We start from the raw sequence: 227795 nt of genomic DNA on the forward strand, positions 1-227795 counted from the left end.
GTCGTGGTCTCGCTTGGTCCCCCTCGGCTGACCGCGTCCGCCCCCGATGACCACGGCGGGTTAGGGTCGGCCGCATGCCGGTCGACGCCTCGCTCGTGGGACGGACCTACCCGCCCACACGGCCCTACCCGGTCTCCGAGGCGAAGGTGCGCGAGCTCGCCGCGACCACCGGCGCCGACTGGGACGGCGGCCCCGTGCCGCCGACGTTCCCGATCCTGTTGGCCTTCGAGGCGATGAACGCCTTCCTGGAGGCCGAGGGCGTCGAGCTCGCCCGGATCGTCCACGGCGACCAGAAGTTCCGCTACGAGCGCCCGCTGCGGGTCGGCGACGTGCTGACCGCCGCGCTCACCGTCGCCAGCGTCCGCTCGATCGGCGGCAACGACGTCATCGGCACCACCAGCGAGGTCCGCGACGCCGACGGCGCGCTGGTCTGCGCGACGAGCGCGACGCTCGTCCACCGGGGCGGTGCGGCATGACGCTCGAGGCCGGCACCACCCTCCCGACGCAGACCTTCGTGGTGCGTCGCGCCGACCTGGTGCGGTACGCCGGCGCCTCGGGCGACCTCAACCCGATCCACTGGTCCGACCGGGTCGCCATGGCGGTCGGCCTGCCCGGCGTCATCGCCCACGGCATGTACACCCTCGCCCTGGCCGCCCGCGCCGTCGCGACGTGGACCGACGACGCCGAGGTGCTCGAGCTCGGCGCGAAGTTCACCGCCCCCGTCGTCGTCCCTGACGACGACACCGGCGTGAGCGTCGAGGTGGCCGGCGAGGTGGCCTCGGTCGAGGACGGCCGCGCCACGCTGCGGCTCACGGTCACCAGCGAGGGGCAGAAGGTGCTCGGGATGCCGAAGGCCGTCGTCCGTGCCTGACGCCCCGCCCACCGGGTCGAGGCTGCTGCGCGACCACACGACGCTGCGGCTGGGTGGCCCGGCGGCCGAGCTCGTCGTGGCCACCACCGACGACGAGCTGGTGGCGGCCCTCGACACCGACGGGCCCGTGCTGGTCCTCGGCGGCGGCAGCAACCTCGTCGTCGCCGACGAGGGCTTCGCCGGCCGGGTCGTGAAGGTCGCCACGACCGGCATCACCCCCGACACCGAGGACGACGACCCGTCCTGCGGCGGCGTGCTCGTCACGGTCGCCGCGGGGGAGTCGTGGGACCACCTGGTCGAGGTCGCCGTCGAGCGCGGCTGGGTCGGCGTCGAGGCGCTCTCCGGCATCCCCGGCTCGGTCGGCGCGACGCCGGTGCAGAACGTCGGCGCCTACGGCCAGGAGGTCGCCCAGACCATCGCCTCGGTCCGCGTCTGGGACCGCGTGCTGCGCGGCGTGCGCACCTTCGCCAACGCCGAGTGCCAGTTCTCCTACCGCCACTCCCGGTTCAAGGCCGACCCCGGCCGCCACGTCGTCCTCTCGGTCACCTTCCAGCTGCGCCAGGGCACGCTCGGCGCCCCGGTGCAGTACGCCGAGCTGGCCCGCGCCCTCGGTGTCGACATCGGCGGGCGGGCGTCGCTGCGCGAGGTGCGCGAGGCCGTCCTCGGCCTGCGCCGTGGCAAGGGGATGGTCCTCGACGACGCCGACCCCGACACGTGGAGCGCCGGCTCGTTCTTCACCAACCCGATCGTCCCCGCCGGGCAGGTCCCCGACGGCGCGCCCGCCTGGCCCGCCGGCGACGGCCTGGTCAAGACCTCGGCCGCCTGGCTGATCGACCACGCCGGCTTCGGCAAGGGGTACGCCGCTGGCCGGGTCTCCCTGTCGACCAAGCACGCCCTGGCGCTCACCAACCGGGGCGGGGCCACCACCGAGGAGCTGCTCGCGCTGGCCCGCGAGGTGCGCGACGGCGTCCACGCGGCGTACGGCATCCGGCTGGTGAACGAGCCCGTCCTCGTCGGCTGCGAGCTCTAGCCCGCTCCGCCCCCCACTTCGCGGCCATCCCTCCCGCTCCCCGGCCGCTGCGTTGGCCGTGAAGCGTGAGCATCCCAAGTTCACTTGGGGTCCACGGGACTCCGCGGCCTTCTCTCCCACTCCGCGGCCTTCTCTCCCACTCCGCGGCCATCTCTCACGCTCCCCGGCCGATGCGTTGGCCGCGAAGCGTGAGCATCCCAAGTTAACCTGGGATCCACGCACCCCTCCCGGGCCGGATCAGCTGGCCAACCACGCATCCACACCGGCGAGACCGGCGGCGACGACGTCGGAGGGGGCGCGGGAGGCGCGGAAGGACATCCGGGCGAGCTCGGCGAGCGTGGCGTCGGGGAGGTCGTGAGCGGCCCGCATCGTGGCGTACTGGCCGGCGAGGCGGGAGCCGAAGAGCAGCGGGTCGTCGGCGCCGAGCGCGACCGTGGCCCCGGCCGCGAGCAGCGTGGGCAGCGGCACCGAGGTGAGGTCGGAGTAGACGCCGAGGGCGACGTTCGAGACCGGGCACACCTCCAGCGCGACGCCGGAGGCCACGACCCGCTCGAGGACGGCCGGGTCCTCCGCCGAGCGGACCCCGTGGCCGAGCCGGTCGGCGTGCAGTTCGTCGAGGCAGACCCGCACGTGCTCGGGGCCGCGCAGCTCACCGCCGTGCGGGACGAGCGCCAGCCCGGCCCGCTCGGCGATCGAGAACGCACGGGCGAACTCGCCGGTGCTCCCGCGCCGCTCGTCGTTGGACAGCCCGAAGCCGACCACCCCGCGGCCGGCGTACTGCGCGGCCAGCCGAGCCAGCGTGCGGGCGTCGAGCGGGTGCCGGGTCCGGTTGGCGGCGACGACCAGCGCGATGCCCAGCCCGGTCGACCGGGAGGCGTCCGCGACGGCGTCCAGCACCAGGTCGGTGAAGGCCGTGACACCGCCGAACCGCGCGGCGTACCCGCTCGGGTCGACCTGGATCTCCAGCCACCGGCCGCCGTCGGTGACGTCGTCCTCGGCGGCCTCCCGCACCAGACGCCGCACGTCGTCCTCGGTGCGCAGCACCGACCGCGCGACGTCGTAGAGCCGCTGGAAGCGGAACCAGCCCTTCTCGTCGGCCGCGCTCAGCTGCGGCGGCCACTCCGAGACGAGCTGGTCGGGCAGCCGGATCCCGTCGCGCTCCGCCAGCTCCAGGAGCGTCGCGTGCCGCATCGAGCCGGTGAAGTGCAGGTGCAGGTGCGCCTTGGGCAGCGCACGCACGGCCCGCGGGACGGGCGCACCAGCACCAGCGACGTCACCGGCGGAGCCGGCGGGGCGGTCGGTGGGAGGGATCAAGCGAAGAGCTTCTGCAGCCGCGAGATGCCCTCGACGAGGTCGTCGTCCCCGAGCGCGTAGGAGAGCCGCAGGTAGCCGGGCGACCCGAACGCCTCACCGGGCACGACCGCGACCTCGGCCTTCTCAAGGATGTATTCCGCGAGGTCCACCGAGGAGTCGATGACCCGGCCGTCGTAGGTCCTGCCGAGCAGCCCCTTGACCGAGGGGTAGGCGTAGAACGCGCCGGTCGGCATCGGGCACAGCACGCCGTCGATCTCGTTGAGCATCGACACGATGGTCTGCCGGCGGCGGTCGAAGGCGGTCTTCATCTCCTCAACGGCGGCCAGGTCGCCCTCGATCGCGGCGAGCGCGGCGCGCTGGGAGACGTTGGCGACGTTGGACGTCGCGTGCGACTGCAGGTTGCCGGCGGCCTTGACGATGTCCTTCGGGCCGATGATCCAGCCCACGCGCCAGCCGGTCATCGCGTAGGTCTTCGCGACGCCGTTGACGACGACGGTGTGCTCGGCCAGCTCGGGGCACAGCACCGGCAGCGAGCCGGTCTCGGTGCGGGTGCCGTCGGCGGCGTCGTAGACGAGGTGCTCGTAGATCTCGTCGGTCAGCACCCACAGCCCGTGCTCCTCGACCCACGCGCCGATCGCCCGGATCTCGTCGGCGCTGTAGACCGCGCCGGTCGGGTTGGAGGGGGAGACGAACAGCAGCACCTTGGTGTGTGCGGTGCGCGCGGCCTCGAGCTGCGCGACGGTGACCTTGTAGTCCTGGGTCTCGTCGGCGAGCACCTCGACCGGTACGCCGCCGGCCAGCCGGATCGACTCGGGGTAGGTGGTCCAGTACGGCGCGGGCACGATCACCTCGTCGCCCGGGTCGAGCATCGCGGCGAACGCCTCGTAGATCGCCTGCTTGCCACCGTTGGTGACCAGCACCTGGGCGGGCTCGACCTCGTAGCCGCTGTCGCGGCGGGTCTTCTCGGCGATCGCCTTCTTCAGCTCCGGCAGGCCGCCGGCCGGGGTGTAGCGGTGGTTGCGCGGGTCGCGACACGCCTCGACCGCGGCCTCGACGATGTAGTCGGGGGTGGGGAAGTCCGGCTCGCCGGCGCCGAAGCCGATCACCGGGCGGCCCTCGGCCTTGAGCGCCTTGGCCTTCGCGTCGACCTTCAGCGTCGCGGACTCCGCGATCGCGCCGACGCGCTGGGACACGGGGCGCTCGCGCGGGCTGGTGGTGGGGTCGGGCCGGCCGGGCTGGGAGGTCATGCGCCCCATCGTAGGGGCGGTGGGCAGCCGGGCCCGAGGCTGTTTCGGCTCCGGACCCACGGCCGAGCGGCGGCAGTTTGGACTCCGCCTCGGTGGACCACGTAGACTCCACCCCTGGTGGTCTCTCCCCATGCTTCGGCATGCCCCGGATCCACCGGAGGGCACTAGCTCAACTGGCAGAGCATCGGTCTCCAAAACCGAAGGTTGGGGGTTCAAGTCCCTCGTGCCCTGCAGATCGACTGCAGATCCCAGAGATCGACAGCACCACACATGATCGAGAAGAGGTGACCGGCGTGTCGGACAGCAACGCCGTCCGCGGGACCCGTGAGGACAAGGCCGACAAGCCGCGCACGGGCCCGGCGACGTTCTACCGCCAGGTTGTCGCCGAGCTGCGCAAGGTCGTCTACCCGACCCAGGAGCAGCTGGTCACCTACTTCCTGGTGGTCCTGGTCTTCGTCCTCTTCATGATGGCGCTCGTCTCGCTGCTCGACCTCGGCTTCGGCCAGCTGGCCTTCGAGGTCTTCGCCGGCGGCGGCGACCAGTGACCCGGTCCGGCCCGCGCCGGACCCAGACCCACCTGACGACCAACTGATGGAGCAGCACGTGTCCGAGCAGTACGACGAGACCGAGGCGACCCCGACGGCGGACGAGCCGTCGCTGGAGGACGTCTTCGGCCAGCCCGACGAGGGCTCGGAGGTCGAGCTGGACCCGGCGCTCGACACCGAGGTCACCGACGAGGACACCGACGAGGCCATGGGCCTCGACACGGACCTGCCCACGGCCGAGGAGGTCGAGGCCGCGCACGACGCCGACGCCGCCGAGTCCCCGGACGACGCCGACGCCGACGGGGAGGGTGCTGAGGACGACGAGGCCGAGGCCGCCGACGACGAGGCCGACGACCCGCTCGAGGCGTTCCGCCGCGAGCTGTGGGCCAAGCCGGGCGACTGGTTCGTCGTGCACACCTACTCCGGCATGGAGAACCGGGTGAAGTCGAACCTGGAGAACCGCATCATCTCCTTGAACATGGAGGACTACATCCACGAGATCGTGGTCCCCACCGAGGAGGTCGCGGAGATCAAGAACGGCCAGCGCAAGATGGTCAAGCGGACCGTCCTGCCCGGCTACGTGCTCGTGCGCATGGACCTCACCGACGAGTCGTGGGCCGCCGTGCGGCACACCCCGTCGGTGACCGGCTTCGTCGGCCACAGCCACCAGCCGGTGCCGCTGAGCATGACCGAGGTCGAGAACATGCTGGCCCCCGCCGTCGTGGCCCGGGCCGAGGCCGAGGCCGCTGCCGCCGGCACCGCCGCGCCGGCCAGCGCCGGCTCGACCACCGCGAAGAAGCCCGTCGAGGTCGCCGACTTCGACGTCTCCGACTCGGTCATGGTCGTCGACGGCCCGTTCGCCACGCTGCACGCCACGATCACCGAGATCAACGCCGAGTCCCAGCGGGTCAAGGCGCTCGTGGAGATCTTCGGCCGCGAGACCCCCGTCGAGCTGTCCTTCAGCCAGATCCAGCGCGTCTGAGACGGAGCTCCGCTCCGGCTCAGACCCGCGCTGGGGTCGAGCGAGCGCCACGGCTGAGGGACGAAGCCGTGACGCGCGTGTCGAGACCGACGGCAGTCGTCCGCGGCTGACGGACGCCAGACACCCGGGCTGGGCCCAGGAGTCCGGATACCACGATTTCCACAGACCGAGCACCACGCCGCACAATGGTGCGGTTGCTCGCGCAACAGCAGGTGGCAGAGGACGACGTACGTCCTCGTCATGACCACGGAAGAGAAAGAGACAGAGCATGCCTCCCAAGAAGAAGATCGCCGCACTGGTCAAGGTGCAGCTCCAGGCCGGTGCCGCGACGCCGGCCCCGCCGGTCGGTACCGCCCTCGGTCCGCACGGCGTGAACATCATGGAGTTCTGCAAGGCGTACAACGCCCAGACCGAGTCCATGCGCGGCAACGTGATCCCCGTCGAGATCACGATCTACGAGGACCGCAGCTTCACCTTCATCACGAAGACCCCGCCGGCCGCGGAGCTCATCAAGAAGGCCGCCGGCCTGCAGAAGGGCTCGGGCGTCCCGCACAAGGAGAAGGTCGGCAAGCTGACCAAGGACCAGGTCCGCGAGATCGCGCAGACCAAGCTGCCCGACCTCAACGCCAACGACATCGAGGCCGCGATGAAGATCGTCGAGGGCACCGCTCGCTCCATGGGCGTCACCACCGACTGACCTCCCGCCGGCCCTCGGGTCGGCACCGCCTCCTCGCAGGCACTCCGCACACATCCCGTGGCAGGGCCGCGCTGGCCCACCTGACCACACTGGAAGAGAAGAGACCCAGACATGCAGCGCAGCAAGACCTACCGCGCAGCGGCGGACACGTTCGACAAGGACGAGCTCCACGCCCCGCTCCACGCGATCAAGATCGCCAAGACCACCTCGAAGAAGAAGTTCGACGAGACCGTCGACGTCGTCATGCGCCTGGGCGTCGACCCGCGCAAGGCCGACCAGATGGTCCGCGGCACGGTCAACCTGCCCCACGGCACCGGCAAGACCGCCAAGGTCCTGGTGTTCGCGAACGGCGACAAGGCCGAGGCCGCCCGTGAGGCCGGCGCCGACGTCGTCGGGGGCGACGAGCTGATCGAGAAGGTCGCCGGCGGCTGGCTCGACTTCGACGCCGTCGTCGCGACGCCCGACATGATGGGCAAGGTCGGTCGCCTGGGCCGCGTGCTCGGCCCCCGTGGCCTCATGCCGAACCCGAAGACCGGCACCGTGACGCCGGACGTGGCCAAGGCCGTGACCGACATCAAGGGCGGCAAGATCGAGTTCCGCGTGGACCGCCACGCCAACCTGCACTTCATCATCGGCAAGGCCTCGTTCTCCGAGGCCCAGCTCGCGGAGAACTACGCCGCGGCGCTGGAGGAGGTCCTCCGCCTCAAGCCGGCCAGCTCCAAGGGTCGCTACGTCAAGAAGGTCACCGTCTCCACGACGATGGGCCCGGGCATCCAGGTGGACCCGAACCGCACCAAGAACGTCGCGCAGGAGGACGAGGCCTCGGCCTGAGCTCCCTCCCCGCTCCACGGCGCCCCGGTCACCTGCAGGTGGCCGGGGCGTCGTGCGTGTACGCCGCCGGGCGACCCCCGCGGCCGCCGCTCGGTCCGTGCGGCCGCCGATTTGGTGGCTCCCGGGGCCGTGCGTAGAGTTCCTCCCTGAAACCAGAGACCGCCGGTTGCCGTGGTGCATCAGCAGCACGACCGAAGGTTCGCGGACGCGGACGACCAGCGCAGGTGAGCAGAGCGAGATCCTTCCGAGGATCGCACCACGCCCTGAGCGCCCGCGCTCGGGGCGTTCGTCGTTCCGGGGCCGGACGCGGTGGTCGACACCCGGAAGGAGACCCATGGCGCGGGCAGACAAGCAGGCAGCCGTCGCGGAGATCGTTGAGTCCTTCAACGGTTCCGCCGGTGCTGTGCTGACCGAGTACCGCGGTCTCACCGTGAAGCAGCTGCAGGACCTGCGGCGCTCCCTCGGCGAGAACGCCAACTACGCCGTGGTCAAGAACACGCTGGCCAAGATCGCCGCCACCGAGGTGGGCATCGAAGGCTTCGACGACCTGCTGACCGGCCCGACCGCCATCGCCTTCATCAACGGCGACGTGGTCGAGGCGGCCAAGGGTCTGCGTGACTTTGCCAAGGCCAACCCCACCCTGGTCATCAAGGGTGGCGTCCTGGACGGCAAGCCCCTCGACGCCTCGGAGATCGCCAAGCTGGCGGACCTCGAGTCCCGTGAGGTGCTCCTGGGCAAGCTGGCCGGCGCGATGCTCGCGTCGCTCAGCCAGGCCGTCTACCTCCTCAACGCCCCCCTCGCCCAGGCCGCCCGTCTCGCGGGTGCGCTGCAGGCGAAGGCCGAGGAGGACCCCTCGATCCTCGCAGGTGGTGCCGGCGCGCCGGCCGCCGCCGAGGAGGCCCCGGCTGCCGAGGCGGAGGCCGCACCGGCCGCCGACGAGGCTGCCCCGGCTGACGACTCAGCCACCGACGCCTGATCCAGGCTGAGTACTACCACCACCTGAAACCCGGCCCGGCCGCTCACGACGCGGCGGGCCAACCGATCCGAAAGGTTGCCATCATGGCGAAGCTCACCACCGACGAGCTCCTCGACGCGTTCAAGGAGATGACCCTCATCGAGCTCTCCGAGTTCGTGAAGCAGTTCGAGGACACCTTCGGCGTCACCGCGGCCGCTCCGGTCGCCGTTGCCGCCGCCCCCGCTGCCGGCAGTGCCGGTGGCGGCGAGGCCGCTGCCGAGCAGGACGAGTTCGACGTCGTCCTCGAGTCCGCTGGTGACAAGAAGATCAACGTCATCAAGGAGGTCCGCGCCCTGACCTCCCTCGGCCTGAAGGAGGCCAAGGAGCTCGTGGAGTCGGCCCCCAAGGCCATCCTCGAGAAGGTCGCGAAGGACGCCGCGGAGAAGGCCAAGGAGGCCCTCGAGGGCGCCGGCGCCACCGTCACCCTCAAGTGACCTCTCCGGCCCTCGCCGGGTGACCGGCGAGGGCTGGTGCACCGGGGCGGCCACCTCCTCACGGAGGTGGCCGCCCCGTTGTCATTTCTGCAGGTCAGGCCCGCGACAGCCGGCCGCGGGAGCGCGACGGCCCCGATCGGGTCTCACGAGAGATCCGTCACGTGACGCACGTCGCCTCGTCGCGTAACCTCGCCGCGGACACTCCGTTGTTACCGACGAGTGGGGATGACAGACGGACGTCGGTGGTGTCCGCGTCCGCTGCCCCGATCGGGACAGCGGACCACTCGGTCGGGGAGAGGTGCAGCATGGGCGTGGAGATCAAGGTCGAGGACCTGAGCAAGTCCTTCGGCAAGCAGCTGATCTGGGGCGACGTCTCCCTCACGGTCCCGGCGGGGGAGATCTGCGTGATGCTCGGCCCCTCCGGCACCGGCAAGTCGGTGTTCCTCAAGACCCTGATCGGGCTGCTCAAGCCCGACAAGGGCTCGATCATCATCGAGGGCACCGACATCGCGAGCTGCTCGGAGAAGGAGCTCTACGAGATCCGCAAGCTCTTCGGCGTGCTGTTCCAGGACGGCGCGATGTTCGGCTCGATGAACCTCTACGACAACGTCGCCTTCCCGCTGCGCGAGCACACCAAGAAGTCCGAGTCCGAGGTCCGCGCCATCGTGATGGAGAAGATGGACCTCGTCGGCCTCCTCGGCGCCGAGGACAAGCTGCCCGGCGAGATCTCCGGCGGCATGCGCAAGCGCGCCGGCCTGGCGCGCGCGCTGGTGCTCGACCCCGAGATCGTGCTCTTCGACGAGCCCGACTCCGGCCTCGACCCGGTCCGCACGGCGTTCCTCAACCAGCTGATCGTCGACCTGAACGCGCAGATCGACGCGACGTTCCTGATCGTCACCCACGACATCAACACCGCCCGGACGGTGCCGGACAACATCGGCCTGCTCTACCACAAGCACCTGGCGATGTTCGGCCCCCGCGAGATGCTGCTGAGCTCCGAGGAGCCGGTGGTGCGCCAGTTCCTCAACGCCCAGCGCGTCGGCCCGATCGGCATGTCCGAGGAGAAGGACGCCGACGAGCTCGCGGCCGAGGCCGACCAGGAGCTGCCGCCGCTGCCGCCGATCCCGATGCAGCTCGAGCCCTCCAACGGCATCCCGCGCCGCAGCCAGCGCGAGCCCGGCTCGTGGTGCCGCGAGCACGGGATCACGCCGCCGCCGGGGTCGTTCGAGGAGAACATGACCATGACGACGGGCGGCTGAGGCGCCTTGGCCCAGCTCACCGCGTCCCGCGTCCTCCGACCTGTCGGCACCGCGGGCAAGCTCTTCGCCTTCGGCCTCGACGTCGGCCGCGGGCTGTTCCGACGCCCCTTCCAGCTGCGGGAGTTCCTCCAGCAGGCCTGGTTCATCGCGTCGGTCACGATCATCCCGACCGCGCTGGTCGCCATCCCCTTCGGTGCGGTCATCGCGTTGCAGGTCGGCGGCCTGATCAAGCAGTTCGGCGCGCAGTCGTTCACCGGCTCCGCCTCGGTGCTCGCGGTCATCCAGCAGGCCGGCCCGATCGCGACGGCGCTCCTCATCGCGGGCGCGGGCGGCTCGGCCATCGCGGCCGACCTCGGCGCCCGGCGCATCCGTGAGGAGCTCGACGCGATGATGGTGCTGGGCATCGACCCGATCCAGCGCCTGGTCGTGCCCCGCGTGCTCGCCTGCATGCTCGTCGCGGTCTTCCTCAACGGCATGGTCAGCGTCGTCGGCGTGGCCGGCGGCTACGTCTTCAACGTCGTCCTGCAGGACGGCACGCCCGGCGCCTACCTGGCCAGCTTCACGGCGCTCGCGCAGCTGCCCGACCTGTGGGTCGGCATGCTCAAGGCGCTGGTGTTCGGCTTCATCGCGGCCATCGTGGCGGCGTACAAGGGCATGAACGCCGGCGGCGGCCCGAAGGGTGTGGGCGACGCGGTCAACGAGTCGGTCGTCATCACCTTCCTGCTGCTCTTCATCGTCAACTTCGTCCTGAGCACGATCTACCTCCAGCTCGTGCCCCCGAAGACAGGCTGATCCCGTGGCCAGCATCAAGTCCGTGGTGCAGCGTCCGCTGGACCAGCTCGACACCCTCGGCGGGCAGCTCGCGTTCTACCTGCGCGTGCTCAAGGCGACGCCGCGCTCCGTGGCGCGCTACCCGCGCGAGATCATGCGGATCCTCGCCGAGGTCACCCTCGGCTCGGGCGCGCTCGCCGTCATCGGCGGCACCGTCGGCGTCATCATCGGCATGACGTTCTTCACCGGCGCCCAGGTCGGCCTGTCGGGGTACGCCGCGCTCAACCAGCTCGGCACGGCGGCGTTCTCCGGCTTCGTCTCCGCCTACTTCAACACCCGCGAGATCGCGCCGCTGGTGGCGGGCATCGCGCTCGCGGCGACCGTCGGCTGCGGCTTCACCGCCCAGCTCGGCGCGATGCGGATCTCCGAGGAGGTCGACGCCCTCGAGGTGATGGCGATCCCCTCGATGCCGTTCCTCGTCGCGACCCGGGTCATCGGCGGCCTCATCGCGATCGTGCCGCTGTACGTCGTGGGCCTGCTGTCGTCGTACTTCGCCAGCAGGTTGGTGGTCACCCAGTTCTACGGGCAGTCGACCGGCACCTACGACCACTACTTCAACCAGTTCCTGCCACCGGGTGACGTCCTGTGGTCCTTCGGCAAGGTGCTGGTCTTCGCCGTCGTGGTGATCCTCATCCACTGCTACCACGGCTACAACGCCTCCGGCGGTCCTGCCGGGGTGGGCGTGGCCGTGGGCCGCGCCGTCCGCACCAGCATCGTGGCCATCAACGTCATCGACCTGTTCCTGTCGATGGCGATCTGGGGCACGACCACGACCGTGAGACTGGCGGGGTGAGGTCGTGATCCTGCGTCGCACCAAGATGCTCGGCATCGCCTTCCTGGCGCTGATCGTGCTGTCGGTCTGGCTCGTCTACGGCGTCTTCACCAAGAAGTTCGCCGAGTACGACGAGGTGACCCTGCAGACCTCCAGCATCGGCCTGCAGCTGCCGCAGCGCGCGGACGTCAAGATCCGCGGCGTCATCGTCGGCGAGGTCCTCGACTTCGACGCCGACAGCGACGGCGCGGAGGTGACCCTCGGCCTGTACCAGGGCAAGCGGGACACCATCCCGGCCAACGTCACCGGGTCGATCGTCCCCAAGACGCTCTTCGGCGAGAAGTACGTCTCGCTGGTCGTGCCCGAGGACGCCGACGACCGCCCGATCGAGCCCGGTGCGACGATCGAGCGCACCGAGGTCGCCACCGAGGTCGAGGAGGTCCTCTCCGACCTCTACCCGCTGCTGCGCACCGTCCAGCCGGCCCAGCTCAACCGCACGCTCACCGCGATCGCGACCGCGCTCGAGGGCCGCGGTGAAGCGCTGGGGCAGAACCTCGAGACGCTCGACAGCTACCTCAAGCGGATCAACCCCGAGATCCCGCGCCTGGTCGAGGACCTCCGCCTCACCGCCGAGGTCTCGCAGGTCTACTCCGACGTGCTGCCCGAGGTGGGCTCGATCCTCGAGGACACCGTGCTCACCACCGGGACCCTCGAGGACCGCGAGGACAAGCTGAACGCCCTCTTCGACGACGTCTCGTCGTTCTCCGAGGTCGCCGGCCGCTTCCTCGACGACAACGAGGACAACCTCATCCGCCTCGGCGAGGTGGGGGAGCCGTTCCTGCGGACGCTCGCGAAGTACTCCACCGAGTTCCCCTGCCTGCTGCGCGGCCTCGTCAACGCCGGCAAGCGCCAGGCCGAGGCGTTCCGCGGCTTCGAGCTGCACATCGTCGTCGAGCTGCTGCCGAACCAGCCGCGGCCCTACACCCCGGCCGACGACCCGGTCTACGCCGACGACCGCGGCCCGAACTGCCTGCACCTGCCCAACCCGCCCTGGAGCCAGGACAACCCCGTGCGCCACCAGCCCGACTTCCGCGACGGCATCGACGAGCCCACCGGCAAGGGGACCTCCCGCGTCGCGCCCGGCTTCCTCGCCGCCGGTCGTGGGTACGCCGGCAGCCCGGCCGAGTCCGCGGTGCTCAAGAGCCTGCTGGCGCCGGGCCTCGCGACCACGCCCGAGGCCGTCGGTGACCTGGGCCCGCTCCTGCTCGGCCCGATGACCCGCGGGGCGGAGGTGTCGGTGCGATGAGCCTGCTCGACAAGCGCACCACCGGCGACCTGGTCAAGCTGATCGTCTTCATGCTCACCACGGCGCTGGCCACCGGCCTGCTCGTCATCGTCATCGGCAACCTCTCCTTCGGCGCCACCCGCGACTACCGGGCCGTCTTCGTCGACGCCACCGGCGTGGTCAAGGGCGACGACGTCCGCGTCGCGGGCGTGAAGGTCGGCACCGTCGACGACGTCGAGGTCGTCGACCGGACCCGCGCCCGGGTCAGCTTCAGCGTCGACGAGGACGTCGCGCTCAGCGAGGCCACCAACGCCTCGATCCGCTACCGCAACCTCGTCGGGCAGCGCTACATCTCGCTGACGCAGGGCATCGGCGCGACCGACGAGCTCGAGGAGGGCTCGACGATCCCGGTCGACCGCACCTCGCCCGCGCTGGACCTCACGGTGCTCTTCAACGGCTTCAAGCCGCTGTTCCAGGCGCTGTCGCCCGACGACATCAACAAGCTCTCCTACGAGATCGTCCAGGTCTTCCAGGGCGAGGGCGGCACCCTCGAGGGGCTGCTGGCCAGCACCGCGTCGGTCACCCAGACCCTGGCCGACCGCGACCAGGTCATCGGCGACCTGATCTCCAACCTCGACCGGGTGCTCAAGCGTCTCGGCGACCGCGACGACCAGCTCTCCGAGCTGATCGTGAACTTCCGGCAGTTCGTCGGCGGGCTCAAGACCGACCGCCAGGCGATCCTGTCCTCGCTGGACCAGATCTCCGCGCTCTCCGACGAGACCGCCGACCTGGTCAAGGGGATCCGGACGCCGTTCATCGAGGACATCAAGCAGCTGCGACGGGTGACCAAGAACATCGACGACAACAAGGCCGAGCTCGACCGGGCCCTGCAGGTGCTGCCGATCAAGCTCGACAAGGTCGGCCGGACCGCGATCTACGGGTCGTTCTTCAACTTCTACCTGTGCCACTTCAAGGGCAACGTGCGGCTGCCCGCCAACATCTCGGTGCCGGTGACCTACTCCGTCGGCTCGGAGAGGTGTGACCTCGGATGAAGCCCTTCCGCGAGCGCAACCCCGTGATCATCGGGCTGGTCAGCATCCTGGTGCTCACCGCCCTGCTGATGGCGGCCTTCCGCGCCCAGGACCTGCCGATCATCGGCGGCGGCGAGACCTACCACGCCCGGTTCGCCGAGGCGGGTGGCCTGAAGGCAGGCGACGAGGTCCGCATCGCCGGCGTCCGCGTCGGCAAGGTCGACAGCGTGACCCTCGACGACGGCGAGGTCGACGTCGCGTTCAAGATCAAGACCGACTCCGAGTTCGGTGACCTCACCGCTGCCTCGATCCGGGTCAAGACGCTGCTCGGCGCGATGTTCCTGGCGCTCGAGCCCGCAGGCGGCGGCCAGCTCGAGGCCGGCAGCACGATCCCGCAGGAGCGCACGACCGCGCCGTACGACGTCGTCGAGGCGTTCGAGGGCCTGGCCGAGACCTCCGCCGACATCGACACCGACCAGCTGGCGGCCTCGCTGACCACGCTGGCCGACCTGACCCGCAACACCCCCGAGGAGTTCCGCGCGGCGCTCGACGGCGTCTCGGCACTCTCGGAGACCATCGCCTCGCGCGACACCGAGCTGAACTCGTTGCTGAAGAACCTGCGTCGGGTCTCCTCGGTGCTCGACGAGCGCGACGGCGACCTGGTCGACCTGATGGACGACGCCGACGTGCTCTTCCGGGCGCTGCTCAAGCGCCGCGACTCCGTCCACCGCCTGCTGGTCGCGACCTCGACACTGTCCGAGGAGCTGACCGCGCTGGTCAAGGGCACCCGCAAGGACCTCGCCCCGGCGCTGTCGAACCTGGAGAGCGTCGTCGGCGTGCTGACCAAGAACGAGGACAACATCGACAACAGCCTGCGGCTGATGGCGCCGTTCTACCGCGTCTTCGCCAACACGCTCGGCAACGGCCCGTGGTTCGACACCTACATCCAGAACCTGCCGCCGGTGCCGGACCTGGCCAACGGAGGGGGGATCGGATGAGCGTGCTCAAGCGGGCGGTCGTCCCGGCGCTCCTCGTGGCGCTCGTCGTCGTCTTCGGCCTGACCGTCTTCGGCGGCTCGGGGACCAAGACCGTCGTCGCCCACTTCCCGCGCGCGGTCTCGCTCTACGAGGGCAGCGACGTGCGCGTGCTCGGCGTCCCGGTCGGCGAGGTCGAGTCGGTGGAGCCGTCGGGCACCAAGGTCGTGGTGACCATGCGCTACGACGGCGAGGTCAAGCTGCCGACCGACGCCCAGGCCGTCCTGGTCGCCCCGTCGATCGTCGGCGACCGCTTCGTCCAGCTGACGCCGGCGTACGAGGGCGGCGACGTGATCGCCGACGGCACGATCCTCGACGAGGGCCGCACCGAGGTGCCGATCGAGCTCGACGACATCTACTCCAGCATCGACGACCTGACCGTCGCCCTGGGCCCCAACGGAGCCAACCGCGACGGCGCGCTCACCGACCTGCTCGAGGTGACGGCGGAGAACTTCGCCGGCGAGGGCGCCAAGCTCAACCAGACCATCCGCGACTTCGGCCGCTTCTCGGCCACCCTCGACGACAACAAGGAGGAGCTCTTCGGCTCCCTCGCCGAGCTGGAGGGCTTCATCGGGACGCTCGCGGAGAACGACCAGACCGTCCGCGACTTCAACGGCTCGCTCGGCTCGGTCTCCTCGCTGCTCGCCGACGAGCGCCAGGAGCTCTCCGCCGCGCTGCGCAACCTCTCGGTCGCGCTCGGCCAGGTCGGCGACTTCGTCAAGACCAACCGCGACTCCCTGGGCCGCAACATCAAGGGGCTCAACCGGGTGGCCAAGGTGCTGGTCAAGCAGCGCGCCGCGCTCGACGAGACGCTGGCCACCGCGCCGCTGGCGCTGAACAACCTGGCCCTGACCTACAACCCGCAGGCCGGCACCCTCGACGTGAACGCCAACATCGGCAACCTCGCCGACGAGCTGATCAGCGACCCGTCGATCGTGCTGTGCAGCATCCTGAACCAGGTCGACGACAGCGAGGCGCTGTGCGACCTCGTCGACTCGATCCTCCCGCGCTCGGTCCCCTTCGGGGCCGGCACCGGCTCCTCGTCGGGCAAGCGGTTCGACCTGAGCCTCGGCGGGCTCGTGGAGGTGACCCGATGAGGCTGCGCCCGTTCCAGCGCCCGTCCCAGCGCCCGTTCCAGCGCTTGGCCCGCGCCACGGCCGCGGTGGCGGTCGGCTCGCTGCTGCTGACCGGCTGCGACTTCGACGTCTACAAGCTCCCGCTGCCCGGCGGCACCAGCACCGGGGACGACCCGATGACGATCTCGGTGGAGTTCACCGACGTCCTCGACCTCGTGCCCCAGTCGACGGTCAAGGTCAACGACGTCAGCGTCGGCAAGGTGACCGACGTCGCGCTCGAGGGGGAGACCGCCGTGGTCACCCTCGAGGTGCGCGGCGACACCGAGCTGCCCGCCGACGCGGTCGCCGAGATCCGCCAGACCAGCCTCCTCGGCGAGAAGTTCGTCTCCCTCGAGGCGCCCGAGGACAGCCGGAGCACCGAGGTGCTCGCCGACGGCGACGAGATCCCGCTCGAGCGCACCGGCCGCAACCCCGAGGTCGAGGAGGTCCTGGGTGCGCTGAGCCTGGTCCTCAACGGCGGTGGCGTGGCCCAGCTCAAGACGATCGCGGGCGAGCTCAACCTGGCCCTGGAGGGCCGCGAGGACTCCGCGCGGTCCGTGCTCACCCAGGCGCGGCGCCTGGTCGGCACCCTCGACGAGAACCGCGCCGACATCGTCGCCGCGATCGAGTCGGTCAACCAGCTGGCCATCGACGTCGACGAGCAGCAGGACACCATCGACCTCGCCCTCGACGAGCTGCCCAGCGCGATCAAGTCGCTCGACCAGCAGCGCGGCGACCTGGTCAAGATGCTCCGCGCGCTCGACGACCTCGGCGACGTCGGCGTCCGGGTCATCAACGCCTCCAAGGACGCCACGATCGAGTCCGTGCGCCAGCTGCAGCCGGTGCTGACCCAGCTCGCCAACTCCGGCGACGCGCTGGTCGACTCCTTCAACGTCTTCCTGACCTACCCGTTCGTCGACGAGGTCGTCGGCCGCGACCCGCAGGTCGCGCGCAACCTGCACATGGGCGACTACACCAACCTCTCGGTGCAGCTCGACATCGACGCCCGTGGCGGCGTGACCGGCATCCCGACGTCCCTGCCGACCCTGCTGCCGACCGAGCTCGAGCCGACGGCGGTGGTCAGCAGCGTGCTCAAGTGCCTGCAGAGCCTCAGCCTCACCAGCAAGGCCTGCCAGAAGGTGCTCGGCAACGTGCAGCTGCTGCTCGAGCTGCGCGAGGAGTGCGCCAAGCCGAAGAACAAGAACGTCGTCGTCTGCACGATCCTCAACCAGCTGCCCGGCCTGCCGCTCCCGCTCGGTGGCGACACCGACGGCAACGGCAACGGCGGCGGCCTCGGCGCGCTGGGCGACCTGCTCGGCCTGCCGCGTGCCCCGTTCGGCCCGACCGGCGGCACGTCCGGCGGCCCGGCCACCGGCACGACCGGCGGCACCGAGCCGGGCCGCGGCCCGACGATGGGCCAGCTGATGGACGTCTACGACCCCGCGCTGGTGACCCTGCTCGTGCCCTCGCTGGTCCAGAAGGAGGCTGCGCGGTGATCACGCGTCGTACCAAGATCCAGCTGCTGGTCTTCGTCATCATCACGCTCGTCGGCGTGACCTTCGTCGGCGCCCGCTACGCGCGGCTCGACCGGCTCGTCGTGGACGACGCCTACACCGTGGTGGCGCACTTCGAGGAGTCCGGCGGCATCTTCGCCGGCGGCGAGGTCACCTACCGCGGCGTCGGCATCGGCCGCGTCGACAAGCTCGTGCTCACCGGCTCCGGCGTCGACGTGCACCTGGCCATCGACAACGAGCACGACGAGATCCCCGCCGACACCCTCGCGCTGGTCGGCAACCGGTCCGCGGTCGGCGAGCAGTACGTCGAGCTCCAGCCCCAGGCCGACGAGGGCCCGGTCCTGGAGGAGGGCTCGGAGATCGACCTCGCCGACACCCGCACCCCGATCCGCACCGAGAAGCTGCTCGCGGACCTCTCGGACACCGCGGGCTCGGTGGACCAGGAGTCGCTGCGGACAACGATCAACGAGCTCGGCACGGCCTTCGACGACACCGGCGAGGACCTGCAGAAGATCATCGACACCGGCACCTCGTTCATCGAGGAGGCCGACGCGAACTTCGACCTGACCACGGCGCTCATCCGCGACAGCAACACCGTGCTCGGCACGCAGCTCGACACCCAGAGCGCGCTGCGGACCTTCGCCTCCCAGCTCTCCCTGTTCAGCGGGACGCTGGCCGGGGCTGACAAGGACCTGCGGCGCCTCATCGACACCGGTTCGGGCACCGCCACCCAGCTGCGCACCTTCCTGGAGCAGAACGAGGTCGAGCTCGGGGACCTGCTCAACAACCTGGTCACCACCGGCGAGATCACCGTGCGCCACCTCGACGGGATCAAGCAGCTGCTGGTCGTCTACCCCTACGCCGTCGAGGGCGGGTTCACCGTGGTCTCCAAGACCCCGGAGACCGGCCTCTATGACGCCCACTTCGGCCTGGTGCTGACGACCAAGAAGGTCTGCAAGGGCGGCTACGAGAGCACCGTCAAGCGCACCCCGCAGGACCGCGGCGACATCCCGATGAACGAGGACGCGCGCTGCACCGAGCCGGCCGCGGTCAGCAACGCCCGCGGCGCGCAGAACCTCGACAAGGCGCCCGGCGCCGCCTACCGCGCCCCGGTCGTGGCCTCCTACGACCAGGAGACCGGCGCGATCACCTGGGGAGACCGGGCGGCCTCCGCCCCGCGGACGGCCAGTACCGTGGCGCCGTCGACCCTGGGGAAGGACTCGTGGAAGTGGCTGTACCTCGCACCGCTGATGGCGACCGAGGAGTGACGGGCGACCCGACGCCTGCCTCCTCCGGCCGCTTCCGGTCCGTGCTCCTGGCCGTGCTGGGCGTCGTCCTGGCCCTGGGCCTGGTGACCTCGCTCGTCCTGGGCGTGGTGCGCTGGTCCGGCGTGCTCGGCGACGCCGACGAGGTGCAGGCCGAGCGCGAGGCGGTGATGGCCCAGGCGCGCCAGTTCATGCTCCGGCTCAACACCTACGGCCCCGACGACCTCGAGGGCGAGCAGATGCCGGACTACCGCGAGTCGGTCGGCGAGGTGATGACGCCGAAGTTCCGCACCTCCTTCGAGCAGGGCGTGGTCGCGGCCGAGCAGACCGTCGTGGAGGCCAGCGTCGGCCGCGTCGCCGAGGTCTTCGCCGCGGGCGTCTCCGACCTGACCGACGACAAGGCCACCGCGCTGGTCGCGGGCTCCTTCACCAGCAGCTACCCGCGCGACGGGGGCAAGCCGGACGGCCCCCGGGTCGACGACGAGCCGGTCGCGTTCCGCGTGCGCGTGCAGCTGGTGCGCAGCGACGGCAGCTGGCTCGTCGACGACTTCGACCCGGTCCTGGCCGAGGAGGGGGCGAGCACGCCGTGACCCCGAGCTGGTACGACGTCCTCGGCATCGAGCCGACCGCGTCCCCCGAGGAGGTCCGCGCCGCTTGGAAGGCCGCGATCGTGGACCTCGACCCCGCCGACCGTCGCTTCCGCACGGCCAACCAGGCCGCCGAGGTGCTGCTGGACCCCGAGCGGCGTGCCGCCCACGACGCCGAGCTGGCCGCCGCCGCTCCGGTCGAGCCCGACCCCGAGCCCGCGCTCGAGCCCGGGGTCGCGGCCGAGACCGAGACCGAGACCGGCACGGTCGTCGACGGGGACCCGGCCGTCGCGACCACGCGCGGTCGTCGCGCCGTCCCGAGCTGGTTGCTCGCCGTGGTCGCGGTGCTGGCCGCCGGCTCGGTGGCGCTGGCCGTGTGGCTCGCCTCGGACCTCGGCACCACGGAGGACGCGGTGGAGGACGCCGCACGCACCGCGCAGGCGCGCGCCGAGCAGGCGATCGTCCCGGTGCTGTCGTTCTCCTACGAGCAGCTGGAGGAGGACCGTGCGACCGCCCGGTCCTACCTGACGCCGGCCTACCGCGAGGAGTACGACCAGCTCTTCGACGTGATCAGCGACAACGCGCCGGGCACCCAGACGGTCGTCACCGGCCAGGTGCTCGACTCCGCGCTGGTGCGCACCGACGACGACGGCACCCGGGTCGACGTGCTGGTCTTCCTCGACCGCACCACCGCGCGCAAGGACTACGACGAGCCGCGGACCAGCTACGACCAGGTGACCGTGACGATGGTCGAGCAGGACGGCGACTGGCTGGTCGACGGGCTGGACACCACCCCGCTGGACTGAGCCACGCCCTGCCGGGTGCTTGACCCCGAGGGCCCCACGTCGCATCATCGTGCCCACGAACGCCCGTGGAGGCCTGCCGGTATTGTCGCGCGCCCCGGATTGCTGTATCGTGGCGCTTTGCGCCTGCCCTCAGATGCATTTCGGCCTGCCCGGTGGCTGATCTAGTGGGGGGCTCGGGCGCCACTCTGGCAGCGATCCTCGAAGGACACCTCTTGGCCGCGCGCACCACCTCTGGACCCGCCTCCACCTCCGGCAACCGCCGCATCTCGTTCAACAAGATCCAGGACCCGATCGAGGTCCCGCAGCTCCTCTCCCTCCAGACCGACAGCTTCGACTGGCTGATCGGCAACGACAAGTGGAACGCCGCCGTCGAGCGCCGGCGTGCCGAGGGCGAGGACGTCTCGAGCAAGTCCGGTCTCCAGGAGATCTTCGAGGAGATCTCCCCGATCGAGGACTTCTCCGAGACCATGTCGCTCTCGTTCGAGAACCCTGTGTTCTACGACCCGAAGTACACGGTCGACGAATGCAAGGAGAAGGACTTCACCTACTCCGCCCCGCTCTACGTCTCCGCCGAGTTCACCAACAACGACACCGGTGAGATCAAGGGCCAGACGGTCTTCATGGGCGACTTCCCGCTCATGACCGACAAGGGCACGTTCATCATCAACGGCACCGAGCGTGTCGTCGTCAGCCAGCTCGTCCGCTCGCCGGGCGTCTACTTCGAGCGCTCGGCCGACAAGACGTCCGACAAGGACATCTACACCGCGAAGCTGATCCCGAGCCGCGGTGCCTGGCTGGAGTTCGAGATCGACAAGCGCGACCTGGTCGGCGTCCGCCTCGACCGCAAGCGCAAGCAGAACGTCACCGTCCTGCTCAAGGCGCTCGGCATGACCACCGAGCAGATCCTCGAGGAGTTCCGTCGCCCCGACGGCACCGTCTACGAGTCGATCGAGCTGACCCTGGAGAAGGACAACACCCAGGCGCAGGACGACGCGCTGCTCGACATCTACCGCAAGCTGCGCCCGGGCGAGCCGCCGACGCGCGAGGCCGCGCAGACGCTGCTGAACAACTACTACTTCAACCCCAAGCGCTACGACCTCGCCAAGGTCGGTCGCTACAAGATCAACAAGAAGCTCGGGCTGACCGAGGCCTTCGACCAGCAGACGCTGACCATCGACGACATCGTCGCGGCGATCAAGTACATCGTCGCCCTGCACGACGGCCAGGAGCAGGTCGAGGCGCCCCAGGGTGCCCTCGACATCAGCGCGGACGACATCGACCACTTCGGCAACCGCCGGATGCGCACGGTCGGCGAGCTCATCCAGAACCAGCTCCGCACGGGCCTGGCCCGCATGGAGCGCGTGGTCCGCGAGCGGATGACGACCCAGGACGTCGAGGCCATCACGCCGCAGTCCCTGATCAACATCCGTCCCGTGGTCGCGGCGCTGAAGGAGTTCTTCGGCACCTCGCAGCTCTCGCAGTTCATGGACCAGACCAACCCGATCGCCGGCCTGACGCACAAGCGTCGCCTCTCGGCGCTCGGCCCCGGTGGTCTCTCCCGTGACCGCGCCGGCATGGAGGTCCGCGACGTCCACCCGTCGCACTACGGCCGCATGTGCCCGATCGAGACCCCGGAAGGCCCGAACATCGGCCTGATCGGCTCGCTCGCCTCCTACGGACGGATCAACCCGTTCGGCTTCGTCGAGACGCCCTACCGCAAGGTCGAGGACGGCCGGGTCACCGACCACATCGACTACCTGACCGCGGACGACGAGGACCGGTTCGTGATCGCCCAGGCCAACGCGGCCATGGACGACGACGGCCGCTTCGTCGAGGAGCGCGTGCTGGTCCGCCAGCGCGACGGTGAGGTCTCCGAGATCCTCGCCGCCGAGGTCGACTACATGGACGTCTCGCCGCGCCAGATGGTGTCGGTCGCGACCGCCCTGATCCCGTTCCTCGAGCACGACGACGCCAACCGCGCGCTCATGGGCGCCAACATGCAGCGTCAGGCCGTCCCGCTGATCACCAGCGACAGCCCGCTGGTCGGCACCGGCATCGAGTACCGCGCCGCCGTCGACGCCGGTGACGTCGTCACCGCCGAGAAGGCCGGTGTGGTCAAGCAGGTCTCCGCCGACATCGTCGAGACGATGAACGACGACGGGACCTACTCGACGTACCGCCTCGCGAAGTTCCGCCGCTCCAACCAGGGCACCTGCATCAACCAGCGCCCGCTGGTGAGCGAGGGCGACCGGCTCGAGGCCGGCAGCCCGATCGCGGACGGTCCGTGCACCGACGACGCCGAGATGGCGCTGGGCACCAACCTGCTCGTGGCGTTCATGCCGTGGCAGGGCCACAACTACGAGGACGCGATCATCCTCAGCCAGCGCCTGGTGCAGGAGGACGTCCTCACCTCGATCCACATCGAGGAGCACGAGGTCGACGCCCGCGACACCAAGCTCGGCCCCGAGGAGATCACCCGGGACATCCCGAACGTCTCCGAGGAGATGCTGGCCGACCTCGACGAGCGCGGGATCATCCGCATCGGCGCCGAGGTCACCACCGGTGACATCCTCGTCGGCAAGGTGACGCCGAAGGGCGAGACCGAGCTGACCCCCGAGGAGCGCCTGCTCCGCGCGATCTTCGGCGAGAAGGCGCGCGAGGTGCGCGACACCTCGATGAAGGTCCCCCACGGCGAGTCCGGCACCGTGATCGGCGTCCGGGTCTTCGACCGCGAGGAGGGCGACGAGCTGCCGCCGGGCGTGAACCAGCTGGTCCGCGTCTACGTCGCGCAGAAGCGCAAGATCTCCGTCGGCGACAAGCTCGCCGGTCGCCACGGCAACAAGGGCGTCATCGCGAAGATCCTGCCGATCGAGGACATGCCGTTCATGGAGGACGGCACCCCGGTCGACGTCGTGCTCAACCCGCTGGGTGTCCCGCGACGGATGAACATCGGCCAGATCCTCGAGCTGCACCTGGGCTGGCTCGCCAAGCAGGGTTGGGACATCAACCTCTCGGGCGACCCGGAGAGCTCCGACTGGAAGCAGCGCCTGATCAAGATCGGCGTCGACAAGGCCGAGCCGAACACCAAGGTCGCGACCCCGGTGTTCGACGGTGCGCGCGAGGACGAGATCACCGGCCTGCTCGGTGCGACCATCCCCAACCGCGACGGCGTGCGGATGATCGACGAGTCGGGCAAGGCCAGCCTGTTCGACGGCCGCTCCGGCGAGCCGTTCCCGGACCCGGTCTCGGTCGGCTACATGTACATCCTCAAGCTGCACCACCTCGTGGACGACAAGATCCACGCGCGCAGCACCGGCCCCTACTCGATGATCACGCAGCAGCCCCTGGGTGGTAAGGCCCAGTTCGGTGGCCAGCGGTTCGGCGAGATGGAGGTCTGGGCGATGGAGGCGTACGGCGCCGCCTACGCCCTGCAGGAGCTGCTCACGATCAAGTCCGACGACGTGCCCGGTCGCGTCAAGGTCTACGAGGCGATCGTCAAGGGCGAGAACATCCCCGACTCGGGCATCCCGGAGTCGTTCAAGGTGCTCGTCAAGGAGATGCAGTCGCTCTGCCTGAACGTCGAGGTGCTCAGCCAGGACGGTTCGCAGATCGAGCTCCGTGACGCGGAGGAGGACGTGTTCCGCGCCGCCGAGGAGCTCGGCATCGACCTGTCGCGTCGCGAGCCCAGCTCGGTCGAAGAAGTCTGATCGGAGAACGCGCGGAGCGCTTGTTCTCCGGAACAGGCGCTCCGCCGGGCGCAGCCCGTCCTCTCCTGTCGGTCCACAGCTTGCTTTCCAGAACTAACGAAGGACAACAGCCATCGTGCTCGATGTGAACTTCTTCGACCAGCTCCAGATCGGCCTGGCCACCGCGGACGACATCCGCACGTGGAGCCACGGCGAGGTCAAGAAGCCGGAGACCATCAACTACCGCACGCTCAAGCCCGAGCGTGACGGCCTCTTCTGCGAGAAGATCTTCGGTCCCACCCGGGACTGGGAGTGCTACTGCGGCAAGTACAAGCGCGTGCGCTTCAAGGGCATCATCTGCGAGCGCTGCGGCGTCGAGGTGACCCGCTCCAAGGTGCGTCGCGAGCGCATGGGCCACATCGAGCTCGCCGCGCCCGTGACCCACATCTGGTACTTCAAGGGTGTCCCGAGCCGGCTCGGCTACCTGCTCGACCTGGCGCCGAAGGACCTCGAGAAGGTCATCTACTTCGCGGCGTACATGATCACCTCCGTCGACGAGGACGCGCGTCACCGCGACCTGGCCTCGCTCGAGGGCAAGGTGCAGCTCGAGCGCGAGCGTCTCGAGAAGCGTCGCGACACCTCCATCGAGGACCGCGCGAAGAAGCTCGAGGAGGACCTCGCCGCGCTCGAGGCCGAGGGTGCCAAGGCCGACCAGCGCCGCAAGGTCAAGGACGGCGCCGAGCGGGAGATGAAGCAGCTGCGCGACCGTGCGCAGCGCGAGATCGACCGCCTCGACGAGGTGTGGAACACCTTCAAGTCGCTCAAGGTCCAGGACCTCATGGGCGACGAGATGCTCTACCGCGAGATGAAGAACTGGTTCGGCAAGTACTTCGAGGGCCACATGGGCGCCACGGCGATCCAGAAGCGCCTCGAGTCCTTCGACATCGCCGCGGAGGTGGAGTCGCTGCGCGACACCATCGCCAACGGCAAGGGCCAGAAGAAGGTGCGTGCGCTCAAGCGGCTCAAGGTCGTCGACGCGTTCCGCAAGACCGGCAACAAGCCGCAGGGCATGGTGCTCGACGCCGTCCCGGTCATCCCGCCGGACCTGCGTCCGATGGTGCAGCTCGACGGTGGCCGCTTCGCGACCTCCGACCTCAACGACCTGTACCGCCGCGTGATCAACCGGAACAACCGTCTCAAGCGGCTGCTCGACCTCGGCGCGCCCGAGATCATCGTCAACAACGAGAAGCGGATGCTCCAGGAGGCCGTCGACTCGCTGTTCGACAACGGCCGCCGTGGTCGCCCCGTCACCGGCCCGGGCAACCGGCCGCTGAAGTCGCTCTCCGACATGCTCAAGGGCAAGCAGGGTCGCTTCCGCCAGAACCTGCTCGGCAAGCGCGTGGACTACTCGGGCCGCTCGGTCATCGTGTCGGGTCCGCAGCTGAAGCTGCACCAGTGCGGTCTGCCCAAGCAGATGGCGCTGGAGCTGTTCAAGCCGTTCGTCATGAAGCGGCTCGTCGACCTCTCGCACGCGCAGAACATCAAGTCCGCCAAGCGGATGGTCGAGCGCGCGCGCCCGGTCGTGTGGGACGTGCTCGAAGAGGTCATCACCGAGCACCCGGTGCTGCTCAACCGTGCGCCCACGCTGCACCGCCTCGGCATCCAGGCCTTCGAGCCCCAGCTGATCGAGGGCAAGGCCATCCAGATCCACCCGCTCGTCTGCTCGGCGTTCAACGCCGACTTCGACGGCGACCAGATGGCCGTCCACCTGCCGCTCTCCGCGGAGGCGCAGGCCGAGGCCCGGATCCTGATGCTGTCGACGAACAACATCCTGAAGCCGTCGGACGGTCGCCCCGTGACCATGCCGACCCAGGACATGATCATCGGCCTGTTCTTCCTCACCACCGACCGTGAGGGCGAGCCGGGCGAGGGCCGTGCCTTCTCGTCCCCGGCCGAGGCGATCATGGCCTTCGACCGCGGCGAGATCTCGGTGCAGTCGAAGGTCAAGATCCGCGTGGAGGACGAGGGCACCCTCGAGACCACGCTGGGTCGCGTCCTGTTCAACGACACCCTGCCGATCGACTACCCCTTCGTGAACTACGAGGTGGGCAAGAAGCAGCTCGGCGCGATCGTCAACGACCTGGCCGAGCGCTACACCAAGGTCGAGGTCGCCGCGTCGCTGGACGCCCTGAAGGACACCGGCTTCCGCTGGGCCACCTTCTCCGGCGTCACGGTCTCGATCGAGGACGTCGTCACGCCCGCCGACAAGAAGGAGATCCTCTCCTCCTACGAGGAGCAGGCGGCGAAGGTCCAGAAGCAGTTCGAGCGCGGTCTGGTCACCGACGAGGAGCGCCGCCAGGAGCTCATCGAGATCTGGACCGAGGCCTCCAACGAGGTCGGCAAGGCGATGGAGAAGAACTTCGACCGCGCCAACCCGATCTACATGATGGTCGACTCGGGTGCCTCCGGAAACATGAACCAGATCCGGCAGGTGGCCGCCATGCGTGGCCTGGTGGCCAACCCGAAGGGCGAGATCATCCCGCGCCCGATCAAGTCGAACTTCCGCGAGGGCCTGACGGTCCTGGAGTACTTCATCGCGACGCACGGCGCCCGCAAGGGTCTGGCGGACACCGCGCTGCGGACCGCCGACTCGGGCTACCTGACCCGTCGTCTGGTGGACGTCTCCCAGGACGTCATCATCCGCGAGGACGACTGCGGCACCGAGCGTGGTCTGCCCAAGCGGATCGGCGAGCGTCGTGAGGACGGCTCCGTGGTCAAGGCGGAGAACGCCGAGACCGCGGCGTACGCCCGCTCGGCCGCCGTCGAGGTCACCCACCCCGAGACCGGCGACGTGCTGGTCGAGGCCGGTGGCGACCTCGGTGACGTCAAGATCGCCGAGCTGATCGCGGCCGGCATCGAGGAGGTCAAGGTCCGCTCCGTGCTGACCTGCGACGCCCGCACCGGCACCTGTGCCAAGTGCTACGGCCGCTCGCTGGCCACCGGCAAGCTCGTCGACATCGGCGAGGCGGTCGGCATCATCGCCGCCCAGTCGATCGGTGAGCCCGGCACGCAGCTGACCATGCGTACCTTCCACACCGGTGGTGTGGCCTCCGCGGACGACATCACGCAGGGTCTGCCCCGCGTGGTCGAGCTCTTCGAGGCCCGCTCGCCCAAGGGTCGTACGCCGATCGCCGAGGCCGCCGGTCGCGTCGAGATCGAGGAGACCGACAAGGCCCGCAAGGTCCTGGTCACCCCGGACGACGGCTCGGAGGTCCAGGAGTACGCCGTGTCGAAGCGCTCGCGCCTCAACGTGGCGGACGGCGACCACATCGAGGTCGGCCACCACCTCACCTCCGGCACGCCGGACCCGCAGGACGTCCTGCGGATCCTGGGTGTCCGCAAGGCGCAGGAGCACCTGGTGGACGAGGTGCAGAACGTGTACCGCTCGCAGGGCGTGGCGATCCACGACAAGCACATCGAGATCATCGTCCGGCAGATGCTGCGCCGGGTGACGGTCATCGAGTCCGGCGACACGAACCTGCTGCCGTCCGACCTCGTCGACCGCGTGATCTTCGAGGAGGAGAACCGGCGCGTGGTCTCCGAGGGCGGCAAGCCGGCCTCGGGCCGACCGGTCCTCATGGGCATCACCAAGGCCTCGCTGGCGACCGAGTCGTGGCTCTCGGCGGCCTCCTTCCAGGAGACCACCCGCGTCCTCACCGACGCAGCGATCCACGGCCGCTCGGACTCGCTGCGCGGTCTGAAGGAGAACGTGATCATCGGCAAGCTGATCCCGGCTGGTACCGGCCTCGAGCGGTACCGCAACATCCGGGTGGAGCCCACCGAGGAGGCCCGCGCCGCGGCGTACTCCGTCACCGGTTACGACTCCTACGACTACGAGTTCGGTGCCAACGGCGGCCAGGCCGTCGCCCTGGACGACTTCGACTTCGGGTCGTACCAGAACTGAACGAAGTGAAGTTCTGGTAAGGCACGACCCAGGTCGAGCAAGCCAACGCCCGCTCACGCTTGCGTGAGCGGGCGTTGGCGTGTCGAGACCCAGTCGTCCGCGGAGCGTGGGCGCGAAACCACGGTGGCAGCACCAGCTCCGCCGGAACCCCGTCACGCGCGGCGCGTGACGGGGTTCCGTCGTCCCGGGACGAGCCGGGTTGCGAGCGCGGGTGCGGGCCCGGTTGCGGGCGCGGATGTCGCGCCGGTGCGGCCCGATGAGGGTCGGCCTGAGAGAATCGGGGCGTGAGCACGCGACCGACCCGCACCGACGTCCTCGTGGTCGGCGCCGGCCCCGCCGGCTCGGCCGCGGCGACCTGGGCGGCGCGCGGCGGTGCCGACGTGCTCCTCGTCGACGCGGCGGTCTTCCCGCGCGACAAGACGTGCGGCGACGGGCTGACCCCGCGGGCCGTCCACGAGCTCTCGCACCTGGGGCTGGAGGACTGGCTGCGCGCGCACACGGTCAACCAGGGCCTGCGCGCGCACGGCTTCGGCCGGACGTTGCTGCTGCCCTGGCCCGGCCCCGGCGAATCAGGCACAGGCCTCCCCGAATGGGGCTCCGCGGTCGCCCGCACCGAGCTCGACGACCACCTGCGCACGACCGCGATCAAGGCGGGTGCGCTGGCCCTCGACGGTGCCCGTGCGGTGGACGTGCGACGCGACGGCGCCCGCGTGGCGGCGGTCGTGCTCGAGCAGGGCGGCGAGCGCTTCGAGGTCGCGTGCGACCGGCTCGTCGTCGCCGACGGCGTCCGCTCGCCGCTCGGCAAGGTGCTGGGCCGGGAGTGGCACCGCGACACCGTCTACGGGGTGGCGGGCCGCTCCTACGTCGCCTCCTCGATGAGCGACGACCCGTGGATCTCCTCCCACCTCGAGCTGCGCGACGCCGAGGGCTCGGTGCTGAGCGGCTACGGCTGGATCTTCCCGCTCGGGACCGGCGAGGTGAACCTGGGTGTCGGCACCCTGGCGACCGCCAAGCGGCCCGCGAACGTCGCGATCAAGCCGCTGATGGACTTCTACGCCGAGCAGCGCCGCGAGGAGTTCGGGCTCAGCGGCGACTTGCGGGCGAAGACCTCCGCGCTGCTGCCGATGGGCGGCGCGGTCTCCCACGTCGCGGGCGCCAACTGGGCGCTGATCGGCGACGCGGCCGGCTGCGTGAACCCGCTCAACGGCGAGGGCATCGACTACGGCCTGGAGACGGGCCGGCTCGTGGCCGAGGTGATGAGCGAGCACCGCGACCTCTCCGTGGTCTGGCCGGCGCTGCTGCGCGACCACTACGGCGAGGCGTTCTCCATCGCCCGACGCCTGGCCGGCCTGGTGACGGTGCCGCGCCTGCTGCCGGCGCTCGGCCCCGCCGGGATGCGCTCGGACGCCCTGATGACCCTCGCCCTGCGCTGGATGGGCAACCTGGTCACCGACGAGGACCGCGACCGCGCGGCGCGCGTGTGGCGGTGGGCCGGCCGCCGGTCGATCGCCCTCGACGCCCGGCCGCCGTTCGCGTGAGCGCGCCCGCTCGTCGTGCCTGACCGCCGGGACCGTCGCCGCCTGCAGCGGCTCGCGGCGTACGCCGTCGTGCTGCGCGACGGGGCCGTGCTGCTCACGCGGCTCTCCTCGCGGGTCACGCGCTCGGAGGTGTGGACCCTGCCGGGCGGTGGGGTCGAGCACGGCGAGGAGCCGCGCGACGCGGTCGTGCGCGAGGTGCGCGAGGAGACCGGGCTCGACGTGACCGTCGGGGAGACCGCCTGGGTGCAGACCGGCCGGCGGCCGAACGCCCGTTGGAACGGTCGGCGGGTCGACGTGCACTCGGTGCGCCTGGTCTACGACGGGCACGTCCCGGTCGACGCGCCGGCGCCGCGGGTGCTCGAGGTCGACGGGACCACGGCCGACGCCCGGTGGTGGCCGGTCGAGGACGTCGCCTCCGGCCGCGTGCCGGTCACGCCGCTGGTGGCCGAGGCGCTCGCCGCGCACCGGCCGGTGCGGGTGCAGCGGACGGCGGCGTACGCCCTGGTCGTGCGCGGCGCCGGCCCCGACGCGGCCGTGCTCCTCAGCCGGGTGTCGGCGAGCGGCTTCCACACCGGCCTGTGGACCCTGCCGGGCGGCGGGGTCGACCACGGCGAGACACCCGCCGCCGCCGCGGCCCGCGAGGTCCGCGAGGAGACCGGCCTCGAGGTGGAGGTCGGCGCGGTGCTGCACGTGGCCGACGAGTCGATCCGCGGGACGGCGCCCCACGGCCGCGACGAGGACTTCCACGGCATCCAGCTGGTGTACGCCGCCACGTTGGCGCCCGGCTCGGTAGGCGTCGAGCCGGTGGCCGAGGTCGCCGGCACCTCCGACGCCGTCGCCTGGGTGCCCCTGGTGTCCGTGGCCGACGGCTCCGTCGACGTCCACCCGCTCGTCCGCGCCGTCCTCGCGTCCGCCCCGCCGGCTGGTTGAGGAGCGCGCGCCCGCTCTCGGGATCCGGGGCGGCGAGGCGAGGCAGGCGGCCCGGCCCTCAGAACGCCGCGACGGCGACCTCGCAGAGGTTGAGCTCGGGGCGCTTCTCGTTGTTGACGACGTAGTAGCTCGAGACGATGAACCGGCGCTCGACGCCGCCGACGGTGAGGAAGAGCCGCAGCATGCCGTTGCGGGGGAGCGCGAAGGGGCCGAGCAGCCCGGTCTCGGGGTCGAGCCCGAGGGTGAGGTCGTCGACCTGGTTCTCCACCGGGCCCTCGGCCTGGACGGTCTCGACGTACGCCCAGGCGTCGGGGGAGGTGGGGCGCAGCGCGATCGTCTGGTCGCCCTCGCCGGCCCCCGTGCCGAGGGTGTCGGCCTCGCACCGCACGTCGAGGTCGCCCAGGCCGGGGACGCTGGTGACCTGGGCGGAGCCGCGGGCGGCGTCGTCGACGCCGTGCCAGCTGACGCCGACGCGCTGGTCGAGCCGGGTGCGGACGACGGCGTCGATGCGGCAGGAGCGCCAGGCCATCGGGTGCTCGAAGCCGGTCCACCACCAGCTGAGGTCGAAGGAGGTGACCGGCTTGCGCGCCGCGGTGCCGGCAGGGCGGTGCCGGCCGGGCCGCTGGCTGATGATCCCGTTGATGTGACCCGAGGAGTGGTCCTCGATCCGGCCGCGCTGGTTGAGCCCCTCGCTGGCGAACGTCCCGGTGCCGCCGCGGCCGTTGTCCGCCGCGGTGGCGTAGCGGTAGACCCGGGCGGTCTTGACGGCGACGACGGCGCGGTCGTTCTTGGTCTCGTACTTCGCCATCCACATCTGCGTCTCGGCCGTCCGGTCGAAGGCGTGCAGCCGGATGATGGTGTTGTCGGGCTTGCAGACCAGCGTGAGCGTGCCGATGCCGGGCACGACGGCCGTCCTGGTGAAGACCTTCCTCTTGGCGGTGCCGTTCCAGGCGACGGTGACCCGCTGGACGCGGAGGTCCTCGCCGTCCTTCTTCCGCGCGGCGTACGACGTGGGGGCGGCGAGCCCGCAGACCACGACCGCCGTCGCGAGGACGGCGGCCGCGAGGACACGCAGCCGGCTCATCGGGCCGGCTTCTCCACCGGCTCCGGCTCGGCGGTGCGCTCGAGCACGGGCTCGTCGTCGGGGCTGACCAGCACCGGGCGGACGTCGCCCTCGAGCCAAGACAGCTGGGTGCGGACCGCGGCCTCGGGCAGGGCCACCAGCTGGGTGTCCTCCGCGAGCCGGTCGGCGTCGCCCAGGTAGCTCTCCAGGAAGGTGCGGACCTCCCGGCGGGCCAGCGAGCGGGTGGTGGTGGTGATGAGCAGCTGGCGGGCGAGCGGGTACTCCCCGCTGGTGATGGTGCGCTGGCTCGGGAAGATGCAGTTGCGCTCGCCCTCGGGGGTGGTGATCTCGAAGGGGCGCAGCTGGTCCTCGAACAGCTCGTAGTAGCTGAACCGGAAGTACGCCACGTGGCCACGGACCTGCTCGTCGCGCTTGCGGGCGTCGCGGGAGACGACGAACCGGTCGCGGACGCGGATCCACTTGTCGCGGACGACCGCGAGGTCGGCGCGAGCGGCGTCGCGGGCGGCGATCGCGTCGCGGACGCGCTGGCGGTCGCGCTCCTGGTCGGCGGGGCTGCGGCGGTCGGCGATGCCCTTGGCCTGCTCCTGCCACGCGGCGCGGACCTCGGCCTGCGCGTCGTCGAGCACCTGCTGGCGGGTCAGCAGGTCGCTGCGGGCCCGGTCGCGGGCGCGGGCCCGGTCGGCGTGCTCGCGGGCCAGCCGCTCGTCCTTGGTGTCACCGACGACGAAGAACCGCGAGCCCTGGTCGGACTCGAAGGCCTGGTAGTCCGAGCGCAGGTTGGTCAGGCTCGGCTGCGGAGCGTCGAGGACGTTGCGGCCGAAGAAGCTGAACGCGTTGTTGTCGGGGTCGGGGCCGCCGACGACCAGCGGCACGTCGTCGAGGCCGACCTGCTCCCAGCTGGTGACCGGCGAACCGGCGCGGTAGATGTCGCGCACCTGCTCCGTGGTCAGGCAGTCGCCGCCGACGTCGGACTCGGACTTGATGGCGACGACCACCGCGTCCGCGGCGATCTGGAACTGCACGACGTCGAGGCCGACGCTGCGGCAGGCGTCCCACTCGGCGCGGCTGATCTCGCGGGCGGAGTCGACCAGGTCGATCTCGCCGGCGCAGAGCTCCTGGAAGGCGACGTCCTCGCCGTTGTTGCCGACCTGCACGGTCACCGAGGTGCCGGAGTCGATGAACGCGTCGCGGGCGGCCGGGGTGAGCGAGCCGCCGGGTGTGCCGTCGAGGTCGACGACGCCGGCGGGGCGGCCCGGCAGGGCGGCGTTGCGGCGCTCGATGGCCTCCTGCTCGGTGCTCTCGGCCTCGACCTGGGCGGCCTGCTGCCGGGCGACGGTCACGCTGGCCTGCTGGCCGCCGTCGTCGGAGCAGCCGGCGAGCAGCAGGCTGCCGAGCAGCAGGACCGCGGCGGGCAGCGCCGTGGTGCGGGTGGCTCTGGTGCGGGTCATCGTCGTGGCTCCCCGTCGTCGGTCGGTGCGGCCGTGGGGAGGAGGCCGGTCGGGTCGGCGTCGCGCTCCGGGGGGTACTGGTAGCGCCGCGACGGCAGCTCGACGACCTCGAAGTCGTCGAGGAACAGCCCCTGGAGCTCGTTGCCGCGGATCAGCTCGGCGGTCACGTCGCGCTGGGCGTAGAGCGTGGGCACGCGCGCCCGGTCGACGACGATCGCGCCGTAGGTGCGCAGCGCGACCACGATCGCGTCGGCGAGCCGCTGCTGCTGGGCGGTGAGCACGATCGGCTCGCCGGTCTCGGGGTCCACGGGCGGGGCGGGCACCACGTCGGCCCGCAGCCGGATCCGCGCGCCCTCGGGCAGCGAGTCGGCCGAGCCGTTGCCATCGGTGGAGGACGCGGGCTGCACGAAGGAGCCCTCCGCCGGGCCGGGCACGCTGATCGCCAGGGCGTGGTTGATCTCGCCGGCCTGCAGCTCCCCGGGCCGGATCAGCCCCGCGAACAGCGGCAGGCCCGAGCCACGCGCGCCGACCACCTGCGGCGGGCTGTAGCCGGGTCCGTCGAGGTCCCACTTGCGCATGAAGTGGTAGGAGATCGACCCGTCGTCCTCGCGGCGCGCGCGCCACAGGTCGTACGCCGTGTTGGCGCCGGTGTCGAAGATCGTGAACCAGCCGTCGTACCGCGGGTCCGGGTCGACGTCGGTGGGGATGTCGAGCACGACGGTGTCGTCGCCGTCGCCGCACTGGGACTGGCGGCACACGACGTTGGTCGGCTCGCCGCCGGCGACGACGGGCGTCGTCCAGGCCTCGGTGTTGATGTAGACGGGGTCCTCGATGCGCCGCGGCTGGGTCACGACCCGGTCGCCGGTCTCGCGGACGCCGACGCGCAGCGTGGCGAGGTCCATCATCCGCTCCGAGCGCGGGTCGACCTTGGCGCCGTCGACGCGGGTGTTCCAGGGCGAGTCGGCTGCGAAGTAGACCCGCTCGCCCCGCACCAGGGTGCCGTCGTCGCTGCGGGGGTCGATGGTGACGTCGGCGGCGTCGGGCGTGCGGCCGGACTGCTCGTCGTCCCCGCTGCCGCAGCCGGCGAGGATGAGGGCGGCAGCCGTCGCGGCCGCCACCAGGGCGGCGGGGCGGCGCGTGCGGCCGGGGGTGGGCAGGGTGCTCATCGGGGACCGCCGGGGTGGATGTCGGGCTGGTGGTTGTGCGGGTGGTCCTGCTGGGACGGGTACGCCGCGGCGTACGGGTCGGCGAGCTGGGCGAAGCGCCCCAGGGCGTCGCTCACCTCGGCCAGGTCGCGTGCGGCGCGGGTGCCCTCGTCGGGCCGGCCGGCGCGTGCCCGCGCTGCGGCGACGATCGCGTGCGCCTCGCGGCGGGCGTGCAGGCGGATCAGCTCGGCGTCGAGCTCGGCCTGGGCCATGAGCAGCTCGCACCGGCGCGCGGCCTCGGCCTCGACCGAGGCGACGTGCAGCCGGCTCGCCTCCTCGGTGGCGCGGATGCGCGCCAGGGCCTGGGCGGCCACCTCGACCACGGACGCGGCCAGGTGGCGGCCGTCCTCGACGGGGTCGGCCGCCGGCGGCTCGACCGGCGGGTGGACCAGGGTGGTGGTCGGCTCGGGCTCGGGCTCCGGCTCCGGCTCCGGCTCGGGCTCGACCTCGGGCTCCGGGTTGGGCTCCGGGTCAGGCGCCGGCTCGGGCTCCGGCTCGGGTTCCGGCTCGGGCTCCGGGACAGGCGCCAGCTCGGGCTCGGGTTGGGGCTCCGGCCCGGGGGCCGGCTCGGGGGCCGGCTCCGGGGTCGGCTCGGGCGCGAGCCGGTGGCTGAAGTCGACGGCGCCGATCCGGCTGCTGCCGATGCCGCCGGTGGGACGGGCGGAGAGGATCGCGTCGAGCGACGGCGGCGGGGCGATGGGCAGGTCGGTGCGGGTCACGACGTCCCCTCCGTCCCCTCGTCGTCGGAGCTGTCGGCCACGCGGGAGAAGCCGGCCGGGACGGCGACGAGCGTGTAGCGCGGCGTGGAGTAGGCGACCGTCAGCAGGGCGTCGGCGCCGTCGGCGGCGTCGGGGTAGAGCTGGCTGAGCAGGTCGTTGTCGGTGTCGGTCGACAGCAGCAGGAAGTCGACGTGCTCGGCCGGGTCCTTCGCGGCCTCCAGCCACGGGCCGTCAGAGGCGTCGACCCGGTCGAAGAACAGGTCGGGACGGCCGGTGAGCAGCATGACGGCGTAGGTCTGGGCGTTGTCGGTGAGGATCGAGCTGCGGCGGCTGACGTTGTCGCGGATCCAGCCGGCCATCGCCTCCTCCGAGATGAGCCCGACCGTCGAGCCGTCCAGGGTGCGGGTGCCCTCCTGGGACTCGCGGGTGGAGACGGCGGCGGCGAAGGCGGACTCGAGGTTCTGGTACTCGTAGGTCTTCATCGAGCTGAACGTCCACGGGATGCTGGCGAGCAGCCCGACCACGAGGACGGCGCTGACCAGCGTGCTGGCGTCGCCGGCCGAGCGCGCGAGCCAGATCCCGCCGATGACCGCGAGCAGCAGGATCGGCAGCGCGTTGCGCATGAGCAGTGGGGAGTCGGTGAGCCGCAGCGCGACGGCCAGCGCCGGGGTCAGCACCGCGGCGGCGAGCATGATCGCCAGCCACAGCGCGAAGGTGTTGCGCCGCGCGACGCCGGCGAAGACCAGCGCGGGCAGCACCAGGATGGCCAGCGGGGCCCCGTGGAGCACCAGCTTCCCGGTCGCGGTGGCGAGCTCGACCAGGCTGAAGGACGGCAGCCCGCCGGAGGAGGAGGCGTCGCTGCTGTCGGTGATCCAGCTGAACGGGTCGAGCAGCAGCAGCCCGTTGAACGCCGTCCACAGCGCGATGACGTAGACGGTCGGGGCGGCGAAGCCGACGGTGGTGCCCTCGACCTCGGTGCCGTCGGCGCCGAGCCGGGCCAGCACCGCCGCGACCATCAGCAGCGACAGCACGAACCACAGCAGGCTGGAGTAGCCGGCCAGCGCGGCGACCGAGTAGGCGAGGCCGGCGATCATCACGAAGCGGATGTCGGCGGTGACGTACCAGGCGAACAGCGCCCCGAGGGCGACCACCACGAACGAGAGCCAGATGAAGTGGCGCGCGCCGCCGGCGGCGTACAGCACGACCAGCGGGTTGCAGCCCACCGCGACGAGGACCGCGATGCGCAGTGGCGCCAGCACCTGGGCGCGCCGCATCATCGTGTTGAGCGTCATCATCGTCAGCCCGGCGAAGACCGCCGAGGCCAGCGGCACGACCAGCAGCGCCCGGACGGGGCTGGTGAAGATCGTCAGCGGCGTGAGCAGCAGCGTCGCCAGCGGCGGGTAGTCGAAGCCGAGCGCGGAGAGCTTGGTCGGGTCGTTGTGCCAGACCATGAGCGCGCGGTTGAGCCGGTCGAGGGTCTCGAAGCCCACGACGTGCATCTCGACGACCAGCCAGTAGCCGATCCAGGCGTAGACGAGGGTGGAGACGCCGAGGACGAGCAGGCTCTCCCACGGACGGCGGGGTACGTCGGCGGGCCGGCGGCCCACGGCCTGCACGACCCCCGCGAGGCGCTCGCGGTTGGTGAGCACGACGGGGCCGGCCGGCAGCACCGTCGGCGCCGGCGTGGACGGACCACCGGCGGGGCCGGCGGCCGGGTCGATCGTCGGGGTGCTCACGCGTGCCCACCGTCCAGGCCGTGCTCGGTCTTCTCCCAGTAGAACGGGTTGGTGAACAGCTGGATGAAGCCCTTCCAGGCCGCCCAGCTCATCAGGCCCCAGTAGAGGGGGGAGAGGAGCGCGGTGCGGGTGATGCCGAACTCCCCGCGCTGCAGCGACCCGGCCACGTTGAGGTAGACGAAGACGAAGTTGCCGACGAAGAGCATCGCGCTCGCGGCGTAGAAGACGATGCCGGGGAAGAGCTGCTGGATGAAGCCCCACTGGGTGAAGACGTAGAGCGTGGTGAGCGCCCAGAAGATCGGGTTCATCAGCAGCACGAACGCGCTGCCCATCGTCAGGTTGAAGCTCATGAAGCCGCGGAAGCCGGTCTGCGCGAGCAGTGACGCCGGGTTGCGCATGTGGACCAGCCAGGTCTGGTAGTAGCCCTTGTTCCAGCGGCTGCGCTGGCGGATCCAGTTCGGGACGACCGAGTTGGCCTCCTCCAGCGTGGTGGAGTCGATCATCGCGGTGCGGTAGCCCTCGCGGTGCAGCCGGATGCCGAGGTCGGCGTCCTCGGTGACGTTGAAGGGGTCCCAGGCGCCGAGCTCGCGCAGCACCGAGGTGCGGAAGTGGTTGGACGTGCCGCCCAGCGGGATCGGGGCCTCGGTGGCGCCCATCGCGGGCAGCACCAGCTCGAAGTGCATGGAGTACTCGTTGGCGAACCAGGCCGTCAGCAGGTTCTGGTCCTGGTTGAAGTGGTTGAGCTTGGCCTGGATGCACACGACCTCGGGGCCGACCCGGTCGAAGGCGATGAGCGCCTTCTTCAGCTGGTCGGGGTCGGGCCGGTCCTCGGCGTCGAAGATGACGCAGTAGCTGCCGGTCGAGAGCTGGAGGCCGTAGTTGCAGGCCTTCGGCTTGGTCTTGGGCTGGCTGTCGGGCACCACGACGAGGTGGAAGTGCGGCGGCAGGCCCATCGAGCGGATCGTCTCGATCGTCTCGGTGTCGTCCTCCTCGCACAGCAGCTTCACGTCGAGCCGCGTGCGGGGGTAGTCGAGCGCGTTGATGTCGCGCACCAGGCGCGGCACGATGCCGGCCTCCTTGTAGAGCGGCACCAGGATCGTGTACGTCGGCAGCTCCCGCTCGTCGAGCGCGGCGATCTCGGCGTCGGTGACGTCGGTCTCCAGGTGGGTGCCGAGGGCGCGCAGCGTGAGGCGGAACTTGTAGATCGAGACGACCAGGTAGATCGCGCTGCACAGGCCCACCAGCCCGATGAGCGTGCCCATCGGCCAGATGACCAGGCACACGACGGTCGCGACCAGCGCCATGACCAGCACGGCCTTCTGGGTCCCGGTCACCACCACGTGGGCCGAGGAGTCCGGGTGGGACTCCATCAGGCCGGTGGTCGCGACGTGCGCGTAGTGGGCGGAGTGCACCCGTTGGATCAGCTGGTCGAGGTCGGTGCGGTTGGCCAGCAGCTGGCGCACCGGGGAGCCGACCGCCTCCTCGACCTCCGAGACCGCGGCCGCGTCGAGGGGGCGGGCGACGGCGAGCAGCACGGCGCCCTCGGCCTCGGCGACCGGCACGGCCTGCAGCCGCTGGGCGAGCGGCTCGGGCAGGCGGCGGCCCAGCACGAGGTCGGGCTCGAAGTCGGCCAGGCCGACGCGCTGCATCTGGTGGATCTCCGACAGCGCGGCGACCAGCACGTCCTCGGGGATCGACTCGTGCGCGACGAGGATGTCGCCGAGCGGGTCGCCGGTGCGGGAGTGCTCGACCAGGGCGCGCTGGAGCTGGTCGGGCTCGACCAGGCCGCTGGCGGTGAGCATGGTGGCCAGCTGGGTGCGGGCGCGGCGCTGCTCGGGCGTCTCGACGCGGCCCTCGACCGGCGGGTGCACGGCGTCGATCGCCGCGACGACCTCGTTGGCGGTGTGCTTGACCAGCACCACCGGGCGGTCGGCGGGCTGCGCGAGGTGCTCGGAGACGACCCGCTCGACGACCGGGTCGGCGGGGTCGGCGGCCGCGACGAGCACGGCGCCGTCGACGACGGCGTACGGCAGGACGCGGAAGGTGCGCGCCAGGCCCTCGGGCAGGAGCGCCGCGGCCTCCGGGTCGGTGCCGTGGACCAGGCGCGGGGTGGACCGCGTGCCGGTGCCGGTGCCGGTGCTCGTGCTTGTCCCGGGGCCCTGGACGGTGGCGGTCATCGGGTGCCCGCCCCGAAGCCGTGCGCAGGCAGCTCCCCGCGGTCGGGGTGGCCCGGGTCGACCCCGTCGGTCGCGGGCGCCGGCCGGCCGGACCGTGGCCGCATGACGGTGTAGCCGAGGTAGGCGAGCACCAGCGCGACGAGCGGCGCGACCAGGAAGGTCACGAAGACCCCTACGAAGATCACGAGGGTCACCAGCAGTCCCACACCGGCCGCGCCGACCGACTTGCTCGGTCGCCCGTTCGCAGGCATCTGCATCGACATCGTCACGTCTCCCCCCAGAGGTGTCCGGAGGCGGCGGAGGTGCGTGCCGGCCCGGGCTGTCCTGGCGACCATAGGGGTGGGCGACGGGCCCGCGGCCGGGAAAGTCGCTGGTGAGAGCCTTCTTTGAGGAGGTCTTGCGTTTGCCGGTGACCGGACTGGACCGATCGGGGCCGTTCCTCCGGATTCCCTCAAGATCCCGGCGTCCGGCCCCTGCGGACCCGGTCCGTCAGGGGCCGGTGGACCCGCCCATGAGCCGCGCCGCGAGCCGACCCCACGCGGTCGGGACCGCCGGCGGCTCGGCCAGCAGCGACATCGGGTCGCCGGCGTGGTCGGCCCACACCCAGAAGAGCGAGCCGATGCCGTGGTCCTCGGCCCAGGCCAGGTAGTCCTCGACGAAGCCGCCGAGCGGGTCGTCGGCGCCGAGCTCGCCGGTGAGCACCGGGACGCTGTCGGCCAGCGGCGCCAGCACCGCGTCCCAGCAGGCGCGGTCGCCGCACTCCTTGAAGTCGTAGGCGTGGAACGACGCGACCAGCTGGTCGTCGTCCGGCGCGAACTCCAGCCAGTGCTCGAGGTCGTTGGCGTAGTCGAGCCCGCCGAGCAGCACCGGCTGCTCCGCCCCGGCCGCGCGGATCGTGGACACGACGCGGGCCATGCCCTGGACCGGGTAGGTCACCCGCCCGTCGGTGGCCGTGCGGTCGTCCTCGACCGGGGCGCCGCACCCGCCGTCGCGCCAGCAGCGCCACGTCAGGTCGAAGACGAGCCGGTCCGCGCCGTCGTACCGGCTGTAGGGCTCGTTGAAGGCGTCGAACATCACCGCCGGGACGTCGCGGTACGCCGTCGCGACCGACGTCCAGAACGCCAGCGACTCCGGGTCGGGCATCGCGAGGTTGCCGAACTCCGGGGTCTCCAGCCGCTTGCGGCTGTGCAGGTCGAGCACGACCACCAGCCCGGCCCGGTTGAGGGCGTCGACGAACCGGCGGACCTCGGCGCGGTAGCCCTGCGGGGTCCGCTCGTCGTGCTCGTCGCTGACCGGGGCGCCGCGGGTCCCGAGCCAGCAGTCCTGGTTGAGCGGCAGCCGGACGGTGTTGGCGCCCCAGGCGGCGATCGCGGTGGCCTCGGCGGTGAAGGGGTCCTCGCCCAGCATCGTGTCCAGCGCGGAGTAGCCCCAGCCCTGGGAGCAGGCGTACTCGAAGCTGCTCCAGTTCACACCGCGGGGCACGAAGGTGCGGTCGGAGCGGGCGTCGACGAGGCGGTCGCCGTCGACGCGGACGTGCGCCGCGCCGCCCACGGGGTCGGCCGACGGCTCGCCGCGCAGCGCCACCGCGACCGCGGCGGCGCCGATGAGCAGCACCACGAGAGCCGGCACCAGCCAGCGCAGCGCGCGACGCGCAGGACGAACCACGGGGCCCCCTCTCCCGCGGACATCGTAGGTCCGCGGGAGGGGCGCCGAGGCGTTTCGCCGACGCCGGCGGGCTAGATTGGCCCGGTGTCCGAGACCGTGTTCACCTACGCCGCGCCGGCGCTGAAGTTCGGGCCCGGGGCCTCCGAGGAGATCGGCCACGACCTCCGCTCCTACGGCGCGCGCCGCGTGCTGCTGGTCACCGACGCCGGGGTGGCCGCGACCGGCCACCCGGCGCGGATCGCCGAGCAGGTCGCCGCCCACGGGATCGAGGTGACGACGTACGACCGGGCCCGCGTGGAGCCCACCGACGCCTCGCTGATCGAGGCGATCGACGCCGCACGCGACGCGGGTCCCTTCGACGCGATCGTGGCCGTCGGCGGCGGCTCAACCATCGACACCGCCAAGGCCGTCAACCTGCTCACCACCAACCCCGGTGAGCTCATGGACTACGTCAACGCCCCAGTCGGCAGGGCGCAGGCGCCGACCGAGCCGCTGCTGCCGCTGGTCGCCGTGCCGACGACGACCGGCACCGGCTCGGAGAGCACGACCATCTGCGTGCTCGACGTGCTGGCCCTGCACGTCAAGACCGGCATCAGCCACCCCGCGCTGCGCCCGCGGCTCGCGGTGGTCGACCCGCGGTTGACCGTGACGCAGCCGGCGATGGTCACCGCCGCGTCGGGGATGGACATCCTCTGCCACGCGCTGGAGAGCTACACCGCGCGGTGGTACGCCGACTTCGACGCCAAGCGCCCCGAGCAGCGGGTGCCCTACTGCGGCGCCAACCCGGTCGCGGACATGTGGTCGGAGAAGGCGCTCGCGCTGCTCGCCGGCTCGTTCCGGCAGGCCGTCCGTGACGGCTCGGACACCGCCGCGCGCGAGCAGATGGCGCTCGCGGCGACCTTCGCCGGGCTCGGCTTCGGCAACGCCGGCGTCCACGTGCCGCACGCCAACGCCTACCCGATCGCGGGGCGGGTGCGCGACTACCGCCCCGAGGGCTACCCGGCCGACGAGGCGATCGTCCCGCACGGCATGGCCGTCTCGCTGACCGCGCCGGCGGCGTTCCGCTTCACCTTCGAGGCCGACCCCGACCGGCACCTGCGGGCCGCACGGCTGCTCGAGCCCGGCGCGGACCTGGCCGACGGGCCCGACGCGCTGCCCGGGGTGCTGACCCGGCTGATGCGCGACATCGGCATCCCCAACGGCCTGGCCGAGGTGGGGTACGGCGACGCCGACGTCGAGCCGCTCGTCGAGGGCGCCCTCAAGCAGCAGCGACTCCTGGCCACCGCGCCCCGCGAGGTGACCGGTGAGGACCTGGCCGGGGTCTTCCGCGGCTCGATGGAGCACTGGTGACCGCTCGCCACACCTACCTCGCGACCCTCGTCTGCTTCGGGATCGTCCTGGTCGGCTCCGCCCTGGCCATGCCCGCCGAGGTGCCGCTGCACTTCGGCGGCTCCGGCGAGCCCGACCGGTGGGGCAGCCGGCTCGAGGCGCTGCTGACGATGACGCTGGTCGGCGGCCTGCTCGCGGTGATCCTCGGCGGCACCGCCGCGCTCGTGGACCGGATGCCGGTGACCTACCTCAACGTCCCGCGCAAGGACTGGTGGACCGCGACCCCGGAGCGCGAGGCGCGGATGCGCCGGATGATGCGCACCGACCTCTACGTGCTGGCCGCGGCCACCATGCTGTTCCTGGCCGTCGTGGTCCTCGCGACCACGCTCGCCGCCCGCGCGGAGGACCCCGCGCTCGGCCCGCTCTTCTTCACCGGGCTCGGCTGCTACCTCGCCTTCGTGGTCGGCTGGACCGTCTGGTCGCTGAGCACCCGCTACCGCCGGAAGGACGACGCATGACCGTCGCCGACCCCCTCAGCACCACTCCCGCCGGGGTCACGAGCACCGACCTGCTCGCCGAGCTCGCGCGGCGCGGGGTGACCGACGCCGACGACTCGACCCTGACCCGGGCCCTCTACTCCGCGGACGCCTCGCTCTACCGCGTCGTCCCGCAGGCGGTCGTGCGCCCGCGCGACGCGGACGAGCTGACCGCCGTCGTCGACGTCGCCCGCACGCTCGGCGTGCCGCTGACGATGCGCGGCGCCGGCACCTCCATCGCCGGCAACGCGGTCGGCCGCGGCCTGGTCGTCGACACCGTCAAGCACCTCGACCGCGTGCTGGAGATCGACCCGGAGGCCCGCACGGCCCGGGTCCAGCCCGGCGTCGTGCACCAGGTGCTGCAGAAGGCGGCCGCGCCGCACGGGCTGCGCTTCGGCCCCGACCCCTCGACCCACACCCGCTGCACGATCGGCGGGATGATCGGCAACAACGCCTGCGGCTCGCGGGCCCTGGGCTACGGCCGCACCTCCGACAACGTCGTCGCGATCGACCCGGTGTGGGGCTCGGCCGCCGACGACGTGCCGGCCCGGCTCGCCGAGCTCGCCGACGCACACCTCGGCCACGTCCGCACGTCGTTCGGCCGCTTCTCCCGCCAGGTCAGCGGCTACTCGATGGAGCACCTGCTGCCCGAGCGGCGCTCGGTCGACCGGTTCCTCGCCGGGTCCGAGGGCACCCTCGCGGTCGTCCGCGAGGCGACCGTGCGGCTGGTGCAGGAGACCCCGCGCCAGCTGGTCGTGCTCGGCTACCCCTCGATGGTCGACGCCGCCGATGCGGTCCCGGCGATCCTCGCCGCGGCCGGCCGCCCCACCGACGCCGCGGTCGCCGTCGAGCGCGGCGGGCTGGTCGCCTGCGAGGGCCTCGACGCCCGCATCGTCGAGCTGGTCCGCGCCCGCGGCGGGTCCGTGCCCGACCTGCCCCGTGGCGCCGGCTGGCTCTTCGTCGAGGTCAGCGACCCGGGGCTGCTCGCCCCGGTGGTCGCGGCCGCCGGCGCGCTGGAGTCGCGGATGGTCGACTCGGCCGCCGAGGCCGCGGCGCTCTGGCGGATCCGTGAGGACGGCGCCGGCCTGGCCGCCCGCTCGCTGTCCCGCCCGGCCCATGCGGGCTGGGAGGACGCCGCCGTACCCCCCGAGCACCTCGGTGCCTGGCTGCGCGACTTCGACGCGCTGCTGCGCGAGCACGACCTCGACGGCGTGCCCTACGGTCACTTCGGCGACGGCTGCGTGCACGTGCGCATCGACTTCCCGTTCACCCCGGGCGGGGGCGGCGACTCCCGGTTCCGTGAGTTCCTGGTCGCCAGCGCGACCCGGCTCGCCCACTACGGCGGGTCGCTCTCCGGTGAGCACGGCGACGGCCGGGCGCGCTCGGAGCTGCTGCCGCTGATGTACGACGAGCAGTCGCTGCGGCTCTTCGGCGCGGTCAAGGCGATCTGCGACCCCGACGGCCTGCTCAACCCCGGCGTGCTCGCCGACCCCGACCCGCTCGACGCCGACCTGCGCCCCGAGCAGCCGCGGGCCCGGGTGCGCACGGCCCTGCGGTTCCTCCACGACGGGGGCTCGATGGCCGACGCCGTGCACCGCTGCACCGGCGTCGGCAAGTGCGTCGTGCCGACGATGCCCGGGCAGGGCGTCATGTGCCCCTCCTACCTCGCCACCCGTGACGAGAAGGACTCCACCCGCGGCCGCTCGCGCGTGCTGCAGGAGGCGCTCGACGGCTCGCTCGTCGGGGGCCTGGCGGACCCGGCCGTGCACGAGGCGCTCGACCTGTGCCTGTCGTGCAAGGGCTGCGCCTCGGACTGCCCGACCGGTGTCGACATGGCGACCTACAAGTCCGAGACGCTGCACCAGACCTACGCCGGCAAGCGGCGCCCGCTGACCCACTACACGCTGGGCCGGCTGCCGCGGTGGGCCCGGCTCGCGGCGCCGGTCGCCCCGGCCGTCAACGCGATGATGCGGTCGAAGGCGCTCGCCCGCGTCGCCAAGGCCGGCGCCGGCATCGACCAGCGCCGCTCGATCCCCACCTTCCCGGCGCGCACGCTGCGGCGCAGCGTCGCGAAGCAGGCCGACGCGCAGGCCGCCGGCTCGCGGCCCGAGGCGCCCGACGTGTGGTTGTGGGCGGACTCCTTCACCGACCACTTCCAGCCGGGCAGCGGGCTCGCCGCGATCCGGTTCCTGGAGTCGACCGGGCTCCGGGTGCGCGTCATCCCCGAGGCGGCGTGCTGCGGGCTGACCTGGATCACCACCGGCCAGCTGGACAAGGCCCGACGCATCGCGGCCCGCACGGCGGCCACCCTGGCGCCGTACGTCGAGAGCGGCGTGCCGGTCCTCGGCGTCGAGCCCTCCTGCCTGGCCTCGCTGCGCAGCGACCTCGCGGAGCTGACCGAGGACCCGCGCGCGACGCTCGTGGCCGACGGGGTGCTCACCTTCGCCGAGCTGCTCGAACGGCTCGACGTGGACCTGCCGGACCTCACCGGCGTCGAGGTCGTCGCCCAGCCGCACTGCCACCAGTCGGCCGTGCTCGGGTGGGCCGCTGACCAGCGGCTGCTGGAGAAGGCCGGCGCGACCGTCACGCGGGTCGCGGGCTGCTGCGGGCTCGCGGGCAACTTCGGGGTCGAGAAGGGCCACTACGAGGTGTCGGTCGCCGTGGCGGAGACGCACCTGCTCCCGGCCGTCCGGGCGCACCCCGACGCGGTCGTGCTGGCCGACGGGATGTCGTGCAAGATCCAGCTCGACGACCTCGCGGGCGTGCCGGCGTTGCACCTCGCCGAGCTGCTCGCCAGTAGGCTCGAGGCGTGAACCCGCGCTACCGCAGACTCGTCATCCCGGTCGCGCTGGCGGTCCTCCTGGTCATCGTGGTCGTCTCGGCCGTGGTGAACCGGTGAGCGAGCCGCTCCTGCGCGTCCTCGCCCGGATGCGCGGCCACCTGCTCGACCCCGACGTGCTGGTCAAGGCGGTGGCATCGGGCCGGCAGAAGGGCCAGCAGCCGCGCTGGCGCCGCGTCGAGCTGCGCTACGTCGACATCAAGGCCGGGCGGCACCTGCAGGTCGTGACGTACGACGCGACGCAGGCCCACACCGCCAACCACTCGGGCGACGCTGCGCGCGACGCGGTCGACGAGCTGCTCGACGAGCCGTTCGCCAGCTGGCACGTGGAGACGACCACCGAGTCCCACCAGGTCCGCGTCACCAAGAAGCTCGAGGCCGTCGTCCACACGACCGCCCGCACCGAGGAGGTCGAGCCCGACCGCGGCCACGACCGCGACAAGCAGCGGCTGCTCCCCGAGGACGACCCGGTCTTCAAGGCGCTCGGCCTCACCGACGCCCAGGGCCGGCTCAAGCCGAGCCGGCACGCCAAGCTGCGGCAGGTCGAGGAGTTCCTGCGGCTGCTCGACTCCTCGGTCACCGAGGCGATGGACAAGGGCCACCTGCGCCGGCCGACGGCCGAGGAGCCGCTGCGGATCGCCGACCTCGGCTGCGGCAACGCCTACCTGACCTTCACCGCGCAGCGCTTCCTCGCCGAGGTCCGCGGGCTGCCCGTCGTCGTCACCGGCGTCGACGTCAAGGAGCAGTCGCGCGAGCACAACAGCGCGGTCGCCGCCGAGCTCGGCGTGCACGCGGAGTTCGTCGTCGGGTCGATCGCGGGGGCCCAGCTCGACCCCGCGCCCGAGGTCGTCCTGGCCCTGCACGCCTGCGACACCGCCACCGACGAGGCGCTGGCGCGCGCGGTCGAGTGGGGCGCCCGGCTGGTGCTCGCCGCCCCCTGCTGCCACCACGACATCGCCGCCCAGCTGCGACGCACGCCCACCCCGTCGCCCTACGCGATCCTCACCCGGCACGGCATCCTGCGCGAACGGCTCGCCGACACCCTCACCGACGGCCTCCGCGCCGCGCTGATGCGGATGCAGGGCTACAAGGTCGACGTCGTGCAGTTCGTGGAGTCCCAGCACACCCCGCGCAACACCATGCTCCGCGCCACCCGCACCGGCTCGCCGGTCAAGGGCGGCGGGGTGCGCAAGGAGTACGACGAGCTGGTCACCGCCTGGGGCGTCCGGCCCAAGCTGGCCGAGCTGCTCGGGTCGGTCTGATGCCCGGACGGGGGCTGCTCGAGCGGGTGCTGCTCGTGGTCACCGCCGTGCCGTTCCTGCTCGCGGCCGCAGCCTCCCCGGCCGGCGCCGACGGCCAGGTCGTCTTCCGGTTCACCGACCCCCAGGTCGTCGAGTCCAGCGGGCTCGCCGTCGTCGACGGGCTCTTCGTCACCGTCAACGACTCCGGCGACACCGGCCGCGTCTTCACGGTCGACCCCGCCACCGGCGACACCGTCGGCGTCACCACGTGGGCCCAGGACCCGGTGGACGTCGAGGCGGTCGCGCCCGCCGGCGACGGGTCGGTGTGGGTCGGCGACATCGGCGACAACCCCGGCACCCGGGACTCGGTCACGGTCGCCCGCGTGCCGGTCGGCCGTGGGGACCGGGACGTCACCGGCTCGGCCGACCTGGCGGCGTACACGCTCGTGCACCCGGATGGTCCGCAGGACGCCGAGTCGCTGCTGGTCGAGCCGACGACCGGGCGGCTGGTCGTGGTGAGCAAGACGATCTTCGGCGCCGAGGTGCTCGAGGCGCCCGAGCGGCTCGACCCCGACCGGCCCAACGAGCTGACGTCGGTGGGGGCCGCGCTGCCGGTGGCGACCGACGGGGCGTTCTTCCCCGACGGGCGGCACCTCGTGCTGCGCGACTACGCCCGCGCGGTCGTCTACACCTGGCCCGACCTCGGCAAGGTCGGGGAGGTGCGGCTGCCGGAGCAGCAGCAGGGCGAGGGCATCGCGGTCGACCGCCGCGGCCGCGTCTACGTCAGCAGCGAAGGTGTCGAGGCGCCGGTGCTGCGCGTCGACCTGCCCGCCGAGCTGCGCGAGGCGATGGCCCCCGACGCGCCGGCTCCCGACCCGTCCACCAACCCCGACGCCGGCGACGGGCTCGGCATCGACCTCACCGCTGTCGACGAGGCGGAGCGGCCCGAGTGGCCGTGGTTCCTCGGCGGGTTCATCGCCCTCGGCGTGCTGGTCGCGCTGCTGCGCTCGATGCGGCCGCGCTAGACCCGAGGCCGATCCACCACCCGGCGCGTTTGGCGGGGGAGCGGCGCGGACACCGCTGCGGCATGCCCCGTCTGCGTCGTACGTCGCCGGACCAGCCCGGCTGGACGCGTCGGCGTGCCGGCAGGGGCTGGGTCTACCTCGACCAGCACGGCCAGCGGCTGCCCGACGAGGCGGTCGGCCGGATCCAGGACCTGGTGATCCCGCCGGCGTGGCAGGACGTATGGATCACGCCGTACGACAACGGCCACCTGCAGGCCGTCGGCACCGACGACGCCGGGCGGCGGCAGTACCTCTACCACCAGGCCTGGCGCGAGCGCCGCGACGCGGAGAAGTTCGCGCGGATGGAGCAGTTCGGCGCCGCGCTCACCCGCGCCCGCGAGCTCGTCGTCGCCGACCTCGGGCGGGAGGGGATGCCGCTGGAGCGGGCCTGCGCGGCGGCGGTGCGGCTGCTGGACCTCGGCTACTTCCGCATCGGGAACGACGTCTACGCCGACACCAACGGCAGCTTCGGGCTCACCACCCTCGAGCGGCGGCACGTGCGGCGCCGGCAGGACCGGCTGGTCTTCGCCTTCGTCGGCAAGTCCGGCGTCGAGCACCGCATCGAGATCGACGACGCGATCGTCATCGAGACCATCGAGGCGATGCGCCGCCGGCGCGGCGGGCCTGGTCGGCTGCTGTCCTACAAGGACGGGCGCTCGTGGCGTGACGTGCTGCCGGCGCTCGTCAACGAGTACGTCCGTGCTTCGACCGGCCTCGAGGCGACTGCGAAGGACTTCCGCACCTGGCACGCCACCGTGCTCGCCGCCGCGGCGCTGGCCGAGACCGCCGAGCACGGCGAGAGCAAGGCGTCGCGCAAGCGGGCGGTCTCCGGGGCGATGAAGGAGGTCTCGTCGTTCCTCGGCAACACCCCCACGCTGGCGCGCTCGTCGTACGTCGACCCTCGCGTCGTCGAGGCCTACGAGGGCGGGCGAACCATCCGCGAGACCACCGCGCGCGAGTACGACAGCCCCGACGAGCGCCAGGCCGCGCTCGAGCGGGCCACGCTCGACCTGATCAGAGGAGACTGAGCCGGTGCGGACCACCGTCGTCCAGGGCGACATCACCAGCCAGGACGTCGACGCCGTCGTCAACGCCGCCAACCGGCGGATGCGCGGCGGGGGCGGCGTCGACGGCGCCATCCACGCCGCCGGCGGGCCCGAGGTGCTCGCCGACTGCCGCCGCCGCTTCCCCCACGGGCTCGCCACCGGCGACGCCGGGTGGACCACCGCCGGCCGGATGCCCGCCCGCTGGGTCATCCACGTCGTCGGCCCCAACCGCACCGCGGGCGAGACCGACCGTGGACTGCTGCTCTCCTGCTACCGCCGAGCCCTCGAGGTCGCCGACGAGCTCGGCGCCCGCACCGTCGCCTTCCCGCTCGTCTCCGCCGGTGTCTACGGCTGGTCGCCCGAGGACTCCGTCGACGCCGCCCTCGAGGTCTTCCGCGCCGCCGACGCCGCCGACGCCGCCAGCACCTCGGTGGAGGAGGCGCGCTTCGTCGCCTTCGGGCGCTCGGCCTACGAGATGGTCCGGTCCAGGGTGGAAGCACCGGGCGCCGGTTGAGACCGCCCGCTGGTCGAGCAGGGAGGGCCGCCAGGCCCGACCGTTGTCGAGACCCGGCGAGCGGCGCAGGGCGGCGGGGACGGTCACCGGGTCTCGTCGACGCTCGGTTTCGAGACAGGCGCCAGCGCGCCTTCCTCAACCCACCGGCCTGGGCTCGCTGCTGGACCGGAGAGTGGTGTCCCGGCTCGACCGGCGGCGTTGCGGACGTGGCTGTGCCCCGCCGACTGGTTGCTTCGGCGGGTGCGGGGCGGGGTGGCTACGGCTCGGGTGGGCCGGTGTCGTGGTCGACGGTGCCGTGGTGGTCGACGGTGTACGTCGTCCCGGACGGGCTGGTCCACCGGTAGGAGCCGGGGCCGGGTGAGGAGTGTTGCCAGCCGCCGTGGGTCTTGGCGCGGTGGTGCCTGCGACAGAGGGGCCCGATGTTGTCGGTCGCGGTGGGGCCGCCGCGGCTGTGGGGGATGACGTGGTCGTCGTCGACCTTCGAGTGCTCGAACGCGGGGCGGGTGCACCAGGGGAAGACGCAGTGGTGGTCGCGGAGCCGGGTCTGCTGGCTGAGGCGGTCGGGGACCTCGTAGGCCTCGACGTGGATGTGCTCGGCGAGGTCGATGACCGGCTTGATGGTGATCTTGCCGGTGGGGGTGGTGGTGGCGCGGGTGCACCAGTCAGCGAGCTGGCCGGTCAGGACGAACCCGCGGGTGTTCTCGACCCGGACGACCTGGTCGACGGTGCCATCCGGGGTCTGGTGGACGTGGACGACCAGCGGCTTGGGGTCGGTGTCGAACTCCAGGACGAGCTGGCGGCGGGCCATGTCGCCGAGCGCGGTCGCACGACGTGACCCTTCGGCTTCGAGGGAGCCGAGGGCGGCGAGGCGGTCGGCTCCCTTGGCCAGGGCGTCCTCGAGGTCGAGGGCGTCGGCGAGGTCGAGGGTGGCCCAGCAGTCGACGTGGCCGTCGAAGGAGACCTGGCGGGTCTGGATGGTGACGTGGCGGGTCTCGGTGCGTTCGAACCGGATCCGTTCGGCTTCGTCGGGGTCGAACCGGACGAGGGCTTCGTCGACCAACCGGCCGAGCGCGGCGGGGCTGATCGACGCCGCGCAGTGGTGGACGTGGGTGTCGACGAACCGTGCGCCCTTCATGGGGAGCGGGAGGGTCCTGCGGGCGATCGCCCGGGCCTTCCAGGCGGGGAGGTCACCGCCGGTGGTCCTCGCCCACACCTTCGGCAGCCGGTAGCGCAGCTCCAGCGCCTCCGACAGGTAGGCACGGCCGGCGTCCAGCGACTTGCCCAGTGCGGCGGCGAGCTCGACGACTGCGAACTCGGTCACCAGCGGTGCGCCGTCGCCGGCCAGGCCGACCGGCTGGTCGCCGAAGCCCCGCATGGTCGCCCAGGACGCTGACTCCGCCAGGGACTCGGCCGGGTGCATCGCGCACCAGGCGACGGCAGCCTGCAGCACGCGGACCTCCGCGGCGTCGGCTTCGCGTTGGCTGGCCCGCGCGGCAGCGAGGACCTCGGCCGGGTCGTCCAGCGAGGTCTCGGGTGTCGCGAGGTGGGCCAGGGTCATGGCCTCATTCTACTCGAACACATGTTCGCATGAAAGGTTCGGAGTTGAATCTGTGGACGGGTCTGGCCGGCGGGTTTCGAGACGCTTGCCAGCGCAAGCTCCTCAACCAGCCGATGAATAGCGGCCCGGTCGAGGTGGCGGCCAGCGGGCCGGGAGCGGACCGCGACCACGGCGTACCGGTCCTCATAGCTTCCTCCACCGCAACCACCCGCGGTTCGCAGGCCGAGGTCGGCTGCCAGGGGTCTCGTCGACGCTCGCTTGCGCTCGCTGCTCGACCAGCGAGTGGCGAGCGCTCGCTGCTCGACCAGCGGGGCCAGCGCTCGACCAGCGTGGCGATCGGGTCAGACGAGGCGGTCGAGGACCCAGTCGATGGAGGCGGTGAGGGCCTGGACGTCGGCGGGGTCGACGGCGGGGTACATCGCGACGCGGAGCTGGTTGCGGCCGAGCTTGCGGTACGGCTCGGTGTCGACGATGCCGTTGGCGCGCAGGACGGCGGCGAGGCGGGCGGCGTCGACGGAGGGGTCGAAGTCGATGGTGCCGATGACGAGCGAGCGGTGGGCCGGGTCGGCGACGTACGGGAAGGCGAGCGGGGACGCCTCGGCCCAGGAGTAGAGGGCGGTCGAGGAGGCGGTGGTCCGCTCGACCATGCCGGCGAGGCCGCCGTTGGCGAGCATCCAGTCGAGCTGCTCGGCCATGAGGAACAGCGTGGCGACCGAGGGGGTGTTGTAGGTCTGGTCCTTCGCGGACTGCTCGATCGCGGTCGGCAGGTCGAAGAACGCCGGCACGTGGCGGTCCGAGGCGCCGATGCGCGCCGCGCGCTCGAGGGCGGCGGGGGAGAGGACGGCGAGCCAGAGCCCGCCGTCGGAGGCGAAGCACTTCTGGGGCGCGAAGTAGTAGGCGTCGACCTGGGTCAGGTCCACGGGCAGGCCACCGGCACCGGAGGTGGCGTCCACGAGCACGAGCGCCTCGTCGGCGGTGGTGCCGGCGGGTCGGACGACGGGGGCCATGACGGCGGTGGAGGTCTCGTTCTGCGCCCAGGCGTGGACGTCGACACCCTCCTCGGCGACGGGCTCGGGCAGCGAGCCGGGCTCGGCGCGGACGATGCTCGGCTCGTCCAGCCACGGCGCGCGGGCGGCGGCGGTGGCGAACTTCTGCGAGAACTCCCCGAAGACGAGGTGCTGGCTGCGCCGCTCGACGAGCCCGTACGTCGCCGCGTCCCAGAACGCTGTGGCGCCACCGTTGCCGAGCACCACCTGGTGCCCGTCGGGCATCGAGAACAGCTCGGCCAGGCCCTCGCGGACCCGTCGCACGACCGCGCGCACGGGCTCCTGGCGGTGCGAGGTGCCCATCAGCGAGGTGCCGGTCGCGGCGAGCGCGGCGAGGTGCTCGGGCTGGACCTTGGACGGGCCCGCGCCGAAGCGGCCGTCCGCGGGGAGCAGATCGGCAGGGATCCGGAGCGAGTTCTCGAGGTCCGCGTCGGTCATGAACTGCCTTCCAGGTGGGTAGGAGTGGCTCCCTGACGACGCTGTCAGCGCCCTCCAAGTCTGGCAGCAGCGTCTCGGCAACACGGAATCGGAGGACCTCATGACCGGCAGCACCCCCCAGCCCGGCCCCGCCAACCCCGGCCTGCGCAACCAGGCCGGCGCCCGCACGTTCTTCCGCGTCGCCGGCTGCGTCCTCGTGCCGCTCGGCCTCGCCGTGTGCGCCTACGGCTTCATCTCCTTCGTCCGGTACGACGGCTGGGACGGCCCGCCGGCGAGCTCGATCATCTGCTTCCTGGGCGGGTTCCTCGTCTTCGCGGTCGGCGGGATGTTCCTCAACCTCGGCTTCGGCGGGGTCGCCGCCCGCTACGGCGCCGGCGAGACGATGCCCGTGGTGCGGGACTCGGCGTCGTACCTCTCCGACGGCCGGGGGATCATGGGCGTCGGCCGGACCGTCGACGACGGCTCGCACGCCCGCGAGGCCACGGCGGCCGGTCCGTACTGCCGCTCCTGCGGCGTGCGCAACGACGCCGATGCGAGGTTCTGTGACAGCTGTGGAGGCTCGCTCGCCTGAGGCGGGCGGAGGGGACCTGCGGGTCGTCCGGGTCGACTACGGGCACCCGGACGCGGTCGCCCTGATCGAGCAGGTCCAGGAGGAGTACGTCGCCCGGTACGGCGGCCGCGACGAGTCGCCGGTCGACCCGGCGATGTTCGTGCCGCCGACCGGCAGCTTCTTCGTCGGGTACGTCGACGGCACCCCGGTCGCGACCGGCGCGTGGCGGCGCTCCGGCGTGGCCGCCTGCGGCACGACCGCGACGGCCGAGGTCAAGCGGATGTACGTCGTGCCGGCGGCCCAGCGCCGCGGGCACGCCCGGCGCATGCTCGCCCACCTCGAGGCCACCGCGGCCGCGGCCGGCTACGAGGCGCTCGTGCTCGAGACGGGGCTGCGGCAGCCTGAGGCGATGGCGCTCTACGAGTCGGCCGGCTACGAGCTGGTCCCGGGCTTCGGCTACTACAAGGACGCCCCGCTCTCGCGCTGCTACGCCAAGCCGCTGTAGACCACCGGCCCCGCGTGCGCCGATCGGCGTGTGCGCCGGCCCGGGGCGGAGGACGATCGAGCGGTGATGCTCGACGACCCGCACCAGGTGGTGGTGCGCGCGCTCGACGCGCTGGCCGCCGACCTGGCGGACGGGGACGTCGTGGCCGCGGCCGAGCACTTCGTGGCGTGGGGCTCGATCTGGGGCGACGAGCTGCGCGAGGAGGCGCTCGGGTCGGCCGAGGTGGCGGCGTACCTCACCCACGTCGTCCGCGGGCCGCACACACTGCGCTGGGACGTCGAGCAGTCGTGGGCGTGCCGGCGGGCGTCCCAGGTGTGGTTCGTCGCGGACGCCGACGTGGTGCTGCGGCCCCGGGGCACCGACGGGCCGAGCGAGCGGCGCGCGGCGCGGGTGTCCGGGGTGCTGGTGGCCGACGGCGGCCGGTGGCGCTTCGAGCTGTTCGCCGGCTTCCAGGCCGCCGTCCTGCCGCCGCTGCGCCTGGTCGGCGTCAGTCCCTGACGCCGGTGCCCAGCGCCTGCCGCACGGCCTCGTCGAGCGGGGTGACGGGTCGGCCCAGCAGCGACTCGAGGTCGGCCGGGTCGACGACGAGCTCCCCGGCGGCGATCGCGCGGTCGACGTCGGCGAGGACCGCGTCCATCGGGGCCGGCACGCCGGCGCCGGCGAGGACCTGCTGCAGCTGCTCGACGGGCACGTCGGTGTAGGCGACGTCCTGCCCGATCGCCGCGGAGACCGCGGCGGCGAGCTGTGGCAGCGTGACGGCCGGGCCGCCGAGCTCGTAGGTCCGGCCCGCGTGGCCGGAGCCGGTGAGCACCGCGGCGGCCGCCTCGGCGTACTCCGCACGCAGCGCGACCGACACCCGGCCGTCGCCGGCGGCCCCGAGCATCCCGTGCTCGCGGTAGGTCGCCACCTGGTCGGTGTAGTTCTCGACGTACCACGCGTTGCGCAGCACGGTCGTGGTCAGCCCGCTCGCGGCGAGGAGCTGCTCGGTCTCGCGGTGGGCGCCGGCGAGCAGCATCGAGGTCGTCGTCGCCCGCGGCGCCGAGGTGTACACGAGGTGGCCGACGCCCGCGGCGACCGCGGCCTCGACCACCGTGCCGTGCTGGGCGACCCGCTCGGGCTCGGTGCCGGAGACGAGCAGCACCTTCTCCGCGCCGGCCAGGGCCGTGTCGACGGCGGCACGGTCGCCGAGGTCGACCCGCTCCACCCGGACGCCGCGCCCGGCGAGGTCGGTGATCCGCTCGACGGCGCGGCCGGTGGCGGTGATCTCGGCGGCGGGCACGCCGCGCTCCAGCAGGGACTCCACGACGAGGCGGCCGAGGTGGCCGGTGGCTCCGGTGATGACGATGGACATGCCGGCCCCAACGCCGGCGGTGCCCGGTTCCTTCCCCCGGTCGCCGGCGCATGGCCCGGTCCGGTGGTCCCGACGGCCGATCGGTCGAGGTGCGGCCGAACCGACCCGGCCGCCCGGCGGCGTACCTAGCCTCGTGCGGTGCCCTCCCCGCTCCGCCGCCTGCTCGTGCCCCTGCTCGTGTCCCTGCTTACGAACGTCCTGCTCCTCGCCGCCGTGCCGTCGTCACCGGCGTCGGCCGCGATCGAGGACTACGCGTCCTACCAGCCGCAGACGCGGTGCTCGCCGTCGGCGAAGCCGGGCACCGTCGCGCTCGGCCGCTGGCTGGTGAAGAAGTACGGCGGGTCCTACGGCGGCGTCTCGCGCAGCTGCGGGGGCGGGACGTCGGAGCACGCGGAGGGCCGCGCGTTCGACTGGACCCTCGACGCGCGCCGGAAGGTCGACCGCCGGGTCGCCCGGGCGTTCCTCCGCGACGTGCGGGCCGCCGACGGCAAGGGCCGCGAGGACGCGAAGGCCCGCCGGATGGGGATCATGTACCTCATCTGGGACGACCGGATGTACGCCGCGTGGAACGGCTTCGAGCCCGAGCCCTACCTCAGCTCGTCGTGCCGCAAGCGGGCGAAGTGCTCCACCACGCTGCGGCACCGCGACCACCTGCACGTCTCGCTGACGCGCAAGGGTGGCCGCGGCGCCACGTCGTGGTACGCCGGGCGGGTCGCCGGCTGAGGCCGGCTGAGGCCGGCCGAAGGGCTACTTCGCCCAGTCGGCCTTCCAGCCGTCGATCTCCTCGGGGCCGCGCGAGCCGGGGCCGGTGTAGACGGCGGAGGGGCGGATCAGCCGGCCGGTGCGCTTCTGCTCGAGGATGTGCGCCGACCAGCCGCCGGTGCGGGCGCAGGTGAACATCGAGGTGAACATGTTCGCCGGGACCTCCGCGAAGTCCAGGACGATCGCGGCCCAGAACTCCACGTTGGTCTCGAGCACGCGGTCGGGGCGACGCTCGCGCAGCTCGGCCAGCGCGGCCTTCTCCAGCGCCTCGGCGACCTCGTAGCGCGGGGCGTTGAGCTCGCGGGCGGTGCGACGCAGCACGCGGGCGCGGGGGTCCTCGGCGCGGTAGACGCGGTGGCCGAAGCCCATGAGGCGCTCGCCCTTGTCGAGCAGGCCCTTGACGTACGCTTCTGCGTCGCCGGACTCCTCGACGTCGCTGATCATGCCGAGCACGCGCGAGGGGGCGCCGCCGTGCAGCGGGCCCGACATCGCGCCGATCGCGCCCGAGAACGCCGCGGCGACGTCGGCACCGGTGGAGGTGATGACCCGAGCGGTGAAGGTCGAGGCGTTCATGCCGTGCTCGGCCGCCGAGGACCAGTAGGCGTCGATCGCCTTGACGTGCTTGGGGTCGGCCTCGCCCTTCCAGCGGATCAGGAACTTCTCGGCCAGCGTCGCACCCTCGTCGACCACCGACTGCGGGACGACCGGCTGGTGCAGCCCGCGGGCGGACTGCGCGGCGTACGACAGCACCATGACCGCGACCCGGGAGAGGTCGGCGCGCGCCTGCTCGTCGGAGATGTCGTAGGTCTGGCGGAAGCCGAAGGCCGGCGCGAGCATCGCGATCGCGGCCTGGACGTCGACGCGCACGTCGCCGGTGTGCACCGGGATGTTGTAGGCCTCGGCCGGCGGCAGGCCGGGGTCGAAGGAGCCGTCGATGAGCAGGCCCCAGACGTTCTCGAACGGCACGCGGCCGACGATGTCCTCGATGTCGACGCCGCGGTAGCGCAGCGCCGAGCCCTCCTTGTCCGGCTCCGCGATCTCCGTCTCGAAGGCGACGACGCCCTCCAGCCCGTGGTGAACGTCCACCATCGTCCTGACTCCCTTGTCCGTCCGTGGCGCACCCGAACCGGTGGCCCCGCGCATTCTGTACCCATCCCTACGCTGGCGGCATGGCCGACCCCGCACGAGACGCAGCCGCCGAGCTGGACCTGCGCAGCCTCCGCCACGAGTACGCCGCCGCCGGGCTCGCCGAGGACGACCTCGCCCCCGACCCGGTCGCGATGTTCCGCCGCTGGTTCGCCGAGGTGGAGGACGCCGTCCACGAGCCGAACGCGATGGTCGTCGCCACCGTCTCGCCCGAGGGGCGACCATCCTCGCGGATGGTGCTGCTCAAGGGGCTCGACGAGCGCGGGTTCGTCTTCTTCACCAACACCCACTCGCGCAAGGGCACCGAGCTGGCCGCCAACCCGCACTGCGCGCTGCTCTTCCCGTGGCACCCGCTGGAGCGGCAGGTCCGGGTCGACGGGGTGGCCGAGCCGTTGTCGCGCGAGGCCGTCGCCGACTACTTCGCGGTCCGCCCGCGCGGCTCGCAGCTGGGCGCCTGGGCCTCGCGCCAGTCCCGCCCGGTGGCCGGCCGCGACGAGCTCGCCGCGGCGTACGACGAGGTGGAGCGGCGCTTCGCCGACGTGCCCGACGGCGAGCTGCCGGTGCCCGGGGAGTGGGGTGGCTACCTCGTGCGCCCGGAGGCCGTGGAGTTCTGGCAGGGGCGCCCGGGCCGGATGCACGACCGGCTGGTCTACACCCGGACGGGTGACGCGTGGACCACGCAGCGGTTGGCCCCGTAGCCCTGCCGAGATATTGGCTTGAGCGCCCGGATGTCGCGACCTACCGTTGCGGCACACGGGAAAGGAGGTGGTCCGAAGAATGAGTTCTTCCAGGACGCGTGAGGTGGCTGCCCGCTAGCAGCCCCAGCAGGACGACGGGGCGGCACCGCCCCTGAGGCTGCTGGCGAATCCACAGCAGCTGCCCGACCCCCAGGTGAACCGGCTCCGTCCGCCGGCTGGGTCCTCGACTCGAGGACCACACCTGGGGGTCGCTGCATTTCCGGTCCGACGTCTCGAGGCCCGCCGCCGGTGGGTGCCGCTGTGGCACGCGACAAGTTGTCCGGAGCAACCACCTCGGAATAAAGTTGCTTCGGTCAACCTTTAGACCTGCATGACCGCCACCGACGTACCCCCGAAGCGAGAACCCGTGACCCAGGCACCACCCGCACCCCCCGCGCCGTCCGCCGAGACCTCCGGCGAGATGACCCACCGCGAGATCCTGGAGGCCCTCTCCGGCCTGCTGCTCGCGATGTTCGTCGCCATGCTCTCCAGCACCGTCGTCAGCAACGCGCTCCCGCGGATCGTCACCGACCTCGAGGGCAGCCAGAGCGGCTACACCTGGGTCGTCGTCGCCACCCTGCTGACCATGACGGCGACCACCCCGATCTGGGGCAAGCTGGCCGACCTGTTCAGCAAGAAGCTGCTGGTGCAGGCCGCGCTGGTCATCTTCGCGATCGGCTCGCTCATCGCCGGTCTCGCGCCGAACATGGAGGTCCTCATCGGGGCCCGCGCGTTCCAGGGCCTCGGCGTCGGTGGCCTGACCGCCCTGGTGCAGGTCGTCATCGCCTCGATGGTCAGCCCGCGCGAGCGTGGTCGGTACGCCGGCTACATCGGCGCCGTGTTCGCCACCGCGACCGTCAGCGGCCCGCTGCTCGGCGGCCTGATCGTCGACTCCCCGCTCGGCTGGCGCGGCTGCTTCTACGTCGGCATCCCGGTGGCCCTGCTCGCCTTCGTGGTCCTCCAGCTCAAGCTGCACCTGCCGGTGGTCAAGCGCGAGGTCAAGATCGATTACGCCGGCGCGACGCTGATCGTCGCGGGCGTCTCGATCCTGCTCGTCTGGGTCTCGCTGGCCGGCGACCAGTTCGCCTGGGCCTCGGGCACCACCGCCGCCATGCTGGTCGCGGCCGTCGCGGTCATCGCACTGGCGATCTACGTCGAGGGCCGGGTCGCGAGCGAGCCGGTCGTCCCGCTGCGGCTCTTCCGCGACCGCACCACCTCGCTGGCCACCCTCGCCTCGGTGATGATCGGCGTGGCGATGTTCGGCTCGACGGTCTACCTCAGCCAGTACTTCCAGATGTCGCGCGGCATGACCCCGACCCACGCCGGCCTGATGTCGATCTGCATGGTCGGCGGCCTGCTCGTCTCGAGCATCGTCTCGGGCCGTATCATCACCAACACAGGCCTGTGGAAGCGCTGGCTGGTCGGCGGCTCGGTGCTCGTCGTGGTCGGCTTCGCGCTGCTCGCGAACATCGACGCGAAGACCTCGCTGGTCCAGGTCGGCCTCTTCATGGCCGTGCTCGGTGTCGGCATGGGCGCGACGATGCAGAACCTCGTGCTCGCGGTGCAGAACAACGCCAAGGCCGCCGACCTCGGCGCCGCCAGCTCGGTGGTCGCGTTCTTCCGCTCGATCGGCGGCACGATCGGCGTCTCCGCGCTCGGTGCGCTGCTCGCCCACCAGGTCGCGGACTCGATGGCCTCGGGGCTGCGCGAGCTGGGTGTCGACCCGTCCGCCGGTGGCGGCAAGGGCAGCATCCCGGACCTCTCCCAGCTCCCGCCCGAGATCCGCGGGCTCTACGAGACCTCGTTTGGGGACGCCACGGGCCACCTGTTCCTGGTCTCGGTACCGTTCGCCCTGGTCGCGCTGCTCTGCGTGCTGTTCATCAAGGAGGTGCCGCTGCGCACCACCACCGGTGACGAGCCCGAGACGGTGGCCCCGGAGGCGACCGACGAGCTCGCCCGGCGATGACCATGTCCCACACGATGACCAGCACCATGACGGCGAGCGGCCGGACGGAGGTGAGCGGGGTGCGCGACGAGTCGTTGCGTGCGCTCGAGCAGGAGGTCGGCGTCCTCATCCGCCGCGTCCGCCGCGTCATCGGCGTCCGGGCCCGGGCGGTCCACCCCGAGCTGCAGCCGGCGTCGTACCCCATGCTCGGCTACCTCGCCAACGAGGGCCCCGTGCGGGCCTCGTCGATGGCGGAGGTCTTCGGCATCGACAAGGGCGCGATCAGCCGCCAGGTCCAGCACCTCATCGAGCTCGGCCTGGTCGACCGGTCGCCCGACCCCGACGACGGCCGCGCCACGCTGCTGTCGGCGAGTGAGCACGGCGTACGCCGCCTCGACGAGGTCGCGGCCATGCGCCGGGCCTACCTCGACCAGCGCCTGGGTGACTGGTCCGACGAGGAGCTGGCGCACTTCGCCGACTCGTTGGGGCGCTACAACGCCACGCTGGGCCTCGAGGACGAGTAGCCCGCACGCACACGCCGAGGAGGCCGGGAGCGACGTCGCTCCTGGCCTCCCGTGCGTCCGGGGCCGGTCCGGTCGGGGTCGGTGGCGGTGTCGCCACGTCCCCACAACAGGTGACGCGTCGGCCGGGGCGGGCTGCGAACGTGGTGGCGCCGGACCCCGGCAGCGACGGCTCGTGGGTCGTCCCGGGTCGGCGCCGAGCCTCGGGGCACCTGCGACGTAGGGGAGACCCATGCACGCCCTCAGCACGCTCACCGTCCGCACCGCCTCCGTCGGCGCCCTCGTCGTGGCCCTCGTCCCGGCGCTGGCGGCACCCGGTGGCGGCAGCGCGGTCGGCGCGCCGCCCCCGGCGGCCGGGTCGGCCGTGACGTCGTCCGGACCCGCGGCGGTCGGCGCCGGCCGCGCCGCGACCCCGCGACCGAGGATCACCGGGGTCGCGCCGGCGTCCGGGCCGACGGCCGGAGGGGCCCGGGTCGTCATCCGGGGCAAGAACCTCGCCGCCGTCGGACGCGTCACCGTCGGTGGTCGGCGCGCCGTGGTGCTCTCGAGACGTCGTGACCGGGTGGTGGTCCGCACCCCGGAGGCAGGGACCTGCGCCCGGACCTCCGTCCAGGTGCGCGTGCACGCCCGCGGGGTGCGCAGCCGCACCGGCCCGCGGTCGCGCTACACCTACCTGGGGAGGACCGTCACCCCGGCGGTGGCCGGGGGCGAGCACGTCAGCGTCGCCCTCCGTCGCGACGGCGTGGTGCTCGCCTGGGGCAGCGGGAGCGACGGGGTGCTCGGCCAGGGGCACACCGGCGAGACCGCCGTGCCGGTCCGGGTCCGGGGACTCGGGTGCGTCCAGGCGGTCGCCGCGGGCAGCAAGCACGTCGCGGCCCTCACCGCCGGCGGCGCGGTGTGGTCCTGGGGCTCCGCGCGGATGGGGCAGGCCGGGGACGGCTACCTGGGGATCCGGCTCCGCCCCAGCCGCGCCCACCTCGGTGCGCGCGTCGTGCAGATCTCCGCGGCCGGCGACAAGACCGTGGCCCTGACGGCGAGCGGCGTCGTCGCGGGGTGGGGATGGGAGACCGCCGGCGAGCTCGGGCGCGGCCGGTACGTCACCAAGACCCCGGTGGTGGTGGACTCCTTCCGCGAGGTCCGTGAGGTGGTCGCCGGGGCGGCGAACGTCCTCGTGGTCCGGCGGGACGGTTCGCTGTGGGGCACGGGGTCCGGGGCGGCGCTCGCGGTCGACGCCGACAGCTCCACCACGCGACCGTTCGAGGTCGCGGTCCCGGGTGACGTCGTCGGGGTCCGCGTCGGCCGGGGCAGCGTGCACGCGGTGACCTCGGACGGCGCGCTGTGGGGGTGGGGCCTCAACGCCGGCGAGGCCGCGGGGGCGGTCGGCCTGGGGCACTCCGGACCGCCGGTCCGGACGCCGACCGCGACCTCGCTGACGCAGGTCGTGGCGGTCGCCGGGACCACCCCGCAGGGCCTGGCCCTGCGCGACGACGGGTCCGTGTGGGGCTGGGGCTGGTGCCTGGACTGCGACCCGGCCGGCGGGGCCCCCGGGGAGGGCACCCGCTACGCGCCGACCCAGGTGCCGGGGCTGACCGACGTCGTCCGGATCGCGGCGGCCCACGGCCGCTTCCACGCGATCCACGCCGACGGGCGGCTGTCGGTCTGGGGTCGCAGCTGGGTGCTGCCCGGGGGTGACATCCAGCAGGTCGTGCCGGTCCCCACCACGGTGCCGGGTGTCGACCTCCGGCCCTGACGGCCGGGTCGACCCCGGCCGTCAGCCCCGGCTCAGGCGGTGGTGACCCAGGCAGCGCTGTCCGGCGGCAGCCCGTCGACGACCGGCGCGCTCGCGAGCAGCAGCTCGCCGTCGGGCAGCGGCACGGTCTGCTCGCCGCAGTTGACGACGACGGTGACCGGGCCGCGGCGGAGGAGCAGCACGTCCTCCGAGCCGCCGTCGAGCACCTCGACCTCGTCGCCGGCGGTGGTCGCGAACGTGCGTCGCGCCGCCAGCGCGGAGCGGTAGAACGCCAGCGTGGAGTCCGGGTCGGCGGCCTGGGCCTCCATCGTCAGCGGCGCCCAGTCCAGGGGCTGCGGCAGCCACGGCTGCTCGCTGCCCGGGCCGAAGCCGTACGGCGGGGCGTCGCCGCTCCACGGCACCGGCACGCGACAGCCGTCGCGGCCGACCTCGCCGGTGCGGAACCAGGACGGGTCCTGGCGGAACGCGGGCTCCACGTCGACCTGCTCGAGGCCGAGCTCCTCGCCCTCGTAGAGGTAGGAGGAGCCGGGCAGGGCCAGCATCGCGAGCGTCGCGGCCTTGGCCCGGGCCAGGCCGACCGGCCCGCCGCCGTACCGCGTGGTGTGGCGGACGACGTCGTGGTTGCTCAGCACCCACGTCGGGGACGCGCCGACCGGGGCCATCGCGTCGAGGGTGCCGGTGACGACGTCGGCGAAGGCCTTGGCCGACCACGGGGCGAGCAGCCAGGCGAAGTTGAACGACTGCTGCATCTCGTCGGGGCGCACGAAGCGGGCCATCGACTCCGGCGTCTGCGTCCACGCCTCGGCCACCATCATCCGGTCGCCGTCGTACTCCTCCAGCACGGTGTGCCAGCGGCGGTAGACGTCGTGGACCTCCGGCTGGTCCCACATCGGCTCGTCGCGCAGCGTCCGCTCGACCATCGAGTGCTCCTCGTTGATCGGGGCGCCGCTGCCGAGCTCCTCGCCCTCGCCGACCTCCTGGTCGCGCAGGCCCTCCTCCTTGACCAGGCCGTGCGCCACGTCGATGCGGAAGCCGTCGACGCCGCGGTCGAGCCAGAAGCGCAGGACGTCGACGAACATGTCGCCGACCTCGGGGTTGCGCCAGTCGAGGTCGGGCTGGCTGGAGTCGAAGAGGTGGAGGTACCACTGGCCGTCGGGCAGCTGGGTCCACGCCGGGCCGCCGAAGACCGAGAGCCAGTTGTTCGGCGGCTCGCCGGGCCGGTCGGCGGGGGAGTCGCGGAAGATGTAGCGCGCCCGCTCGGGGCTGCCCTTCTCCGCGGCCAGCGCGGCCTGGAACCACACGTGCTCGTCGGAGGTGTGGTTGGGCACGAGGTCGACGATGACCTTGAGGCCGAGGTCGTGCGCGGTGGCGACCAGGGTGTCGGCGTCGGCGAGCGTGCCGAACCGCGGGTCGACGTCGCAGTAGTCCGCCACGTCGTAGCCGTGGTCGTGCTGCGGCGAGGTGTAGAAGGGCGTCAGCCACAGGGCGTCGACGCCGAGGTCGCGGAGGTACGGCAGCCGCGAGGTGATGCCCGGCAGGTCACCCACGCCGTCGCCGTCGCTGTCGGCGAAGCTGCGGACGTAGACCTGGTAGGTGACCGCGTGGCGCCACCACTCCGAGCGGCTCTCGGGCGCTGCGTTTTGATCGTTCAAAGCCATGCGGTCCATGGTGTCAGACCGCCGTGGCGCCGCGGCCGGGTGCGTCAGCCGAAGGTCGCGGGGTCGATCTCGAACCACACCTGCTCGGCCGCGGCCAGCACCTCCCCGTCGGCGGTCCGCAGCGTGGTGGCCGTCCGGTGCTTGCGGCCCTCGACGGAGCGGACCGCGCCGGTCACGACGTGCTCGACGCCGGCCTCGGGCAGCGCCAGCACCTGCGCGGTCATCGAGCCGAGCACCATCGCCCGCTCGCCGATCCCGGCCGCCCACGCGCCGGCGCAGTCGATCGCGGCCCAGGTCGCCTCGAGCGTCGTGTGGTCCGGGTGCGGGGTCCACGGCGCGGCCACGAGCCCCTGCTCCACCGGGCCGGGGAAGATCCGCAGCCCGTCGCCGTCGGCCCGCTCCGGCCCGCACGAGAAGCAGTGGCCGAACGGATGGCTGGCGAACCCGTCGTACGCCGCCGCGGCGGTGCGCGCGGCCTCGGGACCGACCGCGGGCAGCGGCTCGGGGTCGGCGCCCGGCCGGGCCTGCAGCACGACCTCGCCGTCGCGGGTGGCGACCGTCCAGCCGTCCTGCTCACCGACCTCGAGCGGGGTGTCGAGCGGCGGCGGCTTGCGCAGCCGCACCTCGACGGCGCTGCCGCCCACGCCGGCGACGTGGCCGGCCACCGCGCCGGCGCACCACCCGCCGTTCCCCGACCCGGGAGGGCCGTTGAAGCGGGCAGGCACGGTCAGGCTCGACGTGGTCATCGGCCCATCCTCTCGCGCCCTCCGCTGGTTGAGCCGGCGAGCCCCGGGCGGTTGAGGAAGGCGCGCAGCGCCTGTCTCGAAACCCGGTGACGTGCCCGGGGCCCGCGCCCACGGCTCACCAGCGGGGGCACAGCGGCTAGCGGATGTGCTCCCAGCGGGCGAGGGCCTCGCGGCGCTCCTCGGCGTGGTCGACGACCGGCTCGGAGTAGCCGACGGCCGCACGCACCTCGCTGCTCGGCTCGTGCGGGTCGGGGACCCGGTCGGGGTCGCGCAGCTCCTCGACCCAGCGGCGGACGTAGGCGCCGTCGGGGTCGAACTTGCGGCCCTGCCCGGTGGGGTTGAAGACGCGGAAGAACGGCGAGGGGTCGGTGCCGGAGCCGGCCACCCACTGCCAGCCGTGGTTGTTGGAGGCCAGGTCGCCGTCGGCCAGCCAGTGCAGGAAGTGCCGGGCGCCGTGCTGCCACTCCACGTGCAGGTCCTTGACCAGGAAGCTGGCGGTGATCATCCGGACCCGGTTGTGCATCCACCCGACCGAGCGCAGCTGCCGCATGCCGGCGTCGACGACGGGGTAGCCGGTGCGGCCCTCCTGCCAGGCCTCGAACAGCTCCCCGGGCTCGTCGTAGGCGAGCGAGGCGTACTGCGTCTTGTAGTACTCCCGGGCGGTGCGCGGCTGGTGCCACAGCACGTCGGCGTAGAACTCCCGCCAGCCCAGCTCCTTGCGGAAGGTCGCCGCGCCCGCGCTCCGGCGGCGGGAGAGGTCGGCCAGCAGCTGGCGGGGGTGCACCTCGCCGTACTTGAGGTGCACCGACATCCGCGAGGTGCCGTCGGTGCCGGGCTCGTTGCGGGTCGTGTCGTAGTCGTCGATGCCGCGCTCCAGGAAGTCCGACCACCGGGCGTGGGTCGCCTCCTCGCCGGCCACGGGGACCTCCAGCCCCGCGGGCAGCCGGGGACTGGGGACGTCCGTGGTGCCCTCGTCGAGCGCGAGCCAGTCGCCGTGGTCCGGGGCGTCCTGTGGCGCCGGCCGGTCCTGCTGCTCCCAGACGCGGTGGAACGGGGTGAAGACGCGGTAGTGGTCGCCCGAGCCGTTGTGGACGGTGCCCGGCGGCACGACGTACGGCGAGCCGGTGCGCGCGAGCCCTACGCCCGCCTCGCCCAGCGCCGCCTCGACGGCCTCGTCGCGCTGCCGGCCGTAGGGGCCGAAGTCGGCCGCGACGTGCACCCGCTCGGCGCCGACCGCCCGGGCCGCAGCCGGGACGCGACGCACCGGGTCGCCCCGCACGACCTGCAGACCCGGCGCGCCCAGGTCGCGCAGGGAGGCGTCCAGCGAGCGCAGCGAGGCGGCGAGGTAGGCACGCCGGCTGGGACCCGCGGGCCCCCACAGGTGGGGGTCCAGGACGAACAGCGGGAGCACCGGCCCCTCCGCGCAGGCCTCCAGCAGAGCGGGGTTGTCACGCAGCCGCAGGTCGCGGCGGAACCACATCACGGTGGGGCGGGTCTCACGGGGCACGGGGGGCCGGTGCCCAGCGACGTGCCCCCGCAGTGCCGATGGGACACAATGACCGGCGTGAGCGACCTGATCGACACCACCGAGATGTACCTCCGGACCATCTACGAGCTGGTCGAGGAAGGGATCGTCCCGCTGCGTGCGCGGATCGCCGAGCGCCTGCACCAGAGCGGCCCGACGGTCTCCCAGACCGTCGCGCGCATGGAGCGTGACGGTCTCGTGACCGTCGAGGGTGACCGTCACCTCGAGCTGACCGACGAGGGCCGCCGGCTCGCGGTGCGCGTGATGCGCAAGCACCGGCTCGCCGAGCGGCTGCTCACCGACGTCATCGGCCTGGAGTGGGAGCTGGTCCACGAGGAGGCGTGCCGCTGGGAGCACGTCATGTCCGAGACCGTCGAGCGGCGCCTGCTGGAGCTGCTCGACCACCCGACCGAGTCGCCCTACGGCAACCCGATCCCCGGCCTCGACGAGCTGGGCCAGGAGTCGCTGCCCGAGGGCTTCATGGAGGGCGTCGAGCCGCTGTCGAAGGCCGCCGGGTTCGACGAGGGGCGGGTGCTGGTCCGGCGCATCTCCGAGGAGATGCAGAAGGACGAGGTCCTGATGAGCGCCCTGCGCCGCGTCGGCGCCCTGCCCGACAAGACCGTCACCGTCGTCGCCACCGAGGAGGGCGTGCTCGTCGGCTCCGGCGGCGAGACCGCCGAGATCGTGCCCGAGGCCGCCAACCACATCTTCGTCCGCCGCCTCTGACCTGCTCCGACCGGCCGGCCTTCATCGGCCGCCGCCCCGCACACCTGAGCGGTTCTGCGGTCTCAGCCCTCGTGGATGTCCTGGCGGTCTGGACGGGCACCCCCTAGTCTGGCGGATGGCGTCACCGAACCCCCCACGGTGCCGTTGCACGTCCGGTCGACCATGTGGTCGGCCGACCGATGGAGGGGAGAGCATGGTGCACCGCTTGTCGACGTCCGAGGCGGTCGGTGGGGCCGACCGTGTGCGGATCGCGCACTCGGCCACCTCGTTGACGCACGGCCTGGAGCCGCACGAGGGCGTCGTCCTGGTCGATGACGGCGGCGAGCAGCACCTCGCCGTCGTGGCCGACATCGAGTTCGAGCTGGAGGACACCGTCTACGTCCTCGAGGTCGGCGCACGCGTGCCTGAGGAGACCGCGGACCGCCTGGTCGCGGGCGCCGGTGAGCCCGCCGGTGAGGAAGGCGTCACCGAGGTGATCAGGCTCCTGGGCGAGCTGCGCCGACGCGTCGGCCAGCGAGCTCCCTGAGCAGCTCGCTGCACCCCACGTCGAGCTTGTACGTCGCCAGGTCGTCGCCGCGGGTGGCGCCCCGGTTGACGACGACGACCGGCGTGCCGGCCTTGGCCGCGCGCCGGACGAACCGGAAGCCGCTCATCACGGTCAGGCTCGAGCCCGCGACCAGCAGCGTGCCGCCCGTCGCGGCCAGCCCGTCGACGGCGGAGTAGCAGCGCTCGACCCGGTCGGCCGGGACGTTCTCGCCGAAGAACACGACGTGCGGCTTGAGCACGCCGCCGCACTCCTCGCAGGCGGGCACCACGAACTCCGCGACGACCGCGGGGTCGTCGAGCTCGACGTCGCCGTCGGGGTTGACCGCGACCGCGGCGTGCCGCTCGGTGAAGCCGGGGTTGGCCGCGGTCATCCGGTCGTGCAGCGCGGCCCGGCTCGAGACGGCCCGGCAGTCGAGGCAGACCACCTCGGCGATCCGGCCGTGCAGGGCGACCACGCTGCGCTGGCCGGCGCGCTCGTGCAGGCCGTCGACGTTCTGGGTGATGAGCAGGTCCGGGTCGAGCGCCGCGAGCGCGTGGTGACCGAGGTTGGGCTCCGCGTGCCGCATCCGGCCCCAGCCGAGGTGGCTGCGCGCCCAGTAGCGCTGCTGCGCGGCCGGCCCGGAGACGAACTCCGCGAAGAGCATCGGCGAGCGCGGCGGTCGGCCCGGCCCGCGGTAGTCGGGGATGCCGGAGTCGGTGGAGAGGCCGGCGCCGGTCAGCACCACGAGCGGCCCGGACGCGAGGAGGTCCAGCGCGGCGGCGTACGTCATCGGGCGTAGCGGAGCGCGGCCCGGGCGCGTGCCTTCTCCGCCTCGACCTCGCGGTCCTTGGGCGGCGCGGTGGTGACCAGGTCCTCGAGCAGGTGCCGGGTGGCGTGCGCGACCTCGGCGACGGCGCGGTCGAAGGCCTCCTGGTTGGCCTTCGAGGGCTTGGCGGTGCCGCTGACCTTGCGGACGTACTGCAGGGCCGCCGCGGTGACCTCGTCGCCGGTGGCGGGCGGCTCGAAGTTGTGGAGGGGGCGGATGTTCCGGCACATGACTCCAGCGTACGTTTCCTCACATGGCCAGCGACCGCTCTTCCGACCGCCCCTACGACGTCGTCCTGCTCGGGGCCACCGGCTTCACCGGCGGCCTGACCGCGGAGTACCTCGCCGAGCACGCGCCCGCCGGCCTGCGCTGGGCGCTCGCCGGGCGCAACGCCGACAAGCTGGCCCGGGTGCGCGAGCGCCTCGTGCGCATCGACGGCGGCCTCGCCGACCTGCCGCTGCTCACCGCCGACAGCTCCGACCCCGCGTCGCTCGCCGAGCTCGCCGGCAGCACCCGCGTCGTCGTCACCACCGTCGGGCCCTACCTCACCCACGGCGAGCCGCTGGTCGCCGCGTGCGCCGAGGCCGGCACCGACTACCTCGACCTGACCGGCGAGCCGGAGTTCGTCGACCGGATGTTCACCGCTCACCACGAGACCGCGCAGCGCACCGGTGCCCGGATCGTCCACGCCTGCGGCTTCGACTCCATCCCGCACGACCTCGGCGCCTACTTCACCGTCCAGCAGCTCGCGCCGGTCGACGGCCCGCTGGCCCTGCGCGGCGTGGTCCGCGGCGGCGGGACGGTCTCCGGCGGCACGTTCCACTCCGCGATGACCCAGTTCTCCCGCGCCCGACAGATGCGCTCGGCCTCGGTCGAGCGCCGCGCGCTGGAGAAGCGGCTCGGCCAGCGCCCGCAGGGCCGCTCGTCGCGCGCGGTCGCCGGCAAGCCCGGCAAGGACGCGGTGACCGGCTACTGGCTGCTGCCGCTGCCCACCATCGACCCATTCATCGTCGCCCGCAGTGGTGACGCGCTCGCGGCGTACGGGCCCGAGTTCCGCTACTCCCACTTCGCCGGCACCAAGACCCTGCGGTACGCCGCGGGCGGCGCCGCCGGCGTCACGGCCCTGACCCTTGCCGCCCAGGTCGGCCCGGTGCGCAACGCGCTGCTCGGCCGGATCAAGCAGGGGGAGGGCCCCGACGAGACCCGCCGCGCGAAGTCCTGGTTCACCGTCGACTTCGTCGGCGAGTCCGGCGGCCGCACCGTCCACACCCGCGTCTCCGGCGGCGACCCGGGCTACGGCGAGACCGCGAAGATGCTGGCCGAGTCGGCGCTGTGCCTGGCCCTCGACGACAACCCGGAGGCCTCCGGCTCGGTCACCACCGCCGCGGCCATGGGCGACCACCTGCTGGCCCGGCTGCAGTCGGCCGGCATCCGCTTCGAGGTCCTCGACCGGCCCTGACGGGCACCCATGGGGACGCGGGAGGAACGCAACGGGAACCGGGTGCCCCAGGCAGGAGTCGAACCTGCGACCTTTCGCTTAGGAGGCGGCTGCTCTATCCGCTGAGCTACTGGGGCGTGGCGACAATCCTGGCAGGCCCGGCATGTGTCCGCGATGCGAGGGTCACCGGGTCGATTCCTTAACCTTGAGGGACGACGCGGGGCCGAACCGGGTCGGCACGCTGACGGGGAGCACGGGGGAGGGCGACGATGGTGCGACGACTGGTCGTCCTGCTCGGCATCGTCCTCGCGGTGGTCGTGGCGGTGACCGCGGCGCTCGCCTCCCCGATGCGCGAGGACCACCCCCCGACGGCCGAGCGGATCGCGCCGACCGCGGGCCAGCGCTCGGGGATGAACACCGACGGCTACGACTACGAGCGGCCCCGGCACCTGCCGGACGCGCGCCGCGCGGACGACGACCGCCCCAACGTCGTGCTGATCACCACCGACGACCAGGCGCTCAGCGACATGCGCTGGATGCCCAAGACGCGGCGGTGGCTGGGCCGCGGCGGGGTGACCTTCCGCAACATGATCTCGCCGCACCCGCTGTGCTGCCCGGCTCGGGCGGAGATCCTCACCGGCCAGTTCGCGCAGAACAACGGCGTCCACACCAACGCCGGCCCCTACGGCGGCGCCGGCGCGCTGAAGGACCCGGACAACACCCTCGCCGCCTGGCTGCAGGAGTCCGGCTACCTGGTGGGGATGAGCGGCAAGTACCTCAACCAGTACGACGCCACCCAGGGCGTCCCGAACGGCTGGGACTACTGGAACGTCAGCACGACCAACCAGTTCGGCTACCTGCGCTACCCGATGTACGGCAACGGCGACCCGGTCTTCCACGGTCGGGAGTACTCCAGCGACGTCGTCCGCGACGACACCGTCCGGCTGGTCGAGGACTGGTCGGAGACCGGGCAGCCGTTCTTCATCTGGGCCAGCTACTACGCCCCGCACGGCCTGTGCCAGGACGCCGCCGGCTGCGCCAAGCCGCCGCTGCCAGCGCCGCGGCACCGCACGCTCTACCGCGGCGTGGAGTCGCCGTCGGTGCGCAAGCCGTCCTTCGACGAGGACGACGTGCGCGACAAGAGCCACGAGATCCGCAAGCGCGACAAGGTCGGCCGCCGGGCGGTGACCCGCCTGCACCGCCAGCGGATCCGCGCGCTCGCCGCGGTCGACCAGGGCGTCGACCAGACCTTCAAGGCGCTGCGCCGCGCCGGCGAGCTCGACGACACCGTCGTGCTCTTCACCTCCGACAACGGCTACCTGCTGGGGGAGCACCGCTACCGCGGCAAGATCCTCCCCTACGAGGAGTCGATCCGGGTGCCGCTGCTGGCCCGCGGCCCCGGCTTCCCGAAGGGTGCGACGCGCCGCCAGACCGTGACCACCGTCGACCTCGCGCCGACGATCCTCGACCTCGCCGAGGTCGAGCCCGGCCGGGTCGTGGACGGCCGGTCCATGATGCCGTTCGTCCGGGACCGCGACCGCCGGCGCCGCGACACCGACATCCTGGTCCAGGCCGGTGGCCGGCCGGACGAGAGCCCGACGCCGTGGTGGTACCGCGGCGTGCGCAACGAGCGGTGGACCTTCGTGCGCTGGAGCGAGACGGGCTTCCTCGAGCTCTACGACAACCGCAAGGACCGCTACCAGCTGGAGAACCTGGCGTACGACGCGCGCCACCGGCCCGTCGTCCGGGAGATGAAGCGGCGGCTCGTGGCGCTGCGCGACTGCTCCGGCGCCGCCTGCCGGGTCGACCTCGGACCGCCGCCGCGCCCGCGTCGGTGAGCGCGCGCGCCTGAGAAGTCGCTGAGGCCGTTTGGGGTTACCCGCGGGTGCCGGTCAGAATGGGATGTTCCTCCGATGCGAAGGTGACCCATGTCCGACGAGCAGCCCGCGCCCGCGGACGATGCGGGCGCCCCGCGCGCCGAGGCCCGCCGCAAGCCCGACACCCGTGGGCGCTCCGGTCGTCGCAAGGCCCGGGCCCGCCGCCGGCACACCGTCGCCCGGGTCCTCGTGGCCACCACGCTCGTGCTGGCGATGGTCACCGGGCTCGCGATGGTCTTCCTCTACCGCTCGCTCAACGGCGACCTGACCGTCGAGGACCTCTCCGAGCAGCTCGGCGACGACCGACCCTCCGAGGTCGCCGTCGACGGGCCGCAGGACCCGCTCAACATCCTGGTCATGGGCGACGACACCCGCGAGGGCGCCGGCAACGCGATCGACCAGGAGGCCGGCGGCGGCTCGGACACCACGCTGCTGTTCCACCTCTCCGCGGACCGCAAGAACGCCTACGGTGTCAGCATCCCGCGCGACTCGCTGGTCGACCGGCCCGAGTGCTTCACCGAGGACGGAGGAGTCATCCCGGCCGAGGAGGGCGCGATGTGGAACGCGGCGTACTCCGTCGGCGGCCCGGCCTGCACGATGCGGCAGTTCGAGCAGCTGACCGACATCAAGCTCGACAACTACGTCGTCGTGGACTTCCAGGGCTTCCAGGACATGGTCGACGCGATCGACGGCGTCGAGGTCTGCATCCCCGAGGACATCTCCGACCCCGCGCACGGGATCAACATCCCGGCGGGCACCCGCGAGATCGAGGGCAAGGAGGCGCTCAACTACGTGCGCGCCCGCTACACCCTCGGCGACGGCTCCGACATCGGCCGGATCAAGCGGCAGCAGGCGTTCATCGCGGCGATGGCCAAGAAGGTCGTCTCCGGCAACGTGCTCGCCCGCCCCGACCGGGTCGTGAACTTCCTCGACGCGGCGGTCGACTCACTGACCACCGACTTCGACAACCTGTGGCAGATGGGCAAGGTCGGCTACAGCTTCCAGCACATCGGCCTGGACAACATCAAGTTCATCACCGTGCCGTTCGAGTACAGCGACGTCGACCCCGGCCGGGTCGAGTGGCTCCCCGAGGCGGAGCTGATCTGGAAGCGGGTCATCAACGACGAGCCGCTGAGCCGCCGCCTCCAGGACGGCGTCATCGACGCCGGCAACGTGCCCGGCCTCGGTGGGCCGTCGCAGGGCCCCAGCGGCTCGCCGTCGGGTGGTCCGTCCTCGTCGCCGTCGGGCAGCCCGGCCGCCGACGAGGACCGCGCCCGGGAGCTCGAGGCCGCCGGGCTGTGCGCATGACCGCCGGCAGCACGGGTGGCAGCACGGATGGCGAGAGTGGCGGCGGCTCGGACCGGCCGCTCAGCGACTGGGAGAGGGCCCGCCGCCGGGCGGAGGTCTTCGGCGAGGTGCTGCCCGAGACCACCCGCGACGAGCGCGACGACCCGGACGCACGCAGCCGCCGGGACGGCGACACCTGGCTGAAGGAGCAGGTGCCGCCGCACCACGGCGGCTGACGGACGTGCTGGACCCGGGCCGGACCCAGGTCCGGGGATCAGGTTCGGGTCAGACCTGGTGTCAGACCTGCGGACGCTGTGCGGCGAGCAGGTCGCGGATCTCCTGCAGCAGCTTGATGTCCTCGGGCGTGCCGGGAGGCGCGCTCGGGAAGTAGCGCTCCTTGGCCTTGACGTAGGGCGTCACGACGAAGAAGTAGACGACCGCGGCCAGGATCAGGAACGCCACCAGGGCGGTCAGGAACGGGCCGATGAGGACGTCGCCGGGGGCGAAGTTGTCGAAGTTCGGCTCGTTGCCGCCGGTGATCTTCGAGATGGCCGACATCAGCATGCCGGTGAACGCGGTCACCACGGCGGTGAACGCGGTGCCGATGATGACGGCGACCGCGAGGTCGACGAGGTTGCCGCGGAGCAGGAAGTTCTTGAAGCCGTCGAGCATGGTGCCTCCAGGGGTTCCGAGACGGGGGATGCCCGCCACGCTAGCGGCTCCAGGCGAAGGTGAGGAAGGCGCGCGTCGCCGCGTCGGCGACCGCGGTCACCTCTGTGGGGCCGGCGCCCACGACCACCAGGCGCCCGGTCAGCCCGTTGCCGCCGACGGCGGGGTCGTCGTCGACGGGCAGCGCGAGGACAGGTACGCCGCCGGCGACCACGTCCGCGCCGCCGGCGCGCGGGTCGGCCGCCAGCAGGTCGATCCGGTCGCCCACCTCCAGCAGGGCGGCCATCCCGGCGTCGGGCAGCCGCACCGGCACCGCGACCAGGTCCGGCCGGCCCTCGGTCAGCCCCGGCCCGACCAGCCGCACGTCGGTGACCGGCTCACCGGCCCGCACCGGCGCCGCGAGCACCCGGCCCACCGGGTCGGCCAGGTCGGCGGGCGCGCTGCCGGGTGACCAGGCCGCTCGCACCACGTCCCCGGTGGTGACGACCTCGCCCGCGGGCAGGTCGCGGGCGGCCACCGTCACCGCCACCGTCGCGGGCGCGGGCCGGGCGGTGGCCTGGAGCGCGGCGGCCACGGCGACGGCGGCGAGCACCGCGGCCAGCAGCCGGCGGCGCGCCAGCACCGCGCGGCGTACCGCTCGGGCGGGACGGGTCAGGCGGTTGGACAGGCGCATGCCCCGACGGTAGGAGGATCCGCGCCCGCGTGCGTCGCGCTCTCCACAGGCCCCGCCCGCCGGTCCCGGCTGGTCGAGTAGCGCGCGCTGGCGTCGCCCGGCTGATTGAGGAGCGCGCGCTGGCGCGCGTCTCGAAACCTGCCGCGGCGTGGGCCGCGCCGGCGTGGAGGTTTCGAGACGGTTGCTGCGCAACCTCCTCAACCACCCGGGGCCTCTCCACAAGCCCCGCCGGTCGGTCTCGGATGGTTGAGGAGCGCGCGCTGGCGTCGCCCGGCTGGTTGAGGAGCGCGCGCTGGCGTCGCCCGGCTGGTTGAGGAGCGCGCGCTGGCGCGCGTCTCGAAACCTGCCGCGGCGTGGGCTGCGCCGGCGTGGAGGTTTCGAGACGGTTGCTGCGCAACCTCCTCAACCACCCGGGGCGGGTGGGGTCAGGAGGCGGCGGGGGTGCTGCTCGAGGTGGTCGAGGCCGAGGAGGTCGAGCTCGACGAGGAGGAGCTGTCCGAGGACGAGGAGCCGGAGCTGCTCGACGAGCCCGAGGAGGACCCCGAGGCCGCGGTGTCGGTCGAGGAGGAGCCCGAGCGGCTGTCGGTGCGGTAGAAGCCCGAGCCCTTGAAGACGACGCCGACAGCGTTGAACAGCTTGCGCAGGCGGCCGGAGCACTGGGGGCACTCGGTCAGGGCGTCGTCGGAGAAGCTCTGGAACTGCTCGAAGGCGTGACCGCACTCGGTGCAGGCGTACTGGTAGGTCGGCAACGTCATCTCCGGGTCTGAGCAGAGGAGGGGGGTGAGAGGTCTTGGCACTCTCGTCGTGCGACTGCCAATTCTACGGCACGGCAGAATGACGCACCATGCCCGACCAGCAGACGCCCACCCCGCGCCGCCGGCGGCGGCCGCTGGCCGCGCTCCGCGCCTGGCCGCGCTGGGCCCGGGTCACCACCTACGTCGCCGCCGGACTGGTGCTGGTGCTGGTGGCGGGGGCAGTCACCCTCGGCGTGGTGCTGCGCCGTCCGCTGCCGGAGTGGTCGGGCACCGCCGAGCTGCCGGGCCTCGACGCCGAGGTGGAGGTGGTGCGCGACGAGCACGGCGTGCCGCAGGTCTACGCCGACACCCTCGACGACCTCATGCGGGCGCAGGGCTACGTGCAGGCGCAGGAGCGGTTCTTCGAGATGGACGTGCGCCGGCACGCGACGGCCGGTCGGTTGGCGGAGATGTTCGGCGAGGCGGGCCTGGCCAGCGACAAGGCCGTCCGCACGATGGGCTGGCGCCGGATCGCCGAGCGCGAGCTCGCGGTCGTGGCGCCGCGGACCCGCCAGGCGCTCGAGGCGTACGCCGCGGGCGTCAACGCCTACCTCGACGACCGGGCGCCGTCGCAGCTGGCGGTGGAGTACTCCGTCCTCAACGCCTCCGGCCTCGGCTACCGGCCCGAGGACTGGTCGCCGGTGGACTCGCTGGCCTGGCTCAAGGCGATGGCGTGGGACCTGCGCGGCAACATGGGCGAGGAGGTCGACCGGGCGCTGACCGCCGCCGCGGTGGGCCGGGAGCGCGCGGAGGAGCTGTGGCCGGCGTACCCCTTCGACGAGCACGCGCCGATCGTCGACGGCGGCGCGGTCGTGGATGGCGTCTTCGAGCCGGAGGCCACGACGGGCGGCACCCGGCTGCCGCAGCGCCCGCCCTGGGGCGAACGGCGTGGTGACGCCGAATCCGGGGGCGGCCCCTGGGAGCCGGGGCTGCGACGCGTGCGGGCGGCCCTGGACGCGGTGCCCTCGTGGCTGGGCCGCGGCGACGGGATCGGCTCCAACAGCTGGGTCGTCGACGGGAAGCACTCCGCGACCGGCGAGCCGCTGCTGGCCAACGACCCGCACCTGGGCGCCTCGATGCCGGGAGTGTGGATGCAGATGGGCCTGCACTGCCGCACGGTCTCGGCCGCCTGCCCGCTGGAGGTCGCGGGCTTCACGTTCTCCGGCGTGCCCGGCGTGGTGATCGGCCACAACGCCGACGTCGCGTGGGGCTTCACCAACCTCGGTCCGGACGTCTCCGACCTCTACCTCGAGCGGGTGGTCGGCGACGGCTACCGGTACGACGGCGAGGTGCTGCCGCTGCGGACCCGCACCGAGACGATCGAGGTGCGCGGCGCCGACCCGGTCACCATCGAGGTGCGCGCCACCCGCCACGGGCCGCTGCTCTCCGACGTCGACGACGACCTGGCGGCGGTCGCCGGGACGGGCCCCGCGACCGAGCAGGGCGAGCCCGAGGAGGAGCAGGCCGTCGCGCTGGCCTGGACGGCGCTCGAGCCGACGACGACCGCCGACGCGATCCTGGCGATGAACACCGCGACCGACTGGGACTCCTTCCGCGACGCGGCCTCGTCGTTCGCGGTGCCGGCGCAGAACCTGGTGTACGCCGACCGCGCCGGCCACATCGGCTACCAGGCCCCGGGTGTGGTGCCGGTCCGCAAGTCCGGCAACGACGGCCGGTGGCCGGCCGAGGGCTGGCGCCCGGAGGACGACTGGACGGGCGAGACGGTGCCGTTCGAGGGGCTGCCGCACGTGCTCGACCCCGAGGAGGGGTTCGTCGTCACCGCCAACCAGGCGGTCGTCGGCCAGGACTACCCCTACGCGCTCACCCAGGACTGGGACCGCGGCTACCGCTCCCAGCGCATCCGCGACCTGCTCGTCGCCGAGGGCGAGCTGTCGGTCGCGGAGATGCTCGACGTGCAGCTCGACGACCTCAACCCGATGGCCGCCACGCTCGTGCCCTACCTGCTCGACGTCGACCTGCCGCGCGGCTACGCCTCCGACGGGCAGCGGCTGCTGGCGGACTGGGACGGCTCGCAGCCCGCCGACAGCGCGCCCGCGGCGTACTACAACGTCGTGTGGCGCACCCTGCTCGAGCTGGCCTTCCACGACGAGCTGCCCGAGGAGGTGCGGCCCGACGGCGGGCAGCGCTGGTTCGCGGTGGTCAGCCGGTTGCTGCAGCGGCCCACCGACCCGTGGTGGGACGACGTGACGACCGAGGACGTCGTGGAGCGGCGCGACGACGTGCTGCGCTCGGCCCTGCTCGAGGCGCGCGACGAGCTGACCCGGCTGCAGTCGCTGCACCCCGAGGACTGGTCGTGGGGCGGGCTGCACACCCTCGACCTCCGGTCGCCGACGCTGGGGGAATCCGGCATCGGGCCGGTGGAGGCGCTGGTCAACCGCGGCGGCTGGGAGGTGGGCGGCGGCTCGTCGGTCGTGGACGCGACCGCCTGGGACGCCGCCGAGGGGTACGCCGTCACGTCGGCGCCCTCGATGCGGATGGTCGTGTCGCTGGCCGACCTCGACGACTCGCGCTGGATCAACCTGACCGGCGTCTCCGGCCACCCGGCCAGCGGGCACTACACCGACCAGACCGACCTGTGGGCCCGCGGGGAGACGATCGCGTGGCCGTTCAGCCGCGAGGCCGTCGAGGACGCGGGGGAGGACGTGCTCAGGCTGGTGCCGACCCGAAGCGGGTGACCCCGCGCGGGGTCGCCGCGGCCAGCACCGCCCGGTCGTGCGGCTCGACCGGCACGTCCAGCCCGACCTCGTCCTCGCCGAGCAGCACGCACGTGAACGTGCCGACCGGCACCCGGGCGAGCGCCCGGTCGTAGGACCCGCCGCCGCGGCCGAGCCGCATCCCCGTCGGCGAGACCGCGAGCCCCGGCACGAGCACCACGTCGGCGGTCGCGACCGCGTCCACGCCGAGCGAGTCCACCGGCTCCACCAGGCCCATCCGCGCCGGCGCGAGGGCGTCCGGCCCGCGCCAGGTGCCCCAGTCCAGGTCACCGTCCGAGAGCAGGCGCGGCAGCAGCACGCGCTTGCCGGCCGCCGCCAGGGCGTCGAGGAGGGCGGAGGTGCCGGGCTCGCTGCCGACCGAGACGTACGCCGCGACGGTCGCCGCGCGGCGTACCTCCGGGGTCGCGAGGAGGTGCTCGGCGGTGGCCCGCGCGTCCGCGCCCAGGTCGAGCAGGGAGCGCCGCCGGCGCGCGGTGAGCACCTGGTCGCGCAGGGCGGTCTTGGCGGGCAGTTGCCGGTCGCTCACCACCCGAGCCTACGATCGGCGGCATGGGTAGTCCTGGCCTGGTGAAGGCACGCGAGAAGATGCTCGCCGCAGGCGTCGACGAGGTCGCGATCGAGACCTTTGCGCACTACTACCGGCTCCTCGAGCACGGTGAGACCGGGATGATCCCGGAGTCGGCGATCGAGCCGGTCGACATGGAGTCGCTGGCCGACGTCGAGGTGCCGGCCGAGGCCGGTGCGGCGGCGCTGCGGACGACGGCGGTCATCAAGCTCAACGGCGGCCTCGGCACGTCGATGGGGATGGACCGGGCCAAGTCGCTGCTGTGCGTGCGGCGCGGGCTGTCGTTCCTCGACATCATCGCCCGCCAGGTGCTGCACCTGCGCAAGGCCCACGGCGCGACGCTGCCGCTGATCTTCATGAACAGCTTCCGCACCTCCGCCGACACGATGGCGGCGCTGGCGCGCTACGAGGACCTGCCGGTCGAGGGCCTGCCGCTGGAGTTCCTGCAGAACAAGGAGCCCAAGCTCCTCACCACCGACCTCACCCCGGTGTCCTGGCCCAAGGACCCCGACCTCGAGTGGTGCCCGCCGGGCCACGGCGACCTCTACACCGCGCTGCGCGGCACCGGCCTGCTCGACCGGCTGCTCGAGGCCGGCTACGAGCGGGTCTTCGTCTCCAACTCCGACAACCTCGGCGCCGTGCCGGACCCGGCCGTGGCCGGCTGGTTCGCCCGCTCGGGCGCGCCGTTCGCGATCGAGGCCGTGCGCCGCACCCCCTCGGACCGCAAGGGCGGGCACTTCGCCCGCCGCCGCTCCGACGGCCGGATCGTGCTGCGCGAGACCGCGCAGACCCTCGACGAGGACAAGGACGCGCTCGCCGACCTCGACCGGCACCAGTTCTGCTCGACCAACAACCTGTGGTTCGACCTGCGGGCGATGAAGGACGCGCTCGACGTCCGCGAGGGCATCCTCGGGCTGCCGATGATCCGCAACGTCAAGAACGTCGACCCCGGCGACACGTCCTCCCCCGAGGTCGTCCAGGTCGAGACCGCGATGGGTGCCGCGATCGAGGTCTTCGAGGGCTCGCAGCTGATCGAGGTCGGCCGCGACCGGTTCGTGCCGGTCAAGACGACCAACGACCTGCTGGTGCTGCGCTCGGACGTCTACGACATCGGCCAGGACTTCGTGCTCGACCAGGTCGCGGGCGAGATCCCGTTCGTCGACCTCGACCCCGAGCACTACAAGCTGGTCGGCGAGTTCGACAAGCGCTTCCCCGAGGGCGCGCCCTCGATGCGCGAGGCGTCCTCGCTGCGGGTCGGCGGCGACTGGACCTTCGCCAGGGGGGTCTCGGTCGTCGGCGACGTACGCCTCGACGGCGCCTCGAACGGCCGCATCGACGCCGGCACCGTGCTCGGCGAGCCCTCCGCGTCCGCGGACGGGTGACCGTGGCCGACCCGGCGCCGCGCACGGTCGACCAGCACCTCGCCGAGGTGCTGGCCGCGGTCGAGCCCCTGGCCCCGTCCCCGCAGCCGCTGATGGACGCCCTCGGGCTCGCGGCCGCCGAGGACGTCGTCGCCACGCTGCAGCTGCCGGGCTTCGACAACTCCGCGATGGACGGGTACGCCGTGCGGCTGGCCGACGTGGCCACCGCGACCGAGGAGTCGCCGGTCCACCTGCCGGTCGTCGGGGAGATCGGCGCCGGGCAGTCCTCCGGCCTGCTGGCGCTCGCGCCCGGCACCGCCGCCAAGATCATGACCGGCGCACCGGTGCCGACCGGCGCGGACTGCGTGGTGCCCTACGAGTGGACCGACCGCGGCGTCGCGCAGGTCCGCGTCGAGCGCGCCCCGGCCGCCGGGCAGCACGTGCGGCGGGCCGGCGAGGACGTCGCGGTCGGCGACCTGCTGCTCGAGGCCGGCACCGTGCTCGGCCCCCGCCACCTCGGGCTGCTGGCCTCCGTCGGCCGGCCGACCGTGCTCGCCCGGCCCCGGCCGCGGGTCGTCATCCTCTCGACCGGCTCGGAGCTGCGGGAGCCCGGCCAGCCGCTGGGCACCGACTCGATCTACGACGGCAACTCCTTCCTGCTCGCCGCGTCCGCGCGCCGCGCCGGGGCGATCGCCTACCGCGTGGGGATCGTCCCCGACGAGCCGCGCGCGTTCCTCGACGCGCTGGAGGACCAGCTGGTCCGCGCCGACGTCGTGGTCACCTCCGGCGGGGTCTCCCAGGGCGACTTCGACGTCGTCAAGGAGGCGCTGCGCCCGCACGGGGTGTGGTTCGGGCCGGTCGCGATGCAGCCGGGCAAGCCGCAGGGCTTCGGCTTCGTCGGCGAGGACCGCGTGCCGATCTTCACGCTCCCGGGCAACCCGGTCTCCTCCTACATCTCCTTCGAGACCTTCGTCCTCCCGGCGCTGCGCAAGCTGATGGGCCTGCTCCCACACGCCCGTCCCCAGGTCCGCGCCCGGCTGACCCACGCCGTCACCTCCCCGCCCGGCAAGCGGCAGTTCCTGCGCGGCGAGCTCGACGTCACCGGCGCCGGCGTGCAGGTCGCGCCGGTCGGTGGGCCCGGCTCGCACCTGGTCGGCGACCTCGCCGCGTCCGACTGCCTGATCGTCGTCCCCGACGACGTCACCGCCCTGGCCGCCGGCGACACGGTGTCGGTGGTCCGGCTCGACGAGGAGTTCTGATGAGCGACCAGCCCAGCCCCCGGCTGACCCACGTCGACGAGGCCGGCGCCGCCCGGATGGTCGACGTCTCCGTTAAGGACGTCACCGCCCGCACCGCCACCGCGTCGGGCCGGGTCCTGGTCTCCGCCGACGTCGTCGCGCTGCTGCGCGGGGCCGGTGTGCCCAAGGGCGACACGCTCGCGGTGGCCCGGCTCGCCGGGATCATGGGCGCCAAGCAGACCTCGACGCTCATCCCGCTGTGCCACCCGCTGGCGCTCTCCGGCGTGGTGGTCGACCTGGTCGTCGCCGACGATGCGGTCGACATCACCGCGACCGTCCGCACCACCGACCGCACCGGCGTGGAGATGGAGGCGCTCACCGCCGTCGCCGTCGCCGGGCTGACGGTCATCGACATGGTCAAGGCCGTCGACAAGGCCGCCGTGATCACCGACGTGCGGGTCGAGACCAAGACGGGCGGCAGGTCCGGGGACTGGGCCCGGCCGTGACCGACGCTGCTGCCGGCGCCGGCGGGTTGCCGGCCGCGGTCGTCGTGGCGTCCAACCGCGCGGCGGCCGGGGTGTACGACGACACGACCGGCCCGCTCATCGTCACCTGGCTGACCGGGCTCGGCTTCGCGGTCGGCCCGCCCGCCGTCGTGCCCGACGGCGAGCCGGTGGGCGAGGCGATCCGCGCCGCCGTCGACGCCGGCGCCCGGGTCGTGCTGACCACCGGCGGCACCGGCCTCACCCCGACCGACCGCACGCCCGACGTCACCCGCCCGCTCCTGGACCGGGAGGTGCCCGGCATCGCCGAGGCGATCCGCGCCCACGGCACCGCCAAGGGCGTCGCCACCGCGGCGCTGTCGCGCGGGCTGGCCGGCGTGGTGGGTACCTGCCTGGTCGTGAACCTCCCCGGCTCCCGCGGCGGCGTCAAGGACGGCCTGGCCGTGCTCGAGCCGCTGCTGGTCCACGCCGTCGAGCAGGTCGTCGGCAGCGACCACCCGCGCGAGGGGACGGCGGGGGAGCCGGCGTGAGCCGCGCCTGGCCGGTCCGGCTGACCTCACGCGGGGTGACGCTGCGGCCGCTGTCGTACGCCGACGCCGGCCCGTGGCGCTCGGCCCGCAGCCGCAACGCCGCGTGGCTGCTGCCGTGGGACGCGACCGTCCCGCCCGGCGGCGACGCCCGCCCGACGTCGTACCGCTCGCTCGTCCGGCGGCTGCACTCCCAGGCCCGCCAGGGGGTGACCTACCCCTTCGCGGTCGAGGTCGACGACACCTTCGCCGGCCAGCTCACCGTCAACAACGTGGTGCGCGGGTCGGCGCTGTTCGCTTCGATCGGCTACTGGCTCGACCGCGACTTCGCCGGCCGCGGGGTGATGCCGCGCGCGGTCGCCCTGGCCGTCGACCACTGCTTCACCTCCGTCGGCCTGCACCGCGTCGAGATCGCGATCCGGCCGGAGAACTCCAACTCGCTGCGCGTCGTGGAGAAGCTCGGCATCCGCGAGATCGGCTACGCCCCCCGCTACCTCCACATCGACGGCGCCTGGCGCGACCACCGGCTCTACGCGATCACCGCCGAGGAGTGCCCCGGCGGGCTGCTGGCCCGCCTCGACGCGGGGGCCGGCCCGGACATGTGACGGCGGCGGCGCGACCCACGGACCACACCAGTCACAGCAGCCATTTGCGACACACCCCTTGACATCGGCCCCAGCAGCGGTCCGCGCACCTACGCTCGGCTCCGTGGACCTGAGCGCACTCATCTTCGTCGCCCTCGCGGTGGCCTGGGCCGTCTACCTGATCCCGAAGGCGCTCAAGCACCACGACGACGTGCAGCGCAGCCGGTCGGTGGACCGGTTCTCCGACACCATGCGGGTCCTGGCGCGGCGCGAGCCCGCCGGCTCCCGCGGTGGCCGCCTGGTGGTGACGCCGGGCCGCCCCGCCGACGAGGCGGTCGTGGTCACCAAGCCGTCGGTCCGCGTGCCCGCAGGGTCGCCGAGCGTACGCCGCGCGGCAGCCGCGCAGGCCGCCCGCCGGCGCCGTCGGGTGCTCGGTGGCGTGCTGGTGCTCAACGCCGTGGTCGTCGGTCTCGCCGCGACGTCGGTCGTGACCTGGTGGTGGGTCGCCGCGCCCGTCTCCGTGCTCGTCGCCTGGCTCGTGGCGTGCCGGCTCATGGTCCGCCAGGAGCGCTCGGCCCGTCGACCGGCCGCCCGCATCCCCGTCGTGGCCGAGCCCGTCGAGCAGCCGGCCCAGGAGGCCGACGCGCCCGCCGCGGAGGCTGCGCCGGCCGAGGTCCCCGCTGCCGAGGCGCCCGAGCAGGTCGACGACGACACCCAGGGCTTCGAGGCCGTCCGCGTCGAGGACCAGCCCCGCGTGGTCCCGGCCGAGGTCGACCCGTCGCTGTGGGAGCCGGTGCCGGTCACCCTCCCGACCTACGTCACCAAGCCCGCCGCCCCGCGCCGCACGGTCCGCACCATCGACCTCGACGCGACCGGCGTGTGGACCTCCGGCCGCACCGACGCGGACGCCGCGATCGCCCGCGAGGCCGACCAGGCCGCGCGCGCCGCGAAGAAGTCCCAGGCCGCCTCCGCCGACGACCACCGGGCCGTCGGCTCCTGATCCAGGGCTGATTCGGCACCCGCTGAGCCGGGTGCTAACGTCTTCCCTCGCGTCCCGGGTGCATCGCCCAGGGGTCGCACTGGGGCTGTGGCGCAGTTGGTAGCGCGTCTCGTTCGCAATGAGAAGGTCAGGGGTTCGAATCCCCTCAGCTCCACCACCCGGCAACATCCAGCACCACCTCGCACGAGCCCGGTCGCCACGCGACCGGGCTTGTCTGCTTCCCGGGCGGGGTAAGCAGCAGGCGTGACGTCCTCCCCGCCGCCGTACCCGGGCCAGCCGGCGTACCCGACGTACCCGGGTCCCCCGACGCCGCCGCCGCCCCGCATCAGCACGACCGCGAAGGTGCTCGTCGGCGTGGGCGCGGCCTGCCTGCTCCTGTTGTGGGGCATCGCGACGGTCTTCTTCCTCGGGGTGCTCGGCGGGCTGGGCGACCGGCTGGCCGGGGACCAGGACCTCGCCGACCTGCGGCCGCAGGAGGCGTGCGAGCGGGCGGTGACGGAGGCGGTGCGGATCAGCGCCGAGCAGGAGCCGGCCGTGCTGCTCGAGGACGTCACGGACCTGGTGGTGCTCCGCGACGAGCGCGACGACCACGAGCTGCCGAGCGGCGACACCGACGCCACGGTGCTGAGCTGCCGGGGCACCGGCGTGTGGTCCGACGGCGACACCACGACCCCGGTGCTGGTGGGGGTGACCGTCGACGCGGACGGCGTGCTCTACGTCTTCTACGAGGCGACCGGCCCACTCGTTACCGGCTAGTCGCCCACCGACTTCACCTTGTCCGGCCACCTCCGGACCTCACAACATCGGCCACGAGCCTTTGGCACGTTCGGCCCGATCGAGAGAGGTCCCTACCTACCTAGGTTGTGAGGCACACCGCAGGGCCCGGAGCAGGACCTGACCTGCTCGTCCGGGGGCGGAAGCCCTGCCGATGAAACTCTTGAGGAGCACGCCGATGCGTCCTGTCCGTCTCGCCGCCGTCGCCACCGCCCTGACCATGGGCCTGGCACTCGCAGGCTGTGGAGGATCCGACGAGGGCGGGGACGGTGGCGGTGACAAGGTCGCCGGCATCTTCTCCGGCCCGGTCACCGATGCCGACCTCAACGCCCTGGGCCTCGACGCCCTGAAGGCGGCGGAGAAGGACGGCGCGTCGGTGTCGTACGCCGAGAGCGTCGCGGTCCCCGACATCGAGGGCAAGCTGCGCCAATACGTCTCCAGCGGCTACTCGGTCGTGTGGACCCACGGCTCGCAGTTCTACGACGCGACCGCGAAGGTGGCCAAGGAGAACCCGGACGTCAACTTCATCGCCGAGTTCGACGGCGTCCCGGAGGACCAGCCGGAGAACCTGTGGGTCATCGACCGCAACTTCCACACGGTCTTCTACCCGCTCGGCGTCCTCGCGGCGAACCTCTCCTCGTCCGGCAAGGTCGGCTACCTCGGCGGCCTCTCGCTGCCGTTCTCCTACGCCGAAGTCCATGCGCTCGAGCAGGGCATCGAGGACTCCGGCAAGGACGCCGACCTCAAGCCGGTGTGGACGGGCGACTTCAACGACACCGTCAAGGCCACCCAGTTCACCTCGCAGCTGCTCAGCGGCGGCAACGACATCATCGTCACCTCCCTCAACCTCGGCGTCGTCGGGGCGTTCGAGGCGATGAAGGGCACCGAGGCCGGCAAGAACTGGATCACGGTGAAGTACACCGACAAGTCCGCCAACGACCCCGAGCACTACGCCGCGACCGTGCTCTACGACTTCGCGACGCCGCTGCAGTCGATCCTCGACGAGATCGAGGGCGGCACCACCTCGGGCGTCTACGTCATGGGCTTCGGCAAGGGCGCCGACGTGTCCATCGGCGACAACGTCCCCGAGGACGCCAAGAAGGCCGCGGAGAAGGCCGTCGCCGACGTCGAGAGCGGCGCCACCGAGGTCGAGCTCGACCAGTCCGAGGTGAAGTGACGTGACGACGACGGCCCGCCTCGAGATGACCGAGGTGGTGAAGACGTTCGGACCCGTCCGCGCCCTCGACTCGGTCTCCCTCGAGGTCGGTGCCCGCGAGGTCCACGGGCTGCTCGGCGGCAACGGTGCCGGCAAGACCACCTTGATGAACGTGCTGTTCGGCCTCTACAAGGCCGACTCCGGCACGGTGCGGATCGACGGCCGCGAGGTCACGATCACCTCTCCGCGCGACGCCATCGAGCTCGGCGTCGGCATGGTGCACCAGACGTTCCTGCAGGTCGACACCTACACGGTGGTCGAGAACGTCGTGCTCGGCACGCCTCTGGAGGGCGGCTCGCACCGCGCCGGCCTGGCCGCGGCCCGCGCCAAGATCGCCGAGATCAGCGAGCGGTTCGGCCTGGACGTCGACCCGGACGCCGTGGTCGAGGAGCTCCCGGTCGGCGTACGGCAGCGCGTGGAGATCATCAAGGCGCTCTACCGGGGCGCGAAGGTGCTCATCCTCGACGAGCCCACGACCAACCTGACGCCCCAGGAGGTCGACGCGCTCTTCGCCTCGCTGCGCACGATGGTCGCCGAGGGCATGAGCGTCATCCTGATCACCCACAAGATCCGCGAGACGCTCGCGGTCTGCGACAAGATGACCGTGATGCGCGACGGCGCGCGGGTCCAGACCCTCGACCGCGCCGACACCGACGCCGAGCACCTCGCGGCCATCATGGTCGGCGAGAGCCACGGCAGCTACGAGACGCCCACGCTCACCGAGGCCGTGGCGCTCGGGACCGAGGCCCCGGGCGCCGTCGTCGGCGAGGAGCACGTCGGGGGCTTCGAGCCCGGCGTGTCCGTCGTCGGCGCGACCGTCCGCAACGACCACGGCGTCGAGCTGGTCTCCGGCTTCGACCTCGAGGTCGGCAAGGGCGAGATCGTCGGCTTCGCCGGCGTGGCCGGCAACGGCCAGGTCGAGCTCGCCGAGGCCCTCGCCGGGGTCCGCCCGCTGGAGCGCGGGTCGATCACGGTCCACGGGTCCGCACTGTCGGGCAAGCCCACCGCCCAGTGGCTCGACGGCGGCGTCGCCTACGTGCCCGAGGACCGTCACCGCGACGGCATCCTGCCCACCTCGGGCATCACCGAGAACCTCATCCTCGGCTCCCACCGCAGCGCACGCGTACGCCGCCGGGGACTCATCGACTGGCGGGCCGCGCGGCAGCGCGCGGCCGAGGCCATCGACAAGTTCTCCATCCGCGCCGACTCGCCGGCCACCCGTGCCGGCGACCTGTCCGGCGGCAACATCCAGCGCGTCATCCTCGCGCGAGCCTTCGCCCACCGGCCGCGGCTGCTGATCCTGCACAACCCCACCCGCGGCCTGGACATCGGCTCCACACGCTTCGTCTACGAGCAGATCCGCGAGGCCACGGCCGCCGGCTGCTCCGTCGTCGTGATCTCCGAGGACCTCGACGAGGTCATCGCGATCGCCGACCGCGTCATCGCGCTCTACCAGGGCACGCAGGCGGGGGAGTGGGCCAGCAGCCAGGTCGACCCCTACGAGATCGGACGCCGGATGACCGGCCTCGGCACCGCGTCCGTCGGAGGAGCCGCATGAGCACCATCGAGCAGAACCCACCCAGCCCGGGCGGCCCGCCGTCCGCGCCGCCGCCGGCCGCCAAGGGTCGGGGCGCCGGTGCGGCCGCGGGCATCGTGTGGACCCTCGCTCCCTACGTGGTGTCGGTCCTCCTCGCCTTCCTGGTGGGCGGCGCGCTCATCCAGGCGATGGGCTACCCCGCCGTGGACGCCCTCGAGGCGGTGCTGACGAGCTCCTTCGACAGCCGCTTCGGCCTCATCGAGACCCTCCACAAGTGGGTCCCGATCGTCCTGTGCGCCTACGCCTTCGCGATCCCGCTGGCCACCGGCAAGTTCAACATCGGCGCCGAGGGCCAGATGCTCCTCGGGGCCACCGGCGGCGCGGCCATCGGCATCACCTTCTCCGACCTGCCCGCGATCGTCCTGCTCCCGGCGACCCTCGTCGCCGGCGTGCTGGCCGGCGCGGTGTGGGCCGGGATCGCCGCGCTGCTCCTCGTGCGCTTCCGCGTCAACGAGGTGCTCAGCACCGTGCTGCTCAACTTCGTCTCCTTCAAGCTCATCGACTGGGTCGCCACCAAGGTGTGGCCGGACGCGGGTGCCGGGCACCCCGCCACGACCCCCGTCGGCGAGGGCGCGCGCCTGCCGCTCATCGGCGAGGCCCCCGGCCTGCACAGCGGCGTGCTCCTCGTGCTCGCGCTCGCGATCTTCATCGCGGTCGGCATGCGCTTCACCCCGACCGGCTTCGAGATGCGCGCGGTCGGCGACAACCCCCGGGCCTCGCTCATCAACGGCGTCCGGACCTCCCGCCTGGCCGGTGCCGGCTTGGTGCTGGGCGGCGGTGCGGCCGGTCTCGCCGGCGCCATCGACGTCGCCGGCGTCCACGGCCGGATGCTCGAGGGCATGCAGTCGAACTTCCTGATCCTCGGCATCATCGTCGGGCTGATGGCGCGCGGCTCGATGCTCGCCCTGCCGTTCGTGGCCTTCGGCATCGCGGTGCTGGAGTTCGGCGCCGGGACGATGCAGCTGGTCGCCGCCGTACCGGTCGAGATGGTGCTCGTCATCGAGGCGCTCATCCTGCTGTTCCTCCTGCTCAGTGACCTCGTCCGCAACCGCCTGAGGGGTGCCGCATGAGCGAGTTCCTTGCCCTGGTCGTCCCCATGTGGGTGGTCTTCACCCTCGCCGCGCAGGGCACGATCCTCAGTGGTCGCACCGGCGTCTTCAACGTCACCCAGGAAGGCGTGATGGCCCTCGGGGCGTCCGTCGGGTTCGTCGTGGCCTACAAGCTCGAGTCCAACCTCGGTGGCCTGTTCATCGCCTTCCTCGTGGGCGCGCTGGTCGGCCTGGTGCTGACCGTCATGACCACGCAGCTGCGCATGGACCAGTTCGTCGTCGGCCTGGCGCTGTTCTTCGCGGCGACCGGCGCGGCCGGCCTGCTCTACCGCGAGGTCATCGGCGTGACGATGACGCCGCCGAAGATCGACACGCTGACCAAGTACGACGTGCCGCTCCTCTCCGACCTGCCGGTCATCGGGGAGCCGCTGTTCCGCCAGGACTACGTGTTCTTCTTCGTCGTGGTGCTCTCGATCGCGATGTACTGGTTCATGCAGCGCACCGGCGCCGGGCTGGACTTCCGCTCGGTCGGTGAGAACCCGAAGGCGGCCGACAGCCTCGGCATCAACGTCAACCTCGCCCGGACCTGGTCGACGATCGTCGGCTCGGGCCTGGTCGCGATGGCCGGTGCGTACTTCCCGCTCCACTTCACCGGCATCTACACCGACGGCATGATCGGCGGCCGCGGCTGGCTGGTCATCGCGCTCGCGTTCCTCGGCGGGTGGCGTCCGCTGTACGTCGTCGCCGGCGCCGCGTTCTTCGCCGGCATGGACGCGCTGGGGCAGAAGGCCCAGGTCATCGGCCTCGGCATCCCGCACCAGTTCATCGAGATGCTGCCGTTCGTCGCGACCCTGCTGGTGATGGTCTTCGCCTTCCGCTGGGCCCGCCAGCCCGCCCACCTGGGGCTGAACTACGACCGCGAGTCGCGACTCGCGGGCTGAACGTCGACGGTCCTCGTGACCGGCGCCGAGAGCACGAGGCCGTCCGCCCTCCGGGGTGGGCGGTCTCGTGCTGTTGCCGGGTCCTGGTGGCCGGACACTTCCGCGCACTTGCGCGGTTGCAGCGCCTGATCGGGCCGATCTCCACACGACCTCCACACGTCGTCCCCGGACCGAGCGGCTCCGCGCTCCTACGCTCTCGTCCATGACCAGCACCCGCCGCCGCGTCCTTGTCGTCGAGGACGACCCGGTCATCAACCAGGCGGTCGCCGACCGCCTGGTGGCCGAGGGGTACGACGTCGTGCGGGCCGTCGACGGGCCGGCCGCCGTGGCCGCGCACGCCGAGCACCGGCCCGACGTGGTCGTGCTCGACGTGATGCTCCCCGGGTACGACGGCCACGAGGTGTGCCGCCGCATCCAGGCCGACCGGCCGGTGCCCGTGCTGATGCTGACCGCCCGGGCCGACGAGGCCGACGTGCTGGTGGGGCTCGCGGTGGGGGCCGACGACTACCTGACCAAGCCGTTCCGGATGAAGGAGCTGGTCGCCCGGGTCGCGGCGCTGCTGCGGCGGGTCGACCGTGCCGGGGAGATGGCGGGCCGGCGGGCGCTGGAGCTCGGCGACCTGCGGGTCGACCCGCCCGCCCGCCGGGTCTGGCGCGGCGAGGAGGAGGTGCGGCTGACACCCACCGAGTTCGACCTGCTGCTGTGCCTGGCGGCGACCCCTGGGGCGGTGGTCACCCGCGAGCGGCTGATGGCCGAGGTGTGGGGGTGGGCCGGCGCGTCCGGCACCCGCACCGTCGACAGCCACGTCAAGGGGCTGCGCGCCAAGGTGGGTGCGGAGCGGGTGCGGACCGTGCACGGCGTCGGCTACGCGCTCGAGGTGCCGGACCGCCCCGGCCGGCCCGGGGCGGGCACGCCGTGACGCCCCAGCCGCTGGCGGCGGTCCGCTCGATCAAGGTCAAGCTCGGGCTGCTCGTCGTCGCGAGCGTCCTGGTCGCGACCGCGGTCGCCACGCTCGGCCGCGCCGGCGGCGTACCCCCGTGGTTGGGGGTGCCCGTCACGGTGCTCCTCGCGCTCGCCGTGACCCAGCTGCTCGCGACCGGGATGACCTCGCCGCTGCGCGAGATGACCGCGGCCGCGCGGCGGATGGCGACCGGCGACCACGGCGTGCGGGTGCCGGAGGCGTCGCGCGACGAGGTCGGGGAGCTGGCGCGGGCGTTCAACACGATGGCCGCCGATCTCGCCGCCGTCGACCGGCAGCGCCGCGAGCTGGTCGCCAACGTCAGCCACGAGCTGCGCACGCCGCTCACCGGCATGCGGGCGCTGCTGGAGAACCTCGCCGACGGCGTCGGGCCCGCCGACCCCGCCGCGCTCCGGGCCGCGCTCGGGCAGGCCGAGCGGACCAGCCGGCTCGTCGAGGACCTGCTCGACCTCGCCCGCGTCGACGCCGGCCGCGCCCCGCTCGCCCCGCAGCCGGTGCGGCTCGGCGCGCTGCTGGCCGACGCGGTCGCCGAGGCCGAGGTGCTCGGCCGCCCGGTGACGTACGCCGTCCGCGTCTCGCCGCCCGACCTCGTCGTCGCCGCCGACCCCGCGCGCCTCCACCAGCTGGTCGCCAACCTCCTCGACAACGCCTCCCGGCACAGCCCCGCCGGCAGCACCGTGCGGGTGGAGGCGGCGCAGGAGGAGGCGGCGTACGTCGTCGAGGTGCACGACGCCGGGCCGGGTGTGGCCGCGGCCGACCGGGAGCGCGTCTTCGAGCCGTTCGGCACCCTGGCTGCGGGCGGCGTCGCCGGTGGCGGGACCGGTCTCGGGCTCGCCATCGCGCGCTGGGTGACCGACCTGCACGGCGGGACCATCGGCTTCGTCGAGCCCGAGGGCGGGCGGGGTGCGCGGGTGCGGGTCGTGCTGCCGCTGTCCCCGCCGGAGCGGGTGGCCGACGAGCCGGCCGGGTCCTCGGGTCTCGAGACGGTGGCTGCACCACCGCCTCGACCGGCCGAGACACCGCCCGAGGGACCGCCGGCTGAGGGACCGCCGGCCCAGGGGGCGGGCGGGACCGGGCTGCTGGACGACCTGTTCGGCGGGTTCTGGCCCGCTCGGGGGGTGCCGGCGCGGGTCGGCCTGCTGCTCGGCGCGGTGCTGACCGGGGTGCTCGCGGCCGCGCTGCTGCCGGAGCGGGCGCTGGGGCTCGGGACGTTCGTGGTGCTCCTCGCCGCGGGCGGCGTGCTCGTGGCTGCCACCCCGCACCGGCGGGACCCGTGGACGCTGACCTGCGCGGGGCTGTGCCTGCTGCTCGCGGCCACGACGCTCGTGCGCGACGCCGAGTGGGTGGTGGTGCTGTGCCTGCTCGCCGGCGTCGCGACCGCGCTGTGCGGGGTGACCCGGCCGCGGACCGCCGCCGGGATCGTGCTGACCGGGCTGGCGTGGCCGCTGGCCGGGCTGCGCGGGCTGCCGTGGCTGGGCCGCACCGTCGGCGCGCTGACCGGCCGGGGCCAGGGCGCGGCGGTGCTGCGCACGGTGGTGTGGTCGGTGCTGGGTCTCGTCGTCTTCGGCGCGCTGCTCGCCTCCGCGGACGCCCTGCTCGCCGAGTGGGTCGACGCGGCGGTCCCGGACCTGACCTCCGACCTGCTGGTGGCCCGGGTGTTCCTGACCGTCGCGGTCGGCGGGGTGGTGCTCGCGGCGGCGTACCTCGCCCTCGACGCGCCCCGCGTCGACCGCGCCGCCGGCGCCCCGCGACCGGTGGGGCGGCGGTTCGAGTGGCTGGCGCCGGTGCTCGTGGTGGTCGGGGTGTTCGCGGTCTTCCTCGCCGCGCAGGCGACGGTGGTGCTCGCCGGGCACGACCACCTGCGGCGGACGACCGGGCTGACCTACGCGGAGTACGTCCACCAGGGCTTCGGGCAGCTCACCGTCGCCACCGCGCTCACGCTGCTCGTCGTGTGGGCGGCTGCCCGCAAGGCCCCCCGTGCGACCGCAGCCGACCGGGCCTGGCTGCGCGGCGCGCTCGGGCTGCTGTGCCTGGAGACGCTGGTCGTCGTCGGCTCGGCGCTGCACCGGATGCACCTCTACCAGGAGGCCTACGGCTTCACGGCGCTGCGGCTGCTCGTCGACGTCGTCGAGGGGTGGCTCGGGCTGCTCGTCGTCGCCTCGCTGGTCGCGGGGGTGACGCTGCGCGCGGCGTGGTTCGCCCGGTTCGCGCTGGTCAGCGGGGTCGTCGCGCTGCTCGGGCTGGCGATCGTCGACCCCGAGGCGTGGGTGGCCGAGCACAACCTGGAGCGGTACGCCGACACCGGCCGCGTCGACTGGACCTACCTCCAGGGGCTCTCCGACGACGCCGTCCCCGCGCTGGTCGACGGCACCGCGGACCTCACGCCCCGCGAGCGGGCGTGCGCGCTCCTCGGCCGCCCGGGGACCGGGGCCGACGACGACCTGGGGGAGTGGAACCTGGCCCGGTCGCGCGCGGCCGACGCGCTCGACGGCGTACCCGTCGGCGGCGTACCTGTCGGCGGAGCGGCTGGGTCCTGCCCCGGGCAGGACTGAGCGTCGCGGGGCACGACGACCGGGCGCGCCGTGGGACTTGACCGACGGAACTCACGCTGGACCGACGAACCTTCATCGGTCCAGCGTGAGTTTCCTCGGTCCAGTCGACAGGTCCCTCGGTCCAGTCGACTGTTCCTCCGGTCAACCGGTGAATCAGTCGACCTGACCGACGAAGCCGTCCCCAGAGACCACTGACCAGCAACGTCCCCGCGGCCGGCGGCGTACCCCACCTGGGGCACGTCGCCAGTCGATCCCGCCGACGGCGGGTCGGCGCGCTACAGTGGAACGGCCGGACCGCGACGTGCGTCTCGTCGTCGCGACCGGAGCCGCGGCCACCGACCGGTGGTCGCCCGATCCACACCGCGTGCGGACGTCTGCCTCGCCAGCCGTCTCCTCGCCCCCGCAGCAGCGGCCGGCAGCGCGTGCGGTGTCGGTGTCCCGCCGTGCGCTGCACGGCACCGGGAGGAGAAGGCTTTGGCTCGAGGAGGCCAGCGCCGGACCGGCGCGCCCCGCAACGCCCCGCGCCGTCGTGCGCGTGAGCTCGACAACGAGGGACTGATCCCGGTCCTGGCCCGCGCGGTGCGCGAGGTCGAGGCCAGCGCCCAGCGCGGCGCGGTCAGCCCGTCGGCGCGCACGAAGTTCCAGGTCGTCGCCCTGCTGGCCCGCGAGGAGCGGACCCGGGTCAAGACCGACACCGAGGCGACGGAGGCCCAGCGCGCCGAGCAGCTCAAGCGGCTCGACGGCATCGGCACGATCCTCGCCAAGACCACCGCCCGCGACACCTCGCTGCTCTCGCTGCTCGCCGAGGACGCTCACGTCTCGGAGTCCGCGCAGGAGCTGCGGCTGCGGATGCTCCGCGCCGCGGGCAAGGAGCCCGACCCGGAGCCCGAGCCGGAGGACGACGCGCTCGCCGCGGCCCCCGTCCCCGAGCGCCGCATCCCGCAGTCGGTCGTCGCCCGCCAGTTGGCCAACCCGTTCCTGCCGCCCGACTTCAGCGTCGCCGAGGCCCGCAGCAGCCGCCCTCGCCGCCTGGCGACGTGGGAGCTGCTGGGCCCGCTCTTCCGCTCCTTCGAGTACGCCGGCGGCGGCGCCGTGTCGTGCATGCCGCTGCCCGACCTCGACGACGTCGCGGGCGACGTGAAGCTGCCCGGTGACCGCGAGCTGATGCCGCACCAGGCGCAGCTGGTCGCCTCCGCCGCGCGCGGGCACCGCTCCTTCCTGCTGGCCGACGAGCCGGGCCTGGGCAAGACCGCGCAGGCGCTGCTGGCCGCGCAGGCCGCCGAGGCGTTCCCGCTGCTCGTCGTCGTCCCGAACGTCGTCAAGACCAACTGGGCCCGCGAGGCCGGCCTGTGGGTGCCCAACCGCCCGGTCACGGTCATCCACGGCGACGGGGAGAACGTCGACGGCTTCGCCGACATCGTGGTCGTCAACTACGAGGTGCTCGACCGCCACGTCGGTTGGCTGGGCGACTTCGGCTTCCGCGGGATGGTCGTCGACGAGGCGCACTTCATCAAGAACAAGACCTCCCAGCGCTCCCAGCACGTCCTGCAGCTCTCGGACCGGATCCGCCAGCGGATCGGCCGGCCGCTGATGATGGCGCTGACCGGCACCCCGCTCATCAACGACATCGAGGACTTCCGGGCGATCTGGCAGTTCCTCGGCTGGATCGACGACAAGCGGCCGCTCGGCCGGCTGATGGACGCCCTCGAGGACACCGGGCTCACCCCGGCGGACCCGCCGTTCTACCCCGCGGCCCGCCGCTGCGTCATCGACATGGGCATCGTGCGCCGCCGCAAGGTCGACGTCGCCGCCGACATCCCGGCCCGCCGGGTCGCGGACCTGCCGGTCGAGCTCGACGACGAGGCCGGCCGCTCGATCCGCGCCGCCGAGCGCGAGCTCGCGCGCCGCCTCGTCGAGCGCTACGACACCGCGCTGGCCACCCGCACCTCGGGCGCCACGGTCGAGGGCATCGACCACGAGCTCGTGCGCCGGGTCGCGACGTGGGAGCGCGAGGACACCACCGACAACACCTCGGGCGAGAACGTCTTCGGCATGATGCGCCGCATCGGCCAGGCCAAGGCCGGGCTCGCCGCCGACTACGCCGCCCAGCTGGCGCGCAACGTCGGCAAGGTCGTGTTCTTCGCCAAGCACGTCGACGTCATGGACGTCGCGGAGGAGACCTTCGCGCGCCGGGGGATCAAGTACTCCTCGATCCGCGGCGACCAGACGCCCAAGGTCCGCCAGCGCAGCATCGACGCCTTCGTCGAGGACCCCGACGTCGAGATCGTCGTCTGCTCGCTCACTGCGGCGGGCGTCGGCCTCAACCTGCAGGTCGCCTCGAACCTCGTCCTCGCCGAGCTCTCGTGGACCGACGCCGAGCAGACCCAGGCGATCGACCGCATCCACCGCATCGGCCAGGAGGAGCCGGTCACCGCGTGGCGGATCATCGCCGCGCAGACCCTCGACACCCGGATCGCCGAGCTCATCGACAGCAAGGCCGGCCTGGCCGCCCGCGCGCTCGACGGCTCCGACGAGGAGCTGCCCAACAGCGCCGACGTGCAGCTCGAGGCGCTCGTCTCGATGCTCACCGATGCATTGGTACGCCGCGGGGACGCCGCCTGATGCGCCGGTCCCTGCCGGTGCTGTCCGTCGTCGGCCTGCTCGCGCTGGCCGGCTGCTCGTCTGAAGAGCCGCCGGTGCTCGGCGCGGACGGCTCCGGCGACTTCGCCCGTGAGGCGAAGGTGACCGCCACGCTGCGGACCGTCGACCCCAAGGCGGGACCGACCGGCCCCGCGGTGGGTTCGGCCCGCGCGCAGGCGGTCCAGGACGGCACCCGCCTCGAGGTGCGGCTGCGCGACGCCGAGCCGGGCAGCTGGGCCGTGCGCGTCGCGCCGGGCAGCACCTGCGAGGACGGCACCGAGGGTGACTCCGTCCCCGACGTGCCCGACCTCACCGTCGAGGACGACGGCCGCGGCCTGCTCGACACGACCGTCGACGTGCCGCTCGCCGACCTCGCCGGCGGTGCCGCGCTGCTGTTGGCCGGCCCGACCGGCCCTGTGTGCGGGGTGCTGGCCGACTACTGAGGACGACGTTCGGCGCGACTTAGGGGACCCGGCGCGGGGTAACGGTCGGCCACTGACGTCGACCGGACAGCGAGGTGGCCCCCATGGAGCCGCGGACCGTGGGGGTGGAGGAGGAGCTCCTCCTCGTCGACCCCGAGACGCGCGAGCCGGTGCCCGGCGCCCAGCGGGTGCTGGCGCGGGGTTCCGACGAGCTCGACCGCGAGCTCTTCCGCCACCAGGTGGAGGTGCAGACCCCGCCGGTCACCGACCTCGACGAGCTGCGGGCCCAGCTGGTCCGCGCCCGCCGGCTGGCCGGCGAGGCAGCCGAGCGAGCGGGCCTGCGCACGGCGGCGAGCGGCACCAGCCCGCTGCGCGGTGGTGAGCCGGAGGTGACGCGCGACGACCGCTACCTCGACATGGCGGAGCGGTACGGCGAGGTCGCTCGGCCCGAGGGCACGTGCGGCATGCACGTCCACGTCGCCATCGATTCTCCCGAGCAGGGGATCGCGGTGGTTGACCGGCTGGTGCCGTGGCTGCCGGTGCTGCTCGCGGTCACCGCGAACTCGCCCTACCACTCCGGCCGCGACACCCGGCACGCCTCCTGGCGCTCGCAGGTGTGGTCGCGCTGGCCCAGCGCCGGACCGACGGAGCCCTTCGGCACCCTCGAGCGCTACCGCGAGGTGGGGCGGCTGCTGGTCGCCTCGGGCGCGGCACGCGACGACGCAATGCTCTACTTCGACGCCCGGCTCTCCGCCGACCACCCGACGGTCGAGGTGCGGGTCGCCGACGTGTGCACCGACCCCGACGACGCCGTGCTGGTCGCGGCGCTCGTGCGTGCGCTCGTCACCCACGTGGCCGCGTGGCACGACGCGGGCGCCACCGGACCGCTGCACGGCTGGCCGGACGAGGGCGTGTGGCGCGTCGAGCTGGTGCGCGCCGCGCAGTGGCGGGCCTCGCGCTACGGCCTCGCCGACCGGCTGCTCGACCCGTGCAGCGCCGAGCCGGTGCCGGCGCGCGACGTGCTGACGACGCTGGTGGGGACGGTGCGCGAGGAGCTCGAGGCCGCGGGCGACCTGGAGCTGGTGCACCACGGCGTCGAGCGGGTGGTGGCCGCCGGTGGCGCGCCGCGGCAGCGGGCGGCGTACGAGCGCGGTGGCGGCGAGCTGGCCGCGGTCGTCGACGACCTCGTCGCGCGGACCAACGCCTGCTGGCGGGACTGACCCGGCCGCGGACGGTCACCGGACCCCCATGACCACCGAGCCGCTCATCCCCGAGCCCGTCACCGACCCGAACCCCGACGTCGTCCCCAGCACCGACCCGGCGACCGACCCGGTCCCCACGCCCGACGCGCCGCCGACCGAACCCGCCCCTGCCGGCGTCTAGGCCTGTCACCATGCGGGCGTGACCGCCGCGCCCCTCCCGGACGACCCGATCGGCACGCCGGGCTACCTCCGCGCGCCCACGCACCCGCGCCTGGTGCGGGCGCTGCTCGCCACGCTGGCGGTGGCCGCGAGCCTGCTCGTCCTCGGGGCGCCCGTCTGGTTCTTCATGCACGGCAGCGCGTCGGGCTGGACCGACGAGCGGGTCGTCACCGTCCGCGTGCCGGCCGACGCCGAGTGCCGCACCGGCCCGCCGCCCGGCAGCCCGCAGACCTGCGACGCGATCTGGCAGGAGGGTGGCGCCGAGGTCGAGGGCGAGGTCAGCGACCGCTACGGCGGCCCCGCGCCCGAGCCCGGTGACTCGGTCGAGGCGCGGGTGGTCGACGACGGGCTGGCGTTCACCGGCTACCAGGGCGTGCTGCTGCGCTGGGCGCTCGTCGCGCCGTACCTCGCCCTCGGCGGCCTGCTGCTCGCCGTCCTCGCGGTGGCCGGCCTGGTCCGGTTCGACCCGCGCTGGTCCGGCACCCGCACCGACCTCCCGCCCGCGGCCCCTCCGGCGCGGGCGACGCCGGCGGTCAGAACAGCCCGCGAGACCCCAGCAGCCGGTCGACGGAGATCCGCAGCGCCACGCGCTCAGGGTTCTCGCGGGGCTGGCGGTAGCGGGAGGCATACCGCTCGACGGCGCGCGCCACGTCGTCGGCACGGTCGGTGACCACGGCGGTCCCCTCCAGCGTGGACCAGCGGGCGCCGTCGACCTGGCAGATCGCGACCGCTCCCGGGGACCGCAGGTTGCGGGCCTTGCGGGAGTCCGGGCCGGTGATGACCCAGGCGCACTCCTGCTCGAGGTCGAGCGCGCAGCCGACCGGCACGACGTGCGGGCGGCCGTCCGGCCGCAGCGAGGTCAGCGTGCACAGGTGCCGCTCGGTCCACATCTCGGCGAGTGCGGGCGGCATCGAGGCGAGCCCGGACGAGGCCGGTGACCAGCTGGTCACCGGACCGCCGCCGCGTGCGAGGCGGGGGCGGTACCGCCCAGGGCAGGGGAGCGGCGGTGCCGCGCGACGGCGGCGAGGACGACGACCACGGCGGCGACGGTAGCGACGACCGCCACGGTCGTGGACTCCGGCTCCTCGGCGACCCGGCCGTAGGCCAGCCACCCGAGCCCCCAGGCGATCGCGGCCGCCACGGCCCAGCGGCCGCCGAACGCCCACGACATCCCGACGCCCACGGCGGCGACCAGCACGACCACGAGCGCGGACGGCAGCGCCGCCAGCGTGACGTCGTCGGAGGCGAGCGCCGCGGCGACGTTCGCGCAGGTCGCGACCGCGACCCAGCCGAGGTAGAGGCCGAACGTGCCGTCGACCGCCACCAGCTCGACCTTCGAGGTCGCCGGGTCGCGGTGGAGGCGGCGGACCAGCTCGACGAGCACGGCGAGCAGCGCGACGATCACCACGACGCTGCCCCAGACCTGGTCCTGCTGGGTGACGAGCAGCCAGCCGGCGTTCAGCACCATCGAGACGGCCGCGAGCCACCCGGTCGCGCGCATCCGCGACGAGGCGGCCTGGGCGGGCAGCCACTGCCAGATCGTGTACGCCGCCAGGCCGGCGTAGACGACCGACCAGATCGAGAACGCGGGGCCGGCCGGCGCCAGCAGCGTGGCGTCGTCGGAGAGCGCGCCGCCGGCGGTGTCGGCCACGGGCGTGCCGACGACGCCCGTGCCGATAAGCGTGCCGGTCACGCAGGCGATCGCGGCGACCGTCACGGTCAGCCGGCGGGCCAGGTCGGTGCGGGTGGGGCCGGACGCGCGTGCGGAGGCGCGGGCGTCCGCACCGGGTCGGTGGGTGTCGGTGGAGGTCACGTCCGCCAGGTACCCGCCGCACCCCACGGCTCATGACCCCGGCCGCCGACCCGGCACGGCCCGCCCTGCCATGATCGGGCCATGACCGGCCCCTCGACCGGCGTGCTCGTCCTCGCCGCCACCCCGATCGGACGGGTCGCCGACGCGCCGCCGCGCCTCGCCGAGGAGCTCGCGACGGCCGACGTCGTGGCGGCGGAGGACACCCGCCGGCTCAAGCGGCTGACCACCGACCTCGGCGTGAGCGTGTCCGGCCGGGTGGTGTCGTACTTCGAGGGCAACGAGTCCGCCCGCACCCCGCAGCTGCTCGAGGCGCTGCTGGCCGGCGAGCGGGTGCTGCTGGTGACCGACGCGGGCATGCCGAGCGTCTCCGACCCCGGCTACCGGCTCGTCGTCGCCGCGGTCGAGCACGACGTGCACGTGACCGCCGTGCCCGGCCCGTCGGCGGTGCTGACCGCGCTCGCGGTCTCGGGGCTGCCGGTCGACCGGTTCTGCTTCGAGGGGTTCCTGCCGCGCAAGGCCGGCGAGCGCGCGCGCCGCCTGGCCGGGCTCGCGGCCGAGGAGCGCACGATGGTGTTCTTCGAGGCGCCGCACCGCACCGAGGCTGCGCTGGCCGCGATGGCCGAGGCGTTCGGCGACGACCGCCCCGCCGCGGTGTGCCGCGAGCTGACCAAGACCCACGAGGAGGTGCGGCGTGGCCCGATCGCCGACCTCGTCGCGTGGGCGGCCGAGGGCGTGCGCGGTGAGGTGACCATCGTGGTCGCCGGCGCCGCGCCGGTCGCGCTCGTGGGCGACGACCCGGCGAGCCTGCGGGCGGCGGTCGCGGAGCGCGAGGCCGCGGGCACCAGCCGCAAGGAGGCGATCGTGGAGGTCGCCCGGCTGGCCGGGGTGCCGAAGCGGGAGGTCTACGACCTGGTCCACCGGGGAGAGGGATGAGCATGAGCACGCGCCTGGAGCGGTTCCACCACGACGGACTCGTCTTCGACGTCCACGACAGCGGCCCGGAGGACGGCGACCCCGTCGTCCTGCTGCACGGCTTCCCCGAGCGGGCCACCTCGTGGCGCGCGGTCGAGCCGCTGCTGCACGCGGCCGGCCTGCGGACCTACGCGATGGACCAGCGCGGCTACTCCCCGGGCGCGCGCCCCGAGGGGCGCAAGCACTACCGGGTCGAGCTGCTCGCCGGCGACGTCGAGGCGCTCGTGCGCACCATCGGCCGGCCCGTGCACCTCGTCGGCCACGACTGGGGCGCCAACGTCGCCTGGGTCGTCGCGGGCCAGCACCCCGACCTGGTGCGCACCCTCACCGCCGTCTCCGTCCCGCACCCGGCGGCGTTCACCGCGGCGATGACCAGCTCCGACCAGGCGCTGCGCAGCTGGTACATGCTGATGTTCCAGCTGCCCCGCGTCGTCGAGCTGACCGCCTCGCTCGGCGGCGGCCGCGTCTTCGAGCGCTTCCTGCGCAACGCCGGGATGACCCGCGACGACGTCGCCCGGGTGCGCCGCGAGGTGCTCGACGACGGCGCGCTGCCGCACGCGGTCGGGTGGTACCGCGGCCTCCCGCTCTCGGACCGCTCGGTCATGGGCCGCTCGATCAAGGTCCCCACGACGATGGTCTGGAGCGACGGCGACGTCGCGCTCTCCCGCCGCGGGGCGGAGCTCACCGAGCGCTACTGCCGCAGCGACTACGAGCTCGTCGTCCTCGCCGGCGTCTCCCACTGGATCCCCACCCACGCCCCCGAGGCGCTGGCCGAGGCGGTCCTGGAACGGGTGGCCGGCACGTGAGCAGCAGCAGCGGCCGCGCCGAGCGGCCGCCGGTCCCCGACCCGCTGCCGGCGCCCGTCGTCGACAACCACTGCCACCTCGACATCACCCGCGACGCGGGCCCGGGTGGCGCGGACGGCCCTGGCGGCGCAATGCCGCCGGACCCGAGCGCCGCGATTGCCGAGGCCGCGGCGGTCGGCGTGCCGCGGATCGTCCAGATCGGCTGCGACCTGCGCGGGGCCCGCTGGGCGGTCGAGGCGGCGGCGACGTACGACGCCCTGGTCGCCGGCGTCGCGCTGCACCCCAACGAGGCGCCCCGGCTGGCCGAGCAGGGGACCGACCTCGACACCGCGATGGCCGAGATCGAGGCGCTCGCCCGCGCCCACGACAAGGTCCGCGCGGTGGGGGAGACCGGGCTGGACCACTTCCGCACCGGCGAGGAGGGCCGCGCGGTGCAGGTCGAGTCGTTCCGCCGTCACATCGACCTGGCCAAGCGGCTGGACAAGACGCTGGTCATCCACGACCGCGACGCCCACGACGAGGTGCTGCGCGTGCTCGACGAGGAGGGCGCCCCCGACCGCTGGGTGATGCACTGCTTCTCCGGCGACGCGGCGTTCGCGCGGGCCTGCCTGGACCGCGGGGCACACCTGTCCTTCGCCGGCACCGTGACGTTCAAGAACGCCCAGCCCCTGCGCGACGCGCTCGTCGTGGCGCCCCGCGACCGGCTGCTGGTGGAGACCGACGCGCCGTACCTCACGCCCCACCCGCACCGCGGCGCGCCCAACGCCTCCTACCTCGTCCCCCTCACGGTGCGGGCGATGGCCGAGGTTCGCGGCGACGACCTGGAGACCCTCTGCCTGGCTCTCGACGCCACCACCGAGGAGGTGTTCGGCGGCCCCTGGTGACCCGCCCGCGGTCGGACCGACGGCCCCCCTGAGAGCCCTGACTAACCGGCTGAGAGCCTGCCCACACCCCGTCCGAAACGGGGGACGAGGGTTTGCGCGGACCTCCCGAGCCTGTTCTGCTGGATGACTGATGGCCGGGATCGGGAACGATCACGCCAGTGCGCGAGGAGCGGACGACCACGGGTGGGGAAGCCCTCGGTACGCCGTCCTCGAGCCCGCCGAGGGGCCGCTCGATGCGGCCCGGAGGGTGCGCCCTGGTGCCCGAGACCCGGGGAGAACGACGTTCGGAGAATCGTGCGCAGCAAGCTCGCACACTGGGTGACCAGGTCCAGCCGCAGCCGACCCGTGATGGTGGCGCTCGCCGCCGTGGTCGCGCTGGCCGTGGCCGGGAGCACCCTGGGCTACTCGGCCCTCAGCAAGTCCGTGACCCTCAGCATCGACGGTGAGCCGTCGGAGGTCAGCTCGATGGCCTCGACCGTCGGCGACGTCCTGGAGGACCAGGGCGTCGAGGTCTCGGCCCGCGACCAGGTCGCGCCGGGGCTCGAGGAGCAGGTGAGCGACGGGATGGAGATCTCGGTGCGCTTCGCCCGTCCGGTCGAGCTGACCGTCGACGGCGACACCTCCACCCACTGGGTGACCGCCACCGAGGTGGCCGGCGCGCTGGGGCAGATCGGCGAGGACTACCGCGGCGCGGACCTGTCGGTCAGCCGTGGCGGCTCCATCGACCGCGGAGGCGTCGAGCTCGAGGTCGTCACCCCCAAGACGCTGGAGGTCAAGCTCGCCGACAAGCCGTGGCGCAAGCGCACCGTCACCGCGCTCACCGTCTCCGAGGCCCTCGAGCAGCTCGGCGTGGACGTCGAGCAGCGCGACGAGACCAAGCCCCGCCTGGACGCGGAGATCGCCGACGGCGACCGGATCGTCTTCACCGACGTGCGCGTGGTGACCAAGAAGGTCCGCGGCGAGGCCATCGACTTCTCGACCACCGAGCGCGAGGACGACTCGATGCCCGAGGGCGAGTCGACGACCGTCCGCGCCGGCCGCGAGGGCGCCCGCAACGTGACCTACCGCCTGACCTACCGCAACGGTGAGCTCGTCGGCCGCGTGGTCAAGAAGGCCCAGGTCACCCGCGCCCCGGTCGACGCGATCGTCCGCGTCGGCACCCAGGAGGCCCCGGCGGCGCCGAACTACGCCGGCGGCGGCACCGTGTGGGACGCGCTCGCCAAGTGCGAGTCCGGCGGCAACTGGGCCATCAACACCGGCAACGGCTACTACGGCGGCCTGCAGTTCAACCTGGGCACCTGGCGTGCCTACGGCGGCCCCGGCTACCCCCACCAGCAGTCCCGCGAGACGCAGATCGCGATCGCCGAGAAGGTCCGCGCGGCGACCGGTGGGTACGGCTCCTGGCCCCACTGCTCACAGTCGCTCGGCCTGCCTCAGTAACCTGAGGTCCATGTCTGACACCTCCGCCGGTCCGAGGCTCCTCGGGCCGGCGGAGGTGCGCTCGCTGGCAGCGGCGCTCGACCTCCGCCCGACCAAGCAGCGCGGGCAGAACTTCGTCATCGACGCCAACACCGTGCGCCGCATCGTCCGCGAGTCCGGCGTGACCGCCGACGACGTGGTCATCGAGGTCGGCCCGGGCCTCGGCTCGCTCACGCTGGCGCTGCTCGAGGTGGCCGGCCGCGTCGTCGCGGTCGAGCTCGACGAGCGGCTCGCCGGCGCCCTGCCCGCGACGATCGCGGAGCACGCGCCCGGCCAGGTCGACCGCTTCGAGGTCGTGCTGGGCGACGCCATGCGGGTCAGCGAGGTGCCCGGCCCGCCGCCGACCGCGCTGGTCGCCAACCTGCCCTACAACGTCTCCGTCCCGGTGCTGCTGCACCTGCTGGCCCTGCTGCCCTCGCTCGAGCGCGGCCTGGTGATGGTGCAGGCCGAGGTGGCCGACCGGCTCGCCGCGGCCCCCGGCTCCAAGGTGTACGGCGTGCCGTCGGTCAAGGCGGCGTGGTACGCCGACGTCCGCCGCGCCGGCTCCATCGGCCGCAACGTCTTCTGGCCCGCGCCCAACGTCGACTCCGGGCTGGTCGCCTGGGACCGCCGCGAGCCGCCCGCGACGACGGCCACCCGCGAGCAGGTCTTCGCCGTGGTCGACGCGGCCTTCGCCCAGCGGCGCAAGGCGCTGCGCGGGGTGCTGCGCGGCCTGGCCGGCGGCTCGGGCGACGTGGTCGACGCCGCGCTCGCCCACGCCGGGATCGACCCGCTGGCGCGGGGGGAGTCGCTGCGCGTCGAGGACTTCGCCCGGATCGCCGAGGGCCTGACCGCCGCGGGGGCCGCCGCATGAGCCCACTCGCCCCGGTCGCCGGCGCCGTGACCGTCCGCGCCCCCGCGAAGATCAACCTCCACCTCGGGGTCGGCGCGCCCCGGGCCGACGGCTTCCACCCGCTCACGACCGTCTACCACGCCCTCGGGCTGTGCGACGACGTCACCGCGACCCCGGCGGAGCGCTGGGGCGTGACGATGGCCGTGCCCGACTGGATCGGGACCGACGCGCTGCCCGCCGACGGGGACAACCTGGTCGACCGCGCGGCCGCGCTGCTCGCCGCGCACCACGGCGTACCCGTCCACGGCCTGGTGTCGGTCGCCAAGGCGATCCCGGTCGCCGGCGGCATGGCCGGGGGTTCCGCGGACGCCGCGGCGGCCCTGGTCGCCCTGGACCGGGTCTGGGACCTCGGCACCACCGACGAGGACCTCCTCGCGATCGCCGCGCAGCTCGGCAGCGACGTGCCGTTCGCGCTGGTGGGCGGCACGGCCGTCGGCACCGGCCGCGGCGAGGTCGTCGAGCCGGTGGCCGACCACGGCACCTGGTGGTGGGTGGTCGTCCCGTCCACCGAGGGGCTCTCCACCCCGGCGGTCTACCGCCACTTCGACGAGATGTTCCCCGACGCCGCCCCCGAGCCCTGCGGGGCCGAGGCGCTGCTCGCGGCGCTCGCCACCCGCGACCCGCACCGCCTGGCCGACGTGCTCCACAACGACCTGCAGCTGCCGGCGATCGACCTGCGCCCCGACCTCGGCGAGCTGATCGACCGCGGCCAGGGCGTGGGCGCGTTGCGCGGCCTCGTGTCGGGGTCCGGCCCCACCTGCGTGTTCCTCTGCGAGTCCGCCGACCACGCCCGGTCGGTGGCGGCCTCGCTCGAGCAGGACCACCCCCTCGTCCTCGTCGCCAACGGACCGGTGGCCGGCGCCCACCTGGTGGAGTACGCGTAGCCCTCATGAGCAACCTCCTCAACCTCGAGCGTGTCTCGAAGTCCTACGGCGTGCGCCCGCTGCTCGCCGACGTCTCCCTCGGCATCGGCGCCGGCGACCGGATCGGCATCGTCGGTCGCAACGGCGACGGCAAGACCACGTTGCTCGAGGTGATGACCGGCATCGAGCAGCCCGACGAGGGCCGGGTCTCCCGGCAGCGCGGGCTGCTCGTCGGCTACCTCCACCAGGGCGACGAGCTCGACGACACCCACACCGTGCGCGAGGCCGTCCTCGGGGGTCGCTCGGACCACGAGTGGGCCGCCGACAGCCGCACCCGCGAGATCGTCGAGGTGCTGCTCGCCGGGGTCGCCCTCGACCGCCCGGTGGTCGGCCTCTCCGGCGGCGAGCGGCGGCGGTGCTCGCTGGCGGCGCTGCTGCTCGGCGACCACGACCTCGTCGTGCTCGACGAGCCCACCAACCACCTCGACGTCGAGGCCGTCGCCTGGCTGGCCCAGCACCTCGCCGCCCGGCCCTCCGCGCTCGTCGTCGTCACCCACGACCGGTGGTTCCTCGACGCGGTCTGCCAGTGGACCTGGGAGGTCCACGACGGCCAGGTCGACGCCTACGAGGGCGGGTACGCCGCGTTCGTGCTCGCCAAGGCCGAGCGGCAGCGGCAGATGGCGGCCTCGGAGATCCGCCGGCAGAACCTCGTCCGCAAGGAGCTGGCGTGGCTGCGGCGCGGCCCGCCGGCCCGCACCTCGAAGCCGAAGTTCCGCATCGACGCCGCCAACCAGCTCATCGAGGACGTGCCGCCCCCGCGCGACCGGCTCGAGCTGCAGCGGTTCGCGAGCCAGCGGCTCGGCAAGGACGTCATCGACGTCGAGGACGTCGACCTGGTCCGCGGCGAGCGCAAGCTCCTCTCCCACGCCACCTGGCGGATCGGCCCGGGCGACCGGATCGGCCTCGTCGGCGTCAACGGCGCCGGCAAGACCTCGGTGCTCTCCCTGCTGTCCGGCGAGCTCGCGCCCGTCGCGGGCAAGGTCAAGCACGGCCGCACGATCGCGCTGCAGCACCTCACCCAGCAGCTCGACGACCTCGACCCCGACGGCCGCGTGCTGCCCACGGTCGAGTCGATCCGGCGGGTCACCAAGACCCTCGAGGGCCAGGAGCTGACCGCGACCTCGCTGCTGGAGCGCTTCGGCTTCACCGGCGACCGGCTGACCGCCCGCATCGGCGACCTCTCCGGTGGCGAGCGGCGCCGCTTCCAGCTGCTGCGGCTGCTGCTCACCGAGCCCAACGTGCTGCTCCTCGACGAGCCCACCAACGACCTCGACATCGAGACGCTCAACGTCCTCGAGGACTTCCTCGACGGCTGGCCCGGCACCCTCGTCGTCGTCAGCCACGACCGCTACTTCCTCGAGCGGGTCACCGACTCCGTGTGGGCCCTCCTCGGCGACGGCCAGGTCTCGATGCTGCCGCGCGGCGTCGACGAGTACCTCGAGCGCCGCGCCGCCGACCTCCACCTCCAGGGCGTCGACGTGCCGACCGGGCCGGACCCGGTGGCGGGCTCGTCGTCTGCGTCGTCGGGCTCGACGGAGCCGGCGAAGGCCAAGGTCGGCGGCGCCGAGGAGCGCGCCGCCCGCAAGACGGTCAACCGGATCGACAAGCGGCTGCAGCGGATCGGCGAGCGCGAGGCCGAGCTCAACGCGGCCGTGCTCGAGCAGGCGCAGGACTACGCCGCGCTGGCCCGCCTCAGCGCCGAGCTGCAGGAGCTCGCCGCCGAGAAGGAGCAGCTGGAGCTGGAGTGGCTCGAGGCGGCCGAGCTGCTGGAGTGACCCGGCCCGGCGGCTGGCCCGGCGGCGTACGTCGGCAGGGTCAGGAGAACGGCACGAGCAGCCGGCGCAGCAGGTCGGCCAGCTCGTGGCGCTCGGCCGGAGGCAGGTCGGCGAGGAGCCCCTGCTCGGCGCGCAGCAGCGCGGTGAAGGCGCCGTCGACCGCGCTCTTGCCCTCCGCGGTGAGCCGGACGATCACGCCGCGGCGGTCGTCGGGGTCGGGGTAGCGCTCCACCAGGCCGCGCGCGGCGAGCCGGTCGACGCGGTTCGTCATCGTCCCGCTGGTCACGAGCGTCTCGCGGAGCAGCCGGCCGGGGGAGAGCTCGTAGGGCGCACCGGCGCGGCGCAGCGCGGCCAGCACGTCGAACTCCCAGGTCTCGATGCCGTGCTCGGTGAACGCCTGCCGGCGGGCCAGGTCGAGGTGGCGGGCCAGGCGGGAAATCCGGCTGAAGACGGCGACCGCGTCGAAGTCGAGGTCGGGCCGCTCCCGCGCCCAGGCCTCGACCAGCTCGTCGACCTCGTCCCGCATGCGGGCACTCTAGCCGACCGGTCGAGAATCTTGACGTCAAGACATTGGCGGCGCAGGGTGTCCTTCATGATGCGTCTCCACCACGTGCAGGTCGCCTGCCCTCCCGGCGGCGAGGACGAGGCCCGCCGCTTCTGGCGTGACGGACTCGGCATGACCGAGGTCCCCAAGCCGGCCGACCTCGCCGGACGGGGTGGGTGCTGGTTCCGGGCCGGAGCCGAGGCCGGGGGAGCCGAGGTCCACGTGGGGGTGGAGGACCCGTTCGCCCCGGCGCGCAAGGCCCACCCCGCGCTGCTGGTCGCCGACGTTGCCGGGCTCGAGCGGCTCGGCGGGTCGCTCGAGGCGGCCGGCTTCGACGTGGACTGGGGCGAGCGGCACACGTTCGCGGCGTACCAGCGGTTCCACACCCGCGACGCGCACGGCAACCGGGTCGAGGTGCTCGCCCCCGCGTAACGCCGGCCGCGCTCCCGCGTTGACCCGTCGATCGGCCGGGCCCCCGCCTGCGCCGGCGGGGTCCGGGCCCCGCGCGCCACCCTGCTCGTGAGAAGGGCTCCCCGTGACCGACCTCGAGACCCGCCCCGACGCCCCTGTGGCGGCACCCGTCGCTTCCCCTGCCCCTGAGTCGGGCGCCGAGCCCGCCGCCTCCGCCGTGCCCGCCGTGCAGGCCGTCGACATGTCGGCGGTGGTCAACCGGGTCAAGCGCGCCCAGGGCCAGCTCGGCGGCGTGCTCCGGATGATCGAGGAGGGCCGCGACCTCGAGGCCGTCGTCCACCAGCTCAAGGCGGTCTCCCGTGCCCTGGACCGGGCGGGCTTCGCCCTGATCGCCGCCGAGCTGCGCCAGACCGTCGCCGACGGTGCGGACGTCGGCGAGCCGGAGCTGGCCAAGCTGGAGAAGTTCTTCCTCTCGCTCGCCTGACCGCCGGCACCGCTGGTCGTGCAACGCGCTGTCCACGGCGGTAGCGCGCTGTTCGACGACCTACCGCGCTGTTCCGCGACCACCGCGCCCTCGCGACCACTACCGCGCCGGTCGGACGGCGGGGTAGTGAGACGTGCGGCGCGGTAGGCGAGCGGACAGCGCGTTACACGGACGCCCGGGCGCCCGCGGCACCCGGTTACCGTCGGGTAACGTACGCCGGCATGAGCCGAGTCCTGGACATGTGGCGGACGACGACGAGCCTGCCGGTGGTGGGCCCGAGGGTCGGGGCGCGGGTGTTCTCGCTGCTGTTCAGCCAGCAGGCGCCGTACTTCGCGACGATCCGGCCGCGGTTCACCGAGATCGGGCCGAACCGCGCGGTGCTGGTGATCCCCAAGCGGCGCCGGGTGCACAACCACCTCGGCACCGTCCACGCGATCGCCCTGTGCAACGGCCTCGAGGCCGCGATGGGTGCGCTCGCGGAGGCGACCGTGCCGGCCGACAAGCGGTGGATCCCGAAGGGGATGGACGTCAGCTACACCGCCAAGGCCACCAGCGACATCACCTGCGTCGCCGAGACCGACCCCGAGCAGTGGACCGGCCTGCCCGACGAGGGCGCCGACCTGCACGTGCGGGTCAGCGGCACCCGCGACGACGGCACGGTCGTCGTCGAGGGCGTCATCCGGCTGTGGGTGACCCCCAAGAAGCGCTGACGGGTCGCAGGCCTCAGGTCGCGGGGACGACCGCCTCGGCCGCGGACGCGCTGCCGCTGGAGTGGCTGAGCCGCCGCTCGACGTACGTCGCCAGGCGGGAGAGGGCGAAGTTGATGACGATGAACATCGCCCCGACCATGAACAGGCTCTGGATCGGGTTGTCGAGCACCTGGGAGATCTGGTTGCCGCGGCGGAGCAGCTCGAGGTAGCCGAGCCCGATCACGGCCGCCAGCGAGGTGTCCTTGAGGATCACGATGAGCTGGCTGATGAGCGCGGGCAGCATGACCCGGAAGGCCTGCGGCAGCAGGATGCTCGACATCGTCTGCCGCTCGGTCATGCCGATGGCGCGGGCCGCCTCGCCCTGGCCGCGCGGCAGCGAGAGGACGCCGGCGCGGAGGATCTCGGCGATGATCACCGAGTTGTAGAGCGTGAGCCCGATGACGAGGTACCACAGCGCGGCCTCGCCCGGGAGGAAGCCGAGGTCGACCTTCAGCTCGACCATCGCGCGCCAGACGAAGACGATCGTGATGACGACCGGCAGTCCGCGGAAGAGCTCGATGAAGAGCACGACCGGCACGCGCAGCACCCGTCCGAGCATCATCCGCGCGACGCCGAGCAGGACGCCGACGACCAGCGAGCAGGCGATGGCCAGGCTGGCGGCGATGAGCGTCGCGGTGGCGCCCTGGCGGACCAGGCCCCAGACCGCGCCGAACTGCTCGTCCGACGGGTCGATCCACGGGCTCCACAGCTCGGCGTCGAGCTGGCCGCGGTCGGCCAGCCGCATCGCGACCAGGGCGAGTGCGGCCGCGATGAGCAGCAGGCCGAGGACGGTCCCGACCAGGGCGCGGCGCCGCGCGCGGGGGCCGGGGAGGTCGTAGAGGACGGACTCGGTGCGGTCGCGGCTCATCGGGCGATCGCCACCTTGCGCTCGAGGAGGCCGAGCAGGACGCCGGCGGTGAGGGTGATGACGAGGTAGCCGATCGCGACCCCCGTCAGCACCGGGATGTAGGCGTAGCCCTGGGCGCTGGTCAGGGTCTTGCCGACGCTGAACAGGTCGGCGCCGACACCGAAGGCGCCCACCACGGCGGAGTTCTTGAACATCGCGATCTGCACGCTGCCCAGGGGCGGCACCGCGGAGCGGAACGCCTGCGGCAGCACGACCTGGGTCATCGTCTGGCCGAAGGTGAGCCCGATCGCGCGTGCCGCCTCGGCCTGGCCGCGGTCGACCGCGTTGATGCCCGAGCGCAGCGCCTCGCAGACGAACGCCGAGGTGTAGATGACCAGCCCGGTCACGCCGAAGACGTAGAAGCTGGCGTTGACGCCGACCTCGGGCAGGCCGAAGGCCATGAAGAACAGCACGATGGTCAGCGGGCAGTTGCGCACCAGCGTGACCCAGGCGGTGCCGAAGGCACGCAGGGAGGCGACGGGGGAGACGCGGAACGCCGCCAGGACGGTGCCGAGGACCATCGAGCCGAGCAGGCTCCAGCCGATGATGCCCAGCGACCTCAGGAATCCCGACCAGTACAGGTCGAGGTTGTCCAGGACGGGTTCCACGTCTCCCTCTCGTCAGCAGCCGCGTCGGCGACCGGTGGTCAGGCGCACTCGGCGGGCTCGGGCAGCTCGGGGGTCTCGGTGCCCTCGACCTCGCCCGCGGTGCGCTCCCAGGCCTCGATGTAGGCGTCCTCGTTGTCGGCGAGCGTCTCGTTGATGAACTCGCAGAACGCGGTGTCGCCCTTCTCGATGCCGATGCCGTAGGGCTCCTCGGTGAACTGCTCGCCGACGAGCTTGAACTCACCGTCGCTCTCGGAGACGAAGCCGAGCAGGATCACGTTGTCGGTGGTCACGACGTCGACCTGGCCGTTGCCGAGGGCGTCGGCGCACTTGTCGTAGACGTCGAAGAGGACGAGCTGGTTGTTGTTGGCGAGGTACTCGCGGATGTTCTCCGACGGCGTCGACCCGGTGACCGAGCAGACCTTCATGTCGGGGTTGTCGGCGAGGTCCTCGGGGCCGCTGATCGTGTCGTTGTCCGCGGCGACCATGAGCTGCTGGCCGGCGACGTAGTAGGGGCCGGCGAAGCTGATCCGCTGGGCGCGCTCCTCGTTGATCGTGTACGTCGCGGCGACGAGGTCGACGTCGCCGTCCTCGATCACCTGCTCACGGACCTCCGAGGGGGTCTCCTTCCACTCGATGTCCTCCTCGGCGACGCCCATCGCGCCGGCGATGATCTTGGCGACCTCGACGTCGAAGCCCTCGGGCACGTCGTCCAGGCCGAGGAGGCCGAAGCCGGGCTGGTCGAACTTGGTGCCGATGGTCATCGTGCCCCGCTCGGCGATCTCGGCCATCGTGGTACCGGCCTCGAACTCCGCGTCCTGGGCGACCTCGACGTCCTCACCGCCGCCGTCGTCCCCGCCGCACGCGGCGAGCGAGAGGGCCAGTCCGGCTGCCGCGACGGCGGCCTTGGTGCGGGTGAATCGCATGCTGATCTCCTTCAGTGCTGGAGGATCTTGCCGAGGAAGTCCTTGGCCCGATCGCTCTGCGGGTTGGTGAAGAACTGTTCGGGGGTGGCTTCCTCGACGATCGCCCCGTCGGCCATGAAGACGACCCGGTCGCCGGCCGTGCGCGCGAAGCCCATCTCGTGGGTGACCACGACCATCGTCATGCCGCGCTCGGCGAGGTCGACCATGACGTCGAGGACCTCGGAGATCATCTCGGGGTCGAGCGCGGAGGTCGGCTCGTCGAAGAGCATCACCTTCGGCTCCATCGCCAGGGCCCGCGCGATGGCGACGCGCTGCTGCTGGCCGCCGGAGAGCTGGGCGGGGTACTTCGCGGCCTGGTGGCCCACGCCGACGCGGTCGAGCAGCTCGCGGGCGCGCTTCTCCGCGGCGTCCTTCTTGATCCCGCGGACCTTGACCGGGCCGAGCATGACGTTCTCGAGGATCGTCTTGTGGGCGAAGAGGTTGAAGGACTGGAAGACCATGCCGACCTCGGCACGCAGCGCCGCCAGCTCCTTGCCCTCGGCCGGCAGGGGCTCGCCGTCGAGGGTGATGGTGCCCTGGTCGATCGGCTCGAGGCGGTTGATCGCGCGGCACAGCGTGGACTTGCCCGACCCCGACGGGCCGATGACCACGACCACCTCGCCGCGGTGGACCGTCAGCTCGATGTCCTGGAGCACGTGCAGGTCGCCGTACCACTTGTCCACGTGGTCGAGCACGACCAGCGGCTCGCCGGAACCCCCGCCCTCAGCAGCCGTCCGGTGCGTCGTCATGCCGCCGGACACTATCCACACCCGGCCCGTGCGGGCCATGCCTGGCCCTGGGGTGTTCCCGACCGCGACCGGATCGTGACCTGCGGAGGCTCCCTGCACGATTCCGCGGCGTCGCGCGCCGCGCCGTACCCTCGGAGGCGCTATGTCGACGCCCCGCACCTACGAGGTCCGCACCTACGGGTGCCAGATGAACGTCCACGACTCCGAGCGGCTCACGGGCCTGCTGAAGGGCGCGGGGTACGCCGCCGCCCCCGCGGGCGAGCAGGCCGACGTGGTCGTCTTCAACACCTGCGCGGTGCGGGAGAACGCCGACAACAAGCTCTACGGCAACCTCGGCCACCTCGCTCCGGTCAAGGCCGCCAAGCCGGGCATGCAGATCGCCGTCGGCGGCTGCCTGGCGCAGAAGGACCGCACCACCATCACCGAGCGCGCGCCCTGGGTCGACGTCGTCTTCGGCACCCACAACATCGGCTCGCTGCCGGTGCTGCTGGAGCGGGCGCGGGTGCAGGAGGAGGCCCAGGTCGAGATCCTGGAGAGCCTCGACGTCTTCCCGAGCACGCTGCCGACCAAGCGGGAGTCGGCGTACGCCGCGTGGGTCTCGGTCTCGGTGGGGTGCAACAACACGTGCACCTTCTGCATCGTCCCCGCGCTGCGCGGCAAGGAGAAGGACCGGCGCCCCGGCGACATCCTCGCCGAGGTCCGCGCGCTCGTCGCAGAGGGCGTCACCGAGGTGACGCTGCTGGGGCAGAACGTCAACGCCTACGGCGTGGAGTTCGGTGACCGGCAGGCGTTCAGCAAGCTGTTGCGCGCGTGCGGGGACATCGAGGGCCTCGAGCGGGTGCGGTTCACCAGCCCGCACCCGGCGGAGTTCACCGACGACGTCATCGAGGCGATGGCCGAGACGCCGAACGTCATGCCGAGCCTGCACATGCCGCTGCAGTCCGGCTCGGACCGGGTGCTGCGCGCGATGCGCCGCTCCTACCGGTCGAGCAAGTTCCTCGGGATCATCGACCGGGTCCGCGCCGCGATCCCGGACGCCGCGATCACCACCGACATCATCGTCGGCTTCCCCGGCGAGACCGAGGAGGACTTCCTCGAGACGCTGCGGGTGGTGCGCGAGTCGCGCTTCGCCAGCGCGTTCACCTTCCAGTACTCCAAGCGCCCCGGCACCCCCGCCGCCGTCCTCGAGGACCAGGTGCCGCCGGAGGTCGTCAAGGACCGCTACGGCCGCCTGGCCGCCCTCGTCAGCGAGATCGCCTGGGAGGAGAACAAGCGGGTCGTCGGCCGCACCGTCGAGCTGATGGTCGCCGAGGGCGAGGGGCGCAAGGACGCCGAGACGCTGCGGCTCTCCGGCCGCGCGCCCGACAACCGGCTCGTGCACTTCGCCGCCCCCGACGCCGCGCTGGGGACGCCGCGACCGGGCGACATGGTCACCGTCGAGGTCACCTACGCCGCTCCGCACCACCTGGTCGCCGACCGGGTGCTCGCCGTGCGGCGCACCCGCTCGGGCGACGCCTGGGAGGCACGTACGGCGGCGCCGGCCGCGCCCTCGGGCGTCTCGCTGGGCATGCCGTCGCTCGGCGTGCCCGCGCCGCTGCCGGCCGCGCCGGCGTGCGGCTGAGCCTGCTCCTCGGGTGCGGCTCAGAGGTCGGGCTTGGCCTCGAAGGGGTGCTCGTCGGACCGCGGGTCCCGGCTGGAGTAGCCGGCCTTCGGGGTGACCCCGTCCGGGTTGACCTCGGTCCCGCCGGTGGACTGCTCCGGCGGGGCGTCGGCGCCGGCCTCGGCCAGTGAGCTGTCGCGCACGCCGTCGGTGCTCGTCTGGCCCGGACCGGCGTGGCCCACCCGCTCGGAGCTGACGCCCATCCCGCCCGCGGCGCCGTCGGGGCCGTTGGCGTTGGGGTTCGACGCGCGCAGCGGGTCGGCGAGGTCGGGGTCGACGGGCAGGTCGTGCTCGCCGTCGTGCGCCCCGCCGGGCTCCCCGTCGTGCTCGCCGTCGTGGGAGGTCATCACTCGGCCTTGCCCTGCTCGGCCGCGCCCTCGTCCTTCTCGCCGGCCTCCTCGGGGGAGGCCTCGGTCGCCTCGGTGGAGGTGTCCTCCGTGCCGGACATCTGCTCCTGGAGCGTGTCGGGGGTGCTGTCGTCGATCGCCGGGTTCTCGTCCGGCGTCAGGTCGGGGATCGTCCGCTGCTCAGTGACCGGGGCGTCGTCCTCGATCGCGTCGGCGCCGCCGGGCTGCGGCTCGCCGGGCTCGATCTGGGGCTCCGGCATCGCGGCGAGCTCTCCCGTGCCGGTGTCGGTGCGGGTCTCCTCGGACATCAGTCCTCCTCGTCGAGCGGGTCGACCGCGGCGTCGAAGCCGAAGGTCGAGTACGGCGTGCTGGTACCCGACCGGATGCCCGCCAACACGGCCGCCTCGTGCGGCACGACCGGGTCCGGGAGGGCGTCGAGCGGCCACCAGCGCAGGTCGGCGGCCAAGTCGTGCTCGACGATGCGCGGCTCGCCCGACCAGGCGCGGGCGGTGAAGAAGAAGTCGATCCGCTCGTCGATCGGCTCCCCGCCGCGCGTGCGCTGCATGGCGGTCACGAACGCCAGGTCCAGGTCGTCGACCGCGAGCTCCTCGCGGGCCTCGCGCCGCGCCGCGTCGTACGCCGTCTCGCCGCGCTCGACGTGGCCCGCGGCCGCCGCCGCCCAGTGGTCGTCCATGTAGCCGGTGCCGCTGCGCAGCTGCAGCAGCACCTCGGTGCCGCTGCCCGCGCCGCCCTCCCGCAGGAGGAAGACGTACGCCGCCGGCACGACCACGAACCGCCCGTGCAAGGGGCCCGTGTCGGGGCTGGTGTCACTCAGGGCGGTCACCGTGCCGGTGGTCGGCCTCGGAGCCGGCGACCGGCTCCTCGAGGTGGGAGTCGTCGACCTCGCCGTGCGCCTCGCGGTCGGCGTCGGTCGGGGAGGCGGGCTCGTCCTCGCGCATCGGGGTGCCCGGGGGCTGCGGCGTCTCGGCCGGCTGTCCGGTCATGGCTGCTCCTCCTCGTCGGTGGTCACGTCGTTGGGGGTGACGGCGGGCTCGCCGGTCGCCCCCTCGTAGACGGTGCCGGTCTCGGCCGACTCCGGCTCGTCCGGCACGTGCTCGTCGGCCTCGTTCTCGATCTTCTCGGGGGTGTTGTCGCTCATGTCAGCCTCCTGCGGTCGCGCTCGCCGGCCGGGTCATCGGTCGGCTCTCCTGGCTGGGCTCTACTGGCTGGGCTCGGGGAACGACGTCTCGGCGTTCTCCTCCTGCACGTCCTCCTCGGCGGCCGAGGGGTCCGTGCCATCGGGCAGCTCGCTGGCGTGCTCGCCGGGCGGGTCCTGCTCGGTGTCGAGGAGGGGCTCGGTGCGCTCCTCGGGGATCGGCGCGGTCATGGTGCCCTCCGGTCGGCTCGGGTGCGGTTCCTTGTCACACTAGCCAGATGCCGCCGACCTCAATCCCGGCCCCGACCGGGCGGCCGGTGCCGGTCGTCGCCGTCGTCGGCGCGACCGCCAGCGGCAAGACCGCGCTGTCGCTGGACCTGGCCGAGCGGCTCGGCGGCGAGGTGGTCAACACCGACGCGATGCAGCTCTACCGCGGCATGGACGTCGGCACCGCGAAGCTGCCCGTCGCCGAGCGCCGCGGCATCCCGCACCACCTGCTCGACCGGCTCTCGGTGCGCGAGCCGGCGAGCGTCGCGGAGTTCCAGGGCTGGGCCCGCGCGACGATGGCCGACCTGCGCGCCGCCGGCCGCGTGCCGGTGCTCGTCGGCGGCTCCGCGCTCTACACCCGCGCGGTGCTCGACCGCTTCGAGTTCCCCGGCACCGACGAGGCCGTCCGCGCCCGGCTGGAGGCCGAGCTCGCCGACGTCGGGCCCGCTGCCCTGCACGCCCGGCTGGCCGAGGTCGACCCCGAGGCCGCCTCGCGCATCCTCGTCGAGAACGGTCGCCGCACCGTCCGCGCGCTCGAGGTCGTCGAGATCACCGGCCGACCGTTCAGCGCGTCGCTGCCGCAGCCGGCGTACGTCGACCCGGCCACCGTGCAGGTCGGCGTCGACATCGACCGGCCCACCCTCGACGCGCGGATCGAGCAGCGGGTGGACGCGATGTTCGAGGCCGGTCTCGTCGACGAGGTGGCCCGGCTGCTCGACGAGGGGCTGGCGGAGGGGAGGACCGCGAGCCGCGCGATCGGGTACGTCGAGGTGGCGGCCCACCTGGCCGGCGAGCTGTCGCTGGCCGAGGCGCGCGAACGGACCGTCGTGGCCACCCGCCGCTTCGCCCGCCGGCAGGACGCGTGGTTCCGCAAGGACCCGCGGGTGGTGTGGGTGCGCCACGACGACCCCGACCGGGTGGAGCAGGCGCTGCGGGCCGTGGCGGCCGTCGCGGCGGTCGGCGGGGTCGAGGCATGAGCCGCCGGCGCCCGACCCCGTCCGTCGAGGAGGTGCTGGCCCGTCGGGCCGACGACGGCACCGGCGTCGTGGTCGCCGTCCGGACCCCCGCCGGGTCCACCTTCCACAGCCGCGGGGAGCTGCCCGACGGCGCCGCGTCGCTGCTCGAGATCGGCTCGGTCACCAAGACGATGACCGCGCTGCTCCTCGCCGACCTCGCCCGCGACGGCGTGGTCGGCCTCGACGACCCGGTCGCCGACCACCTGCCGGTCGCGCCGCCGGTCGAGGGCCGGCCGATCACGCTGCGCGACCTCGCCACGCACCACTCCGGCCTGCCGCGGCTGCCCCGCGGCGCGTGGTGGCCGGGGATGACGAGCGCGCGGCACGACCCCTACGCCCGCTACGACGAGGCCACGCTGTCGGCCGCCGTGCGCGCGACCCGGCCGCGCGTCGAGCCGGGCCGGCGCTTCGGCTACTCCAACCTCGGCGGCGGCCTGCTCGGCTGGGCGCTCGCCCGCGCGGCCGGCACCGACTACGCCACGCTCCTCGCCGACCGGCTCACCGGCCCGCTCGGCCTCGTCGACACCGGCGTCGCGGTGCCGGCCGGCCAGGAGCACCGGCTCGCCCCCGGCCACGGCTGGCGCGGCCGCCCCGCCGGCCGGTGGGACCTCGGGCTGCTCGCGGGCGCGGGCGGCGTGGTCTCGACCGCCGCGGACCTCACGCGCTACCTCGGCGCCTTCGACACGGCGTACGACGGGCCGCTGGCGGGCGCCGCCGCCGACACCCGCGCGCCGCAGCACCCCGCGGGGCGGGTGGGCCGCGCGCAGGTGGGGCTCGGCTGGCTGCTCGCGCCCGACGGGATGCTCTTCCACGACGGCGGCACCGGCGGCTACCGCTCCTTCGCCGCGACCCGCCCCGACCTGGGTGTCTCGGTGGTCGTGCTGTCCGCGCGGGCCCGCGGGGTGACCGGCTTCGGCATCCTGCTGCTGCGCGCGGCCGTCGACGCCGTGCCTCCCGCCGTGCCCTCCGGCGGCTGAGGGGTCGTGTGCCTCACGACGTGGAGGACCGCGTCGCCAGGCACACGACCCGCGGCGGGGCAGGTGCGCAAGAACGGTCGGGCGCAGCACCGCCGTCCGGGACCAGACTGGTCGCATGGACGAACGGCAGGGCCGCGACCGGCTCCGCGAGCTGCTCGACGCGGTGCTCGACGAGGACAACCGGACGCTGACGGACATGGCGGGCGACGCCTACGCGTCGCCGTACCACTTCACCCGCCGGCTGCGCCGCGACGCCGGCGAGCCGCCCGTGGCGATGCGCCGTCGGGTCGAGCTGGAGCGGGCGGCGTGGCAGCTGCGACGGGGGACGAGCGTGACCGACGCGGCGTTCGCGGCGGGCTACGAGAGCGTCGAGGGGTTCAGCCGGGCGTTCACGAGGGCGTACGGCGAGCCGCCGTCGGCCGTGGGTTCCGGCGGGCCCCGCGACCACGGGCTGCCGGCGCCGAACGGCATCCACTTCCACCCGCCGACGTCGCTGTGGGTCGACGCCACGGAGGGAGCCGGGGCCACGGCCGGCGCGGTCACCGACCAGCTCGTGCGCCACGACCTCGACGACACCCGCGCGCTGCTCGAGCTGGCGAAGGGGCTGCCCGCCGACCCGCTGCACCGAGAGGTCCTCCCTGGCGCCCGCGTGCTCGCGTGGGACGGCGAGGAGCCGTCTGTGGCGGCGGTGCTGGAGCACCACGTCCACGCCAAGGAGGTCTGGCTCGCTGCCGTCGAGGGCCTCGACACGCCCGCCCGCGGCGACGGCGACCCGTCGCGGTTGCTCGAGCGGCACGACGCGGTCGCGCCGCGGTGGCTGGCGATGGTGCGCGACGTCGACCGGCGCGGTGCGTGGGACGACCGGCTCGTCGACGCGCTGTGCGACCCGCCGGAGAGCTTCGTGCTCGGCGAGGTCGTCGCGCACGTCCTGACCTACGCCGCCCACCGGCGCCAGCTCGCCCGCCTGATGATCCGGATGCTCGGCGTCGCGGTCGACGACGGCGACCCGATCACCTGGAGCCGCACCACCCGCACGAAGGAGACCCACCGATGACGAGGACCGTCTACTACACCGCGACCACGCTCGACGGGTTCCTGGCCGACGAGCACGACTCGCTGGACTGGCTGCTGAGCCAGCCGCTCGACGAGGGCGGGATGCTCGACCACGGCGCGTTCATCGGCGGCATCGGTGCGCTGCTCATGGGCCGCACCACCTACCAGTGGGTGCTCGACCACAACGCGGAGACCGGTGAGGAGTGGGCCTACCCCCAGCCGACCTGGGTGATGACGCACGCCGACCTCGCGCCGGTCGCCGACACCGTCACCATCGCCTCCGGCGACGTGCGCGAGGTGCACGCGGCGATGGTGGCGGCCGCCGACGGCAAGGACGTCTGGGTCGTCGGCGGCGGCGACCTCGCGGGCCAGCTCGCGGAGGCGGGCCTGCTGGACGAGGTGCTGGTCTCGATCGCGCCGGTGACGCTCGGCGCCGGCCGGCCGCTCCTCCCGCGCCGGCTCGACCTGCGGCTGACCTCGCACGGCCGCAACGGGGCGTTCCTGTGCGCGACGTACGACGTCGTGGGCGTCCGCTCCCAGCCGGGGTAGTAACGGTCGGGAACGTCCGTCCCGGTGCTCGTGGAGGTCAGGAACGTCCGTTACTACCCCGACGACCGCCTGCCTGAGACCGGCCCCGGGCGGGCACCTCGACAACTGTCGGCGGCCGGGTCCAGAGTGATCGGACCGCCTCGTCCGCGGATCTCTCGGGAGGAACCATGCGCCGTCACTCCATCGTCCGGGCCGTCCCCGCCCTGGCCCTGCTCGCACCGGCGCTGGTCGCGCTGCCCGGGGCGCCGCCTGCGGCGGCCGTGCCGGTGCCGCCGAAGATCCCGGTCGCGACCGGCACCGGCGGGGCGGTCTCCTCGGTGGACCCCGACGCCACGCGGATCGGGCTGGCCGTGCTCCGCTCGGGCGGCAACGCCGTCGACGCGGCGGTCGCCACGGCGGCGGCGCTGGGCGTCACCGAGCCCTACAGCGCCGGCCTCGGGGGCGGCGGCTACTTCGTCCACCACGACGCCTCCACCGGGAAGGTCGAGACCATCGACGGCCGCGAGACCGCTCCGCGCGGCATCCCGGCCGACGCCTTCCTCGACCCCGCGACTGGCGAGCCCTACGAGTTCACGCCCGACCTGGTCACCAGCGGCGTCAGCGTCGGCACGCCCGGCACGCTGGCGACCTGGGAGCGGGCGCTCGACCGGTGGGGGAGCCGCTCGCTGAAGCAGGTCCTCGGCCGCCCCGCCGCCCTGGCCCGCAAGGGCTTCGTCGTCGACGACACCTTCCGGCAGCAGACGAAGGACAACCGCGAGCGGTTCCGCACCTTCACCTCCACCAAGCAGCTGTTCCTGCGCGGAGGGCGGCTGCCGCAGGTCGGCACCCGCTTCCGCAACCCCGACCTGGCCCGCACCTACGACCTGCTCCGCCAGGCTGGACCGGCGCCGTTCTACCGGGGCCCGATCGCCGGGGAGATCGCGAAGTCGGTCCGCAAGCCCCCGCTGAGCGGGCGCACCGACCTGCCCGTCCCGACCGGCTACCTGACCAAGCGCGACCTGCGCGACTACCGCGTGCGCGACCAGGCCGCGACCCGCACCGGCTACCGCGGCCTCGACGTCTACGGGATGGCGCCGTCCTCCAGCGGCGGGTCGACCGTCGGGGAGGCGCTGGAGATCCTCGAGCGCCACGACCTCGCCGCGATGGACGAGGCGCAGGCGCTGCACCTCTACCTCGAGGCGAGCGCGCGCGCCTTCGCCGACCGCACGGCGTACGTCGGGGACGCGGCGTACGTCGACGTGCCGCTCGACGACCTCCTCTCGCCGACCTTCGCCGCCGAGCGCGACTGCACGATCGACCCCGAGCAGGCGGCGCCGAAGCCGGTCGACCCGGGTGACGTGACGTCCTACGACGGCGAGTGCGCGGCCGGGGAGGGGCCCGAGCCGGTCGCGGTGCCCGACACCGAGAACGTCGAGACGACCCACCTGACCGTCGTCGACCGGTGGGGCGACGTCGTGTCCTACACGCTGACCATCGAGCAGACCGGCGGGTCGGGCATCGTCGTGCCGGGCCGCGGGTTCCTGCTCAACAACGAGCTCACCGACTTCACCGCCGAGCCCGACCCCGAGGACCCCAACCGCATCCAGCCCGGCAAGCGGCCGCGCAGCTCGATGTCGCCGACGATCGTGCTGCGCGACGGCAAGCCGGTGCTCGCGGTCGGCTCGCCGGGCGGCTCCACGATCATCACGACGGTGCTGCAGATCCTGGTCGAGCGCTTCGACCTCGGCCGGAGCATCGCCGAGGCGCTGGCCGCGCCGCGCGCCTCGCAGCGCAACACCGAGGCCGTGACCGCCGAGCCGGCGTTCATCGAGGCGTGGGGGCCGCAGCTCGAGGCCTTCGGCCACACCCTGGCCCCGGCCGGTGACGCGCTGACCAGCGCCGCGGAGATCGGGGCGGCGGCCGCCATCGAGATCGGGCCGGACGGGCTGCTCACCGCGGCCGCGGAGCCGGCCCGGCGCGGCGGTGGCTCGGCCGGGGTCGTCCGCCGGCAGGAATCTCCGTGAGGTGAGGGGGCGGCGCGCACTACCGTGGCCGGGTGACCGAGACCGCCGCCCCCGCCAGCCGCGAGATCACGAGCGTCGACGAGCTCGTCGCCCTGTTGGGTGAGCCGAACGAGCGCGCGGTGAACAAGTCGCGACCGGCGCTGCTGCCGGTGGACCGCGACTGGCTGGCCGCGTCGCCGTTCTGCGTGATGGCGACCAGCGACGCCAACGGGCGCTGCGACGCCTCGCCGAAGGGCGACCCGGCCGGGCAGCTGGTGCACGTCATCGACGACCGCACGATCGCGCTGGCCGAGCGGCCGGGCAACCGGCGGGCCGACGGCTACCGCAACATCCTGGTCAACCCCCACGTCGGGCTGAACTTCCTCATCCCCGGCCGCGGCGACACCTTGCGCATCAACGGGCGCGCGCGGCTGGTGAGCGACGCGCCGTGGTTCGACGAGCTGGTCGTCAAGGGCCACCGGCCGCTGCTGGCGGTCGTGGTCGACATCGAGGACCTCTTCTTCCACTGCGCGAAGGCGTTCCTGCGCAGCGGGCTGTGGCAGCCGGAGACCTGGGACCCCGAGGCGAGGGTGCCGCGGCGGGCGCTCATCGCCAAGGAGGTCGAGGCCAACGGGATGGACGTCGCCCAGCTCGACGACTACTACAAGCCGGAGAACTACGGGAAGTCGCTCTATGAGTGAGCAGGACTACCCCTTCCTCAAGGGGCACGGCACCGAGAACGACTTCGTCCTCCTGCCCGACCACGACGGCACCCGCCACGGCGACCTCGACCCGGCGCGGGTCGCCCGGCTGTGCGACCGGCGGGCCGGCATCGGCGGCGACGGGGTGCTGCGGGTCGTCCGCACCGCGGCGTACGCCGCCGCGCGCGAGCACGCGGACCCGGCCGAGGCCGAGTGGTTCATGGACTACCGCAACAGCGACGGCTCGCTCTCGGAGATGTGCGGCAACGGCGTGCGGGTCTTCGCCCGCCACCTGCTCGAGGAGGGCCTGGTCGCCCCCGGGCGGCCGATCCCGGTCGGCACCCGGGCCGGCGTCAAGGTGATCGAGGTCGACGGCGACCGGATCACCGTCGACATGGGTCGCCCGCGGCTGCTCGGCGACACCGAGGTCGCCGTGGGGCCGGCCCACTGGGCGGCGACCCACGTCGACATGGGCAACCCGCACGCGGTCGCGTTCCTCGCCGACGGCCAGACCCTGGACCCGTCCGGGCCGGTCGGGCCGCTGACCTCCGAGCCGGGCTTCGACGCCGAGGTCTACCCGCACGGGGTCAACGTGGAGTTCGTCGAGCGCCGCGGCGCCGGCCACGTCGCGATGCGCGTCCACGAGCGCGGGTCGGGGGAGACCCGCTCCTGCGGCACCGGGGCGTGCGCGGTCGCGGTGGCCACCGCGCTGGCCGACGGCCGGGCCCCGGGCGAGGGTGGCGGCGGCGCCGGCGACGCGACGTACCGCGTGGACCTGCCGGGCGGCACCCTGGAGATCACCTGGACCGCCGACGACCGGGTCCTGATGAGCGGCCCGGCGGTCGTCGTCGCCCGCGGAACCACCGCCCTGTGAGTCCCGGCGGACCACTACAGTCCGCTGCATGGAACTCAACGGAGCCAGTGCCATCGTCACGGGCGGAGCGTCGGGCATCGGCGCTGCCTGCGCCCGCCAGCTCGCCGCCCGCGGTGCCGTCGTGGTCGTCGCCGACCTCCAGGCCGACAAGGGTGAGGCCCTCGCCGCCGAGATCGGCGGCGTCTTCGCCCGCGTCGACGTGACCGACACCGAGCAGATCGCCGGCGCCGTGCGCGCCGCCGCCGAGATCGCGCCGCTGCGCGCGGTCGTCAACTCGGCCGGCATCGGCTGGGCCTCGCGCACCATCGGCCGCGACGGCACGCTGGAGTCGGCACACGACCTCGACGCGTTCAAGAAGGTCGTCGCGATCAACCTCGTCGGCACCTTCGACGTGGTCCGCCAGGCCGCGACCGTGATGAGCACCCAGGACCCGACCGAGACCGGCGAGCGCGGCGCGATCGTCAACCTCGCCTCCGTCGCGGCGTTCGACGGCCAGATCGGCCAGGCGTCGTACTCCGCCTCCAAGGGCGGCGTCGTCGGCATGACCCTCCCGGTCGCCCGCGACCTCTCCGCCGCCGCGATCCGCCTCAACACCGTCGCCCCGGGCCTGATCGAGACCCCGATCTACGGTGAGGGCGAGGGCGCGGAGGCGTTCAAGGCCAAGCTGGGCGAGAGCGTGCTCTTCCCCAAGCGCCTCGGCACCGCCGACGAGCTGGCCAGCATGGTCATGGAGTGCCTGACCAACTCCTACATGAACGCCGAGACCATCCGCGTCGACGGCGGCATCCGGATGCCTCCCAAGTGACCTCCCTGCGTTGAGGCCCGTCTGCGGCCTGTCACAGCCTGTTCACGAACGCCTCGTGCTGCCCAGCGTGCGCTCCGGCGCACTCCTGGCAGCACGAGGCGTTCGCCTTCTCCCGGGAGGGCCGGTGGGTACCGGTGCGCCATGACGAAGGAGCTGAAGAAGGGCGACCAGGTCGAGTGGAAGTCCCACGGCGGGACCGCCGAGGGCGAGGTGGAGGAGAAGATCACCTCCGACACCCACGCGGCCAAGCGCGACGTGCGGGCGAGCGAGGACGACCCGCAGTACCTCGTGAGGAGCGAGAAGTCCGGCGGCGAGGCCGTGCACAAGCCGGACGCGCTGAAGAAGAAGAGCTAGGTACGCCGCGGCGCGGCCCAGCCGGTCAGGTCGACGCTGGTCAGGTCGACGCTGGTCAGATCAACGACGTGGTCGGCGCGGTCAGCCGCGGCGTCGACGAGCCGCGCGTTCGGCTCGTCGACGCGCTCCACCCAGGCCCGCGCCTCGTCGGGCGTCTTGCCGTGCCGCACGTGGCGGGCGACCAGCCGCTCGCGCCGCAGCTCGTCGTCGACGTGCAGGTGCCACACCACGTCGAGCTCGGCCCGCACCGCCCGCCACCGCGGCTCGTCGAGCAGCAGGTAGTTGCCCTCGGTCACCACCGTCCCGGTCGGCGGCACCGGGACCGCCCCGGCGAGCGGCTGCTCGAGGTCGCGGTCGAACGTCGGGGCGACCACCGCCGGCTCGCACGCGCGCACCCGCCGCAGCAGCGCGGCGTACCCCTCGGCGTCGAAGGTGTCCGGTGCGCCCTTGACCTCCAGCAGGCGGCGGCGGGCCAGCTCGACGTCGGCGTAGTGGAAGCCGTCCATCGCGACGACCCCGAGGCCGTGCGCGGCGGCGAGCGCCGCGGCGTACGTGCTCTTGCCGACGCCGGGCGCGCCGGTGAGGCCGAGCAGGCGGATGCCCAGGCCGTCCGAGGGGAAATGGTTGTCCACAGCCCCAGTCAAGCGGGCATAGTGGACGGCTCGGAGGCGTTGTGCCTATCGAGATGACGCTGAGCACCACACCTGGCACGACACCTGGCACGACACCTCGTAAGACAGGCAAGACACGGAGGCACATGACCAACGCGAACGCACGGGACTTCTCGCTCGACGCCGAGCTGGAGGAGACCCGCGCCTGGGACGACCAGGACCCGGACCTCGACCCCGCCGACCTCGAGGCGGACCTGGAGACCGGTGACCTGACCGACGACGACGATGACGACGACGACGGGGACGACGGGTTCGAGTCGGGGTACGCCGACGAGCCCGACCCCGAGGAGCTGACCACCGGCGAGCTCGACCTGGCCGAGCGCCACGAGCTGCGCCGCGTCGCGAGCCTGCGCACCGACCTCGAGGACATCACCGAGGTCGAGTACCGCCAGCTGCGCCTCGAGCGGGTCGTCCTCGTGGGCGTCTGGACCGAGGGCAGCGTCGAGGACGCCGAGAACTCCATGAGCGAGCTCGCGCTGCTCGCCGAGACGGCCGGCTCCGAGGTGCTCGACGCGATCTACCAGCGCCGGCAGAAGCCCGACCCGGCGACGTACATCGGCCGCGGCAAGGTCGAGGGGCTCAAGGAGATCGTCGCCGCGACCGGCGCCGACACCGTCATCTGCGACGGCGAGCTCGCGCCCAGCCAGCTGAGGAACCTCGAGGACCGGCTCAAGGTCAAGGTCGTCGACCGGACCGCGCTGATCCTCGACATCTTCGCCCAGCACGCGAAGTCCAAGGAGGGCCAGGCGCAGGTCGAGCTGGCGCAGCTGACCTACCTCAAGCAGCGCCTGCGTGGCTGGGGTGGCAACCTGTCGCGCCAGGTCGGCGGTCGCGCCGCCGGCGGCGTCGGCATCGGTGGCCGCGGTCCCGGTGAGACCAAGATCGAGACCGACCGGCGCCGGATCAACACCCGGATCGCCAAGCTCCGCCGCGAGCTGCGCGAGATGAAGGGCACCCGCGACACCAAGCGCCAGGAGCGGCGCCGTCACCGGATCCCCGCCGTGGCGATCGCCGGCTACACCAACGCCGGCAAGTCCTCGCTGCTCAACCGGCTCACCGACGCCGGGGTGCTGGTCGAGGACGCGCTGTTCGCGACGCTGGACCCCACGACGCGTCGTACGACGACCGCGGACGGCCGCGTCTACACGATGTCGGACACGGTCGGTTTCGTGCGGCACCTGCCGCACCAGCTGGTCGAGGCGTTCCGCTCCACGCTGGAGGAGGTGGCCGACGCCGACCTCGTCCTGCACGTCGTCGACGGCTCCCACCCCGACCCCGAGGGGCAGATCGCCGCGGTGCGCGAGGTGTTCGCCGAGATCGGCGCCGACCGGGTGCCCGAGCTCGTCGTCATCAACAAGGCCGACGCCGCCGACCCGATGGTCATCGCGCGGCTCAAGCAGCGCGAGCCGCACTGCGTGGTCGTCAGCGCCAAGACCGGCGAGGGCGTCGCCGAGGCGCTCTCGGTCGTCGAGGGCGAGCTGCCGCGGCCGGGCGTGGAGTTCTCCGCGTTGCTCCCCTACGAGCGCGGCGACCTGATCAACCGGCTCCACCAGCACGGCGAGATCGACTCCGTCGAGCACACCGCGGACGGCACGATCGTCCACGGCCGCGCCAACGAGGACCTTGCCGGCGAGCTGGCGGCGTACGCCCTGGCCTGACCCGGCACCTCTCGCAAGACCCCGCGGACCGCATCCGCACGGCAGCGGCCCCTCGCACGAGCGGGGGGCCGCTGTCGTGCGTGCAGGGTGGCACTCGTGGGGCATCGCGAGTCGGTATTTGTCGTCGGTTCGGCAACGGTCGTGCAACAACTGCCGCGTGGACCAGACCACTGCCGCACCATCGTCTGGTGCACCTCGCCCGACCCTCGACGCGGACCCTCGTCCTGGCCGTCTGCCTGCTCCTCCTCGCCACCGCGCTGGTCCTCCAGCTGGCCGACCGGGCCCGCGGCACCGGCGCCACGCGGTGCGAGCGGTTCGCGGCCGGGTCGGCCGAGCGGGCCGCGGTCGTGACCGGTGAGGGGCGCGACGTCGTGGTCATCGGCGACTCGTGGTCGGCCGGCCTCGGGCTCGACGAGGTGGCCGCCTCCTGGCCGTCGCGGCTCGAGGGCCGGGTGCGCGTCGCGGGCTTCTCCGGGTCCGGCTTCAGCGCCGGCGCGAGCGGCTGCGGCCCCGAGGTCTCCTTCGCCGACCGGGCCGCGGGCGCGCTGCGCGGCGGCGCCGACCTGGTGGTCATCGAGGGCGGGCTGAACGACGTCGACCAGGGCGACGCCGCGATCCGGGCCGGCTTCGAGCGGCTGCTGGCGGCCCTGCCGACCGGTCCCGACGCGCCCCCGGTGGTGGTCGTCGGACCGGCGAGCGCGCCGGCCCGCGCGGACGGTGTCGCCCGCGTGGACGCGCTGCTGGCCCGGCTCGCGGAGCGGCACGCGGCGGCGTACGTCCCCACCAGCGGGCTGGACCTGCCCTACCTCGACGACCGGCTGCACCTGACGCCCGAGGGCCACGGGCTTTTCGGCGACGCCGTGGCCGACGCCATCGCCGCCGCGGGCGTCTGACCCGGCTGGCCCCCGCTGGCCGGCGCTGGCCCGCGGCCGCCCGCGGCCCTTGTAACGGACCGTCCGCTGCTCTGTAGGCATGCTGCAGCGTGCCTACACCGTGGCGAACGGCGCGTTACATGAACGGGTGGGGCCGACGGGACACGTGTGACGGCCAGCCCGACCGGCCCGCGGCTAGGAGCTGAACGCCGCGTCGAAGGCGGCGGCGGGCGGGTCGTAGTCGAACCGCTTGAGGAAGGCGAGGGCTTCGGGGGCGCCGTGCAGGCGGTCCATGCCGGCGTCCTCCCACTCCACCGAGATCGGGCCGGCGTAGCCGATGGCGGCGAGCGCGCGGAAGCAGTCCTCCCAGGGCACCTGGCCGCGGCCGGTGGAGACGAAGTCCCACCCGCGGCGGGGGTCGCCCCAGGGCAGGTGCGAGGACAGCCGGCCGTTGCGGCCGCCGCCCAGGCGCAGCCGGGTGTCCTTGCAGTCGACGTGGTAGATCCGGTCGGCGAAGTCGGTGATGAACGCGACCGGGTCGAGGTCCTGCCACATCATGTGGCTGGGGTCCCAGTTCAGCCCGAACGCCTCGCGGTGGCCCACCGCCTCGAGCGCACGCACCGTCGACCAGTAGTCGTAGGCGATCTCCGAGGGGTGCACCTCGTGGGCGAAGCGGACGCCGCACTCGTCGAAGACGTCGAGGATCGGGTTCCAGCGGTCGGCGAAGTCGGTGAAGCCGGCCTCGATCCGCGACGCCGGCACGGGCGGAAACATCGCGACGTAGGGCCAGATGGAGGAGCCGGTGAAGCCGACGACCGTCGAGACGCCCATCCGCTGAGCGAGCCGCGCGGTCAGCCGCATCTCCTCCGCGGCGCGGGTGCGCACGCCCTCGGGGTCGCCGTCGCCCCACACCCGCTCCCGCACGATCGCGCGGTGCCGCTCGTCGATCGGGTCGTCGCAGACGGCCTGGCCGGTGAGGTGGTTGGAGATCGCCCAGCAGCCGAGCCCGTGCCGCTCGAGGATCTCCAGCCGGCCCTCGACGTAGCCGGGCTCGTCCCAGCGCCACGCGTCCAGGTGCTCGCCGGAGACGGCGATCTCGAGGCCGTCGTACCCCCAGCCGGCGGCGAGGCGCGCGACCTCCTCGAGCGGGAGGTCGGCCCACTGGCCGGTGAAGAGGGTGAAGCGCTTGCCCATGTCAGTCCTCCTGCTGGGTGGTGGCGGTCGGTACGTCGACGCGGGCCCCCGAGCGTCCCGCACTCTCCTCGATGGCCGCCAGCACGCGCTGGACGGCCAGGCCGTCGGCGAACGACGGCGACGGCTGGGTCCGGTTCGCGACCGCGGTCAGGAAGTCGGCGGCCTGCGAGGTGAACGTGCTGTCCCAGCCCAGGGTGTGGCCCGGCGGCCACCACGCGTCGAGGTAGGGGTGGTCGGCCTCGGTCACCAGCACCCGGCGTACGCCGCCGGCGGGGTCGAGCCCGCGGTCGTCGACGCCGAGCTCGTTGAGCCGCTCGAGGTCGAACGACAGCGAACCGGCCGTGCCGTAGACCTCGATCTGCAGCGCGTTCTTGCGGCTGGTGGCCACCCGGCTGACCTCGAGGCTGACCACCGCGCCCGACGCGGTCTCGAGCGTGGCCCAGGCGGCGTCGTCGACGGTGACCTGCTCGGGGCCGTGCTCGCCGGGCCGCTCGGGCACGAAGGTGCGCAGGTGGCCGCTGGCCGCGACGACCGGCTCGCCCAGCAGGTGGTGGACCTGGTCGACCACGTGGGAGCCGAGGTCGCCGAGCACGCCGGAGCCGGCCGACTCCCGGCGCAGCCGCCAGGTCATCGGTGCGGTCGCGTCGACCAGCCAGTCCTGCAGGTAGCTGGCCCGGACCTGCCGCACGGTGCCGATCCGGCCGTCGGCGATGATCCGCCGCGCGAGCGCGAGCGCCGGCACGCGTCGGTAGTTGAAGCCGGTCATGGTGACCACCCCGCGCTCGGCCGCGGCCGCGGCGGCGGCCACGAGGGCCTCGGACTCGGCGACGGTGTTGGCGAGCGGCTTCTCGACCAGCACGTGCTTGCCGGCCTCGAGCGCCGCCAGCGCCACCTCGGCGTGCAGGTGGCCGGGCGTGCACACGTCGACGACGTCGACGTCGTCGCGGGTGACCACGTCACGCCAGTCGGTGGCGGTGTCGGCCCAGCCGTAGCGGTCGGCCGCGGTCTTCAGCGCCGCCGGGTCGCGACCCACCAGCACCTGCTGCCGAACCGGCGGCACGTCGGGGAAGAACGCCGAGACGTTGCGCCAGGCGTTGGAGTGCGCCTTGCCCATGAAGGAGTAGCCGATGACGGCCACTCCGAGGCCGGGCGCGCTGGACGGGGCTGCGTCAGTCATGGGCGGCGCCTCCTGGGGCGTGGGAGCCGGTCAGCGACCGGAGGAACGTGAGGCCGTCGCGGGCGAGGTCGTCCGGCGAGGCGGCCAGGGGGCGCCAGATCGAGGCGGCCACCGCGATCGAGGCGTTGTCGGGGGTGAAGCTCTCGATGTTCAGCGCGCCGGCGTAGCCGACGTCGTCGAGCGCGTCGAGGAGCGACGGCCAGTCGGTCTGGTCGTGGCCGGGTGCGCCGCGGTCGTTGCCGCAGACCTGCACGTGCACCAGGTGCCGGCCGGCCCGCCGGACGGCGTCGGCGCTGGAGCGCTCCTCGATGCCGAGGTGGTAGGTGTCGAGCGCCAGGCCGATGCCGGGGTCGGGTGCGTCCAGGAGCGGCGCCAGCGCGGTGAGCGCCTGGTCGACGGTGTTGACCAGCGAGGTCTCGTAGCGGTTCAGCGGCTCGATGCCGATCGCCACCCCGGCGGCGCGCGCGTGGTCGAGCACCGGCGCGAGGTGCGTGCACCACTCGTCGTACGCCGCGTGGCGCTCGTCGGGCGTCATCCGCCAGACCCGGCCGGTCGCGGCGTAGAACGGGCCGCACACGCTGGGCGCTCCGACGGCGGCGGCGAGGTCGACGCAGCGACGCAGGTAGTCCTGGGTGTGGGCGACGGTCGCGGCGTCGGTGGCGACGAGGTCGCGGCCGGGGGCCATCGCGCCGACGACGTACGCCGCCAGGCCCGCTTCGCGGACGGCGGCCGCGGTCCGGGCCGGGTCGAGGTGGTCCGGCTCCTCGAGCGGCAGCTCGACCGCGTCGAAGCCGAGGCCGGCGACCAGCGCGAGCATCCGGGGCAGGTCGGCGTCGGTCAGCGGGGAGGTCCAGACCCAGGTGTTGATGCCCAGGGGGCGGGGTTGCGCGCGCACGGGCACACCTTCCGGTCGCAGGAGTCGGGGAGGCGGGGCGGGGTCGTTCGTCGGGGACCGGGGTGCCGGCCGGGGGTGGGTCCGTCCACCCCCGGCCGGTCCGGCCTCAGGGACGCGGGGTCACGGGATCTGGCGGTCCTGCCAGACCTGCGGGTAGCCGGGCAGGTCCTCGCCACCGAACTTCGCGTAGTGGCCGTCGGGCATGCCGTCGTTGGCCTCGAGGAAGTCCGCGCGCTCGTCCTCGGTGATCGGGGTCTGCGGGAGCACCCACTCCTTCGGGACCTCCTCGCCCGCGACGATCTTGGAGATCGCCAGGAGCGGGGTGCGCCACTGGAAGTTGGAGTAGACCGGGGCGAGGCCGGTCAGGCCCGTCTCCTCCCACTTGCGCAGGAAGCTCATCTCGTCCTCGCCGGTCATCACCGGGTAGTCGACGCCCTGGTCCTCGAAGGCCTCGATGGCGGCGACGGCGCCGTCACCTGCGTCCATCCAGACGCCCGCGACGTCGCCCTTGGTGAGCTCGTCGGTGATGATGCCCTTGATCTTGGTGGGGTCGGCGCCGGTGAAGTAGTCGACCGCCTCGATGCCGTTCTCCTCGAAGATCTTCTCGGCCGCGGCCCAGCGGGTCTCGAGCACGTCGACGCCCGGCAGGATCCGCAGCGCGACGACCTTGTCGCCCTCCTCGAGGTTCTCGACCAGGAAGTTGGCGGTGTCGATGCCCCAGGCGTAGCCGCCGATGGGGTGGATGAACGTCGTGTAGCAGTCGGTCTCGACGCCGCGGTCGAAGACGATGACCGGCTTGCCGGTGTCGCAGGCGCGCTCGACGGCGGGGGTCATCGCGGCCGTGGAGTTCGGGGAGATGACGAAGACGTCGCAGTTCCCCTCGCTGATGAAGTAGTCGATGTCGGCGATCTGGGTGTTGTCGTCGTCCTGGGCGTCGCGGGTCTCCATCTCGGAGATGACGCCCTCGTCCTGGAGCACCTTCAGCTGCTGGTTCATCGTGATCCAGCCGGTCTGGCGCCACGGGTTGGAGATCGAGGCGTTCGCGAAGCAGACCTTCTGCGCCTTCTTCGAGGTGTAGTCGGCGGTGTCGGTCATCTCGCCGTCGATGTACTGCAGCCACGGCTGCTCGGGGTCGCCCTCGAACGTCGCCGAGCGCTGCTCGTCCTGCTCGTCGAAGTCGGCCTGGACGAACCACTCCTCGCCACCGCCCGACTCCTCGGTCTCGGAGGCCGACTCCTCGCCCGCCTGGGGGGCGGGGTCGTCGACGGAATCGTCGGTGCTGCACGCGGCCAGGACGGCCAGGGCAGCGACGGACGCCACGGCGCCCCTGAGCGACCTGCTTCGCAACGGTGTGCGCATCAGTTGTCTCCTGTGGTTGTGCCCGGGGTGGGCTGGTGGTGGGTGAGGTGCCGAGACGAGGGAGAGGTACGTCGGGGGCGCCGGCCGCGCTGCCAGGCGCGACCGGCCACGGCGACGGCGGCGATGATGATCAGCCCCTGGACGGTGGCGCGCCACGTGGACTCCACCCCGAGGGCCGTCAGCAGGACGAACAGCAGCTCGAGGGCGACCGCGCCGGCGGCGGCCGAGAGCACCCAGCCGCGGCCGCCGCCGAGGAGCACGCCGCCGAGGACCACCGCGGTGATCGCGGTGAACTCGTAGCCCTGGCCGACCGAGGGGTGCACACCGGCGTACCCGACGAGCAGGATCCCCGCGACGGTCGCCGAGAGCGAGGAGATGACGAACGCGCGGGTCTTCAGCCACCACAGCGAGCTGCCCGAGACACGGGCCGCGTCGGCGTTGTCGCCGGCGGCGACGAGGCTGCGGCCGAACGGGCGGCGCATCGACCACGACGCCAGCGCGCCGAGCACGACCAGGATCAGCAGCGGGTAGGGGATGACGTCGACGACCGGCACGTCCTGGATGCCGCCGCGGCCGATCTCGCGGAACGCGTCGGCAGGGTTGCCGGTGGCCGCGCCGCCGGTGAGGTGGTCGACCAGGCCGCCGAGCGCCAGCATCATCCCGAGCGTCACGATGAAGCTGGGGACGCCCAGGAGCGTGGTGCCGAGGCCGTTGAGCACGCCGATCAGCACGCCGACGGCGAGCATCAGCACCATGACCGGCAGGATCCGGCTGTCGTCCTGCCCGATCAGGTTGCCGGCCATCACCACCTGGGCGGCGACGACCGCGCCCATGGAGAGGTCGAACTCCCCGGAGACGATCACGTAGTACTGCCCGATCGCCGCGATCGCGATCGGCGCGGTGCGGCCGAGGAAGCGGATGATCACGCCCGGGTCGCCGAAGTTCGGGTTCGCCGCGATCGTGGCCACCAGCAGGAGCAGGACCAGCACGTAGACCGCGCCGCCGGGGGTGGCGAGCGCCGCTGCGGCCCGCCCGCCCAGGCTGCGGTGGTGGTCGGCCAGCGGGGCGCGACCGGGCCGGTCGAGGAGCGGGGTCGAGGTGGTCACTTCGCCTCCTGGAGGGCGGCGTCGAGGCCCGTGGGCCGTTCGAACCGGGCGGGGCGGCGGTCGATCTCGCGGCGGGCGTAGACGGCGACCGCGACGACGATGACGAGCCCGCGGACGACGTCCTGGAGGAAGGCGCTGACGCCCATCACGCCCATGACGTTGTCGAGGACCGAGAAGATCGCGACGCCGGCAAGGGTGCCGACGACGTTGCCCTTGCCGCCGGCCAGCAGCGTGCCGCCGAGGACGACGGCCGCGATCGACATCAGGTCGTAGTCGCCCTGGCTGCCGATCGTCGGGCTGCCGACGCTGAGCCGGGCCAGCAGGAGCAGGCCGGCGAGCGCCGCCAGCACCGAGGAGAGGGTGTGGGCGACCAGGACCGGCACCGACGTGCGGATGCCGGACAGGCGGGCGACCTCGCGGTTGCCGCCGACGGCGTACAGGTGGTGCCCGGTGCGGGTGCGCCGGAGCATGAGCACGACCAGCACCGCGCAGCCCAGCAGGATCAGCGTGGAGACCGGCACCGGGCCGACCTGGGTGGCGCCGACCAGGCGGAAGGAGCGCGGCGCGGAGCCGTGGCTGCCCTGGTAGTTGGTGGCGAGGTAGCCGCTGATCACCAGGCCGGTGCCGAGCGTCGCGATGAACCCGTGCACGCCGAGGTAGGCCACGATCGCGCCGTTGACCAGCCCGATCGCCGCGGCGACCGCGAGGGCGAGCAGGACCGCGGGGAGCACGTTGCCGTCCTGCCCGGCCATCGTGCCGGCGGCCAGCACGCTGACCAGGCTGACGACGTACGGCACCGACAGGTCGAGGCTGCCGACCAGGATCACCAGGGTCTGCCCGATCGCGATGAAGCCGAGGATGCTGATGCCGGTCAGGAGCGCGGAGATGTTGCCGGTGCTGAGGAAGTTGCGGCCCTCGACCGCGGTCAGCACGAAGCCGACCACCAGGCTGAGCGCCAGCAGCACGAGCACGATGCCGGTGGAGGTCAGCGGCGCCCCGCGCCGGAGGAGCGTGCTCATGCGCCCGCCTCCCCGGTGACGCCGGTGGCGCTCGTGGCGCCGGTGACGCCGGTCGCGACCTGGAGCACCTGCTCCTCGGTCGACCCGGCGGGCAGCTCGCCGGCCACCCGCCCGTCGCGCATCACGACGATCCGGTCGGACATGCCGATCACCTCCGGCAGCTCGCTGGAGACCATGAGGACGGCTACGCCCCGGGCCGCGAGCGCGCGCATCAATTCGTAGATCGAGTGCTTCGCGCCGACGTCGATGCCCCGGGTGGGCTCGTCCATCAGCACGACGCGGGGCTCGGTGGCCAGCCAGCGGGCCAGCACCACCTTCTGCTGGTTGCCGCCGGACAGGAACTGGACCTCCTGGTCCATCGCCCGGGCCGAGACCTCGAGCGAGGACAGCAGGCCGGGCAGCTCGCGCCGGGCCGCACCCGTGCGCCGGGGGAGGACGGCGCGGACGACGCCGAGCGCGTTGTCGAGGATCGTCTGGTTCAGCGCCAGGCCGGTGGCCTTCCGGTCCTCGGTCACCATCGCCAGGCCGGCCCGGATCGCCGCGCGCGGGGAGCGGGGGCGTACGTCGCGGCCCCCGTCGCGCCCGCCGATCCGCATGGTGCCGCGGGTGAGCGGGCGGACGCCGAAGACCGCCTCCAGCAGCTCGGTGCGGCCCGAGCCCTGCAGGCCGGCGATGCCGACGACCTCGCCGGCCCGCAGCGTGAGGTCGACCCCGTCGACGTACCCGTTGCCGGCGCCGCGCAGCTCCAGCAGCACGTCGCCGACCTCGGTGCCGGGCAGGGGGTCGGGGAAGAACGACGAGATCGACCGGCCGACCATGAGCCGCACGAGCTCGGCGTCGTCGAGGTCGGCCGCCGGGCGGGTGGTCACCTGCCGGCCGTCCTTGAGGACGGTGATCATGTCGCAGAGGTCGAAGACCTCCTTGAGCCGGTGGGAGACGTAGATGATCGCGACGCCGCGCGCGGTGAGGCGGGCGATCACGGAGTAGAGCAGCTCGACCTCGTGCTCGGCGAGCGCCGCGGTGGGCTCGTCCATCTGGATGACGCGGGCGTCGTAGCTGACCGCCTTGGCGATCTCCACCAGCTGCTGCTCGGCGACCGAGAGGGTGCGGACCCGCTGCCCCGCCCGGAGGCCGGTGACGCCGAGCCCGGCGAGCAGCTCCTCGGTGTCGCGGTGCATCCGCTCGACGTCGACGAGGCCGCGGCGGCGGGGCTCGCGGCCGAGGTAGACGTTCTCGGCGACCGAGCGCTCGGGCAGGAGGTTGAACTCCTGGAAGACCGTGGACAGGCCGGCCTGCTGGGCCTGGACGGGGTGGCTGAAGGTCACCTGCTCGCCGCCGACCTCGACGGTCCCGGCGTCGGGGGAGTGGACGCCGGCGAGGATCTTCATCAGCGTCGACTTGCCCGCGCCGTTCTCGCCGACCAGGCCGAGGACCTGCCCGGCCCGCAGCTCGAGGTCGACGTCGGCGAGCACCGCGTGCCCCGCGAAGGACTTGGTCAGCCCGGAGGCGCGCAGGACGACGCCGCCGGCGGGCGCGGCCGACGGGCCAGGCGTCCCGGGGGTCTCGGGACTCTCGGCGCTCTCGGGGGGCGACGTGGTGGTCACGACCGCACTGTGGCACGCGTCACCCACTTCTGTCGATAGTCCGTCAAAAGTCGCGTGCTGGACGTCCAGAAGGGGGCGTGGAACACTGCGGCCGTGCGGACCAGCGACGTCTTCGAGCTCCTCCGGGACGGGCAGCCCCGCACCCGGGCCCAGCTCGCGGACCTCTCGGGACTGGCCCGCTCGACCATCGCCTCGCGCATCGACACGCTGATGCGGCTGGGCCTGGTGGCGCCGTACGGCGGCGGGGTCTCCACCGGTGGCCGCCCGCCGTCGCTGCTCGCTCTCAACCCGATGGCCTGGGTCGTGGCCGGCGTCGACATCGGCGCGAGCCACGCCACCGCCGCGCTGTCGGACCTGAGCGGCTCGATCCTGGTCGAGCGCCGGGCCGACCTCGACGTGGCCCTCGGCCCCGACCACGTGCTCGGCTGGGTGGAGCAGGTCGTCGGCGAGCTCCTCGCCGACCAGGGCCGCGAGGTCGGGGAGCTCGCCGCGATCGGCATGGGGCTGCCCGGCCCCGTCGAGCACTCCACGGGCCGCGCGATCAACCCGCCGATCATGCCGGGGTGGGACGGGTACGACGTGCCGGGCCACGTGCAGCGCGCCTTCGACGTGCCGGTGCTGGTCGACAACGACGTGAACATCATGGCGCTGGGCGAGCAGCACGCCCACCTGCCCGACGTCGATGACCTGGTCTTCATCAAGGTCAGCACGGGCATCGGCGCGGGGCTGATCTCCGGCGGGCAGCTCCAGCGCGGTGCGCAGGGGACCGCCGGCGACCTCGGCCACGTGGCGGTGGCCCGGGCCGCGGAGGTGCTGTGCCGCTGCGGCAACCAGGGCTGCCTGGAGGCGGTGGCGGCCGGACCGGCGCTCGCCCGGGCGCTGCGCGAGGCGGGCGTCGAGGCGGCGGGCTCGGCCGACGTCGTGGCGCTGGTGCGCAGCGGGGACGCGCGCGCCGTGCACGCGGTGCGGCAGGCGGGTCGCGACCTCGGCGAGGTGCTGGCGACGCTGGTCAACATGATCAACCCGTCGGCGATCGTCATCGGCGGCTCGCTGGCCGACGCCGGGGAGAGCCTGCTGGCGGGGATCCGCGAGGTCGTCTACCAGCGCTCGCTGCCGCTGGCCACGCAGCACCTCGCGGTCACCACCTCCCGCGCCGGCGAGCGGGCGGGCGTCATCGGCGCCGCGGCGCTCGCCATCGGCCACGTGCTCTCGCCCGAGCACATCGACCGCGCCGGCGCGCGGGTCACCGAGGCGGCCGCCGGCGGGGCGGCGACCGCGGTCTGAGGCCGGGCGGCTAGACCCCGCCGAGCCGCTTGAGGTCGGCCAGGATCGTGTCGACCCGCGCGAGCAGGGTCAGGTGGCCCTCGTCCTCGAACAGGTGCGCCTCCGCGCCGGGCACGTGCGCGGCCAGCCACGCGCCGTGCTCGTAGGGGACCATCGCGTCCTGCCGGCCCTGCCACACCGCGACCGGCACGCGGACGTCGGCGAGGTCGAAGCCCCACGGCGCGACGATCGCCAGCCCGTCGTCGACGGCACCGACGACACCCTGGGCCCCGGCGCGGCGGAACGTCTCGGCCGTCCACGCGGCGTACGCACCGTCCAGCGCGGCCGCGTCCACCGGCGTCACCAGCTCGCCCAGCGCCGCGGCGACGTCGTCGGCGGTCGCTGCGAAGATCGGAGGGAGCGTGCGCGCGAGCAGCTCCTCGTACGCCGCCCGCCCCTGCACCGCGGCGGCGAACTCCTCGACGTTCTCCGGGGCCATGCCGGCGTCCCAGTCGAGCCCGTCGGCGTCGTGGGGCGCGACACCGGCCAGGGTGGCGGCCGCGCGGCAGCGGTCGGGCAGCAGCGCGGCGCAGGCCAGCGCGCGGGGCCCGCCGCCGGACCAGCCGATCGTCAGGAACTCGTCGACGTCGAGCGCGTCGAGCACCGCCACCGTGTCGGCGACGTCGTCGACCACCCGGGGGCCGTCGAGGGAGAGCGGGCGGGGCGTCGAGCCGCCGTAGCCCGGCCGCGACATCGTCACGAGCCGCAGGCCCAGGTCGGCGCAGGCCCGGTCCAACGGGGCGTGGCGCACCGCCGCGGTCGGCGTGCCGCCGTGGAGCACGAGCGGGAAGCCGTCGGCGTCGCCACCGGTCAGCACCTCCAGCACGCGACCGTCCGCAGTCGGGACGGAGAGGGTGGCTGCGGCGGCGCCGGCCGCGTCGAAGGTGTCGTCGTCCACAGTCGGAGCGTACGGCGGCGGGCGGTGTCGGCAGCCGCGGTTAGGGTGCTCGGGTGCCGCCCACCGCCCCCTCGTCGACCGCGCCGACCACCCGGGTCAGCGAGGTGCTCGCCGGTGCCGTCTCGGCCCTCGGCGGCGCCGAGCGGGCCGGCCAGGTGCGGATGGCGGAGGCCGTCTCCCGCGCGCTCGCCGACGAGGAGCACCTGCTCGTCCAGGCCGGCACGGGCACCGGCAAGTCACTGGCCTACCTCGTCCCCGCGCTGCTCCACCCCGACCGGGTCGTGGTCGCCACGGCCACCCTCGCGCTGCAGCACCAGCTCGTCGAGCGCGACCTGCCGCGACTGGTCGAGGCGGTCGCGAAGGACGAGTCCGCGCGCGACATCGACACCTCCTACGCCGTGCTCAAGGGCCGCTCCAACTACGCCTGCCTGCACCGGGTGCGCGAGGGCGTGCCGGACGACCAGGGCGCGCTCGTGCAGATGCCCGAGGGCTCGATGGGCCAGAAGGTGCTCGAGCTGCGCGCCTGGGCCGAGGAGCAGGCCGAGGAGAGCGGCAGCGGCGAGCGCGACAACGCCCCGCGCCACACCGACCGCGAGTGGCGCCAGGTCTCGGTCAGCCACCGCGATTGCCTCGGCGCGAGCAAGTGCCCCTTCGGCCAGGAGTGCTTCGCCGAGCTGGCCAAGGAGAAGGCGCAGCGCTCCCACCTGGTCATCACCAACCACAGCCTGCTCGCGATCGACGCGATCGAGGGCGTGCCGATGATCCCGGAGTACGACGCGGTCGTCATCGACGAGGCCCACGAGCTCACCGCGCGGGTCACCCAGGCCGCGACCGACGAGCTGTGGGCGGCCGAGGTCGAGCGGGCCGCCCGGCGCAGCCAGCGCCACGTCGACGGCTCGGAGGCCGACGACCTGGCCGACGCCGCGGAGGCGCTGCGCTCGGCGATGACCGACGCCCGGCCGGGCCGGTTCGAGCGGATGCCGGCCGAGCTCGGCGACGCCCTGGTGCTGGTGCGCGACGCGGCGCGCGCCTGCCTGTCGGCGTACCCCAAGGGCGACGACAAGGGCGACAAGGGCGCCGACCCCGGGCTGACGCAGGCCAAGGGCTCGGTGCAGGAGGTCTTCGCGACCGCCGAGCGGATGGCCGCCGATCTCAACTCGGATGTGCTGTGGCTGACCGAGGGCTCCGACCGGGTGCCGCCGCGGTTGTGCGTGGCCCCGCTGCAGGTGTGGGGCCCGATGCGCGACAAGCTGCTGCGCGAGAAGAGCGTGGTCTTCACCTCCGCGACCCTGATGCTCGGCGGCGACTTCGGGTCGGTCGCGACCAGTGTCGGGCTCAAGCCGTCGGAGCGGGTCGTCGACGAAGGTGCTGATGCCCAGCGCACCGACACCGTGCTGCCCTGGCGCGGGATCGACGTGGGCTCGCCGTTCGACTACGGCCAGCAGGGGATCCTGTACGTCGCCCGCCACCTGCCCGCGCCGGGCCGCGACGGCCTCGTGGGGGCCCAGCTCGACGAGATCGTCGAGCTCGTCGACGCCGCCGACGGCCGCGCGCTGGGGCTCTTCTCCTCGCGCCGGGCGGCCGAGACCGCGGCCGAGGCGGTCCGCGAGCGGCTGCCGCACCTGACCACGCTCGCCCAGGGCGACGCGCAGCTGCCGGAGCTGGCCAAGCAGTTCGTCGAGGACCCGCACACGGTGCTCTTCGGGACGCTGTCGCTGTGGCAGGGCCTCGACGTCCCTGGCGACACCTGCCAGCTGGTGCTCATCGACCGCATCCCGTTCCCGCGGCCCGACGACCCGCTGATGTCGGCACGGCAGAAGGCCGCCGACCAGGCCGGTGGCAACGGCTTCATGCAGGTCGCCGCCACCCACGCTGCGCTGCTGATGGCCCAGGGCGCCGGCCGGCTGATCCGCACCACCACCGACCGCGGCGTCGTCGCCGTGCTGGACCCGCGCCTGGCCACCGCGCGGTACGGCGGCTTCCTCAAGGCCAGCCTGCCCCCGATGTGGACCACCACCGACCCCGCCATCGTCCGCAAGGCCCTGGCCCGTCTCTCCGCCTCCGCGAAGGCCTGATCCGCGCCTGCTCGGCTGGTTGATCCCGCGCCCGCCCGGCTGGTTGAGGAAGGCCGGCAAGGCCTGTCTCGAAACCCGCCGGGCGGGCGGGCGCGGTCAACAATCGCGCAATTGCTGGGAAATGTCGGTGCGCAAGCGCTTGCTCCCAAACAATCCGGCGCAATTGAAGGATCGTCGACGCCCGGAACGGGTCGTGGGACGACCCGAGATCAGATCCGCGACACCCCGTCCCACCCGCCGCGCGGCGCACCACGCAGCCCGAAGAACTCCGCGATGGTCGGCGCGACGTCGACGGTGGTGGCGAGCGTCGAGGAGACGGCCCGCGCCGCGGCCGGGTGGCCGCCGCCGATGAAGAACGGGATGGCCCGGGTGGCGGGGTGGCCGTGGTTGCCGGGGATCGGGTTGGCGACGACGGTGGGGTCGCTGAACCGCCAGCCCGCCCGGCAGTAGGCCACGACGTCGCCGGCGTTCGGGCCCAGCCGCAGGCGCGGCGACCGCGCCCGGTCGTGGGCCGAGAGCACGCCAGGCGTGGCCCGGGCGACCGCCAGCATCCGCTCGACGGCGCGGTCGCGCTGGCGGGCGGGGCCGGTCCAGTAGAGGAGGTCGGCGCCGCCGTTCTGGGCCACCGCGACCTTGCCCGCCAGCAGCAGGTCGTCCTCGAGCGGTGCGGTCAGCGACACCACCCGGTCGGGCCGCGACCAGTCCATCGAGTGGTCGGCGAGCACGACGACGATCGAGCGCTGCCACCGCCCGGTCGACCTCAGCATCGACACGAAGCGGCCCACCTGCAGGTCGGTCGAGACCAGCGCGGCCCGGCGCAGCACCTGCAGCGAGCCGCCGGTCAGGTCGCTGTGCCCGACCCGGTCGACGTCGCCGAGGTTGACGAAGACCAGGTGCGGGTCGAGCTCCTCGACCATCCCGAGGGCCGCCTCCATCGTGAAGAGGTCGGGTGCGTGGTCGGTGACGGGCAGCAGCGGGAACGGCTCCCACCGGTGGGTGGCCCGCTCGCCGAAGACGCCGTAGAGGTAGTCCTTGCTCAGCACGGTGCCGGTGCGGAACCCGCGGCGGTTGAGCCGCTCGATGACCGTGGTCGTGCGGATGTCGCGGGCCCGGTCCATGGTGCGGGTCTCGCCGAGCGCCCGGTCGTAGATCTCGTTGGCGGGCACGCCGCTGCGGTCGGGCCGCACGCCGGCCATCATCATCACGTGGTTGGGCACCGTCTCCATCACGGGCAGCGAGTGCGCGCGGGGGAAGTGGCGGCCGCCGGCCCGCAGCGCCGCGAGGTTGGGCATCAGCCCGCTGTCGATCTCGTCGGGGCGGCACCCGTCGACCACGAGCACGTAGGCGCGACGGCGGTCACGGTTGCCGGCGGCGTACGACGGGGCGCCGAGCGCGGTGGAGAAGGTCAGCGCCAGGCCGCCCGCGCCCGCGACCTTCAGGACGGTACGCCGGTCGGTCGCGACGGCCGGGTCGGTCCGGCCGGTCCGGTGGACGTGGGGTGCTGCTGCGGCGTGCACATCAGGCCACCGGCCGATCGACGGCGACGACCTTGTTGGTGCCGGCGCGGGTCGCGAATGACCGCGACCAGGTCGCGGGGGTGTCGCGGTCGAGGCGGGAGCCGATGACGTACCAGTCCATCTGCACGCGGGCCGGGGTGACGTCGAGGACGGAGTACCCGTGGGAGTCGAAGTCGAGGTACTTGATGTGCGGGTTGGCCGCGAGGATCACCCGCTCGACGGCGACGCTGGCGGTGCGGGGCGGGACGCCGAGGATGTCCTTGAGGTTGTCGGAGGTGACCGAGGAGCAGACGAGCTCGACGCCGGCGGTCTCGGACGCGAGCGGGTAGAGGCCGCGGTCGAAGGGCAGGTCGCTGGCCCAGCCGGAGTGGATGTCGCCGGTGAGGAAGACGGTGTCCTTGATGCCGCGGTCTCGGATGTGCGCGAACAGCTCGCGGCGGTCGTCGGTGTAGCCGTCCCACTGGTCGACGTTGTAGGGCAGGCCGTCGCGGGGGAGCAGCCCGGTGACGTCGTCGACCGGCCCGACGAGGTCGGCCGGGAGGGCGGCGAAGGTGACCGGCGCGATCATGACCGGATTGCCGACGAGCTTCCACTGGGCGGTGTCGCGGCTGAGCGAGGCCTTGAGCCAGCGCATCTGCTCGCGCCCCGTGATCGTGCGGTCGGGGTCGCTGACCGCCGGGTCGACCGCGGGCACGGCGACCTGCCGGCTGCGGTGCGTGCGCAGGTCGAGCATGCTGAGCTCGGCCAGCGTCCCGAACCGGAGGCGGCGGTGCAGGCGGGTGCCGTCACCCAGGCGGGCGGTGCCGTCGAGGCGGACGGGCATCCACTCGTCGTACGCCCGGTGCGCGCGGGCGCGGCGCCGGCGCCACCCGCCCTCGCCGCCGGGGCCGCTGCCGGGGGTGTGGTTCTCCGCGCCGCCGCTCCAGGTGTCGTTGGCGGTCTCGTGGTCGTCCCAGACGGTGATGAACGGTGCCCGGGCGTGCAGGTCCTGGAGGTCGGGGTCGGTCTTGTACTGCGCGTGCCGCTGCCGGTAGTCGTCGAGGGAGACGATCTCCCCGGTCGGCTCGTGGCGCCGGACGATGACGTCGCCCGCGCCGTAGTAGCCGGCCTCGTACTCGTAGAGGTAGTCGCCGAGGTGGAGCACCGCGTGCAGGTCGTCGCGGCGGGCCAGGTGGCGGTAGGCGCTGAACCAGCCGGCCTGGTAGTTGGCGCAGGAGACCACGCCGAACCGCAGGTTTCGCGGGCTCGCGTCGGTGGCCGGGGCGGTGCGGGTGCGGCCGACGCGGCTGCGCTGGCCGACAGCGGTGAAGCGGTAGAAGTACCAGGTCGCGGGCCGCAGGCCGGTCGCGTCGAGCTTGACCGTGTGGTCGCGCCCCGCGCTGGTGACGAACGTGCCACGGCGCACCACCGTGCGGAACCCGCGGTCGGTCGCGACCTCCCACCGCACCTCGGTGCGCGGGCCCCTGCCGGAGCCGGGACGGGCGGCCGGGGTCGGGGTGACCCGGGTCCAGAGCACCACCGCGCCCGGCAGCGGGTCGCCGGAGGCGACGCCGTGCTGGAAGACCCGGTGGCGGGCGGCTGCGGCTGCCTCCCGCGAGGACGGGGTCGGTGATGGGGAGGAGGGGAGGGCGGCGGCGCGGCCGCCGAGCGTCGCGCTGCCGAGGCCCGCGGCCCCGGTGGCGACGACGGTGCGGCGGCCGACGCCGGCGGGCGTCGGTCGGCCGGGCTGGGTCGTGGTCACGACCCCCCAACGATGGTGGTCTCCGGACGTGATGCCCCGACGACGGTGTGCACCGGTTGTTCAACCGGCGGTCGCCGGGAGGTCAGACGGAGGAGGGGGTGCGGCGGTCCTGCGCCGTCGCGTCGGCCGGCGCCTCCGCCCTGGCCGCTCGCAATCGGTCGAGCCCCTGGCCGATGCGGGCCGCGACGAGGAAGCCGACGACGATCACCAGCCACCCGGCGACCGCGTCGAGGACCCAGTGGTTGCCGGTCCCGACGATCACCACGGCGGTGATGAGCGCGTGCGCCCAGCCGAGCGCGCGCACCCACGGGGTCCGGGCGTTCCGCTGCACGACCAGCGCCACCCACAGGGCCCAGCCGGCGTGGAGCGAGGGGAACGCCGCGAGCTGGTTGGTCAGCCCGCCCAGACCCTTCGGCGCCGACGCGTCCGACCCCCACCAGCCGTCGGCCGCGTGCAGCGACAGGACGTCGACGTACCCGTCCATGAACCGCGGCGGCGCCGTCGGCAGCAGCAGGTACAGCGCGAGCCCGACCAGCGTCGCGGCGACCAGCGCGCGCCGCGCCGGCACGTATCGCTCCGGGCCCAGGCGGTAGAGCCACAGGAGCACGGCGGCGGTGACGACGTAGTGGGCGGTGGCGTACCAGTAGCTCGACAGCAGGCCCAGGACCTTTATCTCGACGAAGACCTGGTTGAGCGAGGCCTCCCAGTGCAGGCCCATCAGGCGCTCGACGTCGAGCAGCTCGCGGGCGCGCTCCAGCGCGGGCGCCAGCGCGTCGTCGGCGAAGAGCCGGGAACCGCTGTAGAGGACGTAGAGGGTCAGGACCAGCGCCAGCTCGAGCACGCCACGCCGGATGCGTGGGTACCTCGCGGTGCTGCTGTGACTGCTCACAAGGCCAACATTGCCGCATCCGGGCCCCGATAAGCATCCGCGTTGTCCCTGAGTCGCCCCCGGGACCCCGCCGGAGCCGCGCCGCAACGGCGGATCCGCGCGGGTCTGCACTCGGGCACGGACCTAGATCACATGCGGCGCAGGACCGCGGTGACCTTGCCGAGGATGGTGGCGTGCGTGCCGTCGATGGGCTCGTACGCCGGGTTGTGCGGCAGCAGCCAGACCTGGCCGTCCTTGCGCTGGAAGGTCTTGACCGTGGCCTCGCCGTCGATCATCGCGGCCACGATCTCGCCGTTGTTCGCCGTCGGCTGCTGCCGGATGACGACGTAGTCGCCGTTGCAGATGGCCGCCTCGATCATCGAGTCGCCGGAGACCTCGAGCAGGAAGAGCTGGCCGTCGCCGACGAGCTGCTTGGGCAGCGGGAAGACGGTCTCGACGCGCTCCTCGGCCAGGATCGGCCCGCCGGCGGCGATCCGGCCGACCATCGGGACGTACTGCGCCTCGGGGAGCAGGTCGCCGACCCCGGTCTCGTCGACCGAGCTGTCGTCGGCGCTGGACATCGCCCGCCGCGCCGCCATCACCTCGGGCAGGAACACCTCGAGCGCCCGCGGCCGGTGGGGGTCGCGCTTGAGGAACCCCTTCTCCTCCAGCACCTTCAGCTGGTGGGCCACGCTTGAGGAGCTGGTCAGCCCCACCGCGTCGCCGATCTCGCGCATGCTCGGCGGGTAGCCGCGTCCCTCGATGCTGTCGCGGATGTGGGCGAGGATCCGGGTCTGGCGCGGGGTCAGCCCCGTGACGTCGGGCGCGCCGTCGGGCATCTCGGTGACCTTCGGGCCGGGGTTCTTCGCCATGAGGGAGTGCCTCTCGGGGGTAGCGGGGCGGCGGACGGGTGCTGGACAGCAACCTAGGGCTTCCCGGCCCCGTGTTCAAACACCTGTTCGAAGGCGTGTCGCGACCTGTGGACAGAGGCGTTCGTCCACCGCGCCGCTGGTTGGATCGGCGCATGGACACCACCAGCTGCGTCGTCACCGGAGCGGCCCGCGGCATCGGCCGCGGGATCGCCGAGCTCATGGTCGCGCGCGGGCACCGCGTCGTCGTCACCGACGTGGATGCCGAGGGGGCCGAGCGGACGGCGCGCGAGATCGGCGCCGCAGCCGGCCTCGGCCAGGACGTGCGCGACGCGTCCTCCCACACCGAGGTGGCCGCGGAAGCGGCGAGCCACGGCGACCTGGTCGCGTGGTTCTCCAATGCCGGCGTCGGCGACGACGGCGCGCTGGTCGACCTCACCGACGACCAGGTGCGTCGCCTCGTGGAGGTCAACCTGCTCGGCGCGGTGTGGAGCACCCGCGCGGCGCTCGCGGCGTTCGGGCCGCGCGGGGGCGACCTGGTGCTGACCGCCTCGCTGTCCGGCCTCGGACCGGTCCCCGGCCTCTCCCTGTACGCCGCCACGAAGGCCGCGGTCGTCTCGCTCGCCACCTCGGTGTCCATGGAGGCCCCGCGCGGGGTCCGCGTCCACGCGTTGCTGCCCGACGGCGTCGACACCGCGCTGGTCGCTCAGATGCGCCCGGACGGCAACGCCAAGCGCCTGGTCACCTCCGGCGGGCGGATGCTCACCGTCGAGGAGACCGCGCAGGCCGCGGTCGACCTGGTCGGGTCGCGTCGCGTGCTCCGCACCCTGCCCGGCTGGCGCGGCGCGGCCATGCGCGCCGGTCAGCTCGCGCCCTCGCTGTCGCGGCCCGCGATCGCCGCCTTCGCGCTCCAGGGGCGGCGCCGGCTGCGCTGATCTCCGCCTGTCCGGCCGTGCGATCTCGTCCGTCGGCCGGATTCCTGCCGCGAGGGTCGGGTCGAACATTTGTTCGTCCCGAGCCTTGATTCGTTCGAACACGTGCTCTACGGTCGTACACATGTTCGATCGAACGTCTGCTCGATCGTCGCTCGCACCACCCACTGTCGGTGGTCGCAGTTAGACATCGCTCAGACCGAGATCGACACGACCAGGCTGGCCGCCCCTTCCCCAGGAGGTCCCCATGAGCACCATCACCGCCACCCGCGTCCCGCACCTCGCGACCCCCGCCCGCACGGCAACCCGCACGACCGTGCGGCTGACCCGCCGCGGCCGGCTGACGGTGTTCCTCCTGGCGCTCACGGCCGTTCTGGCCGCCGGCCTGTTCATCGCCGCCGGCTCGGTGGCCACCGAGGAGGCCGGCACGCCTGAGCCCACCCGCGTGGTCATGGTCGGCACCGGCGAGACCCTCTGGGGCATCGCGGCCGACCTCGCCGACGACGGCGACGTCCGCGCGACGATGAGGGAGATCGAGCGGCTCAACGCCCTCGACTCCGCCGTCCTCGACGCCGGGCAGCGCCTGGTCGTCCCCGCCTCCTGAGGCGGAGCAGCCACACCACAGACGTCGCCAGCCGCCTCGACCCCGGCTGGCGAACCGGGGAAGACAGGGGCGGGGCCGTTCGCGGCCCCGCCCCTGCGGCTATCCCCGGGGGCAGTATCCGGGGGCCGGTGCGCGGCTTCGGTGGCGGGAGTTTCATCGGCTGGCCGCTGAACCTGTTGGTTGGCCGATGATGTTTCAGCGTCCCACCGGTAGTTCCATCGGCCAGCCGCTGAAATCTCACCGGCGTTGAGCCACCCGACGGGCCGGAGGGCGAGGACTCAGCGAGCGGCCCGCCGGCCGCCGGGAGCGACGGGCCGGTCGGGCTCCGGGTCCTTCGGCGGGGGCGGGGAGGTGATGCCGAGCTCGCGGAGCAGCCGGGCGATGAGCATCAGGCCGGCGAAGAGGCAGGCGACCGCGCCGAGCGAGGCCAGCGCGAGGAACGCCCAGGCCGCGGAGTCGCCGCCGCGGGCGGTCGCGCCGAAGTCGATGGCGGCGTACACGAGGTAGCCCCACGCGACCACGAGCAGCGTGATGCCGAGGGCCAGCAGGGCCAGCCGGGGGGAGAAACCGGCGCGGCGCTTGGTGCCCCGCCTCGATCCCGCCCGCTTGCCCGTCGCCACGGGCTCATCATCCCTGATCGCCGACGACCCCGCCTCCCCGACCCGCGGCCCGGCCACCGCGGTGCAGCGGCAGGACCTGGTCCGGAGGTCGGCGGGTGATCGTGCCGCGCCGAAGACGCGCAAAGGCTTTACGCTGTCACCCGTGCAGGGCGATGTGGGGACCTCGTCGATGCCGGGCGGGGGTCTCGGCGCGTCGACCGGACCCATGCCCATGCTCGATCCGTTCCTCCGCGACGCCGCCGACGTCGACCAGGTCACGCGCGCCGTGCTCGCGGTGGTGGCCGGCGGTCCGTCGGTGCTCCGGGCCGCGCTGGCGCTGAGCGAGGGCGGCGGCCGGCGGCTGCGGTTCGTCGACAGCGCCGCGGCCGCCGACGAGGCGGAGCTGGCGTGGTGCCACATCGACGCCTACGACGACGTACCCCTGACGACCGTGGTCCGCACCGGCGAGACGGTGTGCGGCGGTCTCGACGAGCTCGGCGGGCGGTACGCCGCGTTCCTGGCCGACCAGCGCGAGCGCGGCGTCGCGGCGCTGGTCGCGCTGCCGCTGCCGGGGACGGGTTCGCCGATCGGCGGGCTGCTGGTCTTCCTGGCCGACCGGGCCGCGCTCGACGAGCGGCGGGTCGCGACGCTGACCTCGATCGCGCGCCGCGCCTCCGACGCCGTGCGCCGCGTGCGGCTCGTCTCGGGTCGCCAGGGCTCCGACGCGGTGCCCGAGGAGCCGGTCGTGCCGGAGGGTGCGCTGACCACCAGCGTGCTGCTCGAGGGCGACCCGCGGGCGACGGGCGCGGCGCGCCGGTTCCTGCGCGAGCACCTGCGTGCGTGGGGGGTCGAGGGCGAGGCGGTCGACGACGCCCAGCTGTGCCTCTCGGAGCTGGTCACCAACGCGGTCGTCCATGCGGGCACGGCCTCGGAGCTGCGCGTCGTGCTCGATCACGGCGTGCTGACGGTGACGGTCCGCGACCTCGGGGGCCTCGGCAAGCAGAGCACGGGGGAGCCGCACCCCTCCGACGACCTCGACCCGCTGCGCGTCTACGGGCGCGGCCTGCAGCTGGTCGACGCACTCGCGGACCGGTGGGGCTCGGAGCGCGACGCGATCGGCACGACCGTGTGGTTCGCTCTGGAGGGGACGGCCCAGGAGGCCGACGCCGGAGCGGTCACCGCCGGCTAGGTCCCGATCCCGATCACCACACCGGCGATCGCTGCGTTGGACAGGTTGGCCAGGCTGCCGGCGAGCAGCGCCCGCAGGCCGAGCTCGGCGACGGCGGCGCGCCGCTCGGGCAGCAGCGAGCCGAGGGTGCCGATCTGGATGGCGATCGAGGAGAAGTTCGCGAAGCCGGCCAGCGCGAAGGTGACCACAGCGACCGTCACCGGCGAGAGCGCGTCGACGTTCGGCCCGAAGTCGGCGTACGCCACGAACTCGTTGAGCACGGTCTTCTGCCCGATCCACGAGCCGGCGTCGACCGCCTCGGACCACGGCACGCCCAGCAGCCAGGCGAGCGGCGCGAGCGCCCAGCCGAGGATCTTCTCGAGGGTCAGGCCGTCCGCGCCGAACCAGCCGCCGACGGCGCCGAGGATGCCGTTGGCCAGCGCAATCAGCGCGATGAACGCGATGAGCAGCGCGCCGACGGTCACGGCGATCTTGCCGCCGGCGAGCGCGCCGCGGCCGAGCGCGTCGATGACGTTGCGGGACTCGGTGTCGCGGACGCTGCGCACGTCGAGCTCGGCCGGGTGCCCCTCCGGGCCCTCCTCGGCCTCGTCGAGCGGGCCGTCGTCGGGCCCCTCCGGCGTCGAGTCCGGCCACATGATCTTGGCCATCAGCAGCGCGGCGGGAGCGTTCATGACGGTGGCCGCCAGCAGGTACTCCAGCGGCGCGCCGAGCAGCGAGTAGCCCACCAGCGTCGAGCCCGCCGCCGCCGCGAACCCGGCCGCCATCACGGTGAACAGCTGGCCCTTGCGCAGCGAGCGGAGGTACGGCGCGATCATCAGCGGCGCCTCGGACTGGCCGAGGAAGACCACCGTGCCGGCGTACAACGACTCGACCTTGCTCACCCGCAGCAGCCACGACAGCGCCCCGCCGACGACGTACGTCGTCCACTGGATGACGCGCAGGTAGAACAGCAAGCCCACCAGCGCACCCAGGAACACGATGACCGGCAGCACCGACAGCGCGAAGACCGTCTCGCCCTCCTCGCCGACCTCGGTCAGCGGACCGAAGACGAAGACCGTGCCCTCCTCGGCGTACCCGATCAGCGCGGCCACCCGGTCGGAGAGCCACTCCAGCGCCCGCTCGCCGGGCCCCCAGCGCAGCACGAGCGCGGCGAAGGCGACCTGCAGCGCCAGCGCGACCCCGACGGTGCGCCACGAGATCCCGCGGCGGTGCCGGGAGAAGGCGACCGCGACGAGCACCAGCACGGCCAGGCCGAGGAGGCCACGCAGAGCGTCCATGTCGGCCCCGGTGCCCGCGCGGGCCCGCCCGGGAACGTCACGCCGCCAGGTGTGGTCGTACGCCGCCGCGGTCACCGGCCGCGGGTGGTGATGGTCCTGCCGCCGATCGTGGCGCCCGAGCCGGTCGTGGTGTTCTGCGGGCTGGCGGGTGCGGCGAGCACCAAGCACCGCGACCACTACTACGAGGGACCGGGCAACAGCTTCTGGTCCTCCCTGCACCTCTCCGGCTTCACCGGCCGCGAGCTGGCCCCCCACGAGGACCGGCTGCTCGCCGAGCCGGTGGACGGGACGCCGATGGGTCTGACCGACCTGGTCGGCCACTGGGACCCGCGCCGGGTGGCGATCGACCGGCTCGCCGAGCAGATGGAGTCCTGGCAGCCGGAGTGGCTCGCGATCACCGGCAAGGGTGCCGCCCACGAGGCCGCCAAGGCGCTCGGTCGCCGCGGACGCCCGCACCTGGGCGTGCAGGACTGGTACGTCGGCCGCGCCCAGGTCTTCGTCCTCCCCGGCCCGTCCGGAGCCAACCAGCGTCGCGACTACGACGGCCGCCCCTACCGCCTCTCCTGGTGGCGCGACCTGGCCATGATCTGCGGCGTCGACGCCTCAGCGGCTGGTTGACCCCGGCTGGTCGACCCCGGCTGGCTGAGGAGGCCCGCCAGGGCCGTCTCGAAGCCCGCCCCCGTCCGGCTGGTTGAGGAGGCCCGCCAGGGCCGTCTCGAAGCCCGCCGGCCGGACCCGCGCAGACCCGCCGGAACGGGCGCACCATGGACCCATGACCCGCTGCGCAGCCCTGGCCGCCACCGTCGTCCTCCTGGGCGCCGGCCTGCCCGCCGCGTCGGCCGCCCCCGCCGACGCGCCACCCACCGACGAGCCGCCCGCCGAGCGCACGGTGACGGTGCGCGGCGACTGCGGGCCGAGCGGCCGCGTGGTGCTGCGCCAGGTGCTCGACGGTGACCGCACGACGGTCGCGGTGCGGCTGCGCGGGGTGCCGGACGGGCGGTGGCGCGGGGAGCACCTGGTCGAGGTCGGGGTCGACGACACCGAGGACACGCGGCTGGCCGCCGACGTGCGTGCGCACGTGCTGGCGGTCGGCTTCGAGGTCGACGGCGCCGCGGTCGGGGGAGTGCTGCGCCTGAGCGGGCCGCGCGGCGCGGAGTGCCACGCGGCGTACTCCGAGGCGGGCTCGATGGTCGTCGTCACCGACGCCCGCCTCGCCGGCGTCGTGCGCCGGTCGGGCCCGCGCAGGCTGGTGGCCCGCGCCGACGTCGACTGCCGGCCGGGTCCGCGCTGGTCGGTCGAGCTCGGGTTCAGCGACGAGTCCTCGGGATCGGGGTTCGGCTCGCCGAGGGTGCGGTGCCGGTCCGGGTCCGCCGTGCTGCGCGAGGTGGTCGAGCGGGACGTCGCCACCCTGCCGGCGACGGTCGAGGTGGCCGCCCGGCGGCCCGGCGGGCGCCACCTCCGGCTGCGGTACGTCGCCTCCGACCCGGCTCCGGTCGACCTGCCCTCGCGGCGCTGACCTGCGGGTTTGCGGAGTGGTCCGGACCAGAGCCCGGCGGTCCGGGGCGAGACACGCCGAACGGCTTGCGCCCGGCCCGAGCCCGGCGTACGGTTCCCCCACATCTAGTACTTACAAGGATGTAGTTATCCACATCTAGTGCACAGCACCAGGGTGGAAGCCCCACAGGAAGCTCGTTGTTCTACACAGTGACGGGCCCGATATCCCCAGATCGTCCACAGGTAACGACACCCTCCCGAGGGTGTCCGAGGCGCGCCCGGAAGGAGGCACCTGAGATGCACTGCCCGTACTGCCGCGGCACCGACACCCGGGTGCTCGACTCCCGGGTCGCCGACGACGGCGGCTCGATCCGCCGGCGGCGCACCTGCTCCTCGTGCGCCAAGCGCTTCACGACGATCGAGCAGATGCAGCTGACCGTGCTCAAGCGCAGCGGCGCGACCGAGCCGTTCACCCGCGAGAAGGCCGTCGCCGGCGTCCGGAAGGCCTGCAAGGGCCGCCCGGTCTCCGAGGACGACCTGGCCTGCCTCGGGCAGGCCGTCGAGGACGCGCTGCGCCTCTCGGGCGCCGCGGAGATCCCGGCGCACGAGGTCGGCCTGGCCATCCTCGGTCCGCTCCGGGCGCTCGACGAGGTCGCCTACCTGCGGTTCGCGAGCGTCTACCGCGCCTTCCAGAGCGCCGACGACTTCGCGGCCGAGATCGCCGCGCTCCGGGCCGACCGCGTCGTCCCGGAGCCCGCCCCTCAGCCCACGGGCTGACCACAGACCGCCCGGCACGTAGTGGGGAAGCTGCGTGCCGGGCGCACCACCTCAGCAGGACCCACGCCAGCCAGGCACAGCAGGACCTGTCCCACCGCACTGTCGGTGGTGGCAGCAAGGATCGAAGAAACCACCTCGAGAGACGGGACCAGAGGATGACGGAGACGGTGAGCGGCGCTGCCACCAGCGGCGCAGCAGCAGGCGGCAAGGGGCTCACGCTCGAGCGCGTGTTCAGCACGCCCGGTGTGCACCCCTACGACGAGATCACCTGGGAGCGCCGCGACGTCGTCCAGACCAACTGGAAGACCGGCGAGTCCGTCTTCGAGCAGCGCGGCGTGGAGTTCCCCGACTTCTGGTCGGTCAACGCCTCCACGATCGTGACGACGAAGTACTTCCGCGGCGCCGTCGGCACCGACGCCCGCGAGTGGAGCCTCAAGCAGCTCGTCGACCGCGTCGTGAAGACCTACACCAAGGCCGGCCGCGAGCACGGCTACTTCGCCGGCGAGGCCGACGCCGAGGTCTTCGAGCACGAGCTGACCTGGCTCCTGGTCCACCAGTACTTCTCGTTCAACAGCCCCGTCTGGTTCAACGTCGGCACCCCGTCGCCGCAGCAGGTCTCCGCCTGCTTCATCCTCTCCGTCGACGACTCGATGGACTCGATCCTGAACTGGTACAAGGAGGAGGGCTTCATCTTCAAGGGCGGCTCCGGCGCCGGCCTGAACCTCTCTCGCATCCGCTCCTCCAAGGAGCTGCTGTCCTCCGGTGGCACCGCCTCGGGTCCCGTCTCCTTCATGCGCGGTGCCGACGCCTCCGCGGGCACCATCAAGTCCGGTGGCGCCACGCGCCGTGCGGCGAAGATGGTCGTCCTCGACGTCGACCACCCCGACATCGAGGAGTTCGTGCAGACCAAGGCGCGCGAGGAGGACAAGATCCGCGCGCTGCGCGACGCCGGCTTCGACATGGACCTCGGCGGCGCCGACATCACCTCGGTGCAGTACCAGAACGCCAACAACTCCGTCCGCGTCTCCGACGAGTTCATGCGTGCGGTCGAGGACGGCACCGAGTTCGGCCTGCGCGCCCGGATGACCGGCGAGGTCATCGAGAAGGTCGACGCCCGCGGCCTGTTCCGCAAGATCGCCACCGCCGCGTGGGAGTGCGCCGACCCGGGCCTGCAGTACGACGACACGATCAACGACTGGCACACCAACCCGGAGACGGGCCGGATCACCGCGTCCAACCCGTGCTCGGAGTACATGTCGCTCGACAACTCCTCGTGCAACCTCGCGTCGCTGAACCTGCTGAAGTTCCTCAAGGACGACGACACCTTCGACGCCGAGCTGTTCGCGAAGGCCGTGGAGTTCATCATCACCGCGATGGACATCTCCATCTGCTTCGCCGACTTCCCGACCGAGGCGATCGGCCAGACCACCGTCGACTACCGCCAGCTCGGCATCGGGTACGCCAACCTCGGCGCCCTGCTGATGGCGATGGGCCTCGGCTACGACTCCGAGGGTGGCCGCTCGATGGCTGCGACCATCACCTCGCTGATGACCGGCACCTCCTACAAGCGCTCGGCCGAGCTCGCCGCGATCGTGGGCCCCTACAACGGCTACGCCCGCAACGCCGACGCCCACAAGCGGGTCATGCGCAAGCACCAGGCGGCCAACGACACCGTCCGCCCGCTGCACACCAACGACCAGGCCGTGCACCGTCTCGCCACCAAGGCGTGGGCCGACGTCATCGCCCTGGGCGAGACCAACGGCTTCCGCAACGCGCAGGCCTCGGTGCTCGCGCCCACCGGCACCATCGGCTTCATGATGGACTGCGACACCACCGGCATCGAGCCCGACTTCTCCCTGGTGAAGTTCAAGAAGCTCGTCGGCGGCGGCTCGATGCAGATCGTCAACCAGACCGTGCCGCGCGCGCTGAAGAAGCTCGGCTACCAGCCCGAGCAGGTCGAGGCGATCGTCGCCTACATCGCCGAGCACGGCCACGTCGTCGACGCTCCCGGCCTCAAGCAGGAGCACTACGAGGTCTTCGATTGCGCGATGGGCGCCCGCGCGCTCAAGCCGATGGGCCACGTGCGGATGATGGCCGCGGCGCAGCCGTTCCTCTCCGGCGCGATCTCCAAGACCGTCAACCTCCCCGAGACGGCCTCCGTCGAGGACGTCGAGGAGGTCTACCTCCAGTCGTGGAAGCTCGGCCTCAAGGCGACCGCGATCTACCGCGACAACGCGAAGGTCGGCCAGCCGCTGGCCGACGGCGGGGGCAAGGCCAAGAAGGACGCCGCCGACGCGGCGGACGCCGCGGCCGAGGCCGTGACCAAGGTCGTGGAGAAGGTCGTCTACGCCCCGACCCGCAAGCGCCTGCCGAAGTCCCGCGTCTCGCGCACCACCTCCTTCACCGTGGGTGGCGCCGAGGGCTACATGACCTCGGGTGCGCACGACGACGGCGAGCTCGGCGAGATCTTCCTCAAGCTCGGCAAGCAGGGCTCGACCCTGGCCGGCGTGATGGACGCGTTCTCGATCGCGGTCTCGATCGGCCTGCAGTACGGCGTGCCGCTGGAGACCTACGTCTCGAAGTTCACCAACCTGCGCTTCGAGCCGGCCGGCCTCACCGACGACGCGGACGTCCGGATGGCGCAGTCGATCATGGACTACATCTTCCGCCGCCTCGCCCTGGACTACCTGCCCTTCGAGCAGCGCTCCGCCCTGGGCATCTACTCCGCCCAGGAGCGCCAGCGCCACCTCGAGACCGGCTCCTACGAGCCGGTCGAGGAGACTGGCGGCGCGGCCGAGCTGATCGAGTCCGGCCCGACCTCCCAGGCCGTCGTCGAGGCCGAGGTCGCCGACGACGTCGAGGTCGAGACCAAGGACACCCACGGCGCCGAGGCCCGCGAGGTCCCGGCGAAGCCCGCTGGCGACGCCCACACCACCGCCGAGCTCCTGGAGAAGATCACCGGCACCGCGATCGACTCCCCGCTCTGCTTCACCTGTGGCACCAAGATGCGCCCCGCCGGCTCCTGCTACGTCTGCGAGGGCTGCGGCAGCACCTCCGGCTGCAGCTGACAACTAGGCGCCCGTACAACGGCCCCGACACCGCCAGGTGTCGGGGCCGTTCGTCATCCTGATGTCGGTGGGCGCCGCTAGAAGGGTGATGCCAGCGAAACCCTGGGGTCGGGACAGGACGTACGCCGTGTCAACGACCGCGCCTAAGCGCTACCGCCGCCCGCCTGCCGCAGAGATCACGCCAGATACGCCGATCTGGTGTCCCGCGTGCCAAATGTTTCAGCCGGCGATCGACTTCAACAACGAGTCCCGTCGCTACAGCGGGTTAGCGACGCGCTGCAGAAAAGCCCAAGCAGCGGCGAGACAAACGGCTGAGGCGCGGGAGCAAACCCGTGCCCAGAACAAACGGCGATGGGCGAACCCGGAGTACCGCGAACGGGGACTCGAAGCGGCCAGGGCCCGTCGCAGGGTGAAAGGGCAGGACGATCTCAGGAAGTCCCGTGCCCGATTGCGAACTGCAGTCGACGAGTGGAAGCTTCAAGGATGCATCGACTGCGGCTACCGCGACATCCGCGCGATCGAGCCCGACCATCGGCCGGGTGAGGTCAAGGTCGGCAACGTCAGTCGCCTTGTGACCCTGTGTGTGTCGCTCGACCGCTTGCGAGCAGAGCTGGCGAAGTGCGAGCCGCGGTGCGCACGTTGTCACCGCCGCATGACTGCGACGCGACGCCCCAATTCCTGGCGTGCTGCGACGACACTTCCGCCGTCGTGGCGAGCGAGGCTGGACCGGCAGGACTTCAACGACGCGTTGAAGATGCGTCTCGGCTGCGCTGACTGCGGCTGGGCGGGCTGGGCCCGTGGCCTTGATTGGGACCATGCACGCGGCGTCAAGAAGCACCGGATCGCCGACCTCATCAACCACGGTGGCCCTGTCGAACGGTTGGTTCGCGAGCTCGGGAAGTGCGACGTCGTGTGTGCGAACTGTCATCGGGTCAGAACATCCACTCGCCTGCTCGCCCAGCCTCCTGTGCGCCCGGCAGATGCGTCCCGCTAGCGCGAATGGGTGATGCCCTCTGGCCGATCGGACAGGCCTTTACCTTTCGCCGAGCAAGCCTGCGCAAGGTCAGGTAAGCAGGTGACCCATCGGTCCACTCTCGGGAGGTCAACACGTGCATCGGTCTCGTTTCAGGTTCGCGGTCGTCTTGTTGATGAGTTTGGCTGCGCTCGCCACTGGACTCGCCACGCCGTCTCTCGCCTCGCAACCTCCCGGGCTCCCCACGGCTAGTTCGGCAGTCGAGGCGACGCGGATGCAACGGGGCGCCACGATCTCGTCTTCAACCAAAGAGGCCGAAGAAGGAGACCGCCTGACGCTCACTGTGGCGTTGAAGTCAGCTGCCAAGGCGAAAATGGTGACCCTGCAGCGGTACCAGCCGTCCCGCTATGGCTGGGACGCCCCAGCATGGAACGACGTCAAGACGGTCAACCCGCGTGGGAATCGCAGGCTTAGGTTCGCGGTGCTGGCAACCGAGAAGAACGTTGAGCGCTTCCGCGCCGTCGTGGCGTACAAGAAGGCGAAGCCGACGACGTCAAGACCGGTGAACATCAAGGTGTGGCGCTGGATCCCGTTGTCGGAGTACGACCCGTACTACGAGACCGGTGGGACAACCGTCTACGGCACTTTCGGGATCAACGGCCGCGTCTACAAGGGGTTCGGTCCGTATACCTTCTCCCACCTCGGGTCCTGGGAGTCCCAATTCACGCCCGGACGAAACTGCAGGGCATTCCGGGGCGTCTTCGGTCTCGACGACGATTCGGACGACGGATCGTCAGGCGTCATTGCGGTAACGGCCGACGACGTCCAGGTCTACGAAACGCCGCCGCTGACTCCCGGCATGTCTCTCGAGTGGACGGTCCAGCTCCCGCACCCTTACCGACTGGGTCTTCAACTGCGTGACACCTCACCCGGCGGATCTGAGGCTCACGACGAGGTCGAGTCCTATCCAGCGATCGGTGATCCCGCTCTGCTCTGCACCGGCGTCTGACTTACGCCACCTCGCGCGAGCGTCTTAGGCGGCGCAATGCCCGTCTGCGCGCGACCAGGCGTGAGTCAGCGGGCCGCCAGCGTCGCCGAAGCGAGGAAGTCCGCTGGCATGGCGTGCCTCAGACGCCACGTGATGGCGATCGGCCGGTCACCCTGGTGAGCGGCATAGGTGACGGGCCCGAGGAAGAGGTACGGAGACGTGCCGAACTCGTCCTTCTGCTCATGCCGAACGAAGAGCAGCACCGTGCTGCCGCCGATGAGGTAGCGCTGCCCGGTCGCCGAGGCGACCGACGTCGTCGACTGCGACTCCCAATGGAACGTGTGCGCATCGATGGGGTAGTCGCGGTACATCGTCGTGGGGGAGAAGTCGGCTTCGCTCTTCTTCAGCGTGACGAACAGGATGTCGACGTTGAGGTCGGCGGAGTAGGCCACGCCCTGCATGACGCTCGTGGGCTTCCGCGTCAGCGAGGCGTAGTCGAGCGCGGCCAGGATCTCTTCACGCTGGTAGCGTCCGTGCACGCGCAACGGCACCTGGGCCAGGTCGTCCCCAAGCTCGATCGTCCGGTGCCGCGCAGCGTCGAAGGACAGGTCGACGATCGCCGAGGCTTCATCGGCGACGTGACGCAGCTCAGCAGCAGCTCGCAAGCCTTCGTCGTACGTCCTGGGCTCAGCGCTCGGGTAGAGCGAGAAGAACAGCATCCGAGCGAGTCGTCGTTCCCCAGCCGAGAGGTCGTCGTACGACATGAGGTCCGGGGCAAGGAGGCGGCGGTAGGCCGACGCCCGGACCGGGTCGTCCACGTGGGCGAGCGCCCGCATGCGCTTCAACAGCGCAGACTCACCGGCGGTGGGCTCGTCGCGGATGACACGGGCGTCACGCTGCAACGTTGTCCAGGACTTCTGGCCGGCCTTCAGCACGTCGGCGAGCTCGAGGTCTGCTTCCCGCAGGAAGGTGGGCAGGTCGTGCTCGGGGTGTCGTCGTAGCTCGGTGACCATGTCGCGCCACCGGGTCGCCACTTGGCCGCGGATGTTCTCCAAGACGATCTGCTGGGCTTGCCGATCCATCGCGATCTGGCATCCCGAGGGAAGTAGCGGGAAGCCGCGTTCGACCTCGCGCTCGAGTCCCTTGCGGGTCTGCCCGGTGAGCGCTCGCAGTTTCAGATCGAAGCGGAACTCTTTGCGGTGGTAGCCGACGAAGTCGAGCACCGTGAGCACAGCCTTGTCCCGGGTGCGCCGCAGTCCCCGGCCGAGCTGTTGCAGAAAGACAGTCGCGCTTTCCGTGGGGCGCAGGAACAGGACGGTGTCGATGTCAGGCACGTCGACGCCTTCGTTGAAGACATCGACCGTGAAGATGGCCTGCACCTGGCCGGCGCGCAGATTCGTCAGCGCCTGCTCGCGCTCCGCCTGCGGCGTACGACCACTGACGGTGGCCGAACTGATTCCGGCGGCGTTGAAGGTGCGCGTCATGAAGTCCGCGTGAGCCACGCTGACGCAGAAACCCAGAGCGCGCATCGAGCCGGGGTCGGAGACCTTGTCGAGCAGCTGGCTGAGGATCAGCGCGGCGCGGCGGTCGTTGCCCGTGTAGACGTTCTCGAGCTCGGCGTCGTCGTACCGCCCCAGCTTCCAGCTCACCCGGCGCAGGTCGGTGCCGTCGGCCACCGCGAAGTAGTGGAAGGGGCAGAGCAGGTCGGCGCCGAGGGCATCCCAGAGACGCAGCTCGGCTGCGATGCGGCCGTCGAAGAACGTCCGCACGTCGACGCCGTCGGCGCGCTCGGGGGTCGCGGTCAGGCCCAGCAGCTCGCGCGGGGCCAGCTGGTCCAAGAGCCGGCGGTAGCTCGCCGCCTCGGCGTGGTGGAACTCGTCGATCACCACGATGTCGAATGCGTCTGCGGGGATGCTGTCGACCCCATGCGAGTTCAGCGACTGGATGCTGGCGAAGACGTGCGTGCCGCGCTCGGGCCGCATGCCACCGACGTACAGCTCACCGAAGTTCGCGTCGGTCAGCACCTCGCGGTAGGTCCGGACCGCCTGTTCGAGGATTTCGCGGCGGTGGGCGACGAAGAGCAGCGACGGTCGTTCGCTTCCGGTGCAGAGTCGGCGATAGTCGAGCGCGGCCAGCACGGTCTTGCCGGTCCCGGTGGCCGCCACCACCAGGTTGCGGTGCCGACCGTGCGTCTCCCGCTCGGCCTCGACCGCATCGAGCATCTGCTGTTGGTACGGGTACGGCCGGACCTCGAGGCCGGAGAGGCTGATCGTCACCCTCTGGTGCTGTGTCCGCCCGGACGCCTCCGCCAGGGCGTCATCGAGGCGGTCGCGATCCCGGTCGGGGTCGTAGGCCTCGAAGCTGGGATCGTGCCAGTAGGTGTCGAACGTGGCGCGGAACTTATCGAGGAGCGCGCCGGTGCCGACCGACGAGAGCCGGACGTTCCACTCGACGCCGTCGAGCAAGGCAGCGCGCGAGAGGTTGGAGGAGCCGACGTACGCCGTGTCGAAGCCGGTCGCTCGGCGGAACATCCACGCCTTCGCGTGGAGGCGCGTCCGTGCTGAGTCGTACTGAATCCGCACCTCGGCTCCGAAGTCCTGCACCAGCCGGTCGAGCGCGCGACGCTCGGTGGCACCCATGTAGGTGGTGGTGAGGATGCGCAGCGGTGCCCGGCGGTCGTGGAGTCGCGTCAACTCGCTCTCGAGCAGGCGCAGGCCGTGCCACTTCACGAAGGCGCACAGCAGGTCGACTTCATCGCTCGTGTCGATCTCTGCGCGCAGCTCCGCGCCGAGGTTGGGCTCGCCCCGAGTGTTGGTGAGCAGGGCAGCTTCGGTCAGGGGAGTGTTCGGTCGCGTCGGGCCGATCCGCGGGGCGTCCCCGAGGGACGACGGTCGCGCCACTCGCAGTAGCCGTCGGGTCGGCTGCGCCAGGGGGTCGGCTGCGGCGTCCTCGAGCTGCACCAGCAAGTCGTTCACGATGCTGCGGCGCTGCCCGGAGTCCTGGGTCGAGGCCAGCAGGCGCCTCGTCGCGTCGTACACGTGCCGCGCCAAGACGTGAGGCTCGTCGACAGCGTCGATGCCGCTCACCTGCGCCGCGCTTCCGAGCTCCCCGACCTCGGCAGCGAGTGAGGCCGTCACCAACGATTCGTATAGGCCGTCGGGCAAGGCGTCGCTGCTCATCGCGGACAGCTTTACCTACGGAAGGGCCCTCTCGCAGGTTCTTGTCCTGCTCCGGGTGTGTCAGTCCGGCCAGCCGATCGGCGGAGATCGGCCCGTAGTGCGGACAGCGCTCTCGCTCCTTGTCTTTACTTTCCCGAGGTCCCTGCCCCCGACGACGTGAGGAGACGCTCCATGGCTGGAGAGTCCGCCCGCGACATGGCTCAGCGCCAGCGCGAGAAGTCCGAGCGGCTAGCCAAGTCTGCGGAGAAGTGGCAGCGCGGCGCTGAGGGCGAGGAAGCAACAGCGCGGGCACTCGAGGTGCTTCCGGCCGCCGAGTGGACCGTCTTCCACGATCGACGCTGGCCTGGCCGCAGGCTCGCCAACGTCGACCATGTGGTGGTCGGGCCACCAGGCGTCTTCGTCATCGACAGCAAGAACTGGACTGGCAAGGTCGAGGTGCGCGACCAGGTTCTCCGGCAGAACGGCTACAAGCGCGAGCGAGAGGTGGTCTCGGCAGCGGAATCCGCCATCGCCATCTCCTTAGTGACGCCCGATCTCTCGGCCGGCCTGGCCGTTCCGGTGTTGTGCTTCGTGCGCGAGGAGCCTCTGACCGGCTGGGCGCGTGACGTGATGGTGTGCTCCACCGCCAACGTGGTGGAGATGCTGAAGAGCCGGCCGCCCCGATTGGACGAAGCGCAACGGCGCCAGATTTGCGTCGGGCTTGATCTGACCCTCGCTCAGGCGAATGCACCGGGCGCGGCGGCTCCATGGCCTTCTCGAACGTCCGCCCAGCCCCAACCACGGCCCTTGTCCGCACAGCGTCAGCCACGCGGGAGTAAGGCGCGTCGGCGAACCAAGCCGTCAGCGACGGGGCAACTACTTCGCTTCGCCATTGCCGCGTTGGCGCTGCTCTTTGTCGTGTCCTCGGGGCTCCTGCCGGCGGCCGGTCACTGGTTCGGCGAGCACCTCACCCAGCAGATCGCGCCGGAGCCCACGGAGAAGTCGAAACCGAAGCCCAAGCAGGAACGGCAGAACAAGAACCCTGCGAAGCGGGAAGTCGGCGACGGCACCTAACCCAGGGGTGCTGCCCCTGCGACGTGTGCCCGGGCAGGATGGCGAGCATGGCCGATGATCAGCACGGACTGGTGTTCCCGAGCGACGAGGAAGGTCGTCGCAGCACGACCGCGGTGGGGCGGGCGGTGGTGGCGGATGCGCTGCGGCCGGTCGACCAGGTGGGGGCGCGGACGGCGGAGCGGGAGACGGCGTGGCGCGGGGAGTACCTGCTGTACTTCCGCCGGCTCGTCGAGGCGGGCCTCGGGTCGCCAGGCGACGCGCTGGGCATCGCGCGGGCGGGGCTCGCGTCGCTGCACGAGCGGATGCGAGTGCTCGGCGACGACGGCGAGGTGTCGCTGGCGGCGTGGCCGGAGAGCGGGACGAGCTTCGACCAGGTCGAGCTGGAGGGCACGGGGGAGCGGGTCGACGAGCTCCTGCTGCCGTACCGGGGCGACCGGCTCCGCGGCGACGAGATCAGGCGCCAGGTCGACCGGTGGGTCGAGGCCGGCGTGGTCGAGCCGTCGGTGGCCGAGGCGGTCGGTGCGGTGCTGGACAACCCCGAGTGGCTGCGGCTCGAGGGGCACACGGTCGCGGTCATCGGTGCGGCGTCCGAGATGGGACCGCTGCAGGCGCTGACCCGCTGGGGTGCCCGCATCGCGGCGGTCGACCTGCCGCGCGACGGGCTGTGGGACCGGGTCGCCGACACGGCGCGGGCCGGGGCCGGCACGGTGGTGGCGCCCCGGGCGGGAGCGGTGCCGGGGGCCGACCTGCTCGCCGACGTACCTGCTCTCGCGCACTGGTTGTCGGAGCAGCCGGGCACGCTGGTGGTCGGCAACTACGTGTACGCCGACGGCGCGACCAACGTCCGGGTCAGCACCGCCGTCGACGAGCTGAGCCGGCGCCTGCTGAGCAGCAGGGACGACGTGGCGCTGGCGTTCCTGGCCACGCCCACCGATGTGTTCGCGGTGCCGGGGGACGCGGTGGCGCAGGCGACCGAGCGCTACGAGACGCGGTCCCGCGCCGCCAAGACGCTCGGCCGTCCGCTGCGGGCGGCGTCCGGCGGGCGGCTGCTGCGCCGGCCGTACGCACCCGGCGCCACCCCCGGCGTCAACGACTCGCTGGTGCCGCAGCAGGGCCCCAACTACGCGCTGGCCAAGCGGCTGCAGCGCTGGCGCGCGACCGTCGCCCGCCACGAGGGCGCGACCGTGTCGATGAACGTCGCCCCGCCGACCCGCACCCGGTCGGTGGTCAAGAACCGCGCCCTCGCCGCGGCGTACGCCGGCGCCCACCGCTTCGGCGTCGAGGTCTTCGACCCCTCCACCTCCAACGTGCTCATGGCCGCGCTGCTCGTCCACGACCTGCACACCGGCGGCGGCCCGCGGCACGAGCACCCCTGGCAGGACGAGGCGTACGCCGCGGCGCACGGCGGGCTGTGGCGCACGGCGTACGCCCCGCGCAGCGCGCTCGGGCTGGCCGCCCTGCTCGGCATGGGCGCCGCACGGGCCTGACCCGTGGTGGGATGACGGCGTGAGCCGCTCGCCGTCGCCACGCTCGCCCGAGTCGCCCGAGCTCGGCTAGCGGTCGAGACCGACCTCGACTTCGACCTGCGCGAGCCGCTCGGCAATGACGTGCGGATCGCCTAGGGCGAGGAGAGATGAGTCCGGGCCGGCGCCCCTCACCCACCGAGGAGGAAGCCGGTGAGGAACCCGGCCGCGCTGCCGAGGGCGACGAGCGGACCGCCCTTGCCGAACGCCTCCGGAGCGAGCGTGGCGACGACCGAGGCGAGAACGGCACCGGCGGCGAAGGCGAGCGGGTAGGCCAGCGCCTCCGACGACGCGCCCGCGAACACGAGGCGGCCGAGGACCACGGCAGCCGCGAGCAGGACCGTCGCGCCGACCCAGAGCGCGACCACCGAACGAGCACTGCGGCCACGGTCCTGCATCGTCCGCGCACCCGCGAGCGCCTCCGGGAAGTTGCTGACGAAGACGGCGACGAGCAGCGCGACGCTGCCCGAACCGCTGAGGGAGACGCCGAGCGCGGTGTTCTCCGGGATGCCGTCGAGGGTCACGCCGGCGAGCAGCGCCCACCCGGCGGTCGTGCCGCTGACGTAACGGTCGAGGAAGTAGTCGGCCGTGGTGAACACCAGCGCCCCGGCCGCGAACAGCAGACCGGCGCGCACCGGGCCGCCGTCGCGGTAGCTCGGCTCGAAGAGCTCGAACGCCACCGACGCGATCAGCGCACCCGCGGCGAAGGCCAGCGCGGCCGCGAGCAGCGGCTGCGGGACCCGCCAGCGGACGCCGACCAGGGCCCCGGCCGTGAGGGGGAGGGAGGCGCTGAGGGCGTACACGACGAGCAGCAGCACGCCCGGTCGGTACCCAGCTCGCGACGCCCTTGTGGTCGCCGGTCAGGCGTCGCTCCCGGTCACGTCGTCCACGACGTCCTGGTCGCGGGCAGCCCGGACGCAGGCGGCGACGAGCCGCGGCAGGTCCTGGGCAGGGACGAGGTCGGCCAGCTTCTCGGGCGCGGTGGGGAGGCCGAGCCGATCGGCGCCCTTCGCGGCGAGGTCGTCGACGTACGGCGCCACGTCGGGCCACACGCCCTGCACCTCGCGCAGGAAGATCGCCGCGCCGGCGGGGCCGATCCCCTTGGACTGCTGCAGCGCCTGCTCGAGCGCCGGGACGTCGTCGCAGGCCTCGTGCATGCGCCGCAGGTCACCGGAGAAGTCGTCGAGCACCTTGTCGGCGAGCTCCCCGAGCTGGGTGGACGTGCGCTCGTCGTAGCGGCGGTAGCCGCCCCGGCCGAGCGCATCGACCCGCTGCTGCCAGGTGGTGTCGCGGGTGCGCTCGGGCGTGGTGCAGCCGGCGTCGAAGAGCTCGCGGGCGGCCGCGACGGCGATGCTCGAGCTGATCCGGGCCGACAGGAGCAGGCTGAGCACCAGCAGCTGCCACAGGGCGGCCGGCTTGTCGTCGACCGTGATGCCGGCGTCCTCGGCGTACGTCGTGCCGTGCTGCTCGAGCAGCACGCGGGCGGTGTCGCGGTGGCTCATGCCGCCTCGGGTACCCGACAGCCCGGATGCGACCCGCTCGCGGTCAGGGCGTGCCGGTCGGGCTGGGCAGCGGGGCGGACGGCGTCGGGGTCGGCACCTCGGGGGTCGGCTCGACCGACGGCTCCGTGGACGGGTCCTCGGTGGGTGCCTCCGACGACGGGACCGGGTCGGTCGAGGGGGTCCCGCCGTCGCTGGGGGTGGTGCTGCCCGACGGGTCGGCCGGGGACTGCTGCGGGTCGCGGGGGCCTCCGTCGCGGCCGTCGTCGTCGGACCCGGAGCCGCCGCCGCCGCCGGTGATACGGGTGATCGTGGTGCCGCCGTCGGAGTCCGAGCCGCCGGTGTAGGAGGAGACCGTGCGGCCGGTGAGCGCCTCGAAGACGCTGATGACGACCACGACGAGGAGGAAGAGCCCGCCGGCGACGAGCGTGATCCGCTTCCAGGGCAGCACCGCGAGCCGCTCGCGCCAGGTGGGGGAGTCCGCGTCGCCGTCGTCGGCGCCCGGGCCGTCGGCCGAGGGGTCGAGCTCGTCCGCGGCCTCGGCCAGCTGCGCCTCGGCCCGCGGCAGCCGCGAGGGGTCCCCGCGCCGCGCCGCACGGCGTACCTCCGCCTGGGCCTCGCCCACCTTGTGCAGCGCCCGCTCCTGGGCCTCGGCGAGCTTGGCCCGCGACCGGGCCAAGCCCTGGCTGTAGACGGCCGTGCCCACGGTCGCCGCGACGCTGCCGAGCGCCGCACCGATGAGCGTGCCGGCCGCGCCGAGGGTCGAGAGCAGGACCGCGGTCGTGATCGCCGCGAGGGCGCCAGCGATGGTCCGGACCCAGTCGATGTCGAGCCCGGACGGCGCCTTGGCGGCGTCCTGGGAGGTGTCGTCGTCAGCCATCGCCCTCGACGGTACCGACGACCACCCCCGCCCCGCCCCAGGCCTCGGGTGACGAGGCTCACGCCCGCCACGACTGGGTGAGAGGCGTCTTGGATGTTTCCGTGGTGGTACGTCGCCTGCGCCGTCGCGCGGGCACGACCATGCCGAACCTGGACCGCGCCGAGGCCCGTCACGTCGCCAGGGGACACCGATCACAGGAAGCAGAGACGGGCGCGGGAGACCCGAGCAGGACGCCCACCACCGCACCGCGGAGGAGGGCTCGGGGTGGAGCCGAGCAGTGCTCGGCCGGGCACGGCGCCCGAACCCGACAGGACCACTTCCGCAGGCGATCGCCGAGGATCGACCCTTGAACCACGCCCTCACCGGCGCGCTGCTGCGTGCTCGTCTGCTGTTCGTCGCCCTGACCGCGGCTCTCACCCTGAGCCTCGCGGTCGGCGTCAGCCCGCTCTCGCCCACCGCCTCCGCGGCCCCGGCCGGCACCTCCGGCACCTCCGGCTCGTCCGCCGGCGGCGGCCAGGTAGCCCAGCAGGCCCCTGCGAAGAAGAAGACCCGCAAGAAGCGTCCCTCCCGCGGGGAGCGGCTGCTCCGCGTCGCCCGCCGGCAGAACGGCGACCGCTACGCCTGGGGCGCGGCCGGCCCGCACCGCTTCGACTGCTCGGGCCTGACCCAGTTCGTCTACCGCGTCGCCCTCGGCGAGCGGCTGCCGCACTCCTCCAGCGCCCAGGTCGGCCGGACCAAGCGGATCAGCCGCGCGGCCGCTCGCCCCGGCGACCTGGTGTTCTTCCACGACGGCGGCGGGGTCTACCACGTCGCGGTGTACGCCGGCGGCAACCGCATCTGGCACGCCCCCGGCTCGGGCAAGCGCGTCACCCGCGCGCAGATCTGGACGCGCAGCCACTTCTTCGGGCGGGTGCGCTGATCCTCGGCTGAGCTTCCTCCGACTGTCGGCCCCGGCGGGTCTCGAGACAGGCGCCAGCGCGCCTTCCTCGACCGGCCGGGGCCGCTGCGCGTCTCCCTCGACCGGCCGGGGTCGAGCCGTCTCCGGGCTCCCCCGAAAGGACGGGTGCGGAAGGGCGCTGACGTGCGGTAGAGGGCGTTGTGACGCCGCTGCGCGTTCGGTCTCGAATGCGTAACGAAGCCGGGTCGGGACGGTCCAGACCCTTCCGCACGACACCTCCCGGGTGGTCGGGTGACGCCGGCCGTGCCCCCGCGCGGCCTCTCGGAACCATCTCGGAGGAACACGTGAACAGAAGGACCACCAGCGTCCTCGGCGTGGCCGCAGCCCTCGGGCTCGCCGCCGCCGCCGTCGCAGGACCGGCCACGGCGACCCCGGCCGCCGATCCTGACGCCACCACCCACCAGACGGCCGGTCAGGCGAAGGCCGACGACCGTCCGGACCCGCTCGAGACCAAGCGTCGCGCCGGCAAGGCCCGGGCGACCGAGCTCGTCGTCACCGGCCAGGCCCAGCCGCAGGACCGGGGCGGCTCCGACGCCGTCAAGGTCGCCCCCGGCCAGTGGGTCGAGTACGGCACCCAGGAGACCGCGCAGCTGCTCTCCTTCCTCGTCGACTTCGGCGACCAGGTCGACCCCCGCTTCCCCGCCGAGGGCGCCGGCCCCCAGCACGACCAGATAGAGGAGCCGGCGGAGGGCGATAACAGCACCTACTGGCGCGAGACCTTCGACCGCTCGCACTTCATGGACATGTTCTTCAACGGGATGCCCGAGCAGGACGGCGCGTCGTTCCGCCAGGTGTACGACGAGATGTCCTCGGGCCGCTTCGACGTCGAGGGCGACGTCAGCGACTGGGTCACCGTCCCCTACGGCTCGGCCAGCTACGGCATGACCGAGTCCAACCAGGACATGACCCGCTTCATCTCCGACACCGCCACCGCCTGGCTGGAGTCCCAGCAGGCCGCCGGCAAGTCCGAGGCCGAGATCGCCGACTACCTGAAGCGCTTCGACGTGTGGGACCGCTTCGACCACGACGGCGACGGCGACTTCAAGGAGCCCGACGGCTACATCGACCACTTCCAGGCGATCCACGCCGGCGAGGGCGAGGAGGCCGGCGCACCCGAGTCGGCCATCTGGTCCCACCGCTGGGCCGTGCGGCCCACCGCCCCGGTCGGCCCGGCCGACGCGAAGTTCGGCGGCGTCCAGATCGGCGACACCGGCCTGTGGATCCGCGACTACACCACCGAGCCGGAGAACGGCGGCCTGGGCGTCTTCGCCCACGAGTTCGCCCACGACCTCGGCCTGCCCGACTACTACGACACCAACGGCGGGGAGAACGGCACCGCGTTCTGGACGCTCATGAGCTCCGGGTCCTGGCTCAGCCACGACGAGGAGGGCGCCATCGGCACCACGCCGAACTCCATGGGCCCGCACGAGAAGCTGCTCCTCGGCTGGCTCGACCACGCCACCGTCCGCGCCGGGCAGTCCGCCCAGGTCAAGCTCGGCCCCGCCTACCACGCGACCAAGTCGCCGCAGGCCGTGCTCGTCAACTTGCCCAACGGCTCCACCGAGACCGAGGTCGGCCCGGCCGCGACCGGCAGTCGCTACCTCTACTCCGGCAACGGGGACGACCGGAACGCCACGGCCACCAGCCCCGCGTTCACCGTCCCCGAGGGGGCCACGCTGACCGCGAAGGTCGACTACGAGATCGAGACCGACTGGGACTACGGCTACGCCGAGATCTCCACCGACGGCGGGTCGACCTTCACCCCGCTGGCGACCAACCTGTCCACCGAGACCGACCCCAACGGCCAGAACGACGGCCACGGGATCACCGGCACCTCCGCGGGCCAGTGGGTCGAGCTGAGCGCCGACCTGGCGGCGTACGCCGGCGAGCAGGCGCAGGTCCGCTTCCGGATGGAGAACGACGCGGCGTACCACGAGCTCGGCCTGAAGGTCGACGACGTCGCCGTGGGCTCCGCGCTCGCCACGGGCTTCGAGGATGGCGACGAGGCCTGGGAGCGCGACGGCTTCGTGCCGGTCGTGGACGGCTCCTACACCTCGGAGTACACCCACTACTACCTGGCGGAGAACCGGCAGTACGCCGGCTACGACACCACCCTCGCCGAAGGCCCGTACAACTTCGGCTGGGGCGTCTCGGCGCCCGACCAGGTGGAGCGGTTCCCGTACCAGAACGGCATGCTCGTCTGGTACGTCAACAGCCTCTTCGGTGACAACAACACCAGCCAGCACCCCGGTGCCGGGGAGGCCCTCCCGGTCGACGCCGACGCGGCCGCGCTGCGCTGGTCCGACGGCACGCTGGCCCGCAACCGGATCAGCTCCTTCGACGCCACCTTCGGCCTCGCCCGGACCGACGCGATCACCCTGCACCGGGAGGCCGCCGGCGGGATGACCACGCTCGCGGTGCCCTCGCGGCAGCAGTCGCCGGTCTTCGACGACACCGACCCGGACCGCTACTACGACCCCGCGAACCCGCAGGGCAGCGTCCGCGTCGCCGGCACCGGCACGACGATCCGCGTGGTGAACAGCAACGAGAAGCAGGGGTTCATGACCGTCCGGGTCAACTGACCACTTCTTCCCTGGGACGGGGTCCGGCGCTGCGGCGTCGGGCCCCGTCCTGCGTCCTGGTCCTGCGTCCTGGTCCAGACCGGTCGGGGGTGCGTGTAACGCGTGGGGCGGGTCGCGACAGGTGGAGGACGCAACACCCTTCCGGAACGCGGCCCGGCCTCGGTCCCCCTGTGGGGCCGGGCAGCGATCCACCTGGATGTGCACGAACGCCCGCCCGAGGTCCCCCGCTAGAGGGCGGGCGTTCGTGTGCTCGGGCTCCGTCGTCCACAGGCGCGGGCGCCGGGGCGCGGGTAGTCCGTGACGTTCCGCAGGTCGATCCGGCCGATCCGCCTGCCGACCGTCACGGACTACCCCGGCATCGGCCGGCGGTGACCAGCTCCGCACCCGGACGCGGCCGGCGAGGGAAGGAACCACCCCTCACCGAGCGTTGACCACCTGTCCGTGCCCGCTCCGGACGGCGGTCGTCCACAGGCCCGCCCGGGCGAAGGCGTCGATGTCGGCGCCCCGGGGGATGATCGTCGCGGACGAGGTTCGATCGCCGACGAGACAGGAGGGGCCGTGTCCCAGTCGCCACTGCCGGACCTGGACGAGTCGATGGTCGAGCTGTCCTTCGACCCCGGCACGCTCGGGCGGGCGCAGGCCTACGTCGGTGACGCGGTCGACGACATCACGGTGGTCAGCTCCGACGACGAGGAGGTCGTGCTGTCGGCGCGGGTCGACGGCACGTCGTTCCGCCCCTACGAGGTCGAGCTGTGCGCCGTGCGCACCGCGGGCCGCTGGCAGCTCTACAGCGACTGCACCTGCCCGGTCGGCGTGGGGTGCAAGCACGGCGCCGCCCTGGCGCTGACCGTCAGCCGGCAGCGTTCCTCGGCCGATGACAGCGGCCCGGTCTGGAGCGAGCGGCTCGGCCGCGTGCTCGACGAGCTCGACGCCGGGCCCGCCGACGGCCGGACCCAGGCCCTGGCGCTCGAGGTCTCCATCGACCGACCGGGGGAGCAGGACTCCTCCTCGCGCCGACGCGCACCGTCCTGGCAGGTGAAGACGGGGCGGCCGTCGCTGCGGATGCGCCCGCTGGGTGCCGGTGCTCGCGGCAAGTGGGTCAAGCGTGGTGTCGGCTGGGACGACCTGACCAAGGTCTCCTACTCCCGCACCCACGACCCCGACCAGCTCGCGCCGCTGCTCGAGCTCGCGGGCGCCCGGCGCTCGCCGTACTACTACGGGTCCGGCGAGTCCCCGCTCGACGACTTCGGCCCCGGTCTGTGGGCGATGCTCGGCCGTGCCGTCGCGACCGGCGTCGAGCTCGTCGGCGGCGCCGGCCTCACGTCGGTCACCGTGCTCGACCGCCCGCTGTCGCTGGCCGCGGAGCTGCACGCGGACGAGCGGGCCGGCGGTGGTGCCCGGATGACCCTGGGGGTCTGGCACGACGACCGGTTCTGGACCGGCGAGGAGCTCCTCGTCGTCGGCCAGCGCGGCCACGGCGTGGGCCTGCTCGACCAGGCGCGCGGGACCCTCGTGCTGGCGCCGCTGGACCGTCTCGTGCCGGAGCCGGTGCGTCGCCTCGTGGAGAACCCCGACCCGCTGCGCATCCCCGCCGACGAGGCGGGCGTCTTCGTCGAGACCCACCTGCCCCGCCTGCGCCGCCACCTCCCCGTCTCCTCCCGCGACGGCTCCGTGCCGGTGCCTGAGGAGCAGCCGCCCGTCCTGGTGCTCACCCTCGCCTGGAAGGGCCCCGGGACGGCCGAGGCGACGTGGGGCTGGAGCTACCGCACCGGCGACCGGGAGACCCGCACCGCGCTCGGGTCCGGTGCGTCCTCGGCCGCGGCGGTACGCCGCCCCGACCGCGAGCGCGCGCACCTCGCCCGCCTCGACCTGGGCGCGACCGCCGACGAGCTGCTCCGCGGCGACGACGGCGCGCTGGTCGAGCGGCAGCTGTTGCGCGGCAACCGCCTGCTGACCCTCGTCGGCGAGGTGCTGCCGGGCCTGCGCGACGACCCGCTGGTGGAGGTCGAGGACGTCGGCATCCAGCCCGACCACCGGGCCGCGGAGGGCGAGCCGGAGATCCGGTTCGAGCTGGCCGAGGAGGCCGAGGGTCGCGTCGACTGGCTCAACCTGCGGGTGGTCATCGACGTCGACGGCGAGCAGGTGCCGCTGTCGGCGCTGGTCGAGGCGATCACCGAGGCGCTGCGCCACGACGAGGACGTCGTCTTCCTGCCGAGCGGGCGACACCTGCCGGCCGACCACCCGGCGCTGCTGCGGCTCGCCGAGGCGGTCCGCGCGGCCGAGGAGCTCGCCGAGCGGCAGGACCCCGACTCCATCGGCGTCGGCACCGGCGACCTGGGCCTGTGGGGCGAGCTCGACGAGATCGGGGTCGTCGACGAGCAGGCGCGCCAGTGGGTCGACGCCGCGCAGGCGCTGCGCGGGCTCACCACCCTCCCCGAGATCGACCCGCCGGGGATGGCGAGCACGCTGCGGGAGTACCAGCTCGAGGGGTTCCGCTGGCTGGCCTTCCTCCACGACGCCGGCCTCGGCGGGATCCTGGCCGACGACATGGGCCTCGGCAAGACGCTGCAGACCCTGGCGCTGATCAGCCACGCACGCGCCGAGGGCGCCGGCCCGTTCCTGGTCGTCGCGCCGACGAGCGTCGTGCCGGGCTGGGTCCGCGAGGCCGCGATGCACGCCCCGGGGCTGGACGTCCGCGCGGTCACCGCGGGTCGCCGGCGCCGCGGCGAGGAGCTCAAGGACGTCATCGCCGGCGCGGACGTCGTCGTGACGACGTACACGCTGCTGCGCCTGGAGGCCGACGACTACGCCGCGATGCCCTGGGGCGGGCTGGTGCTCGACGAGGCGCAGCAGGTCAAGAACCACCAGGGCAAGACCTACCAGGCGGTGCGCCTCATCGACGCGCCGTTCCGGCTGGCGCTCACCGGCACGCCGTTCGAGAACCGGCTGATGGAGCTGTGGTCGCTGCTCTCGATCGTCGCGCCCGGGCTCTACCCGCACCCGCGGAAGTTCGCCGAGATCGTCGCCAAGCCGGTCGAGAAGCAGGGCGACGCGGCGGCGCTGCGCCGCTTCCGCACGCGGATCCGCCCGTTCCTGCTGCGCCGGACCAAGGAGCTCGTCGCCGCCGACCTGCCGCCCAAGCAGGAGCAGGTGCTCGACGTCGCGCTGGGCGCCAAGCACCGCAAGGTGTACGACGCGCACCTGCAGCGCGAGCGGCAGCACATCCTCGGCCTCATCCAGGACGACTTCGCCGCCAACCGGGTCGCGATCTTCAGCTCGCTGACCAAGCTGCGCCAGCTCAGCCTCGACCCCTACCTCGTCGACCCCGAGCTCGACGCGGTCGGCTCGGCCAAGATCGACCTGCTCGCCGACCACCTGCGCGAGCTCGCCGAGGAGGGCCACCGGGCGCTGGTGTTCAGCCAGTTCACCGGCTTCCTCGCCCGGGTCCGCGAGCGGCTCGACGTCGAGGGGATCGGCTACTCCTACCTCGACGGCAGCACGCGCGACCGGGACGCGGCGATCGAGGGGTTCCGCCAGGGCGACCACCCGGCGTTCCTCATCAGCCTCAAGGCCGGCGGCGTCGGGCTGACCCTGACCGAGGCGACCTACGTCTTCGTGCTCGACCCGTGGTGGAACCCCGCGACCGAGGCCCAGGCCGTCGACCGCGCCCACCGGATCGGGCAGCACTCGCCGGTCACCGTCTACCGCCTCGTCGCGACCGACACGATCGAGGAGAAGGTGATGGAGCTCAAGGCCCGCAAGGCCGCGCTCTTCGTCCAGGTGGTCGACGGCGACGGCGCGATGTCCGGCGCCGTCACCGCCGACGACGTCCGGGCGCTGCTCGAGGACTGAGGCGACCGGGTCGGCAGGGATTGGTCACCCGGCGAGTCACTCGGCGAGTCGGCGGCGGTCGTCGGGCAGCCGCCGGGTCCGGCCGGTGCGGTCGAGGTGCTCGAGCAGCGGCAGCACGACCCGCCGCGACGTGCCGAGTGCCTGCCGGGCCTCGCTGGTGGTGAACGGCTGGGGCAGCCCGCGCAGCCGCTCGACCGCGAGCGCGTCCGCGCCGGGCAGCAGCACGACCGCGGGCGCGAGGCGGAGCAGGCGGCCGGCCCTGGCCGCGGCGGCGGTACGCCGTGGGTCGAGGCCGAGGGCGGCGAGCCGGTCGGCGGGGGGAGCGGCGAACGGCTCGTCCGCGAGATCGTCGGCCAGCTCGGCCAGCGCCCGCTCCACCTCGGCCGGCAGGGCCGGACCCGCGTCCCCGACGACGACCCGCCCGCCCTGCAGGCGGGCCCCCTCGACCCGCGGCACCACGGCCGCGACGACCGCGGGCGGCACGCCCAGGCGGTCGGCCAACGACGTCGCCGGCACGCCGCGGTCGAGGGGATGGGCGGCGTCGTGCGAGCGGACCGCCTCGGCCACCTCCCGCGCCAGCGCGGCGGCCCGGGTGGCGGAGACCAGCATGCCGTCGGCGTCGACCGCGCCATCGGGGAGCGGCCCGGCCGGGACGCCGAGCCGCCGGAGCAGGTCCGCATCGACCAGGCCGCGCCGGTCGAGCTCGTCCGCGAGGTCAGGCTCGTGGCCCACGCCGGCAAGCACCCGCGCCCGCGCGGCGGCGGCGCCGCGGCGGTCGAGCGGCGGCGGCTCGGGGTCGAGCACGCGCACACCCCAGACCCGCCGCGAGCCGGGGTCGCGCAGCAGCGCCCGGTCGCCGACCCGCAGCGGCACCGGCCGCGGCAGGGTGAGCCGCAGGAGCGCGCCCTCGTCGCCGGCGAGCGGTCGGGCGCGCACCCCGAACGACGCCGCCCCGACGTGGAGCACCGGCCGCTCCGGCATCCGCCCCTCGCCGGTCACCCGCACGTCGACGGTGGTGACGGGGTGGAAGGCGGCGGGGGTGACCAGCACGCTGTCGCGGTCGACCCGGTCGAGGCCATCACCGGTCAGGTTGAGCGCCACGCGGGCCACGCCCGAGGCCGCGTCGACCCCGGCGCCGAGCGACTGGACGCCGCGCACGCGGACGGGCACGCCCGGACCACCGGCCCACAGCTCGAGGGTGTCGCCGCGGCGTACCGTCCCGGCCGGCAGGGTCCCGGTCACCACCGTGCCCGCGCCGGTGATGGTGAACCGCCGGTCGACCCACAGCCGCACGTCGGCGGCCGGGTCGGGCTGCGGCAGGCGGGCGACCAGCGCCGCGAGGTGGTCGCGCAGCTCGTCGAGGCCGGCGCCGGTGCGGGCGCTGACCGGCACCACCGGCGCGCCGGCGAGCGAGGTGCGGTCGACCTCGGCGCGGGCGCGCTCGGCCATCGGGCCGGGGTCGGCGAGGTCGGCGCGGGTGACGGCCACGACGCCGTGCGCGACCCCGAGCGCGTCGAGCGCGGCGAGGTGCTCGGCGGCCTGCGGCATCCACGGGTCGTCAGCGGCGACGACGAGCAGCGCGGCGGGGACCGGCCCGATGCCGGCGAGCATGGTGGTGACGAACCGTTCGTGGCCGGGCACGTCGACGAACGCGACCCGGTCGCCGGCGAGCTCGGTCCACGCGTAGCCGAGCTGGATCGACAGCCCGCGGGCGCGCTCCTCGGCGAGCCGGTCGGGCTCCATGCCGGTGAGGGCGTGGACAAGGGTGGACTTGCCGTGGTCGACGTGACCGGCGGTGGCGACGACGTGCACGCTCAGCCCACCACGCCGGCCGTGCGACGTACGACGGCGGCGACCCGCGCGTCGTCGGCCGGGTCGACCGCGACCAGGTCGAGCAGCAGCCGGCCGCGCTCGACGCGGCCCACCACCGGCAGCTCGGCGTCGGTGCGCAGCGGCTCGGCCAGCGTCGCGGGGAGGGCGACCGCGGCCGAGGGCAGGTCGACCCCGGGTGCCCCGCCGCCGCCGACGGCCGCGGTCGAGTCGACCGCCTCCGCGAGGGACCCGCCCACCTCGCCGATGGCCGAGGCCAGCGCCTCGGCGCGGGCCCGCAGCGCGATGGGGTCGGCGGCCAGCGCCGCGGCGACCGGCGGCACGGGCCCGGTCAGGGTCGCCTCCAGCGCGGCGAGGGTGAGCTTGTCGACGCGCAGCGCGCGGGCGAACGGGTGCCGGCGCAGCGACTCCACCAGGTCCGCCCGCCCGAGCAGCAGGCCGCACTGCGGCCCGCCGAGCAGCTTGTCGCCCGAGGCGGTCACCAGGTCCGCGCCCTCCCGGAGGGCGGCCGACGCGCTCGGCTCGTCGGGCAGCCGCGGGTGCGGCGCGAGCAGCCCCGACCCGATGTCGGCGACCACCGGCACCGGGAGCGTCGCGAGCTCGCGGACGGGGACGGAGGAGGTGAAGCCGCTGACGAGGAAGTTCGAGGGGTGCACCTTGAGCACGAACGCGACGTCGTCGTCGACCCCCGCCTCGTAGTCGGCCAGCCGCACCCGGTTGGTCGTGCCCACCTCGCGCAGCCGCGCGCCGACGGACTCCAGCAGCTCGGGGATGCGGAACCCGTCGCCGATCTCCACCAGCTCCCCGCGCGCGATCACCACGTCGCGGCCGGCGGCCATCGCGCAGGTGACCAGCGCCAGCGCGGCGGCACCGTTGTTGACGACGTGCACGCCGCCGGCGTCCGGCACGGCCGCGGCGAGGGCGGCCATCGTGTCGCGGCCGCGCCGGCCCCGCTGGCCGGTGGCCAGGTCGAGCTCGACGTCCGTCGCGCCGGCGGCCACGGCCAGCGCGTCGACGGCCGCGGGGGAGAGCGGTGCCCGGCCGAGGTTGGTGTGGACGACGACGCCGGTCGCGTTGACCACCCGCCGCAGCGAGACGGCGTGCGCCGGCAACGCGGCGTACGCCGCCGTCACGACGTCCTCGGGCGCCAGCTCGCCCGCGCGGCACCGGTCGAGGGCCTGCGTGACGACGCGCTTGACGATCACCTCGCCCAGGCGTGCCCGTGGCTCGGCGAGGAGCGGGTCGGCCAGCACCGCGTCCGTCCGCGGCGTACGTCGTCGGGGGTCCTCGCTGTGCACGCGGCCAGCATGCCCGAGACACCAGCACAGGGGTGCCGCCGCCGTCCTCCCCAACTTCGATGAGCCGCGTCTATCGGCGGTCGATCGGCGCGGGATCGGACGCACGCTGGCCGTTCCCCCTACCGAAGGCAGGTCCTCCATGAACCGTGGACTCCTCGCCGCCGTCGCACTCTCCCTCGGGTGCGGCTTGCTCGGCGCCTCGCACCACCTCGCCACCGCTGATGTCCCGGGCGGGACGGTGGTCCGCACCACCCCCGTCGCCGGGACCCCCCACATCCTCGACGGACGGGTCTTCGCCGTGACCCGGGTCGGCAACACGGTCATCCTCGGCGGCAGCTTCACGCGCGTCCGCAACGAGGGCAGCAACACCGAGGTCGTCCGCAACGGCCTCGTCGCGCTCGACGCCAACACCGGGCAGGTCAGCCCGGTGTTCAACCCCAACCCCGGCACCAGCGTCACCTCCCTGCTGCCCGCGGCCGACGGCACGAGCGTGTACGTCGGCGGCGGGTTCACCTCGATCAGCGGTGCCACCCGGGCCCGCGTCGCCCGGATCCGGGTCGCCGACGGCGCCGTCGTCCCGACGTTCAACGCCGGGACGATCAACGGCAACGTCCGCGACATGGCGCTGCGCAACGGACGGCTGTGGATCGCCGGCGCCTTCACCCACGTCGCCGGCCGCTCGCAGCCCGCGCTGGCGACGCTCGACCCGGACACCGGTGCGTACCTCCCCTACATGGGCCTCCGCGTCGCCGGCACCCACCGCGGCAGCGGCGTGACGCAGGTGCTGAAGATCGACACCACCGCCGACGGCTCCCGGCTGGTGGCGGTCGGCAACTTCGACACCCTCCAAGGCGTGCGGAACCACCAGCTCCTGATGCTCGACACGTCCGGGGCCAGCGCCCAGCCGGCGACGTTCCGCACCGGCTTCTACCTCACGCCGTGCTCCTCGGCCTTCGACACCTACATGCGCGACGTGGCGTTCTCCGACGACGACTCGTTCTTCGTGGTCACCACGACCGGGGCGTACGGCGGCTCGACCGGCGCCTGCGACACCACGGCGCGCTTCGAGACCCGCACGGTCTCCACCGACGCGCCGCCGTCGTGGATCAACCACACCGGCGGCGACACGACGTACGGCGTGGAAGTCACCCCGGCGGCGGTGTACGTCGGCGGGCACCAGCGCTGGCAGAACAACCCGTTCGCCGGTGACCGGGCCGGCCCCGGTGCGGTGTCCCGCGAGGGGATCGCCGCGCTCGACCCGGTCAACGGGCTCCCGCTGAGCTGGAACCCGGGTCGCGACAAGGGCGTCGGCGTCTTCGACTTCCTCTTCGACGACCGTGGCCTGTGGGTCGCCTCGGACACCACCCGCATCGCCGGGCAGCTGCGCAGCCGGATCGCGCTGCTGCTCAAGGACGGGGCGACCCGGCCGACCATCAGGACGCCGCTGCTGCCCAACGACGTCTACACCGGCGGGTCCACGGCCGCGCTGACCGGGCTGCTGAAACGGCGCTACGACGGCGCCGTCGCCGGCGCCGTGCAGGACCCGCCGGACGGCGGCATCAACTGGTCCACCGTGCGCGGGGCGTTCATGGTCAACGGCGTGCTCTACCTCGGCCAGTCCGACGGGTCGTTCACCCGGCGCACCTTCAGCGGAACGAGGTTCGGCGGTGCGCAGGTGGTCAACACCTCCGACCTGATCGTCCGGCTGGCCGCCTGGCACGACGAGGTGGCGGTGATGACCGGGATGTTCCTCGACGACAACCGGGTCTACTTCACCCTCACCGGCGACCCGAACCTCTACTACCGCTACTTCACCCCGGAGAGCGGTGTCGTGGGGGCGCAGCGGTACGTCGCCGGCACCGGCGTCGCCGGGCTCGACCTGCGCCAGGCGCGCGGGATGTTCCTCGCCGGGTCGCAGGTGTACGTCGCCACCAGCACCGGCACCCTCGTCCGCGTGGACTGGCAGCGCGGCGGCGCCTCGGGCCGGCTCGTCGCCGGCACCGCGACCACGGTCTCCGGGCCGACCCTCGACGGGCAGACCTGGGGTGGGCGCGCGATGTTCCTCTTCCAGAACGCCACCGGCGGTGGTGCCTGACCGCGGCAGCCCGATGACGACGAACGCCCGGCCGGATGACCCGGCCGGGCGTTCGTGCTGTTCGTGCTGTGCTGCTGGTGGTGCGTCGCCCCGGAGGGCTCAGGTCACTTCTTGACGGTGACGGTGACCTTGCCGGTGGCGGCGGCCACGCTGGGGTTGTTGCCGTACTTCAGGGTCAGCTTGTTCTTGCCGACGGGGAGCTTGGCGACCTTGACGGTGGCCTTGCCGTTCTTGACGTTGGCCGAGCCGACCTTCTTCTTGCCCTTGAGGACGGTGACCTTGCCGCCGGTCACGGCGCCGGCGTCGGCGGTGACGGTGACCTTGACGGCCGCCTTCTTGCCCTTCTTGGCCTTGACGTTCTTCGCGGCGACCGCGGAGTTGGTCTGCTTGTTGAGCTTGATCGTGCCGAGCGAGCCGGCCGCCTGGCCCTCGGCGAGGGTGCACGGGACCGGGACGTTCTGACCGTTGGCGTTCGCCGTGATCGTGAAGGCCTGCGGCAGCTTGACGTCGTAGGAGCCCGGCTTCGGGGTGCTGAAGGCCTTGACGGTGCCGGCGGCGTTCCACTTGGTGGCGCCGTCGGTGGTCTCGAACGGGCCGGCGACGGGGGCCGGGACCGTGGCGGAGCCGAGCGAGAAGCCGAAGTCGTCGGACTTGGCGTCCTTGATGCCGAAGCCGTTGATGACGGCGGCGACCTCGGCGGGGACCTGCGCGACGACGGACACGGCGAGGTTGCTGGCGAGCGCGTCCGGCACGGAGGCGCCGGCCCAGAACTCACCGGGGAGGCCGCCGTTCACGGTGACCGGGAAGTCGCCGGAGAAGATGTTGGCCGGCGCGGTGCAGGTGTAGGTCGTCGTCGCCTCGGCGGCGTTCGCCGAGGTGGCGGTCGCGCCCACGAGGGCGGTGCCGGCGACAGCGGCGGAGGTGGCGGCCACGGCGAAGCGGCGAGCGGTGCGGTTGATCATGAAGAGGGTCCCTCCCAGGAACATCGGTCTACTGCGCAGTAGCGCCCGCTGATCGTAGACCCGATCCGTGAGGCACGTCTCATCAGCGCCGAAACCCGTGCGATCGCCCGACGCCGGCCACGGGTGTCAGCCCTGCGCGACCAGCTCGCGGGTGGCGTCGGCGCCGACCTCCGCGCCGTACGCCGGCTTGTCGCGGTCGAACCGGCGACCCTCGACGAGCGGGCCCGCGTCGACGACGTCGAAGCCGAAGGAGTCGACGAGCCCCGTGACGACCTGCTTGGCCGCAGCGTCGTCGCCCGCGATCGGGATGGCGCGGCGGGCGGGGTCACCCGTGGGCTTCGCAGCGTCGACGATGTGGGCGGCCTGGATCGCGTTGAAGGCCTTGACGACCTTCGAGGCGGGCAGGTGGGCCGCCAGCCGCTCGCTGGGGGAGTCCTCGCCGGCGTCGATCGCCGCGTCGTGGCCGTCGCGCTCGAAGTAGTAGTTGTTGGTGTCGATCACGACCTTGCCGGCCAGCGGCTCGACCGGCACCTGGTCGACCGCGTGGAACGGGATCGTGACGACGACGACCTCGCCCGCCTCCGCCGCCTCCTGCGCGGTCGCGGCGCGGGCCCGGTCGCCGAGCTCGGCGACGATGTCGGCCAGGGTCTCGGGGCCGCGCGAGTTGCTGAGCACGACGTCGTACCCCTGGGCGACCGCCTGCTTCGCGATCGCCGTGCCGATGTTGCCGCTGCCGATGAGTCCGATGGTGGTCATGGTGGGCCCAGCGCGGCCGGCGGCTGTTCTGTTCCCCGGCGGTGCTCCCGGGGCGGGCTCTCGGGCGGGCTCTCGGGCGGGCTCTCGGGCGGGCTCTCGGGCGGGCTTTCGGGCGGGCTCTCGGGCGGGCTTTCGGGCGGGCTCTCGGGCGGGCTCTCGGGCGGGGTCGTGACGTGAGGTCTGGCGGAGGCGGACGGGAATCGAACCCGCCTGACCGAGATGCTCGGCCACTACGGTTTTGAGGACCGCGCCCGTCACCAGACGAGGAACGCCTCCGCCGCGATCCTAGGCCCCGCCACCCGGACATATCGGGGCAGTCCTGCACATATCGGGGGAGATCTGCCCCGATATGTGCAGGAGTCACCGGTTAACCGGTGACCCCGACACCCCCAGCCCCGCATGGCGCGCGGGCTAGGTTCGGGGCCATGACGACGTCGGTGGCAGCAGGGATCCGGTTGACGCAGTTCGCGTCGGGTGGCGGGTGCGCGTGCAAGGTGCCGCCGGGGGAGCTGGAGCGGGTGCTGGGGGACCTGTCGAGCGGCCGGGCCGACCAGGACGCGACGGGTGACCTGCTGGTCGGGCTCGACCACGGTGACGACGCGGCGGCGGTGCGGATCGACGGCGAGCGGGCGGTCATCGCGACGACCGACTTCTTCACGCCGGTGGTCGACGACGCCTACGACTTCGGGCGGATCGCAGCGACGAACGCGCTCTCCGACGTGTACGCGATGGGCGGCGAGCCGCTGGTGGCGCTCAACCTGCTGGCGTGGCCGCGGGACCGGATCCCGTTCGAGGTGGCGGCGGAGGTGCTGCGCGGCGGCGCCGACGTGTGCCGCGCGGCCGGCGCGCACCTCGCGGGCGGGCACAGCATCGACGACCCCGAGCCGAAGTACGGCCTGGGCGTCACCGGCCTCGCCCACCCCGACAAGCTGCTGCGCAACGACGCCGCGCGCGCCGGCGTACCGCTGACGCTGACCAAGCCGATCGGCCTCGGCGTGCTCAACAACCGCCACAAGGCGACCGGCGAGGTCTTCCAGCACGCGATCGACGTGATGACGACGCTCAACCGCGACGCCTCCCGCGCGGCCGTCGCTGCCGGGCTGAGGGCGGCCACCGACGTGACCGGCTTCGGCCTGCTCGGCCACCTGCACAAGATGGCCCGGGCGAGCGGGGTGACGGCGGTCGTCGACGCGAGCGCCGTGCCGTACGTCGAGGGGGCGCGCGAGGCGCTGCGCGACGGGTTCGTCCCCGGCGGCAGCCGCCGCAACCTCGACTGGGTCCGCCCGTTCCTCGAGGCCGGCGTCGACGAGGACGAGCTCGTCCTGCTCGCCGACGCGCAGACCTCCGGCGGCCTGCTGGTCGCCGGCGAGCTGCCCGGCCACCCGGTCGTCGGCGAGCTCGTGCCCGCCCGCGACGGCGTCACGGTGCAGGTGCGCTAGCCCCTGGGTCAGCCGCTGGGTCAGCCGCTGGGTCAGCCGCTGGGTCAGCCGCCGAGGATCGCGGTCAGCGCCTTGCGGTGCCGGGAGTACGCCGCGCGGCCGGCGCGGGTGATGCGGTACGACGTGGTGCCGCCGCGGCCGCGTCCGTCCTTGCTGACCGAGACGTAACCGGCCTTCTCCAGCGCCGACATCTGCTTGGACAGGTCGGAGTCACTGACCTGCAGGTGCTCGCGCAGGAACGGGAACGTCACGGTGCTCGCCGTCGACAGGACCGCCATCGCGGCGAGCCGCTTGGGCGCGTGGATCACCGGGTCGAGCTCGTCGAGCCCCCCGGTCACGAGAGCCGGTCCCGCACGCGCGCTGCGGCGGCGGCGTACGACTGCTCGTGCAGCCACAGCCCGGCGGTCGCGAGCAGGAACATCAGCGCCGAGGCCCAGCCCCACCCGGCCTGCGCGCCGGTCCACCACACGACGCCGAGGACGACCGCGGCGCCGACGAAGTACAGCGCGAACATCGAGCCCATGCCGCGGGGGGCGCGGCGCAGGACCGACGGCATGGCGCCGCGGTAGCGGGCGTACCACCCGCAGAACGCGCCGAGCGCCCCGAGCAGCACCACGATCAGCGCGATCGCGACCGGCAGGTGGTCCTCGGTCAGGCCCTGAACGCCGGTCAGTCCGGCGAACCAGGCGCCGGCAGCGGGGAAGTACCACCCCGGCGTGGGCGGGTAGTCGACGTACGGCGCGGCCTCGGCGCGCTCCAGGTCGCGGAGGAGGTCGGCGTGCGGATTGTTTTCCATGTTGGAAAGTTATCCGATCGCTTTCCAGGTTGGCAAGTGGTCGACCCGGCGAGGTGAGTGGGATTGGTTGTCGGAGGGCCGGGGTACTGTCGCGGCACCGAGGGAGGTGGACGTGGCGAAGGTGAACCTGGGATGGCCGGTGCTCCGGCAGCTCCTCGGGTCCGACGTGCTCGGCCGCGGCGTCGCCGCGCGGTCCAAGCAGACCGACGCCACCACCGCCCGCACCGAGACCGCCGACCGCGTCGCCAAGAGCGTCTGCCCCTACTGCGCCGTCGGCTGCGGGCAGCAGGTCTTCGTCAAGGACGAGCAGGTCATCCAGATCGAGGGCGACCCCGACAGCCCGGTCAGCCGGGGCCGGCTGTGCCCGAAGGGCTCGGCCAGCAAGAACCTCGTGACCAGCGAGCTGCGCCAGACCAAGGTCCGCTACCGCCGTCCCTTCGGGACCGAGTGGGAGGACCTCGACCTCGACGTCGCGATGGAGATGATCGCCGACCGGGTCGTCAAGGCGCGCAACGACACCTGGCAGGACCTCGACGACCAGGGCCACAAGGTCCGGCGCGCGATGGGCATCGCCAGCCTCGGAGGGGCGACCCTCGACAACGAGGAGAACTACCTCATCAAGAAGCTCTTCACCGCGATGGGCGCCATCCAGATCGAGAACCAGGCGCGGATATGACACTCCGCCACGGTCCCCGGTCTGGGGACCTCGTTCGGGCGCGGCGGCGCCACAGGCTTCCTCCAGGACCTGTCCAACGCTGACTGCATCATCATCCAGGGCTCCAACATGGCCGAGGCCCACCCGGTGGGCTTCCAGTGGGTCATGGAGGCGAAGGCCCGTGGGGCGAAGGTCATCCACGTCGACCCGCGGTTCACGCGGACCAGCGCGCTCGCGGACACGTTCGTGCCGCTGCGCGTCGGGACCGACATCGCGTTCCTCGGCGGGATCATCAACTACGTCCTGAGCAACGAGCTGGACTTCCGCGAGTACGTCGTGGCGTACACCAACGCCGCGACCATCGTCAGCGACCAGTACGTCGACACCGACGACCTCGACGGGCTGTTCTCCGGCTTCGACCCGGAGACCCGCACCTACGACGCGGAGTCGTGGCAGTACGCCACGCAGGAGAAGGACGGCGGGGACCGGCAGGACCACGAGACCCAGCGCGAGACCGCGTCGGGCATGCAGCACGAGACGCACGGCATGAGCGTCGACGACGACGTGCTCCGCGACGAGACGCTGCAGCACCCCAACTGCGTCTACCAGGTGCTCAAGCGGCACTTCTCCCGCTACACCCCCGAGGTCGTGGCGCAGACGTGCGGCGTCAGCGAGGAGCAGTTCCTCGAGGTGTGCGAGGCGTGGACGCAGAACTCCACGCGCGACCGCACCACCGCGCTCGTCTACAGCGTCGGCTGGACCCAGCACAGCGTCGGCGTGCAGTACATCCGCACCGGCGCGATCCTCCAGCTGCTGCTCGGCAACATGGGCCGGCCCGGCGGCGGGATCATGGCGCTGCGCGGCCACGCCAGCATCCAGGGCTCCACCGACATCCCGACGCTGTTCAACCTGCTGCCCGGCTACCTGCCGATGCCCAACGCCGCGGACCACCAGAGCCTCGAGCAGTGGATCGACGCGACCCGCAACCCCGGTGCGAAGGGCTTCTGGTCCAAGGCCGACGCCTACAGCATCAGCATGCTCAAGGCGTGGTGGGGCGAGCACGCCACCGCCGACAACGACTACTGCTTCGACTACCTGCCGCGCATCACCGGCGACCACGGCACCTACCGCACCGTGCTCGACATGATCGACGGCAAGGTCAAGGGCTACTTCCTGCTCGGGCAGAACCCCGCCGTCGGCTCCGCGCACGGCAAGGCGCAGCGGCTCGGCATGGCCAACCTCGACTGGCTGGTCGTGCGCGACCTGTTCGAGATCGAGAGCGCGACCTTCTGGAAGGACTCCCCGGAGGTCGCGACCGGCGAGATCGTGCCCGAGGAGTGCCGCACCGAGGTCTTCCTGCTGCCCGCCGCCTCCCACGTGGAGAAGGAGGGCACCTTCACCCAGACCCACCGGATGCTCCAGTGGCGCGAGAAGGCCGTCGAGCCGCCGGGCGACTGCCGCAGCGAGCTGTGGTTCTTCTTCCACCTGGGCCGGATGATCCGCGAGCGGCTCGCCGGCTCCACCGACGAGCGCGACCGCCCGCTGCTCGAGCTGACCTGGGACTACCCCCTGCTCGGGGAGACCCAGGACCCCGACGCCGAAGCCGTGCTGAAGGAGATCAACGGGTACGACGTCGCGACCGGCCGCCCGCTGTCGACCTTCACCGAGATGGAGACCGACGGGTCGACCGCCGGCGGCTGCTGGATCTACACCGGCGTGATGAAGGACGGCGTCAACCAGGCCGCCCGCCGCAAGCCCGGCCGCGACCAGGACTGGGTCGCCGCCGAGTGGGGCTGGACCTGGCCGGCCAACCGCCGCACGCTCTACAACCGCGCGTCGGCCGACCCCGAGGGCCGCCCGTGGAGCGAGCGCAAGGCCTACGTCTGGTGGGACGAGGAGCAGCAGCGCTGGGCCGGCCACGACGTGCCGGACTTCGAGGTGACCAAGCCGCCGTCGTACCGCCCGGACCCAGGGGTCGACGGGATCGACGGCATCGCCGGCGACGACCCGTTCATCATGCAGGGCGACGGGAAGGGCGGGCTCTACGTCCCGCAGGGGCTGCTCGACGGCCCGCTGCCGACGCACTACGAGCCGGTCGAGTCGCCGTTCCGCAACCCGATCTACGGCCAGCAGGCCAACCCGACGCGCAAGGAGTACCCGCGCCAGGACAACCGGATGAACCCCAGCCCGCCCGAGCATGGCAGCGAGGTCTTCCCCTACGTCTTCACCACCAGCCGGCTCACCGAGCACCACACGGCCGGCGGCATGAGCAGGTACGTCGCCCGGCTGGCCGAGCTGCAGCCGGAGATGTTCATCGAGGTCAGCCCGGAGCTCGCCGGCGAGCGCGGGCTGGAGAACGGCGGGTGGTGCCACGTCGTGACCGCCCGTGCCGCGATCGAGGCGCGGGTGCTCGTGACCGAGCGGATGACCCCGCTGCGGGTCGAGGGGCGCACCGTCCACCAGGTGTGGCTGCCCTACCACTGGGGCACGGGTGGCCTGGTGACCGGCGACTCCGCCAACGACCTGCTGGGCATCTCGCTCGACCCCAACGTGCTGATCCAGGAGAGCAAGGTGGGCACCTGTGACGTCCTTCCCGGCCGCCGTCCGACCGGTCGCGCGGTGCTCGACCTCGTGACCACCTACCAGGAGCGCGCGGGCATCCTCGGCGACCGCACGGTCCCCATCGTCACCACCGGCCCCGGCGCCGCGGGTGACGACGAGGGCGACCCGACCGGCGGGGGAGGCGGGGCCTCGTGAGCTGGACGATCAGCGAGAACTCCTTCTGGGGACCGCTCGACCCCGCGGCCGACGCGGGCTACGACGAGGACCGGCCCAAGCGCAAGGGCTTCTTCACCGACACCAGCATCTGCATCGGGTGCAAGGCGTGCGAGGTCGCCTGCAAGGAGTGGAACGACGTCCCGGCCGACCACTTCGACATGACGGCGACGTCGTACGACAACAGCCACTCGCTCAACGCCAACCAGTGGCGCCACGTCGCGTTCATCGAGCAGCCCAAGCGGCTCGGTGACCAGGACCCGGGCCTGCGCGGCACCGCCGGGTCGGTCGACCTCGGCATGCCGGCGATGGGTCCGCAGGGCAGCGAGAGCCCGGAGGACAAGCCGGACTTCCGCTGGCTGATGTCCTCCGACGTGTGCAAGCACTGCACCCACGCGGCGTGCCTGGACGTGTGTCCGACGGGCTCGCTGTTCCGCACCGAGTTCGGCACGGTCGTGGTGCAGGACGACATCTGCAACGGGTGCGGGTACTGCGTACCCGCCTGCCCCTACGGCGTCATCGAGCGGCGCAAGTCCCCCGACGGCGCCAAGAACGTCGGCATCGCGCAGAAGTGCACGCTCTGCTACGACCGCCTCGACGCCGGCAAGGTCCCGGCCTGCGCGCAGGCCTGCCCCACGCAGTCGATCCAGTACGGCGACGTGGAGGAGCTCCGCGAGCGCGCGAACAAGCGGGTCGAGACGCTGCACGAGGCCGGCGTCATGGACGCGCGGCTCTACGGCAACGACCCCCACGACGGCGTCGGCGGCGCCGGGGCCTTCTTCCTGCTGCTCGACGAGCCGGAGGTCTACGGCTTCCCGCCCGACCCGGTCGTCACCACCAAGGACCTGCCCGCGATGTTCAACCGGGCGACCGCGGCCGCAGCGACGCTGCTGGCCGGAGCGGCCCTGGCGTTCCTGGGGAGGCGCGGATGAGCGCGGACCCGGGCCCCCAGACCGGCGCGGAGATCGGGGCGACCCCCGGCTCGGCCGGTGGCCGGACCACGAAGCGGCGCGGCCGCGGAGGTGGTCGCGGCGGGGACCGGTCGATGGTGCCCGAGGCGGAGTTCACCTCCTACTACGGCCGGCCGATCGTCAAGCCGTCGCCGTGGGAGGCCGACATCCCGGCGTACCTCTTCGCCGGCGGGCTCGCCGCCGGGTCCTCGCTCCTCGCCGCCGGCGCCGACCTGACCGGCCGCCCCGCGATGCGTCGGTCGGGCCGGATCACCGCCCTCGGGGCGCTCGGGTTCTCGATGGTGGCCCTCGTGCACGATCTCGGCACGCCGAGCCGGTTCTACAACATGCTGCGGGTCGCGAAGCTGACCTCGCCGATGTCGGTCGGCACCTGGATCCTCTCGGCCTACGGCCCCTTCGCCGCCGGGGCTGCCGGCGCCGAGGTGGTCCGGATGCTGCCGCCGCGGTGGCGCACCCAGGGCCTGCTCAAGCTCGTGCCGTACGTCGAGCGACCGGCCGGCGTGGTCGCCGCGGTGGTCGCGCCGGCCGTCGCGTCGTACACCGCCGTCCTGCTCTCCGACACCGCCACGCCGTCGTGGCACTCGGCCTACCGTGAGCTGCCGTTCGTCTTCGTCGGCTCGGCCGCCGCCGCGTCCGCGGGGATGGCGATGATCACCGCGCCCGTCGCCGAGACCGGGCCGGCCCGCCGGTTCGCCGTCGCGGGTGCCGTGCTCGAGCTCGCCATGGAGCACCGCATGGAGCGGTCCATGGGCATCACCGCCGAGCCGCTCCACGAGGGCACGGCAGGTCGGCTCATGCGGGCCGCCAAGGCGCTCACCGTCGCCGGCGCCGCCGGCACCGTGCTGGCGGGTGCCACCCGCAGCCGGGCGCTGTCGGTGCTCTCCGGGGCCGCGCTCCTGGCGGGCTCCGCGTGCACGCGGTTCGGGGTGTTCGAGGCCGGCCAGGCCTCGGCGAAGGACCCGAAGTACACCGTCGTCCCGCAGCGCGAGCGGCTCGAGCGCGAGGGCCCGGTCCGCCACCCGGATGGTGAAATCCCGACCCGGTGAGCCTTGCCTCACCGCCCATCGGGCACCGTAGGTGCATGACGACCGTGATCCGGGACGACCTGACGACCGCCCCGCCCGCGTCCGCGGGTTCTCCGGGGACCAGCACCGGGACGGCGGTCGAGAAGGTCTACCCCGGCGGGCTGACCGCCGCGCAGGTCGAGGAGATCGGCCGTGAGCTCGACGCGATCCGCCAGGAGGTCCTCGACGACCGCGGCGAGGTCGACGCGGCGTACATCCGTCGGGTCATCCGCGCCCAGCGCGCGCTCGAGCTCGGCAGCCGCGTCGTGCTGCTCGCCGCCGGCCGCAACAAGCTCGCCTGGGTGATCGGCACCGTCGGGCTCACCACGGCCAAGGCGCTGGACAACATGGAGATCGGCCACAACGTCCTGCACGGTCAGTGGGACTGGATGCGCGACCCGAAGATCCACTCGTCCACCTGGGACTGGGACCACGCGTCGCCGGCCGCGCAGTGGAAGCGGGCCCACAACGAGGTCCACCACCGCTACACCAACATCCTCGGCCGCGACAACGACCTCGGCTACGGCATCCTCCGCGTCGACGAGGCCCAGCCGTGGCGGCCCCGCCACCTGATCCAGCCGGCGTGGAACTTCGTGACCGCGTGCATCTTCGAGTACGGCATCGCGATGTACGACCTCGACTTCGGCGAGCACCTGCGCGCGAAGAAGAAGATGCCGCCCGAGAAGCGCGCCGAGGTCGTCACCGCGCTGCACAAGGTCCGCAAGCAGGTCACCAAGGACTTCGTCGTCCACCCGCTGCTGAGCGGCAAGGGCTGGAAGGCGACGCTCGCGGCCAACGCCGTCGCGACGCTGTCGCGCAACATCTGGAGCCACTCGGTGATCATGTGCGGCCACTTCCCCGAGGGCGTGGAGACCTTCGAGGAGGCCGAGCTCGACGAGCACGAGACCCGCGCCCAGTGGTACCTGCGCCAGATGCTCGGCTCGGCCAACATCTCCGGCTCGGCGTTCATGCACCTGATGACCGGCAACCTGTCGCACCAGATCGAGCACCACTGCTTCCCCGACCTGCCGAGCCGCCGCTACGGCCAGATCGCGCCCCGGATGCGTGAGATCTTCGACCGCTACGGCCTCTCCTACAACGCCCGCCCGCTGCCCCAGCAGGTCGCCAGCGCCTGGCACAAGGTCCTCCGGCTCTCGCTGCCCAACGGCTGGCTGGCCGAGACCAACCGCCGCAACCTCGGCAGCCAGCTGCGCAAGCTCACCCGCGCCGAGCTCACCGCCTGAGCCTCTCGCTCGGTCGTCCTCCCTGGTCGCTGTTGCGGGCCTGGGTAGTCCGTGACGTCCGGCAGGCGATCCGGCTCGAATCACCTGCGGAACGTCACGGACTACGCCGGGGCCCGGCGCGAGCTGTGGAGAACGGAGTGGGAACCCGGCCGGCGGCGCGCCGGATGTGACCCAGGCCACACGGGTACGGGATGAGCCTTGCTCCGCCCCTCCCGGAGGTACGCCGTGCTCGCTCGCCTGCTGCCGTTCCCCGTCGCTGCGGCCCTCGCGCTGGGCGCACTCGCCGTGCCCATCGCGTCGCCGGCGGCGCCACCGCCGCCCGACCGGCCGGCCCGCGGCGAGAACTCCACGTGGACCGAGGCCGACAAGGCCGGCTTCGGGACCGCACGGACGCGTCGCAGCCGGGTCTGGTTCACGCTGCAGCGCGGACGCGTGAGCGAGGTGTTCGCGCCGGACCTGTCGACGCCGAGCGTGCGCAACCTCGAGCTCGTCGTCACCGACGGGCGGACCTTCACCGATCGCGAGAGCACGGACATGACGCACGCGACGTCGAGGCCCGACGAGCGGAGCCTGCGGTTCCGGCAGGTCAACACCGACGAGGACGGGCGGTACCGCCTGGTCAAGGACGTCGTGACCGACCCGCGCCGCGACGCCCTGCGGGTGCGGGTCCGCCTGGAGTCGCTCGACGGGGCGGCGTACCAGCTGTGGGTGGTGCACGACCCGGCGCTCGACAACGGCGGCATGGACGACCGCGGCCGCACGGTGGGCGGCGACCGCCGCGGCCGGGCGCTCGTGGCCCACGACGCGGGTGCGGAGCGCGGCCGGGTGGCGAGCGCGCTGGTGGCGCGGCCCGGTCTCGGCCCGACGAGCAACGCGGTGGCCGGTCCGCGCGACGGCTGGCGCGACCTGCGCGCCGACCACCGGCTCGACCGTCGTCCTCCTGCGTTGCGGCGCGCGGGGAACCTCGTGCAGGTCGGCCGCGTCGCCGGCGTCGACGGGCGCGGCGACCGGCAGCGCGCGGTGCTGACGCTGGGGTTCGGCACCGAGGAGGCCGGCGCCCTCCGAGCGGCCCGGACGTCGCGGCGCGAGGGCTGGGCGGCGACGGCGGAGCGCTACGACCGCCAGTGGCACCGCTACCTCGCCGGGCTCCGCGGGTCCGGCGGTGTACCCGCTGCGGCGGAACCCGTGCGGCGCACCTACCTCGCCTCCGCGCTCGTGCTGGCCGCGGCCGAGGACAAGGCCCACCCCGGCGCGATCATCGCCTCGCCGTCGGCGCCGTGGGTGTGGGGCGACGAGGTGCCCGACCTCTCGAGCCCGTCCGGGGCGTACCACCTGGTGTGGGCGCGCGACGCCTACGAGTTCGGCACGGGGCTGTGGGCGATGGGGGACCGGCGGGCCGCGCGACCGGTGGTCGACTGGCTCTTCAAGGTCCAGCAGCGCCCCGACGGGTCCTTCCCGCAGAACTCCACGGTCGACGGCGAACCGGTGTGGGACGAGCTCCAGCTGGACGAGGTCGCGCTGCCGATCGTCCTTGCGCGGCTCACCGGTCGCACCGGGCCGCGGGCCTGGGCTGGCGTGCGGCGGGCCGCCGAGTTCGTCGCCGGCTTCCGCGACCCCGAGACCGGCCGGCGCGCGCCGTACTCCCCGCAGGGGCGGTGGGAGAACCAGGCGGGCTACTCGCCCAACACCATCGCCGGGCTGGTCGCGGGCATGGTGGCCGCGGCGGACATCGCGCGGCAGAACGGCGCGCGGGCCGACGCTCGCCGCTACCTGCGGCTCGCCGACGCCTGGCAGGCGCGCCTGAAGCGGCTCACCGTGACGCGCAACGGGCCGCTCGCCGACGCGGCGTACTTCCTGCGGCTGAGCAAGGACGGGCACCCCTCGCGTGGCACGCGGTACGCCATCGGCGACGGTGGTCCGGCCTCGGTCGACCAACGGCGGGTGGTCGACCCGAGCTTCCTCGCGCTGACCCGGCTCGGCGTTCTGCCCGCCGACGACCCGGTCGTCGCGTCGACGCTCCGGGTGGTGGACCGGGAGCTGCGGGTGGAGACCCCGAACGGGCCGTTCTGGCGGCGGTTCAGCTTCGACGGGTACGGCGAGACCCGCTCCGGTGGGCAGTGGCGGATCACCGAGGACGGCTCCCGGGAGACCCTCGGCCGGGCCTGGCCGCTCCTCACCGGTGAGCGCGGCGAGCACGAGGTCGCCGCCGGCCGGGACGGCACGGCGTACCTCGCCACCCTCGCCGCGGCCGCGGGTGCCGGCGACATGATCAGCGAGCAGGTCTGGGACGGCCGCGCGCCGACCGGCCGTCCGTGCTGTCCTGCCGGTGAGGGCACCCGCGCCGCCACCCCGCTCGTCTGGTCACACGCCGCCCTCGTCCGCCTCGCGTGGACCGTCCAGCAGGGCCGCCCCGTCGACCAGCAGGAGGTGGTGGCCCAGCGTTACGCCCGCTGAGCCCGCGGGTGAGCCAAGGTCGGCCGGCGCGGCGGACCGGATCGAGGAGTGGCCCGACGACGCCGAGGTGGTCGAGCGGGTGCCGGTGCGCTCGTGCGTACGTCGCGGCGCGTCGATCGACCTGGTGCTCGACCGCGGCCGCGAGAACCGCTCGCAGTTCGTCATGTCGTTCGCCAAGGGCGGCCGCCAGGCGATCTTCTGGCAGACCGCCCGCACGACCAAGCAGGCCCGGCCCGCGGTCGCGGTGCCGACGGCCCGCGCGAGCGGGCTGACCGGGCTGGAGGTGGTGGTCGACTCCCGGGAACGCTACGCCTGGAAGTTCCCGGACTCGGTGACCACCCGCCGCGGGCGGCTGGCTGCCGGTGACTACGCCGTGCTGAACGGCGACACGGTGGCCGGCGCGGTCGAGCGGAAGTCGGCTGCCGACCTGGTGTCCTCGCTGACGAGCGGGAAGCTGCGCTTCCAGCTGGCCGCGCTCGCGGCGCTGCCGCACGCGGCGGTGGTCGTCGAGGAGCGCTACGCGAAGACCATCCAGCACGAGGTCGTGCGCACGTCCGTGGTGGTGGAGGGGCTCACCGAGTGCCAGGTCCAGTTCCCGAACGTCCCGATCGTCTTCTGCGACACCCGCGCTCTCGCGCAGGACTGGACCTACCGCTTCCTCGCCGCGGCGTACACCCACGCCGGCCAGGACGACGCTGGGGCCGACTACTTCGGGAGGCTCGCCGCCGCCCCCGGCCTGCCACCCCGGGAGCCGACCGCCGCCGAGATCCGCGCCTGGGCGGTCGCCGAGGGCATCAGCCTCTCCGACCGGGGCCGGATACCGGCCACCGTCCGGGCGGCGTACCTCGACGCACACCCCGCCGGCTGAGGACACGACCGGCCGAATGTGCCGACTCGGCCTGCCAAAGGTGGCGACTCGGCCTGCCAAAGGTGGCGACTCGGCCTGCCAAAGGTGGCGACTCGGCCTGCCAAAGGTGGCGACTCGGCCTGTCGGAGGTGGCGACTCGGGCTGTCGGAGGTGGCGACTCGGCGGTCAGGTGAGGTCGAGGACGAGCCGGCCGCGGACGCCGCCGGCGGCGAGGCGTTCGTGGGCCTCGCCGGCGCGGGCGGCGGGGACGACGTCGGCGACGCGAAGGGTGAGGACGCCGGACTCGGCCTGCTCGCGGAGGCCGTCGAGGAGGTCGGCGCGCTCGGCGACGTCGCGGACCCAGACGGCGTGCACGCGCAGGTCGCGCCGGCCGTCGCCCTGGTAGCCACGGACGGTCGCCACGGTGCCGCCGTCCTTGACCGCGGGCAGAGCCTTATCGTCGAGCACCGCGCCGTCGGCCAGCCCGTCGACGCCGTCGGGGTAGAGCTCGCGCAGCCGGTCGGCGACGTCCTCGCCGCGGCGCACGACGACGTCCGCGCCGAGCGAGCGGACCAGCTCCTCGTCCTTCTCGGCCGCGTCGGCGACGACGGTGAGCCCGTCGGCCTTGGCCAGCTGCACGACGTACCCGCCGAACGCGCCGGCAGCTCCCGTCACTGCCAGTACCTGGCCGGGCTCGAGGGCCATCAGGTCCAGGGCGTGGCGGGCGGTGAGCCCGTTCATCGGCAGCGTGGCGGCCTCGGCCGGGGTGGTGCCGGCGGGCGCACGGACGACCGAGCCGGCCGGCAGCACGACGTCCTCGCGGTAGGCGCCATGGGCGCCCTGCGGCACGACGACCGCCATCACCGGGTCGCCGGGGGAGAGGTCGGTCGCGACGTCGGGGCCGACCTCGAGCAGCTCGCCGGCGACGTCCATGCCGGGCACGTCCGCCACGTCGGCCGAGCGGTCGGCGTCGTGGCGCCAGCCCTCCCGCACGATCGTGTCGGTCGGGTTCACCGCCGCGGCGGTCACCCGCACGCGCACCTGTCCCGGTCCCAGCGGCTGCTGCGGGACGTCGACCTCACGCAGGGCCTCGGGCCCGCCGTACTCGATCACTCCGATGGCTCGCATGGTCCCCATGTCTACGTCGGGCGATCAACCTCGACCGTGCCGGGCACGACGACCTCGGCGTCGACGGCGCACAGCAGCTCGCCGGTCGCGGCACGCGGGCGGTACGCCGCCAGCGCGGCCAGCACGCGACCACCGCGCTCGCCGGTGACCGGGTCGAGGTCGACCACGGCGCAGCGCGGCACACGCGAGGTGACCCGCACCCGGGCCGGCCCCAGGTCGACCTCCCGGCCGACCCACGTGTCCTCGGCGTGGGGCTCGTCGGACCCGACCACGAAGGTCGGTCGCAGCCGCGCGGCCAGGTCGTCGACGCCCAGGCCGGTCCGGGCCGCGAGCTCGCGCAGCGTGCCGGTCGAGACGAGGGTGACCGCGCCGGCGTACACGACCCCGCGGCGGGGCGCCGCCGCGAGCCGGACCGGCTTGCCGAGGTGGGCCGACAGCAGCGCGGAGTGGGGGCCGTCGAGCAGGTCGAGGGTGACCGACCGGCCCCAGTAGTCGCAGGTGAGCACCTCGCCCGAGGATGACGCGGCGCCGGGGGCCGTCGCGCCCGACGGCAGGGTGAGCGCCGGCCCGTCGGGCGAGGGGACGGCGGAGACCGCGACGAGCGACGGGTGCTGCACGGTGCGCAGCACCCGCCGCTGGTCGACGTCGACCACGCACCACGCCCGGTCGCCGACGGGTCCGGCTCCATCGAGCCGGACCGCGTCGTACGACTGGTGCCGGGTGCCCTTGACCGGCGCGAAGCCGGCCCGGACCACCCGGGGCGCCGGCACGCTCAGGGCAGCGGGTCGACTTCCGCGTGGTCACCCACCGACGCGGCGAGCGCGCGCAGGTGGTGCGCCGCGTCGCCGAGCAGGTGGTCGAGGAAGGTCAGCCGGCTGGTGTAGGCGCCGATGGAGTACTCCGCGGTCATGCCGATGCCGCCGTGGAGCTGGATCGCCTCCTGGCCGATGTGCCGACCCGCGCGGGCGACCTGCAGCGACGCGCGCTGCGCGGCCTCGGCGATCTCCGCCGGCGACCCGGACGCCACGACCATCGTCGCCCAGACGGCCAGCGACTTGGCCAGCTCCAGGGAGATGTACATGTCCGCGGCCCGGAACGTCAGCGCCTGGAAGGTGTTGAGCGTGACGCCGAACTGCTTGCGCGAGGTGAGGTACGCCGAGGTGGTGCGCAGCGCGGTCTCCATCGCGCCCACCGCCTCGTTGCACGCCATGATCCGCGCGAGGTCGGTGACGGTGGCGATCGAGGCCGCGACGTCCGCGCCGGCCTCGCCGAGCGGCGTGGCGGGCGTGCCGTCGAGGGCGACCTTCGCCGCCCGGCCGCCGTCGTGCGTGGCGTACCCGGTGCGGGTCAGGCCGGAGGCGTCGCCGGCCACGAGGAAGAGGCCGGTGCCGCCCTCGGGCAGCATCGCGCTGACGACGAGCACGTCGGCGCGCTCGCCCTGGATGACCGGCTCCTTGACGCCGGTCAGCGTCCAGGTGTCGCCGTCGACCGAGGCGGTGGTCGCGGTGGCGTCGTTGGCCCAGCGGCGGCCGGGCTCGGCCAGCGCCGGGGCCAGCACGCTCTCGCCGGCGCTCAGCGCACCCAGCACCTCGGCCCGCTGCTCGGCCGTGCCGACCGCGCTGACCAGCCCGCCGGCCCACACGACCGAGGTCAGGTAGGGCTCGGGCGCGACCACGCGGCCGAGCTCCTCGGCCACGATCGAGATCTCGACCGGGCCGGCGCCGACCCCGCCGTCGTCCTCGCTGAAGGGCAGGCCCAGCAGGCCCATCTCGGCCATCCGGCCCCACTGCGACTCGTCGAAGCCGGGGTCCTTGGCAACGGTCTGGCGTCGCTGCTCGTAGTCGGAGTAGGCCTTGCCGACCAGGCCGCGGACGGCCTCGCGCAGCGCCTGCTGCTCCTCGTCGTAGGTGAAGTCCATGTCGAAGTCCTTCCCGTCCCGCTCAGAGGCCGAGGATCGTCTTGGCGATGATCTGGCGCTGGACCTCGTTGGACCCGCCGTAGATCGATGCCTTGCGGAGGTTGAGGTACGCCGGGGTGGCGCGGCGCGACCACCACGGGAGGTCGGAGTCGTCCCCGGCGCCGGAGGCCAGCGAGGCCGGTCCGGCGAGGTCGACGACGAGCTCGGAGACCGCCTGCTGCAGCTCGGTGCCCTTGAGCTTGAGCACCGACGAGGCCGGGTGCGGCTTGCCGTCGGCGGAGTGCGCGACCACGCGCAGCGCGGTCAGCTCGAGGGCGAGCAGGTCGTTCTCCAGCTCCGCGATCCGGCTGCTGAGCATCGGGTCGTCGAGCTGGTCGGTCTCGCGCGCCCACTCCTTGGCCTGCGCGAGCACGCGCTTGGTGCCGCCCACCGGTGCGACGCCGACGCGCTCGTTGCCGAGGAGGAACTTGGCCTGGGTCCAGCCGGAGTTCAGCTCGCCCACCATGTTCTCGGCCGGGACGCGCACGTCCTCGAACCACACCTCGTTGACCTCGTGGCCGCCGTCGATGAGCTCGATCGGGCGCACGGTCAGGCCCGGCGAGGTCATGTCGATGAGCAGCATCGAGATGCCCGCCTGCTTCTTCACGTCCGGGTCGGTGCGGACCAGGGTGAAGATCCAGTCGCCGTACTGACCCAGCGTCGTCCACGTCTTCTGCCCGTTGACGACGAACTCGTCGCCGTCGCGGACCGCCGTGGTGCGCAGCGAGGCCAGGTCGGAGCCGGCGTCGGGCTCGGAGAAGCCCTGGGACCACCAGATGTCGAGCTTCGCCGTCGCCGGCAGGAACCGCTCCTTGATCTCCTGGGAGCCGAAGTGCGCGATGACCGGACCGATCATCGAGGCGTTGAAGGGCAGCGGCGCGGGCACGTCGGCGCGCTGCATCTCCTCGTGCCAGATGTGGCGGCGCAGCGGGGACCAGTCCTGGCCACCCCACTCGACCGGCCAGTTCGGGACCGCGATGCCGCGGGCGTTGAGCACCCGCTGGCTCTCGACGATCTGGTCCTTGGTCAGCTCGCGGCGCTCCGCGACGGCGTCGCGGATCTCCTGCGGGACCTCGGTGGTGAAGAACGTCCGCATCTCGTCGCGGAACGCGGCGTCCTCGGCGGACAGCTCCAGCTGCATCGGCAACCCTCCCGGCTCGGCGGCAACGGTCGTCCGACCGCGCGCACGCCACCGTAGCCGGGCGCACCGACCGCGCGCCTCGTGCCGGGCGCCCAACGGACCCGGGCGCCCGCCCGCCGCCGGCCGCCGCCGGACACCAGGGAGCGGGCGGTCAGCCGATGTCCACCAGCCACTGCACGCCGTACCGGTCCTTGAGCTGGCCGAAGACGTCGCCCCACATCTGCTTCTCCAGCGGCACGTGCACCTCGCCGCCCTCGGCGAGCGCGTGGAACCAACGGGTCAGCCGCTCCTCCTCGTCGCCGCTGAGCGCGATGGTCACGGTCGCGTCGCCGGGGGTGAGCGTGGTGCCGGGCGGGAGGTCGGAGGCCATGAACATCAGCCCCTCCTCGGTGCGCAGCATCGCGTGCATGACGCCGTCGGCGCCGGCGCCCTCCGTGCCGTACTCGCCGAAGGTGTTCATCGTCAGCTCGCCGCCGAGCACGGACTGGTAGAAGGTCATCGCCTCACGGGCGGTGCCGTCGAAGTGGAGGTAGGGGCTCAGGTTGAGGTTCATGCCGGGGTGGACCGGCGCGGGGCCGTGGACTCATCGTTGGGCCGGTCGGTCAGGATGGCGACATGGCTTCCCCGCAGAGCAGCATGGACTCCCGCACCCTCGGCCGCACCGGCCGCGACGTCTCGGTCGTCGGCCTCGGCACCTGGCAGCTGGGGGCGGACTGGGGCGAGGTGAGCGAGGCCGACGCCCGTGCCGTGCTCGAGGCGTCGGTCGAGGCCGGGGTGACCTTCTTCGACACCGCCGACGTCTACGGCGACGGCCGCAGCGAGCAGGTCATCGGCGGGTTCCTGGAGGACCACGACGGCATCACCGTCGCCACCAAGATGGGCCGTCGCGTCGACCAGGTCCCGGAGAACTACCGCCTCGACGCGTTCCGCGAGTGGACCGACCGGTCGCGCCGCAACCTCGGCGTCGACACGCTCGACCTGGTGCAGCTGCACTGCCCGCCGACCGCGACGATCGAGGACGACGCGACGTACGACGCCCTCGACACGCTCGTCGCCGACGGCGTCATCGCGGCGTACGGCGTCTCGGTGGAGACCGCCGACCAGGCGCTCGCCGCCATCGCCCGCCCGCACGTGGCGAGCGTCCAGATCATCCTCAACGCCTTCCGCCTCAAGCCGCTGGACCGCGTGCTCCCCGCCGCGCAGGAGGCGGGCGTCGGCATCATCGCCCGCGTGCCGCTGGCCTCCGGCCTGCTGTCGGGGAAGTACGACGAGTCCACGACCTTCGCGGACGACGACCACCGCACCTACAACCGCGACGGCAGCGCCTTTGACAAGGGCGAGACCTTCTCCGGCGTGGACTTCGCGACCGGCGTGGCCGCGGCCCGGGAGTTCTCCCGCCTCGCCGCCGAGCACGGCCCCGAGGGCGCGACCGCCGCCCAGGTCGCGCTCGCGTGGGTGTGGCAGCAGGCCGGGGTCAGCACGGTCATCCCGGGCGCCCGCAACCCCGACCAGGCCCGGGCCAACGCCGCCGCCGGCACGCTGCCGCCGCTGTCGGCCGAGCTCCTCGACGGGGTCCGCCGGCTCTACGACACCTCCTTCCGCGAGGCGGTCCACGACCAGTGGTGAGGCTGCTGCTCGCCCCGCTGCTGCTCCTGGGCCTCGTGCTGGCCCTGGGCGCCTGCGCCGACGACACCAGTGAGGTGCAGCGGCTGATCGAGGGCGACGCGACCGTGGTCGACGTCCGCACCCCCGAGGAGTACGCCGCCGGCCACGTGGAGGGCGCGATCAACATCGACCTCTCGGCCGACGACTTCCGCGAGCGCGTGGACGAGCTGCCCCGCGACACCTACTACGTCCTCTACTGCGCCAGCGGCGCGCGGGCGGCCCGGGCCGTCGCGGTGATGCGCTCGCTCGGCTTCGGCAGCGTCGTCAACGCCGGCGGCTACGACGCGCTGGCCGAGCTCGGCGTGACCACCACCCGATGATCCTGAGCCAGTCGGTCGCGGTCCGGTGCGACTACTTCGACAGCGGCCGGTGTCGGTCCTGCGCGCTGCTCGACCAGCCCTACGAGGCACAGCTGGCCGACAAGCAGCGCGAGGTCGCCGCGCTCCTGCCCGAGCCGGCCGCCGGCTGGTCCGCGCCGGTCGCCTCGGCGCCCGCGGAGTTCCGCAACAAGGCCAAGATGGTCGTCGGCGGGACGGCCGCCGCGCCGACGCTCGGCATCCTCGACGCGACGTTCTCCGGCGTCGACCTGCGGGAGTGCCGGCTGCACACGCGCGGTCTCCACGACGCGCTGCCGGTGCTGGCCGAGTTCGTCGGCCGCGCCGACCTGGCGCCGTACGACGTCACGCAGCGGCGCGGCGAGCTCAAGCACCTCCTGGTCACCGAGTCGCCGTCCGGCGAGCTGATGGTGCGGTTCGTCTGCCGCTCCCAGGAGCCGGTCGCGCGGCTGCGCAAGCACCTGCCGTGGCTGCTCGAGCGGCTGCCGGTCGCGGTCGCGACGGTCAACCTGCAGCCCGCGCACAAGGCGGTGCTCGAGGGGGAGCGCGAGATCGTGCTGACCCGCGCCGCCACGCTGGCGATGCCGTTGGGCTCGTCGGCGGGGGCGGTCACGCTGCACCTGCGGCCGCAGAGCTTCTTCCAGACCAACACCGCGATGGCCACCGCGCTCTACGACGAGGCCGCCGCGTGGGTCGCGGACCTGGCGCCGGCCTCGGTGTGGGACCTCTACTGCGGCGTGGGCGGCTTCGCGCTGCACCTGGCGGGTGCCGGGGGGAGCGGCCCGGCCCGGCGGGTCACGGGCGTGGAGATCAGCAACGAGGCGGTGCGCTCCGCCGAGCACAGCGCCGCGGCGGCCGGCCTGGAGGGCGTCCGGTTCCTGGCCGGCGACGCGACGACGTACGCCGTCAACGCCGCGGCCGTCGACCTGCCCGACCTCGTCGTCGTCAACCCGCCGCGGCGCGGCATCGGCGACCAGCTCGCCGGCTGGCTGGAGACCTCGGGCGTCCCGCACGTCCTCTACTCCAGCTGCAACGCGCACACCCTCGCCGCCGACCTGGCCGCAATGCCGTCCTTCGAGCCGGTGCGGGGGCGGCTGCTCGACATGTTCCCCAACACCCGCCACTACGAGGTGCTGGTGCTGCTGCGCCGCAGGTGACGTCCGCCTCGCCGCGGACGCCCGCGGGCGACCCGCTCGCGGGGGCTGGTCCCGGGTCCGTAGATTGGGTCGACGTGGCCGAGGACTACTGCGAGCTGTGCGACCTCCCGCTGAGCCAGTGCGTGCACGGGCGACCCGAGCCGAAGCCGGCCCCGGTCGAGCCGAAGGCGACGCCGGTGCGCACGCGCAGCACCACGCCGCGCGTGCCCGGCACCCCGGTGAAGAAGTCGGCGCCGCGGAAGTGGACCTCGCCCGACGAGCTCAAGGCGCCGATCGTCGCGCTGCTGCAGGAGCACGGGGGCGAGCTCGACGCCGACGACGTCTTCCCGACCCTCGACGAGCGGCTCGGCGACGCGCTGCGACCCGGCGACCGCGAGCCGTCGCCGACCGGCGAGCCCCGCTGGCAGCTGGCCGCGCGCAAGGCCCGGCGGGCGCTGCAGGACGAGGGCATCATCGAGCCCGGTACGCCGGGCGTGTGGCGCCTGCGCTGATCCTTCTGGGCGCGTCCTCCGGACCGGGTCAGCCCAGCGAGCTGAGGTCCGGCGGCACGTCGACGGCGTGCTCCTCGAGCAGCTCGATCCGCACCACCTCGAGCGCCCGCTCGTTGGTGCCCGCGAGCACCACCGGCGCGGCCGCCCCGGCCTGGTAGGACTGCAGCCACCGGCCCGCCACCACGCACCACGGGTCGCCCGGGTGCAGCCCGGGGAAGCTCCACTCCGGCCGCGGGGTGGTCAGGTCGTTGCCGACCGAGCGCTGGTGCTCGAGGAACTCCGCGGTCATCACCGAGCAGATCGCGTGCAGGCCGATGTCGTCGGAGCCGCACGAGCACAGCCCGTCGCGGTAGAACCCGGTCAGCGGGTCGGTGCCGCAGGGCACCAGCTCCCCACCCAGCACGTTCCGCTCAGCCATGCCCGCAGCCTAGGGCCGTCCCGGGCTGGCAGGGTGGGCCGGAGACCGCGCAGGTGCGGAAAACCCGTGGACGACCGGACCAGCCGCCCGCCACGATGGCGCCATGCGACCGACCGCCACGCGCCCGCACCCGCGCGCGTCCTGGCGCGCGCTGAGCCGGGAGCAGAAGCTGGCCGTGCTCCAGCACGTCCGCGAGCGCCAGCAGCGCCAGGTCGAGGTGGAGATCCGCCGGCTCGGCACGCTCGTCTGAGCTCGGACGTCTGCCTCGTCGAGCCGGGCCCCGCCTCACTGACCCTGCATCACGCCGACCCGCTCGCGCCGGAACCCGGGGAAGACGGCCGCGGTGGAGGCGGTCGTGCGCGACGCGACGACCTCGGCCAGCACGCTGCGGTAGTCGGTGGTGACGGCGAGGTCGGCGTCGAGCGTGTTCTGCAGGCCCGGCCAGGTGCCGAGGTAGCGGCCGCCCTTGACCCCGGCGCCGGCGACGAACATGACGTTGCCCCAGCCGTGGTCGGTGCCGGCGTTGGCGTTCTCGGCGACCCGGCGGCCGAACTCGCTGATCGTCACGAGGGTGACCTTGTCGGCGACCGGGCCGAGGTCGGCGCTGAACGCGGCGACGGCCTTGGCGAAGTCGGTGGCGTTGGTGACCAGGCGGCCGGAGGTGGCCGTGCCCTGGTCGGTGTGCATGTCCCAGTCGCCCTGGTCGACGGTGACCAGCGAGACGCCGATGTCGGCGCGCAGCGTGCGCGCGACGGCGGAGAGGGCCTGGCCGAGGCCGGTGGCGGGGTACGACGCGCTCCGGTCGGGCTGGGCGGTCGCCTGCTTGAGGGCGGCGGAGCCGGCGAGCGAGGTGCGCACGCCGCTGCCCATCGCCGTGGCCGAGGAGCCCCACATGGTCCGCAGCGACCGCAGCCGGGCGTCCTGCGGGTTGGCGGGGTCGCCGCCCGCGACGGTCACGGTCGCGAGGTCCGGCATCGTCATGACCGGCTGGGTCCCGACGAACGAGGCCGGCGCCGCGGCGCTGCCCACGGCGAGGCCCTGCACCGGCGAGGTGAGGGCGTCGGCGCCCAGCAGTCGGTTGAGCCAGCCGACGCGTGCCGAGGAGCCGGGGTCGGCGTCCTCGACCTCTTCCATCGCGGCGAAGTGGGAGCGGTTGGCGACCGGCAGGCCGGTGGCGTGGACGGCGGCGAGCTTCCCGGCGTTCCACAGCGGCACGAGCGGCGCCAGCGCCGGGTGCAGGCCGAACATCGCGTCCTTGGCGAGCAGCGACGCCGCCGGCACGGCGATCCGCGGCCGGGCGGCGTAGTACGTCGGGTCGCCGTGCGGCACGACGAGCGAGAGGCCGTCGGCCGCCCCGCGCATCGAGAGGACGACGATCACCGACGACGCGGGCGCGCCCCAGGCGGTGCCCTGCGAGGTGGTGACGACGGTGGTGCCGAACGTGCTGACGGCGCCGAGCAGGGCCGCGCCGCGGAGCAGCCCGCGGCGGCCGACCGAGGTGGCGGCGTACTCGTCGCAGGAGCAGGAGGAGGTCGTGGCGGTCATCGTGGTCCTCAGTGGTGGAAGTGGGCCGGGTGGTCGAGGAACACGGCGAGGAGCCGCTGGCCCTGCGCCCGCTGCATCAGCCGGTGGGTGCGGGTGACCCGCTCGGTCGGGGCGACGCCGGTCGCCTCGCAGCACGCCTGCAGCAGCTCGGCGGTCGACGGCCGGTGGTGGAGGACCCGGGAGAGGTGGTCGACCCAGAGGTCGAAGGTGATGCTCGTCTGGGGCAGCCAGGCGCTCATCGGTCGATAGGTCACGCCGGTGCCGCCCGCGCCGGCGAGCGTCCAGTGGACGTAGAACGACGCCATCGCCCGCGCCGGGGAGCCCCAGAACGCGTTGGTGTGTGGCTGGCCGTTGGGCGCGGGCCAGGTGAACGGCGCCTGCCCGACCAGCGCGGCGGCGGGGGCCAGCAGGTTGGCCATCGAGGTGTCGTCACGCACCAGCGGCCGGGCGATCGTCGTGCCGAGCACGCGGTGGCTGACCACGACGTCCTCGCCCGGGTCGCGCAGCTTGGCGTCCGCGGACGCGGCGAACTCCGGCGACGCGACGAGCGCCTCCAGCACCGGCCGGATCGCCGTGTCGTGGTCGAGGTAGACCTTCGCGAGCCGGTCGACCAGGCCCTGCGGGGCGTCGTCGCGGACGAATTTGACGACCAGCTCGCGGGCCAGGTGGCGCGCGGTCGCCGGGTGGTGGGCCAGGTAGCGCAGGTAGCGCTCGCACAGCGCCTTGCCGTCCGAGGAGGCGTTGGCGTCACGGAAGCCGAGGACCTGCACGGGGCCGGTCCAGTGGTCAGCGGGCAGGTAGCCGTGGGCCCACGTCCGGCCGACGTCGACGCGCCAGCCGGTGAGGATCCGCGCCGAGGACTTCACGTCGTCCTCGGTGAAGGCGCCGACCCCGACGGTGTGCAGCTCGAGCAGCTCGCGGCCGAGGTTCTCGTTCGGCGCCTTCTTCGTCGACGTCGCGCCGTCGAGGTAGACGAGCATCGCCGGGTGGGTGGTCGCCGCGACGAGCATGTCGTCGAAGCGGCCGAGCGCGTGCTTGCGGATCACCTCGCCGTACTGCACGCGGTACATGCAGTGCAGGTTGCCGTCGGCCGGCACGTGGAGGTGGTTCTCGAAGAACTCCGCGACCTTCTCCAGCACCGGCCGCGGCGAGAGGATGCGGCGCGCGAGGTGGCGGCGGCCGTAGTCCTGCATGACGCGCCAGCCCGCCCGGCGCCCGCTGGTGTGCAGGGCGAGCAGCTGGGTGGGGGACAGGTGCAGGTCGGGCCACCAGTCGGCGACGCCGTCGGCCGCGCCGTCGTACGCCGTGTCGAGCTGGCGCCCGAACCAGGCCCGGCCGCCGCCCGCCGCGGTCACCTCCGCCTCGAGCGCGGGCGTGAGGCCGTAGGAGAAGCGGGCCGCGACGTGGCGGTCGCCCGCGGCGAGCACGCGGGTCCGGGTGTAGCGGGCCGGCTTGTAGCGGCGGGCCGCGGCCGTGGCCGGTGCTGCGGAGGCCGGCGCTGCGGTGGCGAGGGTCGCGACGGCGGTGCCGGCGGCAGCGGCGCTGCCGGTCACGGCGGCGCGACGGGTCCATCGAGGTGCGGGTGTGGTCACGTGGGGGGTCCTGACATTCGGAGGGAGCCTGTCCAGTGTGGCCGCTGGCGGGCCGTCGTGGGTGGTGGACGACCGGGAAAACGGCCCTACCGGCCGGTATCGGTCCCACCGGGGACGGTCGTGTAGTCACAACGGGTCATGCCGGGCGTGGGGCGAACCGGCCGCTGGGTGGCGGGGACCACGGCCGACCGGGTACCTGCCAGCCCGTGAGCCAGCCCGCCAGCCAGCCCCGCCTCCTGCCGACGCGCTCGCCGCGCGACCCCGCGGCGGTGGTGCTCGCCCTGCACGGCGGCGACGTCCGTCCCGGCGACCCGGCGGTCAACCCGTGGCAGCCGTCGGTGCTGCGGATGGTGCCGGTCGCGGCGCGGGTCGCGCGGGCCGGGCGCGGCCGGCTGGCGGTCCACCGCGTGCTCAACGCCGCCCGCGGGTGGGGCACCGACCGCACGCCCGTCGACGACGTGCGGTGGGCGCTGGCGCGGGTGCGCGAGCGGTACGGCGACCTCCCGGTCGGCCTCGTGGGGCACTCGCTCGGCGGTCGGGCGGCGCTGATGGCCGGCCCGGAGCCCGCGGTCGCCGCCGTCGTCGCGCTCAACCCCTGGCTGCACCCGGCCGACGACGTGGACCTGACCGGGCGCCGGGCGCTCGTCGTCCACGGCACCGAGGACCGGGTCGCCCTGCCCGAGCGGGCGCGGCTGGTCGTCGACCGGCTCCGGCGGCGGGCGGACGTCGAGTGGCGCGACGTGCCCGGGGCCGGCCACGCCATGCTGCGGCACGGGCCGGTCTTCGAGCGTGCGGCCGCCGAGTTCCTCGTCGCGGCGCTGCTGCCGCGCGGCGTACGGTGAGGCGATGAGCCACCTCCTGGTCGTCATGGGCGTCTCGGGCTCGGGGAAGTCGACCGTCGGAGCCGCGCTGTCGCAGCGGCTGCGGGTGCCGTTCGCCGACGCGGACGACTTCCACCCCGAGGCCAACATCGCGAAGATGGCGCGCGGGGAGGCGCTCGACGACGCCGACCGCTGGCCGTGGCTGGAGGAGATCGGCCGCTGGCTGGCCGAGCACGAGGCGTCCGGCCGGGGCGGGGTGATGAGCTGCTCGGCGTTGCGCCGCAAGTACCGCGACCAGCTGCGCCACCACGCGCCCGCCACGACGTTCGTGCTGCTCGAGGGTGCCCGCGCGGTCATCGAGCGGCGGCAGGCCTCGCGGCCCGGCCACTTCATGCCGGCGTCGCTGCTGACCTCGCAGTTCGCGACGCTCGAGCCGCTGGAGCCCGACGAGGACGGTGTCGTGCTCGACGTCGACCAGAGCGTGGACGCGATCGTGCAGGGGTACGTGGACGCCGTCGACGGGAGGAGTCGCTGATGCCGCGGACGGACGTCGCCCTGCAGGTGATGGCTGCCGAGGAGCTCGCCGAGCCGGTCGCCGGCGGCTGGCAGCTGGTCACCGCGGCGCTGGTCGCGATCGCGCTGCTCGTCGTCCTGATCACCCTCGTCAAGCTGCACCCGTTCCTCGCGCTCATCCTGGGCGCGTTCACCGTCGGGATCGTCGCGGGGGAGAACATCCTCGACGTCCTCGACTCCTTCTCCACCGGCTTCGGCGACACCACCGCCGGCGTCGGCATCCTGATCGCGCTCGGCGCGATGTTCGCCAAGCTGCTCGCCGACTCCGGCGGCGCGGACCAGATCGTCGACACGATCGTCGGCCGCAGCGGGCCGCGCACGCTGCCGTGGGCGATGGCCGCCGTCGGCGCGCTCATCGGCCTGCCGATGTTCTTCGAGATCGGCCTGGTCCTGCTGATGCCGGTCATCTTCCTCGTCGCCCGACGCGCGCAGGTCTCGCTGATCACCGTCGGCATCCCGGCGCTCGCCGGCCTCTCCGCCATGCACGGCCTGGTGCCGCCGCACCCCGGCCCGCTGACCGCGATCGACTACCTCGGCGCCGACCTCGGCGTCACCCTCGCCCTCGGCGTGCTCGTCGCCGTCCCGACCGTCATCGTCTCCGGGCCGCTCTTCGGCTCGATCGCCGGCCGCTGGGTGGTGCTGGACCCGCCGGACCGCTTCGACGTCCGCGACGACGAGGAGCGCGGCACCGCCGGCGACCGCCGCCCCACCTTCGCCGTCACCCTGCTCACCGTCCTCACCCCGGTCGCGCTGATGCTCGCCAAGGCGCTCGCCGACATCTTCATCTCCGACGAGGGACAACCGGTCCGGCAGGTGCTCGACGTCCTCGGCGAACCGCTCGTCGCGCTGCTCCTCGCCACCCTGCTCGCGATGGTCACCTTCGGCACCGCGCTCGGCACGTCGGTCAAGGACGTCGGCTCGATCATCGAGTCCTCGCTCCCCCCGATCGCCGGCATCATCCTCATCGTCGCCGCCGGCGGCGGCTTCAAGCAGGTGCTCGTCGACACCGGCATCGGCACGCTGCTCGCCGACTGGGCCCGCGACGGCAACATCCCCGTCCTGCTTCTCGCGTGGGTGCTCGCGGTGCTCATCCGCCTCGCCACCGGCTCGGCCACCGTCGCGACCATCACCGCCAGCTCGCTGATGATCGGACTGGTCGACGGCCTCTCCACCGGCGAGACCTCGCTGGTGGTCCTCGCCGTCGGCGCCGGCTCGGTCTTCTTCTCCCACGTCAACGACGCCGGCTTCTGGCTCGTCAAGGAGTACTTCGGCATGAGCGTCGGCCAGACCATCAAGACCTGGTCCCTCATGGAGACCGTCCTCTCCGTCTCCGGCCTCGTCTTCGTCCTGCTCCTCTCCCTCGTCATCTAGCCCCTCCTCTCCCGCTGGTCGAGCAGCGAGCCCTCCCCTGGTAGCCGACCTCGACCGCGAGGCCGTGGGTGGTCGCGGTGGGGCAGCTATGAGGACGAGGTACGCCGTGGCTCGCGGCTGCTTCCCGGCTCGCGGCAGGCGTCCCCCGCTGCCTCTCGCGGCTGGTTGAGGAGGGCCGCCAGGCCCGTCTCGAAACCCGCCGAGAAATTCCTCAGAATGTTGTCCGAATAGTGGTCTGACCTGGGGAAACAGCCCCGTGACTGTCGGTGGTCGCTGCTTGAGTAGACCCATGGCCAAGGACTCCCGACACAGTGCGCACCCGGTGTGCCGCGCGGTCGCGAAGTTCCGCAAGAAGACCCGCGCCGCGTGCAGCTCCCAGCTGTGGCAGATGTCCGACACCGAGGTCTCGACCGCCCTCCTGGAGGCCACCCGACTGCGCGCCCAGGTCGAAGCGCTCGAGCTGCGCCTCGCCGCCGAGGCGGACCGGCGAGCGGTGGGCGACAAGGTCGGCGCGACCGACACGGCGTCGTGGTGGGGACACGAGACCCGCCAGGACCGACCCGCGGCCAAACGTCGGATGCGGCTCGCGGAGTCCCTCGACCGCCATGCACCGACGTCGGCTGCGTTGGCTGAGGGCGCGATCAGCGTGGACCACGCGAAGGTCATCGCCGAGTGCGTCGACCGGCTCCCGGACGACCTCGAAGACCCATCGATCCCGGAGCGGGCCGAGAAGCACCTGCTCAACGAGGCGATCGACGTCACTCCGAAGACGCTGGCGATCCTGGCCAAGCACGTCCTGACCGTCGTCGCCCCCGAGATCGGCGAGGAGCGCGACGCCCGGGCCTTGGAGCGCGAGGAACGCGAAGCCCGCGCAAGAGCGTGGCTGACGATGTGCCCCGACGGTCGGGGCAGCTACCGCGGGAAGTTCTCGATCCCGACGCTGCACGGCGAGATGCTGAAGAAGATGCTGCTCGCGTTCGCAGCCCCCAAGCACCAAGCCGCGACCAAGGTTGACGAGACGGCGGAAGTGGTCGAGCGCCGCCCCTCGCCCGAGCGGATGGGCGACGCGTTCTGCGAGCTGCTCGAACGCCTCCCCGCGGACAAGCTCCCGAAGCTCGGCGGCCTCAACGCCTCCATCGTGCTGCTCATCGACTTCACCGACCTCACGAGCGAGACCGGTCGCGCCACGCTGGAGTCCGGCGAACCGATCTCCGCCTCGCTCGCCCGCCGGATGGCCTGCGAGGCAGGACTCCTCCCCGCCGTCCTCGGCACCCGCTCCGAGCTCCTCGACCTCGGCCGCACAGCCCGCCTCTTCTCCGGCGCTCAGCGCCGCGGGCTAGCGATCACCCAGAAGAACTGCACCGCCGCCGGCTGCGACTGGCCGGCGCACCTCTGCCACGCCCACCACGACGACAGCTGGCTCCACGGCGGCAAGACCGACATGAAGAACGCCCGCCTGCTCTGCCCCCGCCACCACGCCCGCATCCACGACCCCCGCTTCGAGACCACCCACCACCCTGACGGCGGCGTCTCCTTCCACACGCGGACATAGACCGCGAAGCCGCTGGTTGAGCAGCGAAGGCGTGCTGCGCCTGAGCGTCGACGAAACCCCCGCACCCGCGCAGGGCGGCGACCCATCAGCGCCCTTCGCATCTCACCTGGTCTCGTCGACGCTCGGTTTCGAGACGGCGCTGGCGCGCCTCCTCGACCCACCGGCCAGGGCTCGCTGCTCGACCAGCGGGTGGGTCTCGTCGACGCTCGACCAGCAGGGGAAGGCCGCGGAGGTGGTCTGGGGCGGCGGTGTGTGCGACAGGTCGTGCGGGTACCGCCGCAGCATGTCCATCTTGACCCTCGCCACGCGTACCGCCTCGGTGATCCGGCCGCAGGCCGTACCGGTGTGCGGCCGCCTCTTCCGCCGCGGGCTCGAGCAGCCCGTGGGGCACTCCTACTTCGACGAGGCCGGCACCGACGACGTCGTGGTGACGGAGTCCCGCGAGGCGAGCCTGCTCGGTCCGCAGTCGCTTGTGCACGGGCTGACCGTGCACGTCCCGCTCCCGGACGGCGGGTCGGTGGACCTGGTGCTGGCGGCGACGACGTGGAGCCGGATGAGCCGGCGGATGCGCCACGGCGTACCGGTCTCGGAGTGGACGATGACCGGCGTGCTCGCCTCACCGGAGCAGGCCGACGACGGCGAGGCGCTGCTCGTCGCCGCACGGATGGTCGGCGGAAGCACGGCCGAGCTGGCGGTGGCCCGGCAGGGGCAGCCTTGGCAGGAGTTCGGGTGCCTGATCATCAGCCAGGTGGCGGCCTGACCGGCACGTCGTCAGCGGCGGACGCGGCCGGCACCGAGGAGCGTCTGCGGGGCGAGCACGCCCTGGTGAGCCGACGGCTGGCGACGCTGCGCGGCGACTACACCGGGATGGTCGAGGCGTCCCGCGACACCAACGCCGACGACGAGCACGACCCCGAGGGCGCGACCATCGCCTTCGAGCGCTCCCAGCTCGACACCCTCGTCCAGCAGGCGACCCGACGTCTCGCGGAGATCGAGGCCGCCCTGGCCCGGCTCGGCGACGGCACCTACGGCCTGTGCGAGGCCTGCGGCCGCGCCATCCCCGCGGAGCGCCTCGAGGTCCGGCCCGACGCCCGGCGCTGCGTCGCCTGCGGGTGAGCGGCGACCGATGAGTGACGAGCACGGGGTCGACCTGGTGGTCATGGCCGACACCCACCTCCCGAAGCGCGCGAAGGACCTCCCGGCCGAGCTGTGGGCCGCGGTCGAGGCGGCCGACGTCGTCGTCCACGCCGGCGACTGGGTCGACGAGGAGACGCTCGACCGGCTCGAGGCGCGCTCCCGCCGGCTCGTCGCGTGCTGGGGCAACAACGACGGTCCCGGCCTGCGGGCGCGGCTGCCCCAGGTCGCCCGGGCCGATCTCGGCGGCGTCCGCGTGGGCGTCGTCCACGAGACCGGCGGCAAGCAGGGACGCGAGGCGCGGGCCGACGCGGCGTACCCCGACCTGGACCTGCTCGTCTTCGGCCACAGCCACATCCCCTGGGACACCACGACGCCCGCTGGCCTGCGGTTGCTCAACCCCGGCTCGCCCACCGACCGGCGGCAGCAGCCGCACTGCACGTACCTGACCGCCCACCTCGAGGACGGCGTCATCGGCGACGTCGTCCTGCACCGGCTCCCACCCCGCACGACCAGCTCGCCACGGAGGCGCACATGACCGACGTCCGACCCCTCGCCGCGCTGCCCGCCAAGGTGGGCGGCGCGGTCATCGCCACCGCCGTCCGCGGCCTCGCCGCCGTCCGCCCGGCCGAGAAGCCGATGCACCCCACCGGCCGGGTGCTGCGCGGTCGGCTGCAGCGGCACGGGCTCACCCCGGGCATCGGGGTGCCGTTCGTCGACCAGGCCGGCGTCGACGAGGTCGTCGCGCGGGAGTCCAACGGCATCGGGCTGCCCGCGGGCATGCCCGACATCCACGGGCTGGCGATCAAGGTGCCGCTGGGCGGCGCGTCGTACGACGACGTCCGGGCCGGCCGCGGCAGCCACGCCGACGTGCTGCTCTCCACCAACGGGTGGGGGCCGGTCAGCCGGTTCCTGGTCGTGCCGTCGGCCGGCATGACGACCCGTCCGCTGACCACCCTGTTCCCCTACCGCGGGCCGCAGGGCTCGGTCCTGCTCGGCGCGCGCTACGTCGACGACCGCCACGTCGAGCTCGCCGTCGCGGGGCTGCGGACCGACTGGCGGGTCTTCGCCGACCTCCACCTCGAGCCCGAGCAGCCCGGCCCGACCGGCGACGGGGTCGACGACCCGGACCTGGAGTTCGACGCGATCCTCAACGAGCTCCCCGGCCTGCCCAACCACGACTGGGTCCGGCGCGTGCGGGCGCCGGCGTACGCCGTGGCGCGGCGCTCGCGCCGCTAGCCGACGGGCGCCAGCGACCAGCAGTAGCGGCTGCTCGGCACCAGGTCGATGCCCTGGTCCGCGCCGAACCGGGACACGCTCGCCATCATCCGCTCCATCCGCGACCGCAGCTCGTCGTCGTCCCCGCCGCTGCCGTAGAACGCGTGCAGGTCGGTGGTCGCCGCCATCGGGAACAGCTCCTCGACGACCGCGCTGACGTACGGCGCGTCGCCGGTCACCGCCGTGCCCACGACGTTCTGCACGTAGCCGAACGTCCCCTGCGTCTCGATCGCCACCGGTGTGTGGTCCACCAGCCAGCGGTGGCGCCACTCGGCCTCGTCGAGGTCCGCGGGTCGGCGCAGCACCGCGACGTTGGCCAGGGCCTCGGCGCGCTCGCCGTCCGGCGCGGCCGGCGGTGCGAGCGGCACCCGCTCCTCCACCTCGAACCCCGCCAGCGACACCCCGCTGCCGTCCAGCGCCGCCGTCAGCACGTCGACGACCGGCCCGGCCGCCGTGCGCTCCCCAGCGGTCCAGACCGACACGACCGCGTGCACCGGCCCGGTGGGGGAGGCGATCCGCATCGCGGCGGCCACCGGCTCGTCGTCGAGGTTGACCTGGAGCCGGGTCGCGCCGACGCGCGCGAGCCGTTCGCGCAGGTCGGCCCCGAGGAGCAGGTCACGTGAGGTGCCGGCACCGTCGGTGCCGGACAGCAGGAAGACAAGCTTGGTCACCGGCGGACCGTAGCCACTCTCAGGTGGTCACGGGAAGGGCCGCCTCGTCCATCGGGAGGGCCAGCACGTCCACGTCGGTGGCCAGGTGGACCACCTCGGCGGCCACGCCGGCCACGCGGGCCGCGGCGTAGAGCATCTCCGCCCAGGCCCGGTCCAGGTCGTCGGCACGGTGGGAGCCCGGCCGCGAGCGCAGGAAGGCGACGCGCATCCCCTCGGGCATCACCTGCGCCTGCAGCTGCGCGAGCAGCGAGCCGAGCTGGGTCGCGCCGTCCTCGGGCGGCGGGCTGTCGCAGTCCTCGATCTCGGTGAGCTGCGGCAGGGGTCGGGAGTCGGGGCCGATGAGCATCAGCCAGGTGCTGGTGCGGCTCCACCCCAGCGGCTGCATGAGGGTGCGCCAGGTGCGCTCGACGTCGGTCTGGGTCTCGATCACGGGTGCGAAGGTCATGACCACGACCCTGCCGCGGGGCGCCCGTCCTGCGGGCCGCTCGCGGGCGGGCCTGTGGACGGGAGTGCGGCCGGCAGGGGCTGTGGACGACAGGTGGGTCAGTGCACCGAGCGGTAGACCTCGACCGTGCGCTCGGCGATGGCGTCCCATCCGAAGGCGGTGCGCGCGCGCTCCCGGCCGGCCCGGCCGAGCGCGGCGGCGCGGTCGGGGTCGGTGGCCAGCGTCGTGAGGGCGGCGGCGAGGTCGGCGACGTACTGGTCCGGGTCCAGCGGCGTGCCGGTGCCGTCGGTCGCCTGCTCGATCGGCACCAGCAGACCGGTGCCGGAGGCGTCGCCATCAGCGGTCGCGGCATCAGCGTCGACGACCACCTCGGGGATCCCGCCGGTCGCGGTGGCGACGACGGCGGTGCCGCAGGCCATCGCCTCGAGGTTGACGATGCCGAGCGGCTCGTAGACCGACGGGCAGGCGAAGACGGTGGCGGCCGAGAGCAGCGCGACCACGTCGGCGCGGGGGAGCATGTCGCGGATCCAGACCACGCCGGTCCGGGTCGCCCGCAGGTCGTCGACCAGCGCGACGACCTCGGCCTCGATCGCGGGGGTGTCCGGCGCTCCGGCGCACAGCACGACCTGCACCTGCGGCGGCAGCTGGGCCACGGCGCGGAGGAACCAGGGCAGGCCCTTCTGCCGGGTGATCCGCCCGACGAAGACCACCGAGGGCCGGTCGGGGTCGACGCCCAGCGCCCGCACCCGGTCGGGGTCGTCGACCGGCGACCACAGCTCGGTGTCGATGCCGTTGTGGACGACGTGGACGCGGGCCGGGTCGACGGCGGGGTACGCCGCCAGCACGTCGGCCCGCATGGCGTGCGAGACCGCGACGACCGCCGCCGCGGACTCGTAGGCGGTGCGCTCGGCCCAGCCGGAGACGGCGTACCCACCGCCCAGCTGCTCGGCCTTCCAGGGCCGCAGCGGCTCCAGCGAGTGGGCGGTCACGACGTGCGGCACGCCGTGGAGCAGGCCGGCGAGGTGGCCGGCGAGGTTGGCGTACCAGGTGTGGGAGTGCACCAGGTCGGCACCGGCGCACGCGTCGGCCATCGCGAGGTCGACGCCGAGGGTGCGCAGCGCGGCGTTGGCGCCGGCGAGCTCGGCCGGGTCGGCGTACGACGACGTCCCCGGCTCCTCCCGCGGCGCGCCGAAGGCGTGGACGTGGGCGGTCACGTCGTCGCGGCGCCGCAGCGCGCGGACCAGCTCGGCGACGTGCACGCCCGCGCCGCCGTAGATCTCCGGCGGGTACTCCTTGGTCAGCACGTCGACTCGCACGGCTCGAACCTAGCGCCGTCGTCGGTGGGCGGGTCTACGGTGACGCCATGAGCGCGTCGCCGAGCCCCCAGGCCCGTCCGAAGGTCCTCGCGATCGTGCTCGCCGGCGGGGAGGGGAAGCGGCTGATGCCGCTGACCGCCGACCGGGCCAAGCCGGCGGTGCCGTTCGCCGGGATCTACCGGCTGATCGACTTCGCGCTCTCCAACGTCGTCAACTCCGGCTACCTCAAGGTCGTCGTGCTGACGCAGTACAAGTCGCACAGCCTGGACCGCCACGTCACCCAGACCTGGCGGATGTCGACGATGCTCGGCAACTACGTCACCCCGGTGCCGGCCCAGCAGCGGGTCGGCAAGCACTGGTACCTCGGCAGCGGCGACGCTATCTTCCAGTCGCTGAACCTGATCAAGGACGAGAAGCCCGACATCGTGGTCGTGGTGGGCGCCGACCACGTCTACCGGATGGACTTCGCCCAGATGGTCGCCCAGCACGTCGAGAGCGGAGCGGCCTGCACGGTCGCGGCCATCCGGCAGCCGATCGGGCTGGCCGACCAGTTCGGCGTCATCGAGGTCGAGCCGAGCGACCCCGGGCGGATCCGTGCTTTCCACGAGAAGCCGACCGACCCGGTGGGCCTGCCCGACGCGCCGAGCGAGGTGCTGGCGTCGATGGGCAACTACGTCTTCGACGCCGACGCGCTCGTGGAGGCCGTCACCCGCGACGCCACGACCACCGGCTCCCAGCACGACATGGGCGGCGACATCGTGCCGGCGTTCGTGCGGCGTGCCCAGGCGGGTGTCTACGACTACCGCGACAACGTCGTGCCGGGCGCGACCGACCGCGACCGCGGCTACTGGCGCGACGTCGGCACCATCGGGTCGTTCTACGCCGCCCACATGGACGTCGTCTCCCCGCTGCCGGTCTTCAACCTCTACAACTTCGACTGGCCGATCTACACCTCCTACGGCCCGCAGCCGCCGGCCAAGGTCGTGCAGGGCGCCGACGGGACGCCGGCCCAGGTCGACCAGGCGGTGCTGTCGCCGGGCACCGTCGTCAGCGGCGGCACGGTCACCCGCTCCGTGCTCTCCCCGTCGGTCGGCGTCGGCTCGGGCGCGCTCGTCGAGGGGTCGGTGCTGATGCAAGGCGTGCGGATCGGGGCCGGCGCGGTGGTGCGCGGCGCGATCCTGGACAAGAACGTCGTCGTGCCGCCCGGCGCGCGGATCGGCGTCGACCACGAGGAGGACCGCGCCCGCGGCTTCCACGTCGAGGACGGGCTCGTGGTGCTCGGCAAGGACCACCCGTTCCCCGCGCCGGCGCCGGCGACGGACCCGGCCGCGCCCTAGACCGCCGGGAGGATGCCCGCGGCGCGCGCGGGCGCGGCGTACGCCTCGGCGAGGGAGGCGACGGTCTCGTGGGCGTTGAGGCCGCTCGGGTTCGGCACGACCCACAGGTCCGCGCCGGCGAGCGGCTCGGGCTGCCGGCCCGGCACGGCCTTGGGCAGCGAGAACGCGGCCCGGTACGCCGTGATGCCGGCGACGGCGACCACGTGCGGGCGGGCGCGGCGCACGGTCTCGACGAGCGCGAGCCCGCCGGCGCGGTACTCCTCGGGGGTCAGCTCGGACGCCTTAGCGGTCGCCCGGCGGACCACGTTGGTGATCCCGATGCCGCGCGAGCGGAGGTGGTCGCGGTCCTCGTCGCTCATCCCGGCCGCGGGGTCGATGCGGCGCTCCACGATCCCGGCGAGCAGCAGCGCAGGGTAGAACCGATTGCCCGGGTGGGCGAAGTGGGTCTGCGTCGCAGCGGTCCACAGGCCGGGGTTGATGCCGACGAAGAGCAGCCGCAGCTCCGGGCCGTCGGGTCCGGGCAGCAGGTCGGGCACCTCCCGGTCACGGAAGGACTCCAGCTCCGCGCGGGTGAAGGTCCGGGGCACGCCCCGAGCATGCCAGCGGCCGAGGGAACTCCTGGGCCGCGGGTAGCGTCCCAGCACCATGCGACGTCATCTCGGAGCCCTCGCCCTGGCCAGCGCCCTCCTCGCGCCCGGCGGCCTGCTGGCGGCGTGCGGGGAGTCCGACGACGCACCGGCGGAGGCGCCGGCCACCTCGGACACCGGGACCGGCGGGACCGACGGGACCGCCGGGTCTCCCGAGGTCGAGCTGCTCCGAGCCTCGGACGCGGGCGGCGCGGTGACCGAGGAGGCGGTGGAGGTGGGCGACGAGGCCGCCCTCGCCGGGTTCCTCGAGCCGCTCGACCCCGCGTTCGGCGCGGAGGTGCGGGCCCGCGTCGAGACCCTGGCCGAGCAGGACGGGCGGGTGCTGGCCAGCGTCGTTGCGGTCGGCTGCGCGTCGCCGACCAGCGCCCGACTGAGCGGCGACGACATCGAGGTCGACCTGCCGAAGAGCGACGAGCAGTGCCGGGTGCCGGTCACCACCGTCGCGCTCGCCGTGCCTTAGCCCGTCCTCCCGGACGTCCGTGCCCGCGGTGCCGCTCAGGGGCGGTAGCGGACCTGGATCCCGTTGGCGACCTGTCGCAGGTGCCCGTCGGAGGGGGTGTTGACGACGCCGAGCCGGCCGTCGCCGCCCCGGGTGAGCATCGTCGTGGAGCCGCCACCGTCGAGGTTGAGCGCCTCGTCGGCACCGAGGTCGATCATCGTCGCGGCCAGCTCGACCATCGTCGCGCCGCGGCTCCAGGTCTTACGGCCGTCGACGACGAGCACCAGCACCTCGCCGGTGTCGCGGTCGACGCCGATGGCGGTGCGCGGGTGCATCACCCGGTCGTCGACGACCTCGACGACGCCGTCGCGCACCAGCACCTTGTTGCCGCTGATCGCCATCCGCGGCCCACCCTGCAGCCACCACTTCACGTCCAGGCGGGCGCCCTTGCGCAGCTGGGCCAGCGCCTTCGCCCCGGGGCCGCGGCCGACGAGGAGGACGCCGTTGATCTTCGTGCCGCTGGTGAGCCTGGCCCGGGTCCGGACGACCTTGCCGCCGCGGACGAGCACCATCCGCACCTGCTTGCGCTGCCCGCTGGTGACCCGGTAGCCCGACGTCGTGCCCCACGCCGCGGTGTAGATGCCGATGCCGCCGGGCTCGACGAACGGCGAGTTGAGGTTGGTGATCCGCATCCCCGGCCGCTGCTTCACCGACGCCCGCAGCGGCACCTCGCCGATGTCGGGCCGGCCCTGCTTGTCGATCGAGAACGACGAGGTCCACCCCGAGGCGCGTCCGTGCAGCACGCCGCGCTCCACGTCGCGGCCCGTCCCGAGCGGGGCGCCGGTGTCGCCGATGTCGAAGAAGTCGCCGTTGACGCCGGCGACCGTGCCGGGACCGGAGTACGCCGCCGACAGCAGCGTCGGCAGGGTGGCCGTGCCCGAGACCCTCCGGGCGCCCGCGTAGTCGAGCGAGACCCCGGGGACCGACGGGTCGACGGTCAGCAGCGAGAACCGCTGCGGCCCGCGAGCGTCGGCCTCGTCCCACCGGGTCAGGGTCACCCCCGGCGCGACCACCGACCGGGTCGGGTCGGTGCGCGAGGGCGGCAGCCCGGCGAGCAGCCGCGGCACGACCGGCGCCCGCCAGCCGGGCTGGCCGTCGGAGGTGTGCTGCGGGCCGCGCTCGGCCCGCAGGTCCGGCCTGCGCGACGGCGTACCCCCCGACGTACCCGTCTTGCTGGTCGCGGCGGACGGCGAGGCAGAGATCGACGGCGTGGACGTGCCGGGGGCCCCGGTCGCGCCCGTGGTGAGGAGGGTGAGGGCACAGACGAGGGCGCCGGCGGTCAGGGGGAGTCGGGCGCGCACCCGCGCAAGGTTAAGCCGATCACCGACCCACGACGGGGAGATGGACGACCGTGTCCTCGATCGTGACCACGCCCGGCAGGCGCGAGCCCATGAGCAGGAAGGTGTCGGAGATGGGGGTGACCATGAGGTAGAGGTGCTGCCCCTTCGGCACGTCGACGGCCACCGACGGCAGCGCGACGCGGCGCTTCTCGCCGAGCACCGGGGTGGGCTCGTTGATCGGCAGCACGTTGTTCTGCACCAGGCGGGCGTCGAGCGGCGTGCGGCCGACGGCCAGGCCGTAGAAGGCGCGGTTCTGCAGGCCGAGGGCGGTCAGCCTGCCCGTGAGGTACGGCGTGCCGGCGACGCGGATCGGCCCGGCGGCGACCGGGTAGGACAGCGGGGTGCCGACGCCCTCGAGGGTGGCGACGGTGCCGATCTTCTTCGCCGTGTTGGCCTGCGGGGTGGCGATCGTGGTGCAGCGGTCGCCCGGCGTGGCCAGGTGCATCTTGCCGAAGCCGCGCAGGCCGGTGCGCCGGCCGCGGAGGACCTGGTCGAAGAAGCGGATGTTGAGCTTCTCGAAGTCGCCGCCCGCCAGCTTGCGGCTGCACGGGTCGGTGTCGGCGGTGGTGCCGGCCGGCAGGATCGCGGGGAGCACGTGGCCGCCGTTGTAGGCGACGAAGATGCTCTGGCGGCGGGCCTTCGCGGTCATCGCCCGCTTCCAGTTGCGGAAGCCCTGCTCGAGCGGGAAGAGGCCGTCGGTCGTGCCCTGCCCGAGCAGCATGGGGATGTCGAGGCGGCGGCCGTGCTCGACGTGCCACTTGGGCCCGTTCTTGCGGAAGAAGCTGACCATGTCCTCGGTGCCGGGGATCGAGCCGTCGGGCCACACACCGAGCGCGGCGCCCTCGAGGAGCGCCTTGTAGACGTTGACGGGCAGCGCGTCGCTGATCAGCGAGGCGGCGCTGAGCGCCAGCGCCCACTCGGTGCGCACGACGCCGCTGGGCGCGAGGCTCTGGCTCAGGTCGTGCCAGGTGATCTGCGGGGAGAGCGCGTCGAAGACGGGCTTGCCCTTGAGACGAAGCAGCTCGAAGGCGCCGACGTACTGGTACCCGCCGCCGTAGCTGCCGCCGATGGCGCCCATCCGCGGGTCGCCGGGGCCGTCCTGCTGCACCCAGGGCAGGCCGGCGACGACCTTCACGAGCCCGCGGACGTCGCGGCCCTCGAGGGTCGGGTCCTCGACGTGGGCGTGGCCCCCGGAGGTGCCGAACCCGCGCTGGTCGAAGGAGAGCACGCCGTACCCCGCGTCGAGCCAGGCCTGGATCTCGGGCTGTTCCGCGCGCTTCCCGCCCCAGCCGTGGCTGTGCATGATCATCGGCACCGGGCGCTTCTTGGTGGCTGCCCTCGGCTTGAAGACCGTGTAGCAGATGTCGACCTTCGCGGTCGCGCCCGGCTCGGGCACGCTCGTGATGCAGGCGTCGCGCGTGGTCACCGCGGCCCGTGCGACGGTGTCACCGAGGCCGCTGGCGGCACTGCCGCTGGCGGCCTGCCGGTCGGCGGCCGGGCTGCTCGGGGCGGCGGCCAGCCCGCCGGCGAGGAGCGCGAGGGTGGCGGTGAGCGTGGCGGCGGTGCGGCGCATGAGGTCCCTGTCGGTTCGGTGCCTGGCGGTCGACGGCACGTGTTACCCACCGGTAGAACGCGCGAGCGAGGCGCGGGTCACGCCCTCAGCGGGATCCCCGTTGACGCGTGTCAGCCGGACGCGTGTCAGCCGCAGGGCGCCGCACCCAGCAGGGCGAGCCCCTGCCGGTCGCCGGGGCCGAACGACGTCCGCCCGATGTTGTCGGCGTGCATCAGCTCGGCGCGGCTGTCGACGTGCCCGAGGCCGACGACGTGGCCCAGCTCGTGGTCGAGGATCGCCGCCTGCAGCGCGAGGGCGCGCGGGTCGCCGCCGGGGGAGAGGTCGGTGAAGACGTCGGTGTCGAGCACGACCATGCCGGTGCTGTAGCGCCAGTGCCCCGGGGTCTCGAGGTACGCCGCCCCGCCGACGCCGGCGACGTCGCCCGCGAGGTCGGCGACCTCTTCCTCGTCGGCGAAGCCGATCAGCACCGGTGCGGACCGGCCCAGCGCGCCGATGCGGTCGGTGAAGTTGCGGTCGTCGGTCTCCCCGCCGAAGGCGAACCGGAAGCCGGTCGCCGCCGACACGGTCGCCACGCTGCGCTCGACCAGGGTGGGCCAGTGCGCCGGCGCGCCGGCCGGGTTGACGACGTACTCGATGTCGCGGCAGGGGTTCCAGCTCACCGGCTCGTCGGAGTCGGGCTGGGTCGCGGCGAAGCGGTACGCGCCGCCGCCCTCCGGCACGGCGACCGCGGCGGCCCGGCGCTGCTCGGTGCCGAGCAGTGCCCGCAGCCGGTCGCCGCTGCCGCCCGGGTCGCGCAGCACCACCAGGCCGAGGAGCACGAGCACGACCAGCACGCCCGGGAGGACCGGGCCGTGCCGGCGGGGCTCGCGGTGGTCCACGACCTCCTGGTGACCCGCGGCACGTCCCGCCAATCCCGCCCGGACGGCCCTAGGGTCGGCGGCGTGCGGCCGTGGAACACCTTCGTCGAGGGCGACAACCTCGACGTGCTCCGCGCGATGGCGGCCGCCGGCGAGCAGGTCGACGTGGTGTGCACCGACCCGCCGTACAACACCGGCCACGAGTTCACCTACCGCGACGACTTCCGCGGCGACGTGCGTGGCGCCGGCCGGGCAGCGGGGCGGCACGAGGCCTGGGCGGCGATGGTGCGCCCGCGGCTCGAGGGCTGCCGCGACCTGCTGCGGGAGACCGGCGCGCTCTTCGTCAGCATCGACGACAACGAGGCGGCGCGCCTGCGGCTGCTGCTCGACGAGGTGATGGGCGAGCAGAACTTCCTGGCCCAGGTGGTCGTCAACCTCAACCCCAAGGGCCGCCAGCTCGGCCGGGGGTTCGCGACCAGCCACGAGTACCTCCTCGTCTACGCCCGCGACGCCCGCCGCACCGTGCTCGACGCGAGCAGCGCCGAGACGGTGGTGGCCGCGGACTTCCCGCTCGTCGACGCCGAGTCCGGGCGGCGCTACCGCCAGCTGCCGCTGCGCAACACCAACAAGAAGTTCAACCCGGTCAGCGCGCCCACCCTGCACTTCCCGGTGTGGGGCGACCCGGGCACCGGCCGGGTGGCCACGACCCCGTTCGCCGGCGCGGTCGAGGTGGTGCCGGTCTTCGGCGACGGCCGGCCGGCGGTGTGGCGGTGGAGCCGGCCGCTGATGGAGGAGCGCCCCGACGACCTGGTGTGCCGGGTGGTGCAGGGCCGCCGCGGGGAGCGGGTCGACGTCTTCCAGCGCGACTGGCTCGAGCGCGACGGCGGCCGCCGCAAGAAGCTGCGGACCATCTGGCTGGCCGAGGAGGTCGGCTCGACCGACACCGCGGTCGCCGAGCTCAAGGAGCTCGTCGGCCACGTCTTCGAGTCGCCCAAGCCCACCGGGTTGGTACGCCGCGTGCTCGGCACGATGCCTCCCGACGCGGTCGTCCTGGACCCGTTCGCCGGCAGCGGCACCACCGGCCACGCGGTCGCGCTGGCCAACCTCGCCGACGGCGGCACCCGCCGCTGCGTCTCGGTCAACTGCGCCGAGCCCACCCGGCCGGGCTCCAACGCCCACGCGGCCGGCCTGCGCACGGTCGCCGACATCACCCGGGCGCGGCTGCGCGCGGTCGACCGGCTGCTCGGCGGCGGGCTCGACGAGCGGGTCGGCTGGGGCTGAGACCCCGACGGGTCAGGCGACGCCTGCGGCCTTCTCCAGCGCCGCGACCTCGTCGTCGAGGTGGACGAGCAGCCGCTGGAGGTGCGGGACGGTGCGGCGACAGCCGGTCAGGCCGAACGCCAGCTTGTCGTCGTACGACGTGCACGTGATGTTGAGCGCCATGCCGTCGATGGGGATCGACACCGGGTAGGTGCCGTCGAGGCGCGCGCCGTTCCAGTAGCGCGTCGAGCGCGGGCCGGGGACGTTGCTGATGATGACGTTGTACGGCGGCCGCACCAGCCCCTGCATCCGCAGCAGCGGGGTGATGATCGCCGGCGCCTGGCCGAGCGCGCTCATCGCCACGATCTGCATCGGCGTCATCGACGACAGCGCCTCCTTGCCGTCGCGCATCGAGTCGTGGATCAGGTCGAGCCGGCGCGCGGGGTCCTCGTGGTTGGTCGCCAGCTGCACCATGACCGCGCCGATGGCGTTGCCGCCGTCGCTGCTCGCGACGTGGGACTGCTTGGCGTTGAGGCCGACCGGCACCATCGCGACCAGCGAGGAGTCCGGCAGCGCGTCGAGCTCGAGCAGGTAGCTGCGCAGCGCGCCGGCGCACATGGCCAGCACGACGTCGTTCAGCGTGGTGCCGGTCGCCCGGCCGACCGCGCGCAGCCGCTCGACCGGCCAGTCCTGCGCGGCGAAGCGCCGCGAACCGGTGATCCGCTGGTTGAAGATCGTCCGCGGGGCGTAGAGCGACAGTGCGGAGGTCTCGTTGCGCAGCCCCTTGGACAGGGTGCGGACGACCGCGCCGGGCAGCCCGGCGGCCTCGGCGGTGATGCCGAGCGCGCTGCGCAGGGCCTGCACCGGCACCTCGGCGAGGTCGATCGAGCCACGGTCGCGGCTGCGCGGCGTCGCGCCCTCGCGGGGGTTGGCGTCCCAGGGCGCCCGCATCCCGCGCTCCTCGGGGTCCTCGCTGAGCACGCTCTGCAGCAGCCGCATGGCGGAGACGCCGTCGACCAGCGAGTGGTGGACCTTCGTGTAGAGCGCGACCCGGTCGTCGTCGAGCCCCTCGATGACGTGCGCCTCCCACAGCGGGCGCTCGCGGGCGAGCCGGGTGCCGTGGAGCCGGCCGACGAGGTCCAGCAGCTCGCGGATGCGGCCGGGACGGGGCAGGGCGCTGTGCCGGACGTGGTGGTCGACGTCGAACTGCTCGTCCTGCTTCCAGACCAGCTGGCCCGCGGTGCGCACCGAGCGGTGCGGCCGCTTGAGGAACAGCGGCGACATCTCGCTGACGTCGCGCATGCACTCGTACATCTCGCGGGTGTAGTCCGGACCGGCGCCCGCGGGGTTCTCGAACAGCTGCAGCCCACCCACGTGCATCGGCATGCTGCGGCTCTCGATCATGAGGAAGGCCAGCGACGTGGGGTCGATCGGAGTGACCACGGAGGGCGCCTTTCGGGGCGTCGGGGGTGCCGGCCGCGCGGCACGGCGGTCGAGTGGGCCCGAGTGTGGCTCGCGGTGACCGCTGCCACAAGGGCGGGGTACGCCGCCGCGCACCTGCGCCCGCACCCGCCCGGGCCCACCTCGCGTCCACAGGTGCGCCCTCGCGCGCCGTCGTCCACCGGTGGCCGTCGCGCGGCCCTCGACCGTCGCCCCGGCTACCTAGCGTCGTGCCCGCACCGGAACTCGCCGGTGCGTGGACTCCTCGGGAGCAGACATGGACAAGTGTGGGACGGGCAAGCAGACGGGCAAGCGGGTGGGCGCGGCAGGGATCGGGCTGGCGGGGGTGCTCGCCGGGATCGTGGTCGGCGGGCTCGCCGGCGGCGCCACGGCGGTGGGTGCGCCGGCGGCCGAGGCCGACCGGGTCGACCAGCTGGGCAAGGCCTACAAGCCGGTGCCGAGCACGATCGTGAGCGTGACCGGCGACAAGAAGAACGGCTTCGAGATCCGTCGTTACGACGGCAGCGAGCAGTTCCCGCCGACCGACTCCGAGGCGCGGGCGGAGTGCAACGAGTACGACACCGAGGTGGCGCGGGTGCGCTGCCGCAGCGAGGTGCGCACGTGGTACCGCGACCTGGCCGACATGAAGCGGGCGATCAACTACGCGCGGTCCTCGGCAGCCACGCCCTGACCCCGGCGTCCGCGGGCGGCCGGCCGTCGGCGGGGGTGGGTCGGCTCTGGCACGATCAGCGGCATGCGCGAGCCCGGGCCGGTGGACCGAATGCGGGCGCGTGGGCGGACCTCGGTCCGGGCGCGCGTCGCCCGGTTGTCGTCGAAGCGCTGGCAGATCGGGCAGTGCGCGGTCGCCGCCGGCGTCGCCTGGTTCGTCGCGTCCGACCTGCTGGGTCACCCGACCCCGTTCTTCGCCCCCGTCGCCGCCGTCCTGAGCCTCGGCACGTCCTACGGCCAACGGCTCCAGCGCGTCGGCGAGGTCGCGGTCGGGGTGGCGGTCGGCGTGCTCATCAGCGACCTGCTGACCCTGCAGATCGGCACCGGCGCGTGGCAGCTCGTGCTGGTGGTGACGCTGGCGATGTCGACGGCGTTCCTGCTCGACGGCGGGCAGGTGGTGGTCACCCAGGCCGCCGTCCAGTCGATCGTGGTCGCCACGCTGATCCCCGACCCCGGGGCGGCGCTGGTGCGGTGGACGGACGCCCTCGTGGGTGGTGCCGTGGCCCTGGTGGCCGCCACCGCGGTCCCGTCGGCGCCGCTGCGGAAGCCGCGGGAGCAGGCGGCGGTGCTGATCCGAAGGATCGCGGGGCTGCTGCGGGCGGCCTCGGAGGTGATGACCGACGGGGCGTCCGAGCGGGGCATCGCGCTGCTCGCCGACGCCCGGCAGACCGACCAGATGATCCGCGAGCTGCAGGCGGCGGCCGACGAGGGCATGTCGGTGGTGGCGTCCTCGCCCTTCCGGGTGCGGCACCGCGGCGACGTGCGACGGATGGCCGAGGTGGTCGAGCCGCTGGACCGTGCCCTGCGCAGCACCCGGGTCCTGGTCCGGCAGGTCGCGGTGCTGGCCTACCACCGGCGTCCAGTGCCGTCGTCCTACGCGCTGCTGGCCCTCGACCTGGCCGACGCCGCGGACGCGGTGGCCGGCGAGCTCGAGGTCGACCGGATGGCCATCGCGGCCCGGCCGGCGCTGCTCGCGGTCGGCGACGCCTCCGGGCGGGTCGAGCGGGCCGACGAGATGAACGCCGAGGTCGTGCTCGTGCAGCTGAGGTCGGTCGTGGTCGACCTGCTGCTCATCACCGGCATGGACCAGATGGAGTCGACCAACGCGCTGCCTCCGCCACCGCGATGAACGTCGCCCGATGAACGCCGTCCGGTGAACGACCCGCGATGACCGACCCGCGCGCCCGGTGGGTGCTGCACGTCGACCTCGACCAGTTCATCGCGGCCGTGGAGGTGCTGCGGCGACCCGAGCTGGCGGGCCGGCCGGTGGTCGTCGGCGGCCGCGGCGACCCGACCGAGCGCGGGGTGGTGGCGACCGCGTCGTACGAGGCCCGCGAGCACGGGGTCGGGTCGGGCATGCCGCTGCGGGTGGCCGCCCGCAAGTGCCCCGACGCGGTCTTCCTGCCGGTGGACAAGCCGGCGTACGACGCGGCGTCGGCGGAGGTGATGGCGACCCTGCGCGCGCTCACCTGGGACGGCGCGCCGGTCGTCGTCGAGGTGCTCGGCTGGGACGAGGCGTTCCTCGCGATCGACCCCGCCTCGGAAGTTGTCGCGGAGGGTGTCGCGGCGGGCGCCGTAGTGGAGGGGGAGGGGGAGGGGGGAGGGACTCCCACCGGCACCGCGACCGGCAGCCAGCCGACCGGCCCCCAGGAGCTGGCCGAGCAGGTGCGGGCGGCGGTGCTGGAGGGGACCGGGCTGCACTGCTCGGTCGGCATCGGCGACAACCGGCTGCGGGCCAAGATCGCCACCGACTTCGGCAAGCCGCGCGGGACGTGGACGCTGACGGCGGAGACCTGGCTCGAGGTGATGGGCGACCGGCCGACCGACGCGCTGTGGGGCGTGGGCCGGCGGACGGCCGCGAGGCTGGCCGCCCTGGGGATCGACACCGTCGCCCAGCTGGCCGCCGCGGACCCCGACCGGCTCGCGGCGGAGCTCGGGCCGACGATGGGTCCGTGGTACGTCCGGCTCGGTCGCGGCGCGGACAGCCGGCGGGTCGACCCGACGCCGTACGTGCCCCGGGCACACGGACGGGAGGAGACCTTCCAGGCCGACCTCGAGGTCTGGGCCGAGGTGGAGGCCGCCGTCCGCAGCCTGGCCCGGGCGGCGACCGCGGACATCGTCGCCGAGGGCCGGCCGGCGGCGCGGGTGGGGATCAAGGTCCGCTACCGGCCGTTCTTCACCACCTCGCGCAGCCTGACCCTGCCGACGCCGACCGACGACCCCGACGCGCTGGCCGACGCCGCGGTCGCGCTGCTGGACCGGGTGGAGCGGGACCGGCCGGTGCGGCTGCTGGGCGTGCGGCTGGAGATGGTGCCGCCGCCCGACGGCTACTGAGGAGGACCAGACGGGCAGCCGGCGGGGCCGGAGGTCAGCGACCGAGCCCGTCGCGCAGCTCGGTGACCACCGAGTCGACGACCGCGACGAGGTCGCCGGAGGACTCCTCGGCCACGGCCCGCTGCCGCTGGTAGGACGCGCCCCGGACCGGGATGTCCGCGACCGAGGCCAGCTCGGCCGAGCAGCCGAGCCGCTCGGCGGTCGGCTCGAGCCGGACGAGCAGGTCGGCGAGGTCGTCGGTGACCAGCCGCTCCTGGGAGTCGGCGTCGAGGATGACGATGGCGTCGAGGCCGTAGCGGGCCGCGCGCCACTTGTTCTCCTGCACGTGCCACGGCGGCATCGTCGGCAGCGTCTCGCCGGCCGCCGCACGGGTGTCGAGGTCGACGACCAGGCAGTGGCACAGCGCGACGATCGCGGCCAGGTCGTCGAAGGAGGAGACGCCGTCGCAGACCCGGTTCTCCAGGGTGCCGAGGTGGGCGGCGGGCCGCACGTCCCAGCGGATCTCGTTGAGCTCGTCGATGACGCCGGTCTGCAGCTGGTCGCCCGCGAAGGCCTCGAACTCCGACCAGTGCTGGAACTGGAAGGGCAGTCCCGCGGTCGGCAGCTGCTGGAACATCAGCGCCCGGTTGGAGGCGTAGCCGGTGTCGACGCCGGCCCAGATCGGTGAGGACGCCGACAGTGCCTGCAGGTGGGGGTAGTGGTTCAGCAGCGAGGAGAGCACCGGCATCACCCGGTCGCGCTCGGGCAGGCCGACGTGGACGTGCACGCCCCAGATGAGCATCTGCCGGCCCCACCACTGGGTCCGGTTGATCAGCTCCTCGTAGCGGTGGCCCTCGGTCAGCTGCTGCGCGGTCCAGGTCGCGAACGGGTGGGTGCCGCCGCCGTACAGGTCGACGCCCAGCTCGTCGGCGACCGGCACCACGACCTCCAGGGCGCGCCGCAGCTCCTCGACGGCCTCGCCGACCGTCGAGCAGACGCCGGTGACCACCTCGATCGTGTTGCGCAGCAGCTCCTTGTGCAGCTGACCGGGGTCGGGCAGCCGCGCCTGCGCCGCGGCGAGCAGCTCGGAGGCGCCGTTGACCAGGTCGCGCGAGCCGCGGTCGACCAGCGCGAGCTCCCACTCGACGCCGAGCGTCGGCTCGGGGGAGGGCCGGAAGTCGATCCGCACGACACCAGCGAAGCACACCCGCCCGAACCGCAGCCGATCTCGATGGCGAGTTCCCAACGCCAGCTTCCAGGGCCGGCTCAGAGCCGGGCGAGCCAGGCGCGCGCGGTGGTGCCGTCGTACGGCGGGTGGCCGGCCGCCGCGAGCGCGTGCACCCGCTCGCACGACGCGACCGCGAGCGTGCAGACGTCGTCAGGGTAGGCGAGGGCCACCCGGTGCTCGGCGAACTCGTCCTCGTCGTCGACCCACGTGCGCCCGGTCAGCCCGCGCAGCACGTCGAGGTCGAGGTCGACGGCCCGCAGCGTCGCGCCGTCCCAGACCGGCGGGGTGGTGATGTCGACGTACGCCTCGAGCGGTCCGCCCGCGCCGTGGAAGGTCGCGACCCACGCCCGGTCGAGGTCCGGGCCGGGCGCCGGGACGAGCACGACCTGGTCGGTGGGGGCGACGTAGGTCGCCCCGGGCCGCTCCAGGGTGGTGCCGGCGGGCAGGCCCAGCCAGTCGCCGTGGTGGTCCGAGCCGAGCACGACGGCCGCGAAGGTCCAGTGCGGGCGGTCGCCCCACTTGGTCATCGCGACGACCGCCCGGGAGCCGGCCGCGGGGGCGGGCGGGGGAGCCTCCGGCAGCGACATGCGCCCTGTCTAGCATCGGCGCCATGTCGGCGTCGGAGGAGTCCTCGGTCCGCACCTACACCCAGACCCTGGACCTCAGCCTGCGCATCGGCGAGCTCCTGCTGGCCTCGGGGGCCGGCGCCGCCGACGTCACCGCGACGATGCAGGCGGTGGCCCGCGCCCTGGGCCTGCGCAACGTCGACGTGGACATCACCTTCACCTCGCTCTCGGCGAGCTTCCAGCCCGTCGCCGACGAGCCGGCGATCGTGCAGCTGCGCTACGTCAAGCAGCGCGCGATCGACTACGAGCACCTCACCCAGGTCGACCACCTCGTCCGCGAGCTGCTGCGGCAGGAGATCGACCTCAAGGAGGCGCGCAGCGCGCTCGGCCGGATCACCTCCTCCGGCCACGACCGGCCGCGGTGGGCGATCACGCTGGGCTGGGGCCTGATGTGCGGCGGTGTGGGCCTGCAGCTCGGCGGTGACCTGGCGGTCGTCGTCATCGCCTGCTTCGCCGCGATGGCCATCGACCGGCTGCAGCTGCGGATGTCGCGGCGGCGCTACCCGTTCTTCTACCAGCAGGTCGCCGGCGGCGGCATCGCCACCGTCATCGCGCTGGCGGTCGCCGCGACCCCGCTGGCGCTCGACCCCTCGCTCGTCGTGACCGCGAACATCATCATGCTGCTGGCCGGCATCGGGTTCGTCGGTGCGCTCCAGGACGCGCTCACCGGCTTCTACATCACCGCCGGCGCGCGGCTGACCGAGGCGCTGCTCGCCACCGCGGGCATCATCGCCGGCGTCAGCGGCGGCATCAGCCTGGCGGTCGCCGTCGGGGTCGAGGTCCCGCAGCTGGACCCCGGCACCGGCAACCTCTCCAGCGTCGCCTGGACGATCCTCGGCTCGGCGATCGCCGCGGCCGGCTTCGCCTGGTCCTCCTACGCCCCCAAGCGCAGCATCGTGCCGATCGCGCTGGTCTCCGCGGTCGCGATGGGCATCTCCCAGTCGATCGCCGCTCCCGGCATCGGCCGCGCCTGGTCGGTCGCGCTGGCCGCGCTCTTCGTCGGGCTGGTCGCCTACACGGTCGCCGGCCGGCTCCGCGTGCCGCCGCTGGTGGTCGTGGTGTCGGCCGTCGTCCCGATGCTTCCGGGCCTCTCGATCTACCGCGGGCTGACCCAGCTCGCCGAGGGCGGCGACTCCACCAGCGCCGGCCTGCTGGCGATGGTCACCGCCGCCTCGGTCGCGATGGCGCTGTCGTCCGGGGTGATCCTCGGTGAGTACGTCGCGCAGCCGGTCAAGCGCGAGGCCGCCCGGCTCGAGAGCCGGCTGGCCGGCCCGCGGCTCGTCGGCCCGCTGCGCACCCGGCCCGACGGGTCGCAGCGCACGCGGCGCTCCCGTCGGAACCGGGCCGAGGCCTCGGCCTGAGACCTCAGACGACGGTGGTCTTCGCCGGCAGCACCTTCTTCGACACCTTCGCCACGACGTCCTGGTAGCGGGCGCCGGCCAGCTTGCCGAACCAGTGCAGCGCGTGGGCGTCGGAGCCGACCAGCACGCGCGACTTGTCGGAGAGCACGCCGGCGACGATCACCTCGGCGGCCTTCTCCGGCGTCGTCTTGGCCAGCTTCTTGTCGAAGAACGACGCGGTGCTGGCCTGGTCCTCGCGCGAGGAGACCCGCGCGTTGCGGGCGATCGCGGTCTTGATCCCGCCCGGGTGGACGACCGTCACGCCGACCCGGTGGCCGGCGGCCAGCATCTCGATCCGCAGCGCCTCGGACATGCCGCGGACGGCGTACTTGGTCGCGTTGTAGATCGACTGGCCCGGCATCGAGACGAGCCCGAAGAGCGAGGACAGGTTGACCACGTGGCCGTCGCCGGAGGCGATGAGGTGCGGCAGGAACGCCTTGGTGCCGTTCAGCACCCCGGAGAAGTTGATGCCGATGATCCAGTCGATGTCGGGCCAGTCCAGGTCGACCAGGTCGCCCGCCAGCGCCACGCCGGCGTTGTTGACGACCACGTTGACGCGGCCGTGCTGGTCCGCGACCGAGTCGGCGTACGCCGTCATCGCGTCGCGGTCGGCGACGTCGAGGCGGTCGGTGCGCACCTCCCGGGCGCCGGCGGCGCGGGCCTGCTCGGCGGTCTCGGCGAGGCCGGCCTCGTCGACGTCGGACAGCGCGAGCAGCGAGCCGCGGCGGGCGCAGTCGAGCGCCAGCGCGCGGCCGATGCCGGACGCGGCGCCGGTGATCACGACGACCTTGTTCTCGAGCGTCTTCATGCGGGGACGTCCTCCATCTGTGTGGCGGGGGCCGGGGTGGGTGCACCGCGCACGGCGTACGCGGCGGTGTCGAAGGCGCGCAGCGCGGCGCGGAAGCCGAAGGTCGTGCGCGGCCAGAGGGTGGTGTTGCGGCCGTGCTCGTCGAGGTACCAGCTCGAGCAGCCGCCGCGGTGCCACACGGTGCGCTTCATCCGCTGCTGGAGCCGGGAGTTCCAGCGGGCGGCGACGTCCTCGCGGGGCTCGACGGCGGCGTACGCGTTGAGCCGCATGGTGCGCAGCGCCTCGCGGAGGTACTGCACCTGCGACTCGATCATGAAGACCATCGAGGAGTGGCCGAGGCCGGTGTTGGGGCCGACCAGCAGGAACAGGTTGGGGAACTCCGGCACGGTCGTGCCCTTGTACGCCGCCATCCCGCTCTCGCGCCAGCGGTCGGCGAGCGTGCGGCCGCGGCGGCCGACCAGGTGCTCGGTGATCGGCAGGTCGGTGGTGTGGAAGCCGGTCGCGACGACGATGACGTCGACCTCGCGCTCCACCTCCCGCCCGGTGCCGTCGGTGGTGACGACCGAGGTGGGCCTGACCCGGGCGATCCGGTCGGTCACGAGCTCGACGTTGTCGGCGTCCAGGGCCGGGTAGTAGGCGTTGCTGA

210 protein-coding genes, 4 tRNA genes and 1 pseudogene (1 of these 215 cut by a window edge) are annotated in these 227795 nt (G+C 73.3%); 132 read left to right on the top strand and 83 right to left on the bottom strand.

All coding sequences use genetic code 11. The features are described 5' to 3' along the window. Window positions 1-74 precede the first annotated feature (74 nt). Genes QWY29_RS00575 through QWY29_RS00585 form a run of 3 tightly spaced genes read left to right on the top strand, consistent with a single transcriptional unit; the run spans window position 75 to window position 1901 of the window. Window positions 75-476: an FAS1-like dehydratase domain-containing protein gene (locus tag QWY29_RS00575; protein ID WP_300958677.1), complete on the top strand. Its 402-nt coding sequence runs from the start codon at window positions 75-77 to the stop codon at window positions 474-476. Then, the gene (locus QWY29_RS00580) at window positions 473-871 is read left to right on the top strand and encodes a MaoC/PaaZ C-terminal domain-containing protein (RefSeq protein ID WP_300958678.1); all 399 of its coding nucleotides are present in this window, start codon (window positions 473-475) and stop codon (window positions 869-871) included. The genes QWY29_RS00575 and QWY29_RS00580 overlap by 4 nt, the downstream gene beginning before the upstream one ends. Continuing rightward, window positions 864-1901: a UDP-N-acetylmuramate dehydrogenase gene (locus tag QWY29_RS00585; protein ID WP_300958679.1), complete on the top strand. Its 1038-nt coding sequence runs from the start codon at window positions 864-866 to the stop codon at window positions 1899-1901. Before QWY29_RS00580 ends, QWY29_RS00585 begins: the two co-directional genes overlap by 8 nt. 237 nt (window positions 1902-2138) lie before the next feature. On the opposite strand, the gene QWY29_RS00590 is transcribed toward QWY29_RS00585, so the two are convergent. Together QWY29_RS00590 and QWY29_RS00595 are read right to left on the bottom strand one after the other, a co-directional pair. Next, window positions 2139-3140: an adenosine deaminase gene (locus QWY29_RS00590; RefSeq protein WP_300959581.1), complete on the bottom strand. Its 1002-nt coding sequence runs from the start codon at window positions 3138-3140 to the stop codon at window positions 2139-2141. A gap of 71 nt (window positions 3141-3211) precedes the next feature. Continuing rightward, window positions 3212-4462: a pyridoxal phosphate-dependent aminotransferase gene (locus tag QWY29_RS00595; RefSeq protein WP_300958680.1), complete on the bottom strand. Its 1251-nt coding sequence runs from the start codon at window positions 4460-4462 to the stop codon at window positions 3212-3214. A 158-nt stretch (window positions 4463-4620) separates the two neighbouring features. On the opposite strand from QWY29_RS00595, the gene QWY29_RS00600 reads away from it, so the two are divergent. The 22 genes from QWY29_RS00600 (at window position 4621) to QWY29_RS00705 (ending at window position 30583) form a co-directional block, all read left to right on the top strand. Continuing rightward, a tRNA-Trp gene (locus QWY29_RS00600) sits at window positions 4621-4693 on the top strand. A gap of 62 nt (window positions 4694-4755) precedes the next feature. Beyond that, window positions 4756-5007: a preprotein translocase subunit SecE gene (secE, locus tag QWY29_RS00605; protein WP_300958681.1), complete on the top strand. Its 252-nt coding sequence runs from the start codon at window positions 4756-4758 to the stop codon at window positions 5005-5007. 46 nt (window positions 5008-5053) lie between these two features. Continuing rightward, window positions 5054-5989, top strand: a complete 936-nt coding sequence (gene nusG, locus QWY29_RS00610) for a transcription termination/antitermination protein NusG (protein ID WP_300958683.1) — start codon at window positions 5054-5056, stop codon at window positions 5987-5989. Between the two features lie 268 nt (window positions 5990-6257). Next, window positions 6258-6686, top strand: a complete 429-nt coding sequence (gene rplK / locus QWY29_RS00615) for a 50S ribosomal protein L11 (protein WP_011754170.1) — start codon at window positions 6258-6260, stop codon at window positions 6684-6686. Between the two features lie 111 nt (window positions 6687-6797). Then, window positions 6798-7517: a 50S ribosomal protein L1 gene (gene rplA, locus QWY29_RS00620; RefSeq protein WP_300958684.1), complete on the top strand. Its 720-nt coding sequence runs from the start codon at window positions 6798-6800 to the stop codon at window positions 7515-7517. Window positions 7518-7851: 334 nt separating this feature from the next. Further along, on the top strand, window positions 7852-8493 hold the full coding sequence (gene rplJ / locus QWY29_RS00625) for a 50S ribosomal protein L10 (RefSeq protein WP_300958686.1): 642 nt from the start codon (window positions 7852-7854) through the stop codon (window positions 8491-8493). A gap of 83 nt (window positions 8494-8576) precedes the next feature. Further along, window positions 8577-8966, top strand: a complete 390-nt coding sequence (gene rplL / locus QWY29_RS00630; RefSeq protein ID WP_300958687.1) for a 50S ribosomal protein L7/L12 — start codon at window positions 8577-8579, stop codon at window positions 8964-8966. Between the two features lie 305 nt (window positions 8967-9271). Further along, window positions 9272-10225: an ABC transporter ATP-binding protein gene (locus QWY29_RS00635; protein WP_300958689.1), complete on the top strand. Its 954-nt coding sequence runs from the start codon at window positions 9272-9274 to the stop codon at window positions 10223-10225. Window positions 10226-10231: 6 nt separating this feature from the next. Further along, window positions 10232-11017: an MlaE family ABC transporter permease gene (locus QWY29_RS00640; RefSeq protein WP_300958690.1), complete on the top strand. Its 786-nt coding sequence runs from the start codon at window positions 10232-10234 to the stop codon at window positions 11015-11017. Between the two features lie 4 nt (window positions 11018-11021). Continuing rightward, window positions 11022-11849 carry an MlaE family ABC transporter permease gene (locus QWY29_RS00645; protein ID WP_300958691.1) on the top strand — a complete coding sequence of 276 codons (828 nt, stop codon included), beginning with the start codon at window positions 11022-11024 and terminating at the stop codon, window positions 11847-11849. Window positions 11850-11853: 4 nt separating this feature from the next. Next, on the top strand, window positions 11854-13134 hold the full coding sequence (locus tag QWY29_RS00650; RefSeq protein ID WP_300958692.1) for an MCE family protein: 1281 nt from the start codon (window positions 11854-11856) through the stop codon (window positions 13132-13134). After that, window positions 13131-14165 carry an MCE family protein gene (locus tag QWY29_RS00655; protein ID WP_300958693.1) on the top strand — a complete coding sequence of 345 codons (1035 nt, stop codon included), beginning with the start codon at window positions 13131-13133 and terminating at the stop codon, window positions 14163-14165. Before QWY29_RS00650 ends, QWY29_RS00655 begins: the two co-directional genes overlap by 4 nt. Then, window positions 14162-15142 carry an MCE family protein gene (locus tag QWY29_RS00660; RefSeq protein ID WP_300958694.1) on the top strand — a complete coding sequence of 327 codons (981 nt, stop codon included), beginning with the start codon at window positions 14162-14164 and terminating at the stop codon, window positions 15140-15142. Before QWY29_RS00655 ends, QWY29_RS00660 begins: the two co-directional genes overlap by 4 nt. After that, window positions 15139-16275 (top strand): MCE family protein, encoded by a 1137-nt coding sequence (locus QWY29_RS00665; protein ID WP_300958695.1) that lies wholly within the window; start codon window positions 15139-15141, stop codon window positions 16273-16275. Before QWY29_RS00660 ends, QWY29_RS00665 begins: the two co-directional genes overlap by 4 nt. Then, window positions 16272-17789, top strand: a complete 1518-nt coding sequence (locus QWY29_RS00670; RefSeq protein WP_300958697.1) for an MCE family protein — start codon at window positions 16272-16274, stop codon at window positions 17787-17789. The genes QWY29_RS00665 and QWY29_RS00670 overlap by 4 nt, the downstream gene beginning before the upstream one ends. Continuing rightward, window positions 17786-19075, top strand: coding sequence for an MCE family protein (locus QWY29_RS00675; protein WP_300958698.1), 1290 nt, complete (start codon window positions 17786-17788; stop codon window positions 19073-19075). The genes QWY29_RS00670 and QWY29_RS00675 overlap by 4 nt, the downstream gene beginning before the upstream one ends. Before the next feature lie 41 nt (window positions 19076-19116). Continuing rightward, window positions 19117-19662, top strand: coding sequence for a hypothetical protein (locus QWY29_RS00680; RefSeq protein ID WP_300958700.1), 546 nt, complete (start codon window positions 19117-19119; stop codon window positions 19660-19662). Beyond that, window positions 19659-20465: a J domain-containing protein gene (locus QWY29_RS00685; RefSeq protein ID WP_300958701.1), complete on the top strand. Its 807-nt coding sequence runs from the start codon at window positions 19659-19661 to the stop codon at window positions 20463-20465. Before QWY29_RS00680 ends, QWY29_RS00685 begins: the two co-directional genes overlap by 4 nt. Before the next feature lie 212 nt (window positions 20466-20677). Next, entirely contained in the window at window positions 20678-24172 is a 3495-nt protein-coding gene (gene rpoB / locus QWY29_RS00690; RefSeq protein WP_300958703.1) for a DNA-directed RNA polymerase subunit beta, read from the top strand. A gap of 115 nt (window positions 24173-24287) precedes the next feature. Next, window positions 24288-28115, top strand: coding sequence for a DNA-directed RNA polymerase subunit beta' (locus QWY29_RS00695; RefSeq protein WP_300958704.1), 3828 nt, complete (start codon window positions 24288-24290; stop codon window positions 28113-28115). A 284-nt stretch (window positions 28116-28399) separates the two neighbouring features. Next, window positions 28400-29653 (top strand): geranylgeranyl reductase family protein, encoded by a 1254-nt coding sequence (locus QWY29_RS00700; protein ID WP_300958705.1) that lies wholly within the window; start codon window positions 28400-28402, stop codon window positions 29651-29653. Between the two features lie 15 nt (window positions 29654-29668). Further along, window positions 29669-30583 carry an NUDIX domain-containing protein gene (locus tag QWY29_RS00705; RefSeq protein WP_300958706.1) on the top strand — a complete coding sequence of 305 codons (915 nt, stop codon included), beginning with the start codon at window positions 29669-29671 and terminating at the stop codon, window positions 30581-30583. Between the two features lie 58 nt (window positions 30584-30641). Here QWY29_RS00705 and QWY29_RS00710 read toward each other — a convergent pair whose 3' ends face one another. From QWY29_RS00710 to QWY29_RS00745, 8 genes are all read right to left on the bottom strand, one after another. Beyond that, window positions 30642-31667, bottom strand: coding sequence for a hypothetical protein (locus QWY29_RS00710; protein ID WP_300958707.1), 1026 nt, complete (start codon window positions 31665-31667; stop codon window positions 30642-30644). Further along, on the bottom strand, window positions 31664-33115 hold the full coding sequence (locus QWY29_RS00715) for a substrate-binding domain-containing protein (protein WP_300958708.1): 1452 nt from the start codon (window positions 33113-33115) through the stop codon (window positions 31664-31666). Before QWY29_RS00715 ends, QWY29_RS00710 begins: the two co-directional genes overlap by 4 nt. Then, a complete protein-coding gene (locus QWY29_RS00720) occupies window positions 33112-34281 on the bottom strand; it encodes a hypothetical protein (RefSeq protein WP_300958709.1) in 1170 nt (389 codons plus the stop codon). The genes QWY29_RS00715 and QWY29_RS00720 overlap by 4 nt, the downstream gene beginning before the upstream one ends. Beyond that, a complete protein-coding gene (locus QWY29_RS00725) occupies window positions 34278-35039 on the bottom strand; it encodes a hypothetical protein (RefSeq protein ID WP_300958710.1) in 762 nt (253 codons plus the stop codon). Before QWY29_RS00725 ends, QWY29_RS00720 begins: the two co-directional genes overlap by 4 nt. Further along, the gene (locus QWY29_RS00730) at window positions 35036-36775 is read right to left on the bottom strand and encodes a hypothetical protein (protein ID WP_300958711.1); all 1740 of its coding nucleotides are present in this window, start codon (window positions 36773-36775) and stop codon (window positions 35036-35038) included. The genes QWY29_RS00725 and QWY29_RS00730 overlap by 4 nt, the downstream gene beginning before the upstream one ends. Then, a complete protein-coding gene (locus QWY29_RS00735) occupies window positions 36772-38952 on the bottom strand; it encodes a glycosyltransferase (RefSeq protein WP_300958712.1) in 2181 nt (726 codons plus the stop codon). Before QWY29_RS00735 ends, QWY29_RS00730 begins: the two co-directional genes overlap by 4 nt. Then, the gene (locus QWY29_RS00740) at window positions 38949-39209 is read right to left on the bottom strand and encodes a hypothetical protein (protein ID WP_300958713.1); all 261 of its coding nucleotides are present in this window, start codon (window positions 39207-39209) and stop codon (window positions 38949-38951) included. The genes QWY29_RS00735 and QWY29_RS00740 overlap by 4 nt, the downstream gene beginning before the upstream one ends. Window positions 39210-39441: 232 nt before the next feature. Continuing rightward, window positions 39442-40617, bottom strand: a complete 1176-nt coding sequence (locus tag QWY29_RS00745) for a glycoside hydrolase family 5 protein (RefSeq protein WP_300958714.1) — start codon at window positions 40615-40617, stop codon at window positions 39442-39444. 84 nt (window positions 40618-40701) lie between these two features. Between QWY29_RS00745 and QWY29_RS00750 the strand changes: the two genes are divergently transcribed. The 7 genes from QWY29_RS00750 (at window position 40702) to QWY29_RS00780 (ending at window position 49186) form a co-directional block, all read left to right on the top strand. After that, complete coding sequence (locus QWY29_RS00750) at window positions 40702-41967, top strand: hydroxyacid-oxoacid transhydrogenase (RefSeq protein WP_300958715.1); 1266 nt, start codon at window positions 40702-40704, stop codon at window positions 41965-41967. After that, a complete protein-coding gene (locus QWY29_RS00755) occupies window positions 41964-42464 on the top strand; it encodes a DUF1648 domain-containing protein (protein ID WP_300958716.1) in 501 nt (166 codons plus the stop codon). Before QWY29_RS00750 ends, QWY29_RS00755 begins: the two co-directional genes overlap by 4 nt. Then, window positions 42461-45295, top strand: coding sequence for an FAD-binding and (Fe-S)-binding domain-containing protein (locus QWY29_RS00760; protein WP_300958718.1), 2835 nt, complete (start codon window positions 42461-42463; stop codon window positions 45293-45295). Before QWY29_RS00755 ends, QWY29_RS00760 begins: the two co-directional genes overlap by 4 nt. Before the next feature lie 82 nt (window positions 45296-45377). Then, window positions 45378-46583 carry a class I SAM-dependent methyltransferase gene (locus tag QWY29_RS00765; RefSeq protein WP_300958719.1) on the top strand — a complete coding sequence of 402 codons (1206 nt, stop codon included), beginning with the start codon at window positions 45378-45380 and terminating at the stop codon, window positions 46581-46583. Next, window positions 46583-47587, top strand: a complete 1005-nt coding sequence (locus tag QWY29_RS00770) for a hypothetical protein (protein WP_300958721.1) — start codon at window positions 46583-46585, stop codon at window positions 47585-47587. The genes QWY29_RS00765 and QWY29_RS00770 overlap by 1 nt, the downstream gene beginning before the upstream one ends. A gap of 62 nt (window positions 47588-47649) precedes the next feature. Then, window positions 47650-48654, top strand: a complete 1005-nt coding sequence (locus QWY29_RS00775) for a DNA topoisomerase IB (RefSeq protein WP_300958722.1) — start codon at window positions 47650-47652, stop codon at window positions 48652-48654. Window positions 48655-48658: 4 nt separating this feature from the next. Beyond that, window positions 48659-49186 (top strand): macro domain-containing protein, encoded by a 528-nt coding sequence (locus tag QWY29_RS00780; protein ID WP_300958723.1) that lies wholly within the window; start codon window positions 48659-48661, stop codon window positions 49184-49186. Window positions 49187-49442: 256 nt separating this feature from the next. On the opposite strand, the gene QWY29_RS00785 is transcribed toward QWY29_RS00780, so the two are convergent. Beyond that, window positions 49443-50744 (bottom strand): HNH endonuclease signature motif containing protein, encoded by a 1302-nt coding sequence (locus tag QWY29_RS00785; RefSeq protein WP_300958724.1) that lies wholly within the window; start codon window positions 50742-50744, stop codon window positions 49443-49445. Between the two features lie 341 nt (window positions 50745-51085). Then, window positions 51086-52228: a phosphoserine transaminase gene (serC, locus tag QWY29_RS00790; protein WP_300958725.1), complete on the bottom strand. Its 1143-nt coding sequence runs from the start codon at window positions 52226-52228 to the stop codon at window positions 51086-51088. A gap of 100 nt (window positions 52229-52328) precedes the next feature. Here serC and QWY29_RS00795 point away from each other — a divergent pair, with 100 nt between their 5' ends. The 3 genes from QWY29_RS00795 to QWY29_RS00805 all read left to right on the top strand — a co-directional run bounded on the left by QWY29_RS00795 (window position 52329) and on the right by QWY29_RS00805 (window position 53781). Further along, window positions 52329-52799 (top strand): DUF7577 domain-containing protein, encoded by a 471-nt coding sequence (locus tag QWY29_RS00795; protein ID WP_300958726.1) that lies wholly within the window; start codon window positions 52329-52331, stop codon window positions 52797-52799. Beyond that, entirely contained in the window at window positions 52780-53283 is a 504-nt protein-coding gene (locus QWY29_RS00800) for a GNAT family N-acetyltransferase (protein WP_300958727.1), read from the top strand. Before QWY29_RS00795 ends, QWY29_RS00800 begins: the two co-directional genes overlap by 20 nt. Before the next feature lie 66 nt (window positions 53284-53349). After that, the gene (locus QWY29_RS00805) at window positions 53350-53781 is read left to right on the top strand and encodes a nuclear transport factor 2 family protein (protein ID WP_300959582.1); all 432 of its coding nucleotides are present in this window, start codon (window positions 53350-53352) and stop codon (window positions 53779-53781) included. On the opposite strand, the gene QWY29_RS00810 is transcribed toward QWY29_RS00805, so the two are convergent. Beyond that, window positions 53771-54634 carry an NmrA family NAD(P)-binding protein gene (locus tag QWY29_RS00810; RefSeq protein WP_300958728.1) on the bottom strand — a complete coding sequence of 288 codons (864 nt, stop codon included), beginning with the start codon at window positions 54632-54634 and terminating at the stop codon, window positions 53771-53773. The two genes, QWY29_RS00805 and QWY29_RS00810, sit on opposite strands and share 11 nt — an antisense overlap. A gap of 138 nt (window positions 54635-54772) precedes the next feature. On the opposite strand from QWY29_RS00810, the gene QWY29_RS00815 reads away from it, so the two are divergent. Then, window positions 54773-55357: a VldE C-terminal domain-containing protein gene (locus QWY29_RS00815; RefSeq protein WP_300958729.1), complete on the top strand. Its 585-nt coding sequence runs from the start codon at window positions 54773-54775 to the stop codon at window positions 55355-55357. A 24-nt stretch (window positions 55358-55381) separates the two neighbouring features. Here QWY29_RS00815 and QWY29_RS00820 read toward each other — a convergent pair whose 3' ends face one another. After that, window positions 55382-56485 carry a citrate synthase 2 gene (locus QWY29_RS00820; RefSeq protein WP_300958730.1) on the bottom strand — a complete coding sequence of 368 codons (1104 nt, stop codon included), beginning with the start codon at window positions 56483-56485 and terminating at the stop codon, window positions 55382-55384. Window positions 56486-56565: 80 nt separating this feature from the next. On the opposite strand from QWY29_RS00820, the gene pdxH reads away from it, so the two are divergent. The 4 genes from pdxH (at window position 56566) to QWY29_RS00840 (ending at window position 61495) form a co-directional block, all read left to right on the top strand. Then, a complete protein-coding gene (gene pdxH / locus QWY29_RS00825; protein WP_300958731.1) occupies window positions 56566-57240 on the top strand; it encodes a pyridoxamine 5'-phosphate oxidase in 675 nt (224 codons plus the stop codon). Window positions 57241-57646: 406 nt separating this feature from the next. Then, window positions 57647-59245 (top strand): MDR family MFS transporter, encoded by a 1599-nt coding sequence (locus tag QWY29_RS00830; RefSeq protein WP_336621818.1) that lies wholly within the window; start codon window positions 57647-57649, stop codon window positions 59243-59245. Window positions 59246-59259: 14 nt separating this feature from the next. Further along, a complete protein-coding gene (locus QWY29_RS00835) occupies window positions 59260-59748 on the top strand; it encodes a MarR family winged helix-turn-helix transcriptional regulator (protein WP_300958732.1) in 489 nt (162 codons plus the stop codon). A 229-nt stretch (window positions 59749-59977) separates the two neighbouring features. Next, a complete protein-coding gene (locus QWY29_RS00840) occupies window positions 59978-61495 on the top strand; it encodes an IPT/TIG domain-containing protein (RefSeq protein WP_300958733.1) in 1518 nt (505 codons plus the stop codon). Window positions 61496-61527: 32 nt separating this feature from the next. On the opposite strand, the gene QWY29_RS00845 is transcribed toward QWY29_RS00840, so the two are convergent. The 3 genes from QWY29_RS00845 to QWY29_RS00855 form a co-directional block, all read right to left on the bottom strand. Next, window positions 61528-63153, bottom strand: coding sequence for a glycoside hydrolase family 13 protein (locus QWY29_RS00845; RefSeq protein WP_300958735.1), 1626 nt, complete (start codon window positions 63151-63153; stop codon window positions 61528-61530). A 44-nt stretch (window positions 63154-63197) separates the two neighbouring features. Beyond that, window positions 63198-63899, bottom strand: a complete 702-nt coding sequence (locus tag QWY29_RS00850) for a hypothetical protein (RefSeq protein ID WP_300958737.1) — start codon at window positions 63897-63899, stop codon at window positions 63198-63200. A 136-nt stretch (window positions 63900-64035) separates the two neighbouring features. Continuing rightward, a complete protein-coding gene (locus QWY29_RS00855) occupies window positions 64036-65406 on the bottom strand; it encodes a cryptochrome/photolyase family protein (RefSeq protein WP_300958739.1) in 1371 nt (456 codons plus the stop codon). A 57-nt stretch (window positions 65407-65463) separates the two neighbouring features. On the opposite strand from QWY29_RS00855, the gene QWY29_RS00860 reads away from it, so the two are divergent. Beyond that, window positions 65464-66150, top strand: coding sequence for an iron-dependent transcriptional repressor DtxR (locus QWY29_RS00860; RefSeq protein WP_300958741.1), 687 nt, complete (start codon window positions 65464-65466; stop codon window positions 66148-66150). A gap of 205 nt (window positions 66151-66355) precedes the next feature. After that, window positions 66356-66676, top strand: coding sequence for a hypothetical protein (locus QWY29_RS00865; protein ID WP_300958742.1), 321 nt, complete (start codon window positions 66356-66358; stop codon window positions 66674-66676). Here QWY29_RS00865 and QWY29_RS00870 read toward each other — a convergent pair. Then, window positions 66627-67466 carry a Sir2 family NAD-dependent protein deacetylase gene (locus tag QWY29_RS00870; RefSeq protein WP_300958744.1) on the bottom strand — a complete coding sequence of 280 codons (840 nt, stop codon included), beginning with the start codon at window positions 67464-67466 and terminating at the stop codon, window positions 66627-66629. The two genes, QWY29_RS00865 and QWY29_RS00870, sit on opposite strands and share 50 nt — an antisense overlap. Next, entirely contained in the window at window positions 67463-67732 is a 270-nt protein-coding gene (locus QWY29_RS00875; RefSeq protein WP_300958745.1) for a DUF2277 domain-containing protein, read from the bottom strand. Before QWY29_RS00875 ends, QWY29_RS00870 begins: the two co-directional genes overlap by 4 nt. A gap of 23 nt (window positions 67733-67755) precedes the next feature. On the opposite strand from QWY29_RS00875, the gene QWY29_RS00880 reads away from it, so the two are divergent. Continuing rightward, window positions 67756-68961: a saccharopine dehydrogenase family protein gene (locus QWY29_RS00880; protein ID WP_300958747.1), complete on the top strand. Its 1206-nt coding sequence runs from the start codon at window positions 67756-67758 to the stop codon at window positions 68959-68961. Window positions 68962-69004: 43 nt separating this feature from the next. Here QWY29_RS00880 and QWY29_RS00885 read toward each other — a convergent pair. Continuing rightward, a tRNA-Arg gene (locus QWY29_RS00885) sits at window positions 69005-69077 on the bottom strand. A gap of 132 nt (window positions 69078-69209) precedes the next feature. Between QWY29_RS00885 and QWY29_RS00890 the strand changes: the two genes are divergently transcribed. The 3 genes from QWY29_RS00890 (at window position 69210) to QWY29_RS00900 (ending at window position 72340) form a co-directional block, all read left to right on the top strand. After that, the gene (locus QWY29_RS00890) at window positions 69210-70778 is read left to right on the top strand and encodes a sulfatase family protein (protein WP_300958749.1); all 1569 of its coding nucleotides are present in this window, start codon (window positions 69210-69212) and stop codon (window positions 70776-70778) included. A 90-nt stretch (window positions 70779-70868) separates the two neighbouring features. Next, window positions 70869-72125, top strand: a complete 1257-nt coding sequence (locus QWY29_RS00895) for an LCP family protein (protein WP_300958751.1) — start codon at window positions 70869-70871, stop codon at window positions 72123-72125. Further along, window positions 72122-72340, top strand: a complete 219-nt coding sequence (locus tag QWY29_RS00900) for a hypothetical protein (protein ID WP_300958752.1) — start codon at window positions 72122-72124, stop codon at window positions 72338-72340. The genes QWY29_RS00895 and QWY29_RS00900 overlap by 4 nt, the downstream gene beginning before the upstream one ends. A 61-nt stretch (window positions 72341-72401) precedes the next feature. Here QWY29_RS00900 and QWY29_RS00905 read toward each other — a convergent pair whose 3' ends face one another. The 3 genes from QWY29_RS00905 to QWY29_RS21030 form a co-directional block, all read right to left on the bottom strand. Next, the gene (locus QWY29_RS00905; protein WP_300958753.1) at window positions 72402-72776 is read right to left on the bottom strand and encodes an MscL family protein; all 375 of its coding nucleotides are present in this window, start codon (window positions 72774-72776) and stop codon (window positions 72402-72404) included. A 40-nt stretch (window positions 72777-72816) separates the two neighbouring features. Next, entirely contained in the window at window positions 72817-73446 is a 630-nt protein-coding gene (locus QWY29_RS00910) for an SAF domain-containing protein (protein WP_300958754.1), read from the bottom strand. Between the two features lie 425 nt (window positions 73447-73871). Further along, the gene (locus QWY29_RS21030; RefSeq protein ID WP_336621823.1) at window positions 73872-74195 is read right to left on the bottom strand and encodes an FmdB family zinc ribbon protein; all 324 of its coding nucleotides are present in this window, start codon (window positions 74193-74195) and stop codon (window positions 73872-73874) included. 95 nt (window positions 74196-74290) lie between these two features. On the opposite strand from QWY29_RS21030, the gene QWY29_RS00925 reads away from it, so the two are divergent. Next, window positions 74291-76936: a penicillin acylase family protein gene (locus QWY29_RS00925; protein ID WP_300958755.1), complete on the top strand. Its 2646-nt coding sequence runs from the start codon at window positions 74291-74293 to the stop codon at window positions 76934-76936. Here the strand turns inward: QWY29_RS00925 and QWY29_RS00930 are convergent. Beyond that, window positions 76908-77501, bottom strand: a complete 594-nt coding sequence (locus tag QWY29_RS00930; RefSeq protein WP_300958756.1) for a 5-formyltetrahydrofolate cyclo-ligase — start codon at window positions 77499-77501, stop codon at window positions 76908-76910. The genes QWY29_RS00925 and QWY29_RS00930 overlap by 29 nt on opposite strands. A gap of 23 nt (window positions 77502-77524) precedes the next feature. Here QWY29_RS00930 and QWY29_RS00935 point away from each other — a divergent pair, with 23 nt between their 5' ends. From QWY29_RS00935 to QWY29_RS01020, 18 genes are all read left to right on the top strand, one after another. Then, window positions 77525-78922: a UTP--glucose-1-phosphate uridylyltransferase gene (locus tag QWY29_RS00935; protein WP_300958757.1), complete on the top strand. Its 1398-nt coding sequence runs from the start codon at window positions 77525-77527 to the stop codon at window positions 78920-78922. 2 nt (window positions 78923-78924) lie between these two features. Further along, the gene (gene glp, locus QWY29_RS00940) at window positions 78925-80160 is read left to right on the top strand and encodes a molybdotransferase-like divisome protein Glp (protein ID WP_300958758.1); all 1236 of its coding nucleotides are present in this window, start codon (window positions 78925-78927) and stop codon (window positions 80158-80160) included. After that, entirely contained in the window at window positions 80160-80645 is a 486-nt protein-coding gene (moaC, locus tag QWY29_RS00945) for a cyclic pyranopterin monophosphate synthase MoaC (protein WP_300958759.1), read from the top strand. Before glp ends, moaC begins: the two co-directional genes overlap by 1 nt. Continuing rightward, window positions 80642-81172, top strand: coding sequence for a MogA/MoaB family molybdenum cofactor biosynthesis protein (locus QWY29_RS00950; RefSeq protein ID WP_300958761.1), 531 nt, complete (start codon window positions 80642-80644; stop codon window positions 81170-81172). The genes moaC and QWY29_RS00950 overlap by 4 nt, the downstream gene beginning before the upstream one ends. Beyond that, a complete protein-coding gene (locus QWY29_RS00955; RefSeq protein ID WP_300958762.1) occupies window positions 81169-81774 on the top strand; it encodes a GNAT family N-acetyltransferase in 606 nt (201 codons plus the stop codon). Before QWY29_RS00950 ends, QWY29_RS00955 begins: the two co-directional genes overlap by 4 nt. A gap of 103 nt (window positions 81775-81877) precedes the next feature. Then, window positions 81878-82753, top strand: a complete 876-nt coding sequence (gene sepX, locus QWY29_RS00960; RefSeq protein ID WP_300958763.1) for a divisome protein SepX/GlpR — start codon at window positions 81878-81880, stop codon at window positions 82751-82753. Window positions 82754-82834: 81 nt separating this feature from the next. Beyond that, window positions 82835-82910: transfer RNA gene (locus tag QWY29_RS00965), tRNA-Ala, on the top strand. Between the two features lie 86 nt (window positions 82911-82996). Beyond that, on the top strand, window positions 82997-83509 hold the full coding sequence (locus QWY29_RS00970; RefSeq protein WP_300958764.1) for a hypothetical protein: 513 nt from the start codon (window positions 82997-82999) through the stop codon (window positions 83507-83509). Between the two features lie 196 nt (window positions 83510-83705). Then, the gene (locus QWY29_RS00975; RefSeq protein ID WP_300958765.1) at window positions 83706-84704 is read left to right on the top strand and encodes a BMP family protein; all 999 of its coding nucleotides are present in this window, start codon (window positions 83706-83708) and stop codon (window positions 84702-84704) included. Window position 84705: 1 nt separating this feature from the next. After that, entirely contained in the window at window positions 84706-86301 is a 1596-nt protein-coding gene (locus QWY29_RS00980; RefSeq protein ID WP_300958766.1) for an ABC transporter ATP-binding protein, read from the top strand. Then, window positions 86298-87410 (top strand): ABC transporter permease, encoded by a 1113-nt coding sequence (locus QWY29_RS00985; RefSeq protein WP_300958767.1) that lies wholly within the window; start codon window positions 86298-86300, stop codon window positions 87408-87410. Before QWY29_RS00980 ends, QWY29_RS00985 begins: the two co-directional genes overlap by 4 nt. Continuing rightward, the gene (locus QWY29_RS00990; protein WP_300958769.1) at window positions 87407-88330 is read left to right on the top strand and encodes an ABC transporter permease; all 924 of its coding nucleotides are present in this window, start codon (window positions 87407-87409) and stop codon (window positions 88328-88330) included. Before QWY29_RS00985 ends, QWY29_RS00990 begins: the two co-directional genes overlap by 4 nt. 202 nt (window positions 88331-88532) lie before the next feature. Further along, the gene (locus QWY29_RS00995; protein ID WP_300958770.1) at window positions 88533-89249 is read left to right on the top strand and encodes a response regulator; all 717 of its coding nucleotides are present in this window, start codon (window positions 88533-88535) and stop codon (window positions 89247-89249) included. Further along, window positions 89246-91861 carry a DUF4153 domain-containing protein gene (locus QWY29_RS01000; RefSeq protein WP_300958771.1) on the top strand — a complete coding sequence of 872 codons (2616 nt, stop codon included), beginning with the start codon at window positions 89246-89248 and terminating at the stop codon, window positions 91859-91861. Before QWY29_RS00995 ends, QWY29_RS01000 begins: the two co-directional genes overlap by 4 nt. 474 nt (window positions 91862-92335) lie before the next feature. After that, complete coding sequence (locus QWY29_RS01005; protein WP_300958773.1) at window positions 92336-94483, top strand: DEAD/DEAH box helicase; 2148 nt, start codon at window positions 92336-92338, stop codon at window positions 94481-94483. Further along, entirely contained in the window at window positions 94483-94944 is a 462-nt protein-coding gene (locus QWY29_RS01010) for a hypothetical protein (RefSeq protein ID WP_300958774.1), read from the top strand. The genes QWY29_RS01005 and QWY29_RS01010 overlap by 1 nt, the downstream gene beginning before the upstream one ends. An 83-nt stretch (window positions 94945-95027) precedes the next feature. Beyond that, a complete protein-coding gene (locus QWY29_RS01015) occupies window positions 95028-96143 on the top strand; it encodes a carboxylate-amine ligase (RefSeq protein WP_300958775.1) in 1116 nt (371 codons plus the stop codon). A gap of 28 nt (window positions 96144-96171) precedes the next feature. After that, window positions 96172-96306 (top strand): hypothetical protein, encoded by a 135-nt coding sequence (locus QWY29_RS01020; protein ID WP_300958777.1) that lies wholly within the window; start codon window positions 96172-96174, stop codon window positions 96304-96306. A gap of 571 nt (window positions 96307-96877) precedes the next feature. Here QWY29_RS01020 and QWY29_RS01025 read toward each other — a convergent pair. Together QWY29_RS01025 and QWY29_RS01030 are read right to left on the bottom strand one after the other, a co-directional pair. Next, window positions 96878-97294 carry a pyridoxamine 5'-phosphate oxidase family protein gene (locus QWY29_RS01025; RefSeq protein ID WP_300958778.1) on the bottom strand — a complete coding sequence of 139 codons (417 nt, stop codon included), beginning with the start codon at window positions 97292-97294 and terminating at the stop codon, window positions 96878-96880. Continuing rightward, a complete protein-coding gene (locus QWY29_RS01030) occupies window positions 97291-98157 on the bottom strand; it encodes a TspO-related membrane protein (protein ID WP_300958779.1) in 867 nt (288 codons plus the stop codon). Before QWY29_RS01030 ends, QWY29_RS01025 begins: the two co-directional genes overlap by 4 nt. 81 nt (window positions 98158-98238) lie before the next feature. On the opposite strand from QWY29_RS01030, the gene rsmI reads away from it, so the two are divergent. The 7 genes from rsmI to QWY29_RS01065 all read left to right on the top strand — a co-directional run bounded on the left by rsmI (window position 98239) and on the right by QWY29_RS01065 (window position 105888). Next, window positions 98239-99090 carry a 16S rRNA (cytidine(1402)-2'-O)-methyltransferase gene (gene rsmI / locus QWY29_RS01035; RefSeq protein WP_300958780.1) on the top strand — a complete coding sequence of 284 codons (852 nt, stop codon included), beginning with the start codon at window positions 98239-98241 and terminating at the stop codon, window positions 99088-99090. A 2-nt stretch (window positions 99091-99092) separates the two neighbouring features. Next, the gene (locus tag QWY29_RS01040; RefSeq protein WP_300958782.1) at window positions 99093-99935 is read left to right on the top strand and encodes an alpha/beta fold hydrolase; all 843 of its coding nucleotides are present in this window, start codon (window positions 99093-99095) and stop codon (window positions 99933-99935) included. Beyond that, window positions 99932-100819, top strand: coding sequence for a TatD family hydrolase (locus tag QWY29_RS01045; RefSeq protein WP_300958784.1), 888 nt, complete (start codon window positions 99932-99934; stop codon window positions 100817-100819). Before QWY29_RS01040 ends, QWY29_RS01045 begins: the two co-directional genes overlap by 4 nt. Window positions 100820-101113: 294 nt before the next feature. Next, entirely contained in the window at window positions 101114-102259 is a 1146-nt protein-coding gene (locus QWY29_RS01050) for a resuscitation-promoting factor (protein ID WP_300958785.1), read from the top strand. A gap of 10 nt (window positions 102260-102269) precedes the next feature. Further along, entirely contained in the window at window positions 102270-103151 is an 882-nt protein-coding gene (rsmA, locus tag QWY29_RS01055; protein ID WP_300958786.1) for a 16S rRNA (adenine(1518)-N(6)/adenine(1519)-N(6))-dimethyltransferase RsmA, read from the top strand. Beyond that, entirely contained in the window at window positions 103148-104074 is a 927-nt protein-coding gene (locus QWY29_RS01060) for a 4-(cytidine 5'-diphospho)-2-C-methyl-D-erythritol kinase (protein ID WP_300958788.1), read from the top strand. Before rsmA ends, QWY29_RS01060 begins: the two co-directional genes overlap by 4 nt. A gap of 5 nt (window positions 104075-104079) precedes the next feature. Then, complete coding sequence (locus QWY29_RS01065; RefSeq protein ID WP_300958789.1) at window positions 104080-105888, top strand: ABC-F family ATP-binding cassette domain-containing protein; 1809 nt, start codon at window positions 104080-104082, stop codon at window positions 105886-105888. 40 nt (window positions 105889-105928) lie between these two features. Here the strand turns inward: QWY29_RS01065 and QWY29_RS01070 are convergent, their stop codons facing one another. Continuing rightward, the gene (locus QWY29_RS01070) at window positions 105929-106414 is read right to left on the bottom strand and encodes a MarR family winged helix-turn-helix transcriptional regulator (protein ID WP_300958791.1); all 486 of its coding nucleotides are present in this window, start codon (window positions 106412-106414) and stop codon (window positions 105929-105931) included. 66 nt (window positions 106415-106480) lie between these two features. Here QWY29_RS01070 and QWY29_RS01075 point away from each other — a divergent pair, with 66 nt between their 5' ends. The 3 genes from QWY29_RS01075 (at window position 106481) to QWY29_RS01085 (ending at window position 108037) form a co-directional block, all read left to right on the top strand. Further along, on the top strand, window positions 106481-106864 hold the full coding sequence (locus QWY29_RS01075; protein ID WP_300958793.1) for a VOC family protein: 384 nt from the start codon (window positions 106481-106483) through the stop codon (window positions 106862-106864). A 103-nt stretch (window positions 106865-106967) separates the two neighbouring features. After that, on the top strand, window positions 106968-107327 hold the full coding sequence (locus QWY29_RS01080; RefSeq protein ID WP_439117370.1) for a metal-sensitive transcriptional regulator: 360 nt from the start codon (window positions 106968-106970) through the stop codon (window positions 107325-107327). A 221-nt stretch (window positions 107328-107548) separates the two neighbouring features. Then, window positions 107549-108037, top strand: a complete 489-nt coding sequence (locus QWY29_RS01085; protein WP_300958794.1) for a hotdog fold domain-containing protein — start codon at window positions 107549-107551, stop codon at window positions 108035-108037. Between the two features lie 13 nt (window positions 108038-108050). Here QWY29_RS01085 and QWY29_RS01090 read toward each other — a convergent pair whose 3' ends face one another. Genes QWY29_RS01090 through QWY29_RS01105 form a run of 4 tightly spaced genes read right to left on the bottom strand, consistent with a single transcriptional unit; the run spans window position 108051 to window position 111302 of the window. Then, window positions 108051-108944, bottom strand: a complete 894-nt coding sequence (locus tag QWY29_RS01090; RefSeq protein WP_300958796.1) for an amino acid ABC transporter permease — start codon at window positions 108942-108944, stop codon at window positions 108051-108053. Beyond that, window positions 108941-109591 carry an amino acid ABC transporter permease gene (locus QWY29_RS01095; protein ID WP_300958797.1) on the bottom strand — a complete coding sequence of 217 codons (651 nt, stop codon included), beginning with the start codon at window positions 109589-109591 and terminating at the stop codon, window positions 108941-108943. Before QWY29_RS01095 ends, QWY29_RS01090 begins: the two co-directional genes overlap by 4 nt. 38 nt (window positions 109592-109629) lie before the next feature. Further along, window positions 109630-110514, bottom strand: coding sequence for a glutamate ABC transporter substrate-binding protein (locus tag QWY29_RS01100; RefSeq protein ID WP_300958799.1), 885 nt, complete (start codon window positions 110512-110514; stop codon window positions 109630-109632). An 11-nt stretch (window positions 110515-110525) separates the two neighbouring features. Beyond that, a complete protein-coding gene (locus QWY29_RS01105; RefSeq protein WP_300958800.1) occupies window positions 110526-111302 on the bottom strand; it encodes an amino acid ABC transporter ATP-binding protein in 777 nt (258 codons plus the stop codon). 142 nt (window positions 111303-111444) lie between these two features. Here QWY29_RS01105 and miaB point away from each other — a divergent pair, with 142 nt between their 5' ends. Continuing rightward, window positions 111445-112923: a tRNA (N6-isopentenyl adenosine(37)-C2)-methylthiotransferase MiaB gene (miaB, locus tag QWY29_RS01110; RefSeq protein ID WP_300958802.1), complete on the top strand. Its 1479-nt coding sequence runs from the start codon at window positions 111445-111447 to the stop codon at window positions 112921-112923. A 20-nt stretch (window positions 112924-112943) separates the two neighbouring features. On the opposite strand, the gene QWY29_RS01115 is transcribed toward miaB, so the two are convergent. The 6 genes from QWY29_RS01115 to QWY29_RS01140 are packed head-to-tail and all read right to left on the bottom strand — an operon-like array spanning window position 112944 to window position 114696. Continuing rightward, a complete protein-coding gene (locus tag QWY29_RS01115; protein WP_300958803.1) occupies window positions 112944-113309 on the bottom strand; it encodes a hypothetical protein in 366 nt (121 codons plus the stop codon). Beyond that, window positions 113309-113617, bottom strand: a complete 309-nt coding sequence (locus QWY29_RS01120; protein WP_300958804.1) for a hypothetical protein — start codon at window positions 113615-113617, stop codon at window positions 113309-113311. The genes QWY29_RS01115 and QWY29_RS01120 overlap by 1 nt, the downstream gene beginning before the upstream one ends. Continuing rightward, window positions 113617-114153: an NUDIX hydrolase gene (locus tag QWY29_RS01125; protein ID WP_300958806.1), complete on the bottom strand. Its 537-nt coding sequence runs from the start codon at window positions 114151-114153 to the stop codon at window positions 113617-113619. Before QWY29_RS01125 ends, QWY29_RS01120 begins: the two co-directional genes overlap by 1 nt. Beyond that, complete coding sequence (locus tag QWY29_RS01130; protein WP_300958808.1) at window positions 114137-114313, bottom strand: hypothetical protein; 177 nt, start codon at window positions 114311-114313, stop codon at window positions 114137-114139. Before QWY29_RS01130 ends, QWY29_RS01125 begins: the two co-directional genes overlap by 17 nt. After that, window positions 114310-114468, bottom strand: coding sequence for a hypothetical protein (locus QWY29_RS01135; protein ID WP_300958809.1), 159 nt, complete (start codon window positions 114466-114468; stop codon window positions 114310-114312). The genes QWY29_RS01130 and QWY29_RS01135 overlap by 4 nt, the downstream gene beginning before the upstream one ends. A gap of 60 nt (window positions 114469-114528) precedes the next feature. Further along, window positions 114529-114696 (bottom strand): hypothetical protein, encoded by a 168-nt coding sequence (locus tag QWY29_RS01140; protein ID WP_300958811.1) that lies wholly within the window; start codon window positions 114694-114696, stop codon window positions 114529-114531. Between the two features lie 47 nt (window positions 114697-114743). Between QWY29_RS01140 and miaA the strand changes: the two genes are divergently transcribed. From miaA to QWY29_RS01185, 9 genes are all read left to right on the top strand, one after another. After that, window positions 114744-115709, top strand: a complete 966-nt coding sequence (gene miaA / locus QWY29_RS01145; RefSeq protein WP_300958813.1) for a tRNA (adenosine(37)-N6)-dimethylallyltransferase MiaA — start codon at window positions 114744-114746, stop codon at window positions 115707-115709. Then, on the top strand, window positions 115706-116725 hold the full coding sequence (locus QWY29_RS01150) for a serine hydrolase domain-containing protein (RefSeq protein WP_300958815.1): 1020 nt from the start codon (window positions 115706-115708) through the stop codon (window positions 116723-116725). Before miaA ends, QWY29_RS01150 begins: the two co-directional genes overlap by 4 nt. A gap of 115 nt (window positions 116726-116840) precedes the next feature. Beyond that, complete coding sequence (locus tag QWY29_RS01155; RefSeq protein WP_300958816.1) at window positions 116841-117779, top strand: helix-turn-helix domain-containing protein; 939 nt, start codon at window positions 116841-116843, stop codon at window positions 117777-117779. Continuing rightward, window positions 117776-118327 carry a dihydrofolate reductase family protein gene (locus QWY29_RS01160; protein ID WP_300958818.1) on the top strand — a complete coding sequence of 184 codons (552 nt, stop codon included), beginning with the start codon at window positions 117776-117778 and terminating at the stop codon, window positions 118325-118327. Before QWY29_RS01155 ends, QWY29_RS01160 begins: the two co-directional genes overlap by 4 nt. 167 nt (window positions 118328-118494) lie before the next feature. Further along, a complete protein-coding gene (gene ggt, locus QWY29_RS01165; RefSeq protein ID WP_300958819.1) occupies window positions 118495-120330 on the top strand; it encodes a gamma-glutamyltransferase in 1836 nt (611 codons plus the stop codon). A 32-nt stretch (window positions 120331-120362) separates the two neighbouring features. Beyond that, window positions 120363-121010 carry a pyridoxamine 5'-phosphate oxidase family protein gene (locus QWY29_RS01170; RefSeq protein WP_300958820.1) on the top strand — a complete coding sequence of 216 codons (648 nt, stop codon included), beginning with the start codon at window positions 120363-120365 and terminating at the stop codon, window positions 121008-121010. Further along, window positions 121003-121884, top strand: a complete 882-nt coding sequence (gene dapF, locus QWY29_RS01175) for a diaminopimelate epimerase (RefSeq protein WP_300958821.1) — start codon at window positions 121003-121005, stop codon at window positions 121882-121884. Before QWY29_RS01170 ends, dapF begins: the two co-directional genes overlap by 8 nt. Window positions 121885-121912: 28 nt before the next feature. After that, on the top strand, window positions 121913-122689 hold the full coding sequence (locus QWY29_RS01180; protein WP_300958822.1) for an SDR family NAD(P)-dependent oxidoreductase: 777 nt from the start codon (window positions 121913-121915) through the stop codon (window positions 122687-122689). A gap of 141 nt (window positions 122690-122830) precedes the next feature. Next, the gene (locus QWY29_RS01185; RefSeq protein ID WP_300958823.1) at window positions 122831-123043 is read left to right on the top strand and encodes a hypervirulence associated TUDOR domain-containing protein; all 213 of its coding nucleotides are present in this window, start codon (window positions 122831-122833) and stop codon (window positions 123041-123043) included. On the opposite strand, the gene QWY29_RS01190 is transcribed toward QWY29_RS01185, so the two are convergent. Beyond that, window positions 123040-123675 carry a nucleoside/nucleotide kinase family protein gene (locus QWY29_RS01190; protein ID WP_300958824.1) on the bottom strand — a complete coding sequence of 212 codons (636 nt, stop codon included), beginning with the start codon at window positions 123673-123675 and terminating at the stop codon, window positions 123040-123042. The two genes, QWY29_RS01185 and QWY29_RS01190, sit on opposite strands and share 4 nt — an antisense overlap. 125 nt (window positions 123676-123800) lie before the next feature. Between QWY29_RS01190 and hflX the strand changes: the two genes are divergently transcribed. Together hflX and QWY29_RS01200 are read left to right on the top strand one after the other, a co-directional pair. Further along, window positions 123801-125372 (top strand): GTPase HflX, encoded by a 1572-nt coding sequence (hflX, locus tag QWY29_RS01195; RefSeq protein WP_300958825.1) that lies wholly within the window; start codon window positions 123801-123803, stop codon window positions 125370-125372. A gap of 188 nt (window positions 125373-125560) precedes the next feature. Continuing rightward, on the top strand, window positions 125561-126265 hold the full coding sequence (locus QWY29_RS01200) for an SGNH/GDSL hydrolase family protein (RefSeq protein ID WP_300958826.1): 705 nt from the start codon (window positions 125561-125563) through the stop codon (window positions 126263-126265). Between the two features lie 174 nt (window positions 126266-126439). Here the strand turns inward: QWY29_RS01200 and QWY29_RS01205 are convergent, their stop codons facing one another. The 7 genes from QWY29_RS01205 to QWY29_RS01235 all read right to left on the bottom strand — a co-directional run bounded on the left by QWY29_RS01205 (window position 126440) and on the right by QWY29_RS01235 (window position 134598). Further along, on the bottom strand, window positions 126440-127438 hold the full coding sequence (locus tag QWY29_RS01205) for a sugar phosphate isomerase/epimerase family protein (protein ID WP_300958827.1): 999 nt from the start codon (window positions 127436-127438) through the stop codon (window positions 126440-126442). A 1-nt stretch (window position 127439) separates the two neighbouring features. Then, window positions 127440-128615 (bottom strand): Gfo/Idh/MocA family protein, encoded by a 1176-nt coding sequence (locus QWY29_RS01210; RefSeq protein ID WP_300958828.1) that lies wholly within the window; start codon window positions 128613-128615, stop codon window positions 127440-127442. Further along, window positions 128608-129510 carry a sugar phosphate isomerase/epimerase family protein gene (locus QWY29_RS01215; protein ID WP_300958829.1) on the bottom strand — a complete coding sequence of 301 codons (903 nt, stop codon included), beginning with the start codon at window positions 129508-129510 and terminating at the stop codon, window positions 128608-128610. The genes QWY29_RS01210 and QWY29_RS01215 overlap by 8 nt, the downstream gene beginning before the upstream one ends. A 120-nt stretch (window positions 129511-129630) precedes the next feature. Further along, a complete protein-coding gene (locus QWY29_RS01220) occupies window positions 129631-130830 on the bottom strand; it encodes a substrate-binding domain-containing protein (RefSeq protein ID WP_300958830.1) in 1200 nt (399 codons plus the stop codon). Window positions 130831-130868: 38 nt separating this feature from the next. Continuing rightward, window positions 130869-131975 carry an ABC transporter permease gene (locus QWY29_RS01225; protein WP_300958831.1) on the bottom strand — a complete coding sequence of 369 codons (1107 nt, stop codon included), beginning with the start codon at window positions 131973-131975 and terminating at the stop codon, window positions 130869-130871. Then, window positions 131972-132994, bottom strand: a complete 1023-nt coding sequence (locus QWY29_RS01230; RefSeq protein ID WP_300958832.1) for an ABC transporter permease — start codon at window positions 132992-132994, stop codon at window positions 131972-131974. Before QWY29_RS01230 ends, QWY29_RS01225 begins: the two co-directional genes overlap by 4 nt. Next, window positions 132991-134598 (bottom strand): sugar ABC transporter ATP-binding protein, encoded by a 1608-nt coding sequence (locus QWY29_RS01235; RefSeq protein WP_300958833.1) that lies wholly within the window; start codon window positions 134596-134598, stop codon window positions 132991-132993. Before QWY29_RS01235 ends, QWY29_RS01230 begins: the two co-directional genes overlap by 4 nt. A 93-nt stretch (window positions 134599-134691) precedes the next feature. Between QWY29_RS01235 and QWY29_RS01240 the strand changes: the two genes are divergently transcribed. Beyond that, window positions 134692-135882 (top strand): ROK family protein, encoded by a 1191-nt coding sequence (locus QWY29_RS01240; RefSeq protein ID WP_300958834.1) that lies wholly within the window; start codon window positions 134692-134694, stop codon window positions 135880-135882. Between the two features lie 10 nt (window positions 135883-135892). Here QWY29_RS01240 and QWY29_RS01245 read toward each other — a convergent pair whose 3' ends face one another. Next, window positions 135893-136819 carry an alpha/beta fold hydrolase gene (locus QWY29_RS01245; RefSeq protein ID WP_300958835.1) on the bottom strand — a complete coding sequence of 309 codons (927 nt, stop codon included), beginning with the start codon at window positions 136817-136819 and terminating at the stop codon, window positions 135893-135895. Window positions 136820-136872: 53 nt separating this feature from the next. On the opposite strand from QWY29_RS01245, the gene QWY29_RS01250 reads away from it, so the two are divergent. Then, a complete protein-coding gene (locus tag QWY29_RS01250; RefSeq protein ID WP_300958836.1) occupies window positions 136873-138894 on the top strand; it encodes an ATP-dependent DNA helicase in 2022 nt (673 codons plus the stop codon). Between the two features lie 209 nt (window positions 138895-139103). Here the strand turns inward: QWY29_RS01250 and QWY29_RS01255 are convergent, their stop codons facing one another. The 4 genes from QWY29_RS01255 to lexA form a co-directional block, all read right to left on the bottom strand. Then, window positions 139104-140411, bottom strand: coding sequence for an alkaline phosphatase family protein (locus QWY29_RS01255; RefSeq protein WP_300958837.1), 1308 nt, complete (start codon window positions 140409-140411; stop codon window positions 139104-139106). Window position 140412: 1 nt separating this feature from the next. Then, on the bottom strand, window positions 140413-142152 hold the full coding sequence (locus QWY29_RS01260) for an alkaline phosphatase D family protein (protein WP_300958838.1): 1740 nt from the start codon (window positions 142150-142152) through the stop codon (window positions 140413-140415). A gap of 82 nt (window positions 142153-142234) precedes the next feature. Then, window positions 142235-142993 (bottom strand): phosphatase PAP2 family protein, encoded by a 759-nt coding sequence (locus tag QWY29_RS01265; protein WP_300958839.1) that lies wholly within the window; start codon window positions 142991-142993, stop codon window positions 142235-142237. Window positions 142994-143169: 176 nt separating this feature from the next. Beyond that, window positions 143170-143892 (bottom strand): transcriptional repressor LexA, encoded by a 723-nt coding sequence (gene lexA, locus QWY29_RS01270; RefSeq protein WP_300958840.1) that lies wholly within the window; start codon window positions 143890-143892, stop codon window positions 143170-143172. Window positions 143893-144044: 152 nt separating this feature from the next. On the opposite strand from lexA, the gene QWY29_RS01275 reads away from it, so the two are divergent. Then, window positions 144045-144824 carry an SDR family NAD(P)-dependent oxidoreductase gene (locus QWY29_RS01275; RefSeq protein ID WP_300958841.1) on the top strand — a complete coding sequence of 260 codons (780 nt, stop codon included), beginning with the start codon at window positions 144045-144047 and terminating at the stop codon, window positions 144822-144824. 244 nt (window positions 144825-145068) lie between these two features. Continuing rightward, a complete protein-coding gene (locus QWY29_RS01280) occupies window positions 145069-145425 on the top strand; it encodes a LysM peptidoglycan-binding domain-containing protein (protein ID WP_300958842.1) in 357 nt (118 codons plus the stop codon). Window positions 145426-145703: 278 nt separating this feature from the next. Here QWY29_RS01280 and QWY29_RS01285 read toward each other — a convergent pair whose 3' ends face one another. Continuing rightward, the gene (locus tag QWY29_RS01285) at window positions 145704-146045 is read right to left on the bottom strand and encodes a hypothetical protein (protein ID WP_300958843.1); all 342 of its coding nucleotides are present in this window, start codon (window positions 146043-146045) and stop codon (window positions 145704-145706) included. Between the two features lie 205 nt (window positions 146046-146250). On the opposite strand from QWY29_RS01285, the gene QWY29_RS01290 reads away from it, so the two are divergent. Next, window positions 146251-147213: an ATP-binding protein gene (locus QWY29_RS01290; RefSeq protein WP_300958844.1), complete on the top strand. Its 963-nt coding sequence runs from the start codon at window positions 146251-146253 to the stop codon at window positions 147211-147213. Here the strand turns inward: QWY29_RS01290 and QWY29_RS01295 are convergent. Beyond that, on the bottom strand, window positions 147210-148490 hold the full coding sequence (locus tag QWY29_RS01295; RefSeq protein WP_300958845.1) for a NupC/NupG family nucleoside CNT transporter: 1281 nt from the start codon (window positions 148488-148490) through the stop codon (window positions 147210-147212). The genes QWY29_RS01290 and QWY29_RS01295 overlap by 4 nt on opposite strands. Window positions 148491-148580: 90 nt before the next feature. On the opposite strand from QWY29_RS01295, the gene QWY29_RS01300 reads away from it, so the two are divergent. The 6 genes from QWY29_RS01300 (at window position 148581) to QWY29_RS01325 (ending at window position 155811) form a co-directional block, all read left to right on the top strand. Then, complete coding sequence (locus QWY29_RS01300; RefSeq protein ID WP_336621824.1) at window positions 148581-149108, top strand: mismatch-specific DNA-glycosylase; 528 nt, start codon at window positions 148581-148583, stop codon at window positions 149106-149108. A gap of 154 nt (window positions 149109-149262) precedes the next feature. After that, window positions 149263-150006, top strand: coding sequence for a hypothetical protein (locus QWY29_RS01305; protein WP_300958847.1), 744 nt, complete (start codon window positions 149263-149265; stop codon window positions 150004-150006). Window positions 150007-150281: 275 nt separating this feature from the next. Next, on the top strand, window positions 150282-150761 hold the full coding sequence (nrdR, locus tag QWY29_RS01310; protein ID WP_300958848.1) for a transcriptional regulator NrdR: 480 nt from the start codon (window positions 150282-150284) through the stop codon (window positions 150759-150761). Between the two features lie 155 nt (window positions 150762-150916). Next, window positions 150917-153829 (top strand): vitamin B12-dependent ribonucleotide reductase, encoded by a 2913-nt coding sequence (locus QWY29_RS01315; RefSeq protein ID WP_300958849.1) that lies wholly within the window; start codon window positions 150917-150919, stop codon window positions 153827-153829. A gap of 127 nt (window positions 153830-153956) precedes the next feature. Continuing rightward, window positions 153957-154823, top strand: coding sequence for a hypothetical protein (locus QWY29_RS01320; protein ID WP_300958850.1), 867 nt, complete (start codon window positions 153957-153959; stop codon window positions 154821-154823). A gap of 253 nt (window positions 154824-155076) precedes the next feature. Then, window positions 155077-155811 (top strand): hypothetical protein, encoded by a 735-nt coding sequence (locus tag QWY29_RS01325; protein WP_300958851.1) that lies wholly within the window; start codon window positions 155077-155079, stop codon window positions 155809-155811. 65 nt (window positions 155812-155876) lie between these two features. On the opposite strand, the gene QWY29_RS01330 is transcribed toward QWY29_RS01325, so the two are convergent. Continuing rightward, window positions 155877-158969 (bottom strand): DEAD/DEAH box helicase, encoded by a 3093-nt coding sequence (locus QWY29_RS01330; protein WP_300958852.1) that lies wholly within the window; start codon window positions 158967-158969, stop codon window positions 155877-155879. 171 nt (window positions 158970-159140) lie between these two features. On the opposite strand from QWY29_RS01330, the gene QWY29_RS01335 reads away from it, so the two are divergent. Both QWY29_RS01335 and QWY29_RS01340 read left to right on the top strand, forming a co-directional pair. Continuing rightward, complete coding sequence (locus tag QWY29_RS01335) at window positions 159141-160022, top strand: nuclease-related domain-containing protein (RefSeq protein WP_300958853.1); 882 nt, start codon at window positions 159141-159143, stop codon at window positions 160020-160022. Window positions 160023-160069: 47 nt separating this feature from the next. Further along, the gene (locus tag QWY29_RS01340) at window positions 160070-161509 is read left to right on the top strand and encodes a hypothetical protein (protein WP_300958854.1); all 1440 of its coding nucleotides are present in this window, start codon (window positions 160070-160072) and stop codon (window positions 161507-161509) included. A 167-nt stretch (window positions 161510-161676) separates the two neighbouring features. Here the strand turns inward: QWY29_RS01340 and QWY29_RS01345 are convergent, their stop codons facing one another. Genes QWY29_RS01345 through QWY29_RS01355 form a run of 3 tightly spaced genes read right to left on the bottom strand, consistent with a single transcriptional unit; the run spans window position 161677 to window position 163924 of the window. Further along, entirely contained in the window at window positions 161677-162363 is a 687-nt protein-coding gene (locus QWY29_RS01345; protein WP_300958855.1) for a ZIP family metal transporter, read from the bottom strand. A 42-nt stretch (window positions 162364-162405) separates the two neighbouring features. Next, complete coding sequence (locus QWY29_RS01350; RefSeq protein ID WP_300958856.1) at window positions 162406-163047, bottom strand: HhH-GDP family DNA glycosylase; 642 nt, start codon at window positions 163045-163047, stop codon at window positions 162406-162408. 43 nt (window positions 163048-163090) lie between these two features. Continuing rightward, entirely contained in the window at window positions 163091-163924 is an 834-nt protein-coding gene (locus tag QWY29_RS01355; protein WP_300958857.1) for a DUF1090 domain-containing protein, read from the bottom strand. Between the two features lie 346 nt (window positions 163925-164270). Between QWY29_RS01355 and QWY29_RS01360 the strand changes: the two genes are divergently transcribed. The 3 genes from QWY29_RS01360 to QWY29_RS01370 all read left to right on the top strand — a co-directional run bounded on the left by QWY29_RS01360 (window position 164271) and on the right by QWY29_RS01370 (window position 171316). Further along, window positions 164271-164843, top strand: coding sequence for a C40 family peptidase (locus tag QWY29_RS01360; protein ID WP_300958858.1), 573 nt, complete (start codon window positions 164271-164273; stop codon window positions 164841-164843). A gap of 353 nt (window positions 164844-165196) precedes the next feature. Next, window positions 165197-167464 carry an immune inhibitor A domain-containing protein gene (locus QWY29_RS01365; RefSeq protein WP_300958859.1) on the top strand — a complete coding sequence of 756 codons (2268 nt, stop codon included), beginning with the start codon at window positions 165197-165199 and terminating at the stop codon, window positions 167462-167464. Between the two features lie 558 nt (window positions 167465-168022). After that, window positions 168023-171316 carry a DEAD/DEAH box helicase gene (locus QWY29_RS01370; RefSeq protein ID WP_300958860.1) on the top strand — a complete coding sequence of 1098 codons (3294 nt, stop codon included), beginning with the start codon at window positions 168023-168025 and terminating at the stop codon, window positions 171314-171316. Window positions 171317-171352: 36 nt separating this feature from the next. Here the strand turns inward: QWY29_RS01370 and selB are convergent, their stop codons facing one another. Together selB and selA are read right to left on the bottom strand one after the other, a co-directional pair. Then, window positions 171353-173128, bottom strand: a complete 1776-nt coding sequence (selB, locus tag QWY29_RS01375) for a selenocysteine-specific translation elongation factor (RefSeq protein ID WP_300958861.1) — start codon at window positions 173126-173128, stop codon at window positions 171353-171355. A 2-nt stretch (window positions 173129-173130) separates the two neighbouring features. Beyond that, window positions 173131-174444 (bottom strand): L-seryl-tRNA(Sec) selenium transferase, encoded by a 1314-nt coding sequence (selA, locus tag QWY29_RS01380; RefSeq protein ID WP_300958862.1) that lies wholly within the window; start codon window positions 174442-174444, stop codon window positions 173131-173133. A 139-nt stretch (window positions 174445-174583) separates the two neighbouring features. Between selA and QWY29_RS01385 the strand changes: the two genes are divergently transcribed. Continuing rightward, window positions 174584-176539: a hypothetical protein gene (locus tag QWY29_RS01385; RefSeq protein ID WP_300958863.1), complete on the top strand. Its 1956-nt coding sequence runs from the start codon at window positions 174584-174586 to the stop codon at window positions 176537-176539. Window positions 176540-176643: 104 nt separating this feature from the next. Here QWY29_RS01385 and QWY29_RS01390 read toward each other — a convergent pair whose 3' ends face one another. The 3 genes from QWY29_RS01390 to QWY29_RS01400 form a co-directional block, all read right to left on the bottom strand. Next, entirely contained in the window at window positions 176644-177525 is an 882-nt protein-coding gene (locus QWY29_RS01390) for an Ig-like domain-containing protein (RefSeq protein ID WP_300958864.1), read from the bottom strand. Window positions 177526-177627: 102 nt separating this feature from the next. Further along, window positions 177628-178257 carry an NADPH-dependent F420 reductase gene (locus QWY29_RS01395; RefSeq protein WP_300958865.1) on the bottom strand — a complete coding sequence of 210 codons (630 nt, stop codon included), beginning with the start codon at window positions 178255-178257 and terminating at the stop codon, window positions 177628-177630. Between the two features lie 181 nt (window positions 178258-178438). Continuing rightward, window positions 178439-178533: transfer RNA gene (locus tag QWY29_RS01400), tRNA-Sec, on the bottom strand. A gap of 149 nt (window positions 178534-178682) precedes the next feature. Between QWY29_RS01400 and selD the strand changes: the two genes are divergently transcribed. Continuing rightward, window positions 178683-179696 (top strand): selenide, water dikinase SelD, encoded by a 1014-nt coding sequence (gene selD, locus QWY29_RS01405; protein ID WP_300958866.1) that lies wholly within the window; start codon window positions 178683-178685, stop codon window positions 179694-179696. Window positions 179697-179740: 44 nt separating this feature from the next. Here the strand turns inward: selD and QWY29_RS01410 are convergent, their stop codons facing one another. Both QWY29_RS01410 and QWY29_RS01415 read right to left on the bottom strand, forming a co-directional pair. After that, window positions 179741-180034: a winged helix-turn-helix domain-containing protein gene (locus tag QWY29_RS01410; protein ID WP_300958867.1), complete on the bottom strand. Its 294-nt coding sequence runs from the start codon at window positions 180032-180034 to the stop codon at window positions 179741-179743. Further along, on the bottom strand, window positions 180031-180492 hold the full coding sequence (locus QWY29_RS01415; RefSeq protein WP_300958868.1) for a hypothetical protein: 462 nt from the start codon (window positions 180490-180492) through the stop codon (window positions 180031-180033). The genes QWY29_RS01410 and QWY29_RS01415 overlap by 4 nt, the downstream gene beginning before the upstream one ends. A gap of 139 nt (window positions 180493-180631) precedes the next feature. Between QWY29_RS01415 and QWY29_RS21285 the strand changes: the two genes are divergently transcribed. The 7 genes and pseudogenes from QWY29_RS21285 to QWY29_RS01445 all read left to right on the top strand — a co-directional run bounded on the left by QWY29_RS21285 (window position 180632) and on the right by QWY29_RS01445 (window position 190523). After that, a complete protein-coding gene (locus tag QWY29_RS21285) occupies window positions 180632-181168 on the top strand; it encodes a hypothetical protein (RefSeq protein WP_500684584.1) in 537 nt (178 codons plus the stop codon). 12 nt (window positions 181169-181180) lie between these two features. Next, window positions 181181-183904: pseudogene (fdh, locus tag QWY29_RS01420) on the top strand (formate dehydrogenase); the annotation flags it as partial. Continuing rightward, window positions 183901-184854: a 4Fe-4S dicluster domain-containing protein gene (locus QWY29_RS01425; protein ID WP_300958870.1), complete on the top strand. Its 954-nt coding sequence runs from the start codon at window positions 183901-183903 to the stop codon at window positions 184852-184854. The pseudogene fdh and the gene QWY29_RS01425, both read left to right, overlap by 4 nt. Continuing rightward, entirely contained in the window at window positions 184851-185939 is a 1089-nt protein-coding gene (gene nrfD, locus QWY29_RS01430; protein ID WP_300958871.1) for an NrfD/PsrC family molybdoenzyme membrane anchor subunit, read from the top strand. Before QWY29_RS01425 ends, nrfD begins: the two co-directional genes overlap by 4 nt. A gap of 35 nt (window positions 185940-185974) precedes the next feature. Then, window positions 185975-187201 carry a fatty acid desaturase family protein gene (locus tag QWY29_RS01435; protein WP_300958872.1) on the top strand — a complete coding sequence of 409 codons (1227 nt, stop codon included), beginning with the start codon at window positions 185975-185977 and terminating at the stop codon, window positions 187199-187201. Between the two features lie 198 nt (window positions 187202-187399). Next, the gene (locus QWY29_RS01440) at window positions 187400-189655 is read left to right on the top strand and encodes a glycoside hydrolase family 15 protein (RefSeq protein WP_300958873.1); all 2256 of its coding nucleotides are present in this window, start codon (window positions 187400-187402) and stop codon (window positions 189653-189655) included. Between the two features lie 67 nt (window positions 189656-189722). Next, complete coding sequence (locus tag QWY29_RS01445; RefSeq protein WP_300958874.1) at window positions 189723-190523, top strand: ERCC4 domain-containing protein; 801 nt, start codon at window positions 189723-189725, stop codon at window positions 190521-190523. A gap of 165 nt (window positions 190524-190688) precedes the next feature. Here QWY29_RS01445 and QWY29_RS01450 read toward each other — a convergent pair whose 3' ends face one another. The 5 genes from QWY29_RS01450 to QWY29_RS01470 form a co-directional block, all read right to left on the bottom strand. Further along, window positions 190689-191630, bottom strand: coding sequence for an NADP-dependent oxidoreductase (locus QWY29_RS01450; protein WP_300958875.1), 942 nt, complete (start codon window positions 191628-191630; stop codon window positions 190689-190691). Between the two features lie 11 nt (window positions 191631-191641). Continuing rightward, a complete protein-coding gene (locus QWY29_RS01455) occupies window positions 191642-192400 on the bottom strand; it encodes an MOSC domain-containing protein (RefSeq protein ID WP_300958876.1) in 759 nt (252 codons plus the stop codon). 2 nt (window positions 192401-192402) lie between these two features. Then, window positions 192403-193548 carry an acyl-CoA dehydrogenase family protein gene (locus QWY29_RS01460; protein WP_300958877.1) on the bottom strand — a complete coding sequence of 382 codons (1146 nt, stop codon included), beginning with the start codon at window positions 193546-193548 and terminating at the stop codon, window positions 192403-192405. 22 nt (window positions 193549-193570) lie between these two features. Further along, a complete protein-coding gene (locus tag QWY29_RS01465) occupies window positions 193571-194728 on the bottom strand; it encodes an acyl-CoA dehydrogenase family protein (RefSeq protein ID WP_300958878.1) in 1158 nt (385 codons plus the stop codon). 151 nt (window positions 194729-194879) lie between these two features. After that, window positions 194880-195281 (bottom strand): VOC family protein, encoded by a 402-nt coding sequence (locus QWY29_RS01470; protein WP_300958879.1) that lies wholly within the window; start codon window positions 195279-195281, stop codon window positions 194880-194882. A 62-nt stretch (window positions 195282-195343) separates the two neighbouring features. Between QWY29_RS01470 and QWY29_RS01475 the strand changes: the two genes are divergently transcribed. The 4 genes from QWY29_RS01475 (at window position 195344) to QWY29_RS01490 (ending at window position 198376) form a co-directional block, all read left to right on the top strand. Next, window positions 195344-196354 carry an aldo/keto reductase gene (locus tag QWY29_RS01475; RefSeq protein ID WP_300958880.1) on the top strand — a complete coding sequence of 337 codons (1011 nt, stop codon included), beginning with the start codon at window positions 195344-195346 and terminating at the stop codon, window positions 196352-196354. Next, window positions 196351-196713 carry a rhodanese-like domain-containing protein gene (locus QWY29_RS01480; protein WP_300958881.1) on the top strand — a complete coding sequence of 121 codons (363 nt, stop codon included), beginning with the start codon at window positions 196351-196353 and terminating at the stop codon, window positions 196711-196713. The genes QWY29_RS01475 and QWY29_RS01480 overlap by 4 nt, the downstream gene beginning before the upstream one ends. Beyond that, the gene (gene rlmC, locus QWY29_RS01485) at window positions 196710-197885 is read left to right on the top strand and encodes a 23S rRNA (uracil(747)-C(5))-methyltransferase RlmC (RefSeq protein ID WP_300958882.1); all 1176 of its coding nucleotides are present in this window, start codon (window positions 196710-196712) and stop codon (window positions 197883-197885) included. The genes QWY29_RS01480 and rlmC overlap by 4 nt, the downstream gene beginning before the upstream one ends. Window positions 197886-197959: 74 nt before the next feature. Then, window positions 197960-198376 (top strand): hypothetical protein, encoded by a 417-nt coding sequence (locus QWY29_RS01490; protein WP_300958883.1) that lies wholly within the window; start codon window positions 197960-197962, stop codon window positions 198374-198376. Window positions 198377-198404: 28 nt separating this feature from the next. Here QWY29_RS01490 and QWY29_RS01495 read toward each other — a convergent pair whose 3' ends face one another. Beyond that, a complete protein-coding gene (locus QWY29_RS01495; protein WP_300958884.1) occupies window positions 198405-198794 on the bottom strand; it encodes a DUF2237 family protein in 390 nt (129 codons plus the stop codon). A gap of 103 nt (window positions 198795-198897) precedes the next feature. Here QWY29_RS01495 and QWY29_RS01500 point away from each other — a divergent pair, with 103 nt between their 5' ends. Beyond that, window positions 198898-199044: a hypothetical protein gene (locus tag QWY29_RS01500; RefSeq protein WP_300958885.1), complete on the top strand. Its 147-nt coding sequence runs from the start codon at window positions 198898-198900 to the stop codon at window positions 199042-199044. 35 nt (window positions 199045-199079) lie between these two features. On the opposite strand, the gene QWY29_RS01505 is transcribed toward QWY29_RS01500, so the two are convergent. Next, complete coding sequence (locus QWY29_RS01505; protein ID WP_300958886.1) at window positions 199080-200339, bottom strand: DUF1501 domain-containing protein; 1260 nt, start codon at window positions 200337-200339, stop codon at window positions 199080-199082. An 8-nt stretch (window positions 200340-200347) separates the two neighbouring features. After that, entirely contained in the window at window positions 200348-201931 is a 1584-nt protein-coding gene (locus tag QWY29_RS01510) for a DUF1800 domain-containing protein (protein ID WP_300958887.1), read from the bottom strand. Between the two features lie 206 nt (window positions 201932-202137). Between QWY29_RS01510 and QWY29_RS01515 the strand changes: the two genes are divergently transcribed. The 8 genes from QWY29_RS01515 (at window position 202138) to QWY29_RS01550 (ending at window position 208621) form a co-directional block, all read left to right on the top strand. Then, window positions 202138-202773, top strand: coding sequence for a dienelactone hydrolase family protein (locus QWY29_RS01515; protein ID WP_300958888.1), 636 nt, complete (start codon window positions 202138-202140; stop codon window positions 202771-202773). A 4-nt stretch (window positions 202774-202777) separates the two neighbouring features. Continuing rightward, window positions 202778-203287: a gluconokinase gene (locus QWY29_RS01520; RefSeq protein WP_300958889.1), complete on the top strand. Its 510-nt coding sequence runs from the start codon at window positions 202778-202780 to the stop codon at window positions 203285-203287. Next, complete coding sequence (locus tag QWY29_RS01525; RefSeq protein WP_439117374.1) at window positions 203287-204696, top strand: GntP family permease; 1410 nt, start codon at window positions 203287-203289, stop codon at window positions 204694-204696. The genes QWY29_RS01520 and QWY29_RS01525 overlap by 1 nt, the downstream gene beginning before the upstream one ends. A gap of 289 nt (window positions 204697-204985) precedes the next feature. Then, window positions 204986-206248: an HNH endonuclease signature motif containing protein gene (locus tag QWY29_RS01530; RefSeq protein ID WP_300958890.1), complete on the top strand. Its 1263-nt coding sequence runs from the start codon at window positions 204986-204988 to the stop codon at window positions 206246-206248. 283 nt (window positions 206249-206531) lie between these two features. Further along, entirely contained in the window at window positions 206532-207008 is a 477-nt protein-coding gene (locus QWY29_RS01535; RefSeq protein WP_300958891.1) for a hypothetical protein, read from the top strand. A gap of 65 nt (window positions 207009-207073) precedes the next feature. Next, window positions 207074-207364, top strand: a complete 291-nt coding sequence (locus QWY29_RS01540) for a TraR/DksA family transcriptional regulator (protein ID WP_300958892.1) — start codon at window positions 207074-207076, stop codon at window positions 207362-207364. Window positions 207365-207374: 10 nt separating this feature from the next. After that, entirely contained in the window at window positions 207375-207920 is a 546-nt protein-coding gene (locus QWY29_RS01545; protein WP_300958893.1) for a metallophosphoesterase family protein, read from the top strand. Continuing rightward, complete coding sequence (locus tag QWY29_RS01550) at window positions 207917-208621, top strand: hypothetical protein (protein ID WP_300958894.1); 705 nt, start codon at window positions 207917-207919, stop codon at window positions 208619-208621. Before QWY29_RS01545 ends, QWY29_RS01550 begins: the two co-directional genes overlap by 4 nt. Here the strand turns inward: QWY29_RS01550 and QWY29_RS01555 are convergent. The 3 genes from QWY29_RS01555 to glgA form a co-directional block, all read right to left on the bottom strand. Then, on the bottom strand, window positions 208618-209331 hold the full coding sequence (locus tag QWY29_RS01555; protein ID WP_300958895.1) for a hypothetical protein: 714 nt from the start codon (window positions 209329-209331) through the stop codon (window positions 208618-208620). The two genes, QWY29_RS01550 and QWY29_RS01555, sit on opposite strands and share 4 nt — an antisense overlap. A 19-nt stretch (window positions 209332-209350) precedes the next feature. Next, on the bottom strand, window positions 209351-209776 hold the full coding sequence (locus QWY29_RS01560) for a hypothetical protein (RefSeq protein WP_300958896.1): 426 nt from the start codon (window positions 209774-209776) through the stop codon (window positions 209351-209353). 98 nt (window positions 209777-209874) lie between these two features. Next, the gene (gene glgA, locus QWY29_RS01565; RefSeq protein ID WP_300958897.1) at window positions 209875-211092 is read right to left on the bottom strand and encodes a glycogen synthase; all 1218 of its coding nucleotides are present in this window, start codon (window positions 211090-211092) and stop codon (window positions 209875-209877) included. 47 nt (window positions 211093-211139) lie between these two features. Here glgA and glgC point away from each other — a divergent pair, with 47 nt between their 5' ends. Further along, window positions 211140-212429: a glucose-1-phosphate adenylyltransferase gene (glgC, locus tag QWY29_RS01570; RefSeq protein WP_300958898.1), complete on the top strand. Its 1290-nt coding sequence runs from the start codon at window positions 211140-211142 to the stop codon at window positions 212427-212429. Here the strand turns inward: glgC and QWY29_RS01575 are convergent. Continuing rightward, window positions 212426-213016, bottom strand: a complete 591-nt coding sequence (locus QWY29_RS01575) for a mismatch-specific DNA-glycosylase (RefSeq protein WP_300958899.1) — start codon at window positions 213014-213016, stop codon at window positions 212426-212428. The two genes, glgC and QWY29_RS01575, sit on opposite strands and share 4 nt — an antisense overlap. Window positions 213017-213074: 58 nt before the next feature. On the opposite strand from QWY29_RS01575, the gene QWY29_RS01580 reads away from it, so the two are divergent. Beyond that, a complete protein-coding gene (locus QWY29_RS01580; protein ID WP_300958900.1) occupies window positions 213075-213536 on the top strand; it encodes a hypothetical protein in 462 nt (153 codons plus the stop codon). Between the two features lie 35 nt (window positions 213537-213571). Here the strand turns inward: QWY29_RS01580 and QWY29_RS01585 are convergent, their stop codons facing one another. The 3 genes from QWY29_RS01585 to QWY29_RS01595 all read right to left on the bottom strand — a co-directional run bounded on the left by QWY29_RS01585 (window position 213572) and on the right by QWY29_RS01595 (window position 217366). Next, the gene (locus QWY29_RS01585; protein WP_300958901.1) at window positions 213572-214876 is read right to left on the bottom strand and encodes a phosphodiester glycosidase family protein; all 1305 of its coding nucleotides are present in this window, start codon (window positions 214874-214876) and stop codon (window positions 213572-213574) included. A gap of 19 nt (window positions 214877-214895) precedes the next feature. After that, entirely contained in the window at window positions 214896-216488 is a 1593-nt protein-coding gene (locus QWY29_RS01590) for a CocE/NonD family hydrolase (RefSeq protein WP_300958902.1), read from the bottom strand. A 125-nt stretch (window positions 216489-216613) separates the two neighbouring features. After that, window positions 216614-217366: a hypothetical protein gene (locus tag QWY29_RS01595; protein ID WP_300958903.1), complete on the bottom strand. Its 753-nt coding sequence runs from the start codon at window positions 217364-217366 to the stop codon at window positions 216614-216616. On the opposite strand from QWY29_RS01595, the gene QWY29_RS01600 reads away from it, so the two are divergent. Beyond that, the gene (locus QWY29_RS01600) at window positions 217340-218626 is read left to right on the top strand and encodes a site-specific DNA-methyltransferase (protein ID WP_300958904.1); all 1287 of its coding nucleotides are present in this window, start codon (window positions 217340-217342) and stop codon (window positions 218624-218626) included. The two genes, QWY29_RS01595 and QWY29_RS01600, sit on opposite strands and share 27 nt — an antisense overlap. Window positions 218627-218638: 12 nt before the next feature. On the opposite strand, the gene QWY29_RS01605 is transcribed toward QWY29_RS01600, so the two are convergent. Beyond that, window positions 218639-220048 carry a WS/DGAT/MGAT family O-acyltransferase gene (locus QWY29_RS01605; protein WP_300958905.1) on the bottom strand — a complete coding sequence of 470 codons (1410 nt, stop codon included), beginning with the start codon at window positions 220046-220048 and terminating at the stop codon, window positions 218639-218641. 274 nt (window positions 220049-220322) lie between these two features. On the opposite strand from QWY29_RS01605, the gene QWY29_RS01610 reads away from it, so the two are divergent. The 3 genes from QWY29_RS01610 (at window position 220323) to QWY29_RS01620 (ending at window position 223108) form a co-directional block, all read left to right on the top strand. Next, a complete protein-coding gene (locus QWY29_RS01610) occupies window positions 220323-220736 on the top strand; it encodes a hypothetical protein (protein ID WP_300958906.1) in 414 nt (137 codons plus the stop codon). Window positions 220737-220799: 63 nt separating this feature from the next. Next, entirely contained in the window at window positions 220800-221903 is a 1104-nt protein-coding gene (locus tag QWY29_RS01615; protein ID WP_300958907.1) for an FUSC family protein, read from the top strand. A 38-nt stretch (window positions 221904-221941) separates the two neighbouring features. Continuing rightward, window positions 221942-223108, top strand: coding sequence for a DNA polymerase IV (locus tag QWY29_RS01620; protein WP_300958908.1), 1167 nt, complete (start codon window positions 221942-221944; stop codon window positions 223106-223108). A 34-nt stretch (window positions 223109-223142) separates the two neighbouring features. On the opposite strand, the gene QWY29_RS01625 is transcribed toward QWY29_RS01620, so the two are convergent. Further along, window positions 223143-224276, bottom strand: a complete 1134-nt coding sequence (locus QWY29_RS01625; RefSeq protein ID WP_300958909.1) for a glutamate--cysteine ligase — start codon at window positions 224274-224276, stop codon at window positions 223143-223145. Between the two features lie 77 nt (window positions 224277-224353). Next, window positions 224354-224902 carry a ribonuclease FAU-1 family protein gene (locus QWY29_RS01630; RefSeq protein ID WP_300958910.1) on the bottom strand — a complete coding sequence of 183 codons (549 nt, stop codon included), beginning with the start codon at window positions 224900-224902 and terminating at the stop codon, window positions 224354-224356. Window positions 224903-224925: 23 nt separating this feature from the next. On the opposite strand from QWY29_RS01630, the gene QWY29_RS01635 reads away from it, so the two are divergent. Continuing rightward, window positions 224926-226302, top strand: coding sequence for a threonine/serine exporter family protein (locus QWY29_RS01635; protein WP_300958911.1), 1377 nt, complete (start codon window positions 224926-224928; stop codon window positions 226300-226302). A gap of 4 nt (window positions 226303-226306) precedes the next feature. Here QWY29_RS01635 and QWY29_RS01640 read toward each other — a convergent pair whose 3' ends face one another. Both QWY29_RS01640 and QWY29_RS01645 read right to left on the bottom strand, forming a co-directional pair. Then, window positions 226307-227149 (bottom strand): SDR family NAD(P)-dependent oxidoreductase, encoded by an 843-nt coding sequence (locus QWY29_RS01640; RefSeq protein WP_300958912.1) that lies wholly within the window; start codon window positions 227147-227149, stop codon window positions 226307-226309. Then, window positions 227146-227795, bottom strand: the end of a protein-coding gene (locus QWY29_RS01645) for a flavin-containing monooxygenase (RefSeq protein ID WP_300958913.1). 934 nt of this gene lie beyond the right edge of the window; 650 of the gene's 1584 nt are visible here — the last part of the coding sequence; the start codon falls outside the window, past its right edge; its stop codon occupies window positions 227146-227148. Before QWY29_RS01645 ends, QWY29_RS01640 begins: the two co-directional genes overlap by 4 nt.

Source organism: Nocardioides abyssi, from assembly GCF_030412915.1.
GTDB classification, from domain to species: Bacteria; Actinomycetota; Actinomycetes; order Propionibacteriales; family Nocardioidaceae; genus Nocardioides; species Nocardioides abyssi.

Excerpts from the sequence above, each read along its gene's own strand:
- QWY29_RS00575 (WP_300958677.1), top strand. The coding sequence starts at position 75 with ATGCCGGTCGACGCCTCGCTCGTGGGACGGACCTACCCGCCCACACGG.
- QWY29_RS00580 (WP_300958678.1), top strand. The coding sequence starts at position 473 with ATGACGCTCGAGGCCGGCACCACCCTCCCGACGCAGACCTTCGTGGTG.
- QWY29_RS00595 (WP_300958680.1), bottom strand. The coding sequence starts at position 4,462 with ATGACCTCCCAGCCCGGCCGGCCCGACCCCACCACCAGCCCGCGCGAG.
- nusG (WP_300958683.1), top strand. The coding sequence starts at position 5,054 with ATGGAGCAGCACGTGTCCGAGCAGTACGACGAGACCGAGGCGACCCCG.
- rplK (WP_011754170.1), top strand. The coding sequence starts at position 6,258 with ATGCCTCCCAAGAAGAAGATCGCCGCACTGGTCAAGGTGCAGCTCCAG.
- rplA (WP_300958684.1), top strand. The coding sequence starts at position 6,798 with ATGCAGCGCAGCAAGACCTACCGCGCAGCGGCGGACACGTTCGACAAG.
- rplJ (WP_300958686.1), top strand. The coding sequence starts at position 7,852 with ATGGCGCGGGCAGACAAGCAGGCAGCCGTCGCGGAGATCGTTGAGTCC.
- rplL (WP_300958687.1), top strand. The coding sequence starts at position 8,577 with ATGGCGAAGCTCACCACCGACGAGCTCCTCGACGCGTTCAAGGAGATG.
- QWY29_RS00635 (WP_300958689.1), top strand. The coding sequence starts at position 9,272 with ATGGGCGTGGAGATCAAGGTCGAGGACCTGAGCAAGTCCTTCGGCAAG.
- QWY29_RS00655 (WP_300958693.1), top strand. The coding sequence starts at position 13,131 with ATGAGCCTGCTCGACAAGCGCACCACCGGCGACCTGGTCAAGCTGATC.
- QWY29_RS00660 (WP_300958694.1), top strand. The coding sequence starts at position 14,162 with ATGAAGCCCTTCCGCGAGCGCAACCCCGTGATCATCGGGCTGGTCAGC.
- QWY29_RS00665 (WP_300958695.1), top strand. The coding sequence starts at position 15,139 with ATGAGCGTGCTCAAGCGGGCGGTCGTCCCGGCGCTCCTCGTGGCGCTC.
- QWY29_RS00670 (WP_300958697.1), top strand. The coding sequence starts at position 16,272 with ATGAGGCTGCGCCCGTTCCAGCGCCCGTCCCAGCGCCCGTTCCAGCGC.
- QWY29_RS00710 (WP_300958707.1), bottom strand. The coding sequence starts at position 31,667 with ATGAGCCGGCTGCGTGTCCTCGCGGCCGCCGTCCTCGCGACGGCGGTC.
- QWY29_RS00715 (WP_300958708.1), bottom strand. The coding sequence starts at position 33,115 with ATGACCCGCACCAGAGCCACCCGCACCACGGCGCTGCCCGCCGCGGTC.
- QWY29_RS00720 (WP_300958709.1), bottom strand. The coding sequence starts at position 34,281 with ATGAGCACCCTGCCCACCCCCGGCCGCACGCGCCGCCCCGCCGCCCTG.
- QWY29_RS00735 (WP_300958712.1), bottom strand. The coding sequence starts at position 38,952 with ATGACCGCCACCGTCCAGGGCCCCGGGACAAGCACGAGCACCGGCACC.
- QWY29_RS00740 (WP_300958713.1), bottom strand. The coding sequence starts at position 39,209 with ATGCAGATGCCTGCGAACGGGCGACCGAGCAAGTCGGTCGGCGCGGCC.
- QWY29_RS00760 (WP_300958718.1), top strand. The coding sequence starts at position 42,461 with ATGACCGTCGCCGACCCCCTCAGCACCACTCCCGCCGGGGTCACGAGC.
- QWY29_RS00770 (WP_300958721.1), top strand. The coding sequence starts at position 46,583 with ATGCCCGGACGGGGGCTGCTCGAGCGGGTGCTGCTCGTGGTCACCGCC.
- QWY29_RS00775 (WP_300958722.1), top strand. The coding sequence starts at position 47,650 with ATGCCCCGTCTGCGTCGTACGTCGCCGGACCAGCCCGGCTGGACGCGT.
- QWY29_RS00785 (WP_300958724.1), bottom strand. The coding sequence starts at position 50,744 with ATGACCCTGGCCCACCTCGCGACACCCGAGACCTCGCTGGACGACCCG.
- serC (WP_300958725.1), bottom strand. The coding sequence starts at position 52,228 with ATGACCGACGCGGACCTCGAGAACTCGCTCCGGATCCCTGCCGATCTG.
- QWY29_RS00795 (WP_300958726.1), top strand. The coding sequence starts at position 52,329 with ATGACCGGCAGCACCCCCCAGCCCGGCCCCGCCAACCCCGGCCTGCGC.
- QWY29_RS00805 (WP_300959582.1), top strand. The coding sequence starts at position 53,350 with ATGCTCGACGACCCGCACCAGGTGGTGGTGCGCGCGCTCGACGCGCTG.
- QWY29_RS00810 (WP_300958728.1), bottom strand. The coding sequence starts at position 54,634 with ATGTCCATCGTCATCACCGGAGCCACCGGCCACCTCGGCCGCCTCGTC.
- QWY29_RS00820 (WP_300958730.1), bottom strand. The coding sequence starts at position 56,485 with ATGGTGGACGTTCACCACGGGCTGGAGGGCGTCGTCGCCTTCGAGACG.
- pdxH (WP_300958731.1), top strand. The coding sequence starts at position 56,566 with ATGGCCGACCCCGCACGAGACGCAGCCGCCGAGCTGGACCTGCGCAGC.
- QWY29_RS00835 (WP_300958732.1), top strand. The coding sequence starts at position 59,260 with ATGACCAGCACCATGACGGCGAGCGGCCGGACGGAGGTGAGCGGGGTG.
- QWY29_RS00840 (WP_300958733.1), top strand. The coding sequence starts at position 59,978 with ATGCACGCCCTCAGCACGCTCACCGTCCGCACCGCCTCCGTCGGCGCC.
- QWY29_RS00845 (WP_300958735.1), bottom strand. The coding sequence starts at position 63,153 with ATGGCTTTGAACGATCAAAACGCAGCGCCCGAGAGCCGCTCGGAGTGG.
- QWY29_RS00850 (WP_300958737.1), bottom strand. The coding sequence starts at position 63,899 with ATGACCACGTCGAGCCTGACCGTGCCTGCCCGCTTCAACGGCCCTCCC.
- QWY29_RS00870 (WP_300958744.1), bottom strand. The coding sequence starts at position 67,466 with ATGACGTACGCCGCCGCGCTGGACCTCCTCGCGTCCGGGCCGCTCGTG.
- QWY29_RS00875 (WP_300958745.1), bottom strand. The coding sequence starts at position 67,732 with ATGTGCCGGAACATCCGCCCCCTCCACAACTTCGAGCCGCCCGCCACC.
- QWY29_RS00880 (WP_300958747.1), top strand. The coding sequence starts at position 67,756 with ATGGCCAGCGACCGCTCTTCCGACCGCCCCTACGACGTCGTCCTGCTC.
- QWY29_RS00890 (WP_300958749.1), top strand. The coding sequence starts at position 69,210 with ATGGTGCGACGACTGGTCGTCCTGCTCGGCATCGTCCTCGCGGTGGTC.
- QWY29_RS00895 (WP_300958751.1), top strand. The coding sequence starts at position 70,869 with ATGTCCGACGAGCAGCCCGCGCCCGCGGACGATGCGGGCGCCCCGCGC.
- QWY29_RS00900 (WP_300958752.1), top strand. The coding sequence starts at position 72,122 with ATGACCGCCGGCAGCACGGGTGGCAGCACGGATGGCGAGAGTGGCGGC.
- QWY29_RS00905 (WP_300958753.1), bottom strand. The coding sequence starts at position 72,776 with ATGCTCGACGGCTTCAAGAACTTCCTGCTCCGCGGCAACCTCGTCGAC.
- QWY29_RS00910 (WP_300958754.1), bottom strand. The coding sequence starts at position 73,446 with ATGCGCCTGTCCAACCGCCTGACCCGTCCCGCCCGAGCGGTACGCCGC.
- QWY29_RS00925 (WP_300958755.1), top strand. The coding sequence starts at position 74,291 with ATGCCCGACCAGCAGACGCCCACCCCGCGCCGCCGGCGGCGGCCGCTG.
- QWY29_RS00935 (WP_300958757.1), top strand. The coding sequence starts at position 77,525 with ATGGGTAGTCCTGGCCTGGTGAAGGCACGCGAGAAGATGCTCGCCGCA.
- moaC (WP_300958759.1), top strand. The coding sequence starts at position 80,160 with ATGAGCGACCAGCCCAGCCCCCGGCTGACCCACGTCGACGAGGCCGGC.
- QWY29_RS00975 (WP_300958765.1), top strand. The coding sequence starts at position 83,706 with ATGCGTCCTGTCCGTCTCGCCGCCGTCGCCACCGCCCTGACCATGGGC.
- QWY29_RS00985 (WP_300958767.1), top strand. The coding sequence starts at position 86,298 with ATGAGCACCATCGAGCAGAACCCACCCAGCCCGGGCGGCCCGCCGTCC.
- QWY29_RS00990 (WP_300958769.1), top strand. The coding sequence starts at position 87,407 with ATGAGCGAGTTCCTTGCCCTGGTCGTCCCCATGTGGGTGGTCTTCACC.
- QWY29_RS00995 (WP_300958770.1), top strand. The coding sequence starts at position 88,533 with ATGACCAGCACCCGCCGCCGCGTCCTTGTCGTCGAGGACGACCCGGTC.
- QWY29_RS01010 (WP_300958774.1), top strand. The coding sequence starts at position 94,483 with ATGCGCCGGTCCCTGCCGGTGCTGTCCGTCGTCGGCCTGCTCGCGCTG.
- QWY29_RS01015 (WP_300958775.1), top strand. The coding sequence starts at position 95,028 with ATGGAGCCGCGGACCGTGGGGGTGGAGGAGGAGCTCCTCCTCGTCGAC.
- QWY29_RS01020 (WP_300958777.1), top strand. The coding sequence starts at position 96,172 with ATGACCACCGAGCCGCTCATCCCCGAGCCCGTCACCGACCCGAACCCC.
- rsmI (WP_300958780.1), top strand. The coding sequence starts at position 98,239 with ATGACCGGCCCCTCGACCGGCGTGCTCGTCCTCGCCGCCACCCCGATC.
- QWY29_RS01040 (WP_300958782.1), top strand. The coding sequence starts at position 99,093 with ATGAGCACGCGCCTGGAGCGGTTCCACCACGACGGACTCGTCTTCGAC.
- rsmA (WP_300958786.1), top strand. The coding sequence starts at position 102,270 with ATGTCTGACACCTCCGCCGGTCCGAGGCTCCTCGGGCCGGCGGAGGTG.
- QWY29_RS01060 (WP_300958788.1), top strand. The coding sequence starts at position 103,148 with ATGAGCCCACTCGCCCCGGTCGCCGGCGCCGTGACCGTCCGCGCCCCC.
- QWY29_RS01065 (WP_300958789.1), top strand. The coding sequence starts at position 104,080 with ATGAGCAACCTCCTCAACCTCGAGCGTGTCTCGAAGTCCTACGGCGTG.
- QWY29_RS01070 (WP_300958791.1), bottom strand. The coding sequence starts at position 106,414 with ATGCGGGACGAGGTCGACGAGCTGGTCGAGGCCTGGGCGCGGGAGCGG.
- QWY29_RS01075 (WP_300958793.1), top strand. The coding sequence starts at position 106,481 with ATGATGCGTCTCCACCACGTGCAGGTCGCCTGCCCTCCCGGCGGCGAG.
- QWY29_RS01085 (WP_300958794.1), top strand. The coding sequence starts at position 107,549 with ATGAGCCGAGTCCTGGACATGTGGCGGACGACGACGAGCCTGCCGGTG.
- QWY29_RS01090 (WP_300958796.1), bottom strand. The coding sequence starts at position 108,944 with ATGAGCCGCGACCGCACCGAGTCCGTCCTCTACGACCTCCCCGGCCCC.
- QWY29_RS01100 (WP_300958799.1), bottom strand. The coding sequence starts at position 110,514 with ATGCGATTCACCCGCACCAAGGCCGCCGTCGCGGCAGCCGGACTGGCC.
- QWY29_RS01105 (WP_300958800.1), bottom strand. The coding sequence starts at position 111,302 with ATGACGACGCACCGGACGGCTGCTGAGGGCGGGGGTTCCGGCGAGCCG.
- miaB (WP_300958802.1), top strand. The coding sequence starts at position 111,445 with ATGTCGACGCCCCGCACCTACGAGGTCCGCACCTACGGGTGCCAGATG.
- QWY29_RS01115 (WP_300958803.1), bottom strand. The coding sequence starts at position 113,309 with ATGACCTCCCACGACGGCGAGCACGACGGGGAGCCCGGCGGGGCGCAC.
- QWY29_RS01120 (WP_300958804.1), bottom strand. The coding sequence starts at position 113,617 with ATGTCCGAGGAGACCCGCACCGACACCGGCACGGGAGAGCTCGCCGCG.
- QWY29_RS01130 (WP_300958808.1), bottom strand. The coding sequence starts at position 114,313 with ATGACCGGACAGCCGGCCGAGACGCCGCAGCCCCCGGGCACCCCGATG.
- QWY29_RS01135 (WP_300958809.1), bottom strand. The coding sequence starts at position 114,468 with ATGAGCGACAACACCCCCGAGAAGATCGAGAACGAGGCCGACGAGCAC.
- QWY29_RS01140 (WP_300958811.1), bottom strand. The coding sequence starts at position 114,696 with ATGACCGCGCCGATCCCCGAGGAGCGCACCGAGCCCCTCCTCGACACC.
- miaA (WP_300958813.1), top strand. The coding sequence starts at position 114,744 with ATGCCGCCGACCTCAATCCCGGCCCCGACCGGGCGGCCGGTGCCGGTC.
- QWY29_RS01150 (WP_300958815.1), top strand. The coding sequence starts at position 115,706 with ATGAGCCGCCGGCGCCCGACCCCGTCCGTCGAGGAGGTGCTGGCCCGT.
- QWY29_RS01155 (WP_300958816.1), top strand. The coding sequence starts at position 116,841 with ATGGACGAACGGCAGGGCCGCGACCGGCTCCGCGAGCTGCTCGACGCG.
- QWY29_RS01160 (WP_300958818.1), top strand. The coding sequence starts at position 117,776 with ATGACGAGGACCGTCTACTACACCGCGACCACGCTCGACGGGTTCCTG.
- ggt (WP_300958819.1), top strand. The coding sequence starts at position 118,495 with ATGCGCCGTCACTCCATCGTCCGGGCCGTCCCCGCCCTGGCCCTGCTC.
- dapF (WP_300958821.1), top strand. The coding sequence starts at position 121,003 with ATGAGTGAGCAGGACTACCCCTTCCTCAAGGGGCACGGCACCGAGAAC.
- QWY29_RS01180 (WP_300958822.1), top strand. The coding sequence starts at position 121,913 with ATGGAACTCAACGGAGCCAGTGCCATCGTCACGGGCGGAGCGTCGGGC.
- QWY29_RS01185 (WP_300958823.1), top strand. The coding sequence starts at position 122,831 with ATGACGAAGGAGCTGAAGAAGGGCGACCAGGTCGAGTGGAAGTCCCAC.
- hflX (WP_300958825.1), top strand. The coding sequence starts at position 123,801 with ATGACCAACGCGAACGCACGGGACTTCTCGCTCGACGCCGAGCTGGAG.
- QWY29_RS01205 (WP_300958827.1), bottom strand. The coding sequence starts at position 127,438 with ATGGGCAAGCGCTTCACCCTCTTCACCGGCCAGTGGGCCGACCTCCCG.
- QWY29_RS01210 (WP_300958828.1), bottom strand. The coding sequence starts at position 128,615 with ATGACTGACGCAGCCCCGTCCAGCGCGCCCGGCCTCGGAGTGGCCGTC.
- QWY29_RS01230 (WP_300958832.1), bottom strand. The coding sequence starts at position 132,994 with ATGAGCACGCTCCTCCGGCGCGGGGCGCCGCTGACCTCCACCGGCATC.
- lexA (WP_300958840.1), bottom strand. The coding sequence starts at position 143,892 with ATGGCGAAGAACCCCGGCCCGAAGGTCACCGAGATGCCCGACGGCGCG.
- QWY29_RS01275 (WP_300958841.1), top strand. The coding sequence starts at position 144,045 with ATGGACACCACCAGCTGCGTCGTCACCGGAGCGGCCCGCGGCATCGGC.
- QWY29_RS01280 (WP_300958842.1), top strand. The coding sequence starts at position 145,069 with ATGAGCACCATCACCGCCACCCGCGTCCCGCACCTCGCGACCCCCGCC.
- QWY29_RS01290 (WP_300958844.1), top strand. The coding sequence starts at position 146,251 with ATGCCCATGCTCGATCCGTTCCTCCGCGACGCCGCCGACGTCGACCAG.
- QWY29_RS01295 (WP_300958845.1), bottom strand. The coding sequence starts at position 148,490 with ATGGACGCTCTGCGTGGCCTCCTCGGCCTGGCCGTGCTGGTGCTCGTC.
- QWY29_RS01300 (WP_336621824.1), top strand. The coding sequence starts at position 148,581 with ATGGTCCTGCCGCCGATCGTGGCGCCCGAGCCGGTCGTGGTGTTCTGC.
- QWY29_RS01305 (WP_300958847.1), top strand. The coding sequence starts at position 149,263 with ATGACCCGCTGCGCAGCCCTGGCCGCCACCGTCGTCCTCCTGGGCGCC.
- nrdR (WP_300958848.1), top strand. The coding sequence starts at position 150,282 with ATGCACTGCCCGTACTGCCGCGGCACCGACACCCGGGTGCTCGACTCC.
- QWY29_RS01315 (WP_300958849.1), top strand. The coding sequence starts at position 150,917 with ATGACGGAGACGGTGAGCGGCGCTGCCACCAGCGGCGCAGCAGCAGGC.
- QWY29_RS01325 (WP_300958851.1), top strand. The coding sequence starts at position 155,077 with ATGCAACGGGGCGCCACGATCTCGTCTTCAACCAAAGAGGCCGAAGAA.
- QWY29_RS01330 (WP_300958852.1), bottom strand. The coding sequence starts at position 158,969 with ATGAGCAGCGACGCCTTGCCCGACGGCCTATACGAATCGTTGGTGACG.
- QWY29_RS01335 (WP_300958853.1), top strand. The coding sequence starts at position 159,141 with ATGGCTGGAGAGTCCGCCCGCGACATGGCTCAGCGCCAGCGCGAGAAG.
- QWY29_RS01340 (WP_300958854.1), top strand. The coding sequence starts at position 160,070 with ATGGCCGATGATCAGCACGGACTGGTGTTCCCGAGCGACGAGGAAGGT.
- QWY29_RS01350 (WP_300958856.1), bottom strand. The coding sequence starts at position 163,047 with ATGAGCCACCGCGACACCGCCCGCGTGCTGCTCGAGCAGCACGGCACG.
- QWY29_RS01355 (WP_300958857.1), bottom strand. The coding sequence starts at position 163,924 with ATGGCTGACGACGACACCTCCCAGGACGCCGCCAAGGCGCCGTCCGGG.
- QWY29_RS01385 (WP_300958863.1), top strand. The coding sequence starts at position 174,584 with ATGAACCGTGGACTCCTCGCCGCCGTCGCACTCTCCCTCGGGTGCGGC.
- QWY29_RS01390 (WP_300958864.1), bottom strand. The coding sequence starts at position 177,525 with ATGTTCCTGGGAGGGACCCTCTTCATGATCAACCGCACCGCTCGCCGC.
- QWY29_RS01395 (WP_300958865.1), bottom strand. The coding sequence starts at position 178,257 with ATGACCACCATCGGACTCATCGGCAGCGGCAACATCGGCACGGCGATC.
- selD (WP_300958866.1), top strand. The coding sequence starts at position 178,683 with ATGACGACGTCGGTGGCAGCAGGGATCCGGTTGACGCAGTTCGCGTCG.
- QWY29_RS01415 (WP_300958868.1), bottom strand. The coding sequence starts at position 180,492 with ATGGAAAACAATCCGCACGCCGACCTCCTCCGCGACCTGGAGCGCGCC.
- nrfD (WP_300958871.1), top strand. The coding sequence starts at position 184,851 with ATGAGCGCGGACCCGGGCCCCCAGACCGGCGCGGAGATCGGGGCGACC.
- QWY29_RS01435 (WP_300958872.1), top strand. The coding sequence starts at position 185,975 with ATGACGACCGTGATCCGGGACGACCTGACGACCGCCCCGCCCGCGTCC.
- QWY29_RS01450 (WP_300958875.1), bottom strand. The coding sequence starts at position 191,630 with ATGCGAGCCATCGGAGTGATCGAGTACGGCGGGCCCGAGGCCCTGCGT.
- QWY29_RS01460 (WP_300958877.1), bottom strand. The coding sequence starts at position 193,548 with ATGGACTTCACCTACGACGAGGAGCAGCAGGCGCTGCGCGAGGCCGTC.
- QWY29_RS01465 (WP_300958878.1), bottom strand. The coding sequence starts at position 194,728 with ATGCAGCTGGAGCTGTCCGCCGAGGACGCCGCGTTCCGCGACGAGATG.
- QWY29_RS01470 (WP_300958879.1), bottom strand. The coding sequence starts at position 195,281 with ATGAACCTCAACCTGAGCCCCTACCTCCACTTCGACGGCACCGCCCGT.
- QWY29_RS01475 (WP_300958880.1), top strand. The coding sequence starts at position 195,344 with ATGGCTTCCCCGCAGAGCAGCATGGACTCCCGCACCCTCGGCCGCACC.
- rlmC (WP_300958882.1), top strand. The coding sequence starts at position 196,710 with ATGATCCTGAGCCAGTCGGTCGCGGTCCGGTGCGACTACTTCGACAGC.
- QWY29_RS01495 (WP_300958884.1), bottom strand. The coding sequence starts at position 198,794 with ATGGCTGAGCGGAACGTGCTGGGTGGGGAGCTGGTGCCCTGCGGCACC.
- QWY29_RS01500 (WP_300958885.1), top strand. The coding sequence starts at position 198,898 with ATGCGACCGACCGCCACGCGCCCGCACCCGCGCGCGTCCTGGCGCGCG.
- QWY29_RS01505 (WP_300958886.1), bottom strand. The coding sequence starts at position 200,339 with ATGACCGCCACGACCTCCTCCTGCTCCTGCGACGAGTACGCCGCCACC.
- QWY29_RS01520 (WP_300958889.1), top strand. The coding sequence starts at position 202,778 with ATGAGCCACCTCCTGGTCGTCATGGGCGTCTCGGGCTCGGGGAAGTCG.
- QWY29_RS01525 (WP_439117374.1), top strand. The coding sequence starts at position 203,287 with ATGCCGCGGACGGACGTCGCCCTGCAGGTGATGGCTGCCGAGGAGCTC.
- QWY29_RS01530 (WP_300958890.1), top strand. The coding sequence starts at position 204,986 with ATGGCCAAGGACTCCCGACACAGTGCGCACCCGGTGTGCCGCGCGGTC.
- QWY29_RS01535 (WP_300958891.1), top strand. The coding sequence starts at position 206,532 with ATGTCCATCTTGACCCTCGCCACGCGTACCGCCTCGGTGATCCGGCCG.
- QWY29_RS01545 (WP_300958893.1), top strand. The coding sequence starts at position 207,375 with ATGAGTGACGAGCACGGGGTCGACCTGGTGGTCATGGCCGACACCCAC.
- QWY29_RS01550 (WP_300958894.1), top strand. The coding sequence starts at position 207,917 with ATGACCGACGTCCGACCCCTCGCCGCGCTGCCCGCCAAGGTGGGCGGC.
- QWY29_RS01560 (WP_300958896.1), bottom strand. The coding sequence starts at position 209,776 with ATGACCTTCGCACCCGTGATCGAGACCCAGACCGACGTCGAGCGCACC.
- glgC (WP_300958898.1), top strand. The coding sequence starts at position 211,140 with ATGAGCGCGTCGCCGAGCCCCCAGGCCCGTCCGAAGGTCCTCGCGATC.
- QWY29_RS01580 (WP_300958900.1), top strand. The coding sequence starts at position 213,075 with ATGCGACGTCATCTCGGAGCCCTCGCCCTGGCCAGCGCCCTCCTCGCG.
- QWY29_RS01590 (WP_300958902.1), bottom strand. The coding sequence starts at position 216,488 with ATGCGCCGCACCGCCGCCACGCTCACCGCCACCCTCGCGCTCCTCGCC.
- QWY29_RS01610 (WP_300958906.1), top strand. The coding sequence starts at position 220,323 with ATGGACAAGTGTGGGACGGGCAAGCAGACGGGCAAGCGGGTGGGCGCG.
- QWY29_RS01615 (WP_300958907.1), top strand. The coding sequence starts at position 220,800 with ATGCGCGAGCCCGGGCCGGTGGACCGAATGCGGGCGCGTGGGCGGACC.
- QWY29_RS01620 (WP_300958908.1), top strand. The coding sequence starts at position 221,942 with ATGACCGACCCGCGCGCCCGGTGGGTGCTGCACGTCGACCTCGACCAG.
- QWY29_RS01630 (WP_300958910.1), bottom strand. The coding sequence starts at position 224,902 with ATGTCGCTGCCGGAGGCTCCCCCGCCCGCCCCCGCGGCCGGCTCCCGG.
- QWY29_RS01635 (WP_300958911.1), top strand. The coding sequence starts at position 224,926 with ATGTCGGCGTCGGAGGAGTCCTCGGTCCGCACCTACACCCAGACCCTG.
- QWY29_RS01640 (WP_300958912.1), bottom strand. The coding sequence starts at position 227,149 with ATGAAGACGCTCGAGAACAAGGTCGTCGTGATCACCGGCGCCGCGTCC.